This is a genomic window from Croceibacterium aestuarii (assembly GCF_030657335.1).
GTDB classification, from domain to species: Bacteria; Pseudomonadota; Alphaproteobacteria; order Sphingomonadales; family Sphingomonadaceae; genus Croceibacterium_B; species Croceibacterium_B aestuarii.
Map to the genome: position 1 here is coordinate 3,171,995 of NZ_CP131039.1, position 175,664 is coordinate 3,347,658.

169 protein-coding genes, 1 tRNA gene and 1 pseudogene (1 of these 171 cut by a window edge) are annotated in these 175,664 nt (G+C 64.8%); 94 read left to right on the forward strand and 77 right to left on the reverse strand.

What is annotated here, in order from left to right:
* A protein-coding gene (locus Q7I88_RS15660) for a methyl-accepting chemotaxis protein (RefSeq protein ID WP_305096836.1) crosses the window boundary here: on the forward strand, positions 1–304 show its 3' portion. 1,037 nt of this gene lie to the left of the window's left edge; the window shows 304 of its 1,341 coding nt (coding positions 1,038–1,341); its start codon lies beyond the left edge, outside the window; the stop codon is at positions 302–304.
* Positions 305–409: 105 nt separating this feature from the next.
* On the opposite strand, the gene Q7I88_RS15665 is transcribed toward Q7I88_RS15660, so the two are convergent.
* Positions 410–964 (reverse strand): nuclear transport factor 2 family protein, encoded by a 555-nt coding sequence (locus Q7I88_RS15665; RefSeq protein ID WP_305096837.1) that lies wholly within the window; start codon positions 962–964, stop codon positions 410–412.
* 78 nt (positions 965–1,042) lie between these two features.
* On the opposite strand from Q7I88_RS15665, the gene Q7I88_RS15670 reads away from it, so the two are divergent.
* From Q7I88_RS15670 to arsB (Q7I88_RS15690), 5 genes are all read left to right on the forward strand, one after another.
* Positions 1,043–2,461 carry a carotenoid oxygenase family protein gene (locus Q7I88_RS15670; RefSeq protein WP_305096838.1) on the forward strand — a complete coding sequence of 473 codons (1,419 nt, stop codon included), beginning with the start codon at positions 1,043–1,045 and terminating at the stop codon, positions 2,459–2,461.
* A complete protein-coding gene (locus Q7I88_RS15675; RefSeq protein ID WP_305096839.1) occupies positions 2,458–2,784 on the forward strand; it encodes a TraR/DksA family transcriptional regulator in 327 nt (108 codons plus the stop codon). Before Q7I88_RS15670 ends, Q7I88_RS15675 begins: the two co-directional genes overlap by 4 nt.
* A gap of 85 nt (positions 2,785–2,869) precedes the next feature.
* Positions 2,870–3,208, forward strand: a complete 339-nt coding sequence (locus tag Q7I88_RS15680) for an ArsR/SmtB family transcription factor (protein ID WP_305096840.1) — start codon at positions 2,870–2,872, stop codon at positions 3,206–3,208.
* Between the two features lie 79 nt (positions 3,209–3,287).
* Positions 3,288–3,788: an arsenate reductase ArsC gene (locus tag Q7I88_RS15685; RefSeq protein WP_305096841.1), complete on the forward strand. Its 501-nt coding sequence runs from the start codon at positions 3,288–3,290 to the stop codon at positions 3,786–3,788.
* On the forward strand, positions 3,785–4,855 hold the full coding sequence (gene arsB, locus Q7I88_RS15690) for an ACR3 family arsenite efflux transporter (protein WP_305096842.1): 1,071 nt from the start codon (positions 3,785–3,787) through the stop codon (positions 4,853–4,855). The genes Q7I88_RS15685 and arsB (Q7I88_RS15690) overlap by 4 nt, the downstream gene beginning before the upstream one ends.
* Before the next feature lie 8 nt (positions 4,856–4,863).
* Here arsB (Q7I88_RS15690) and Q7I88_RS15695 read toward each other — a convergent pair whose 3' ends face one another.
* From Q7I88_RS15695 to Q7I88_RS15705, 3 genes are all read right to left on the reverse strand, one after another.
* On the reverse strand, positions 4,864–5,736 hold the full coding sequence (locus Q7I88_RS15695) for an alpha/beta hydrolase (protein ID WP_305096843.1): 873 nt from the start codon (positions 5,734–5,736) through the stop codon (positions 4,864–4,866).
* On the reverse strand, positions 5,733–6,830 hold the full coding sequence (locus tag Q7I88_RS15700; protein WP_305096844.1) for an NAD(P)-dependent alcohol dehydrogenase: 1,098 nt from the start codon (positions 6,828–6,830) through the stop codon (positions 5,733–5,735). The genes Q7I88_RS15695 and Q7I88_RS15700 overlap by 4 nt, the downstream gene beginning before the upstream one ends.
* A gap of 132 nt (positions 6,831–6,962) precedes the next feature.
* On the reverse strand, positions 6,963–8,411 hold the full coding sequence (locus Q7I88_RS15705; RefSeq protein ID WP_305096845.1) for an aldehyde dehydrogenase family protein: 1,449 nt from the start codon (positions 8,409–8,411) through the stop codon (positions 6,963–6,965).
* Between the two features lie 218 nt (positions 8,412–8,629).
* Here Q7I88_RS15705 and Q7I88_RS15710 point away from each other — a divergent pair, with 218 nt between their 5' ends.
* On the forward strand, positions 8,630–9,163 hold the full coding sequence (locus tag Q7I88_RS15710; RefSeq protein ID WP_305096846.1) for a hypothetical protein: 534 nt from the start codon (positions 8,630–8,632) through the stop codon (positions 9,161–9,163).
* Positions 9,164–9,228: 65 nt separating this feature from the next.
* Here the strand turns inward: Q7I88_RS15710 and Q7I88_RS15715 are convergent, their stop codons facing one another.
* Positions 9,229–11,256, reverse strand: a complete 2,028-nt coding sequence (locus Q7I88_RS15715; protein ID WP_305096847.1) for a TonB-dependent receptor — start codon at positions 11,254–11,256, stop codon at positions 9,229–9,231.
* Between the two features lie 187 nt (positions 11,257–11,443).
* Between Q7I88_RS15715 and Q7I88_RS15720 the strand changes: the two genes are divergently transcribed.
* Positions 11,444–11,899 carry a nuclear transport factor 2 family protein gene (locus tag Q7I88_RS15720; RefSeq protein ID WP_305096848.1) on the forward strand — a complete coding sequence of 152 codons (456 nt, stop codon included), beginning with the start codon at positions 11,444–11,446 and terminating at the stop codon, positions 11,897–11,899.
* 2 nt (positions 11,900–11,901) lie between these two features.
* Here Q7I88_RS15720 and Q7I88_RS15725 read toward each other — a convergent pair whose 3' ends face one another.
* Positions 11,902–12,471 carry a septal ring lytic transglycosylase RlpA family protein gene (locus Q7I88_RS15725; protein WP_305096849.1) on the reverse strand — a complete coding sequence of 190 codons (570 nt, stop codon included), beginning with the start codon at positions 12,469–12,471 and terminating at the stop codon, positions 11,902–11,904.
* Between the two features lie 132 nt (positions 12,472–12,603).
* Between Q7I88_RS15725 and Q7I88_RS15730 the strand changes: the two genes are divergently transcribed.
* Positions 12,604–13,710: a PepSY-associated TM helix domain-containing protein gene (locus Q7I88_RS15730; protein WP_305096850.1), complete on the forward strand. Its 1,107-nt coding sequence runs from the start codon at positions 12,604–12,606 to the stop codon at positions 13,708–13,710.
* A gap of 16 nt (positions 13,711–13,726) precedes the next feature.
* Here Q7I88_RS15730 and Q7I88_RS15735 read toward each other — a convergent pair whose 3' ends face one another.
* From Q7I88_RS15735 to Q7I88_RS15745, 3 genes are all read right to left on the reverse strand, one after another.
* Entirely contained in the window at positions 13,727–15,196 is a 1,470-nt protein-coding gene (locus tag Q7I88_RS15735) for an aldehyde dehydrogenase (RefSeq protein WP_305096851.1), read from the reverse strand.
* A gap of 66 nt (positions 15,197–15,262) precedes the next feature.
* Positions 15,263–17,461 (reverse strand): PQQ-dependent dehydrogenase, methanol/ethanol family, encoded by a 2,199-nt coding sequence (locus tag Q7I88_RS15740; protein ID WP_305096852.1) that lies wholly within the window; start codon positions 17,459–17,461, stop codon positions 15,263–15,265.
* Positions 17,458–18,372 (reverse strand): SDR family oxidoreductase, encoded by a 915-nt coding sequence (locus Q7I88_RS15745; protein ID WP_305096853.1) that lies wholly within the window; start codon positions 18,370–18,372, stop codon positions 17,458–17,460. Before Q7I88_RS15745 ends, Q7I88_RS15740 begins: the two co-directional genes overlap by 4 nt.
* A 70-nt stretch (positions 18,373–18,442) precedes the next feature.
* Between Q7I88_RS15745 and Q7I88_RS15750 the strand changes: the two genes are divergently transcribed.
* Positions 18,443–18,940: a nuclear transport factor 2 family protein gene (locus Q7I88_RS15750; protein ID WP_305096854.1), complete on the forward strand. Its 498-nt coding sequence runs from the start codon at positions 18,443–18,445 to the stop codon at positions 18,938–18,940.
* Here Q7I88_RS15750 and Q7I88_RS15755 read toward each other — a convergent pair.
* Genes Q7I88_RS15755 through Q7I88_RS15770 form a run of 4 tightly spaced genes read right to left on the reverse strand, consistent with a single transcriptional unit; the run spans position 18,937 to position 22,236 of the window.
* Complete coding sequence (locus tag Q7I88_RS15755) at positions 18,937–19,470, reverse strand: hypothetical protein (protein WP_305096855.1); 534 nt, start codon at positions 19,468–19,470, stop codon at positions 18,937–18,939. The two genes, Q7I88_RS15750 and Q7I88_RS15755, sit on opposite strands and share 4 nt — an antisense overlap.
* Positions 19,467–19,898 (reverse strand): c-type cytochrome, encoded by a 432-nt coding sequence (locus Q7I88_RS15760; RefSeq protein ID WP_305096856.1) that lies wholly within the window; start codon positions 19,896–19,898, stop codon positions 19,467–19,469. The genes Q7I88_RS15755 and Q7I88_RS15760 overlap by 4 nt, the downstream gene beginning before the upstream one ends.
* A complete protein-coding gene (locus Q7I88_RS15765; RefSeq protein ID WP_305096857.1) occupies positions 19,895–21,457 on the reverse strand; it encodes an FAD-binding oxidoreductase in 1,563 nt (520 codons plus the stop codon). Before Q7I88_RS15765 ends, Q7I88_RS15760 begins: the two co-directional genes overlap by 4 nt.
* Positions 21,458–21,471: 14 nt before the next feature.
* Positions 21,472–22,236, reverse strand: a complete 765-nt coding sequence (locus Q7I88_RS15770; protein WP_305096858.1) for an SDR family NAD(P)-dependent oxidoreductase — start codon at positions 22,234–22,236, stop codon at positions 21,472–21,474.
* Between the two features lie 110 nt (positions 22,237–22,346).
* Between Q7I88_RS15770 and Q7I88_RS15775 the strand changes: the two genes are divergently transcribed.
* Together Q7I88_RS15775 and Q7I88_RS15780 are read left to right on the forward strand one after the other, a co-directional pair.
* On the forward strand, positions 22,347–23,207 hold the full coding sequence (locus Q7I88_RS15775; RefSeq protein WP_305096859.1) for a DUF8021 domain-containing protein: 861 nt from the start codon (positions 22,347–22,349) through the stop codon (positions 23,205–23,207).
* Positions 23,204–24,415, forward strand: a complete 1,212-nt coding sequence (locus Q7I88_RS15780) for an MFS transporter (protein WP_305096860.1) — start codon at positions 23,204–23,206, stop codon at positions 24,413–24,415. Before Q7I88_RS15775 ends, Q7I88_RS15780 begins: the two co-directional genes overlap by 4 nt.
* Here the strand turns inward: Q7I88_RS15780 and Q7I88_RS15785 are convergent, their stop codons facing one another.
* The 3 genes from Q7I88_RS15785 to Q7I88_RS15795 form a co-directional block, all read right to left on the reverse strand.
* Entirely contained in the window at positions 24,416–25,228 is an 813-nt protein-coding gene (locus Q7I88_RS15785) for a hypothetical protein (RefSeq protein WP_305096861.1), read from the reverse strand.
* A 125-nt stretch (positions 25,229–25,353) separates the two neighbouring features.
* Positions 25,354–25,599, reverse strand: coding sequence for a DUF6152 family protein (locus Q7I88_RS15790; protein WP_305096862.1), 246 nt, complete (start codon positions 25,597–25,599; stop codon positions 25,354–25,356).
* A 78-nt stretch (positions 25,600–25,677) separates the two neighbouring features.
* On the reverse strand, positions 25,678–26,106 hold the full coding sequence (locus Q7I88_RS15795) for a nuclear transport factor 2 family protein (protein ID WP_305096863.1): 429 nt from the start codon (positions 26,104–26,106) through the stop codon (positions 25,678–25,680).
* Positions 26,107–26,255: 149 nt separating this feature from the next.
* Here Q7I88_RS15795 and Q7I88_RS15800 point away from each other — a divergent pair, with 149 nt between their 5' ends.
* Positions 26,256–26,792 (forward strand): TetR/AcrR family transcriptional regulator, encoded by a 537-nt coding sequence (locus Q7I88_RS15800; protein ID WP_305096864.1) that lies wholly within the window; start codon positions 26,256–26,258, stop codon positions 26,790–26,792.
* Between the two features lie 21 nt (positions 26,793–26,813).
* Here the strand turns inward: Q7I88_RS15800 and Q7I88_RS15805 are convergent, their stop codons facing one another.
* Positions 26,814–27,341, reverse strand: a complete 528-nt coding sequence (locus Q7I88_RS15805) for a MarR family winged helix-turn-helix transcriptional regulator (RefSeq protein WP_305096865.1) — start codon at positions 27,339–27,341, stop codon at positions 26,814–26,816.
* Between the two features lie 100 nt (positions 27,342–27,441).
* Between Q7I88_RS15805 and nov2 the strand changes: the two genes are divergently transcribed.
* The 3 genes from nov2 to Q7I88_RS15820 all read left to right on the forward strand — a co-directional run bounded on the left by nov2 (position 27,442) and on the right by Q7I88_RS15820 (position 31,203).
* Complete coding sequence (nov2, locus tag Q7I88_RS15810) at positions 27,442–28,932, forward strand: lignostilbene-alpha,beta-dioxygenase NOV2 (RefSeq protein ID WP_305096866.1); 1,491 nt, start codon at positions 27,442–27,444, stop codon at positions 28,930–28,932.
* Positions 28,933–29,044: 112 nt separating this feature from the next.
* Complete coding sequence (locus tag Q7I88_RS15815; protein WP_305096867.1) at positions 29,045–30,142, forward strand: hypothetical protein; 1,098 nt, start codon at positions 29,045–29,047, stop codon at positions 30,140–30,142.
* A gap of 77 nt (positions 30,143–30,219) precedes the next feature.
* The gene (locus tag Q7I88_RS15820; RefSeq protein WP_305096868.1) at positions 30,220–31,203 is read left to right on the forward strand and encodes a DUF8021 domain-containing protein; all 984 of its coding nucleotides are present in this window, start codon (positions 30,220–30,222) and stop codon (positions 31,201–31,203) included.
* A gap of 146 nt (positions 31,204–31,349) precedes the next feature.
* Here the strand turns inward: Q7I88_RS15820 and Q7I88_RS15825 are convergent, their stop codons facing one another.
* From Q7I88_RS15825 to Q7I88_RS15845, 5 genes are all read right to left on the reverse strand, one after another.
* On the reverse strand, positions 31,350–31,874 hold the full coding sequence (locus Q7I88_RS15825; protein ID WP_305096869.1) for a DUF1097 domain-containing protein: 525 nt from the start codon (positions 31,872–31,874) through the stop codon (positions 31,350–31,352).
* 150 nt (positions 31,875–32,024) lie between these two features.
* The gene (locus tag Q7I88_RS15830; protein WP_305096870.1) at positions 32,025–32,555 is read right to left on the reverse strand and encodes a DUF3237 domain-containing protein; all 531 of its coding nucleotides are present in this window, start codon (positions 32,553–32,555) and stop codon (positions 32,025–32,027) included.
* A 1-nt stretch (position 32,556) separates the two neighbouring features.
* Entirely contained in the window at positions 32,557–33,309 is a 753-nt protein-coding gene (locus Q7I88_RS15835; protein WP_305096871.1) for an SDR family oxidoreductase, read from the reverse strand.
* Between the two features lie 136 nt (positions 33,310–33,445).
* Positions 33,446–33,835, reverse strand: a complete 390-nt coding sequence (locus Q7I88_RS15840; RefSeq protein WP_305096872.1) for a nuclear transport factor 2 family protein — start codon at positions 33,833–33,835, stop codon at positions 33,446–33,448.
* Positions 33,832–35,475: a GMC family oxidoreductase gene (locus Q7I88_RS15845; protein WP_305096873.1), complete on the reverse strand. Its 1,644-nt coding sequence runs from the start codon at positions 35,473–35,475 to the stop codon at positions 33,832–33,834. Before Q7I88_RS15845 ends, Q7I88_RS15840 begins: the two co-directional genes overlap by 4 nt.
* A gap of 77 nt (positions 35,476–35,552) precedes the next feature.
* Between Q7I88_RS15845 and Q7I88_RS15850 the strand changes: the two genes are divergently transcribed.
* The 4 genes from Q7I88_RS15850 to Q7I88_RS15865 all read left to right on the forward strand — a co-directional run bounded on the left by Q7I88_RS15850 (position 35,553) and on the right by Q7I88_RS15865 (position 39,526).
* Positions 35,553–35,948: a nuclear transport factor 2 family protein gene (locus tag Q7I88_RS15850; protein ID WP_305096874.1), complete on the forward strand. Its 396-nt coding sequence runs from the start codon at positions 35,553–35,555 to the stop codon at positions 35,946–35,948.
* 72 nt (positions 35,949–36,020) lie between these two features.
* Positions 36,021–37,145 (forward strand): cobalamin-independent methionine synthase II family protein, encoded by a 1,125-nt coding sequence (locus Q7I88_RS15855; RefSeq protein WP_305096875.1) that lies wholly within the window; start codon positions 36,021–36,023, stop codon positions 37,143–37,145.
* Positions 37,145–37,900 carry an IclR family transcriptional regulator gene (locus Q7I88_RS15860; RefSeq protein ID WP_305096876.1) on the forward strand — a complete coding sequence of 252 codons (756 nt, stop codon included), beginning with the start codon at positions 37,145–37,147 and terminating at the stop codon, positions 37,898–37,900. The genes Q7I88_RS15855 and Q7I88_RS15860 overlap by 1 nt, the downstream gene beginning before the upstream one ends.
* A 60-nt stretch (positions 37,901–37,960) precedes the next feature.
* Positions 37,961–39,526: a serine hydrolase gene (locus Q7I88_RS15865; RefSeq protein ID WP_305096877.1), complete on the forward strand. Its 1,566-nt coding sequence runs from the start codon at positions 37,961–37,963 to the stop codon at positions 39,524–39,526.
* Between the two features lie 4 nt (positions 39,527–39,530).
* Here Q7I88_RS15865 and Q7I88_RS15870 read toward each other — a convergent pair whose 3' ends face one another.
* On the reverse strand, positions 39,531–40,679 hold the full coding sequence (locus Q7I88_RS15870; protein WP_305096878.1) for a helix-turn-helix domain-containing protein: 1,149 nt from the start codon (positions 40,677–40,679) through the stop codon (positions 39,531–39,533).
* 183 nt (positions 40,680–40,862) lie between these two features.
* Between Q7I88_RS15870 and Q7I88_RS15875 the strand changes: the two genes are divergently transcribed.
* A complete protein-coding gene (locus Q7I88_RS15875; protein WP_305096879.1) occupies positions 40,863–42,950 on the forward strand; it encodes a TonB-dependent receptor in 2,088 nt (695 codons plus the stop codon).
* 7 nt (positions 42,951–42,957) lie between these two features.
* Here the strand turns inward: Q7I88_RS15875 and Q7I88_RS15880 are convergent, their stop codons facing one another.
* The 3 genes from Q7I88_RS15880 to Q7I88_RS15890 form a co-directional block, all read right to left on the reverse strand.
* Positions 42,958–43,560 (reverse strand): hypothetical protein, encoded by a 603-nt coding sequence (locus Q7I88_RS15880; protein WP_305096880.1) that lies wholly within the window; start codon positions 43,558–43,560, stop codon positions 42,958–42,960.
* 90 nt (positions 43,561–43,650) lie between these two features.
* Entirely contained in the window at positions 43,651–45,057 is a 1,407-nt protein-coding gene (gene desA, locus Q7I88_RS15885) for a syringate O-demethylase (protein WP_305096881.1), read from the reverse strand.
* 52 nt (positions 45,058–45,109) lie between these two features.
* On the reverse strand, positions 45,110–45,796 hold the full coding sequence (locus Q7I88_RS15890) for an alpha/beta fold hydrolase (RefSeq protein ID WP_305096882.1): 687 nt from the start codon (positions 45,794–45,796) through the stop codon (positions 45,110–45,112).
* Positions 45,797–45,933: 137 nt separating this feature from the next.
* On the opposite strand from Q7I88_RS15890, the gene Q7I88_RS15895 reads away from it, so the two are divergent.
* The 6 genes from Q7I88_RS15895 to Q7I88_RS15920 all read left to right on the forward strand — a co-directional run bounded on the left by Q7I88_RS15895 (position 45,934) and on the right by Q7I88_RS15920 (position 51,287).
* Entirely contained in the window at positions 45,934–46,803 is an 870-nt protein-coding gene (locus tag Q7I88_RS15895; protein WP_305096883.1) for a methylenetetrahydrofolate reductase, read from the forward strand.
* A 93-nt stretch (positions 46,804–46,896) separates the two neighbouring features.
* Positions 46,897–47,835, forward strand: a complete 939-nt coding sequence (locus tag Q7I88_RS15900; protein WP_305096884.1) for a bifunctional 5,10-methylenetetrahydrofolate dehydrogenase/5,10-methenyltetrahydrofolate cyclohydrolase — start codon at positions 46,897–46,899, stop codon at positions 47,833–47,835.
* Positions 47,836–47,903: 68 nt separating this feature from the next.
* Positions 47,904–48,164 (forward strand): hypothetical protein, encoded by a 261-nt coding sequence (locus Q7I88_RS15905; RefSeq protein WP_305096885.1) that lies wholly within the window; start codon positions 47,904–47,906, stop codon positions 48,162–48,164.
* Positions 48,161–49,636, forward strand: a complete 1,476-nt coding sequence (locus Q7I88_RS15910; RefSeq protein WP_305096886.1) for a flavin-containing monooxygenase — start codon at positions 48,161–48,163, stop codon at positions 49,634–49,636. Before Q7I88_RS15905 ends, Q7I88_RS15910 begins: the two co-directional genes overlap by 4 nt.
* Positions 49,636–50,409, forward strand: a complete 774-nt coding sequence (locus Q7I88_RS15915; protein WP_305096887.1) for a competence/damage-inducible protein A — start codon at positions 49,636–49,638, stop codon at positions 50,407–50,409. The genes Q7I88_RS15910 and Q7I88_RS15915 overlap by 1 nt, the downstream gene beginning before the upstream one ends.
* Positions 50,406–51,287 carry a DUF8021 domain-containing protein gene (locus Q7I88_RS15920; RefSeq protein WP_305096888.1) on the forward strand — a complete coding sequence of 294 codons (882 nt, stop codon included), beginning with the start codon at positions 50,406–50,408 and terminating at the stop codon, positions 51,285–51,287. The genes Q7I88_RS15915 and Q7I88_RS15920 overlap by 4 nt, the downstream gene beginning before the upstream one ends.
* Here Q7I88_RS15920 and Q7I88_RS15925 read toward each other — a convergent pair.
* From Q7I88_RS15925 to Q7I88_RS15955, 7 genes are all read right to left on the reverse strand, one after another.
* Positions 51,284–52,186: a class III extradiol dioxygenase subunit beta gene (locus Q7I88_RS15925; protein WP_305096889.1), complete on the reverse strand. Its 903-nt coding sequence runs from the start codon at positions 52,184–52,186 to the stop codon at positions 51,284–51,286. The two genes, Q7I88_RS15920 and Q7I88_RS15925, sit on opposite strands and share 4 nt — an antisense overlap.
* Entirely contained in the window at positions 52,186–52,611 is a 426-nt protein-coding gene (ligA, locus tag Q7I88_RS15930) for a protocatechuate 4,5-dioxygenase subunit alpha (protein WP_305096890.1), read from the reverse strand. The genes Q7I88_RS15925 and ligA overlap by 1 nt, the downstream gene beginning before the upstream one ends.
* A 91-nt stretch (positions 52,612–52,702) precedes the next feature.
* On the reverse strand, positions 52,703–53,893 hold the full coding sequence (locus Q7I88_RS15935; protein ID WP_305096891.1) for a hypothetical protein: 1,191 nt from the start codon (positions 53,891–53,893) through the stop codon (positions 52,703–52,705).
* Complete coding sequence (locus Q7I88_RS15940) at positions 53,893–54,390, reverse strand: DUF421 domain-containing protein (RefSeq protein WP_305096892.1); 498 nt, start codon at positions 54,388–54,390, stop codon at positions 53,893–53,895. The genes Q7I88_RS15935 and Q7I88_RS15940 overlap by 1 nt, the downstream gene beginning before the upstream one ends.
* Before the next feature lie 197 nt (positions 54,391–54,587).
* Positions 54,588–55,283 (reverse strand): 50S ribosomal protein L1, encoded by a 696-nt coding sequence (rplA, locus tag Q7I88_RS15945; RefSeq protein ID WP_305096893.1) that lies wholly within the window; start codon positions 55,281–55,283, stop codon positions 54,588–54,590.
* A 4-nt stretch (positions 55,284–55,287) separates the two neighbouring features.
* Positions 55,288–55,719, reverse strand: coding sequence for a 50S ribosomal protein L11 (rplK, locus tag Q7I88_RS15950; RefSeq protein ID WP_305096894.1), 432 nt, complete (start codon positions 55,717–55,719; stop codon positions 55,288–55,290).
* A 207-nt stretch (positions 55,720–55,926) separates the two neighbouring features.
* Positions 55,927–61,683, reverse strand: a complete 5,757-nt coding sequence (locus Q7I88_RS15955; RefSeq protein WP_305096895.1) for a beta strand repeat-containing protein — start codon at positions 61,681–61,683, stop codon at positions 55,927–55,929.
* Positions 61,684–61,979: 296 nt separating this feature from the next.
* Here Q7I88_RS15955 and Q7I88_RS15960 point away from each other — a divergent pair, with 296 nt between their 5' ends.
* Positions 61,980–63,068, forward strand: coding sequence for a helix-turn-helix transcriptional regulator (locus Q7I88_RS15960; RefSeq protein ID WP_305096896.1), 1,089 nt, complete (start codon positions 61,980–61,982; stop codon positions 63,066–63,068).
* 29 nt (positions 63,069–63,097) lie between these two features.
* Here the strand turns inward: Q7I88_RS15960 and nusG are convergent, their stop codons facing one another.
* From nusG to Q7I88_RS15980, 4 genes are all read right to left on the reverse strand, one after another.
* Positions 63,098–63,634: a transcription termination/antitermination protein NusG gene (nusG, locus tag Q7I88_RS15965; RefSeq protein ID WP_305096897.1), complete on the reverse strand. Its 537-nt coding sequence runs from the start codon at positions 63,632–63,634 to the stop codon at positions 63,098–63,100.
* Between the two features lie 31 nt (positions 63,635–63,665).
* A complete protein-coding gene (gene secE, locus Q7I88_RS15970; protein ID WP_305096898.1) occupies positions 63,666–63,860 on the reverse strand; it encodes a preprotein translocase subunit SecE in 195 nt (64 codons plus the stop codon).
* A gap of 230 nt (positions 63,861–64,090) precedes the next feature.
* Positions 64,091–65,476 (reverse strand): glycosyltransferase family 87 protein, encoded by a 1,386-nt coding sequence (locus tag Q7I88_RS15975; RefSeq protein WP_305096899.1) that lies wholly within the window; start codon positions 65,474–65,476, stop codon positions 64,091–64,093.
* Positions 65,477–65,763: 287 nt separating this feature from the next.
* Entirely contained in the window at positions 65,764–66,384 is a 621-nt protein-coding gene (locus Q7I88_RS15980; protein ID WP_305096900.1) for a hypothetical protein, read from the reverse strand.
* Between the two features lie 256 nt (positions 66,385–66,640).
* On the opposite strand from Q7I88_RS15980, the gene Q7I88_RS15985 reads away from it, so the two are divergent.
* Both Q7I88_RS15985 and Q7I88_RS16550 read left to right on the forward strand, forming a co-directional pair.
* Positions 66,641–67,108 carry a hypothetical protein gene (locus Q7I88_RS15985; protein WP_305096901.1) on the forward strand — a complete coding sequence of 156 codons (468 nt, stop codon included), beginning with the start codon at positions 66,641–66,643 and terminating at the stop codon, positions 67,106–67,108.
* Between the two features lie 280 nt (positions 67,109–67,388).
* The gene (locus Q7I88_RS16550; RefSeq protein WP_369426074.1) at positions 67,389–67,838 is read left to right on the forward strand and encodes an ankyrin repeat domain-containing protein; all 450 of its coding nucleotides are present in this window, start codon (positions 67,389–67,391) and stop codon (positions 67,836–67,838) included.
* 437 nt (positions 67,839–68,275) lie between these two features.
* On the opposite strand, the gene Q7I88_RS15995 is transcribed toward Q7I88_RS16550, so the two are convergent.
* Positions 68,276–68,351 (reverse strand) — tRNA-Trp (locus Q7I88_RS15995).
* A 78-nt stretch (positions 68,352–68,429) separates the two neighbouring features.
* On the opposite strand from Q7I88_RS15995, the pseudogene aat reads away from it, so the two are divergent.
* A pseudogene (gene aat, locus Q7I88_RS16000) lies at positions 68,430–69,017 on the forward strand (leucyl/phenylalanyl-tRNA--protein transferase); the annotation flags it as partial.
* Between the two features lie 17 nt (positions 69,018–69,034).
* On the opposite strand, the gene Q7I88_RS16005 reads toward aat, so the two are convergent.
* Genes Q7I88_RS16005 through Q7I88_RS16020 form a run of 4 tightly spaced genes read right to left on the reverse strand, consistent with a single transcriptional unit; the run spans position 69,035 to position 71,026 of the window.
* Positions 69,035–69,631: a DUF2155 domain-containing protein gene (locus Q7I88_RS16005; RefSeq protein WP_305096903.1), complete on the reverse strand. Its 597-nt coding sequence runs from the start codon at positions 69,629–69,631 to the stop codon at positions 69,035–69,037.
* A gap of 2 nt (positions 69,632–69,633) precedes the next feature.
* Positions 69,634–70,056 (reverse strand): NADH:ubiquinone oxidoreductase subunit NDUFA12, encoded by a 423-nt coding sequence (locus Q7I88_RS16010; protein ID WP_305096904.1) that lies wholly within the window; start codon positions 70,054–70,056, stop codon positions 69,634–69,636.
* A gap of 45 nt (positions 70,057–70,101) precedes the next feature.
* Positions 70,102–70,611, reverse strand: coding sequence for a DUF192 domain-containing protein (locus Q7I88_RS16015; RefSeq protein WP_305096905.1), 510 nt, complete (start codon positions 70,609–70,611; stop codon positions 70,102–70,104).
* The gene (locus Q7I88_RS16020; protein WP_369426075.1) at positions 70,598–71,026 is read right to left on the reverse strand and encodes a RecX family transcriptional regulator; all 429 of its coding nucleotides are present in this window, start codon (positions 71,024–71,026) and stop codon (positions 70,598–70,600) included. Before Q7I88_RS16020 ends, Q7I88_RS16015 begins: the two co-directional genes overlap by 14 nt.
* A 290-nt stretch (positions 71,027–71,316) precedes the next feature.
* Between Q7I88_RS16020 and Q7I88_RS16025 the strand changes: the two genes are divergently transcribed.
* Positions 71,317–73,053 carry a fatty acyl-AMP ligase gene (locus Q7I88_RS16025; RefSeq protein ID WP_305096907.1) on the forward strand — a complete coding sequence of 579 codons (1,737 nt, stop codon included), beginning with the start codon at positions 71,317–71,319 and terminating at the stop codon, positions 73,051–73,053.
* 4 nt (positions 73,054–73,057) lie between these two features.
* Here the strand turns inward: Q7I88_RS16025 and Q7I88_RS16030 are convergent, their stop codons facing one another.
* Together Q7I88_RS16030 and Q7I88_RS16035 are read right to left on the reverse strand one after the other, a co-directional pair.
* Complete coding sequence (locus Q7I88_RS16030; protein ID WP_305096908.1) at positions 73,058–73,453, reverse strand: MAPEG family protein; 396 nt, start codon at positions 73,451–73,453, stop codon at positions 73,058–73,060.
* An 11-nt stretch (positions 73,454–73,464) separates the two neighbouring features.
* On the reverse strand, positions 73,465–75,027 hold the full coding sequence (locus Q7I88_RS16035) for a DUF389 domain-containing protein (RefSeq protein ID WP_305096909.1): 1,563 nt from the start codon (positions 75,025–75,027) through the stop codon (positions 73,465–73,467).
* Between the two features lie 137 nt (positions 75,028–75,164).
* On the opposite strand from Q7I88_RS16035, the gene Q7I88_RS16040 reads away from it, so the two are divergent.
* The 3 genes from Q7I88_RS16040 to Q7I88_RS16050 are packed head-to-tail and all read left to right on the forward strand — an operon-like array spanning position 75,165 to position 77,443.
* Complete coding sequence (locus Q7I88_RS16040) at positions 75,165–76,382, forward strand: toxic anion resistance protein (protein WP_305096910.1); 1,218 nt, start codon at positions 75,165–75,167, stop codon at positions 76,380–76,382.
* A gap of 9 nt (positions 76,383–76,391) precedes the next feature.
* On the forward strand, positions 76,392–77,135 hold the full coding sequence (locus Q7I88_RS16045; protein WP_305096911.1) for a hypothetical protein: 744 nt from the start codon (positions 76,392–76,394) through the stop codon (positions 77,133–77,135).
* Positions 77,135–77,443: a polyhydroxyalkanoic acid system family protein gene (locus Q7I88_RS16050; protein WP_305096912.1), complete on the forward strand. Its 309-nt coding sequence runs from the start codon at positions 77,135–77,137 to the stop codon at positions 77,441–77,443. Before Q7I88_RS16045 ends, Q7I88_RS16050 begins: the two co-directional genes overlap by 1 nt.
* Positions 77,444–77,807: 364 nt before the next feature.
* On the opposite strand, the gene Q7I88_RS16055 is transcribed toward Q7I88_RS16050, so the two are convergent.
* From Q7I88_RS16055 to Q7I88_RS16065, 3 genes are read right to left on the reverse strand one after another with little or no spacing between them, the layout of a single operon-like run.
* Complete coding sequence (locus Q7I88_RS16055) at positions 77,808–78,248, reverse strand: DUF2721 domain-containing protein (RefSeq protein ID WP_305096913.1); 441 nt, start codon at positions 78,246–78,248, stop codon at positions 77,808–77,810.
* Positions 78,249–78,268: 20 nt separating this feature from the next.
* The gene (locus tag Q7I88_RS16060; protein ID WP_305096914.1) at positions 78,269–79,300 is read right to left on the reverse strand and encodes a mannose-1-phosphate guanylyltransferase; all 1,032 of its coding nucleotides are present in this window, start codon (positions 79,298–79,300) and stop codon (positions 78,269–78,271) included.
* Between the two features lie 51 nt (positions 79,301–79,351).
* Entirely contained in the window at positions 79,352–80,092 is a 741-nt protein-coding gene (locus Q7I88_RS16065; RefSeq protein ID WP_305096915.1) for a TonB family protein, read from the reverse strand.
* A 218-nt stretch (positions 80,093–80,310) separates the two neighbouring features.
* Between Q7I88_RS16065 and Q7I88_RS16070 the strand changes: the two genes are divergently transcribed.
* Positions 80,311–83,208 (forward strand): outer membrane protein assembly factor BamB family protein, encoded by a 2,898-nt coding sequence (locus tag Q7I88_RS16070; RefSeq protein WP_305096916.1) that lies wholly within the window; start codon positions 80,311–80,313, stop codon positions 83,206–83,208.
* 63 nt (positions 83,209–83,271) lie between these two features.
* On the opposite strand, the gene Q7I88_RS16075 is transcribed toward Q7I88_RS16070, so the two are convergent.
* Positions 83,272–83,643: a c-type cytochrome gene (locus Q7I88_RS16075; protein WP_305096917.1), complete on the reverse strand. Its 372-nt coding sequence runs from the start codon at positions 83,641–83,643 to the stop codon at positions 83,272–83,274.
* Between the two features lie 169 nt (positions 83,644–83,812).
* Here Q7I88_RS16075 and Q7I88_RS16080 point away from each other — a divergent pair, with 169 nt between their 5' ends.
* The 8 genes from Q7I88_RS16080 (at position 83,813) to Q7I88_RS16115 (ending at position 93,665) form a co-directional block, all read left to right on the forward strand.
* The gene (locus Q7I88_RS16080) at positions 83,813–84,280 is read left to right on the forward strand and encodes a hypothetical protein (RefSeq protein WP_305096918.1); all 468 of its coding nucleotides are present in this window, start codon (positions 83,813–83,815) and stop codon (positions 84,278–84,280) included.
* Positions 84,261–84,968, forward strand: coding sequence for a HupE/UreJ family protein (locus tag Q7I88_RS16085; protein WP_305096919.1), 708 nt, complete (start codon positions 84,261–84,263; stop codon positions 84,966–84,968). Before Q7I88_RS16080 ends, Q7I88_RS16085 begins: the two co-directional genes overlap by 20 nt.
* Entirely contained in the window at positions 84,965–85,579 is a 615-nt protein-coding gene (locus Q7I88_RS16090; RefSeq protein ID WP_305096920.1) for a hypothetical protein, read from the forward strand. Before Q7I88_RS16085 ends, Q7I88_RS16090 begins: the two co-directional genes overlap by 4 nt.
* A 113-nt stretch (positions 85,580–85,692) precedes the next feature.
* Positions 85,693–87,666 carry a pyrroloquinoline quinone-dependent dehydrogenase gene (locus tag Q7I88_RS16095; protein WP_305096921.1) on the forward strand — a complete coding sequence of 658 codons (1,974 nt, stop codon included), beginning with the start codon at positions 85,693–85,695 and terminating at the stop codon, positions 87,664–87,666.
* Positions 87,663–88,697 carry a hypothetical protein gene (locus Q7I88_RS16100; protein ID WP_305096922.1) on the forward strand — a complete coding sequence of 345 codons (1,035 nt, stop codon included), beginning with the start codon at positions 87,663–87,665 and terminating at the stop codon, positions 88,695–88,697. The genes Q7I88_RS16095 and Q7I88_RS16100 overlap by 4 nt, the downstream gene beginning before the upstream one ends.
* Entirely contained in the window at positions 88,694–89,854 is a 1,161-nt protein-coding gene (locus Q7I88_RS16105) for a hypothetical protein (protein WP_305096923.1), read from the forward strand. Before Q7I88_RS16100 ends, Q7I88_RS16105 begins: the two co-directional genes overlap by 4 nt.
* The gene (locus tag Q7I88_RS16110) at positions 89,851–91,524 is read left to right on the forward strand and encodes a carboxylesterase/lipase family protein (RefSeq protein ID WP_305096924.1); all 1,674 of its coding nucleotides are present in this window, start codon (positions 89,851–89,853) and stop codon (positions 91,522–91,524) included. The genes Q7I88_RS16105 and Q7I88_RS16110 overlap by 4 nt, the downstream gene beginning before the upstream one ends.
* 29 nt (positions 91,525–91,553) lie before the next feature.
* Positions 91,554–93,665: an outer membrane protein assembly factor BamB family protein gene (locus tag Q7I88_RS16115; protein ID WP_305096925.1), complete on the forward strand. Its 2,112-nt coding sequence runs from the start codon at positions 91,554–91,556 to the stop codon at positions 93,663–93,665.
* A 51-nt stretch (positions 93,666–93,716) separates the two neighbouring features.
* On the opposite strand, the gene Q7I88_RS16120 is transcribed toward Q7I88_RS16115, so the two are convergent.
* Entirely contained in the window at positions 93,717–94,232 is a 516-nt protein-coding gene (locus Q7I88_RS16120; protein WP_305096926.1) for a DUF6644 family protein, read from the reverse strand.
* A 10-nt stretch (positions 94,233–94,242) separates the two neighbouring features.
* Positions 94,243–94,770, reverse strand: coding sequence for a DUF6644 family protein (locus Q7I88_RS16125; RefSeq protein WP_305096927.1), 528 nt, complete (start codon positions 94,768–94,770; stop codon positions 94,243–94,245).
* 435 nt (positions 94,771–95,205) lie between these two features.
* On the opposite strand from Q7I88_RS16125, the gene Q7I88_RS16130 reads away from it, so the two are divergent.
* From Q7I88_RS16130 to Q7I88_RS16165, 8 genes are all read left to right on the forward strand, one after another.
* Positions 95,206–97,146, forward strand: coding sequence for an outer membrane protein assembly factor BamB family protein (locus tag Q7I88_RS16130; protein ID WP_305096928.1), 1,941 nt, complete (start codon positions 95,206–95,208; stop codon positions 97,144–97,146).
* Between the two features lie 38 nt (positions 97,147–97,184).
* Entirely contained in the window at positions 97,185–98,006 is an 822-nt protein-coding gene (locus tag Q7I88_RS16135; RefSeq protein WP_305096929.1) for a hypothetical protein, read from the forward strand.
* 51 nt (positions 98,007–98,057) lie between these two features.
* Positions 98,058–98,480, forward strand: coding sequence for a DUF6152 family protein (locus Q7I88_RS16140; protein WP_305096930.1), 423 nt, complete (start codon positions 98,058–98,060; stop codon positions 98,478–98,480).
* 212 nt (positions 98,481–98,692) lie between these two features.
* Positions 98,693–99,577, forward strand: a complete 885-nt coding sequence (locus Q7I88_RS16145) for a class II fructose-bisphosphate aldolase (RefSeq protein WP_305096931.1) — start codon at positions 98,693–98,695, stop codon at positions 99,575–99,577.
* Between the two features lies 1 nt (position 99,578).
* A complete protein-coding gene (locus Q7I88_RS16150) occupies positions 99,579–100,307 on the forward strand; it encodes an HAD-IA family hydrolase (RefSeq protein WP_305096932.1) in 729 nt (242 codons plus the stop codon).
* 14 nt (positions 100,308–100,321) lie between these two features.
* A complete protein-coding gene (gene dhaL / locus Q7I88_RS16155; protein WP_305096933.1) occupies positions 100,322–100,996 on the forward strand; it encodes a dihydroxyacetone kinase subunit DhaL in 675 nt (224 codons plus the stop codon).
* A gap of 28 nt (positions 100,997–101,024) precedes the next feature.
* Entirely contained in the window at positions 101,025–102,017 is a 993-nt protein-coding gene (gene dhaK, locus Q7I88_RS16160) for a dihydroxyacetone kinase subunit DhaK (RefSeq protein ID WP_305096934.1), read from the forward strand.
* A 330-nt stretch (positions 102,018–102,347) separates the two neighbouring features.
* On the forward strand, positions 102,348–103,610 hold the full coding sequence (locus Q7I88_RS16165; protein WP_305096935.1) for a tyrosine-type recombinase/integrase: 1,263 nt from the start codon (positions 102,348–102,350) through the stop codon (positions 103,608–103,610).
* A 202-nt stretch (positions 103,611–103,812) separates the two neighbouring features.
* On the opposite strand, the gene dmeF is transcribed toward Q7I88_RS16165, so the two are convergent.
* The 6 genes from dmeF to Q7I88_RS16195 form a co-directional block, all read right to left on the reverse strand.
* Positions 103,813–104,772, reverse strand: coding sequence for a CDF family Co(II)/Ni(II) efflux transporter DmeF (dmeF, locus tag Q7I88_RS16170; RefSeq protein ID WP_305096936.1), 960 nt, complete (start codon positions 104,770–104,772; stop codon positions 103,813–103,815).
* A gap of 130 nt (positions 104,773–104,902) precedes the next feature.
* Positions 104,903–105,958: a copper resistance protein B gene (locus Q7I88_RS16175; RefSeq protein ID WP_305096937.1), complete on the reverse strand. Its 1,056-nt coding sequence runs from the start codon at positions 105,956–105,958 to the stop codon at positions 104,903–104,905.
* A complete protein-coding gene (locus Q7I88_RS16180; protein WP_305096938.1) occupies positions 105,958–107,775 on the reverse strand; it encodes a copper resistance system multicopper oxidase in 1,818 nt (605 codons plus the stop codon). The genes Q7I88_RS16175 and Q7I88_RS16180 overlap by 1 nt, the downstream gene beginning before the upstream one ends.
* A gap of 32 nt (positions 107,776–107,807) precedes the next feature.
* Positions 107,808–108,368: an RNA polymerase sigma factor gene (locus Q7I88_RS16185; protein ID WP_305096939.1), complete on the reverse strand. Its 561-nt coding sequence runs from the start codon at positions 108,366–108,368 to the stop codon at positions 107,808–107,810.
* A gap of 6 nt (positions 108,369–108,374) precedes the next feature.
* Positions 108,375–108,782 carry a Spy/CpxP family protein refolding chaperone gene (locus Q7I88_RS16190; protein WP_305096940.1) on the reverse strand — a complete coding sequence of 136 codons (408 nt, stop codon included), beginning with the start codon at positions 108,780–108,782 and terminating at the stop codon, positions 108,375–108,377.
* Between the two features lie 29 nt (positions 108,783–108,811).
* Positions 108,812–109,096: a hypothetical protein gene (locus tag Q7I88_RS16195; RefSeq protein WP_305096941.1), complete on the reverse strand. Its 285-nt coding sequence runs from the start codon at positions 109,094–109,096 to the stop codon at positions 108,812–108,814.
* A gap of 199 nt (positions 109,097–109,295) precedes the next feature.
* Here Q7I88_RS16195 and Q7I88_RS16200 point away from each other — a divergent pair, with 199 nt between their 5' ends.
* From Q7I88_RS16200 to Q7I88_RS16245, 10 genes are all read left to right on the forward strand, one after another.
* Entirely contained in the window at positions 109,296–109,907 is a 612-nt protein-coding gene (locus Q7I88_RS16200) for a DUF2231 domain-containing protein (RefSeq protein WP_305096942.1), read from the forward strand.
* 20 nt (positions 109,908–109,927) lie between these two features.
* On the forward strand, positions 109,928–110,392 hold the full coding sequence (locus Q7I88_RS16205; protein ID WP_305096943.1) for a DUF411 domain-containing protein: 465 nt from the start codon (positions 109,928–109,930) through the stop codon (positions 110,390–110,392).
* Between the two features lie 20 nt (positions 110,393–110,412).
* A complete protein-coding gene (locus tag Q7I88_RS16210; protein WP_305096944.1) occupies positions 110,413–110,796 on the forward strand; it encodes a hypothetical protein in 384 nt (127 codons plus the stop codon).
* Between the two features lie 29 nt (positions 110,797–110,825).
* Positions 110,826–111,095: a hypothetical protein gene (locus Q7I88_RS16215; protein ID WP_305096945.1), complete on the forward strand. Its 270-nt coding sequence runs from the start codon at positions 110,826–110,828 to the stop codon at positions 111,093–111,095.
* Complete coding sequence (locus Q7I88_RS16220) at positions 111,092–113,404, forward strand: copper-transporting P-type ATPase (RefSeq protein ID WP_305096946.1); 2,313 nt, start codon at positions 111,092–111,094, stop codon at positions 113,402–113,404. Before Q7I88_RS16215 ends, Q7I88_RS16220 begins: the two co-directional genes overlap by 4 nt.
* Positions 113,405–113,469: 65 nt before the next feature.
* Positions 113,470–114,768, forward strand: a complete 1,299-nt coding sequence (locus tag Q7I88_RS16225) for an APC family permease (RefSeq protein WP_439648395.1) — start codon at positions 113,470–113,472, stop codon at positions 114,766–114,768.
* 61 nt (positions 114,769–114,829) lie between these two features.
* Complete coding sequence (locus Q7I88_RS16230) at positions 114,830–115,213, forward strand: potassium channel family protein (RefSeq protein WP_305096947.1); 384 nt, start codon at positions 114,830–114,832, stop codon at positions 115,211–115,213.
* A 3-nt stretch (positions 115,214–115,216) separates the two neighbouring features.
* Positions 115,217–115,774, forward strand: coding sequence for a DUF305 domain-containing protein (locus Q7I88_RS16235; protein WP_305096948.1), 558 nt, complete (start codon positions 115,217–115,219; stop codon positions 115,772–115,774).
* A complete protein-coding gene (locus Q7I88_RS16240; protein ID WP_305096949.1) occupies positions 115,771–116,289 on the forward strand; it encodes a DUF6692 family protein in 519 nt (172 codons plus the stop codon). Before Q7I88_RS16235 ends, Q7I88_RS16240 begins: the two co-directional genes overlap by 4 nt.
* Positions 116,286–116,678, forward strand: coding sequence for a DUF302 domain-containing protein (locus tag Q7I88_RS16245; RefSeq protein WP_305096950.1), 393 nt, complete (start codon positions 116,286–116,288; stop codon positions 116,676–116,678). Before Q7I88_RS16240 ends, Q7I88_RS16245 begins: the two co-directional genes overlap by 4 nt.
* Before the next feature lie 29 nt (positions 116,679–116,707).
* Here Q7I88_RS16245 and Q7I88_RS16250 read toward each other — a convergent pair whose 3' ends face one another.
* From Q7I88_RS16250 to Q7I88_RS16295, 10 genes are all read right to left on the reverse strand, one after another.
* Positions 116,708–118,237, reverse strand: coding sequence for a thymidine phosphorylase family protein (locus tag Q7I88_RS16250; RefSeq protein ID WP_439648350.1), 1,530 nt, complete (start codon positions 118,235–118,237; stop codon positions 116,708–116,710).
* Positions 118,234–119,592, reverse strand: a complete 1,359-nt coding sequence (locus Q7I88_RS16255) for an MBL fold metallo-hydrolase RNA specificity domain-containing protein (protein WP_305096952.1) — start codon at positions 119,590–119,592, stop codon at positions 118,234–118,236. Before Q7I88_RS16255 ends, Q7I88_RS16250 begins: the two co-directional genes overlap by 4 nt.
* A gap of 54 nt (positions 119,593–119,646) precedes the next feature.
* Positions 119,647–120,645 carry a ribose-phosphate pyrophosphokinase gene (locus tag Q7I88_RS16260; protein WP_305096953.1) on the reverse strand — a complete coding sequence of 333 codons (999 nt, stop codon included), beginning with the start codon at positions 120,643–120,645 and terminating at the stop codon, positions 119,647–119,649.
* A 225-nt stretch (positions 120,646–120,870) separates the two neighbouring features.
* Positions 120,871–121,263 (reverse strand): copper-binding protein, encoded by a 393-nt coding sequence (locus tag Q7I88_RS16265; RefSeq protein ID WP_305096954.1) that lies wholly within the window; start codon positions 121,261–121,263, stop codon positions 120,871–120,873.
* Positions 121,242–124,409, reverse strand: a complete 3,168-nt coding sequence (locus Q7I88_RS16270) for an efflux RND transporter permease subunit (protein ID WP_305096955.1) — start codon at positions 124,407–124,409, stop codon at positions 121,242–121,244. Before Q7I88_RS16270 ends, Q7I88_RS16265 begins: the two co-directional genes overlap by 22 nt.
* The gene (locus tag Q7I88_RS16275) at positions 124,406–125,935 is read right to left on the reverse strand and encodes an efflux RND transporter periplasmic adaptor subunit (protein WP_305096956.1); all 1,530 of its coding nucleotides are present in this window, start codon (positions 125,933–125,935) and stop codon (positions 124,406–124,408) included. Before Q7I88_RS16275 ends, Q7I88_RS16270 begins: the two co-directional genes overlap by 4 nt.
* Positions 125,935–127,167, reverse strand: a complete 1,233-nt coding sequence (locus tag Q7I88_RS16280; protein ID WP_305096957.1) for a TolC family protein — start codon at positions 127,165–127,167, stop codon at positions 125,935–125,937. The genes Q7I88_RS16275 and Q7I88_RS16280 overlap by 1 nt, the downstream gene beginning before the upstream one ends.
* A gap of 137 nt (positions 127,168–127,304) precedes the next feature.
* A complete protein-coding gene (locus tag Q7I88_RS16285; RefSeq protein WP_305096958.1) occupies positions 127,305–127,682 on the reverse strand; it encodes a hypothetical protein in 378 nt (125 codons plus the stop codon).
* A 168-nt stretch (positions 127,683–127,850) separates the two neighbouring features.
* A complete protein-coding gene (locus Q7I88_RS16290) occupies positions 127,851–129,833 on the reverse strand; it encodes a cytochrome c/FTR1 family iron permease (protein WP_305096959.1) in 1,983 nt (660 codons plus the stop codon).
* Positions 129,834–129,872: 39 nt separating this feature from the next.
* Positions 129,873–130,535, reverse strand: coding sequence for a cation efflux transmembrane domain-containing protein (locus Q7I88_RS16295; protein WP_305096960.1), 663 nt, complete (start codon positions 130,533–130,535; stop codon positions 129,873–129,875).
* Positions 130,536–130,617: 82 nt separating this feature from the next.
* Here Q7I88_RS16295 and Q7I88_RS16300 point away from each other — a divergent pair, with 82 nt between their 5' ends.
* Positions 130,618–131,013 carry a MerR family transcriptional regulator gene (locus Q7I88_RS16300; protein ID WP_305096961.1) on the forward strand — a complete coding sequence of 132 codons (396 nt, stop codon included), beginning with the start codon at positions 130,618–130,620 and terminating at the stop codon, positions 131,011–131,013.
* On the opposite strand, the gene Q7I88_RS16305 is transcribed toward Q7I88_RS16300, so the two are convergent.
* On the reverse strand, positions 131,010–131,141 hold the full coding sequence (locus tag Q7I88_RS16305) for a hypothetical protein (protein WP_305096962.1): 132 nt from the start codon (positions 131,139–131,141) through the stop codon (positions 131,010–131,012). The two genes, Q7I88_RS16300 and Q7I88_RS16305, sit on opposite strands and share 4 nt — an antisense overlap.
* A 712-nt stretch (positions 131,142–131,853) precedes the next feature.
* On the opposite strand from Q7I88_RS16305, the gene Q7I88_RS16310 reads away from it, so the two are divergent.
* The 6 genes from Q7I88_RS16310 (at position 131,854) to Q7I88_RS16335 (ending at position 139,530) form a co-directional block, all read left to right on the forward strand.
* A complete protein-coding gene (locus Q7I88_RS16310; protein ID WP_305096963.1) occupies positions 131,854–133,104 on the forward strand; it encodes a TolC family protein in 1,251 nt (416 codons plus the stop codon).
* 11 nt (positions 133,105–133,115) lie between these two features.
* A complete protein-coding gene (locus Q7I88_RS16315; RefSeq protein ID WP_305096964.1) occupies positions 133,116–134,288 on the forward strand; it encodes an efflux RND transporter periplasmic adaptor subunit in 1,173 nt (390 codons plus the stop codon).
* Between the two features lie 25 nt (positions 134,289–134,313).
* Complete coding sequence (locus tag Q7I88_RS16320) at positions 134,314–137,553, forward strand: efflux RND transporter permease subunit (RefSeq protein ID WP_305096965.1); 3,240 nt, start codon at positions 134,314–134,316, stop codon at positions 137,551–137,553.
* A 12-nt stretch (positions 137,554–137,565) separates the two neighbouring features.
* Complete coding sequence (locus Q7I88_RS16325; protein WP_305096966.1) at positions 137,566–137,919, forward strand: DUF190 domain-containing protein; 354 nt, start codon at positions 137,566–137,568, stop codon at positions 137,917–137,919.
* Positions 137,920–137,999: 80 nt separating this feature from the next.
* Complete coding sequence (locus Q7I88_RS16330; protein ID WP_369426078.1) at positions 138,000–138,845, forward strand: cation diffusion facilitator family transporter; 846 nt, start codon at positions 138,000–138,002, stop codon at positions 138,843–138,845.
* Between the two features lies 1 nt (position 138,846).
* A complete protein-coding gene (locus Q7I88_RS16335; RefSeq protein ID WP_305096968.1) occupies positions 138,847–139,530 on the forward strand; it encodes a ZIP family metal transporter in 684 nt (227 codons plus the stop codon).
* Positions 139,531–139,698: 168 nt separating this feature from the next.
* Here Q7I88_RS16335 and Q7I88_RS16340 read toward each other — a convergent pair whose 3' ends face one another.
* On the reverse strand, positions 139,699–139,896 hold the full coding sequence (locus Q7I88_RS16340) for a helix-turn-helix transcriptional regulator (protein ID WP_305096969.1): 198 nt from the start codon (positions 139,894–139,896) through the stop codon (positions 139,699–139,701).
* 314 nt (positions 139,897–140,210) lie between these two features.
* Complete coding sequence (locus Q7I88_RS16345; protein WP_305096970.1) at positions 140,211–140,420, reverse strand: hypothetical protein; 210 nt, start codon at positions 140,418–140,420, stop codon at positions 140,211–140,213.
* Between the two features lie 123 nt (positions 140,421–140,543).
* Here Q7I88_RS16345 and Q7I88_RS16350 point away from each other — a divergent pair, with 123 nt between their 5' ends.
* The 4 genes from Q7I88_RS16350 to arsB (Q7I88_RS16365) are packed head-to-tail and all read left to right on the forward strand — an operon-like array spanning position 140,544 to position 142,928.
* Positions 140,544–140,882 (forward strand): ArsR/SmtB family transcription factor, encoded by a 339-nt coding sequence (locus tag Q7I88_RS16350; protein ID WP_305096971.1) that lies wholly within the window; start codon positions 140,544–140,546, stop codon positions 140,880–140,882.
* Positions 140,882–141,352, forward strand: a complete 471-nt coding sequence (locus Q7I88_RS16355) for an ArsI/CadI family heavy metal resistance metalloenzyme (RefSeq protein ID WP_305096972.1) — start codon at positions 140,882–140,884, stop codon at positions 141,350–141,352. The genes Q7I88_RS16350 and Q7I88_RS16355 overlap by 1 nt, the downstream gene beginning before the upstream one ends.
* Positions 141,353–141,360: 8 nt before the next feature.
* A complete protein-coding gene (locus Q7I88_RS16360; protein ID WP_305096973.1) occupies positions 141,361–141,861 on the forward strand; it encodes an arsenate reductase ArsC in 501 nt (166 codons plus the stop codon).
* Complete coding sequence (arsB, locus tag Q7I88_RS16365) at positions 141,858–142,928, forward strand: ACR3 family arsenite efflux transporter (protein ID WP_305096974.1); 1,071 nt, start codon at positions 141,858–141,860, stop codon at positions 142,926–142,928. The genes Q7I88_RS16360 and arsB (Q7I88_RS16365) overlap by 4 nt, the downstream gene beginning before the upstream one ends.
* A gap of 41 nt (positions 142,929–142,969) precedes the next feature.
* Here arsB (Q7I88_RS16365) and Q7I88_RS16370 read toward each other — a convergent pair whose 3' ends face one another.
* Positions 142,970–143,185 carry a helix-turn-helix transcriptional regulator gene (locus tag Q7I88_RS16370; protein ID WP_305096975.1) on the reverse strand — a complete coding sequence of 72 codons (216 nt, stop codon included), beginning with the start codon at positions 143,183–143,185 and terminating at the stop codon, positions 142,970–142,972.
* Positions 143,178–143,669: a hypothetical protein gene (locus Q7I88_RS16375; protein ID WP_305096976.1), complete on the reverse strand. Its 492-nt coding sequence runs from the start codon at positions 143,667–143,669 to the stop codon at positions 143,178–143,180. Before Q7I88_RS16375 ends, Q7I88_RS16370 begins: the two co-directional genes overlap by 8 nt.
* Positions 143,670–144,036: 367 nt before the next feature.
* Here Q7I88_RS16375 and Q7I88_RS16380 point away from each other — a divergent pair, with 367 nt between their 5' ends.
* The 18 genes from Q7I88_RS16380 to Q7I88_RS16465 are packed head-to-tail and all read left to right on the forward strand — an operon-like array spanning position 144,037 to position 161,754.
* Entirely contained in the window at positions 144,037–144,369 is a 333-nt protein-coding gene (locus Q7I88_RS16380; protein WP_305096977.1) for a hypothetical protein, read from the forward strand.
* A gap of 31 nt (positions 144,370–144,400) precedes the next feature.
* Positions 144,401–144,688: a type IV conjugative transfer system protein TraL gene (gene traL, locus Q7I88_RS16385; RefSeq protein ID WP_006834208.1), complete on the forward strand. Its 288-nt coding sequence runs from the start codon at positions 144,401–144,403 to the stop codon at positions 144,686–144,688.
* Positions 144,689–144,700: 12 nt separating this feature from the next.
* A complete protein-coding gene (locus Q7I88_RS16390) occupies positions 144,701–145,270 on the forward strand; it encodes a type IV conjugative transfer system protein TraE (protein ID WP_305096978.1) in 570 nt (189 codons plus the stop codon).
* Complete coding sequence (locus tag Q7I88_RS16395; protein WP_305096979.1) at positions 145,267–146,082, forward strand: type-F conjugative transfer system secretin TraK; 816 nt, start codon at positions 145,267–145,269, stop codon at positions 146,080–146,082. Before Q7I88_RS16390 ends, Q7I88_RS16395 begins: the two co-directional genes overlap by 4 nt.
* A complete protein-coding gene (locus Q7I88_RS16400; RefSeq protein WP_305096980.1) occupies positions 146,082–147,398 on the forward strand; it encodes a TraB/VirB10 family protein in 1,317 nt (438 codons plus the stop codon). The genes Q7I88_RS16395 and Q7I88_RS16400 overlap by 1 nt, the downstream gene beginning before the upstream one ends.
* The gene (locus tag Q7I88_RS16405) at positions 147,395–148,267 is read left to right on the forward strand and encodes a DsbC family protein (RefSeq protein ID WP_305096981.1); all 873 of its coding nucleotides are present in this window, start codon (positions 147,395–147,397) and stop codon (positions 148,265–148,267) included. The genes Q7I88_RS16400 and Q7I88_RS16405 overlap by 4 nt, the downstream gene beginning before the upstream one ends.
* A complete protein-coding gene (locus Q7I88_RS16410) occupies positions 148,264–148,836 on the forward strand; it encodes a hypothetical protein (protein ID WP_305096982.1) in 573 nt (190 codons plus the stop codon). The genes Q7I88_RS16405 and Q7I88_RS16410 overlap by 4 nt, the downstream gene beginning before the upstream one ends.
* Positions 148,833–151,376, forward strand: coding sequence for a type IV secretion system protein TraC (gene traC, locus Q7I88_RS16415; RefSeq protein WP_305096983.1), 2,544 nt, complete (start codon positions 148,833–148,835; stop codon positions 151,374–151,376). The genes Q7I88_RS16410 and traC overlap by 4 nt, the downstream gene beginning before the upstream one ends.
* Positions 151,373–151,753, forward strand: coding sequence for a hypothetical protein (locus Q7I88_RS16420; protein ID WP_305096984.1), 381 nt, complete (start codon positions 151,373–151,375; stop codon positions 151,751–151,753). The genes traC and Q7I88_RS16420 overlap by 4 nt, the downstream gene beginning before the upstream one ends.
* A 34-nt stretch (positions 151,754–151,787) precedes the next feature.
* Entirely contained in the window at positions 151,788–152,132 is a 345-nt protein-coding gene (locus Q7I88_RS16425) for a TrbI F-type domain-containing protein (protein ID WP_305096985.1), read from the forward strand.
* Positions 152,129–152,650, forward strand: a complete 522-nt coding sequence (locus tag Q7I88_RS16430) for a S26 family signal peptidase (RefSeq protein WP_305096986.1) — start codon at positions 152,129–152,131, stop codon at positions 152,648–152,650. Before Q7I88_RS16425 ends, Q7I88_RS16430 begins: the two co-directional genes overlap by 4 nt.
* Complete coding sequence (gene traW / locus Q7I88_RS16435) at positions 152,647–153,285, forward strand: type-F conjugative transfer system protein TraW (protein ID WP_305096987.1); 639 nt, start codon at positions 152,647–152,649, stop codon at positions 153,283–153,285. The genes Q7I88_RS16430 and traW overlap by 4 nt, the downstream gene beginning before the upstream one ends.
* Entirely contained in the window at positions 153,282–154,295 is a 1,014-nt protein-coding gene (gene traU / locus Q7I88_RS16440) for a conjugal transfer pilus assembly protein TraU (RefSeq protein WP_305096988.1), read from the forward strand. The genes traW and traU overlap by 4 nt, the downstream gene beginning before the upstream one ends.
* A complete protein-coding gene (gene trbC, locus Q7I88_RS16445) occupies positions 154,292–155,044 on the forward strand; it encodes a type-F conjugative transfer system pilin assembly protein TrbC (protein ID WP_305096989.1) in 753 nt (250 codons plus the stop codon). Before traU ends, trbC begins: the two co-directional genes overlap by 4 nt.
* Positions 155,041–156,774, forward strand: coding sequence for a conjugal transfer protein TraN (locus tag Q7I88_RS16450; RefSeq protein WP_305096990.1), 1,734 nt, complete (start codon positions 155,041–155,043; stop codon positions 156,772–156,774). Before trbC ends, Q7I88_RS16450 begins: the two co-directional genes overlap by 4 nt.
* Complete coding sequence (locus tag Q7I88_RS16455; protein WP_305096991.1) at positions 156,771–157,601, forward strand: conjugal transfer protein TraF; 831 nt, start codon at positions 156,771–156,773, stop codon at positions 157,599–157,601. The genes Q7I88_RS16450 and Q7I88_RS16455 overlap by 4 nt, the downstream gene beginning before the upstream one ends.
* Complete coding sequence (locus tag Q7I88_RS16460; RefSeq protein WP_305096992.1) at positions 157,591–159,039, forward strand: conjugal transfer protein TraH; 1,449 nt, start codon at positions 157,591–157,593, stop codon at positions 159,037–159,039. The genes Q7I88_RS16455 and Q7I88_RS16460 overlap by 11 nt, the downstream gene beginning before the upstream one ends.
* Positions 159,040–159,051: 12 nt before the next feature.
* Positions 159,052–161,754: a conjugal transfer protein TraG N-terminal domain-containing protein gene (locus Q7I88_RS16465; protein WP_305096993.1), complete on the forward strand. Its 2,703-nt coding sequence runs from the start codon at positions 159,052–159,054 to the stop codon at positions 161,752–161,754.
* Positions 161,755–161,758: 4 nt separating this feature from the next.
* On the opposite strand, the gene Q7I88_RS16470 is transcribed toward Q7I88_RS16465, so the two are convergent.
* Complete coding sequence (locus Q7I88_RS16470; RefSeq protein WP_305098631.1) at positions 161,759–161,968, reverse strand: hypothetical protein; 210 nt, start codon at positions 161,966–161,968, stop codon at positions 161,759–161,761.
* 182 nt (positions 161,969–162,150) lie between these two features.
* Here Q7I88_RS16470 and Q7I88_RS16475 point away from each other — a divergent pair, with 182 nt between their 5' ends.
* From Q7I88_RS16475 to Q7I88_RS16485, 3 genes are read left to right on the forward strand one after another with little or no spacing between them, the layout of a single operon-like run.
* The gene (locus Q7I88_RS16475) at positions 162,151–162,471 is read left to right on the forward strand and encodes a helix-turn-helix domain-containing protein (RefSeq protein ID WP_305096994.1); all 321 of its coding nucleotides are present in this window, start codon (positions 162,151–162,153) and stop codon (positions 162,469–162,471) included.
* The gene (locus tag Q7I88_RS16480) at positions 162,468–163,763 is read left to right on the forward strand and encodes a type II toxin-antitoxin system HipA family toxin (protein ID WP_305096995.1); all 1,296 of its coding nucleotides are present in this window, start codon (positions 162,468–162,470) and stop codon (positions 163,761–163,763) included. The genes Q7I88_RS16475 and Q7I88_RS16480 overlap by 4 nt, the downstream gene beginning before the upstream one ends.
* 19 nt (positions 163,764–163,782) lie before the next feature.
* On the forward strand, positions 163,783–164,955 hold the full coding sequence (locus tag Q7I88_RS16485; protein ID WP_305096996.1) for a hypothetical protein: 1,173 nt from the start codon (positions 163,783–163,785) through the stop codon (positions 164,953–164,955).
* Positions 164,956–164,960: 5 nt separating this feature from the next.
* On the opposite strand, the gene Q7I88_RS16490 is transcribed toward Q7I88_RS16485, so the two are convergent.
* The 5 genes from Q7I88_RS16490 to Q7I88_RS16510 all read right to left on the reverse strand — a co-directional run.
* A complete protein-coding gene (locus Q7I88_RS16490) occupies positions 164,961–168,359 on the reverse strand; it encodes a TM0106 family RecB-like putative nuclease (RefSeq protein ID WP_305096997.1) in 3,399 nt (1,132 codons plus the stop codon).
* Entirely contained in the window at positions 168,356–170,533 is a 2,178-nt protein-coding gene (locus Q7I88_RS16495) for a DEAD/DEAH box helicase (protein WP_305096998.1), read from the reverse strand. The genes Q7I88_RS16490 and Q7I88_RS16495 overlap by 4 nt, the downstream gene beginning before the upstream one ends.
* A complete protein-coding gene (locus tag Q7I88_RS16500) occupies positions 170,530–171,834 on the reverse strand; it encodes an ATP-binding protein (protein ID WP_305096999.1) in 1,305 nt (434 codons plus the stop codon). Before Q7I88_RS16500 ends, Q7I88_RS16495 begins: the two co-directional genes overlap by 4 nt.
* A 3-nt stretch (positions 171,835–171,837) precedes the next feature.
* Entirely contained in the window at positions 171,838–174,771 is a 2,934-nt protein-coding gene (locus tag Q7I88_RS16505; protein WP_305097000.1) for a tellurite resistance TerB family protein, read from the reverse strand.
* A 62-nt stretch (positions 174,772–174,833) separates the two neighbouring features.
* Positions 174,834–175,664: nucleotidyl transferase AbiEii/AbiGii toxin family protein (locus tag Q7I88_RS16510; RefSeq protein WP_305097001.1), on the reverse strand; the 831-nt coding region annotated here is incomplete at its 5' end.

Sequence of the window (175,664 nt, forward strand, 5' to 3'; positions counted from 1 at the left end):
TGCCAGCGTCACAGCGCTGCGCGATATCGCCGGGCAGATCAAGCAGCTCGAGACCACCGCCGTCTCGATCGCCGCGGCGGTCGACCAGCAGTCCGTCGCCGGGCAGGACCTCGCCCGCTCGATCGACCTCGCCGCGCGCGGGGCGGAAGACGTCACCGGCAATATCGAACAGGTCCGCGAAACCTCGCTCGCCACCGGCAGCGCGGCGAGCCAGGTGCTATCGAGCTCGACCGAGCTCGAGAAGCAGGCGACCTTCCTCAAGGGCCAGGCCGCCGAATTCATCAAGCACGTCCGCGAGGTCTGAGCGGAGACGGACAACCGCGAAGGGCATGATCGACTTCTTTACGTCCGCAATTGGGGGCGTCTGCGCCTGGCCCTTGGGACGTGAAGCGGACAGGCCGCTTCCGCTCTACCACCCGTCCCTGGTCTGCTCGTCGAACGGCCGGGTGTCCGCCGGCTCGCTCTTGTACGGGGGGCGCATGGGTAGTGTGCGCTCGCCCTTCCACGGAATCTGGTCGACCGCGGTCCAGGCGTTGACCTTGAGCTTGTAGAACACCCAGCGCCCGTCTTCCTTGATCAGCCGGTCGTCGCGGGTGCCGATGCCGAACACGAAGTTGGTGTTGTAGTCGGCGTTCCACTGGATGATCTGGAAGAAGCAGCGCACCCGCGCGCCCTGCTCCATCGGGTCCATGATGAAGTGGCTCATCAGGTGCTGGCGGCCGTACCACCAGTGCTGCCGGTCGTACCACAAGCTGCGCAGGTTCTTGCGGATCGCCTCGTGGCCCTTGACCTTGCCCTGCCACAGGTGATCGAACTCGGCCTCGCGGGCGAAGGTGGCGATGGCCTGTTCCTCGTCGGCCAGGTCGATGCCCCAGGCATAGCGGGCGAACAGTTCCTCGATCTCGCCCCGATCCTGCGCGGGCATGACTTTCGGCACACCATCGGGCCACGGATTTTCCGCCATTTTTGATCCTCCCCAATGCGCTCTTGCCAAGCGCCCCTATCCAAGCTTCAATTTGCTTAAAGCAAAAGGAACGAGAGAATGCCCGAGATTTTTCATCCTTACGCGAGCTTCGGTCATCAAAAGCGCATGCCGATGCGCTTCGAGGCCGATGTCTTCGAGTGCGAGGTCGAGGGCGAAATTCCCCCCGAGCTCGAAGGAGCCTATTATCGCACCGGGGCAGACAGGCAGTATCCCAGCCTCGAGGACGACATCATCCTGGGCGGCGACGGGATGTTCTCGATGTTCAAGTTCGAGAACGGCCACGTCAGCTTCCGCAGTCGCTACGTCCAGACCGAGCGGCTCAAGGCCGAGCGGGAGGCGCGGCGGCGGCTCTATGGCCACTACCGCAACAAGTACACCGACGACGAGAGCGTCTCCAACCTGCCGCAGCGCGACAACACCGGCAACACCAACGCCTTCGCCCACGGCGGCAATGTCTATGCCCTGCGCGAGGATTCGCGGCCCTATCGGCTCGATCCCGAGACGCTCGACACGCTGCCGATTCCGGCGTTCGAGGGGCTGAGGTCGACCGCCCTGACCGCGCACCCCAAGATCGATCCGGAAACCGGCGAATGGTGGTCCTACGGCGTGTTCGCGGGCGGCGAGCCGACGACCGATGCCAGCCTCCACGTGTTCGACAAGCACGGCAAGCTGATCCGCGAGGAGTGGTTCCACACCCCCTACCCCGGCCTCAGCCACGACTGGGCAGTCACACGAGAGCACATCGTGTTCCCGATCATGCCGCTGGTGGCCGACGAGAAGCGGCTGCGCGCGGGCGACCAATACTACCAGTACGATCCCGACCTGCCGACCAAGTGGGGCATCATGCCGCGGGGCGGAACCGTGGAAGACCTGCGCTGGTTCGACATCCCCGGCATCGTGCTCGGCCACATCATGAACGCCTATACCGATGGCGATAAGGTCATCGTCGACACGCCGGTGAGCCCGGGCAACTGCTTCTGCTTCTTCCGCGACAAGCACGGCAACCTGCCAAGCATGGCCGAGACGGTGACGCAGCTCACCCGCATCACCTTCGACCTGTCGCAGGACGCGGCGGACGCGGTGACGATGGAGCCGGTCCAGGGCGCCTATGGCGACATGCCCAAGATCGACGACCGATATGCGATGCAAAAGTACCGCTTCGGCTACATGGCCTTTCGCGATCCGCCGCGCATGGGCGTGGCGCAGATCGACTGGGACACCGGCGAAATGCGCTATCACGACCTCGAGGCGGCGGCCGCCCAGGAACCGGTGTTCGTGCCCAAGTCGGCCGATTCGCCCGAGGGCGACGGCTATATCCTCACCGCGGTGGACCGCTTCGCCGAGAAACGCACCGACCTGCTGATCCTCGACGGCAACGACGTGAGCCGCCCGGCGATCGCCACGATCAAGTTGCCCTTCGCCCTGCCGATGAGCTTCCACGGCTCGTGGGTGCCGGCACGGGAGACCGCCGCATGATCGATCTCGCCAAGGCGCGCACGAGGCTCGAGGCGCAGCTCGCCGAACTGGAGGAGCGGCTCGGCAACATTGAGCGCGACCTCGACGAGCCGCACGACACCGACAGCTCGGAACGCGCGGTACAGATGGAGGACGACGAAGCGCTCGAGGCACAGGCCGCGCTGGTGACGAGCGAAATCGCCTCGACCCGCCGCGCCCTGGTACGGGTCGCGGACGGCACCTACGGCGAGTGCATGAACTGCGGTGCGGACATCTCGGAGAACCGGCTCGATGCCCGTCCCGAATCCGCGCTATGCATTACCTGCGCCAGCGCCAAAGGTTAGCAAACCAAGAGACGGCCGGTCTCGTCGCTTGCCATACGGGTCTTGATGCCATATTTCGATAATTATCGAATCATTGGAGCATGCAATGCAGGCCCACCGCGTCATACGCGCCCTTGCTGCGCTTGCGCAGGAGCACCGTCTAGCCGCTTTCCGGCTGCTGGTGCAGGCGGGCGAACCAGGCGTGGCGGCTGGAACTCTCGCCGACAAACTCGACATTCCGCCGTCCTCGATGAGTTTTCACCTGGCCCAGCTCGCCAACGCCGGTCTGGTCACGCAGCGGCGCGAAAGCCGCTCGATCATCTATTCGGCGGACTATGCCGTAATGAACGATCTGATGGGTTACCTGACCGAAAACTGCTGTGGCGGGATTTCCTGCACTGCGGATTTCGGCTGCCAACCCCACCCTGGCAGAAAGAGCGCCTGATGAACTGGTTCGCCATACATGGCGGGCGCATCGCTCCGCAGTACGCGCCGGCCAAACCCTTCAGCCGCTGAGCTGCTCGATGTCGGACAATCCGCTCAATGTGCTGTTCCTGTGCACGGGAAATTCGGCTCGCTCGATCCTGGCCGAGGCGATCCTCACCCACGAGGGGCAGGGTCGCTTCAGGGCCTACAGCGCCGGAAGCAATCCGACCGGCGACGTCAATCCCTGGGCGATTCGGACGCTCAAGACCTTGGGCTACCCGGACGAGGGCTATCATTCCAAGAGCTGGAGCGAATTCGCTGACGGACCTCAATTCGACCTGATCTTTACCGTGTGCGACGGCGCGGCGGCGGAAAGCTGCCCGGTCTGGCCCGGGCGCCCGACCAGCGCGCATTGGGGCATTCCCGATCCCGCTGCGGTGAAAGGCAGCGACGCGCAAAAGGCAGCAGCCTTTCTCGACGCCTTCCGCATGCTCAAGCGCCGGATCGACCTCATGCTGGCGTTGCCGATTGGCAGCCTCGAGCAAGTCGCCTTGCGCGAAAAGCTGCAGGCCATTGGCCGGGAGGCCGACCGGCCATGAACGCGACGAGTGCCGACATCGACGCTCGCGCGGCAGGCCTCGGCCTGTTCGAGAAATGGCTCTCGGTTTGGGTCGGCGCGGCGATCCTGACCGGAATCGCGCTCGGCAACCTCGTACCGGGCACTTTTGCCGCGTTGGCATCGATCGAATATGCCTCCGTCAACCTCGTCGTCGCGGTGCTGATCTGGGCGATGATCTTCCCGATGATGGTTGCGGTGGATTTCGGTGCGGTGCGCCGTGTCGGCGACAGGCCCAAGGGGCTGGTCGTCACACTGGTGGTCAACTGGCTCATCAAGCCGTTCACGATGGCCGCGCTGGGCGTGCTGTTCTTCGAGGTCGTGTTCGCACATCTGATCGCGCCGGCCGATGCGCAACAATACATCGCTGGCCTGATCCTGCTCGGGGCAGCACCCTGCACAGCGATGGTGTTCGTGTGGTCGCAACTGACCAAGGGCGATCCCGCCTACACCCTCGTCCAGGTCGCGGTGAACGATCTCATCATGATCGTCGCCTTCGCGCCGATCGTCGCCTTGCTTCTCGGCGTCACGGACATCACCGTCCCTTGGGCGACGCTCCTGCTTTCGGTCGTTCTCTACGTCGTCGTTCCGCTCGCCGCCGGGGCGTTCATGCGCCGTCGGCTGCTGGCGACTCACAATGGCGATGACGCTGCCGTTGCGGGCTTCACCGGACGCACGAAACCGCTCTCCATCGTCGGTTTGCTGCTGACAGTGCTCCTGCTGTTCGGCTTCCAGGCGGAGACTATCGTGGCCCGGCCGGCCCTGATCGCGCTCATCGCGGCACCGATCGTCGTCCAGAGCTACGGCATCTTTTTCATCGCTTATGGCTGGGCCAAGCTCTGGAGAGTGCCGCACACCGTCGCGGCGCCCTGCGCGCTCATCGGCACGTCGAATTTCTTCGAGCTGGCCGTGGCGGTGGCGATCGGGCTTTTCGGACTCGGCAGCGGCGCAGCCCTGGCCACGGTCGTCGGTGTACTGGTCGAGGTGCCGGTCATGCTGTCGCTCGTCGCCATCGCCAACCGGACGCGTAGCGCCTTCCCGGCGGCCTGACGCGCTCCTCAGCCGGTCACCCGGCCCACGAAGTCGATCAGCAGGTTCTCGGTGTCCTTGACCTCGGAGCCGATACTCTGCGCCGGGCTGAGGTGGTTGTGGCCCATCAGCAGGTGCATTGCCGGGTAGGCCTTCTTCGCCTCCCCCCAGACGCCGACCAGGCGTGCGGCCTCGACCTGAAAGCTTTCGGGATCGAACTCGCTGACGGTAAAGCACAGCGGGATCTCGGTGGCGAGCAGGCCCGGGACGCAGTTGGCTTCCGGATACTTGCTCTCGTCGGTGCCGTAGTAGGCGCGGTGCATGTCGTTGGGCGTGGTGGCGACGGTGTCGTAGATGCCGCTCATCATCACCGCACCGGCAATGCCGCCGCCGGGGGCCGCGTGGTGCTCGGGGAAGGCGACATAGCTCGCCACGTGGACCGCGCCGGCGCTCTGGCCGGAGAGGACGATCTTGTCCGGATCGCCGCCGTAGCGGGCGACGTTCTCGCGCAGCCACTTGACCAGCAGGCCGAGGTCCTCCGGTCCGCTCGGCCACATGTTGTCGGGCGCAAGGCGATAGGTAACCGCAACGCCGATCCAGCCCTGGCGCGCGGCGAAATCGCCGATGTTGCGGTAAAACGGCCCAGTCTCGCTGCGCTTGTCGCCCATCACGAAACCGCCGCCGTGGACGAAGACGAAGACCGGCGCGCCGCTCGTGCCCTCGCGGCGGAACAGGTCGAGCCGGTTGCGCGGGTCGGGTCCGTAGACGAGGTCGATTTCCTCGATCGTGCCTTCGTCGATACCGCCGTGCATCTCGGCGAAGCGCGACGAGGTCCCCCCGATCAGCGCCGGGCTGAGCTCGCGGCCGAGCGATTCGAGCAGGTCGCGCAAGTTGACGGTCATTCGGTATCTCCAATGAGCAGGACGGGCTTGATCGCCTTGCCGCTCTCGGCATCGGCGAAGGCGCGGTCGATTTCGGCAAAGGGGTAGAAGGTCAGCAGGCGGTCGAAGGGAAAGCGCCCCTGGCGCCAGTATTCGGCCAACTGGGGCAGGAACAGGCCCGGATTCGCATCGCCGCCGAGGATGCCGCGCAGCTGCCGCCCGCCGGCGAGCATGGCGAACATCTTCGGCGCCCAGTCGCCCCGAGGCGCGGCGACGAAGCCGGCGGTGCCGTTCATCGCGAGCGCTTCGAGCGCCCAGGTGTGGACCTCGGGGGCGGTCGTGGTGTTGAAGGTGAAGCGCACGCCGCGCCCGGTGACGGCGCGGATTTTCTCGACCACGCCCTCTTCGTCCGCCGCGATGCAGTCGGTCGCGCCGAGCTCGCGCGCCAGCTCGAGCCGTTCGTTGTTCAAGTCGATCGCGACGATTCGCTTCGCGCCGACCAGCTTTGCCGCCATGACGGCAGAGAGGCCCACGCCGCCGACACCGAAGATCGCGATGGTATCGCCGAACCCGACCTGGAGCGCCTCGATCACCGCGCCCGCGCCGGTGACGACGCCGCAGCCGAGCGGCCCGAGCTTCTCGAGCGGCAAATCCCTGTCCATCTTCACCGCGGTGCGCTGCGGTACGAGGCATTGGGTGGCGAAGCTCGACTGGCCGAAGAAATGCGAGTGGACCTTTCCGCCGTCCAGCGAAGTCGAGCCGTCGAGCCGCTGGCCGCCGAAGCACAGCGGCATGGCCAGGTCGCAATAGGTCGGGCGGTTGGCAAGGCAGCTGGGGCATTCGCCGCAGGAGTTGCCGGAGAGGATGACATGATCGCCGATCGCGAAGCCGCTCACCCCCTCGCCCAGCTCCTCGACCACCCCTGCCCCTTCGTGGCCGAGCACGATCGGGTGCGGCGCATGGCGGCCGGGGTGTTCGTGCAGGTCGGTGTGGCAGATCCCGGTGGCGACCAAGCGGATGCGCATTTCGCCCGCCCGCGGGGCTTCGAGCTCCAGCTCCTCGAGCGAGGGCGCATGGCTCTTCGGATTGCGGCTGACAGCGGCGGTGATCTTCACGATCCAATCCTCCCATTCTCGTCATGCTGAACTTGTTTCAGCATCCATTTCGCCTCCCGGCGAGGTTCCGGTGGTGAGGCGCGATGGACCCTGAAACGAGTTCAGGGTGACGGATAAAGGCGGGGAAACGGATCACGCTTTCGTTCCCAGGTGATGGTCGTCGCGGATGTCGGGCACCGGACCGGTCTGGGTCAGCAGGCTCTTGCGGCGGAGGAACCGGCGCAGGCTCTCCGGCCCGATGCGCGGGGCGCCGTAGCCCGACCAGCCGAAGCTGTCCGACCCGAAAGTGCGCAGCTTGGCGAAAGTCAGGAAGGTGTCCTGCAGGAAGATACCCCCGGCGTTGATGCGCCGGCCGATCGCCTTTGCTTCCTCTGCGGTTCCGGCGATGACGCTGGCGGTGAGGCCGAAATGGGTGTCGTTGGCGAGCCGGATCGCCTCCTCGGTGTCCTTGTAGGCCATAACGGGCAGGCACGGACCGAAGGTTTCGTCCTGCATGATCTCCATTTCGTGAGTCACGCCGGTCAGCACCGTAGGGCGCATGTAGAGCCCACCGCCCAGATCCTCGACCTCGCCCCCGGTCAGCACTTGCGCGCCCTTGGCCTTGGCGTCTTCGAGATGGCACACGACGATGGCGGCCTGCGGAGCAAAGGTGAACGGGCCGATGTGGCCCGCGCGCGGGTTCTCTACGTTGAGCCGCACCTCCCGCGCTTTCTCGACGAGCTTGGCGACGAAGGCGTCGTGGACGCTTTCATGTACATAGACCCGCTCGACCGAATAGCAGACTTGCCCGGTGGCATAGACTGCGCCGCGCAGCACGGCAGTCGCCGCGCGGTCGAGGTCGGCGGTTTCGGTGACGATGCACGGGTCCTTGCCGCCGAGTTCAAGGTTGCATGGGATCAGCCGTTCGGCGCAGGCGACCGCGACCTTGCGGCCGGTCGGCACCGATCCGGTGAAGCAGATCGTGTCGGCTTCGGCGATCACCGCCTGTCCGACCTGGCCGGGGCCGGCGACGTAGTCGAACACCGCGGCCAGTTCGGGGACCTCGGCGACCGTCTCGAACAGCGTCTCGATCACCCGCGGGGTGACCTCGCTTGGCTTGAGCAGCACCGCGCTGCCCGCGAAGAGCGCCGGGATCGCATCAAGCAGCGCCAGCATCAGCGGCGCATTCCACGGACTGATGACCCCGACCAGCGGGTAAGCGACGACCTGGCTTTCGACCTCGACGCTCGGCATCGAGCTGCTCATGCCCTGCCATTCGAGGTCGGCGAAGGCCTTCGGCGCATCCTCCAGCCAGCCGCCGATGTTGCCCATCGTGATAAAGCCCTGGATATAGCTGGTGTGGCAGCCGCCGGTGTCGACCGCGTCGGCCTCCCCGATGTCGGCGGCGCGGGCTTTCACCGCGCCAAGCCAGCGGGCCATCACCGCGCAACGCGCGCCGACGCCCATCGCTTCCCACGCCGGCTGGGCGGCGCGCAGGCGGGCGGCCTTCTCCGCGACCTCTTCGCGGCTCGCCACCGTGATGCTGTGATCCGCCTTTCCGGTGCGCGGGTTGCGCACTTCCAGCACTTGTGTGTCGGCCATCGTCTCTCCTTGTCTTGGGCAGAGTGACCGCCCCTCGCCATGCGTGCAAGGGCCGAGTTTGTCGTCCGAGCAAACAACCCCTGCGGTTACGGCCTGGCTCGGCTCACACCAGGTGCGGGCTGGCGCAAATAGCGCCGCGCAGCGGATACAGAAGCCCCGCAAGCGGTTGTTTTGGCAGGAGCGAGCCGACCGAGGCGCACTTCAAAAGGAGCACAACGATGAACGATCGCGAGAACAAGCAGCAGAGCCAGTCGCAGTCGAGCGGCGGCGAGCGGCCGGGTCCGGGCACGGGTGCCGGGAGCCGCCAGCACGAACAGCAGACCTTCGGCGGAACGATGGACACCGACGTCAACCCCGGCGACGGCCAGCCGCAGAGCCGCAGCCGGCAGGCGGAACAGGAAGAGCGCACCGCCAGCCAGATGGGGCAGGAGGGGCGCTATACCGAAACACAAGCGAGCATGGATTCGCCCGGGGACGCAACCGCTCAGCAGGCCGGAACCGCCGGCGAGCGCGGTGGGCAGATGGAGCAGAGCCGCAACGCGCAGCAGTCCCAGGCGGAACACGTGGGTGGAACCTACCACCCGGCGGGCGACCGCGGGCTCGAGTTCGAATCCGGGAACGGCAACGAAATTGGTTTGGACACCAGCCAGCCCGGCGAAACCGGCCGGCGCGATCGTCAACCCGAGCAAGAGGATTCAGAGCGCCGTCGCCAGGCCGAACAGCAGGACGGTGGCGGCCAGTCCGGCGACTGACCGGCTCTGCCGGTGCCGACTACCCAAGGGCCGCCAACGCGCGGCCCTTGTTTTCGCCGCCGTTCCTAGAACCCGTAGCGGAAACCGGCCCAAACCGTGCGCGGCGTGCCGAGATCCATCGATCCGCCCTGGTTGCGGGTGATGATTTTCGCATCGAACAGGTTCTCGGCCCGGGCGACGAAACTCAACGCGCCGAGCAGCGGAACCTCGGCGAAGGCGTCGAGCGTGGTTGCCGCCGGCAGGATGTCGGTCTGCTGGTCGTCTTCGAATTGCCGGCCGACATGCCGCAAGGTCAGCGCCACCTTCGTCCGAGCCGCCGGACTCCAGCTTGCCGTCGCGCTCGCCGCCCAACGCGGCGTCTGCGACGGACGATACCCGTCGAGCGCCGCGGCAAAGCCGCTGCCCCGCTGCTTCGCCTCGGTATAGGCGAGCGAGCCGTCGAAGCCGAACGCCCCAAACCGCAATGCGGCGTCGAGTTCCACGCCGGACGCGTCGATGGCATCTATGTTGCGGCGCTGGCGCAGGTTGGTGCCGATGGTGACGTTGGTGATCGCGTCCTTGAGCTTGTTGTCGAAGGCCGTCGCAGTCAGTTGCACGCCCGGCAATGGCCGCCAGTCGAAGCCGACGTCCCAGCCTTCGAGCTTCTCGGGCGTGAGATTCTCGTTGGCCATCGTCACCACGGGGAAGACAACAAAGGGGCGGTAGAGCTCGTTGAGCGTCGGCAGGCGCAGGCCGCTATAGGCTGCGCCGCGCAGCTTCAGATTCTCCGCCACCTGCAGCACCGCGCCGCCGCGCCAGGAGAATTCCCAGTCGGAGCGATTGGGATAGGTTGTCGATCCCGTCACCGTCCCCGCGTCGTCGGCGGTGCGGTAATAGCCGTCGCGGATGGTGTAACGGTCGGCACGCACGCCGCCGGTCAGCGTCACCCGGCCCAGGACCCAGTCGTCTTCGGCATAGAGGCCGAGGTCGGTGTTGACCCCGCCGGCGAAGCGCTGCTCGGTGCGGTTGCCGGTGAACGCGGAATAGGCATCCTCGAACAGGTCCCCGGCGCTGCGGCGGAAATCGCCGCCCAGGCGCAAGGTGTGCGCCTCCCCGACCGGGGGACGGATCTCGATCTTGCCGCCCTGCCCTTCGGCGGGCGTGTCCTTCTGATCGAGAACCGGCACGAAACGGGTCGAGGAAATCACCGTGTTGTAGAAGTTGCGCCACTGGGCATAGCCGATGACGTCGAACTGCCAGTCGCCGCGTCCGACGAGGCGCAGGCTGACGTCCTGCCCCTCGCTGCCGGTGGTCGCCCCGTCGAAGCGCAGCACGCGGTCGTCGTCCCATGCCGCGCCGCGCAGCTGCACGGTCAGGTCGCTGCCGAGCGACTGCACCACGCGGCCGGCAAGCGACCAGCTGTCGTATTTCGCCCGCACGCTGGCCGGGACGCGCTGGTCCTGCGGCGTCGTCCAGAAGCCCTTGCCCCGGTCCCAACGCCCGCCGAGTGTGGCGTAGCCGTTGCCCACCTCTGGCGCGACAGTGGCCGAAAGCTCGGTTTCCGAACGGTCGTTGATCAGGGCGGAAGCCTGAATAGGCGCGAGGTCGCCGGCATCGGCGCTGTCGAGTTCGATCGTCCCCGCCAGCGCGCCCGCGCCGAACGGCCCGGTGCCGCCCCCGCGGGTCACGCGGATGCTCTCGAGCCGGTTCGGATCGACCGCGTTGAACGGGATGTAGCCGAAGAACGGATCCGACAGCGGCACGCCGTCGAGCAGGACTTGCGCGCGGCTCGTGGCGTTGCCGCCGATGGCGCGCAGCGTGACCCCTTGGGCGCTGGGGTTCGACGAGCGGCTGTCCGAGCGGCGGAATTGCTGGAAACCGGCGACCTTCGACAGCGCGTCCTCGAGCCGGCCCGAACCGGTGGTAACGATTTCCTCGCGGTCGATTTCCTGAAAATCGTAGGCCGGCGTCGCGGGCGTTTCGGCCAGCCCCTTGCCGGTGACGACGATTTCCGGATCGGCCGCGTAGCCTGACCGGTCGGCGTCCTGCGCCAGGGCCGGCGCGGCTTGCAAGATCAGCGGCGTGGCAAGGAGAATTTGCAGCTTTCGAGACATCGATTCCCACTCTTTCGTTGACTTTGTCCGAACCGATAGCGGAGTACGCTTGCCGTGTCACCCCGGCTTTGGCATGCGGTACCTAACGGGAGGCTGACAGATGCAAAAAGGGTTTTGTCTGGCGGTACTGCTGGGGTTTGGCGCCCTGCCCCTGGCCAGCGCTGCTTTCGGAGAGGAAACGACGACAATGAATTCCAAGCCGCCCGCGGTCGCTCAGAACCACGACGCGCTGCTTGCCAGCCCCGATCCGAAGCTCGCCGCCAACAAGCGCCTGGTCTACGACATGTACCGCATCGTGCTGCAGGCCGGTCTGGCCGACCGCGCGGGCGAGTTCATCGCGCAAGACTACGTCCAGCATAACCCCAACGCCGGACAAGGCCTGGCCGGAGTGCAGGACTACATCCGCAAGACCCGTCCCGAGCGGCCGATCTCGGACAAGCTCGAGTTGCCGCTGATCCAGCTGATCGCCGAGGGCGACTACGTGATGACCAGCTTCGTTCGTCCGGAAAAGGACAAGGACGGACAGACATACTATTCGACCTGGTTCGACCTCTACCGCATCGAGGACGGCAAGATCGCCGAGCACTGGGACCCGATGCTCAAGAGCGACCCGCCGATCGATCCCAACGACAAGAAGCTCTGAAGCTAGCCGCCCGCCGCCAGCCGTTCGCGCAGTCGGCGCAGGTCTCGCTCGGGCACGGGATCGAGCGGCTTGGCCGACTTGCCCTCGCGCAAGCGTCTGCGATCCTTGTCCGAGGGCTCCGCCGCGCGCACCCGGACCGGGGCGACCCCCTTGCGCAGCACGCCCAGCTCCTTCGCCGCGCCGCGCGAGAGGTCGATGATGCGGCCGCGGCCCGAGAAAGGCCCCCGGTCGTTGACCCGCACGATGATCCGCCGCCCCGTGTCGAGGTCGGTCACCTCGACGTAGGTCGGCAACGGCAAGGTTGTGTGCGCGGCGCTGACCCAGTCGGGCTGGAAGCGCTCTCCGTTGGCGGTCCGGTTGCCGGATTCGGGGCCGTACCAGGTTGCGTAGCCGACGCGGTCGTAAGCGCTGTCCGCGCGCGGCGTGTAGGTGATCCCGCGCACCGTGTAGGGCGGCCCGATCCGCACCGGCACGTCGCTGACCGGGCGAAACTTGGCGCCTCCCCCGCACGCCGAGAGCGCCAGCAGCGCCGCCGCCAGACCCGAGCTGCGAAGCGTCTGCGAAATCTCCATGGCACGATTTTACGCCGACCTGCGACGCGCCGGAAGATTTGTCGCGGCGCTATGCCCGGAACTTTCGGGTAATTCTTGCGAATCGTTCTCAGGTCTGCTTGGAGTGCGTTCTCTATTGCGAGGGGTTCTCAAGTGGCGAGTGCGAATTCGACGAGCGTCAGGCTGCGCCGGGCATGGTTCCAGGTCCACAAGTGGATCGGTCTGGCCCTCGCGATCCTTATCATTCCGCTGTGCCTGACCGGCTCGGCGCTGGTGTGGGACGAGTGGGTGAACGATGCGCTCAATCCGCAGCGTTCGGCCGAAACCGCTCCGCGGCAGAGCGCCGCGTTCTACGCCGACGCCGCCAGAAAGGCGCTCGAACCGGGCGAAACCTTGCTCAGCCTCACCTGGCCCGAGGGCGAAGGCGCGGTCATGGCCACCGCCGCCCAGCCGGGGCCGCGGCGCGGCCGCCCGGTGCGCACGCAGATCTGGCTCGACCCGGCCGACGGGCACGTGCTCGACAAGGCAAGCAGCGGCGAAGGCGCGGTGCGGTTCATGCACATCCTCCACGGCTCGCTGATGATCCCGGGGGTGGGCCGCCAGATCGTCGGCTGGATCGGCGTGGCCATGCTGATCTCCGCGCTCTCCGGGCTCTGGCTGTGGTGGCCGTTCAAGGGCGGCTTGCGGCGCGGCCTGCGCTGGAAACGCATGCCGACGACAAGCGGCAACCTGCACCACCAGGGCGGGTTCTGGATCGCCATCCCTCTGGCGATCCTCTCGTTCACCGGGGCGTGGATCAGCTTTCCGGCCTTCTTCGGCGCGATGTCGGGCGATGCCGACGGCCCCCCGCGCGGCTTCCGCGGATTTGGCGCCGCTCCGGTCGAGCAGGTCCGCTTGAGCCCCGACGCAGCGATCGCCGCCGCGCGGCCGCTGGCCGAAGGTCCGCTGCTTTCGCTGTCATGGCCGACCCGGCCCGACGCGGCCTGGACGCTGCGCTACGAGGGGCTCGACGGGCCCGTCACGGTCGCGGACGCCACCGGCCAGGCAATGCCTCCGCCCCCGGCCGAGCCCGAAAGCACCGCCCGGCTGATGCGCCGCATCCACGACGGCAACGGAATGCCGGTCTGGTGGCAGGTGCTGATCTTCCTGGGCGGCCTCGTCCCCGTCGCCCTTGCCGTCACCGGCGTGATGATGTGGCTACGCGGACGCCGCGTCAAAGGCAGCGTGCGCGCCGCCTTTGTCGATCAGACCAGCGGCTGAGCTGAAACGGAAGTGTTTAGACCACCGGCTCGGCGTCGAGGAGAATCGTCTTGGTTTCGAGATAGGCCCACAGGCCTTCCTCCCCGCCCTCGCGGCCGATGCCCGACTGCTTGAAGCCGCCGAACGGCTGGCCGAATTCCATCCGCATGCCGTTCTGTCCGACCACGCCGGTGCGCACCTTGCGGGCGATGTCGTAGGCGGCCTGCGCGTCGGTGGTCATGACCGAGCCGTTGAGGCCGAAGTTGCTCTCGTTGGCGATGCGGATCGCGTCTTCCTCGTCTTCGGCCGGGATCAGGCACAGCACGGGCCCGAAGATCTCCTCCTGGGCGATGCGGCTGGTGTTGTCGACGTTGGCGAACAGGGTCGGCTCGATGTAGTAGCCCTTGTTCATGTGCGGCGGGCGCTGGCCGCCCGTGACGAGGTCGGCGCCCGATTTCCTGCCCTCTTCGATGTACATCTCGACGCGCTCGAGCTGGCGCTTCATCGCCAGCGGGCCGAGCTGGGTTTCGGGATCGGACGGGTCGCCGATCTTGACGCCCTTCATGACCTTGGCGATCGCCCCGGCGAGTTCGTCGTGGCGGTCCTTGGTGACGATCGCCCGGCTCAGCATCGCGCAGATCTGGCCGCTCATCATGGTGATGGTGTTGCCGAGGATATTGGCGGCATCCTCGATCGGGAAGTCGTCGCGCACGATGGCGGCGGACTTGCCGCCGAGCTCGAAGGTGGCGCGGGTCATCTTGGAGCCGCATACGCTGGCGATGTGCATGCCCGCCGCCGAGGAGCCCGTGAAGCTGACCTTGTCGATCGCGTCCGAGTGGATCAGGTGGTCCGAGGCCTCGCGGTCGGCAGGCACGAGGTTGACGACGCCCGGCGGAATGCCCGCTTCCTCGGACGCCTCGGCGATGATGTAGGCCTCGAGCGGGGTCTCGGGCGAAGGCTTCATGACGATCGTGCAACCGGCGATCAGCGCGTAAGCGACCTTGTTGAGCATGATGCCGAAGGGCGCATTCCACGGAGCGATGCCGACGACGACGCCGACCGGTTCGCGGGCGATGACCGCAGTGTCGACCATCTGGCCCTTGCGCGTCTCGGTCCAGGCGAAGCTTTCGCCCAGCGCGGCGATCCCGCGCATGCCCATGACCGAGCCCATCTGCATCATTTCCGAGCGCTGCTCGAGCCCCCCGATCTGTGCGCACCAGGCCGCGGCGATTTCGGGCACGCGGCGTTCGAGCACGTCGGCCATCTTCATCAGCATGGCGCCGCGTTCCGCGGGGGGCGTGGTCGGCCACGGCCCTTCGTCGAACGCCTTGCGCGCCGCGGCGACCGCGCGGTCCATGTCGGCATCGCCCGCGGCCGCCACGCGGGCGACGATTTCTTCGGTCACCGGGCTTTCGACCTCGATATGCTCGCCCGAGAGCGGGGCGACCCATTCGCCGCCGATGAACAGCTTGTCGGGGTTGCGGATCATTACGCCTTGGGGGATCATTGGCTCTCTCCAGTATCTGTCGCGGCCGCCCGGTGGATGGGGGATCGGGGACTCGCGGGGATTGCGTCAGTAACTACTCAAAATCGTCAGGCTCTGCGAGTCGAGCGGCTTGCCCGCCTTCTTCAGCGCCATCTCCCTGTCATGCAGCGGGCCCTGCAGGCTGATCAGGTAGGCGTGGATCGCCTTGACCTGCTCGGCACTGAGCCGGTCGTCCCAGCGCGGCATGCCGTTCGGCGCGAGCAGGCCCTTGAGCACGATGTTGTCGAACTGGTCGTGGATGCTCTCCGCCATCCGCCTCAGATCCGGCGCGCCCGAGCGCGGCTGGTTCGAATGGCACATCGCGCAATTGGCGGTGAACAGGCCCTGCCCCAGCGCCAGCGTGGCCGGCGTGACGCCGGGCGCCTGCGCAGGCGGGGAAGGCGCGGGTTCGATCGGGGGCAGCGGCGGCGGTACGGTCACCGGACCGCCACCGACCTTGAACACCAGGATGCGGTTGGCATTGCCGCGCTGGTAAGCGGCCGAATAGCCGGGGACGAAGCTCCAGCCGCCCCCGCCCCAGCCGGCCTGCACCGCGATATACTGCACGCCGTTCACCCGGTAGGTCATCGGCGCGGCCATGATCGAGGTGCCGGTGTCGACCTGCCACAGGGCCTTGCCGCTATCGGCGTCGCGGGCGAAGAACCGGCCGCCGACGGTGCCGTGAAACACCAGGCCGGAAGCGGTGGCGAGCGTGCCGAAGCGGTCCTGCCAGCCCGCCGCAGGAACCGCCCATTTGGTCTTGCCGGTCATCGGGTCGATGGCGCGCAGTTCGCTCGAAAAGGGCTTGTCCTTGACCCACTGCCACTGCTCGGTCTTCTCCATCGCTGCGCGCACCGGCGGCGGCAGTCCGGGCGCGGCCGCCTGCAGGTCGGGCGAGAAAATGATCGCCGCGCCCGCGTTCATGAACTTGGGATCGCGCTTCACCGGGCCGGCCGGCCCGGTGGTGAACATCAGGTTGCCCATGTCGAGCACGTGGACGAAGTAGCTCTGCCGCTTGGGATCGTAAGCCGCGGGGTACCAGTTGCGCGCGCCGGGCGTGGCCGGGAAGACGATCTTCGGCTCATGGCTATAGTCGGAGCCTTCGGGCGTCAGGTTCGGCCCCTTCTCGAGGTCCCACCCATCGGCCCAGCTCGTGCGCACCAGCGCATTGGCGGCGAGCGGCTTGCCGGTCTCGCGGTCGACCACGAACATGAAGCCGTTCTTCGGCGAATGTAGCAGCACCGGGCGATCCTCGCCGTTCACCGCGATCGTGGTCAGCACCATCGGCTGCACCGCGTCGTAGTCGGCCTGGTCCTTGGGCGTTTCCTGGAAGTACCACTTGAGCTCGCCGGTCTTCGCGTCGAGCGCGACCAGGCACTCGAGGTAGAGGTTGTCTCCGCCCGCGGGCGAGCGCGCCGACATCGGATAGGGCGTGCCGTTGCCGACCCCGAAGATGACCTGGTCGAACTGCGGATCGTAGACGATCGTGTCCCACGCGGTGCCGCCGCCGCCGATGTCCCACGCCGAATTCGGATCCCAGGTCTTGACCGCCGCCTCCAGCGCCTGGCTTTCCTGCGGCCCCTGCTTGGGATCGTGCGGCACGGTCCAGAAGCGCCACGCCTGCTTGCCGCTCGCCGCGTCGTAGGCGGTGATGTAGCCGCGCGTGTCGTCCTCCGCCCCGGCGTTGCCGATGACGACGAGGCTGCCGGCGATCCGCGGCGCGCCGGTGCTGGTGTAGGCGCGGGTATGGTCGGCAACGGTATCGACCTGCCAGGCGACAGCGCCGGTCTTGGCGTCGAGCGCGTAGAGCACGCCGTCGAGCGCGGCGACGTAGACCTTTCCGCCGTGTACGGCGACCCCGCGGTTGGCTTGGTCGCAGCAGGCATAGCGGTTGACCTGCCCGTCGACCTCGGGCGTGAAGGTCCACAGTTCCTTGCCCGTGGCAGCATCGAGCGCATAGACCCGGCCGAGATTGCCCGAGGTGTACATAACCCCGTCGATCACCACCGGCGTCGCTTCCTGCACGCGGGCAGTGCCGAGGTCGTATTCCCATGCCAGCCCGAGTTGGCCGACGTTGTCGGCGGAAATGTCGGTCAGGCGCGAGAAGTGGCTTTCGGCCCAGTCGCCGCCCGGGCTCGCCCAGTCGTCGCCCGCACCGTAGGTCGAGGTGTCGACCTTCGCGGCATCGCCGGCGCCGTAGGAGCACGCGGCGAGCGCCAGCGCGGCAAGGACGATCAGCCTTTTCATCGCGGCCACAGGTGCCGGTACTGCTCGAGTACGCTCTTCAGCGCGCGCGGCTTGCGGCCGGCAATACGCTCGACGTCGTCGGACTCGACGTCCATGAATCCCTCGCGGATCGACTGGCCGAAGGTCACCATGCCCTCGCTGGCCCAGGGGATCGGACCGTCGGGGACGACGTCCGAGGCCTTGCGCGCCACTCCCAGCGAATCGAAGTAGCGGAACATGCCCTCGTCATCGACCGGCTCGACTTCTATTGGCTTTCCAGCCATTTGCGAGATGAGCTTCATGGCATCCGGCAAGGTCCACATCTCCGGTCCGGTAACGTCGACGGAGGTGTTGGCGTGCCCGTCCTGCGTCAGCACGCCGACCGCGGTCGCGACGCAGTCGTCGCGGCTGACGATCGGCACGCGGCCGTCGCCGGCGTTCTCCGGCTTGTGCCCCGCCTGAAGCGCGGGAATCGCCATCGCCGTGGCGACGGCCTCCGCGTAGAGGCTGTTGCGCAAGTGCGTCCACGCGAGGCCCGACGCCTCGATCATCTTCTCTGTGGCGAGATGGTCGAAACCTTCGACCGAGGGATTGCCCGGCGTGCGTACGCCCAGCAGCGAGGTATAGGCGACATGCTTCACGCCGTTCGCCTTGGCCGCCTCGACCGCGGCGGTATGCTGTTCGACGCGGCTCCCCACCCGCACCGTGGAGATGAGCAACATGCGCTCGCCGCCTTCCATGGCCGGGATCAGCGAGGCCGGATCGTCGAAATCGGCCTGGCGGACATGCGCTCCGGCTTCGACGAACTCGGCCAGCTTGTCGGTGGTGCGGCTGAGCACGATGAGGTCCTCGGCCGGAATGCGCTCCAGCAGCATTTTCGCTGCCGCATGGCCGAACTGACCGGACGCGCCGGTAACGATGATCTTGCCCAAGAGGTCCTCTCCTTCTTGAGAGCAATCATAACGAGTGTTACGGTCGAGGCAACAACGGGAGAGTGACCGCATGAGCAAACTGTCCATCGAGGACCGCCTCGGCCTGCAGGACCTGATCGCCGCCTATTCCTGGGCGCTCGACACCGGCGACGCCGACGGCCTCGTCGACTGCTTCACCGAAGACTGCGTGATGAGCGAGGAAGTGTTCGAGGATCCCGACGTGTGGGAAGGCCACGAGGGCATTCGCGGGCTTATGAAGCATTACGCCAATGCCCCCGGCTTCCCCGGCCGCCAGCACCACGTGACGCAGGTTCAGTACACCCCGCAGGACGACGGCAGCGTCAAGATGCGCAGTTTCGCTTTCGTCACCGAATGCGAGGCCGAGCCGCCCTACACCCTGCGCTTCGCCGGCTGGTACGACGACCACGCGGTCAAGGGCCCCGGCGGCCAGTGGCGCTTCCGCAAACGCATCGTGCGGCTGTGGGACGGCGAGGTGCTCAAGAACTTCCCCGGCCGCGGCCAGTGGGTGCCGAGGAAGCGGCCGGATTCGCTGATAATCAAGCGCTAGCGCGGGGCCAGAACCCAGCCGAGCACCAGCCCCGAATCGACCGGCCCCGCCACCAGTCCGCCGAGTGCCCGCCCTGCCGCCTCGCCGGGCTTCGCGGCGTAGTCGGCCAGCGCTTCGACCCATGAGCCGCCGGCCATGCGCGCCATGCGGCCGACGCCTTGCCAGCCGGGCTGGCATTCGTGCCCGGCGCACTGGCGGGCGCGGCCGTAGATCGTTGCCGCGGGGCGGTAGCCGTGTTCGCGAGCCACGTCGGCGAGCAGGATGAAATCGGCGTGGCGGCTCACCCCGGCCACCAGCGCGGGTCGCTGTGCCAGCGCCTCGCGGCCGAAGCGGACGCGGTCGCCGGCAATGGCGCGACCTTGGCCCCCGCGCTCGGCCCCGGCGGCGGCGAAGCGGAGGCCGGCGGCGAGGCTGTCGTCGTAGAGCAGCAGGGTGGCGTCGCCGTGGCGCCAGCGCCACTGCGCGAGGCCGGCGACCGTCGGGACGGCGAGCGCGCCCATCAGCGCGTTTCGACGCGTGGTGCGGATCACTTCGCCACCTCTTGCGGGTGGGGACCGGCGGCAAGGTAATCGGCGATCGCCTTCATCTCCGCGTCGGACACCTCGCCGCGCGGAATCGCCGGCATGTTGCCGATGCCGTTCCGCGCGAAAGCGATGACATAGTCCGCGGTCAGGTTGTCGCGCAGTTCGAGGTTCGGCTCGTCGACCCGGCGGGCGAGCAGGCCCACGCCCATGCCGGGCGGGGCGTGGCACATCGCGCACTTTTCCAGATAGGCCCGCTCGCCGCCGGTGGCGTTCGGGCGCGAGGATGCGGTGACCGGCTTGGGCATCGGTGCCGGGCCGCCGTGCTGCTCGGGCCGGGCTGAAACCGCATCGGCCCCGGCCTGCGAGTTTGCCTGCGTCGCACAAAGCAGCAAAACGCCAGCGGCGAGGACACCTGAAGTTAGCTTTAGGGTCATTGCTTGCGCTCCCCTGCCAGGTCTTTGGGCCAGATCCCGCTCTTGCCGGGGGCAAGGATTCCATTGGGATCGAGCGCGTTCTTCACCGTTTCGTTGAGCTTGCGCAGCGCATTGTCGTTCCAGTCGTAGGTCCGGGCGACGAGGTCCATGTAATCGAGGTGGGTGCGGTATTCGCCGTAGCCGTTGGCCTTGGCGTCGGCCACCAGGGCGCGGAAGAAGGTGTCGATCTTCGCCATCTTCTCCGCGTTGTCCTTGTCGATGATCATCGCGTTGACGTTGATCAGGTGCCGCTCGCCGAACGCGAAGCTGCCCTGGTAGTCCATTCCATATTCCTTGTAGCGGGCATAGGTCCGCTGGAACTGCGCCAGCGCCTTGTCGCCGTCCTGCGGCAGGATCGGCGAGAAGCCGATGTGGCCGCCGCGCCCCCCGTACCAGTTCGCGTTCTGCAGTGGGAAGGTCATCGGTGTGCCGGTGATCGCCGAGCGCTCGATCGGCTGGCCTTTTACCCAGCTCGCCGGCTTGACCAGCATCGGCTTGATTGCCCCGATCTCGCGCTCGAGCACCTTGTAGGCCGCCTTGTTCATATCCTCGCGGCCGTAGAGCCGCAGCGAGACGCCCCACCAGCCGATGTTGAACTTCTTGCGGATCGCGTCGATCACGTCGTCGGACAGCGCACCGGGCTTGTCGGTCCATTCGTCGCGCGTGGTGAGGATGGACGCGGCGCGCAGCCAGTTGCCGATGCTGGGCGATTGCCGCAGCAAGCCCTCGCGGCGCAGCGGGCCGATGGTGTCGACCATGGCCTTGAGATCCTCGGGCCTGTCGAACTCGACGTCCATGCCCATCAGGCTTTCCGGCTCGGGCATGAGCCACATGTTGGCCTTGGTCACGATCCCGAAGTTCGACTGAACGAACATCTGGTCCCAGGCCGGGCCGAAGCCGAACGGATATAGCCCCCAGGTTGGCGCGCCCTCGAAGGCCCCCATCCCGGTGCGCACCAGTTCGCCGGTCGGCAGGACCACTTCGAGACCGCAGAGGAACTTGGTGTTCTCGCCGTAAGGCGTGTAGCCGACTCCGCGGTCGAGCGCGTTGCCGATCACCGAGCCCCACGAATTGCCAGGCGTCGAGAGCCAGAACGGCAAGTCGTTCTTCTGCAGGTAATCGTAGAGGTCGTAAAACCCCACCCCCGGTTCCAGGGTGGCGACCCCGTTGACGGGGTCGAACTCGATTTTTTTCATGCCCGACAGGTCCATCACCACCGAACCGGCCAGCTCGGGCGCGGCAGTGCCGTAACCGAAGTTCTTGCCTCGGCTGATCGGCCACAGCGGCAGCCGATACTGGTTGGCGATTTTCACCGCGGCCTGAATTTCCTCGACCGAAGTCGGGCCTATGGCGCCGGAGGGGTGATGCGCGTCATCGTCGATGGCGAACTTGTCGCTGTAGCCCAGTCGGTCGATGTCCTCGAAGAAGACCTTGTCGGCGCCGAGCGCGGCCTCGAAGGCCTTGCGCGCCTGGTCCATCTTCTGGGCCGTGAAGCCAGGCGGAAGGGGAATGTCTGCCATGTCTCTGTACTCTCTCAACCGGTGGCCCACTTGGCCCGCGCCGGCGGTCTGGCGCCGCCGTCGAGGCGGATCACCTCGGCATTGATCAGGGGGGTGCGGATCAGGAAGTCGACCACATCCGCATATTCGTCGGCCCGGCCCGCGCGGCGGGGGAACTCGTTATCCTGCAGCAGCACCTCGATCATCGGCTCGGGCAGACCGGCGACCATCGGGGTATCCATAAGCCCGGGCGCGACGCCGTTCACGCGAATGCCGTACTTGCCGAGGTCGCGCGCCCAGACCAGCGTCAGCGCGTGGAGCGCGGACTTCGACGCGGTGTAGGCGCTCATCCCCTCCTGCCCTTCGAAGCTGGCGATCGAGCAGGAGTTGACGATCACCCCGCGCTCGCCGTCGGGTCCGGATGGGGCGTTCTTCGTCATCGCATGGGCGACGTGCGCCACGACTTGGGTGGCGCCGATCAGGTTGACGCCGACGATGCGACGGAACAGGTCCATGTCGCCAGGCCCCTCTTCGCTCGCAATGGCGGAGATCCCGCCGATGCCGGCATTGTTGAGCAGGATGTCGATCCGGCCATGTCGATCGAGAACTTCATCGACCGCACTCTTGACCGAATTCTCGTCGCTGACGTCGCATCCGATGGTTTCGGCACCCTCCGGCGCCGCGCCGGCGACGTCGAGCGACACGACGGTCGCGCCGTCGGCCAGCAGGCGCTTGACGCCCCCCTCGCCGAGCCCGGAGTTGCCTCCGCTGACCACGGCGACCTTGCCTTGCGGATCCATGTCCTCTCCCTGCCGCGTTGCATGCGACTTTAACGCTCGTTACTTTTCAGTTAGCGAGGCACGGTGTCAAGCGACCCTTGCTCAAGCGGGGCGCAAAAGGGGGAACGGGATTGGCCAACAGGCAAGGATTGTATGCGGCGCTCGACCGCTATTGCGGCGCCCTGCTGGCGCAGGACCACGCGCAGCTCGCCTGGGCGCCCGGCGCCCTGACCACCGAGAACAACGTCGCGCTCGAGCCGGGCGACGGGTTGTGGCAGACAGTGACCGGCATCGGCCCCTACGACCTGCGCTTTGCCGACGAGAAATCCGGCCAGGTGGCGCTGTTCACCACCGTGAGCGAGAGCAGTGATACCTCCGCAGCCTGCATTCGCATCGGTTTGCGGGGCGATGCCGTTGCCGAAGTCGAGACGCTGGTCGTGCGGCAGAAGGATGAGGCGCTGGTCTTCCCCGACCCCAAATTCGAATCGAAGCCGATCATGGAAACGCCTGTGCCCGAGGGAGAGCGGGCCAGTCGCGCGGAAATGATCGCGCTGGCCGATGGCTACTTCTCGACCCTGCAACTCAACGACGGCACGATCCGCACGAAATTCCATCCCGGCTGCAACCGGATAGAGAACGGCGTGCAGACCACCAACAACCCGGACTTCTTCGTGCCCGTCGCGCACCTGTCGTGCGAGGAGCAGTTCGCGCAAGGCAACTATCGCTACGACGACCGGCTGCGCGGACGGCGCTTCCCGCTGGTCGACGAAGAACGCGGTATCGTCCTTGCCCACGGCTTCATCGACCACTGCGGCAAGCTCGGCGAATACGGGCTGACCGATGGGACCAAGGTGATCAGCCCGATCCGCCGACCGCACACGTTCTACCTGTCCGAAGCGTTCAAGATCAGGCAGGGTGCGATCGAACAGATCGAGGCGAACTTCATCACCGTGCCCTATCATATGCCCTCACCCTGGGATCGGCAGGCATGACCGGCGCGAGGCGCGTGATCGCGCTGGTGCTGCTTGGCGGCGTCTTCGTGATGGAAGGCTACGACATCAACGCGATGGCGCTCGCCGTGCCGCGGCTCGACGCTGCGCTGGGGCTGAAGGCGAGTTCGTTTGGCCTCGTGTTCACAGCCCTGCTGGTGGGGATCGGCATCAGCGGCGCGACGATCGCCCCGCTCGGCGATCGCGTCGGCCGCCGCCCGCTGATCGTGTTCGGCTGCCTGGTCGTTGCGCTCGCGACCTTGGCAACGGCAGCCGCTACCTCGGTGACCGAGTTCTTTTTCCTGCGGCTGGTGACCGGTCTGGCCATGGGCGCGGCCCTGCCCAACGTGAGCGCGCTCTCGGCCGAGCTCGCCCCGCCTCGCCTGCGCGCGACGATCATGGCGGTCGTTTCCGCCGGCATCCCGCTCGGGCTCGCGGTGGCGGGCATCTTTGCGCCGCAGGTGATTGCGGTATCCGGTTGGCACGGCCTGTTCATCGTGCCGGGCCTGCTCGCCGCCGCGCTGGCGCTAGCGCTCGGCTACATTCTCGCGGCCGGGCCGCCGGAGGCCGATGCGAAGATACCGCCCAGCGCATCGAAAGTCCCGCAGTTCGAACTGTTTCGAGCTCCCTGGCTGCTTCCGTTCGCGGTCTTCGCCCTGCTGCTCTCGGTCAATGCCCTCAATCTCTATTACCTCAACTCCTGGCTGCCCACGGTCCTCCCGCTGGCCAATTTCTCGCTCGACGAGGCGGCCCGTATCTCCGGCGTCGTGCAGCTTGCCGGCATCGTCATCGGCATCGCCGCGAGCGTGGGCATCGACCGCTGGCGCCCGACACCGACCCTGATGGCCATGTTCGCGGCCATGGTCGCCGCCTTCGGCGTCATCGCCTTGAGCGGTTCGGACACCTCGCTGTGGACCTGGCTGTTGATGGTCGGCGTTGGCGGCTCTTCGGCGGGGGCGATGGTGCTTCCCGCGCTCTGCGCTTACCTGTTCTCGCCGCGTCAGCTGTCCTCGGCGATCGGAATGGGCGTGCTCGTGGCCCGCATCTCCGCCTTCATCGGCCCGTTGCTCGGCCAGTTCCTGATCGCCGCGAACGCCGGCCCGCATGCCTTCTTCCTTGTCGCCGCATTGCCGGCGGCGGTCTGTGTGATCGCCTGTCTGGCCCTGCCCGCTGCGCTGAAGGTCAGAAGCCGCATCGAGGCAACGGTCTGATTATTTCCCGCCTTTTGCGGAGTCGTCGGTGTCCGGTCCGGCCAGGCCGCCCTCGATGCCCTTGATGGTGTACTGACCGTCGATCTGTTCGACCCGGTTGTTCTGTTCGAGCGCGCCCTCGATCACGATGCGGTCGAGAATCTTGTGTTTCAGATAGTTGACGTGGACCACCCACGGCTTCGTCAGCGTTTCAGGATCGGTGATAACCGCGTCGAGTTCGAGCCGGTCGGGCGCGGTGAGGCGATAGGTCTCCTCAAATACCGCGTTATCCGACAGCGTGGCGGCGAGCTTGTTGAACTCGGGCGTGTAGTGCACCATCGTCGTCTCGGCTTTCAGCGTGTCGCCGTGCCAACAGCCGATCGAATCACCGTAGATCGTCGGCCAGCCGTCGGCATCGTGCCCGCGCCCGTCGGTGTAGATCACCCGGATGTCGCGGTATTCGCCCGTCATCGTCGTCTTGCCGCGGCCGATGGTGATCTCGAACGGGGTGGGCGCCGTCATCATGACCGGGAAGCCCCAGCCGCCCTGGTCGACCTTGTCGAGATCGATCTGCGCCTCCTTGAAGCGGCGGCGCCCTTCCTCATTCCACGGCGCGTCGAAGCCCTGGAATTTCGAATAGGGCCGGAACGATTCCTGGTCGGGTCGCGACCGGCCGTTGATGTCCGAAGAAAGGCCTTCCGCCATCCAGATGCCCTCCCAGCCGGCCAGCGCGGCCATATCCGCGGGGGCGCAGCTGCCCTTGTCGGATGCGAAGGCCGGAGCGGCGCCCGCCAGCAGGCCCACGACGAGGACAGAGCCGCCAGCCGCCCTCACGTACGAATGCCGAGCGGCTTGCCGTCGAGCCGCGCGACGTCTTCCAATTCGCCCGCCTTGCCGCCGCTGCGCAGCGGGGCAATGGTCACCTTGATCTTGTCGCCCGGCTTGAGGGTGAACTTGCCCTAACCATTTTCCTTGAGCGAATGCGGCGGGCCCATCTCGACCGTCCAGTCCTCGGCCTCCCCCTTGGCATTGGTCACGGTCAGTTGGATGTAGCAGTGGGGATTGGTCCACTGGAATTCGCGCACCGCGCCGGTAATCTCGACATGCTTGTCGAGGTCGAACATCGCCCGGGAATGATGGGCCTGCGCCGCGCCCCCGGCGAGCGCCAGCAGGCCTGCGGCAAGGACATGTGTCTTGCGAAACATACAGCGTCTCCCTCGCCGATTCCCGCGCGACGATAGGCACTTGGTTCCAATCGTCAAATACTTGTGGTCGGCAGCTGATCAGGGCCGGAAGTCGAGCCCTCCGGTCCGTTCGGAGAAACGCCAGCCGTCGGGCGTCAGCGCCAGCCGGTCGCGATACCAGCCGATCAGCGGGCTCGTGCCGTCCTGCACCGGGAGCCCGCCGTCGTCGGCCGCCTGGCCCATATACAGCACGATCGCGCTGAACGCGCGCGCGGTCGCCGGACCCTCGACGTCGACGACGACATTGGCGATGACGTGACGCTGCGCGCGGGGCGGGCGAGCCCGGAAGCTGGCGCGGATTGCTTCGCGCCCGTGCACCGGATCGCCCCCGCTGGGACGGCGAAAAACCGCGTCTTCGGTGTAGAGCGCGGCGCAGCCGTCCCAGTCGTGCGCGTCGTTGAGGTTGGCGTAGCGGTTGATCAGCCGCGTGCAGTCGGCCTCGATCGCGCGGCGTTCGTCGTCGGTCATGGTCGCTCGGTCTCTGCCTCCCTCGTTGTCCGCCTAAGACGCCCGGACGGCCGGGCGCCATGGCCGACCCTGCCACCGCGAGGCCGCGAGCGCCAGAATTCCGGTGCGGGAAAATTTGGCATCGCCGATTTCACGGTTAATACGAAAGCATGAAGCTCGATTGCGATACGATCGTCCGCGAGGCGGTGGCGGTGATGTGCGAGGACGGCCTCGCCGAAGTCAGCCTGCGCAAGATCGCGGCGCGCTTCGATGCGACTGCCCCCGCGCTGAAGCGGCATGTCGGCGACAAGGGCAGCCTGCTGGCGCTGATGAGCCACCGGCTGTTTCACGATGCACTCGACCAGATCCCCGCGGGGCTCAAGGGGCGCGACTGGCTGGAGGCCTTCGGCATGACCCTCTGGCGCATGCAGCGCTCGACCCCCGACGTGCTCGCGCTGATCGGGGCGCGGCCTCCGGTCGCGGCGCTCGATTCCGAGATGCGCGTCCGCTTCCACAAGCTGCTCGACGAAGCCGGGATCGGCGACGAGCGAGGGCTGCAGGCGCAGCGTTCTATCCAGGCGCTGGTGCTCGGCTGGAACAGTTTCGCGACGACCGGCAGCGGGCCGGCCAGGGCCAGGGGGCTGGCCGATATCGACACAGCATTCCACACCGGCCTTTCCGCGCTGATCAAGGGTTTCGGCTACTAGGTTTCGGCTACTAGGTTTCGGCTACGCGTCGCCGTCGGGCTTGGTTTCCTCTATGAACTGCGAACGCCCTTCCGCATCGGTCGCCTCGAGCCGGGCGATGAGCTTGCCGAGGATCGCGTCGAGCGTCTCGAGGTCCTGATCCGCCATGCCGCGCAGCAGGTAGTCCGCCACGGCCTGGGTGTGCGGCAGCATCAGATCGTAAAGCCGCTCCCCCTCGCTCGTCAGGCGCAGGACTTTGCGCCGGCGATTGGCCGGATCGGTCTCGACGGTAATGCGGCCGTGGCGCTCGAGTGTGCCGACCGCGCGGCTCACGCTCATCGCGTTGACCCCGGTATGCTCGGCCAGCTCGTGGCTCGCGCTGGCGCCGAGACGGCCGATCGCCATGAGCAGGCGAAATTCGTTGAGGCTGATAGCATAGCGGTGGGCAAGGTGCGTCGAAAACGGCGCCATCAACCGATTGTTGAGCTTGAGCAGCCTGTGCAGCGTTCCCACCCGACCGTCCGGTTCGCTCACGGTCAGCCGCCGCTTGTCGCTATCCGCCTCAGCCAAAGCCCACCCCCATTTTGCGCGCCGTCAATGCCGGAGCTTTGCTCGGACTGTAACAGGCGTTACGGTCCTTAGCCAAGAATCATTGGGAGAGTTATCAGCCATGGCCGCAGATCCGCAGACGATCCATTTCATCGGCAGCAACACCCCGCGCCGCACGGAGATTTCCAAGCGCAACCTCGCCGTCGAGGGTGAGATCCCCGCGGAGATCGAGGGCGCCTTCTTCCGCGCGGTTCCCGATAACGCCCATGCGCCGATGTTCGAAGACGACATCGCGCTCAATCACGACGGGATGGTGGCGCGGTTCAATTTCGACCGCGGGGCCGTCGATTTCGATATCAAGTATGTCGAAACCGAACGCTATCTCGCCGAAAAGGAAGCGCGCCGGGCGCTGTTCGGGCGCTATCGCAACCCCTTCACGGACGATCCGAGCGTCGAAGGCAAGGACCGCACGGTCGCCAACACCACTCCGGTGTTCCACGCCGGCCGCCTGCTGATGACCAAGGAAGACGGGCTCGGCTACGAGATCAACCCGCACACGCTCGAGACCGTCGGCCGCTGGGACTACGGCGGCAAGCTCCGCTCCGAAACGTTCACCGCGCATCCGCGGATCGATCCGGTCACCGGGGAACTGTTCTTCTTCGGCTACGAGGCCGGCGGACTGTGCAGCCTCGACGTGGCCTATTGCATCGCCGACGAGGACGGCAACCTCGTGTCGGAGCAGTGGTTCGAGCAGCCCTATTGCTCGACCATCCACGATTTCGTCATCACCGAGAACTACGCCGTCTTCCCGATCTTCCCGACGCTGGCCGATCTCGACCGGCTCAAGGGCGGCGGGGCGCACTGGGCTCACCGCCAGGACCTGCCGAGTTACGTGGGCATCATGAAGCGCTATGGCGACGTCAAGGACATCCAGTGGATCGAGGGGCCGGTCGGCGTTTCGTGCTTCCACGAGGTCAACGCCTACGAGGACGGAGATCTGGTCCACATCGACCTTTGCCTGACCGACACCAACGCCTTCTCGTTCATGCGCGAGGCCGGCGGCATCCAGCGCGACCAGCAGGACATTCACGGGGCGGTGACCCGCTGGACCATCGACATGAGCAAGGACCGGCCGGCGCTCGAGACCAAGGAAATCGGCCCCCCGGGGGACCTGTGCCGTCTCGCCGACGCCGACCAGGGGCGGCCCTACAACCGCTGCTGGTACCTGACCATGAACCCCGAGGGCGGCCCGCCTATGCCCGGCGGCCCGGTGGGCGCCAACTTCAACGCGCTGATCCGCTTCGAGCCGGGTAACGGCCGCGTCACCCTGATGGGCGTGCCCCCGGGGGCGGCGATCAGCGAGCCGGCGCACGTCCCCTCGTCCGAAACCGGCCACGGCGGCTGGGTGATGAGCGTGGTCGATATTCCGGTCAACCCCGACCCGGCGCAGCAGGTCCCCGGCGAATACCTTTCCGAGCTGTGGATCATGGAGGCCGACAATGTCGAGGCCGGCCCCATTGCCAAGGTCAAGACCGGCCTGCCGCTGCGCAGCCAGGTTCACGGGACGTGGGTGTCGCGCGCCAAGCTCGACAACTCGGTTCTCAAGGGCTGAACGCCCTATCCTCCCTGCGAGCCGTTCGCAGGGAGGATCGCAGCGGACCGAATCAACGACGTTGCATCCCCCCGCGAGCAGTGCATACTTGCCGCGAAGAAGGGGGAGAGTGATGACGAGTCTGCGTTTCCTGGGAACCGCCCTGGCAGCGGCCCTGCTGCTGCCCGCCACGCCCGTGGCCGCCGAGGATGCACCCGCCGCTGCCGCCGTGCCCGACGAGCCGGGCCTCAAGGCGCCGCCGGGATGGAAAGCGCCGCGCACGGAGTGGGGCGATCCCGACCTGACGGGCAAGTGGCCGATCGACAACCTGAGCGGAACGCCCGCACAGCGGCCGCCGCAGCTCGGCACCAAGGCGTGGCTGACCGACGAGGAATATGCCGCGGCGCTGAAGGCTGCCGACGACCAGCTCAAGCTCTACAACATGGAGGTCAAGGCCAACCGGATGGGGATCGGCCACTGGACCGAGCGCGGGACGCCGATGCGGCAGACCTCGCTGATCATGGAGCCGGCCGACGGACGGATCCCGCCCCCGACCCCGCTCGGGCTCGAAAAGTCGAAAGACACGAAGAGCAGCTGGAGCGAGGACACCTTTATCTGGGTCACCGATTTCAGTCCCTACGACCGGTGCATCGCCCGCGGCCTGCCCGGGGCGATGACACCCGGCGCCTACAATTCGGGGATCGAGGTCTGGCAGTCGCCCGGCTACGCGGTGATCCGGCTCGAGATGATCCACGACGCGCGGATTATCCCGCTGACCGGCAAAGGCCCGCCGCCGGCGCCGGTGAAGAGCTGGATGGGCTATTCGGTCGGCCACTGGGACGGCGACTCGCTGGTCATCGAAACGACCAACTTCATCCCCGGCCAACCGATCGGCGGCAGCGGAGTGGGCGGACGGGCGATCCCCAACAGCGACCAGATGAAGATCGTCGAGAAGCTGACCCCGACCGGGCCCGATCACATCCACTACGAAGCCTGGGTCAGCGATCCACTGATGCTCACCGCGCCGTTCAAGTACGACTTCCCGTGGACCCGCAACCCCGACTACGTGCAGTACGAATACGCCTGCATCGAGGGCAACGAGCAGACCCGCGGCTATATCGAGGGCACCAGCCCGTTCCTGGCGGCCAAACGCGCGGAGCGCGCCGAAATGCGCGATGCCGGCGAAATCATGCACCCGGAGGACGCCGTCACGCTGTCGCTGAAAAAATGAGAATCGGCAGACCCTGACGCAACGCGGGGAGGACCATTTTCGGACTCGTCCCGCCCAGGAAAACCGGAGAACCTTGCATGAAGACCATGATGTGGCTGCCGGCTGCTGCCGCCGCGCTGATCGCGGCCCCCGCCGCGGCCGGGGACGACACCAACTGCGACCGGCAGTGTCTGATCGACATGGCCGACGGCTACCTCGCGGCGATGGTCGCGCACGATCCGTCGAAGGCGCCGCTCGGCAAGAACGTAATCATGGTCGAGAACCTCGAGCGCATAAAGCCGGGCGAAGGCCTGTGGGCCACGCTGACCGGCCCGCCCAGCGGCTTCAAGATTCCCGTCGCCGACCCCATCAGCCAGGAAGTGGGGGTAATGACGGTGGCCCCCGGCGCCGACGGCAAGCCGATCGAGTTCGCCGTGCGCCTCAAGCGCGCCGGCGGCAAGATCGTCGAGGCCGAGCACCTGATCGGCAACGCGCTGACGCCCGGCCAGCTGGCCAACCTGCAAGCGCCGCGCCCCGCGCTGCTCAAGCCGGTTCCCTACGAATATGCGGACTCGCGCGGCCGTATGATCTGGCTCGGCAAGAGCTATTACGACGCGCTCGACAACGGCAATTCGCAGCAGTCGGCAATGGCCGACGATTGCGAGCGGCGCGAGAACGGTTTCCAGACCGCGCGCAACCCGATGGTGCGCAGCTCGCCCGGCGGCAGTGGCCAGCTCGACCCGGCCTTCGCCTATCTCGGCGGGCTCGGCTGCGCGGCGCAGATGGACACCAACATGTGGGAGTACATCAGCAAGATCCATCACCGCCGGGTCGAGATCGCCGACCCGGTGACCGGCCTGGTGTGGGGGCAGAGCCATTTCCAGCACGACTTCACCAAGCAGGATTTCGAACTGATCGGCGTACCGGGAATCCCCGTGCGGCACATGGAATTCAAGCCGTTCGATATGCCCGCGGTGCACATCTACAAAGTGTGGGGCGGCAAGATTCACGAGATCGAGGCGGTCGGCTGGACCGCGCCCTACAAGTCGCCGAACTGGACCGATCTGACCGGGCAGGAATAGGCCCGAGCCATAGCCGGCCGGCGCCCGGCCGGTCGCCAGCTTTCGAGCGTTCCTCGTCCACAAAGCCGCCAATCGCTCGCGCCCCAGACGCGAAAAGCCCCGCCGGCGAGTAGCCGGCGGGGCTCCGTTTCATCCCGATCGCAGGATCAGGCGGGGTCGGCAGTGGCCTCGGCCGAGGGCTCGCCCTTCTTGGTCAGCGCATTCGCGAGCATTTCCGAAACGTAACCAAACGCCGCGCCGATGATCACCGAGACGATGGTCGGCAAAATGGCCTCGGTCGGCGACATCTCGGCGAGCAGTATCGGGCCGGCGATGGCGGCAAAACCATAGACGCTGGCCGGAACCGTCGCGAGCAGCGGAATCGCGCTGGCGAGGCAGATCACTGCAGCGCCGAGGCCGACCGCTACCGGCGCGGCGAGGATGCCAAGCCCTGCCAGCGCACCGCCGGCGAGGATCACCGCGACCATGCCGACGATGGCGCCGAAGCTCATCCCGACGATTGCCGTCGTGCTCCCCTTGGCCCCACCGCCCGAGTGGAAGTGGCAGCCCCAGGCAATGAACGAAATCCACACCAGGCCCGGCAGGAAGGCGGCAAGCGGGCCGACGAACAGCCAGGTGTCGACGACGGCCAGCAGGCCGACGGATACGGCAAGTGCAATCAAAGCAGGCATAGGTCTCTCTCCCCCAAAACGACCCGGTCGTTTTCCCTTTATGCGAGGGCTCTCCAACCCCCGGGCCGTGAGGCTACGCCTCTATTCGGCTTGCGTCCAGCGGCCCTTTGACTTTGTCCGCCAGGGTGAAGTTCCGGCGAGCACGAGCGATCACACCAGCGCGTAATAGCGCAGCAGGTTGCCGTCCGCCTTCCGCTCGCCGACGCCGATGAAGACGTGCTTGGTCAGCCAGTCGTGCTTGCCGACTGCGCATTCGAACGTCGGGTTGCCGCGCAAGTAGTACTCGTCGTGCGGGACGGGGGCGCCGTTGTTGAACGCCCAGTCCCGCAGGCGCGCCATGGTGTCGGGCTTGCGGCCCCACAGGTAGCCCTTGTTATGGAGCAGGATGATCGTCCCGTCGTCCTCTTCGAGCAGGTAGCGGGCATCGAACACCGCCACGTCGTCGGGCCGGAAATAGGCGTAGTCGCCGCCCGATCCGGGCACCGCGCGGCCCTTGAGGTTCGGGCCTTCGAAGGTGCCGCCCTTGACCAGCACCGCGCTGCGCATGCCGCCGAACGGGTGCGGGGCCATGGTGTAGACCTCGGGGAAGGTCAGGCGCACTTCCATCGCGAATTCGAGCCGCGGGTTATCGAGCTGCGAATAGGGAGGGTTGAACGGGGTGGTGTCGGAAAATTCTGCCATGTCAGCTCAACTCTATCAGGCCGCCGTCGACCAGGAGGTCGGCGCCGGTAATGAAACTCGCATCCTCGCTGGCGAGGAACAGCACCGCCTTGGCGACCTCGTCACTTGTTCCCATCCGGTGCATCGGGATGTTGGCGATCATCATCTCCTTGAGCCGTTCGACGTCTTCCGGGCCCATGCCGGGATTGCGGTGCAGCAGCGGTGTATCGATCGGCCCGGGGCTGACCATGTTGAGGCGGATTTTCCTTGGCAGCAGTTCCTTGGCGAAAACCTTCATCGCCATCGCGAGGCCGGCCTTCGCGGCGGCGTAGGTGCCGTTGCCTTCGAGCGGGCCGTGCGCCCCGATGGATCCGGTGACGACGATCGCCCCGCCCTCGCCCATGATCCGCACCGCCTTCTGCAAGGCGAAGACGCAGCCCTTCAGGTTTATCGAATGGACGTGGTCCCAGTCGGCCTCGGTAATGCCTTCGAGCGGCGCGAACCCGCCGACGCCGGCATTGATGTAGAGCACGTCGATCCGTCCGTCCGACGCCTCGATCTGCGCCACCACGTCATCGGTCGCCGCGATGTCGGCGATGTCGGAGCGGTATCCCTTGCCGCCGGGGATCGAGGCTTCGGCATCGGCAATGGTCTTCGGGTCGCGGCCGGTGAAGTGGACGGTTGCTCCCTCCGCGGCAAACGCCTGCGCAGCCGCGAGCCCCATGCCCGAATTGCCGCCGAGAACGAGCACGACCTTGTCGGTGAAACGGGCCATCAAACTTCTCCCAACTCGTCACCCTGAACTTGTTTCAGGGTCCATGTTCCCACCCGCTCGGTTCGGTCGATGTGGCACGATGGATGCTGCAGCAACTTCAGCATGACGATCGAAATCGGGTGCGAATGCTGCACCATCAAAACGGTCCCAGCGGATTCGGCCCGCCTTCGACAACATCCTGCATCACGTCCCAGTGCTCGGCGATCATGCCGTCTTCCAGCCGGAACAGGTCCATCACAGCCCAGCCGTTGTCGCCGGGCCAGCGGCGCACGTGGTAGTGCACCGTCACATGGTCGCCGTCGACGAAAGCGCGCTTGACGTCGTGCACCGCCTGCGGCGTCTGTTTCCGGATCGTGTCGAGGAAGGCCTTGAGCCTTTCGCGGCCCGGCTCGGCCATTTGGTTGTGCTGAATGTAATCGGGGCTGATGAAGCGATCGACGGCGCTCGAATCCATCGGGTTGAGCACTTCGGCGAACATTCGCAGCACGAGATCGAGGTTCTCCTGCTCCTGCGCGGTCCTGCTCACGCGGCGTCCTTCGCCGCAAGTTCGGCGGCGGGCAGCGACTGGCCGCGGATAAGGTCCGCCGCCTTTTCGCCGACCATGATGCATGGGATCATCGTGTTTCCACCCGGCACGGTCGGCATGACCGAGGCGTCGGCGATCCGCAGGCCTTCGACGCCGATGACCTTCAGCTCACTGTCGACCACAGACTTGTCGCCCATGCCCATCGCGCAGGAACTGGTCGGATGCTGGCCGACGTAGCAGGCGGCGCGCAGATAGGCGTCGAGCTCCTCGTCCGACTGGACGTCGATGCCCGGTGTCTTTTCCTCGCCGACCAGCTCGGCCATCGGCTCGGTGTTGTAGATTGTCCGTGTCAGCCGGATCGCGTCGCGCAGTTGCCGCCGGTCGTTCTCGGTGTCGAGAATGTTGAGCGTGACCGCGGCGACTTCGCGGGGATCGGCGCTCTTCAGCTCCACCCAGCCGCGGCTTTCCGGGTGCAACTGGACGACGCCTGCCCACCAGACGTCCTCCTGCCGCTTCTTGAGACCGGGGAACCAGGTCTGCGCGTCGAAGCGGATCGGGTTGACCATGATCTGCATGTCGGGCCGGTCGAGCTCGGGCCTGGTCTTGATCACCACGTTGCACGAGTTGACCTGGTAGGTGTTGGTGCCCGTTCCGAATATGGCCCAGCGCAAGGTGTTCAGCGCCAGCTTGTCCCACCGCAGCTCGTTGAGGAAGGTCACCGGCCGCGTCGCGTGCCATTCGAGGCTGGCGGTCGGATGCTCCTGCAGGTTGCGCCCGACGCCGGGGCTGTCGTGCAGCACCTCTATGCCATGATCCTTGAGGTGCGCCGCCGGGCCGACGCCCGAGAGCATCAGCAGGTGCGGCGAGTTGTACGCCCCGCCCGAAAGGATGACCTCGCGCCGCGCGCGCACGATCTGCGGTCCGTCCGGCGTGTCGATCTCGACGCCGACCGCGCGCTTGCCTTCGAACACCACGCGGCGGACGAGCACGCCCGAACGCACGTCGAGGTTCTGCCGGCCGAGCGCGGGGCGGATATAGGCGGTGGCCGCGCTGACCCGGCGGCCGCGCCCGTCTGCGGTCATCTCTCCGCGCGCGAAGCCGACCGGATCGGCCCCGCCGAGGTCGTCGCTGAGCGGGTAGCCGAGGTTGCGCCCGGTCTCCATCATCCGCTCGTGGTGCAGCACCGGCAGGTCGATCGACTTGATCCGCACCGGGCCGCCCGCGCCGTGATACGTGCCCTCGCCGCGCCAGGAATCCTCCAGCCGCCGAAAGTAAGGGAGGACATCGGCGTAGGACCAGCCGCGCGCGCCCATCTGCGCCCACTGGTCATAGTCGCCCGGGTGCCCGCGCATCGCGAACATGCCGTTGATCGAGCCCGAGCCGCCCATCACCCGTCCGCGCGGCAGCGGCATCTTGCGCCCGTCGAGGTTCGGCTCCGGCTCGGTCCAGTAGGTCCAGTTGAACTCGGGCCTGGTCATCGCCCTGAGGAACCCGAGCGGCATGCGGATGAACGGGTGATCGTCGCGCCCGCCGGCCTCGAGCAAGAGCACCTGCGTTCCCGGATCCTCGCTCAGCCGCGAAGCGACGACGCAGCCCGAGCTGCCCGCACCGACGACGATATAATCGAAGCTGTCCGCCAAAACCTTCTCCCACCGACCGCGATCGGTCCCTTGCAGCCTTGCTAACGCTCGTTACTATTGTGCGCAAGGAGAGGAAGATGACTCGGCAAGACTACGAGCGTTACGTCGCCGCCTTCAACGCGCGTGACTACGACACGGTGTTCGACTTCTACGCCGAGAACCCGCGCATGGCGTTCTTCGGGATCGAGATTGCCACCCGCGATCAGCTCAAGGACTTCTACGGCTTCATGCACCGCTACGTGAAGGAAACGGTCGAGATCGAGCGCTTCGCGGCAAGCGACGAACTCGCCGCGGTGGAGGCCAATGTGCGGATCGAGGCGACCGACCACCTGACTCGGGATATTCTCGATGCGCGGGGGATGCAGCAGTTCTTCCCGATCGCGAAAGGTGACGTGCAGGAAATGCGGCAGTATATTCATTACCACCTCAAGGACGGGAAGATCGGAAGCGTCGGCTGCGCGCTCGTTGCGTGACCCGTTTTTCACTCTTGCGGTAATTTCGCATACATGAAATAACTGCCCTTCTTCTGCAGGGGGTAAGTTTTCGTGATCCGCACCTCCCATGTCGGCAGCCTTCCGCGCGGTCCCGAGCTCGCACCCCTGCTGCTCGCGCGCGACAAGGGCGAGCCCTACGACGCTGACGAATTCGATCGCACCGTCCAGGCGGCGGTCGACGAGGCCGTGCGCCGCCAGGTCGAAGCCGGGGTCTCCATTGTCAGCGACGGCGAACTCGGCAAGGTCGGCTATTCGACCTATGTCATCGAACGGCTCAGCGGCTTCGGCGGGCACACGCCGCGCAAGCCCGCCAGGGATCTCGCGCAGGTCCCGGAGCTGGCGAAGAAGCTCAGCCACATCATGGGCAGCCAGGAATTCACCCGCGCCTCGGCCATCGACAAGGTCGCCCTGATCAACCTGCAGCCGCTCCACGACGACATCCGCCGCTTTCGCGCCGCGCTCGACCGGCATGGAGCGGGCGCGCAGGCATTCATGAATTCGGCCAGCCCGGGGCTCATCACCGCCTTTCAGCCGAACCAGTACTACCCCAGCCACGAAGCCTATCTCGCCGATCTCGTCGCGGCCATGCGGCCCGAGTACGAGGCGATCGTCGCAGCGGGGTTCCAGCTCCAGCTCGACTGCCCCGACCTCGCGATGAGCCGCCACACCGGGTACCAGGACCTGACCGACGAGGAATTCCTCGCCGTGGCCGAAGCCAACGTCGAAGCGCTCAACGCGGCGACCGCCGGCATCGCGCCCGAGCAGATGCGCATGCACGTCTGCTGGGGCAATTACGAGGGACCGCACGATTTCGACATCCCGCTCGAAAAGATCATCGCCGTCGTGCTCAAGGCACGCCCGGCGACGATCCTGTTCGAGGCGGCGAATCCGCGTCACGAGCACGAATGGACGGTGTGGAAACAAGCCGACCTCGCCGGCAAGGTCCTCGCCCCGGGCCTGGTCGATACCTGTTCCAACTATCTCGAAACCCCCGAGCTGATCGCCCAGCGGATCGAGCGCTTCGCCGCTATCGTCGGCAAGGATCGCGTGGTCGCCAGCACGGACTGCGGCTTCGGCACGTTCGCCGGTTACGGCAAGATCGACCCCGCGGTCGCCTGGAAGAAGCTCGCCGCGCTGCGCGCCGGAGCGGATATCGCTGATGGAAGGATCGCCTGATGCCCGCCTCGCCGCCTCTCAACGCCAGCCAGGTCAAGTCGGCCACGCGCACCCTCGACATCATCGAGTACGTCGTCGCCCACCCGCGCCCGCTGGTGGCACAGGAAATCGCCACCGCGCTGGGCATTCCGGTGTCGAGCCTGTCGTACCTTCTGGCGACCCTGGTCGAGCGCGATTACCTGGTCCGTGAAGGGCGTCGCTATTCGCCGGGCAAGGGGCTCGAGAAGCTGCAACTCCACGGCACGCCCTTCTCGCTCGCCGACCGCGCCGCGCCTCTGGTGCGCACGCTGCGCCAGCAGCTCGACGAGACCTCCAGCTTCTTCGTCCGCGAGGGCTGGGAGATCGAGGCGCTGGTGACCGAATCGAGCCACCAGGCGCTGCGCTATGCCGTGCCGACCGGCGACCGTCTGCCCATGCACGCGCTGGCCAGCGGCAAGGCGTTGCTGGCCGGGCTGAGCGCAGGCGAACTCGATCGCTATTTCGCCGAGAGCGAACGCCGCAAGTTCACCCCCTCGACGGTCACGGAGGAGAAGGCGATGCGCCGCCAGCTCGACGAGATCCGCGCCGGCGGGTTCGCCACCACCGACGAGGAATTCAGCCTCGGCATCGTCGGCATCGGGCGGATGGTGACGATCGCCGGCGAGCCCGCCGGGTCGCTTTCGGTCGCCATCCCCAAGGTTCGTTGCGACGAGGCCATGCGCCAGCGGGTGATGGACATGCTGGCGCGCACCGCAGAGCTGCTCGACAGCGCCTGAGCCCGGACAAAAAACCCATGGCCCCTCGACCGCGACGCGCGATGGGGTAAATGGTTGGGCATGAAACCGCTTTTCGCGCTCGCCGCGCTCGCCCTCGTCCTGCCCCGCCCAGCCGCTGCCGAAGCGCCCATCGATCCCGCGGTGGTCGAAGCGACCGGTGCGCGGGCCATGGGCGAACTCGACCTCGTCGGACTGACAGTGGCGGTGGTCGACAGGGACGGCAACGTTACCCAGCGTCAGTTCGGGCTCCGCGAACGCGGCAAGCCCGGCAAGATCGACGCCGATACGCTGTTCCCGATCGAATCGCTGACCAAAGCCTTCACCGCCGCCGGGATCGGCCTGCTGGTCGAGCGCGGCAAGCTCGACTGGGACAAACCGGTGGTCGAGTACATGCCCGAATTCGAGATGAGCGATCCCTGGGTGACGCAGCATTTCACCGTGCGCGACCTGCTGACTCACCGCTCGGGCCTGAGCCTCGGCGCAGGCGACCTGTTGCTCGCGCCCGGCTCGGACGCCACGCCCAAAGACATCATCGCCTCGCTACGCACCATTCCGCCGGCGACCGGGTTTCGCGATTCCTACGCCTACGACAATGTTCTCTACATCCTCGCCGGCGCGCTGATCGAGCGGGTGGACGGCCGCTCGTGGGGCGATTTCATTCGCCAGGAATTCTTCCAGCCGATCGGCATGACCCGCTGCACGGCCTTGCCGGAGGAACGGCTGCGAAAGGCCAACCGCATCACCGAGCATGGGCCCTTTCCCGGCAGCCATGGCCACGAGGTGCTGCATCCGGAGATGTATCTCGGCGGCGCCTTCACCTTTGCCGGCGGCATCGGCTGCCCGGTCGGCGACCTCGCCAAATGGGCGCACATGTGGCTCAACAACGGCGCGATCGATGCCGGCCACCGGCTGCTGAAGGAAGACACGGTCAAGCAGCTATGGACGGTGGTCACACCGATCTCGACCGGCATTGCGTTCGACGGGGCCACGCAGACACACCTGTCGGGTTATGCCCTCGGCTGGGGCGTCGGCGACATGCTCGGCCGCCTGATCGTCAGCCATTCGGGCGGCTCGTACGGCGCCACCTCCTTCATCATGCTGGCGCCCGAGGAAGGACTGGCGACGATCGCGATGACCAACGCCTACAGCGGCGCGAGCTCCGCGGTGGCGCGGCAACTGATGCAGGACATGCTGCTCGCCCGGCCTTTGCCCTCCCACGACTACCTGGCCGACACGGGCAAGCGCTGGAAAGAGGCGCAGGCTAGCATCGCGGCGATTGCCGCGAGCGTCGCGCCGCCGAGCGATGCCACTCCGCCGCCCGCCGCGCTCAGCGCCTTCACCGGCACCTTCCACGATCCGTGGTTCGGCAAGGCGACGGTTTCGCTGCGCGGCGGCCGGCTGTTCCTGGACCTGCCGCACAGCGACCTGCTTGACGGTCCGCTCGCTCCTTACGACGGCGCGCGGTTCGTGGCGCAGTGGCCGGAACGGCGCCTCATGGCCGACGCCTACGTCGATTTCAGCGTCGAAAACGGCAAGGTCACGGGCTTCACCATGTCGCCGGTTTCGAAGGAGACCGACTTCTCGTGGGACTTCAAGGATCTCCACTTTACCCGCAGCGGTAAGTGATGCCTCAGGGGGTGCGCTTGCGCGGCCGGGCCAGCGCCAGCGTCTCGCCCAGGTCCGCGCCCTGCTGACCGGTAATGCGGTAGACCGCCTCGAAATCGTCGTCGCCCTCGGCGGCGCGCTCCAGCTTGGCCGGAAGATCGGGTGCCGCGGCGATCGGCGCGACTCCCCTCAGCCCGGTGTCGCGCGCGCCTGCCACAACAGCCAGAAGCGCGCCGCCCGGCTCGTGAAAGCGCGTGATGTAGCCGAAATCCTGGTAATAGTCCGGCGAGGCCCGCGACAGCGCCTCGCCGCTGGTAAACTTCTGCCCGGTCTTCGCATCGTCGAGCTCGTCGTAGGTCTGACCGACATGCAGATCGGAATTCATGAAGTTGACGTCCTCGAGCAATCCCATGCCGCTGACCAGTCCGACATAGACCACGTTGAAATCGCGCAGCGTGCCGCTGTCGACTTGCGAAGCGGGCATGACCCGCACCGGCTTGGGGTGACGCGCCAGCACCGGCATGATCGAGCGCAGCGCATAGGCGGTCGAGAACGGCAAGTAGGTCAAGCCGACGTCCTCGGCTTTTTCATAGCGTGCCGGATCGGTCTCCTGCGCGCGGGCGAGATCCATTGGCGAATCGATCGCATAGTCGCGGATCAGGCGGCTCTTGTCCGGTTCGAAGGGGTCGATCTCGCCGAACATGTAGTAATCGCCCACCGCGACCATGATCGGGCGATCCGAATCGAGGAACGGCTGCCAGATGGCATTCCCCCGGGCGGCAGTGCCGGGTGAGGTGGTCTCGCGCCCTGCGGCGAAGGCCAGCCCGAGCAGGAGTATCGCCGCCACCGGCACAGCCCAGCGCCACCGCCTCCCCCAGGCAGGCGCAACCGCCGGCTCCGCATCGGCCTGCTCGAGCACCAGCTCGTAGCTGCCCGCTGGCAGGACCAGCCGCGCGCCGCTGGCCGGCTCGCGCTCGTAAAACCGCTCAAGGCGTTTGCGCAGGCGGTGAATGTAGACTCGGGCCGTCGCATCGTCGCCTTCGGCGCCCATCTGGCCGAACACTTCCTGGGCAATCTCGGCCTGGCTGGCCGGAGCGGCCCCCGGACCGCGCGCCGCGAGGAAATCGAACAGCTCGCGCAGGCGCCCGGCGCGGCCGACGACGTTGGCGGCCACAATCCGTCTGACTTCCTCCGCAAAGGCCGCGCTCTCGTCCACCCGCTCCCCGCTGTAACGCCCTGTTACGTGGGATTACCGTAATTAACTTGGTTTGGCGAGGCGCCACTGAGAAACCGCAACTCATTCGCAATTGCCGGAAGAAGCTTCGCCTTGAACCATCCGTATTCTCGCTGCGCAACAATGCGTAACAATCTGGCCGCGCTGATAGGTGCGACTGCTCTTGCCGCCCTTGCCCAACCAGCCACCGCGCAGAACGAAAGTGGAAGCGGCGACACGTCCGCCCAGCCTCGGGGCAGCGAGGACGACAAGACCGACTCTCCCCCCGGAATCATCCCCGACATGCCCGAAATCGTCGTTTACGGCCGCGGCGAACAGCGCATCGGCATCGCCGCAGCAGCGAGCGAAGGCGGGGTGGCCGGTGCGGACATCGAGGTCCGTCCGCTGCTGCGCCCCGGCGAACTGCTCGAATCCACCCCCGGTCTGATCGCCACCCAGCATTCGGGCGGCGGCAAGGCGAACCAGTACTTCCTGCGCGGGTTCAACCTCGACCACGGCACCGACTACGCGCTCTATATCGACGACATGCCGCAGAACTTCCGCACCCACGGCCACGGCCAGGGGTACCTCGACGTCAACGGCCTGATCCCCGAAATCGTCGAGCGGGTCGATTATCGCAAGGGCCCCTACCGCGCCGACACCGGCGATTTCAGCTTCGTCGGCTCGAGCTTCATCACCACCCGCGACACGATGGCGCCATTCGCCGTCGTCGAGGCAGGAAGCTACGACTATTACCGTGCGGTCGCCGGCGCGTCGGCCAAGCTCGGCGGCGGCGACCTTCTCCTCGCCGGGCAGGCCAAGTTCAACAACGGCCCGTGGGAGCTGCCCGAGAGCTACGAGGGCTATTCGGCCTTCGCCAAGTACTCCGTGCCGCTCGGCATGGGGCAGCTCGAGGCCAGCTTCAACGGCTTCTGGGCGACCTGGGACCCGACCGAGCAGATCCCCCAACGCGCCGTCGGCACGCTGATCAAGGACCGCTACGGCTCGCTCGACAAGACGCTCACCGGGCGCACCGAGCGCGAGAGCCTGACGCTGCGTTACACCGACGATGCGTGGAAGATCACCGCCTGGGCGCAGCACTACGACTGGAGCCTGCTCAACAACTTCACCTTTTTCCTCGACGATCCGGTCAACGGCGACCAACGCCGGCAATACGACAAGATGTGGGGCTACGGCGGGCGCATCGAGCGGACCTTCACGCTCGGCGATGCGCTGTCGTTGCGCACCGGCACCGAATTGCGCGCCGATGATATCGGCACCGTCGGGCTCGATCACACTATCGCCGGGGTCTATGACTTCACCTATTCGCAATTCGCGGTCACCGAAACGAGTGCCGGCGTCTATGCCGAGGCAATCTGGCGCCCGGCCATGGGCCTGATGGTGATCGGCGGCGGACGCGGCGATTTCTACCGCTTCAAGACGACGCCGCTGGCGGGAGCCCTGTCGTGGGGCGGGACAGTGAAGGATTCGCTCTTCGCACCAAAGATCGGGCTCAATTACGAGGTCGCCCCGGGCGTGGCGCTCTACGCCAACTACGGCGAGGGGTTCCATTCCAACGACGCTCGCGGCGTGACCAACCCGGTTTCGCCCGCCCCGGGTCTCGTCAAGGGCAACTTCAAGGAGCTCGGCGGGCGCTTCGAGCGCGGCGGGCTGATCCTCACCGGGGTCTACTGGTGGTCCTACATCGCCAGCGAGTTGATCTATGTTGGAGATTCGGGCGCGGTCGAGCCAAGCGATCCCGGCCGCCGCCGCGGCTACGAGGTGACCGCGTTCTGGAAGCCCAATGCCTGGCTGGCGATCGACGGGGTGTGGACCGGTACCCATTCACGCTACGTCGGCGTGCCCGCCGCCCAGGCCTTCGTCCCGGGCGCGCTGGAGAGCTCGGGCGAGCTCGGTATTTCGACGGTCTTTCCGCACTGGAACGCGGCGGTGCGGGTCCGCTACCTCGGCCCGCATCCGATCGTCGAAGACAACTCGGTCCGCGGCCAATCGACCACGCTGGTCAACTTGCGCGCGGCGTGGACGCCGCACCGCGGGCAAGGCTGGGAAGTCTACGCCGAGCTGCTCAACGCGCTCGATTCGCAACGCGACGACATCGATTACTACTATGCCACTCGCTTTCCCGGCGAGCCGCTCGGCGGGGTCGAGGACCGCAACAGCCGCATCGTCGAACCACGCCAGGTCCGCGTCGGGGTGAAGAAGACCTTCTGAGCGCGCCCTAGCGCCCGATCGGTGCGCCCGGGGGCAGGCGGAAATCGGACGGGTTCGCCGGCACCGGCTGTTCGGACGGTTCCGGTTCGGGCCGGGGTTCGAGCGCCGGGAGGGGATCGAGCTTGTCCGGGGGACCGCTCGTGCGCGGCAGGCGCCGGGCATAGGTCACCCCCTCTTTGAACGGGCCGAGCTCGGTGTCGGGGCGGACGCGCTGCATGACGTAAGGGTCGAGACCGGTGCCGACATAGGTCATCTCGGCGGCGTCGGGATCGATCAGGCGGAAGCGGAAGATGTCGGGAATCGCGCCCGGCCGCGGGTCGTTGAAACTGACCTCCACCGAGTCCCCGTCGACCACCCCGGCCATCGAGCGCAGGATCTTCGCGGGCATGACGATCTTGGCGAAATGGTCGCCGTCGCTGGCGAAGCTTTCCGGGCGCTGCCAGGTGCCGAGCCATTCGCCCGACTTCGGGTCGCGGTCGAGGTCGAAGCGGAAGATCACCGCACCGGCAATCTCCAACGCCCAGGACCCTTCGAGCGAGCTTGGGCCCTCCTGCGCGGCGGCGGGAAGCGGCAGCAACAGGGCGAGAAGGAACAGGAGCCGGGCGACCATGTCAGCGTCCTAGCGCGATTTCGTCCGTTGCAAAAGAAAAGGGCGGCCCAAGCGGGCCGCCCTTCTCGTCATACTCAGGCTGGCAGGCGTTTACGAAACGCCCTTGCCGCTCTGGCGCCAGCTGTCGGCATAGGCGTTGCGCGCCACCGACGAGTACGGCACCGGCGAGACGATCGCCTTGATCTCGGTCTGCACGTGCGGCTCGACGGTCGGCTTGCTGGTGCCGCCGTTCGGCTCGCCCCAGACCAGCGTCACTTCCTTGCCGAACTCGACGTAGTCGGGATCGATCATCGCCAGTGAAAGCATCGCGCCCTCGTTCGACGAGTAGCCGATCCAGGTCGAAACGCCGATCTGCTTGCCGTCGGCCATGACCTTGTCGAAGGGATGCATCGCGTAGACCGCGCTGGGAAACTCGAAGTACTTGGCGCGGTCGCCTTCGGCGAACATCGAGCTCATCACGCGGGTCACGTCCTCGGGGTCGAGCGCGAGGGTGACCTTGGTCTTGTGCTTTTCGGTCGCCATCTTCTCGAGCGCCTCGCGGCCGACGAAGTCGTGGTCGAACTTGACGATGTGGCCGTAGCCGATGTCCCATGGCGTCAGGTAATAACCCTCGACGCTGTCGGGAACGTGGCTGCCGCCGACCGAGCACATCCCGGCGTAGGAGTTGGCCCCGGCCCAGGCGCGGAAGTCCTTCATCATCTGCGAATCGCCGGTGTAGAACGCGGGCAGCGGGCTCGGGAGCCAGCCGGATTCGAGCGTGTTCGACGAATAGGCGCGGCCGCCGACCAGGGTCAGGCCGTCGTCCTTGCCCGCCTCGACCAGCGCCGAGTGGACCGCCTTGTAGTCTTCCCACGGACCGAACAGCTCGTAGCCCGGCTGGCCGGCCATGCCGTGGCGCAGCGCGATGACGTCCTTACCGTTTATGTCGATGTGCGCCATATTGAAGAACTTGAGATCCGGCGGGGTCTGCCCCATCGCCTTCTCGAGGATCTTCATCGCGTTCGGACCCTGCAGCTGGAAGCGGTAGTTCTTGCGCTTGCCGTCCGAACGCATGGCGGTGCGCTCGTCGCGCTCCACCTCGACGTCCCAGTCGCCGTACTGGGCGTGGAACTCGACCCACTCGATGGCCGGAACGCGGCCGACGAGGCTGAACTCGTTCTCGGCCAGGTAGAACAGGATCACGTCGCCGATCACGTAGCCGTCCGGGGTCACCGGCACGAACTGCTTGGCCTTGTTGACCGCGAAGTTCTTGAAGCTGTTGATGGCGAGGTATTCGAGCAGCTTGAAGGCGTCGGGTCCGCGCACGTAGAGCTCGACCATGTGGTAGCTCTGGTTGAACAGCACGGCGCTCTTGGCCCAGGCCCGCTGTTCGTTGCGCCAGTTGGAATATTCTGCCGGCACGCCCGGGTACGGGTTCGGGCCGACCTGCTGGTTGCGCAGGAGGTCGACGATGTCGCCGGCTGCGTCCAGCTTCTGCTGCAGGTTCTGTTCACTCATGGTCTTTGCCTCTCCAATCGAAAGGGGGTTGCTGTCGGTTACTTCAGGATCGTCAGGCCGGCCTTGCGAGCCAGTCTGAAATGGCGGAATTGACGGCCTCGGGCGCCTCGAGCTGGATCATATGGCCGGCACCCGGGACGATGACGAGCTCGGCTCCCGGAATCGCCGCGGCGATCGCTTCGTGCTGCCCGGGCGGCGCCCAGCTGTCGAGTTCGCCGGTCATGACCAATGTAGGACAGGAAATGCGCGGCAACAGGTCGGTCACGTCGGGCCGCCCCACCAGCGCGTGGATCTGCGCGTCGAACACGTCCTGCCCGGCCTCGAGGTTCATTTCGCGCAGCGGTCCGTAGATGGCCGGGTTGGCGCGATTGGGTCCGGCCACCATCGGCGGCAGCCACTGGTCGATGAGCGCCTCGAAACCGTTGTCCCAGCCGACCTGCTGCAAGGCGCGGCGCTTCTCCGGCTCTCCCTCGCGCAGCGGGTGCACGCCGGTGCTGACCAGCGCCAGGCGGCGGACTCGCTCGGGCGCGAGGCGATAGACCTCGAGCGCGACGCGGCCGCCCATCGAATGGCCCAGCAAATCGAACGATTCGGGCGCCTCGGCCAGCGCGACGCGGGCCATTTCCGGCAGAGTATCGGCCAGCCCGTAGCCATTCACCGCCCGCGAATCGGCGAAAGCCGCGAGTTGCGGCTCGTAAATGCGCGCGTCGCACGCCAGCCCGGGCAGTAACAGCAGCATGGCGATTTGCTCGCCTCTCCCAAGGAATTCGCAGGTGTGAAATTTTCGTCTATACGAAGAAAGGCGACTGCGCTAGGGGCTTTTCGCAAGTCCCGTGCGGTCCTAGGGAGTCGCGCGAAGAAGAGGAGAGAGCCTGCATGTCCTACGCCGCGATCCACCCGAACTGGGAGAAGCCGCGAGCCAATATGGTCGACGGTTATTCGCTCGAAATGACCGCCAAGGAGACCGAGGGCCTGCGCGAAGCGGCGCCGCTGATTCGTCCCAAGACGCAGATCGCGGTGACCTTCCTGCCCGGCGAGGAAATGGAACAGCGGGTCGAGGCGGCCGTCCTCGTCCGCGAACTCGGCTTCGAACCCATCGTCCACCTTTCCGCCCGCCGCCTGACCTCGGCCGAAGAGCTCGACAAGTACGTCGGCGACGTGACCAGTCGCGCCGGCGTGAAGCGCGTCTTCATCATCGCCGGCGACCCGCCCGAGCCCGAAGGGCCGTTTTCCGATTCGCTGCAGATCATCGAGAGCGGCATTCTCGAAAAGCACGGTGTCGAGATCGTCGGCATCGGCGGCCACCCCGAGGGACACCCCAACGTGTCGAAGCCTGACCTTTGGGTTTGGATGGAGAAGAAGCTCGCCGCGGTGCGCGCCCACGGGATGGTCCCGCTGGTGGTCACGCAGTTCGCCTTCGACGACGACGCGATCGTCGCCTGGGTCAAGGAAATGCGCGATCGCGGCATCGATGTGCCGGTGCGCCTCGGCGTCCCCGGCCCGGCCGGCATCAAGCGGCTGCTCGGTTTCGCCAAGCGTTGCGGCGTCGGCGCCTCGGCTTCGGTGATGAAGAAGTACGGCGTCTCGATCACCAATCTGATCGGCAGCGCCGGGCCCGACAAGCTGGTCGCCAGCCTCGAAAAAGGCCTGACGCCCGAGCTGGGCCGCGTGCGCCTGCACTTCTATCCGTTCGGCGCGCTCAAGGCGTCGGCCGAATGGATCAACGATTACGACGCGAAGCACTGACCCGGCCCCCGCCCCGTTCATGGTGAGCCTGTCGAGCCACGAACGTTGCAGGAGCGCCCTTCGACAGGCTCAGGACGAACGGAAGTAACCAGTATGGCCGAAATCATCGACGGGCGGGCAGTCGCCAGGAAGCTCGACGAGGAAACCAAGGCGCAGATCGACGCCATGGTCGCCGCCGGGATGCCGCATCCCGGCCTCGCGGTCGTGTTGGTCGGGAGCGATCCGGCGAGCGAAGTCTACGTCGGGCGCAAGCTCAAGAAGTCGACCGAGCTCGGCATCGTCAGCTTCGAGCATCGTCTGCCGGCCGAGACGTCGCAGGACGATCTGCTGGCGCTTATCGCCCGGCTCAATGCCGACAGCGCGGTCCACGGAATCCTCGTTCAGGTGCCGCTGCCGGCGCACATCGACACCGGCCTGGTGCTGCGCGCCATCGCCCCGAGCAAGGACGTCGACGGCTTCCACCCGGTCAACGTCGGGCGGCTGTCGACCGGGACCGGCGGAATCGTCCCCTGCACTCCGCTGGGTGTGACCAAGCTGCTCGACACCGTGTTCGACGACCTGACCGGCCTCGATGTGGTGGTGATCGGCAAGTCCAACATCGTCGGCAAGCCGATCGCCATGCTCATGCTCGAGCGCGAAGCGACGGTGACCGTCACCCATATCGAAACCAAGGGCCTGGCCGACATCTGCCGCCAGGCCGACATCATCATCGCCGCCGCCGGAGCGCCCGAGCTGGTCAGGGGATACTGGGTCAAGCCGGGCGCGGTCATCATCGACGTCGGCATCACTCGGCGCAAGACCGCCGACGGCAAGACCAAGCTCGTCGGCGACGTCAAGTTCGACGAGGTTCAGCATGCCCGTGCGGTTACTCCCGTGCCCGGCGGTGTGGGCCCGATGACGATCTCGTGCCTGATGGCCAACACGGTTCAGGCCGCGCGCGACCAGGTCGCGGGCAAGAGCGGCGACGGTTTCACGATCAGCTTCGACGACGTGCCCGACCGCTCGATGTTCACCGGCGAGACCCAGGACTGACTGGCACGCCGCCCCGGCGGCGATTTCGCGCTTTCCTACAGTCCGCACTTGCGGCTAGCCCGGCCGCGATGTCCTCTCTCGTCACCGAATCCGCGTATCTTCCGCGCCCCGGCACCGGCGGCGAACAGGAGCGCCGGGGCGGCGTTCCGGAAAGTTACTCTTTTCGCGCCCCGATTTTCGCCAAGGCCCTGGAAAGAAAGGAGAAACGGGTCCCCGGACTTTTTTCCTTTTTGCGCGTTTGGCGGTCCACGCCGCGCGACGCCCACCGGGGCTGGAAATTGCCCGGCAAAGGTCTAGTTTCGATTCCGTACGGGAAAGGGATCGAATGACGCCGCAGCCTGACATCGATGTCGCCATTGTCGGGGCCGGCATCTCCGGCATCTCGATGGCCGCGCATATGAAGCTGATGTGCCCGGAGCGCAGCTTCGCCATGTTCGAGCGGCGGGCGAACATCGGCGGGACGTGGGACCTGTTCCGTTATCCTGGCATCCGCAGCGACAGCGACATGCACACGCTCGGCTTCAAGTTCGAGCCGTGGGTCCACGAAAAGGCCATCGCCGATGCCCCGGCGATCCGCGACTACCTCGATCGCATCGTCCACGAACGCGGGATCATCGGCCATGTCCGGTTCGAGTCCAAGGTCGTGTCCGCCGACTGGCATTCGGACGAGGCCATGTGGCACCTCACCGTCGAGGATCCCGACGGGTGGCAGCAGGTTACCGCCCGCTTCCTCTACCTCGCCTCGGGCTATTACGACTACGACGACCCGCACGACGCGCAGCTTCCGGGCCTCGACAAGTTCGCCGGACAGGTCGTTCACCCGCAATTCTGGCCCGAGGGTCTCGATTACGCCGGCAAGAAGATCGTGGTGATCGGCTCGGGCGCGACCGCGGTGACGATCGTCCCGGCGATGACCGACAAGGCTTCGCACGTCACCATGCTCCAGCGCACGCCCACCTGGATGGCGGCGGGGCCGAGCCGCGACAGGATCGCCAACCGGCTGCGCAAGGTCCTGCCCGAGTGGCTCGCCTACCGTATCGTCCGGCAGAAGAATATTCGCCTCCGCGACTACCTGTTCAAGCGCGCCCGCAGCGCGCCCGACAAGGTCGCTGCCTTCCTCACCGGCATGCTCAAGAAGGAGCTTGGCGAGGATTACCCGCTCGACGATTTCCAGCCGCCCTACCCGCCGTGGGACCAGCGACTATGCCTGGTGCCCGACAGCGATCTTTTCGCCGCGCTCAAGGCCGGCACCGCTTCGGTCAAGACCGGTCAGATCGAAAGCTTCGAGGCGAACGGCGTGCGCCTCAAGTCGGGCGAACTGCTCGAGGCTCATATCGTCATTACCGCCACCGGCCTGCGCCTGGCGCTGGGCGGCAAGGTCGACGTCACTCTCGACGGCGAGGCCCTCGTCTGGCCCGACCTCTGGTTCTATCGCGGCTGCATGTTCTCGAACGTGCCAAACCTCGCCATCGTTTTCGGTTACCTCAATGCCAGCTGGACGCTGCGCGCGGACAACACTTCGAGTTACATCTGCCGGGTGCTCAACCGCATGCACGACAAGCGCGCGGATATCGCCATACCGCGGCTGCCCGACGATCACGGGATGGAAGAAATCGAGCCGTTCCCGTTCTCCTCCGGCTATCTGCAGCGCGCCAAGCATCTTGTTCCCAAGAGCGCGCCGACGCTGCCGTGGCGGCTCAACCAGGACTACCTCGAGGACTGCCGCGACTTCAGGAAGCGCCCGGTCGACGACGGGGTACTGAAGTTCGAGCGACTGCCAGCCAAGACCGAGGCGGCGTAGTGGCGCAGGCATCAGACAAACACGGGCGGATCTGGAGCGCCGCACTACTCGTCGTCGGCGACGAGATCCTTTCCGGCCGCACGCACGACAAGAACATCGCCCAGGTGGCGAGCTGGCTGCAGGTCCAGAACATTCGCCTGTCCGAGGTGCGCGTCGTCCCGGACGTGATCGAGCGCATCGCCGAGGCGGTCAATGCTCTGCGCACCGGCTACGACTACCTGTTCACCACCGGCGGGATCGGCCCGACGCACGACGACATCACCGTGGACGGCGTAGCCAAGGCACTCGGCGTGCCGGTGATTGTCGACCCGCGCGCGCGGGCGATCCTCGAGGAGTACTACGCCGCGCGCGGAGGGCTCAACGAAGCGCGTCTCAGGATGGCCCGGGTCCCCGAGGGCGCCGACCTGATCGAAAACCGCATGTCGGGCGCGCCGGGCATCCGGATCGGCAACATCCACATGATGGCGGGGGTCCCCGCCATTGCCGCGCAAATGCTCGATGCGCTCACCGGCACGCTCGAAGGCGGCGAACCGCTGCTGTCCGAAACGGTCGGCGGGTGGATCCAGGAAAGCCAGGTCGCCGACTTGCTGCGCGAGGTCGAAAAGGCGCACGAGGGCTGCCAGATCGGCAGCTATCCGTTCTTCCGCGAAGGAAAGACCGGGGCCAACTTCGTCATTCGCTCGACCGACCGCGACGCGCTCGATTCGTGCGTCGATACGCTGTGCGAAGGATTGGGAGAGCGCGGCTTCGACTTCACGCCGGTCGGAATATGAACGCCGCGCGCGGACACCTGCAGGCTCTGCTCGACGAGGTGCTCGATCTCGCCGGCCGGCCCGAGGCGGCAACCCGCTACGGCGGTTGGCGCTACACCGAAAACGGCCAGGCCCTGCCGGTCGGCGAAGGGCTCTGGGCGACCGCGGACCGCATCGGCCCTTACTGTCACACCTTCCTCGATTCCGACACCGGCCAGGCCGCCTGTTTCGCCACTCTGACCGAAGGCCGGACCCGCTCGATCGTGGCGCTGCGCGTGGCCGAGGGCGAGATCGAGGCGGTCGTCGCCCGCCCGGCCCCGTTCGGCTCCGGCGGAGCCTTCGGCGACGGGCCGGCGGCGCTCGATGCCGCGACGCTCGACCCGCGCTGGCTGGCCGAAATCGACCCGCCAGAGCGCGCTTCTCGCGACGATCTCATCGCGGTTGCCGACGCCTATTTCGCCGGGCTCGAGCGCAACGACGGCAAGGGCCAATACCCCTTCGCCGATGACTGCGTCCGCATCGAGAACGGCTTTCGTACCACCGGCGTTCCGCCCTCACCCTCCGCCGGCAAGACGCCCTACCTCGAAGCCTTCCGAGCCATGTCGGCGCGCGAGCAGTTCGAAACCGGCTACTTCGCCTTCGTCGACCGTATCCGCGACCGCCGCTTCCCGATTGTCGACCCGGCGCGCGGCCTGGTCTTCTCGTTCGCCTTCTTCGATCACTCGGGCACGATCCGCGAATACGAGCTGGCCGACGGCACCCCGGTCAGCGCCGGTCTCGATCGCCCCTTCAGCTGGATGATCGCCGAGGGCTTCCGCATCGAAGGCGGGCTGCTGACCCGCATCGAGGCGCTGATGACCGAATGCCCTTACGGCATGGGTCCGGGCTGGCCCGCCTAGGCCGGCGCCGCCTTGCGCGTCTCGACTTCGCCCAGCCGGTGCTTGAACTGCCGCTTGGGGGTCATCACCACATGGCCCACCGCGGTGTTGCTGGCGGGCACGTGGTAGAAGCGGTGTAGCTCGTCGACGTTCGGGCCCATCGCCGCGCGCATGATCAGCCACATGATCAGCTCGATCCCCTCGGTCCCCGCTTCGCGCAGGAAATCGAGACGCGTAATGCCGCGCAATTCGTCGGTGCCCTCGGGGCCTGCGGCCAGCCGCTCGAGGAAGGCATTGTCGAATTCGGGCGCGATCAACCCGGCCCGCGGGCCTTGCAACTGGTGGCTCATCCCGCCGGTACCCCAGACCTGCACCTCGATGTCTTCCGGATAGGCCTCGACAGCATCGCGGATCGCCTCGCCGAGCTTCCAGCAGCGCTCGGCCGAAGGGGTCGGAAACTGCGTCACATTGACCGCCAGCGGGATGACCTTGCATGGCCATTCCTCCGGCTGTCCGAACACGAGGCTGAGCGGAACGGTGAGCCCATGATCGACCGCGATGTCGTTCATGATGGTGATGTCGAATTCATCGATCACCAGCTGTTCGGCGATGTGTCCGGCGAGGTCGGGATGGCCGATGACCTTGGGCACGGGGCGCGGCCCCCAGCCCTCGTCGGCCGGCTCGAACTCCTCGGCGAACCCGATCGCGAAAGTCGGCACGATGTCGAGCATCATGGCGCTGGCATGGTCGTTGTAGCACAGGATCACCACGTCGGGCATGTTGTCCTTCACCCACGCCTTGACGAAGTCGTAGCCGGCAAAGACCGGCGCCCAGTAGGGATCGCCCGTACGCCCGAGATCGACCGCCGCGCCGATCGCCGGGACGTGGCTGGTGCCGATACCCGCGGTGATCCGGCCCATTACGTCTCCCCTCCGAATTCGCGTTGCTGCTGCTCGCGGATCGACTTCAATCCCTCGGGCGAGCGCCCGCCGGTGCGCATCATGTCGGCATATTCGTCGGGCGTCATCCCGGTCATCGAGCTGACCGCGCGCTGTGCGCTCCAGCCGTCGGTGTTCGAAAGCTTGACGAGGAAATAGATGTTGCCGCCCAGGTCGATCAGCCGCGGGAAATCGCGATTCAGCACCGCCTGCTTCTGCTCTTCGGTCATCCGGAAGCGGTCGAGGTAGGCGCGTTCGTCGGCCTTGAAGGCGGCGCGATTGTCCGCATCCATCAGCGACATGCAGAATTTGTGCAGGTGATAGGCCGCACGGCTGCGCTTGGCGGTGAACACCGTGGTGCCGGGAATGTCCTCGAGGTCGGACAGCGGATAGAGGCGGTGGCGCATGGGAACGTCTTTCGTTGCGGCGAAGAGGAAGCCTACCAGTCCCGCGGCGGATCGGCCAGCATGCCGCGCCCGCGGATGCCCAGGTCCATCGTCATACATACGTCGGGAACAAGGCCAGTTCGCGCAGGATTTCGCGCCGCTGCAGCCCGCCGGCCAACGCCCCCGTCGTGACCCCGACGGTGCTGTCGAACACCGCGAGGCGCAGCTTGTCGACCCAGGTCACCACGGGGTCCTCGAGCGTGGGCCAGGTGGAAATGAGCCCTTCGGGAAATATGGCCAGGACGATGACCAGCGTGAGGAGGGTGACCATGACGAAAAGTCCGACGATCGCCAGCAGCATCGTCAGCAGGATCGTGCCGTTGGCCACCGCGATGTGTTCGGGGACGATGCGGTTCTCCTTGCGCGGGAGGAACAGGTTGAGGCTGAGCGCCAGGTAGAGCGTCGCCGCCAGAATGCTCAGTCCGGCATACCACCAGGCGGTGGCATTCTTCATGCCCAGTCCGGCGTCCCACATCTCGGCAGTGAAGACCAGGATGAAGACCGGCGCGACCGCCGCTGTGGCCAGTGTCGGCATCTTGAGCGGCAGAAGCGGGGCCTTGTTGCGCCACAAGGTCCGCAGCACCAGGACGGGGTGGCTGACCACGGCGAAGGCATGCAACAGGATCTCGTGGGCGCGGTTGCGGCCGCGCCACTCCTGCTCGGGGAACCCGTCTGCCAGCCTGCGCAACTGTTCCGGGTCCGCGAAGCGCGGACAGCGGTTGCGCTCGGCGTCGAGCCGGAACGGCGCCATGACGCCTTCGGTATCGGGGTGCGAACGCAGGCCCATTGCGTGGCCGATCAGGTGCAGCAGGAGGGCGGCGGCGTTCCAGCGCACGGCGGGCGCGTCAAGGGCGCCGGTGGGTCCGCGGCGATCGGGCTGCAGGCGGCGGGTCGACAGGACGCAGGTGCGCGTCAGCTCCGAAGCCACCCCGGAAGTCGGCCGCTCGGCGCGCGATACAAGCGGAGCATCGGCTATGGCCACCACGAGATCGAACGAACCTTCCGCCAGCCTCTGGGTCGACTGGGGCACGAAGTCCGCTGGCCGGGTTCCCTCGGCGGGGATCGCCGGAAGCTCCGCCGGATCGCCGATGTGAAAGCGCCATTCGCGCCCGGTGGCCCGCTCGAGTTCGGGCTTCACGTCGTCGATGAGCCGGCGGAGGAATGCGTCGAGCGCAGCCTCGTCGGCTTCCTTCGAGCGCGCGAGATAGCAGCCGACCTGGATCGGCATCGCCGTAGCGGCCATCAAACCTCCTCCCGGCGCAGCACGCTGATCTGGCCGTTGCGTTCGAGATAGGATTCATCGACGTCGTCCAGCGTGCGGAAGCCGCGCTCGCGCAAGGCTTCCTCGACGTCGGAGTGACTCAGCGCGGCGCGGCGCAGCGCCGTGGAATCGAGTTCGCCCCCGCGCACGAGCAGGATCGCGCGTCCCTTGAACAGCCAGTCGAGCGGCGGCCATGCGCTCGCCAGCCTGCTGACGATCCAGTAGGCCGCGACCAGCACCGTCGTCGCCACAAGTGTGGGCACGAGCGGAGCCGGTCCGGTCAGCGTCCGGCTGAGGTTGGAGCCGACGACGACCGTCACCAGAATATCGGGCGGCGACCACTTGCCGAAAGCGCGGGTGAACGCGAAGCGGCCGAGGAGCAGGCCGTAGGCGAAAACGATAACCGCGCGCACCGTCATCTCCGAGACGCCTATTCGCCCGATCGAATCTCCGGTCACTTGTTGAATTGTCTCGATCATCGGTTCCTCCGGCGCAGCGTTCTCCTCCCCAAAAAACCGCACGGACTAGCGGGCGTTCCGGCGCGGGCGAGGAAGGGGCGGCTTGGAAGCGGCCGTGCAGATCGAGAAAGTCCCGGTCGCTGACGCAAGAAGGGCCGGCGGATCGCTCCGCCGGCCCTTATTCGTTGCCGCACCAGGAAGCGCGACGCGCGATAAAGTTACGCGCCTTCGACCTCCGTCAGGTCGACCTTGAGGCCCGGGCCCATCGTCGAGGTGACGGTCACCTTCTTGAGGTACTTGCCCTTGGCGCCGGTCGGCTTGGCCTTGACGATGGCGTCGGTGAAGGCCTTGAAGTTGGCCTTCAGGTCCTCGTCCTTGAACGACAGCTTGCCGATGCCGGAATGGATGATGCCCTGCTTCTCGACGCGGAATTCCACCTGGCCGCCCTTGGCGTCCTTGACCGCCTGCGCAACGTTCGGGGTGACGGTACCGAGCTTCGGGTTCGGCATCAGGCCCTTGGGGCCGAGCACCTTGCCGAGCCGACCGACGACACCCATCATGTCGGGCGTGGCGATGACGCGGTCGTAGTCGAGGTTACCGGCCTGCATGTCTTCCATCAGGTCTTCGGCACCGACCTTGTCGGCTCCGGCGGCGAGCGCCTCGTCGGCCTTGTCGCCCTTGGCGAACACGGCGACCTTCATCTCCTTGCCGGTACCGGCCGGAAGCGAGACCATTCCGCGGACCATCTGGTCGGCGTGGCGCGGATCGACACCCAGGTTGAGCGCCACTTCGACCGTCTCGTCGAACTTCTTCGAGGCCATGTCGCGCAGCGTCTTGAGCGCTTCTTCGATGCCGTACAGCTTCTCGCCGTCGAGGGCGGCTGCGGACTTCTGCTTCTTGCTCAGCTTAGCCATCGGTTCAGCCCTCCACCACTTCGAGGCCCATCGCGCGAGCGGAGCCTTCGATGATCTTCGTCGCCGCTTCGAGGTCGTTGGCGTTGAGATCCTTCATCTTCATTTCGGCGATCTCGGTCAGCTTCGAACGCGCGATCTTGCCCGCCGAAACCTTGCCGGGCTCTTTCGAACCCGATTTGAGGTTGGCCGCCTTTTTGATCAGGAAGCTCGCCGGTGGCGTCTTGGTGACGAAAGTGAAGCTGCGATCCGCATAGACCGTGATGATGGTCGGGATCGGCATGGACTTTTCGAGATCCTGCGTGGCGGCGTTGAACGCCTTGCAGAATTCCATGATGTTCACACCGCGCTGACCCAATGCCGGGCCGATGGGCGGGCTGGGGTTGGCGGCGCCTGCAGGAACCTGCAGCTTGATATAGCCGTCGATCTTCTTGGCCACGTGTGGCCTCCTTTCTCACTGTCGCTTCGGTCTTTCGACCTCGGCTCATGGTAAGCGGTGCAACGGAGGGCCGTGAGGCGCTCCTCCCGCGCGGGTTGCCCAATGCCGGAGCACCGGGAAGCGGCGCCCCTACTCGAAAGCGCGCCGCGTTACAAGCAAAGAGGGGCGCCCTTGCGGACGCCCCTCCCCGCTGTTGAACGGTGTGGCTCAGAACTTGAAAGAGGCCGACACTCTCACGGTGTTGCTGTCGAAGGTCTTCGAGAAGCTGCCGCTGTAGCCCAGGCCCAGCTCGATCATGCCGGCGGTGTAGCGCAGGCCGGCTTCGACCTCGGCCGCATCCTTGGCGATCGGCAGGCCGGAGATGACCCCGCTGGCAGTATTGCCGGCGAAGGCGACACTGGCGAGCGACGCGCGGTCGCCCCAAGCCCGGCGATAGGAGACCGAACCGTACGGCGTGATACCGCCCGGCAGGGGCGCCGAGAGCCGCAGGCCGAGATCGCCGAAGGTCACGTCGCGGTCCATCCCGTTGACCGTCAGCGCAGTCGCGCCGCCGGTCTCGGTGAACTTGTCGACGTTGAGCGACACGTGGCTGATACCCGCGAACGGCTCGATCGAGAAGGCGATCGACGGCACCGCAAAGGCAACCTCGCCGTAATACTGCGTGTAGTCACCCTTGAGCGCCCCGCTGAGCGAGTTGCTGAGCGTTCCGAGCGACGTGTTGCGGTTGGACTTGGCGTCGAACCAGCCGAGCTGGATGCCGGCGCGCACCTTGACGCCTACCGGGCTGCTGTAGGCCGCCTGCAGCGTGGCGAAGGTCACCTTGCTGTCGTTGACCTGGCGGCTGCCCGGATCCTGCGAAAGATAGCCCAGCCCCGCGGAGACGTCGAACCCGGCCATCGCGTAGCCCAGGCCGCCGGCGATGCCGGTGTTGTCGGCCTTGAAGCCCGAAACGCCGGCCTTGCCCTCGCCGCTGACGTTGCCCAGCAGGCCCGTGGCCCAGCCGTAGGCCCCCGAGCCCGAGCGCGGCGCCTGCATCGTCTGGCGACGAAGCATGTCGGCCGTTTCGACCAGCGCGCCGGTGAACGACGGGTAGACCCCGCCGGTCAGCGTCTCGAAGTCGTCCGCCACGTCGCCGCGCGCCATGACCAGCGTGGTGTCGTAGAGCGTGCTGCCGTAGCCGAGCGCCTCGATCAGGTTACCGATGGCAGCCTGGTTCGCGGTCTTGGCGTAGGTCGAGTAGTCGACGTCGTTGCGGGTCAGATTCAGAGTCACGGTGTCGACCGTGTAGCTGAGCAGCGGGACGAGGTAGGCCAGGTTGGTGTAGACCGTGCCGAACGTTCCGGAGATGCCGCCGTCGGCGGTCAGGATCGTGTAGTCGGTGGCGGGCGCGTAGACGCCCGCACCGGCCAGCACGTTGACGGTCGCCCCGCCGAGCGTGGCGCTTCCGGTCACGTCGATCAGGTCGGCGTTTCCGGCCGGATCGACTTCGACCACCAGCGTCGAGGCCGAGGTCAAGGTCAGATCGCCTGCCACGGTGAGCACGCCGATCGAGTTGCCCGCGCCGAGCGAGCCGCCCTGGATCGTCGTGTCGCCGACCGTGCCGTTGCCGCCGAGCAAGCCGCCCTCGTTCACTACGAACGTGCCGCCGGCGTAGGAACCGTTGACCGACAGCGTGCCGCCGTTGACGTTTGCGGTACCGCTGAAGCTGCTGTCGCCCCCGAGCTTGAGGTCGCCCGTGCCCTGCTTGGTCAGTGTCCCGCTACCCGAGATCGAGCCGGAGAAGCTGGTGTTGCTGTCCTGGTTGATCGTCAGGCTGGTCGTGCCGAGTTGGAGGTTGCCGCCGTTGCCCGAGAGCTGCGCGACTTCCTGCTGGCCGCCCGCGACCTGCGATAGGTCGAACGAGCCTTCGCCCGACAGGTCGAGCTCGGTGTCCGCATCGAGCTGGCCGGTCAGCGCGACGGCGCCCGCGTTGATCGTGGTGGTGCCGGTGAAGTCGTAGGTTCCACCGAAGCTGAGCGTGCCGTCGCCGTTCTTGACCAGCAAGCCGTTGCCGCTGAACGCCCCGAGCAGCGAGTAATCGTCGCTGCGCGAGAACACGAACGTGCCGTCGTTGAGCATGTCGCCGGTGAAATCGCCGGTCGTGCCGCCATCGCCGAGCTGGAACGTGCCTTCCCCCGAGGTCGCGACATCGCCATCGTAGACATCGGTCAGAAGCAGCGTGCCGTTCTCGACGAAGGTACCGCCGGTATGCTGCAGCCCGCTGGCATCATCGACCAGGATCGTGGCGCCGCCAACCAGGTGGACCGAACCCGCACCGTCGATGAGCAGACCCGTGAGGTCGCCCGCTTCGGTGTCGGTATCGAAGTCGAGGTTCAGCGTGCCGCCGAGATCGACGTGGTTCGCCAGGATCGACGAGTAGCCCTCGTACTGGGCGATTGTCAGCGACGTGCCGTCTTCGATCTCGACCTCGTCGTAGAACGAGGTCGGACCTTCGGCGCGCCAGTTGCCGCGGTCGACCGAGAGCATCTCGACATTCGCGGTCGCCGCAACCTGGCCGATTGCATCGGCCGGTGCTTCATCGTTGAAATCGACCACCAGGTGGTCCCAACCGTCGCCGAGATCGGCATAGCCCTCGATGACCGAGTTTTCGGTCAGCTCGAGAACGTCGTCGCCGCCGCCGGTCTGCACCGCCAGACCGAGGTCGCTCGAAATCGTGCCATCGTTCTGGATGTAGACGCTGGCTACCGGGAACGACGGATCGCTCTGTCCCCCGAACACCGCCGCGCCGTCGCTGGCGCTGATCGTGCCCGAGTTGTACAACTGGGAGAACCCGCCCTGCTGGTTGCCGATCAGTGCAACGCCCGCATTCTTGCCGGTTACGGTCGCGCCTTCCGCGATTTCCACCACCCCGTGGCTCGATACAGAAACGACCGCCGCAGCCGCCGAAGAGGTAACGCTGCCGTTGATGACGGTGTTGCCCTCGACGCCGGCCGACACGAGAATGCTCCGCCCCGTGGTCGATACATCGCCGTTGACGGTGACGTTCATGTTCCGGCCGATTGCCGTGAGGCCGGTCGCGTTGGCGCCGGTTGCGGCGATGTCGCCGATGGCGACGTTACCAGTGCCGTTGAAAGCGAAGGCGTTGATCGCCGCGCTGTCGTCGCCGGAAGTGACGACCGAAGCGAGATCGAGCGTCAGCGTCCCGGCGTTTGACTGGCCGAGGACGGCCGCGCCACCGGCGCCAGTGGTCGCGGCGAGATTGCTGACGATCGTCACGTCACCGCCCGATTGTCCGACGACCGCGGAACCGTAGAGTGCCCCGCTGAAAGCATTGTCGCTGGTAATCGAGATCGCGCCACTCCCCGAGGTCGCTACTACCGCGTCCCCGGTGAACGGGCCCTGCAGGCCCTCGTTCTCGACCCGGGTGGTCCCGGCATCGATAGTGATCGCACCCGAACCGGTGTGGCCGAACACGCCCACGCCGCTGGCGCCGGTGGTCGTCACCGTGCCGGTGGCGATGCTGACGTCGCCGGTACCGCCTCGTGCCACGACAGCGACCGAATCCGCGCTTTCGAGATCGACGGTGTTGGCGACGATGCTGATCGCTGCATCGCTGGTCGCCGAAATGCCGTAGCGGAATTCGCCTTCCACCGTGACCGTGTCGGCATCGATCGAGATCGGTCCCGCCGCGTTGGCGACAATGCCGCCCTGCGCGATACGCATCCCGTCGGGACCGGCACCCGGATCGACGCCCGGTCCGACCGCTTCGGCATTGGCCGAGGTAATCGTCACGGAGCCATCGGAGTCGGCGAAAATTGCGCTGCCGAGCCCGGTCGTGCGCGCGGTGCCCTGGTTGTCGATGGTCACCGCGCTGTCGGCCTGGCCCCACAGCGCGTTGGTGCCCGCCTCGGTCACCGTATCGGCCGCGGTCGAGATCGACGCGTTGACGCCGAGTGCGCGCAGGCCGTGTCCTGCGGTAACGGTCGTATCGCCGGTGGTGACGATGCTGGCATCGCCTTCGCCCGTCGCATAGGCAACGGCACCGTACTCGTCGGCTTCGATGCTGCCTGCGGTGATCGAGGCACCGGTGTCGCCGCGCGCAAAGACACCACTGGCCAGCGTTCCTTCGTTGACGATGCTGTCGACGTTTACCGTGGCCACGCCAAGGTCGGCGATCGCATTGATGCCCCCTTGTTCGTCGCCGCGCGTGGTTACGACGCCGGCATCTACGGTGGCATCGCCGTTGGAGCTTCCCGCGTAGAGAACTGCGGCATACTGGCCGGCCGAGCTGGCTTCATCCGCCGTCAGGTGTGCCCCGGCGCCGCCGAGGGCGATTGCCGCGCTCGCCGCGTAGCCTTCGACGCTGGCCGATCCCACCGCGACAGTCGTGGTGCCGCTGTCGGACTCGGCATAGATGCCCTCCGACGTGTTGTAGTTGGCGTCCATCTCGCCGCTGGTGGCGACACTGCCCATCGTGACGTTGACGTCGCCACCCGAGCTGTACGCACGGACGCCGACGGCTCCCGCGCCGGTGGTGGTCACGCTATCGCCGGTGACCGAGATGTCACCGCCCACCCCATTGCCGGTGATCTCGGCATCGCCGTTCACCATCTGGATGTCGACGACCGCGACGCCGAAAGCGCCGTCGCCTTCGGTTGCGATGGCACCGGTCGATTCGACCGTGACGTTCTGGCCGCTGGCGAGAATGCCCATCGCGCCCTCGCCGGCCGTGGCGATATCGCCGTCCGAGACGACCGAAACGTCACCCTTGCTTGCAGCAGCGGCGATGCCCATGGCCTCGTAACCCGCAGTGGTGATGTCGCCCTGGCTGGTCACCGACACCGAGCTCGCGTCGACGTCATAGGTGGGTTCCTGCGCGGCCGGGTCGTACGAGAAATTGGCCGTCGCGACGATGCCGCCGGAATGGTCGCCCTGGGTCGAAAGCGCCCCCGTCGAATCGACAACTACGTGGTCTCCCAGCGCGAGAATCGCCGGTGCACCGTTGGCAACGGTCGAAATATCGCCGACTGAGGTGACGGAGGTGGATTCCGCGACGTCCAGGGTGAACGCCCCGGTGTTGGAGAAGTGCACCGCTCCGCGCCCGACGATCCCGGTCCCGGTTGTCGTTATGTCTCCTTCGGAGCTGATCGTGTTGTTGGCGCCCAAGCTCGAGATGCCGACTCCGAAACCGCCCGGCAGCGTAACGGCGATGTCGCCCACCGAAGTCACGGCCGAGTCTGCCTCAGACGACGCGGTGATGCCGTAGCCGCTGCCCGAGGGACCGGCGATGAGAATATCGCCGGTGTTGGTCACGGTCGCGCCGGCCGAGCCAGCAGCGTTGAGGCCGTAAATGTAGCTGGGCGTCCCCGCGACGGTCACACTGACGTCGCCGGTCGAGGTGATTGCCGCGGTGCCGCCGGCGGCACCATTGGCGGCGATGCCGACATTCCCCCATTGCGAAACGCCCGGGTCGCGGCTGGCGTTTACGGTGATGTTGCCGGTCGAATTGACGACGACGTTCGCCCCGCCGCTGGCGGCGGCGTTGATGTTGATGCCGCTGCTCCCGCCCTGCGAGGTATTCGCCCCGGTCGCGTTGATGGTCCCGGCGAAGTCGACTTCGACGTCGCCCTGCGGGTCGAGCGAAGCGATCGCCGGTACCCCCACGACGTTCAGCACATGGTCGCCGAGGTCGATCTGTGCGTTCGAGACGCCGGGCATCCAGATGGCGGGGACGCCCGCCTGCGGCGTGATGTCCGCGGTCAGATCCTCCACCACTACGTTTGGAGTATTCGTAAATACCCCGCCCGACACATCGCCGCTGCAGGTCGTGGTGTCTCCATCGACCGTGCACTGCGCCTGAGCCGGCGTGGCGACTGCGAAAGCCATGAGCGGGAGAACCGTTCCGGCGCCGACCATCAGGCGCGCGCGGGTGGAGAAACGAACCGATTTTTGAATCTTAGTCATGGACCTGCGTGGTGCCCCCTTGATTAACTGACCACGAGCCTCTGCCGGAGGGACGAAGCCCTGCGCGACGAGCGCTCGAAGGAGGGGCCGAAGGCAAAATGTTCCGCTATTTCGCGATCTTGGCTACGGCCCCGAAAGCGGGAATTGGCCGAGAACGGGCACACGGGGCGACTACAAAATTGTAGACGACCGCATTTTTGTTGCTAGCTTCAGCAAAGAATCCGTCGATTGGGGACCGCTCCTGAGGGGCCGGCTCGACCGGGAGCGAAGGGGGGCAAGTGCTGAACCGGGAACGCTTGGCAAGGGCTGCCAAACGGTTTGAAGATGCGGCGCTCGGCAAGGTGTCGTGGCAGGAGTCGGTCGATGAGTTTGCCTCCGCGCTGGATTTGCGCGCGGGACAGCTCGTGGCCTTCGGCCACCAATCGCTGGTGTCACTCAACATAAATTATGGATTCGCCCCGGCGCCGGTCGAAGAGGTGCAGGAAGTCCACCATCCCAGCGTGAATTCCCGCGTCCGGATAGGCTCGGCGGTGGGCGAGCTGGAAGTGATTGACGAGCGCTCGTTCACGACGCGCGAGGACATCCGCCGATCGCGCGCTTACGCCGCCTGGATGGAGCGAAACGGCGTAGGCTATTCTTGCGTCACTCCGCTCCTGCGTCAGGGCAACAATCTCGTTGGTCTCGCCGCGTTTCGTGGCATCGCCCAGAGCGAATTCGGCGATCAGGAGAGACGGGCATTCGCCGCGCTTGCCGCCCGCGCCCGCGCCGCGGTGACCACGGCCCTTTCGCTCGAAGCCGACCATGCGAGCAGCCTCGTCCTCGGAATGGACAACGTCGCTTCGGCGTCCTTCGTGTGCAACGGAATGGGGCAGGTCATCGCCGCGAGCCCGGCGGCCGAGCAAATTTTCGCCAGCGGCCGCTTCGGGCGACTGACGGCGGGATCGTTCGTGCCGGCCAATGTCGCCGAGCGGGGCCCGTTCAACGCCCGTCTTGCGCAGGCCATCAATGCCCGGCTGCGCCTCGATGCGCCTCCCCCGCGGCCCATGGTCCTCAAGTCGCAAGACGGGGATCGGCTGGTGATCGAGTTCGTCCCGCTTATGCAGGACTCGCTGTTCGCGCTCTCGTCCTCCGTGCTGCTCATATTTCGCGGAGCCAGAGACAATTCGGCCATGCGCGCGGAAATCGCCCGTGCACTGTTCGATCTGACCACGGCGGAGACGCGGGTTGCTGCCGATCTGCTTCGCGGCCTGTCGCCCGCGCAGATTGCCCAGGACAGCGGGATATCCGTGGGCACGATCCGCAGCCACGTGCACCGCATCCTGTCGAAGTCGCATTGCAGCAGTCAGGTGCAGTTCGTTGCCGAGGTAAACCGGCTGTCGGTCTGAACGTCGGGCCGCGCCGCGGCCCGGCCTGACTACTTGACGAGTTCGACCTGCTCGAAGTCGAGTTCCACCGGGGTGGCGCGGCCAAAGATCGAGACGCTGACCTTGACCTTGTTCTTGTCGAAATCGAGCTCTTCGACGAGGCCATTGAAGCTGGCGAACGGACCGTCGAGAACCTTGACGTTGTCGCCGATCTCGTAATCGACGTGGATTTCGCGCTTGGGGGCGTTCTTGGCTTCTTCGACCCCGCCGAAATAGCGCGCCGCATCCTTTTCGCTGATCGGCTGCGGCTTGCCGCCCGACCCGAGAAAGCCGGTGACCTTGGGCGTGTTCTTGACGAGGTGGTAGACGTCGTCGGTCAGCTTGAGCTTGGCCAGAACGTAGCCGGGCATGAACTTGCGCTCGACCTGGACCTTCTTGCCGCGCTTGACCTCGGTCACGGTCTCGGTCGGCACTTCCACCGACTCGACCGCCTCCGACAGGCCCATGCGTTCGGCCTCGGCGATGATCGAATCGCGGACCTTGTTCTCGAATCCCGAGTAGGCGTGGATGATGTACCAGCGGGCCATTAAATCAGCTTTCCGTCGAATCCGTGGAGTATCAGGCGAGGGTCAGCAGCCAGCGCACGGCGGCGCCGAACACCGAATCGATGCCGAGGAAGAAGACTGCGAGGATGACCATCAGGATGCCGACGAAGATCGCCGTGCGATAGGTCTCGGGCCAGCTCGGCCAGACAACCTTGCGGCCTTCGGCCTGCACCTGCTTGATGAATTCTGCGGGACTGGTCTTGGCCATTCGCTCGCCTGCCTTCTCGATCTGTCAAACTCTCTCCCGCCATGGGCTCCGCGCCGCCCCGGTCCATGCTGACCGGGAGGGGCGATACGGTTCCGATGTCGGAAGTCGGGTGTGCAGATAGCGATGCACCCGCATCAAGGCAAGGGCTGCGCCGGGGCGGTGACGCAAAGCGGCGGCGGGATCGCTCCCGCCGCCGCATCCGGTGGAAATTTCCGGACTTTGGTCTGTCGTCAGCAGCGGCCCAACAACCGGGCCAGGAAGCCCGGCTCCTCCATCGGCTGAATGCGGCCATACTTCATCAGTCGCAGCGAGGCGTCCTGGTGGGGCCGCGGCTGTATCCAGCTGTCCGGACGGCTTGACCGGAAGGTGTAACTCGACATTTTCGGTCTCCTTGAACCAGATGACCCGTCTCTGCGCAAAACCGGTCCGGCACCCGCCGGTTCCCCGCGGGCAAGGGTTGGCGCCGGCGTGTTGCCCCGCGTCCAGACCAGCCAGGCGAGCAGCAGCGCCGCGAGCGGCATGAGGTTGAGACCCAGCGGCAGCGCCGCCGCCCGCGTCGCGTATGGTGCAAACCACAAGGCGACGAGCAACAGTTTCTCCCACGGCCGGAAGCCGTCGCGCAGCCCTTGGCACACGAGCCAGAACAACGGCAGAACGAGAAACGGCAGATCGTAATTGAACAGGTAAGGCGAGGCGACCGCGGTGGCAGCCAGCATGAAAGCCCCGCTCGCCATGCCGTCCGGGCCCATCCGCCGCCATGAAAGCGCGACCAGGGCGATCGTCGCCGCGGCCAAGGCACCGGCCACCACCAAGGCTGCGCTCCCACCCGCAAGCAGGCGCACCTGCGAATAGGCGGTCGCCATGCGCAACAGGAAGTCGGCATCCGCGGTACGCATGATCGCCGCGCTGGCTGCCCAGCTTTCGGTGTAAGCCAGCATCGTCGCGCTCCCGAGCGTGGCCCAGGCGGCGAGCAACAGCCCGATCGCACTGGCCCCGGCGGCCACGAAGGCGCGCCAGCGGCCGCCGGCAGCCAGCCAAAACGGCACCAGCAGCGCGAGATGCGGCTTGATCACGAGCGCGCCAAACAGCATTCCGGCCAGCACAGGGCGGCGGTCGAGCAGCGCGACCCCGCCGACCAGAAGCGCGCCCGTAACGAACCCGTTCTGCGCATGGCCCGCGGCAATCAACGCGCCGGGGAAGACCAGCGCGAGCAGCCACAGTCGCGGGAAGGCGCTGGCCGAAACCCGCGCCCAGACGGCATAAGTGAGCGCGACCCACGCGATCCAGGCCAGCGGATATCGCAGCAGGGCGAACGGCCAGACCAGAAACAGGAACGGCGGCGGATTGACGAAGGCGAACCATCCGGCCGAGCCGGTCGAAGTCTGCACCTGTTCCTGCCAGTGCAGGTCATAGGCCGCGCTGGGCTGACCGGCGAGCACCGCCTTTCCCGCGCCCCAGAAAGCGAGGAAATCGCTCCCCTCGCCGCCCTGCGCCTGCCACCACGAAACGCCGAGTAGCGCCAACGAAACAAGACCGATCATCGCCGCGTAGACGCGAACGCGCTGGCCGTTCAGCCAATCCGCATCGCGCAACAGGTCGAATGCATTTCCCCCCATGCGCAGGGAATAGCGCAGCGAATCCAAGTTAGGAACGCCGCGCGACATTTGTCGGGGGATGAGGCGACTGCGCGGCGCGAGGACCGCCAGCGCCTGAAGGCCGCATTGAAGAAATGGCAGGGATGACATGTCGCTCTGTCGGGAAATGCGACGACTGCAATCCAGCGCAAAATCAGACACTCACGCCGGTAAGAGAACCTGCCACTATCAGACCGGCTGCTTTGTCACTTCCTGATCCGAAACCGGGTCAGCCGCTAACGACCCAATGCGGACATTCGAACGAAGGTTCAATATCCTTCGGGTATCCTCACCTGCGGCGGAATTTTCGCCGTTGTCGTGAACAGCCGCATCTTAGTCCCTCGAACAGGGGACAGGACAGTCATCAGATTCATAAGGTAGTCCTGCCCTTCACTGTCACGCCGTATAAAGGCACGCCGTTCTAGCGCGCCTCGCCTTGCGGTCATCTCTTTGATGTACCTCCAGCCATCCTCCACCAGGCGTCGCGCTATCGAGTCCGTGACCGACAGAGAAGGCTCGGATAGCAGTATGACATGGCATCCTGGCTGGCTCCCGCCAACTGCGAAAACGATATCTGTATCGAGAAGCGATTTCGATCCCATCGTGGATCGAGACACTAGCGCCAGTCCAGGAGCTCCAGGTTTCCCGGCGATCTCTTTACTGAACCCGTAGCTCAAGCCCCAGCTCTCGACCTTTTCAATCGACTCATCGAGCGAGTTTTTCGCTGAGAGCGCCGGCATGGCGATCTCGCCCGAGATGATGCCGAAGCAAGTCCCGCTACTGAGCTGGGTGATTTCATCGGCGATGCGCGCCTCACTCGTCTCCTCGGCCGTCGCCGCCGTTGCAGCGCCCCAAATTGCAGTCGCACAGAGAATTGATCGCAGAAACATGGCTGGCTCCTTTGTGCGAGGAATAGCCAATTCCTGTAAAAATCACTTAAACCCTGGTTCGCTGATGGGCCGCGTGCACTCTCGCGATCCGGTTGCCGAATGTCCGCCTTGGACCCCAATTCTTGACCTCGCCGTCGCGTGTGGCGGATGCCAAAAGCGGGCCAGCCCCTAAGCTACCAATTGCAGTCATTCGAAGCAGCAAACACAATCAAATGTGAGTATCTAGCTTGACAGGGGAGGGATTTAGGAAGTCATTATGAACTTAGCATTCCGGGCCATTTCGGTCGTCATCCCCTTCGGTCTCTCCGCTTGTCTGTATCACGGGGAGGAAGCCACTTTCCCGGACGGATGGATGGAACGACCGGACGCATTCCAATATGCCGTTTCATCATCTCTCAATGATGAGGTGATGCTGATCGAGCCTTCAGACGAGGCGGTTAGCGAGGCTCCGAACATGAACGGCACTGGCGACGCCTCCCTCCTCGAAGCAGCAACAAAATACTGCGATGCAGGCGGCTTTGCGATTATCAGACCATCACCGCTGGTGATTATCGTTCCTTCGGCTGGCTCGCAAATTTGGAGGAGCGAGAATCCGGCGAAACAGAATGAAGATTATCTGCAATGCGTAAGACAACATACGAATGAGACATTTCGCGCAACGCTACATCCAAATGCATTGGGGCCGGAAAGGGCGGAGAACGGAACCCCTCTAGATTTGGAATAGGCTACCGAACCGGAGACGAATTCAGTGCTCCATTGTAAGTTTTTGCTCTCGGCTGCTCTTTTGATCCGGCTTAGTGGTTGCAAATTGGAGCAGACGCCCGCTGATCGACTTGTTTCGTTGATTGAACGTAACGATGTTCCAGTCGTGCTGGATTTGGAAACTGTTGGCGCAATCAATTCACCTGCGAGCGATGGGTTGACCCCTGTATCACGCGGTGTCAGACCGATCTGTGAAACGAGAAACCGTCAAAAGATTGATACGAAATGGGGCCGACCCCTTCGTGCGGGTCGACAAGATCAATAGCTATCCAATCCGCCGCGCGAGACGGAACAACGAAGTTTTTAAAATTCTCGCTTGCTCGCAATTCGATATCAATACTCGCTTTGAGTCCATCGATCCAAATAGCGCCATTTATCGGCATTATCCGAACATCCTGTTCGACGCGGTAATCGATGGTGATGGTGAGTCCGTCCGCACCATCCTGGATTGTGGAGGAAACACCGAAGTCAGGGACGACGAAGGCAAAACGCCACTCCTCCGCGCTGCTCTGGTCAACGACTACGATATGGTCTTTCTCCTTCTGCGCAATGGCGCGGACGCAACTGTTCGCGACAATGACGGGAACGATTTTCTGCTCTCTTTGGAGAACGTCCCACGGAATCATTCAGCCAGAGAACGCCAGGTTAGAATCATGGTTTCCAAGCGCGGACTTCATTGCCAAGGGGCGTGACGGGGTATGGCCACGAAGTCCGCCTTCCTCCCATCTTCGCCATTCAGGAGCCGCTCGGAACAGCCTGAAAGCGGACATCACTTGAGTCTGTCGGCTATGACCGCTTGCGATCGCGGCGAGTGTTTTTGCTAATGTCCGGGATCGGGGCGCAAAACCCACCTTTTTCACTCTCCGACAACTACGCGCGAAACCGGGCGCAAGATGTAACAGCGACAGCCCTTGCCTCCCGACTGCGCAAAGCCGAAGATTAGCGAAACGGAAGTTGTGGCAGACCTTTTTAGAAGCCGAATTTAGCGGCCAAGGCTATTGCACTGCGAATCGCCTCGATTCATGGTGCCCGCATCGAGACCGCGACAGGGTGCCACGGCAGGGTGCCACGCGGTTTTGAATCGCAGGGAAACCTGAAGCTTTTCAGGTGCTTGGGCCAATCGAAAAAATGGCAGGGGTGACAGGATTCGAACCCGTGGCCCTCGGTTTTGGAGACCGATGCTCTACCAGCTGAGCTACACCCCTGCAGGGAGCCGCGCCTCTAAGACGGCGAATGCAAATTGGCAAGGCGGTTGCCGCGGCGCTGTGCTAGGATTGCTGTCGATGCACGCGCCCGCTCCGCCGACCATCCCGCCAGAAACACTGCTGCTGGCTTATCGCAGCGGGATTTTCCCCATGGCGGACGGCCGCGAGGATCCCGAAATCTTCTACGTCGAGCCGCGCAATCGCGCGATCCTGCCGCTCGAGAGGTTTCATTGCTCGCGCACGCTTGCCAAGTTGCTCCGCCAGGACCGTTTCGGAGTAACCTGCAACCAGGCCTTCGGCAGCGTCATTGCCGCCTGTGCCGAGCCGCGCCCCGAGCACCCCGAGACCTGGATCAGCCGCCGCATCGAGGCGAGCTACTGCGCGTTGCACGACGCCGGCTACGCTCACTCGATCGAGGTCTGGGCTGGCGACGACCTGGTGGGCGGGCTTTACGGCGTGGGCTTCGAAGGGGTGTTCTGCGGCGAATCGATGTTCAGCCGGCAGTCCAACGCCTCGAAGGTTGCACTGGCCTGGCTGGTGGCGGCGATGCGTAAAGCAGGGATGCGCCTGCTCGACTGCCAGTTCATGACCGAGCACCTCGAAACGATGGGCGCGGTCGAAGTCTCGCAGGCGCGCTACCTCTCGCTTCTCGGCACCGCCCAGGGCCCGCGCTCGAGCTGGTCTCAGGCGGTCGGAGAGTCGGGGCTCGAAGAGGGGCTCGGCGCGGGCGAGGGCGCGCTTTCGCTTCCCGAAGGTTTCGCGCTGCTGTTCGAGGACGACGACGGAGCCGGCGCATCCTCGCCCGGAAAGCGCATTGCGCAAGACTTGATCCACACGTCGTAAACCGGGTGTTCGACGACGTTGACCGCCGGCGCGTTCTTGAACAGCCAGCCGGAGAAGACTTTGTGCCAGGCGAAGTCGGAACGGACATCGCTGCGCTCGCGCACCAGGACCTGGACGAAGGCGCCTTCCTCGGGGTCGGATTCCCACGGCGCCGTCTTCTCGCAGGCCGAAAGGCGCACCACGACGTTGCCGACGCGGCGCGATTCGCCCGGTTTCATCACCAGGTCCTGCGAGATGTTGTTGCGCTTGTTGAGCAGCCCCAGCGTGGCGACCCGCTCGGCCATCGGCGTACCGATCGAATCCTGCCCGGCAAACGTTGGGGCGCTCGATTGCGCCAACTCGGCGGGAACTTCGGTTTCGACCGCCTCGGGCGCGGGCGCCTTGCCCGAGCACGCCGCCAGCACCAGCACCGACGGCAGGAGCGCAAGCGCCCGCATGATCAGGCGTCCGGGGTCCAGGCTTCGTAGTCTCCGGTCGCTGCCGCGCGCCTGCCCCCGCGTTCGAGCGCGCCGGCAGGACGATAGGCGCCCGGCGTGCCGGTCGCGTTCGGGGTATAGTCCACTTCCCAGATCTTGGCCGGCTGCAGGTGACTTTCGGGCAGCTCGTCGTAGGATTGGTGCAGCCAGCCGTGCCACTCCGGCGGCACCCGGCTCGCGTCGTTGGCGCCGTTGTAGATCACCCAGCGGCGTTCGCCTCCGTGGGCCCGCTGTGCCCAGGCCTTTCCGGCCGAGTCGTCTTTCGAGCGGTAATATTTGTTGCCCTGGGCGTCGGTGCCGACGTGTTCGCCGTTGCGCGCCGACCACAGCATCGTGCCGAACGTGGCGCCGTTCCACCAGGTGAAGATCTTGCCGAGGAAGCTCATGTGCTCGCCGTTAGCGGCTGACTGCGGGCGCTGGCAAGCGCGACCTCACCACGTCACCCGCGCACCGGGCATGATGCCCAGTTCTTTTGCCCGCCCGCCGGGAATCTCCAGCACCGCGATCGCCGGTCCGGCGGATGGAATCGGCGTTTCCGAATAGGGTACGGCATCGGCGGCGATATTGCTGACCAGGTGGTCCGGGCCGATGAACAGCAGGTCGAGCGAGATGACCGTGTTGTGCATCCAGAAGCTGCGCGCCTGGGGCGGCCCCTCGGTGGGGAAAAGCATGCCTTCATTCGGCCCCAGCTCGGTGCGGAACATCAGGCCGCGGGCCTGGTTCTCGCTGGTCTTGGCCACTTCGACGCGAAAAGCGTGGGTCTTGCCGTTCTGCGTAACCGTTAAGGGAATGACTTCGAGGCCGGAGACGGGGTGCACGCCGGTCGTCTCGACTGCCTGGGTCGGAGGCGACGCCTGCGACGAGCAACTCGCCAGCGAAAGCCCCAGGGCCGAAACAAGCAGGATAGCGGTGCGGTGCATGGTCAGGTCAGCCTTCCTCATCGTCGATCGCCTCGGCAAGCCACTGTTCGGCAGCGGCCACCGACCCGGCATCGATTAGCGCGCGGGCCGCATCAAAGCCATGCCCGGCGCGCACCATTGCGGCGATCTGTTTCTCGCGCCGGTCGGCCTCAAGCGGCTCGGCTCCGAACGGGCCGAAACGGCGGCGGCGGGCGTAGGCCATGGCCGCCTCGCGCCCCGCCCGCTCGCCCGGCATGGCGCGCTCGCGCAAGTCCTCGGCGATCCCCGCCTCGCCGAGCGCCTGGCGCACCCTGCGCTCGCCGTAGCCACGCCGCAAAAGACTCCCCGATTTCATCCGCGCATAGGCTTCGTCATCGATGTAACCGAGTTCGACGTAGCGTTCGACGGTCTCGCGGACCGGGGGATCGGTGTCCCCTGCCCATCCCCGCTCGCGCAATTTCCGGACAAGATAGCGCTCGAATTTTGCGGCGCTGGTCGAAAATCTTGCGACGTAGGCGAGCGCCAGCTCCTCGAAACGCCCCGCGTCGAGGGGCTTTGCAGGTTTTTTGCGTCTGCGGGCAGGAGCGTTATGATCGGCCATCGGCCTTATTCGTGCCACAGTCCGGCTCAAAGGGGAAAGGCTGTCCCGGGGGAGGGGCCAAAGAAGCTCGCTCATCTCCTATTCACCCGCCGCCGCGTCATGCGCCGGCCAAGGAAAAAACAACGACGGGTAAATCGCGAGATACGATGGATAACGACGCCGCTCTGAAGCCGACGCCGAACCGCTGCGCGCTACCGCGCCGCTTTTCCGATTTCGCCACCTTCGGCGATGCCCTGGACTATGCCGCGCAAGGTTCGCGAGGTCTCAACTTCCACGATCCGCGGGGCAAGCTGACCCGCGTCTATCCTTTCGCCGAGCTGCGCGAGGATGCGCTGGCGATGGCCCGGCGGCTTATCGCCAAAGGGGTCGAGCCGGGCGAACGGATTGCCCTCGTCGCGCAGACCGGGACCGAATTCGCCGCCATGTTCTGCGGCGCGGTATACGCCGGGGCCTGGCCCGTGCCGCTGCCGCTGCCGACCAGCTTCGGCGGCAAGGAAAGCTATATCGACCAGCTCGCGGTGCAACTGGCGAGTTCGGACCCGACGATGCTGCTCTATCCCTCGGAACTTGCCAGCATGGCCGCCGCCGCGGCCGAGCGGCAGGGTTGCGCCGGGATGAGCTACGAAGACTTTGCGGTGCTGCCGCTGGTCGCCGCCGACCTGCCGACTCCCCGGCCCGACGATATCTGCTATCTGCAGTATTCCTCCGGCTCGACCCGTTTCCCGCACGGCGTGGCGGTAACCCACCGCTCGCTGCTCAACAACTTGCGCGGGCACGGCGTGGGCATGCAGCTGGTCATGGACGACCGCTGCGTCTCGTGGCTGCCGTGGTACCACGACATGGGCCTGGTCGGCTGCCTGCTGTCGCCGATCGCCAACCAGATGTCGACCGACTACCTGCGCACCGAGGACTTCGCCCGCCGTCCGCTCGCCTGGCTCGACCTGATCAGCCGCAACGAGGGCACCACGCTGTCCTATTCGCCGACCTTCGGCTACGACATCTGCGCCCGCCGCATCTCCAGCCAGAGCCACGTCGAGGACCGCTTCGACCTTTCGCGCTGGCGGCTCGCCGGCAACGGGGCCGACATGATCCGCCCCGACGTCATGCAGAATTTCGTCAACGCCTTCGCCGACGCCGGGTTCAAGGCCAACGCTTTCTGCCCGAGCTACGGCCTGGCCGAGGCCACGCTCGCCGTCACCCTAATGCCGCCGGGCGAAGGAATTCGCGTCGAACTGGTCGAGGAAGAACGCCTGAGCGGCTCCCCGCGCGACCTCAGCCGCCCCGCGCGCTACCGGGCGATCGTCAACTGCGGCAAGCCGGTGCTCGACATGGCCGTCGAGATCCGCGGCGAAGACGGCAATCCGCGCGGCGATCACCAGATCGGCAAAATCTGGTGCAAGGGCCCGAGCGTGATGCACTCCTATTACCGCGACGAGGAGGCGACCGACGCCTGTCTGGTCGACGGCTGGCTCGACACCGGCGACATGGGCTACATGGCCGATGGCTACCTGTTCATCGTCGGCCGGGCGAAGGACATGATCATCATCAACGGCAAGAATCACTGGCCGCAGGATATCGAATGGGCGGTCGAGCAGCTGCCCGGCTTCCACCAGGGCGACATCGCCGCGTTCAGCGTCGAGACCGAGAACGGCGAGGAAGTTCCCGCGGTGCTGGTCCACTGCCGCGTGTCCGACCCGGACGAGCGCCGCAAGCTGCACGACGACATCCGCGAGAAGGTTCGCTCGATCACCGGCATGAACTGCGTGGTCGAACTGGTCCCGCCGCGCACCCTGCCGCGCACCAGTTCGGGCAAGCTGAGCCGCGCCAAGGCCAAGAAACTCTACCTGTCGGGCGAGATCGAGCCCTTCAAGCTCGCCGCCTGAGTCGTCAGCCGAAAAACAGCACGCCAAGCACGGTAAGTATCGCCGCGAGGCCGATGCCCCATACCAGCGTGCGAACCTTGGGCACGCCGGTCCAGTAGAGCGGCAGGTAGACCGCTCGCGCGCCGAGCCAGATCCACCCGGCGATCGCCGTGGTTGTGCCGGCCTTGCCGGTAATCACCACGCCGAAAAGCGCGATGATGGCGATTGGCAGGGTCTCGAGAAAGTTGTCGCGCGCGCGTTCGAGCCGCCCCACCACGGGGCCGGGCTCGGGCATTTCGGCGTCGCGCGGGCCCATGTTCCAGTCGGTCCCGTATTGCTTGGTCTTGACGCGGATCGCGACTTGGATGTGCAGCAAGAGAAGCACGGCGGCGAGCGCGAGGACGAGGATTTCGGGTCGCATCTGCAGGGCTCCTACTGGTCGGGCGCGGCCCAGGCGGCGGTCACCGGCCCCTCTTCTCCATCCGGCTGCTCGCGCACCGCAACCCCCTGCTTTTTCAGCGCTGCGGCGACCATCGCGACCTGCGCTTCGGGGCCGCCCAGGATGATCGGCACTTCGACTCGCCGGCCCGCCCAGCCGACCAGCGCCAAGGCCCGCGCGCCGTCTTCGGTCAGCGTGTCGCCATCGTAGCTGATGTCGGGCAAAGGCCTGGCAGGCGGACGCAGGCGGATGGTCCAACCCGGTTCGTTCGCCCCGACTCGATTTTCCAGTTCGCGATAGGCCTCGAGACTGGCTCCATCGAGCGGCCGCGCGGTCACCGCTGCGATCTTGCGTTCGCGGTCGACCACCACGCTGTCGCTCGACACTCCCGCAACCAGCGCCAGGCGAACGGCCAGTTGCTCGGCGTGGGCCAGATCCGCCGCTTCCTGCTCGTTGGCCCGGGCGAGCTGGGCCAGCTCCGCCGCCTGGGCGCTGTTGCCGACGGGGACCTGCGTCAGCGTTAGGTTGACTTTCGTGCCGATGATTCGGTCGACGCGCGCCTGCACTTCGGCGAGCGCGTCGGGCCGCACTTCGGGCGTCAGGACGACGGCCGAAATCTTCGGTGGCTCGCCATGAAGATCGACGTCGAGCTTCGAAATCAGTGCTTTGTTGCTGAACGGCGAAAGCACAGCGCCGTTGATCTGCCGCGTGTCGGCGGCGTCCTTGGCGAGATTGACCAGCGAGAGACCGAGCGGAATCGCCAGGGCGACGAACACGGTGAAGATCAGCGCGGTCTGCAGGTTGGTCTGCTTCTCCGACAACATCGTGTCGAAGCCATAGAGCCGCGCCATGATCGCCGCGGTGAAGGCAATGGTCATCAGGTTGGTGAAGAACAGCAGCAGCGCGCCCCAGAACACCGTGCCGTTGAGCGTCGCGAGGCCGAATCCGACGACGGCGAGCGGCGGCATCAGGGCCGTGGCGATGGCCACGCCGACGATGGTGCCCTCGCGTCCGCGAATCATCGCGTAAGCCCCGGCAACGGCGGAGAACAGCGCGACGAACAGGTCGAAGAGGTTCGGCTGCGTGCGCGAAGCAATTTCCGGAGTGACGGTCTGCAACGGCGAAAGCAGGACGATCAGCGCGCAGAACAGGACCGAGATACCCGTGCCGATCGCGAGCGACTTGCTGGACTGCTTGATCCACCGGAAGTCGCCCGTCGCCAACGCGAAGCCGAGTCCCATGATCGGGCCCATCAGCGGCGACAACAGCATGGCGCCGATGACCACCGCCGGAGAGGACAACAGCAGGCCGAGAACCGCGATTCCCGCGCTCATCGCCAGCATCAGCAGGTAACGCGCCGAAAGCTCGCATTCCTCGCGCCGCCCGGCGATCACCTCCGCCTGGTCGACCGTGCTGACGACAGCGCGGCGCCACCAGCCGCGCCAGCTTTCGATCACATGTCGGAAGGAATGCTCGCCGTGCACCTGCACCGGAGGCACCTCGCCGGGTGGCGCTAGAGTTGTAGCCGCTGCCAGCGTTTTTCCCCCGTCTGCCATGAACCTGCGATACCTGCTGGACGGCGCATGCAAAAGCGCTTTGTCGCAGCGCGGCCAGCCGCCATACTGCCTTTACTTGAAACACGTGTCTTGCGCACCTAATACAGTTCAGGACTCGAGGGAGATTGACGAGCGCCATGGCCGAAACCGCACCGACCGCGACCGCTACCAAGACCGAAGCCGCGCTGAACCTGACACCGCCCGATCCGGTGCCGATGGTCGCGCCCGAAAAGGCGGCCGGCCTGGTCCCGGTCGATGCCGAGAAGAAATCCAAACTCGAAGAAAAGGTCGACGGGTTCGTCAGCGAACTCGTGGCGCTCGATGCCAATTCGCCCGACTTCGGCAAGAAGGTCGACCAGATCACCAACATGGGCCGCAAAGAAATCGCTGCGGCCGCGGGGATGTCGAACCGCTTCCTCGATCGGCCGATCAAGGCGATGGACAAGGATTCGGGCGTCGGCGCCAACCTGTCGGAATTGCGCAAGGTGGTCGAGGATCTCGATCCCGGCAAGAACGGCGCCAAGAGCGGCAGCAAGAAGTTCCTCGGCATCATCCCGATGGGCAACCGCCTGACCAGCTATTTCCGCAAGTACCAGAGCGCGCAGACGCACATCCAGTCGATCCTCGGCCACTTGTCGAGCGGCAAGGACGAGCTGCTGATGGACAACGCCGCGATCGACGTCGAGCGGCAGAAGCTGTGGGAGGCGATGGGCAACCTCGAGCAGATGGTGTACATCTCCAAGACGCTCGACGAGCGGCTCGAGGAGAAGGCCGCCGAGCTCGACGCGACCGACCCGGCCAAAGCCAAGGCGATCCGCGAGAGCGCGCTGTTCTACGTGCGCCAGCGCACGCAGGACCTTTACACCCAGATGGCGGTCAGCGTGCAGGGCTACCTGGCGCTCGACCTGGTCAAGAAGAACAACGTCGAACTGGTCAAGGGCGTCGACCGGGCCAGCACCACCACGGTGGGCGCGCTGCGCACCGCGGTGACCGTGGCCGAGGCCATGACCAACCAGCGGCTGGTGCTCGGCCAGATCACCCAGCTCAACCAGACGACGGCCGGGATCATCGATTCGACGAGTGCGATGCTGCGCGACCAGACCGGCAAGATTCACGAGCAGGCGGCCAGCAGCACGATCCCGATCGAGACGCTGCAGCGCGCCTTCCAGAACATCTACGACACGATGGACGAGGTCGACACCTTCAAGGTGCGCGCGCTCGAAAGCATGAAGCAGACGGTCGAGACGCTGGGCAAGGAAGTCGAGAAGTCGAAGGGCTATATCGCCCGCGCCGAAGGCCAGGCCCAGGCCTCGCAGCTGACCAACCAGTCCTCGCTGCTGTCGCTGGAGGGCTAAGGCGCAAGCATGGCCGACAGCACCGGAAACGCACAGGAAATCATGACCGCGGCGAGCCGCTCGCTGGCCCACCAGCGCGCCGGCGGCCGCCGCCTACAGCCGATCGGTGAAGGCAGCCGGCGAATGCGGCGCGACTTCCAGCTCAAGAAGCTGCGCAACATCGCCTATGCCGCCGCGGGCATTTTCGCCTTCGCGGTGATTGCCGGAATCGTCATCGACGGCATTGGCTTCACCGGCATCGTTCTGACCGTCATGGCGCTGCTCGCCGCCGGGTTCATCTTCGGCAAGTTCCCGCGCCTGAAGGTTCCGCAGCGCGCCGACCTCAACAAGGGCGACGTCCGGCAGATGGTTGCACGCACCGAGCTGTGGCTGGAGAACCAGCGGCCCGCCCTGCCCCCGCCGGCCATCACCCTGGTCGACCAGATCGGTACCCAGCTCGACGCCCTCGGGCTGCAGCTCGAGACCATCGACCAGGCCCACCCGGCGGCGCAGGAAACGCGCAAGCTGGTCGGCGAGCACCTGCCCGAGATGGTCGATGCCTATCGCCGCATCCCGGCCAGCTTGCGGAACGAAAAGCGTGCCGGTTCGTCGCCCGACGAGCAGCTCGTGGAAAGCCTCGGCAAGATCAGTCACGAGATCGACCACGTCACGCGGCAACTGGCCGAGGGCTCGCTCGACGACCTCGCCATCCGCACCCGCTACCTCGACTATCGCTACGGCGAGAGCGAGCAACCCGTTTCGGAGAATTCCTGATGCAAGTCGCCATTCCGCACCATCTCGACCGCTCTACGGTCCGACAGCGGCTGCGCGACAACAGCCACAAGATTGCCGACCACGTTCCCGGCGGGGTCGCGGAGGTCCACACCAACTGGCGGAACGAAGACACCATGGAAATGACCATCGGTGCGCTCGGCCAACAGGTCCGCGGCGAGGTACAGATCGAAGACGGCCAGGTCGTCTTCGTCATCGACCTGCCACCGGCGCTCGGGTTCATGGAACCGATGGTCAGAGGTGCGATCGAGCAGTCGGGCCAGAAGATGATCGCCGGCCCGAACGGCTAGGCGAAACGGCTCTTCCGCGCAGGACGCGGAAAGACCTTTCCTACACCGCGGCGATCTGCCTAGAGTCGGTGCTGTCAGGCTGAATCGTTCTTCCTCCGCTCGCACGAACGGCAAGCGGGCGATTCGATCTTATCGCAATCATCTCGAGGTGTCTGCCGATGTCACGCTCCAGTCTCTCCGTCCGCTCCCCGCGCGAGCGCGAAGCGCGTGCGGCCGGAGCAGAATTTCTTCCGGCCCGCCCATGAGTAACCCAGCGAATGTGTGACCCGTTCTGGTCCAAGATACTGAAATCGCGGACTTTCTATCCGATCGCTCCAGGGTTACTCCTGTAACTTGAGTAACCCTGTCCGGACCTTCCGCCGGGCTAGAGCTTGCGCTCGAGCTCGAGGTAGGTCTCGGGAATCCGCAGCGCCTCGGTCGCCTCGCGAGTCTCGCGCAGGAACAGCATCAGCGCCCACATGATCAGGCCGATAGCAAGCAGGAACACGCCGCCGACGACGAACTGCATGTTGAGGGTCGCGAACTCCTCGACGAACAGCAGGGTGACGACCAGCCCGACGCACAGACCGGCACCCACGAGCAGCCGAATGGCCTTGCCGATCAGCGAAATGCGGCGGTCGATCAGGCGGATTTCGCGCACCACTTCGTCGTGCTCCATGCCTTCTGTCTCGACGTGACGTCCCTGCAGGACCCGGGAGCGGTCGACTATCCGCCCCAAGCGGGTCGACAGGATGTTCATGATGTTGCCGATCGCCACCAGCATGAACACCGGGGCGAGTGCGAGCTGTATTGTCTGGGCGATCATGTCTGGGCTCCGGCTCGCTGCTACTGGTTGGTTGCGCCGCCGAGTTTGCCGACTTTCTGCGCGCCGTCCATCGTCGTGACCAGCACCTCGTCGCCGTCGACGACGATGGCGATGTCGGAAAGGCCGATCGCCGAGACACGGGGACCGTCGGTATCGACGAACACCCCGGAGCAATCGACCAGTTCGGCATTGCCGCGCACCGAGTTTCCGGCCCCGTCGGCGCCGGCCGCATCGCGCAGCGCCGCCCAGCTACCGATATCCGACCAGCCCATCGCGGCCGGCACCATGGCCGCGCGATCGGTCTCTTCCATGACCGCATAGTCGACCGATTCGCCCTCGATTGCCGCGAAGGCGGCAGCGTCGGGATGGAAGCGGGCGCCATCCTCTTCTCCCCCGGCCACCGCAGCGGCCACCGCTTCGGCCAGCGCGGGCCGATGCTTCGCCAGTTCTTCGAGGAAGAAGCCGGCGCGGAAGGCGAAAATTCCGCCGTTCCAGCTGTACTCGCCGCTGGTCAGAAACTGCTGCGCGCGCTGGAGATCGGGCTTCTCGACGAAGCGCTCGATGCGGCGCCCCTCGCCGAGCGGCTCGCCCTGCTTGAGATATCCGTATCCCGTCTCGGGCGCGGTAGGGACGATGCCGAAGGCGACCAGCCAGTCGTCTGCTGCCAACTTCGCCGCCGCCGCGGCAGCGGCACGGAACGCGGGGACGTCGGCGATGTGGTGGTCGCTCGGGCAGACCAACATGATGGCATCGGGGGCGAGCCGGTGCGCCGCCAGCGCAATGGCGGCCGCAGTATTCTTGGCCTGCGGCTCGACGATCACGCTAGCGCCGGCATCCTTCGCCTGTGCCTCGACATGCTCGATGTGCGCGGTCCCGGTGACGATGACCGGCGACGCGAACCGCTGCGGATCGTTGCAGCGGCTCAGCGTCGCTTCGAACATCGTCTCGTCGCCGACCAGCGGCAGGAAGGGCTTGGGCTTGGTCTTGCGGCTGCGCGGCCACAGCCGGGTTCCGCTGCCGCCGCACAGGACGACCGGGACGATTCTGCTCATTCCGTTTTCCTTCGCAGGCGCATTCACGCGCCGGTTCGCTGCCTCCTAGCCTCAGAACCAGCGCTGGCGCCAGCCATAGGATGCCGGCACCGGATCGCCGTTGGCGTCCCTTGCCGGCTTGAACCGGAAGCGCTGGACGGCGAGCTGGCAGACGATGCGATCCGCCTCTGGGTCCGGGCTGGGCTTGGTGACCCGGCAGTCGGACGCGCGCCCGTCCACGCCGACGGTCATGTAGACGATCACCTCGGTCCCGCGGCGCGCCTGGCGGCCGCCGGGAGGAACCGGAAAATCTCGGGCATCGTTGATGTCGCCGGCGATCTTGACCGGCTTGGTCACAGGCACTCCGCCTGCGCCCTGCCCGCCCCTGCCGCTGCCGGTGCCCTCGCCAGGCCCGCCGGCCCCGGTGCCCGCTCCCTGGTCGCTGGCGCCGGACTGGTTGGCGTCCCCGGTCGAAGCGGCTTTGGGCGCATCGGTCTTGATCGGCTTCGGCCGAGGCGGGACGGCGACTTCCTTCGCCTTGGCCTTTTTGGCTTTTTCGCCCGATGCCCCCTCGTCGGGCGAGGGCGTGGGGTCGGGACTGGGCTCGGCAGGAGGCGGGGTGTAGACCGTGACCGTGACCATCGAGGTCGCCTGCTTGATGACCGCGGCGGTAAAGTCCGGAGCGAAGGCGCGCGCCAATCCGAAGAAGACCAGGACGTGGGCGAGGCCGATGAGCAGGAGCGTACCCCAGCGCGGACCGCGCCGGCGCTCGGTGAAGCGCGTCGCCTCATCGGGTGGGGTTGCTCTGCTCACGTCTGCCCCTGAAACGCGCGACCTCCGCGCCGGTGCCTGACGGGCCTAAACACGCAGCGCGTCACGCGCCACCGCAGGCACAACGGCGCCACTGTCCCGGCGAGAATAGTTAGCAAGCAATCTAGTTGCGCCCCCGTGAGTCAGCCTGTAGCCCTTGCGAGGAGAGAGCGTGGACATGGTCCGCGTGGTGCCGGTCGGCGCCTCAAGGGGAGAAATCGATGTCGAAACGCCTGGCCGCCTTGCTTGCCGCTGCCGCGATCCTGCCCTTTTCCGCGGGAGCGGAAGAACCCTACAACGTGGCGTCGGACGGCGACTGGCCGCGCTACGCCCGCGACCTGGAGGGCACCCGCTTCTCGCCTCTCGACCAGATCGACACGAAGAACGTCGGCCAGCTCGATCAGGCCTGGTCGTTCCGGCTGCGTCCCGAAGGCGGCGCGGGGCTGCTCGGCGGAACGGTGCCGATCGTGGTTGACGGGATCGTCTATCTGCCTCTCGGCAACGCCGTGGTCGCGCTCGACGGCGTGAGCGGCAAGGAGCTCTGGCGGCACAAGGTCACCGACGGCCTGGTGCGCCGCGCGGTCAGCTACTGGCCCGGCGAGGGCGCCATCGGTCCGCGCATCTTCTATTCGACCGGCAGCAAGCTCGTCGCGCTCGACCCCGCCAGCGGCGAACTCGATACCAGTTATGGCCAGAACGGCTCCTCCGAAATCGACGGTACGCCCTATGCCTATCCGCCTTCGATCTACGGCAACGTCATGGTGATCGGTGCGCAGACGCAGGAGGATTCGATCGGTCCCTCGGGGGACAGCCGCGCCTACGATGCGCGCACTGGCAAGAAGCTGTGGCAGTTCCACACCGTCCCACAGCCCGGCGAAGTCGGCCACGAGACCTGGCTCGACGACGGCTGGAAGGGCCGCTCGGGCACCAACATGTGGGTCTGGTACACCACCGCCGATCCGGCGACCGACACGATCTACATGACCATCGGCGGACCTTCGCCGAACTACTACGGCGGCGACCGGCCCGGCGCGAACCTGTTCGGCAACTCGATCGTCGCCGTCGATGCCAAGACCGGCAAGTACAAATGGCACTTCCAGACCATCCACCACGACCTGTGGGACTGGGATCTCCCCGCCCCGCCGGTGCTGGTCGACATCGAGAAGGACGGCAAGACGATCCACGCGCTGGCCGAAACCGGCAAGCCGGGCTTCATGTACATCCTCGACCGCGAGACGGGCAAACCGGTGTTCGGGGTGACCGAGCGTCCGGCCGCAGCGGCCGACGTGCCGGGAGAATGGTATTCGCCCACCCAGCCGGTGCCGGTAAAGCCCGCGCAGCTCAACCGCGGCTTCTGGGACAAGAGCGACATCGTCACTGCGGAGGACACCAATCCCGAGCACGTCGCGGCGTGCCACGCCCTGCTCGATAGCTATGGCGGCAACTTCTACAACGCCGGCAGCTTCACGCCGTTCTTCATGAAGCAGAATATCAAAGGCACCGACAAGCCGCTGGCCTCGATCAACATGCCGCACAACGGCGGCTCGGTCTGGGGCGGCAGCGCGGCCGATCCGCGCTCGGGCGTAGTCTTCGTCAACACCAGCGAGGGAGGCTCGATCGGCTGGATCGAGAAGCGCGATCCGAAGGGCGACTACGGCCGCGGAACCACGACCTCGACCCAGCTCTACGATCGCGGCAGCCTTATCGGGCCCGGCGCGTACTCCGGGTTCATGGCCAGCTTCACTGCGGCCGATGGGCACAAGGTGACCCTGCCCTGCTTCAAGCCGCCGTGGGGCCGGCTGCTAGCGGTCGATGCCAACACCGGCGACATCCTCTGGGCCAGCCGCCTCGGCATCAGCGAGGACCTGCCCAAGGACAAGCAGGATACCGGCAGCAACAATGGCTCGGGCGGGCCCACCGCGACTGCCGGAGGCCTCGTGTTCATCGGCGCGACGGGCGACCGCTACTTTCGAGCCTTCGATGCGAAGACCGGCAAAATTCTTTGGGAGAAGCAACTCGACTACCCGGCGCTGTCGATCCCGATCAGCTATCGCGGCAAGGACGGGCGGCAATACGTCGCAATCCTCGCTTCGGGCTCGAGCCTCGCCCCATCGGCGCGGCGCGACAACGGCAAGCCCGCGAACATGGAATCGCTCGTGACCTTCGCGCTGCCGGACGCGGGCGGGGGCAGTGGCGGCAAGACCATCACCACTCCGGAAGGGGCGAAAATGCAGGACGGCAGCACGCTCGCCTACAAGCCGGGCGAGCTGACGCACGAACAGCTGATGAGCTCGACCCGCGACCTGATGGCGATGGATGCGATGAATGTGTTCCGCCGCTATCCGCGCGACAAGACGGGGGAGATGGTCAAGTTCTACACCCAGGCGCTGGCGCTCAAGTCGCTCAGCCCGATCCAGCTCACCGCCACCCAGCAGATGATCCTGACCGGCGTCGGCAAGGCGCAGATCAAGCTCAGCGCCGGGCAGCAGGGCGATCGGCTCTACGACATGAGCGGTGGCATCAAGGGCGGCACCGGCATCCGCTATTTTCGCCTGACCTATCCCGACAAGACCCTCCTGACGAAGCGCTTCACCGAGGCGGGTTTCCCCGCGCCGTCGTTCGAAAATCGCCCCGACGGCACTCAAGCGGCAATAGTGAACGATCCGGGCGGCTTCCCGATCGAGATCGTCATTAAGCCGGGGGCGAAGGACGGCTCGAACGACGGTGTGGGCGTCGGAATTGCCGCGTCCGACCTCGCCGAGAGCCGCAAGTTCTATCGCGAGTTCGTCGGCCTCGACGAGCTGCCGGCAGTGACAGACCGGACGACCGGCCTGACGCTCTACCCCTACCGCAACGGCGAAACGACGCTCTACCTCTACCAAGCGCCCGACACCACGCGGCACGACAACGGAAGCGCGGGGATCCAGTACGTCGTGATCGATTCGCCGATGGCCGACGCCAAGGCCAAGGCGCGCGGGATCGCCGTGGAGACGCCGCTCAACAAGTTGACCGGCTTCGACCTCGTTACCGTCTGGCTCAACGATCCCGACGGGGTGACCAACTATTACGCGCAGGTCGGCCCTAGAAGCCGCACGGTGCGGCAAGCTTCGGGCAACTAGCGGCCAAAACGAGAAGGGGCGGCCAAGCGACCGCCCCCTCCCTTCAAGACCTGTCTCGGCGCCTTACTCGGCGTGATCTTCGTGGTTCACTTCGACGATGTAGTCGGCCAGCATGGCAATCTCGTCTTCGGACAACTGACCGCCAAAGCTGGGCATCGCGCCCTGGCCGTTGGTGACCCGGCCGATGATGTAATTCCGCGTGAGCGAAGGATTGTCGAGCGACGGCCCGACCGAACCCGCCGCCTCGGCGTCGCTCAGGGAGTGGCAAGCGCTGCACGAATAGGTGTTGAACAGATCACGCGCCGCATCCTTGTCGACGTGTGCAGAGTGTTCGGTTTCGGCCGCGTGGGCACTGGCGGCCAGAAGCCCGCTACCCGCCGCAAGACCGGCCGCCGCCGCCAGCACGGCGACGAAAATGTCCCTCTTCGAATTCACCCGCTTCACCCTTGCAATCTCCACTTGTTGATTTTGTCCATTTCTACCAGTGCCATTGCTTGCACTTGCCCTTGAAGTCAATCACGATGTAACCCTCGGGGCATGAAGCGCGCTTGAACGTATGGGAGGTCCGGCGTTCACGCGGGCCCCGTGGGGAGGGAATCTTGTTATGATCCGTCGCACTTTGACTTTGTTCGTATTTTCGAGCGCCCTCGCTGCGTGCAATAGCAGCGAGCCGGCCAAGCCGATCAAGGACTACATGGCGCAGGACGTCCAGCCGACGGCGGAAGTCTACTGGAACGCGGTGCAGTTCATCAGCGACGAATCCGGCGACCACGAAATTACCCCGCAGACCGATGCCGAGTGGGAAGACGTACGGCTGGCCGCGGTCAGGCTCGGCGAGATCGGCAAGGAGCTGAAGCAGCCCGGCTACAGCGACGCGCGCGGACCGGGTTGGAACGACTTCGCCGACGGCCTGATCGAAATCTCCGGCAAGGCCGAGGAAGCCGCCAAGGCGAAGGATCCGGAAAAGGTCTTCGAGGTCGGCGGCACGCTCTATTCGGTCTGCTCGGGCTGCCACGAAGCCTATCCCGCCGAGCAGCCGGAAGCCGCGAACGATGCCTCCATCGCTTCATAGGTCCCCCTTCGAGCGGCTCAAGCCGCTGCTGCTGATTGCCGCCATCGTCCTGCTCGCCGACGCGGCACTGGCGCACGACGTTTCCGAATCCGACCGCAAGGCGGTGGCGGGAATCGACGGACCGGCGTTCATCCCTTTCCTCTACCTCGGGGCCAAACACATGGTCACCGGGTACGACCATGTCGCCTTCCTCGTCGGCGTGGTGTTCTATCTCCGCCGCTTGAAGGACGTGGTGGTCTACGTCTCGATGTTCACCATCGGCCATTCGCTGACCCTGATGGGCGGCGTGCTGCTCAAGACCGGTGGCAACCCGTTCCTGATCGACGCGATCATCGGTCTTTCGGTGATCTACAAGGCAGCCGAGAACCTCGGCGCCTTCCGCAAGATCGGCTGGTCGTTCGACCCGCGCTGGGTGGTCCTGATATTCGGCCTGTTCCACGGTCTGGGGCTCGCGACCAAGCTCCAGGACCTGGCGATCTCCGAGAACGGGCTGCTGACCAACCTGATTGGTTTCAATATCGGGGTCGAGGTCGGGCAAGTCCTGGTCCTTACCGTAGTCGTCTTCGCGCTCAACCTGTGGCGCACGTCGCCCAGTTTCGATCACGGCGCCCGCCTGGCCAACTGGTTGCTGGTCGCGGTGGGTGTTGCGCTTGTTGGATATCAACTGGCAGAATGGATAGCCTCATGACCGCCACGACCACATCTTCAAACCGCAAAGCCATTGTAGGAGCCGCGGCCGCCGTCCTCGTTGCCGCGGCAGTCGTCGTCGTCTTCGTCCTGCCCGCCGAATACGGCAAGGATCCGACCGGGCTCGGCAAGGCGCTCGGTCTCAACGTCCTGTCGGAAACGCCGGAGAACATCTACCTCGAGCGCGGCAAGAAGCGGGTCGGCGTGCTCGCCCCGCTCGACGGCCCGATCGCGCAACCCGACGATGTCTACACGCTCGAGCTGGGGCCGTTCGAATCGGGCGAATTCAAGTACGACCTCAAGCAGGGCGACAAGATGCGCTTCGAATGGACCGCCACCGGGCCGGTCGATTTCGACATGCACAGCCATCCGTTCGACGGCGGCGTCGACCTGACCGAGAGCTACGCGATCGAGAAGGCGCCCTCGCAGAGCGGCGTCTACACTGCGCAGTTCAGCGGTATCCACGGCTGGTACTGGCAGAATCGCTCCACGGACAATGTCACGGTAACGCTGAAGGCCGCTGGCCCGATGACCGGCTCGACGGTGTTCAGCCAGGCCGGCGAAATGCCGCGCGAACTGGCTCCGCCAACCCGGTCCGCCGAGGAAAGCTGAACTTTCCCCCACTCGCGTCCAAATTTTCGGATTTTGTCAACGAAAAGGCGATTCCGCCCTTGTTGTCTGCGCCGAGTCTCGGCTAGGTTGCGACCGGGAGATTACGTTTCATCATGACGTCTGGGGCAAATTTGAAAACCAACCGCAATTCGCCGCGCCGTGGGCGCAGCTTCGTCGTCGCGTGCGCCGCGGCCCTGCTCGCCTCGGCCTGTACCGCCACCGGCGGCACCTCCAACATGGCGTCGGCCAGCGCGGACACCGCGACCAGCTTCGACTACGCGACCTGGGATTCCTATCTCGGCGGCGCGGATTCGTCGCAATATTCCTCTGCAGCGCAGATCGACACCGGCAACGTCGGCCAGCTCGAAGTGGCATGGACCTACGACCTCGGCCCTGGCCAGGCACCACAATTCAATCCGGTCAAGATCGGCAACACGCTTTACCTGATGAACGGCGGCGCACTGGTGGCGCTCGACGCCGCGACCGGCGCAGAGAAGTGGACGAAGGACTACGGCGGCCGGGTCGGCGTGCGCGGCATGAACTACTGGCAAAGTGCCGACGGCACGGACCGCAGGTTGCTGTTCCTCAACGACGGGATGCTGCGCGCGGTCAATGCCGATAACGGCGAACCGATCGCCGGCTTCGGCACCGATGGCAAGGTCGACATCCGCACCGGGCTCGAGCCGAACAAGATGCCCGAGCGCCCGCTGATGACCAACAATCCGGGCCGGATCTACAAGAACACCATCATCGTCTCGCTGCCCGCCGCAGCCTACGATTTCGCTTCCGCCCCGGCCGACATCCACGCCTACGACGTGCGCACCGGCGCGCTGAAATGGGTCTTCCACACCGTACCCGAGAAGGGCGAATTCGGTTACGAGACATGGCCCGAGAAGGATCACGAAAAGTTCGGCGGCGTGCACAACTGGTCGGAATCGACCGTCGACGAAAAGCTCGGTCTGGCCTTCATTCCGACCGGCACCGCGCGCTACGATTTCTACGGCGGCAACCGCGAAGGCAACAACCTGTTCGCCAACTCGATCGTGGCGCTCGATGCGGAAACCGGCAAGCGCGTCTGGCACTTTCAGGTCCTGCACCATGACTTGTGGGACTGGGACATTCCCCAGGCGCCCAAGCTGATGACGATCCACAAGGACGGGAAGGACATTCCGGTCCTGATCCAGGCGACCAAGTTCGGGTACATCTACGTGCTCGACCGGCGCACCGGCAAGCCGGTCTGGCCGATCGAGGAAAAGCCGGTCCCCGCCTCCGACGTGCCGGGCGAGAAGGCCTCGCCCACCCAGCCGGTCCCGACCTGGCCCGAACCGTTCGCGCGGCAGGGCAAGTTCACGCCGGACATGATCAACCCGTATATCTCGGAAGAAGATCAGGCCAAACTGCGCGAGATGCTCAAGACGGCGCGCAACGAAGGCATGTATACCCCGCCGAGCCTCGGCACGGGGTCGATCTCGTTCCCCGGTCACAACGGCGGCGCCAACTGGGGTTCGTCCGCGGTGGACCCGGTCAAGAAACGCTTCTTCGTCGTTTCGAAGCAGATGCCGACGCTCGACACTCTTGTTCTCGACGAACGGCCCGAGGCCCAGGCGGCGATGCCCAACGGTGGCGGCGACGTGAAGCCCTACAAGTCGGGCGTCAACTTCCTGCTGCAATCCAACGGGTTGCCGGCCGTCAACCCGCCGTGGTCGAAGATCACCGCCTACGACATGGAGACCGGCAAGAAGATCTGGGATCTGCCCAACGGCGAAGTCATGATGCTGGCCGAAAAGGGCATTCACGATACCGGCAGCACGGCGCCGCGCGGCGGCCCGGTGGCGACCGCCGGCGGCCTCGTCTTCGTCGGCACCTCGTCCGACCGCAAGGTCCGGGCGCGCGACGCCGCGACCGGCAAGGTCCTGTGGGAGCACCAGCTCGACGCGGCCAGCGAGGGCGTGCCGATCGTCTACACCGAGGGCGGCAAGGAATATGTCGTCTTCCCGGTCGGCGGCGACGGGCTGTTCCCGCCCAAGCTCGGCCAGCCCAAGCCCGGCCCCAACCGCTACGTCGCCTTCGCGCTGCCCGGCAAATGAAACTGAAACCGTTCCTTGCCGCGGCCGTGATCGCCTGCGCGGCCGCGGGGCCCTTGCCTGCACTTGCGCAGGACGATCTCACTGTGCTGCCGCCGGCGCAGAACGGTTATCAGCCGGCGAAGACCGAGTGGGGCGAGCCGGACATCAGCGGCGGCTGGCCGATCGACCATCTCAACGGCCGGACCCCGCTGCTGCGTGACCCGAAGGACGGCAACCGCATCTTTCTGACCGAGGAAGAATTCGCCGAGCGGGCCGAGCAGGTCAGGGTCCTCGCCAAGCGCTACGAGACCGAGGACAGCGAGGGCAAGATGGGCATCGGCCACTGGGCCGAGGTGGCCGCCGCCAATCGCCGGACCAGCTGGATCGTCAGCCCGAGCAACGGCCGCCTGCCGCCCTTCACCGAAGAGGGCAAGCGCCTGTCCGACGCGATGCGGTCGAGCTGGCGGCGCGGCCAGGCGTTCGACTGGCCGACCGATTTCGACACCTGGGACCGCTGCATCACCCGCGGTTTGCCGGCCTCGATGTTCCCGGTGATGTACAACAACGGGATCCGCGTTTTCCAGGCGCCCGGCATCGTCGCCATCCAGCTCGAGATGGTGCACGAAACGCGCATCATCCCGACCGACGGCAGTCCGCCCATTCCCCGCCAGATCGACCTGTGGCTGGGGGAAAGCCGCGGGCACTGGGAAGACGGCAACACGCTGGTTGTCGAAACCACCAACTTCAAGCCGGGCCCGTCGATAACCAACATCGGGACGACCGGCTCGCCGCCGGAGAACGACACACCGCTCAGCCCACAGGCCAGACTGGTGGAACGCTTCACCATGACCGGCCCGGATTCGATCGTCTACGACATGACCTGGACCGACCCGGTGGTCTTCACCGCCCCGTGGTCGGCCCGTCTCGACTGGGTGAGGGACGACGACTTCTCGATTTTCGAGTATGCCTGCACCGAGGGCAACGAACAGATCCGCAATTACATCAACGTATCGCGCCAAGATCGGGCGCAAGAAGGGGAGAGTTCCCAATGATCCGCAAGACAACGTTTCGCTTCGCCGCTGCGACGGCGCTCCTTGCCGCCACCGCCATGGGCGGCGCGGCGATCGCTCAGCAGGCGGTAGCCGACCCGACCAAGCTGCAGCCGATCCCCGACGATTACACCCCGACGAAGACCGCGTGGGGCGATCCGGATTTCACCGGCACCTGGCCGATCGACAACATCGCCAGCATCTTCTTCACCCGCATGGACCGCTTCGGTGACCGCTTCTACCTGACCCCGGAAGAGCTCGCCGAGCGTGCCAAGCAGGCCGATGCCTCGGCCGAGCGCTATGCCGAGGAAGACAAACAGGGCAAGATCGGCATGGGCCACTGGGTCGAATCCGACGCCAACGGCAGCCAGACCGCGTTCCTGATCGATCCGCCGGACGGCAAGCTGCCCCCCTTCACCCCCGAAGCGGAGGCGGCGTACAAGGCCGGCCGTTCGAGCTGGAACCAGCATCCGTTCGACTGGGTCAGCGATTTCGACACCTGGGACCGCTGCATCACCCGCGGCTTCCCGGCCTCGATGTTCCCGTTCCGCTACAACAACGGCATCCGCATCGAGCAGGGCCCGGGCACCGTCGTGGTCGACCTTGAGATGATCCACGATTCGCGCATCATCCCGGTCGTCTCGAAGGACAAGTGGGCCGCGCTGCAGAAGACCCGCTGGCCGGCCAACGTGCGCACCTGGATGGGCCAGTCGCTCGGCTATTGGGAAGACAAGAACACGCTGGTGGTCGAGACGACCAACATCAAGGCCGGCAGCAGCGTCCCCGGCGACGGCTATGACCGCGGCCCGAGCCCGCTCAACATGGCGACGATGGGCGTTCCGCCGAACAACACCATCCCGACCAGCGAAGAGGCCAAGGTGACCGAACGCTTCACCATGACCGGCCCGGATTCGATCGTCTACGAAGTGACCTATTCGGATCCCAAGGTCTTCACCAAGCCGTGGACGGCGCGCCTGCCGTGGACGCGCAACGACGATTACGCGTTCTACGAATATGCCTGCCACGAAGGCGACGTGCAGGTCCGCAACTACATCAACTCCTCGCGGGCCGAACGCGGGCTCAAGACCAGCCTGGTCGGCGCCCACGATTCCGAGGATCGCGTCGGCGAGGGTCTGAGCGAGGCCGGGGGCGTTCAGTGAGCGCAGCACGCTTGCGGTTCGCCGCAGCCGCCGCTCCCATGGCGCTGGCTCTAGCGGCCGGCGCCATGGCGCTCGCTCCGAGCGCGGCGGTCGCGGCCGAGGGACCGATGGCCCAGCCGGTCAAGACCAAGCAGGGCATGGTCAAGGGTACGGCGGCCGAGGTTGCCGGCGTGACGGTGTTCAAGGGCATACCTTTCGCCGCCCCGCCCATCGGCAACCTGCGCTTCATGCCGGCCCAGCCGCCCAAGCCATGGGACGGCGTGCTCGATGGTTCGAAGTGGGGCAACACCTGCATCCAGCCGCCGGCACCCAACCGTCCGATCGGCGTCAACCAAGCGACCGACATGCCCGATTCCCCGCCGATGAGCGAGGACTGCCTCAACCTCAATGTCTGGACCCCGGCCAAGAGTTCGGGCGCCAAGCTTCCGGTGATGGTGTGGTTCTACGGCGGCGCCTATGCCGAAGGCGGCGGTTCGATGCCCTTCGCCAATGGCAGCAAGCTTGCCAGCAAGGGCGTGATCGTCGTCTCGATGAATTACCGCGTCGGCCCGTTCGGCTTTCTCTCGCAGCCAGAGCTGACCGCGCAGTCGCCGCACGACGCTTCGGGCAACCAGGCGCTGTCCGATGCCATCGCTGCGCTCGAATGGGTAAAGGCCAACATCGCCGCATTCGGCGGTGACCCGAACAACGTGACGATATTCGGCCAGTCGGCCGGTGCCGTCGTGTCGGCTGCGCTGGTCGGCTCGCCGGTGGCCAAGGGACTGTTCGACAACGCCATCTCGCAAAGCGGCGCCTGGGCCGGCTTGACTGCCGCCAAGATGGTCACGCGCGAGCAGGCCGAAGCGCAGACGGCTGCGGCGATGGACAAGGCCGGGCTCAAGTCGCTGGCCGACTTGCAGGCGCTTCCAGCGGATCAAGTGGCCGCCAAGCTGGGGCGCGCGCAGGGCATCATCGTCGATGGCTGGATCGTGCCCGAGGACCTCTCGATCACGTTCGCCGAAGGTCGCCAGAACAAGGTCGACGTACTGGTCGGCTCGAACGGCGGAGAAGGCGCCAGCTTCGCTTTCGGGGCCGGTCCGAAGGTCACCGTCGACAGTTGGAAGGCCGGCGCCGTGCAGCGTTGGCGCGACCTCGCGCAACTCGGGCTGATGGCCTATCCGGCGACCACCGACGCGCAGGCGGCGGAATTCTCGACCCGCCCGTTCACCGACGGCATCGCCTGGTTCATGCACCACTTTGCCACCGAACAAGCGAAGATCGGCAAGGACGCCTATCTCTACCAGTTCGTGCACAACCCGCCGGCGGCCGAAGGCAAGCCGAGCGGCGGCCCGACCCACGCGTCGGAGCTGGCCTATGTCTTCAACAATCTCGACAAGCCGCGCGAAGTGCCGGACCCGAGCTCTCCGGAAGTCGCCAGCAAGAGCGCGCCGGACATCAAGCTGGCGGACCAGATGGCGACATACTGGACCAACTTCGCCAAGACCGGGAATCCGAATGGGCCCGGCCTGCCCAAATGGCCGCAGGTGACGAAGATGGGTGAAGGCGAAGCGTTCCTGCTCGACGTCAACCCGCACACCGGCGAGGCGATGACCGAACCGCAGGTCGAACTCTACGAAGCGATCTTCAATCGCGATATTGCCGCGCCGCTGGGTATCGAACGCGTCAAATAAGCGCACGAGAATAGGGAGATAGATCGGTCATGTCGCACGCACATCGGGGGCGGCGCTGGCCGCTCCTCCTCTCTGCGGCTGTACTCGCCGCCATCGGGACCGCATCGATCGCGCAAGGTCTGGCGAGTTTTTCCGACCAGGCCGAAGCGGGCAAGGAGGCCTACGCCAAGCATTGCGCAGCATGCCATGGCGCCCAGTTGCAGGGCCAGATCGCACGGGGGCTCAAGGGCGATGCATTTCTCGGCCAATGGGGCAAGGGATCGGCGACTGTTGCCGACCTGAGCACATACATTCGCGAGAACATGCCGCCGGGTCAGGGCGGCAGCTTGCCGGATCAAACCTACACCGACCTGGTCGCCTTCATCATGGAGGAGAACGGCGCCGAGCATGCAGGACCGCTCGCGCCGGATGAGGATCTCTCCCAGGTCACCTTGCCCGCGCCAACGGTCGACGCCGCAGTCGGCGGACTTTCCACGCGCCTCTACCCGCTGCCGCCGGGGCCGCCGATCGCAGACCCGCTGAAGAACTACACCCCGGTGACCGAGGACTTGCTTGCCAATCCGCCCGCCGACGAATGGCCGGCTTGGCGCCGCAGCCACCTCGGACGCGGCTATTCGCCGCTCGACCAGATCGACACCGGCAACGTCGCCAAGCTGACGGTCGCTTGGGCGCAGGCGCTGCCCGCGGGCAACACGATGAACGAACCGCTGGTGCACAATGGCGTGCTCTACGTGTTCGGATATGGCGATCAGGTCTTCGCCTTCGACGCGGCGAGCGGGCGCATGCTGTGGCGCTACCAGCGCAAGCTGCCCGAAGGCACGGCGCTCACGTCGCACAAGACGATCGCGCTCTATGGCGACAACCTCTACACCGCGACCTCCGACAACAAGATGATCGCGCTCGACGCCCGGACCGGAAAGCTGGTCTGGGAAACGCCGCTGACCGACCGCGAGGGCCTGCGCAACCCGGGCGGCCCGCTGGCCGCCGACGGGGTCATCATGCAGGGCATGGCCAGCCAGGCACCCGGCGGCGGGATCATCACTGCCTTCGACGCCGCGACCGGCAAGCATCTCTGGACCTTCGAGACCGTGGCCAAGGAAGGCCAGCCGGGCGGCGACACCTGGAACGGCGAGCCTTCGGCCGATCGCAAGGGCGGCTCGGTGTGGACCTCGGGCAGCTACGACCCGGTCAACAAGCTGGCGCTGTGGGGCGTGGGCAACACTTACGACACCGCGCCGCTGCGCGACCTCAAGCCGGGCATGAACAACGATGCGCTGTTCACCGAGAGCACGCTGGCGTTCGACCCGCACACCGGCAAGCTCGTCTGGTACTACCAGCACAACCGCAACGATCAGTACGACCTCGACTGGGTCTTCGACCGCGTGCTCGGCACGCTCGAGGTCGGCGGCCAGACCCAGCGGGTGGTTGTTACCGGCGGCAAGAGCGGCCTGTTCGACATGCTCGACGCCAAGACCGGCAAGTACCTCAAGACCTACGACATGGGCATCCAGGACTATATCGACCGCATCGACCCGGTGACCGGCGACAAGCACGTTAAGCCCGAGAAGACCCCGGGCCGCGACAAGGGGCCGGTTTTCATGTGCCCGCACGGGGGCGGCGGGCGCAACTGGAGCCCGACCTCGTGGAACCCGGAGACCAAGGCGTTCTTCGTCAACGCGCGCGACGTCTGCACCGATCTCACGCCGACGTCCGGCCCCGGGCTGCTCAGCACCGGCGTCAATGCGGTCTACGCCCCGCCGCCCGATGGCGACGGCAAGTACGGCGTGCTGCAGGCGATCGATCTGCAGAGCGGCAAGTTGCTGTGGGAAACGCGCCGCCGGCAAACGCCCGACATGGGCATCCTGACCACCGGCGGCGGGCTGCTGTTCACCGGGTGGATGGACCGCCAGTTCGTCGCCTACGACCAGAAGACCGGCAAGCAGCTGTGGAGCACCGGCGTCACCGGCGTGCCCAACGCCTCGGCCATCACCTATGCCATCGACGGCAAGCAATATGTCGCCATGGTCACCGGAGTCGGCAACCCGCTGTCGTTCGGCATCCCCGACGTAATCCCCGAAACGCAGTTGCCGCCGGTCACCAGCGCTGCGGTCTACGTCTTCGCACTGCCCGACGGCGAATAGCAAAAGGGCCGGCGCAGCGGCCGGCCCTTCGTTTTTCCGTTTCCGAGGCGCTCAGCCGAAGATGCCGAGCGTAAAGCCGATCGCGCGGCCGAAGAACACCACGAGTATCCACGAGATCAGCGATAGCGTGGCCGCGACCTTGACCGCGACCGGCATCGAGGCGTCGCGGTCCCAGTGCTCGACCGTGCGCCATGTGATGAAATGGAAGTACATCATGTTGAGCCCGGCGAAGACGATCATGACCATCTTGCGGATGAACCATGGGTTGTCGACGTAGCTGCTCGCCTTGCTGGTGAACAGCAGCAGGCCGGTGATCGCCGCGCAGACGAAGGCGCCCCAGGTCCACGGCAGGGTGTCCTTCGCAGTGGCCGTGACGGCGAACTTGTTCGACGTCCAGCCGAGCATGCGCAGGTCCATCACGAAGATCGTGCCCAGCACGATGACGAACGAGATGACGTGCAGGGTCTCGAGCGTCGGGAACATCCACGTCGACTCGGCAATCGTGGTGCCGAGGCCGGAATATTCGATAGATTCCCAGATGTTGGTCGGTTCGGGATACATCGACATTGAAAACTCCTCAGACCGGCGCGTAGGCGATCCAGCGACCGCACAGCATGATGACGCACCACAAAACGAAGATGAACACGGCGCCGCCCTTGGTGCCGGCGGTAATCGTCCCGCCTGTCGCGAGCCGCCCCATGACGCCGCGATGGAACCACAGGCTCGCCAGGATTGCGACGACGACGAGGACCATCTTGATCCAGAAGATCGGGTTGATCAGCTCGCGGATCGGCTCTGCTGTGATCATGCCGAGGCCGCTGATGATCAGCACGAGCAGCGCCCACCAGATCCACCGCGTATAGCGCCGCTCCGTTTCGGCGAAGGTGCGGTCGGTCCCGGCCCAGCCAAAGATGCGCAAGTTGATCATCAGGACCGCGCCGAAGGCGGCGGCGATCGACAGGATGTGGATCACCTGCAAGGTCGGGATCGCCCAGAAGTGGGTGACCAGCCACATGCTCAGCGACGTGTCGGAGATCCATAGCGAGAAGTCGACGAGGAACGTCGTCCTCAGCCACTCCGTAAAACTGAATAACAGGTCACTCATTGGAAACGTCTTCCCTCTTCCCTTGCCACTTGGCACCCGTGCCGCGAGTGGCGGACTTCTTCCCGCTTGCCGAGTTAATTACGGTAACCGGCAGTTACATACCTTGCGGTGGGCTGCATTCGAAACCCCGTTAGAAAACCCGGTATCCCAGAGCGCATGTCCGGCGCGAGGTAGCACCTTTTTGACCCTGTCAACAAGTGCTATACCGGTATATGCCCCAAGGCCGCCCCGATCGGGCAAGTCCGCAGTCAGCCGCAATGTCGATTTTGCCCCCTCCCGGCCGAAGCTCTCTCTCACCCTACCTTCTGCCGCGCATCATTCTTGAGCGACAGGGCATTGTCAAAGGCCCTAACCCACATTAGGACTAAGTCAACAAAAGGATATGCCGGATCGAGGATTCGGGGATATCCGTGGTGCTCGAGGGGCCTGTAAGAGATGCGCAAAATCGCGAAATTCGGGCTGGCGTCCGGTCTGGCCTGCATGGCGGCCATGGGCGTTCTCGCGCCGGTCGAAGCACAATCGGGCAAGGCCGCCGCGAATCGCGCGGGCGCCTCTGCAGTGCCCGCGGGCGATTGGCGCACCATCAACCGCGATCTCAGCTCGGATCGCTTTTCGCCGCTGGACGAGATCAACAAGACCAACGTCGCCGACCTGCAGCAGACGTGGTCTTACCCGCTCAAGGGATTCAACAGCGTCGTGCCGCTGGTCATCGGCGGAACGATGTACGTCAGTGTCGGCACCCGGGTCGTGGCCCTCGACGCCGATACCGGCAAGGAAATCTGGGTTTACGAAGAGCCCAAGGGCAGTGGTCCGGGCGGCGGGATGTCGGGTCGCGGGGTCGCCTACTGGCCGGGCAAGAAGGGCATGGCGCCGCGCATCGTGGTGATGGCCGGATCGCGCATGCTCGAACTCGATGCCGCGACCGGCAAGAAGGTGGCGAGCTTCGGCAATGGCGGCGAAATCGACGTGTCGATCGCCTACGGCGGCGTGCCGACCATCAGCGGCGATGTCGCGATCATCGGCGCCGCCTCGCTCGAAAGCCCGCAGGGCAACCCCGGCAACCCGCGTGCCTACGATGTAGTAACCGGCAAGAAGCTGTGGGAATTCGACACCACGCCTGATGCCGGGAAGCCATTCAGCGACACTTGGGGCGAAGGCTGGAAGGATCGCGGGGGCACCAACATGTGGGGCTTCCAGGCGACCGTCGACGAGAGCACCGGAACCGCCTACCTGCCGATTGCCGGACCGGCCCACAATTATTACGGCGGCGATCGCCCCGGATCCAACGTGTTCGGCAACTCGGTTGTCGCCGTCGATCTCAAGACTGGCGCCTACAAGTGGCATTTTCAGACTGTGCACCACGATCTGTGGGACATCGACATGAGCTATGCCGGTCCGCTGTTCACGGTCGATGCGCCCGACGGCAAGCAGCACAAGGTCATCGCCAACGTCGGCAAGAACAGCATGTTCTTCGTGCTCGACGCCGCCGACGGCAAGCCGGTCCTGCCGGTTGAGGAACGCCCGGTTCCGCCCGGCGACGTGCCCGGAGAATACTATAGTCCGACACAGCCCTTCCCTGTCGTTACCCCGCCGCTGAGCCGCGTCGAGATGACCTATCAGGACATGGTTACGCCGGAAGATACGACGCCCGAGCATGTCGCGGCCTGCCGCGATCTGTGGCAGAAGGCGGGCGGCTTCTTCAACGCCGGTCCCTTCACCCCGTTCATGTTCAAGGCTGCCGACGCGCCGCCACGCTCGACGATCCAGTTTCCCGGTGGGACCGGCGGCGTCAACTGGGGCGGTACCACGGTCAATCCACGCACCGGGGTGGTCTTCGCCAACGCGCAGGACGGGTCGCTGGTCGGCTGGGTCGAGAAGGTGGTGGGCGACAAGCCGTACAGCTTCGATGCTTCGATCGCGCCCGAATACGATCGCGCCTTCATCGACGGCGTCGGACCGTTTCACAGCTTCACCGCGCCGATCTCGGGCAAGTATGACGACAAGGGCCGCCCCGTCGGCCCGCAGGCGCCGTGCTACAAGCCCCCGTGGGCGACGCTGACCGCGGTCGACGCCAACACCGGCAAGATCAAGTGGGCGGTTCCGCTCGGCCTCAACGAGGGCCTGCCCGCGGGCAAGCAGCTGGTCGGCAACTCCGGCAGCGCAGGCCCGACCGCGACCGCCGGCGGCCTCGTGTTCATCGGCGCGACCAACGACAAGCGCTTCCGCGCCTTCGACCAGGATACCGGCAAACAGCTGTGGGAGGCCGCGCTGCCGGGCAACGCCAACGCCAACCCGATGAGCTACCGCGGCAAGAGCGGTAAGCAATACGTCGCAATCAACGCAGGCGGCACGATTGTCGCCTACGCGCTTCGCTGATAAGGCGAAGGGCTGAAGTAAGAGAGGGAAATACTGGGATGGGAAACTTTCTTAAGGTGGCCGCTGCCGCGGCGTGTTTCGTATCTTCGGTGGCTGTGTCCGCTCAGGATCCGGCCACGATCAACGGGCACCCGAACATCAACGGCATCTGGCAGGCCGTGAACGAGGCCAAGTGGGACCTCGAGCCGCACTCGGCGGCAACCCAGCCGAACCGCGAGGCCGAACGCGCCATCGGTGCGCAAGCGGCGATCCCGGCCAGCCTCGGCGTCGTCCAGGGTGGTGAGATTCCCTACACGGCAGACGCTCGCAAGGCGCGCGACGAAAAGCGCTCCAGCGGTCTCGATCCGGAAAAGGCCTGTTATCTCCCGGGCATCCCGCGGGCGACCTACATGGGCTATCCGTTCCAGATCGTGCAGGGCGGCGGCGACATCCTGATGGCCTACGAATACGCTTCGGCCAATCGCGTGATCGAGGTCGGCGACGTCGGCATCCCGCCGATCGATACCTGGATGGGGACCTCCTACGGCAAGTGGGAAGGCAACACCCTGGTCGTGACCACGCTCAGCCAGAACGGGGAGACGTGGCTCGACCGCGCCGGCAACTACCTGGCCCCTACCACGACCGTGATCGAACGGTTCACGCCCCGCGGCCCGAACGTGATGGATTACTCGGTGACGTTCGAAGATCCGAACCTCTACACGAAGCCGTGGACAATAAAGATGCCGCTTTACAGGCGGATGGAGGAGAACGCCCAGCTGCTCGAGTTCAAGTGCGTGCCGTTCGCCGAGATGTACCTCTACGGCGATCTCTACGACACGATGGACGCCGAAGCGAAGAAGCGGCTGGGACTGGAAGACTGACGGGGCGGCACGTCGCCGCGCCTGAACTGACGTACTAAGGAGTAGAAGGACATGCGTATCAAGACCTGGCGCAACGCCGTTATCGGCACCGTGCTGGCGGTCAGCGCGGCGGGCGCGGCAATTGCCCACCACTCGTTCGCCGCCGAGTTCGACCGTAACAAGCCGATCAAGCTGGAAGGCTCGGTGGTCAAGTTCGAGTGGGTCAACCCGCACTCGTGGATCCACATCAAGACTGCCAACGGCCAGACCTGGCGCGTCGAGGGCGGCGCTCCCTCGGCGCTGCTGCGCCGCGGCTGGAACCGCAACTCGCTGCCCGCCGGCACCAAGATCATCGTCCAGGCCTTCCAGGCCCGCGACGGCGACACCCGGGCCAGCGCCGCGGAAATCAGCTTCCCCGACGGCCGCGAACTCTCGCTCGGCAACCCGACGACCGAAGCGGTCGCCGCCGCCGCCAAACGCGCCGAAGGCAACTGAGCCGGATCGTCCGCCCGCGGCGCCAGCGGCGCCGCCGGGCGGAAGCAGGAGTGCCGTGGCCGCCAGCGGCCGCGGCATTTTTGTTGCAAATAGGTCTGTGCCGCGCTGCCGCGCCGGGGCCGACGGACAAGACTCACGCGGCCTGCTGAGCTAGGCTGCGCGACGACGAATCGCCCCTTTCAACGCGGGCGGTTGCAAGGAGAATTGGCACTATGCCACTGGTGAACATGAAACCGCTGCTGCGCCACGCGATGGACAACGGCTATGCCGTCGCGGCGTTCAATCTGGTCGATTACGGCACGACCAAAGCGATGGTCGCGGCAGCCGAAGAGCTCAACGCCCCGGTCATCTGTCAGACCAGCGCCAAGACCATCCAGTACTGGAGCCACCGCGAAATCGTCTCGTGGGTGCATACCGTCGCCGACGATTCCGCGGTCCCGGTCGTGCTTCACCTCGACCACTGCAAGGACCTGGCGATGATCGAGGCTTGCGCCAAGGCCGGCTGGACCTCGATCATGATCGATGCCTCGAGCCTGCCGTTCGAGGAGAACCTCGAGATTTCCAAGCGCGTTCGCGACATCGCCGAAAAGTACGGCGTGGGAATGGAGGCCGAACTCGGCCAGATCATGGGTGTCGAGGACGACATGCACGTCGCCGAAGAGGACTCGGTCCTGACCGACCCGGACGACGCCAAGACATTCTGCGACGCGCTCGACCTCAGCGCCTTTGCCTGTGCCGTCGGCACCGCGCACGGGTTCTACAAGGGCGAACCGAAGGTCGATTTCGACCGCATCGCGGCGATCAACAAGGCGACCAACACGCCCATGGCGCTCCACGGCGGCACCGGCCTGTCGGACGAAACCTTCAGCAAGGCGATCGCCCGCGGCAGCGCCAAGGTGAACATCTCGACGAACCTCAAGCACGTCTTCGTCGACAGCTTCGTCCAGTACACCAAGGACAAGCCCGGCGACTACGAACCGCTGCGAGTTATCGATGCCCAGTACCAGGCCTGCAAGGAGCTGTTCGCAGGTTTCATCGAGAAGTTCGGCGGCAAGGATCAGGCTCCGGTCTTCATGGCGAAGCATCCCCGGGGCTGACATGATCGAAGCGCTGATTTTCGACTGCGACGGCGTCCTCGTCGACACCGAGCGCGACGCGCACCGCGTCGGCTTCAACAAGGCTTTTGCCGAATTCGGCATCGACGCCGAATGGAGCGTGGAGCTCTATGCCCGGCTGCTGCTCACCGCGGGCGGCAAGGAACGCATGAAGGTCTATTTCGACGAGTTCGGTTGGCCCGAGGACAAAGTCGCTGAATACGGCGGCAGGGACGAGCTTATCGCCGCGCTGCACAAGGAAAAGACCCGGATCACGTCCGAGATCGTCTCCGATCTGCCGGTGCGCCCCGGCGTGCTGCGGATCATCGACGAGGCGATCGCGGCGGGCGTTCGGCTCGGAGTGTGCACGACCTCGAACCCGAAGTTCATCGATGCCGTACTCGACCTGTTCGGGCCGGAACGGAAGGCCAGGTTCGAGTTCGTCCATGCCGGAGACGTCGTCTCCAGGAAGAAGCCCGATCCGGAAATATACGAGCTGGCCAAGCGCTCGCTCGGCCTTCCGCCCGAGCGCTGCGTGGTGATCGAGGACAGCCGCAACGGCCTGCTGGCCGCCAAGGGCGCAGGGTTCCCCTGCCTGATCACCACCAGCACCTACACGGTCGACGAGGACCTGTCCGAAGCCGACCGCATCGTTCCCGAACTGGGGGACGAACCGAATGTCAACGTGACGCTCGCCGACCTGGACGAGCTGGCCGCGGCCCCCGCGGCCTGAGGGAGAAGACGGCAATGTCCGTGATTACGCAGGAAATGATCGAAAAGGCGCTGCAGACCACCGCCGACACGGTCATTCGCAACGAGCACTATTTTTCCGACCTCGACGGTCTCGCCGGCGACGGCGACTTCGGCACTTCGCTGGCCTCGGGCTTCAAGGCCATGAACCGCGAATGGGACGAGATCGACAAGAGCTCGATCGGCGCGATGATGCTGAAGATATCGATGATTTGCTCCAAGCACGTCGGTGGCAGCTCGGGCCCGATCTGGGGAACCGGCTTCATGAAAGCCGCCATGCCGACCCGCGGCAAGACCGAGATCACCCTCGCCGAGGCGGCCGAGCTGCTGCAAAGCGCGATCGACGGCATCATGGCGCGCGGCGGCGCCAAGCGCGGCGACAAGACCCTACTCGATGCGCTGTTCCCGGTGCACGAAGCCATGTCCGAGCATGCCGAAGCAGGCGACACCGCCGCCGCGCTGAAAGATGCCGCCACGGCCGCCGACGCTGCGGTCGACGAGACCCGCGCCCTGCGCGCCGGCCGCGGCCGCGCCAGCCAGGTCGGCGAGCGCAGCACCAATACCCCGGATCCCGGCATCGTCGCCATCGCCACCATCCTTCAGGACTGGTGCAAGGCGTTCGGCGTCGAGAGCCATCCGACGGCCGAAGAGGTCAAGAAAGCCATCGCCTGAACACGCATTCCACGGAGAGGAAAGACCGATGAAGAAGTTCGTCAACAACCCCGACAATTTCGTGCCAGACTTCATGGCCGGCGTGGCTGCCGCCAACCCGGACCTGCTCGAGTACGTCCCCGAATTCCAGATGATGACCCGCAAGGACATCGGCAGCGGCAAGGTCTCGATCGTTCAGGGCTCGGGCTCGGGCCACGAGCCGGCCCACGTCATGGCCGTCGGCCCGGGCATGCTCACCGGCGCTTGCCAGGGCCCGGTGTTCGCCGCCCCGCCGGTGGATGCCTGCTATGAAACCATCAAGGCGTGCAATTCCGACGCCGGCGTCCTGGTGCTGGTCAACAATTACCAGGGCGACCGCATGGCCTGGGACATGGCCACCGAAATGGCCCAGGCCGAAGGCATCAACGTGCGCCAGTTCTGGATCAACGACGACGTCGCGGTCGAGGACAGTCTCTACACCGTTGGCCGCCGCGGCGTGGCCGGCAACTTCTTCGTCATCAAGTGCTGCGGCGCTGCGGCCGAGCAGGGCGCGAACCTCGACGAGGTCGAAGCGATTGCCGAGAAGGTCAACAAGAACGTCCGCACGATGGGCGTGGCGCTGACCAGCTGCATTCCGCCGGCCAAGGGCACCCCGATCTTCGACATCGGCGACGACGAGATGGAAGTCGGGGTGGGCATTCACGGCGAGCCCGGCCGTCGCCGCGAGAAAATCAAGAGCGGCAACGAGATCGTCGACGAGCTGTTCGAAGCGGTGCGCAGCGACTTGCCGTTCGAGAAGGGCGACCGCGTCGCGCTGATGGTCAATGGTCTCGGCGGTACGCCGATCACCGAGCTGTACCTGATGTACGCCCGCGCTGCAGAACTGGCCGAGAAGGCCGGCCTGACCGTAGCCCGCAACTATGTCGGCGAGTACTGCACCAGTCTCGAGATGGCCGGTGCCTCGATCACCATGCTCGAGCTCGACGACCAGCTCGAAAAATTGCTCGACGCGCCCGCCAAGGTCGCCGCACGCATCTTCTGAGCGCCGCTATAGGTCCGACCAAGGATCGCAAAGGCCCGCCCATCGCAAGATCGGCGGGCCTTTTTTTGCGTCCACTGCACGGTCGCCGCCGCGCCGAATCGAGCTGAATGTGGTGAGCCCTGCTGGGTTCGAACCAGCGACCTACTGATTAAAAGCCGTAAGTCGGACATTTTCCGGATCGTCCCAGAACCTCCCAAATTGTCTTCTATACTCCTGATAGGACGGTACTTTTTGCGCTCACTACGCTCCCAAACGTTCTTGCATTGTTCCGACAAATCGCGCATACGGTGAATCCTAGGTGAATCCTTTTTCTGACCCACTGATCCCGCTATGTCCAAACGTGTTGCCCCTCTTACAGCCCTTCAGATCTCGAAGACCAAGCCGCACCCCAGTCGCACGATAGAACTCGTGGATGGTGCCGTTCCGGGTCTACGATTGCGAATAGCGCCATCAGGCGGGAAGTCGTGGTCGCTGGCCATGCGCGCCAGTGGCATCATGCGCCGGTTTGATGTCGGCAATGGCCTCAGCCTTGGAGAAGCGCGCAAGAAAGCCGAAGAACTTCGGCTCGCGATCAAGGATGGTGCAGATCCCACGGCCGACAGGCGAGCGGCTCGGCTCAAGGCGCTGTCTGCTGTCGAAGGCATAGGCACGTTTGGCTCGGTTATCGATACCTACTTCACGATCGGCAATGGCGCGGGGCTCAAGACGGGCAAGGTGCAACAGAAGCACCTTCGCTCATTCTTCAAGTCCATGCTGGCCCGGCCCGCAATCGACGTCCGCTCCGCCGAGATTCAGCTGGCCATCGACGCTCATCCGGCGAAGGTAACGGCCGCCCGCGCGGCCGGTTACATCGGCCCTGTCATTAAATGGGCGAGCAAGCGCGACCTGATGCGCGGCCCGTTCAATTTGGAGAAGCCTATTACTGGTGCACCGCGCCAACGGGTGCTTTCGGAAACTGAACTCAAAAGACTGCTCCCCACGCTCGATGATGCATATGGCCGCTGTTGCCTCTTCCTGCTGTTGACGGCGGCGCGACGAAGCGAAGCTGCCAATGCGACGTGGGACCAGGTCGATCTCAAGAAGAAGATCTGGACCATTCCGGGCGAAGGCCGGAAGGACACCCGCGAGCAAGTGCGGCGGAAGGGGAAACCGAAGGAAGCGCTGGAAATCCCGCTCTCTGAACAGGCGCTCAAGATCCTGAAGCAACAGAGGCGTCTCGTCCGCGCGAGAAATGAGGAAGTGGTGGATGGTCATCTCGGACCCAAGCCCTTCGACCGAATCTTCACAACCGAACAGGGCGGCCCGCTCATTAACTGGAGCCGGTGGCTCAGAGGCAACGCGAAAAGATGCGCTGTGGCAGGTTGGTCGGCCCATGCATTGCGGCGTACTGCGGCGACAATTGCCGGCGACCTAGGCGCCCCGCCGCACGTCATTTCTGTCATGCTCGGACATTCTAACATCGGAGGCCAGCTCATCGCTGGTTACAACAAGTCACGATATCGCGAAGAGCATACTGCGCTCATGCAACAGATCGGAAATCGGATCGACCAGATTTTGAAAGGCAAAGCTCAGAAGGCGAATTCCAGCCAATGAACTTCGTCATCAGCGCGAAGGGCAGAAGAGGCATCGAATTCGATCTTTTTTTCGTTTTATTCCCAAGAACTTACTAAATTCGGCTTAGCCAAAAGGCCCGCAGATGCCGCTTAATGTACTGGTTTGATGCCTTTTTCGGGACTCGAAGCTACTTTCCTAAGACCAATTTTCGGTTACGCCACCCCTCTTGCGGAGGCTCTTGTCACGCCGCGCGCAGTTCCGGGTGAGCACCCCGACACCTGTGGGCTTCGACAGTGACGTGAACGTATTCCTCGTGGACGGACAACCGTGCGGCGTAATCGGCGGGCTCCAGCGGCTCGGCGGCCACCAGCGAGACGACCGCAGCGTACTTACCAGGCCCAACGCGCCAGATGTGCAGGTCGGTCACAGTGGCGTCTGTGTCTTCGATCGTATCCCGAACCTCAGTATACTGGGCACTGTCGGCTTCGGCATCGACCAGCACGCCTGCAGTGTCGCGCAGGAGGGTCCACGACCATCGACCGATTACGACTGCACCGACCAGACCCATGGCGGCATCCATCCATGCCCACCCGAGAAATCTCCCGGCCAGAAGCGCAGCGATAGCGAGGACCGAAGTGAGAGCGTCCGCAAGTACATGGAAGTAGGCGGAACGCAGATTGTTGTCGGCATGCGCATGGTCATGATCGTGACCATGCCCGTGATCATGCGTGTGCCCGTGATGGTGATCGGCTCCCAGCAACCTTGCGCTCAAGATGTTTACCAGCAATCCCAGCACAGCGATCCAGATTGCCTCGCTATAAGCGATAGCTGACGGGTTAATCAGCCGCTGAACCGATTCAGCAGCGATCCCGATCGCGAAGATGGCCAGCACCAGCGCGCTGGCAAAACCCGCCAGATCGCCCACTTTCCCGGTTCCGAAAGTAAACCGCGGATTGTCGGCGTGCCGGCGCGCAAACCAGTATGCGAAGGCCGCGACACCCAATGCTCCGGCGTGGGTCGCCATGTGAATGCCGTCCGCAAGCAACGCCATCGATCCGGTCCAGAGGCCGGCGACAATTTCAATCACCATCATGACCGCGGTCAGCGCGACGACATAGCGCGTGCGGCGCTCGTTCGCCTCGTGCGATGTACTCAGAAAGTTGTGGCTGTGCGCGAAGTCGGAATTGTCGGCGTGATGCATCGGGTTGCCCTGATCGGAATGAGACAGCTTTTGGGTTCAGGGCAGGTGATACGTTGCCCGGACCGCCACTGGTAGTCGTTGACTGTCTCTAACGGTATGAACGGGCCGGTGCAATTCGCCGTCCGGTCTGTCAAAACCAGAAACGCACACCCACCACGTAATTCGTCAGGCTGGTATCTTCTCCGGCGAGCCGCGCATAATCGGCGCTGCCGCCGATCTTCCACTCCTGCTCGATGCCGACATAAGGTGCAAATTCGCGCGCGAATTCATAGCGCAGGCGAACGCCGAGCTCTACACTGTCGAGACCCGCGCCGATCCCCAGTTCGGGAATATCCTGTGCCGCCAGATTGAATTCTGCGCGCGGCTGCAGGATCAAGCGTTGCGTGATGCGCTGATCGAGCTCGGCCTCCACCCGGGCAGTCAGATCGCCTTCGGTTGACAGGAAGGCGGCCGCATCGACCTCGAACATGTAGGGCGCAAGGCCCTGAATACCGATGACCGCATGGGTGCGCGCCGGGCCGGTCAGGTCCTGCCGCACGCCTGCCTGCAGGTCCCACCATGGGCCAATCGCATGACTCCACAGGCCCTGCACTTCGGCCGATTCCGGCTTTTCGCCAAAGCTGCCTTCGCCTTCGCTCTTGAACCAGAACTTGTCGATGTCACCGCCGTAATATCCCTGGACATCCCACAGATAGCCATCGCTTCCGCCGCGTGCGCGGTACTCGGCGCGGTCGGCCTGAAACCAGAACACCGGCATGCCGCTGACTTCGCGGACCACCGACGCGCGCGATGCCGCCATTCGGTCGGCGCCGACAAAGGCATCGGCGGCATGGGCCGGACCTTCGAAGGCCCGAGGTGGCGGCGGTCCCTGCGGAATCGGCGCGTGCCGCTCCATCGCTCCATGGTCCATGCCAGAGCGCTCCATGGTGGAATGGTCCATCGAACCGTCGTCCAACTCCTCCGCCGGTGCGGCGGCTGGACAGGTCGGCATGGCCATGGCACCGTGGGCCGAGTGATCCGTCGGCTGGCCCGTAGGCTGCAAATCCGCCGGACATTGCTCCGGCTTCTTGGCCTGCGCATCTGCTTCGGCCACAGGCGAGGCTGCCGGGCTATGATCGTGGTCCTGCGCCAGCGCCGTACTGGGGATGGCGACCAACGGCAGAAGGATAAGCATTGCCCCGCGCATCACCCGATCTCCCCCTGTAGCGGGCGGACGGTGACGACCTGAAACATGCCGCTGTGCATGTGGTAAATGAGGTGGCAGTGGAAGGCCCAGTCACCGGGCGCGTTGGCCGTCAGGTCGAACTGCGCGCTGCCGCCCGGTTGCACGACGAGCGTGTGCTTCAGCGGCTGGTGGCCGTGCGGGGCACCGTTCACCAGCTCGAAGAAGTGACCGTGCAGGTGGATCGGGTGCGCCATCATGGTGTCGTTCACCAATTTCACGCGCACGCGCTCGTTGAGGGCGAAGCGAATGGGATCATCGGTCACGGCGGAGAACTTCTGCCCGTCGAACGACCACATGTAGCGTTCCATGTTGCCGGTCAGGTGGATCTCCTTCATCCGCGTTGGCCGGCGCATGTCGGGGTTCATCCGTGCAGCAACGAGCTGCTTGTAGTCGAGCACCCGGTGCCCGACGTCCGCGAGCCCGATGCCGGGGTCGCCCATCCGGTCGACCGGATTCATCGCCACCATGTCGAGACCCGGCCCGACCGTAACGCTCGGCGGCAGGAGCGAGGTATCGCGCATCGACATGGCGCCCATGTCCATCGCTTCCATTCCGCCTGACGCCGCGTGACTCGTTGTGGGCGTCGCGCCATGGCTCATCGCGCTATGATCCATCGCTCCTTCGACGGCCGCGTTGCCGGTAGAGCCGTGGTTCATGCCCATGTCGGCCATCGTCAGCAGCGGCGGATCGCGCATCGGCGGAACCTGCGCCTGCGCACCGGGACGGCTTACCAGTGTGGCGACGCCCATTCCCGAACGGTCCATCGCCTCGGCCACGATAGCATAGGCGTCGGCCCCGGTGGGTTCGACGATCACATCGTAGGTCTCGGCGTTACCGATCTGAAACTCGTCGGTCTCGACCGGCCGCACGTCCTGTCCGTCAGCAGCGATGACCTTCATTGGCAGGCCGGGAATACGCAGGTTGAAGAAGGTCATCGCGGACGCGTTGATGAACCGCAGACGGACCCGTTCGCCCGGGGTGAAGGCGAACTCGAGCGCGTCCTCCGGGCCGTGGCCGTTGACGAGATAGGTGTAGAGCGGCGCCGAGACATCGGAAATATCGGTCGGCATCATCCGCATACGCGCCCACATCCGGCGCTCGGCGCCAGTGAGCGGGTAGTCGTCGGTGGCGGTCGTCTTCTGGAAATTGAACGGCGCCTCGCCCACCTTCAGCTTCTTCATGATCGCGTGCGGATGCATCGGCGACCAGTCCGACAGCAATACGACGTAGTCGCGGTCGACCTGGTGCGGGTCGCCATCGGCCGGGTCGATGATGATCGGCCCATAATGCCCCATCGGTTCCTGCAACGTGTGGGCATGCCACCAATAGGTGCCGGCCTGCCGGATCGGGAATTCGTAGCGGAACCGTTCGCCCGGCTCGACCGCGGCCATTGTCACGCCCGGCACGCCGTCCATGAGGAATGGCACCAACAGCCCGTGCCAGTGGATCGAGGTTCCCATCGAGCTGTTGTTTACGAGATCGACGACGAGGTTCTGGCCCTCCGTCAGCCGGAGCAGAGGCCCCGGCAGCGTACCGTTCACCGTCACCGCGGGCCCGCTACGGTCACCCGTGGCAAATGCAGCGTCGGCCACCGTCATGGTCAGGCGCTCGCCCGCCAGGACGTCGCTTCCCCTGCGCGCCAGGGTTCCGGCGTGATCGCCCCGCGCCCAGGCCGGCATCGCCTGCCCCAGGCCGATCAGGCTGGCCGCTCCGGCGGTTCGGGTCAGGAATTTACGGCGATCGAGCGCCGGCCCGTCGGTCAAGGATGTGATGCTCATAGTCCAGCTTACGAAATGGAGGCGATCACCCCTCAAAGTAAATCGAGCTTAGCCCGGAGCTGCCTGCGCGCCCGGTAGATGCGGGTTTCGATCGTCTTCTCGGTCACCCCGAGGAGCTCAGCCGCCTCGCGCTGGCTCCGCCCGTCCATCGTGACCAGAACCAGCGGTTCGCGCAGGCTGATCGGCAAGCGTTCGATCGCCCGCTGGACCCGGACAAGCTCCTGCCGGTCGGCGACGAGGGTCTCTGAATCCGGTCCGTCGGTCGCGATCTTCTGTTCGGCATCGAATGTGCTGAATCCCAGCAGCCGGGCGGCCTTGCGGCGGCGCAGCCGGTCGCGGCATTTGTTGAGCGTGATCGTCGTCAGGTAGGCGGCGACCGGGCGCAGGGGGTCGAGCCTGGAACGCGCAAGCCAGGTGGATGCGAGCGCGGCCTGAACGGCATCTTCGGCATCGGCGGTCGAACCGAGCATGCGCATTGCCAGTCCTAGCAGGCGCGGAAGATGAGGCCCGACGAGCTTGCCGAACGCCGACCGGTCACCGGCCCGAACCCGCTCAGTCAGCTCCTCTTCGTTCGTTTCACGCGATCCCGCCACCGTCCGTCATTCACCGGGTTCGCCGGTGAGCGATGTTGCGACCTGGCGATCGAACAGCTCTTGCTGCTGCGGATCAAGCAGTGCGCGCATCGCGAACACATGCCGCACAGTAGCCTTCTGCAAATCGCCCATCCGCGCGTGAACCTCGTCGATCGCGGCAGCGACCTTGGGGCCGTAGGTATGTTCGTCGTTCATGGCAGCAGCCAGTCGGGCGTTGGCGGTGCGCAGCGACAGTTCCAGTTCCTTCCTGTCGACCGCAAACTGCCCTTCGATCTGCTCGAGCTGCGCCCTTTGCGAGGCATTGAGGTCGAGTTCCTCATGCACGAAATCGTGAAGGCCATGTTGCGCCTGCCTGCCACCCCATTCGTTGGCCGCGAAGGCACCGAGGCAACCGGCGAGAATCGCCAGAACCACGGCCAGCAGGATCTGCAGACCGCTGATCTTCACGGTTCGACGTGCAGTAGTGACGCGGGGGAAAGTTCGGCACCATCCATCAGACTGTATCCGCCTGCCTCCGCCCGGGCGGGCGCCTGGGTTATCCCGAAACCGGAACCGAGACCGATAAAGGCCATCCCCGCCATCAGAACGAGCCGAAAGCGGCGGCGCGACACTTCTTCCTGTCGGCCCGCACGCATCCAGACGCCATCCATGAAACCCTCGGGCGGCGAGGGTCGTTGCCGGGCGCCCAGGCTTGCCAGCGCTATGTCCAGTCGGCTTTCGTCGCGCATGTATTTCGGTCCTTTTGCTGCCCTGCTATACGCGAAGCTCCTGCCAACCCCTCAAAAAATTCTGAGGGGTGCTGCTGCGCGAAGCGTAGAGCGTGGCATGTATTCTCCTTTTTCTCTTCGCCGGGCCTCGATCCTGCTGGCGGCAATGTTGTTGCTCTTGCCCACGGCCGGCAGCGCCCACGAGGAGCACAGAGACAATATGAGCGATGCCGAGATGGTGCAGATGGAGGGTGCGTCTTCCATGCACGGAGCGGCCGGCATGCACGGAGCGCGCGAAGCCGACGACCATCACTCTGATGACATGGTCAAGGCGCATGAGCGCGTGGATCAACGCGCTGCGGAGCCGCAGAGCGCACAACAAGCTCTGGACGCGGCGGTCGCGAAAAACCGGGTCACCTCGGTAGGCGACTTTGTCGGACGGTTGCATCCGCTCGCAACACACTTTCCGATAGCTCTCCTGTTGGCCGCGGCCCTGGCGGAACTCCTGCTCGTCGCACGGCCTGCGCTGGGCCTAGAGCGCACAATACGCTTCCTCGTGGCCGGAGGCGCGGTGGGCGCGGTCATTGCCGCCCTGCTCGGATGGTTCGCGGCCGGTTGGCGCCTCGAGGACCGCTCGGAGACGCTCGGACTTCATCGCTGGAACGGAACCGTCATCGCCAGTGTCGCGGTTCTGGCGACGTGGCTGGCGTTCCGTTCGCAAGGGCGGACAGGGCTGCGCGTGGTGCTGGTCGTGATTGCGGTCGCGCTTATCGCGCAAGGCTATCTGGGCGGAGAAATGGTTCTCGGCCCCAACCACCTCGGAATTCGCTGACGAAAATGGAGAATTGCCCGATGCCCACCCGCTTCAGCCAGCCCTCGGGCAAAGCCCTTGCCGCCAGTATACTGCTGGCGCTGGCGGCATGTTCCGGTTCCGCGCAGGCGGCCAGCTACACCATGTTCCGCGATCCGGGCTGCGGCTGCTGCGAGGGTTGGGCCGCGGATGTACGCGAAGGGCTCGGGGCTAATGTGGTCGTCGAAGACAGGGCCGACATGGCTGCTGTCAAAGATCGCGAGGGCGTGCCGGTCAATCTGCGCTCCTGCCACACGATGATCGTCGGCGGTTATGTGATCGAAGGACACGTACCGGCCGCGGATGTCGCCCGCCTTCTGCGCGAACGTCCCGAGGGCATCGAAGGCCTCGCCGTAGCCGGGATGCCCATTGGCTCGCCCGGCATGGAAATGAACGGGCGTACTCAGCCCTACCAGGTGATCGCGTTCGGAAAGTCCGGAGCGACCGTATTCAACAGCTACAACTGACCACCCCAAGGAGACGCATCATGAAAAGAACACTTATCGCCGCGACCGCCGGATTGCTCTTAACCGGGCCTGCTCTTGCCCAGGCTGACCAATCTCCGAAGCCCGCCGAAAAACCACAGATGTGCGAAATGATGCATAATGGCGCCAAGATGAAGGGGATGATGGTCAGGGGCGAGGACGGAGTGATGACCTGCCGGATGATGGACCACTCGCAAATGGATCACTCGCAGATGGATCCTTCTCAGATGGACCATGGAAGGATGGATCATTCGCAGATGAACCACGGTACGATGAACCACGGTACCATGGACCACAGCGCCGCACCGGACGGCCAGACTCCGCCGGCCCCTGCGGCTGAAGCGGCGGCAGATCATGATGCGCATGCAGGGCATGATCCCGAATAGACCGGATTGGCGGGCAGGAGGAATTTGCGATGCATGGCTTCAAGCGGGATCTTTTTGTGTGGGGATGGACCGCGAGCATCTTTCTCCTGCTGACCTATCTGCTGTGCGTCGGGTTCGGGCTGCTGGCGCCTGACAGGCTCCACATGCACGAGGCCTGGGCGCCGCTGCTGCCGGGATTCACATGGCTCACCCCCGCGGGTTTCGCGTGGGGGGCCGTCGGCAGCTTTCTCTATGGCTGGTACGGAGCGGTCCTGCTGGTGCCGCTTTACCGCTTTTTCGCGCGGAGAACGGATGCATGAGCACCTATGTCTGCCCGATGCACCCGGAAGTTCGCCAGGAGGGTCCGGGAGATTGCCCGAAGTGCGGCATGCATCTGGAGCCGGAGCATGAGGCCGCGAAGGATGACGGTCACTCTCACTGCAGCGGACACGCGGGCGCAGGCGAAGCGGATGGCGGGAAATACGATCTGGTTCCGGCAGGCTATGTGGGACCGGTCTATACCTGCCCGATGCACCCGCAGGTGCGGCAGACGCATGCCGGATCCTGCCCGATCTGCGGCATGGGCCTCGAACTCGAATCGGCGGCAATGGTCGCCGACGCGCCGAACCCGGAACTGGTGGACTTCACCCGCCGGTTCTGGATCGGTGCGGTTCTGACCCTGCCGCTCCTGCTCCTCACCATGGGGCCGCTCATCGGGCTGGGAAGCTTGCGTGAGAGCCTCGGCGAGCGAACCGCGATGTGGATCGAATTCGCGCTCGGCACGCCGGTTGTCCTGTGGTGCGGCTGGCCGTTCCTCGTGCGCGGCTGGAAGTCGTTCCGGACGCGAAACCTCAACATGTTCTCGCTGATCGCGATGGGCGTGATCGCGGCGTATATCTTCAGCGTAGTGGCCGTTTTGACGCCCGGCATATTCCCGGATGGATTCCGCAATGCGGAAGGGCACGTCGGGGTCTATTTCGAAGCGGCTGCGGTGATCGTCACGCTGGTCCTGCTCGGCCAGGTGATGGAGCTCCGCGCGCGCGAGGGCACCGGCAAGGCCATCCGCGCGCTGCTCGACCTTGCCGCCAAGACGGCTACGCGTATCAACCCCGACGGCAGCGAGGAGGAACTTGAACTCGAGGATGTCGCGGTGGGCGATAGGCTGCGGGTACGCCCGGGCGACAAGGTCCCGGTCGATGGAATCGTGGTCGACGGCCGCTCCTCGGTCGACGAGAGCATGATCTCGGGCGAGCCCGTACCGGTCGAGAAGACCGCGGGCGACACGCTGACGGGAGCGACGATCAACGGCACGGGCAGCCTTGTGATGGAAGCCCGGCGGATCGGGTCCGACACGATGCTGGCGCAGATCGTCGGCATGGTTGCGGCTGCACAGCGCTCGCGCGCGCCGATCCAGAAATATGCCGACAAGGTGGCCGGCTGGTTCGTGCCGGCGGTGATCGGCGTCGCGGTGCTGGCCTTCGTGGGCTGGGCGGTCTTCGGGCCTTCACCATCCCTGGCCTATGCGCTGGTGGCGGCGGTCTCCGTTCTCATCATCGCATGTCCCTGCGCGCTCGGCCTCGCCACGCCAATGTCGATCATGACCGCCACCGGGCGCGGCGCGCAGGTCGGCGTGCTGATCAAGAACGCCGAGAGCCTCGAACGGTTCGAGAAGATCGACACGCTGATTGTCGACAAGACCGGAACGCTGACCGAAGGGAAGCCCCGCCTCGTCGCGGTCGTGCCTGCAGGCGACGAAGAGGAGACCGAGGTGCTGCGTCTGGCTGCATCGCTCGAGCGCGGATCGGAGCACCCGTTGGCGGAAGCTATCGTAAGCGGCGCGCAAGAACGCGGACTGGTCCTGGCCGACGCCAGCGATTTCGATGCGATTACTGGCAAGGGGGTGAAGGGCACGGTCGACGGGCGTGCTGTCGCGCTCGGCAACCAGGCGCTGCTCGAAGACTTGGGGCTCGCTGGCGGGGATCTCGTCGACAAGGCCAATGCACGGCGGGATCAGGGCGAAACGGTGATGTTCGTCGCGGTTGACGGCAGGCTTGCAGGCCTCGTCAGCGTGGCGGACCCGGTCAAGGAGACGACCCCCGCCGCGCTCAAGGAACTGCACGAGCTTGGCCTGCGCATCATCATGGTGACGGGCGACAACGAAAGGACCGCAAGAGCCGTCGCCGCACGCGTCGGGATCGACGAGATCCGCGCGGACGTTTTGCCCGAGGACAAGGCGCGCATCATCCGCGAACTCCAGGCCGGCGGCGCGAAGGTCGCGATGGCGGGCGACGGCGTGAACGACGCCCCCGCGCTGGCGCAGGCCGATGTCGGCATTGCGATGGGCACTGGCGCCGATGTCGCGATCGAGAGCGCCGGGATCACGCTGGTGAAGGGCAATCTCGACGGGATCGTGCGAGCACGCCGACTTGCCCACGCTACAATGAGCAATATCCGCCAGAACCTGTTCTTTGCCTTGATCTACAATGGAGCCGGCGTGCCGGTGGCGGCGGGCGTACTCTATCCGGTCATGGGGCTGCTCATCAGCCCGATGTTCGCCGCTTTCGCGATGAGCGCTTCTTCGATCTCCGTCGTGCTGAACTCGCTGCGCCTGCGCACGGCGCGCGTGTGAGCGGCGAACACCACGGAAACGAAGGCGCGGATCACGCGCCTCCCTCGCACGAAGCGAAGGGAAGCATCTCGCTGAGCGGCGCCGTCGCCATGGGCACCGGGGTGATGATTGGTGCGGGCATTTTCGCGCTCACGGGACAGATCGCGCAGCTGGCGGGACCATTGTTTCCGCTATCGTTTGTCGCAGGCGCGGTGGTTACCGCGCTTGCCGCCTACAGCTACATCAAGATGTCGAACGCCTGGCCATCTTCCGGCGGCATCGCGATGATCCTGCAGAAGGCTTATGGGCCCGGAACGATTGCGGCTTCGGCGTCGCTCCTGATGGCGCTGTCGATGGTGATCAACGAAAGCCTCGTCGCGCGCACCTTTGCCACTTATGCGCTTCGGCCCTTCGGCCTCGAAACGAACGGCATTATGCTCGCGGCCCTCGCGCTGGCGCTGATCGTGTTTGCCTATCTTGTGAACGCCGCCGGAAACCGGTCGGTCAGCGCGCTGTCCATCGTGATGTCGGCGATTAAGATCGGCGGCATCGCGATTTTCGCCGTCGCGGCGATCTGGGCAAGCGGCCTTGGCGGCGGAGCATTTGCCGAGCCCGTCACCGGTCTCGATGGAAGCGGTTTCGATGGTGCCGGCTTCATCGCCTCGATCGCTTTCTCCATCCTCGCCTTCAAGGGTTTCACCACGATCACCAACAGCGGCGGCGAGATCGTCGACCCGCACCGCAATGTCGGACGCACGATCATGATCGCGATCGGCATTTGCGTGGTAACCTACCTACTGGTTGCCGTTGCCGTAGGATCCAGCCTCGACATTGGCGAGATCGTGGCTGCGCGCGACTATTCGCTCGCTGCGGCGGCAAGACCAGCGCTCGGGCAGATCGGCTTCTGGTTCACCATCGTCATCGCGGTCACCGCCACGGCGTCGGGCGTCGTGGCCAGCGTGTTCGCCGTTTCGCGCATGCTGACCATGCTGACCGAGATGAAGATGATCCCGCACAGCCATTTCGGGATGAAGGGGACCTTGCGTAGCCACCTGCTCGTCTACACGGTGGTCGTGGCCGGCACGCTCGCGGTGCTGTTCGACCTGACCCGGATCGCCGCGCTCGGGGCGTTCTTCTACCTCGTGATGGACATGCTGGTTCATTGGGGTGTGTTGAGACATCTGCGCCGGGAAATCGGCGCGCGTGCCGAAATCCTCCTCGCGGCGATCGCGGCCGACGCGGTCGTGCTTGCCGCCTTCACCTGGATCAAGCTTCGCAGCGACCCGGCGATCGTCGCCTACGCCGTGCTCGGTATCGTCCTCGTCTTTACTGGCGAACACTGGTTCCTGAACCGAAAGGAACCGGTCACCAGACACCCGGGTTAGTTCAGGGACTGCCCCCGCAGGAGGATGGAATATCTCGCTCGCAATAATCATCGGTATCGTCTTGTTTCTTGCAGCCCTCTGGCTGCACCTTGGCATGCTGCGGCTGGCGCGGACGGCGGTGAGGCCGGCTAGAGGCAGTCCCTTTCATCTCAGTCTCGCCTATCTCGTGGTTTTGGCCAGTCACCTGCTGATAACGGGTCTTTTTGCGCTTGGATTTGCCGGGTCCGCTCAGCTCGGTCTCGGCGGCTTCGAAAAGGAGGCGGTCGTGAGCGCGATGGACCTGTTCTATTTCTCGCTGATCAACATCACCACCCTGGGGCTCGGGGATATCTACCCCACAGGCCATCTGCGGGCGCTCGCCGGCATCGAATCCCTGACCGGGTTCCTGCTGATCAGCTGCACCGCGCAGTTCGTATTCTCGACAATGAAGAAACAGGAGGAATGATCCATGGCGGATAGCCAGCAACACCATTCAGGCAGCGGCGGCAATTACTGGCGCTTCATGGCGATGATCGGGACTTCGACCGCAGTCATGTTCGCGCTGATGTACCTCAACACCTACAGCATCGATCACGTCTTCTGGAGCGAGACCCGCTTCTGGATGGCTTTCGTCATGGGTGCGATGATGATGGTCGTAATGCTGCTCTTCATGTGGAGCATGTACAAGAACAAGACCAAGAACAGGATCATCCTGGGGGTGGCGGCCGTGGTCTTCGCGCTAGGTCTGTGGCTGGTCCGCAGCCAGAACACGGTGAACGACAGCGAGTACATGCAGGCGATGATTCCGCACCACTCGATCGCGATCATGACGAGCGAGCGGGCGCACCTGCGCGACCCGCGGGTTCGCGCGCTCGCCAAGGGCATCATCGTCGCCCAGCGGCGTGAGATCGCCGAGATGAAGTACCTGATTTCCGACATCGACCGGAACGGGGTTCGTACAGAGGAGCGCATGCCGCGAGACCTTCGCCCCGCTCAAACCGCCCAGGCAACGGAGAAAGCCCAATGACCCGCACGCTTGCAGCTATCACGCTTACCGCCGCCCTGCTGCTCGGAGCGTGCAATCGCAACACCGCAACCGGTAACGACCGTGAAGCCCAGGTCGACCCTGCAGAAACCGCCGCTCCGCAAACCAGTGCCGGCGAGGCCCTGTCGGGCATAACTGCCGGGGCGGTCCAGCCCGAAACGATGAGCGGTGCCGACATTGCTAGTCTCGGCGGACTCGCCGGCAACTGCGTCATTCGCCTGACCGGCGTCGCCTTCCCGTCCTTCTTCGAGGACCGCGCGGGCAATCAGGGGTTCGTCAAACTGAACGGCAAGCTGGTACGCGTGAGCGGGGTCGGCGACGGTCGGTTTGCCGACGGCGGACTGACGGTCCTGGTCCACCCGGTCGAGGACGGTGGCAGCAACAACGGCCTGCCCGCGGCGGAAATGATCATAGCGCTGCCGGGCGCGAAGGACGAACTCGGTTTTCGCGGCTATCGCGATTGCGGCAGGGGTGCCCGAACGGAGACAGAACAATGAGCTACTACTACTCCAAGGTCATCGATGGACCGCTCGAAAGCGCCCTTGGCCGCGTCCGCTCGGCGCTCGGCGCCGAAGGGTTCGGCATCATTAACGAGATCGACATGGCGAAAACTCTGAAGGAGAAAATCGGCGTCGATTTCCGGCCCTATCGCATCCTCGGGGCATGCAATCCCACGCTTGCGTACGAGGCACTCCAACTCGAAGACAAGGTCGGCACCATGCTGCCCTGCAACGTCATCGTGCAGCAGATGCCGTCGGGCGAGATCGAGGTCGCGGCGATCGATCCGGTGGCGTCGATGAGTGCGATCAAGAACGATGGCCTGAAGAAAGCTGCAGAACGCGTCGGACAAAAATTGTGTGCGGCGATCGACAATTTATCCGGGTAACCGAAACCGGACTGGCCGAAAGACGGCGGTCAGGACGCCAGTTCAATCTCGATGATGTCCGGACTCCGTCTGGCGTATTCCAGGCCATAGGCCAGTTCGCCGGAGGATTCCGCGTGAATGTCGAGCAGCGGCTGGCCCTGGCCGATCTCCTGGCCGAGACAGGCGTGGAGATAAATCCCCGCGGCCTTGGCTTCGGGCGCGCCCGCCAAACGGGCCAGCCTGGCGAGCTTGCGATTGTTGATATGAACGATGCGCCCGGCATGCGGGGCGATCAGCGGATGAAAATGGGATGCCTGGGGCGGCGTTCGCATCCCGCCCTGTGCTTCGCAGATGGCCCGGAACTTCGCCCAGGCTCGCCCGTCGGCAAGAGTTGCCAGCGCCGCCGCCGCTCCTTCTCCCGGGGCTATCTTCCCGCCAATCTCCAGCGCAGCGCCGGCCAGTGTTGCCGCACGTGTGCGCAGATCGTCCGGCGCTTTGCGCATATTCCGGAGAACCGCGAGCACATCGTGCGCTTCTAGTGCCGGACCTATGCCGCGACCGACCGGCTGCGATCCGTCGGTCAGGATACAAGTGGCCGAGAGCCCGAAATGGTCTGCAACCGAACTGATCCGCTCTGCAAGGCGCCGGGCCGAAGCATCGCTGCGGACCTTGGCGGTAGGCCCGACCGGAATGTCGATGACGACGTGCGTCGATCCGGCCGCAATCTTCTTCGACAGGACCGAGGCAATCAGCTGCCCCTCGGTATCAACATCGAGTTCGCGCTCTATGCGGACGAAGATATCATCAGCCGGACTCAGATGCATCGCGCCGCCCCAGGCGATGCAGCCACCCTCAGTCTCAACCACGCGGCGCATTGTCGCTATGTCGAGATCAACCGGGGCGAGGGTCTCCATCGTATCTGCGGTACCGGCCGGCGACGTGATGGCTCGTGACGAAGTTTTCGGGATCACGAGCCCGTGGGCCGCAACGATCGCCACAACGATCGGGGTGGTGCGGTTGCCGGGCAGCCCGCCGACACAGTGCTTGTCGATGACAATCTGGGAATCCCAGTGCAACCGTTCGCCGACATCGACCATGGCTCCGGTCAGATCGATTGTTTCCTGCTCGTCGAGAGGAAACGCGGCGCTGGCCGTCAGGAAGGCCGCCAGATGAACATCTGTATATCGGCGCGCGGCGACATCCCTGACGATTGCCCCCACGGCAAGCGCATCGAGCCGATTGCCGTAGATCCGGCGCCGTACACTGGCGAGCGATTCGAGCGCCGGGGCATGCGTAACGGTGACCGGATCGCCTTCCTCGACGCCCAGGATCTTCCACGCGGTTTCCGTGAGGGCAATCTGATCAATGGCTAGCAAATCGTCCCCCTCGACCTGGAGCAAAGTCGCCTGCACCTCCCGGCCACTGGCCGAAATCAGGACCTGCGATCGAGCCGACAGGCCTTCCGAGCGGCAGACATGGCAATCGCTCCGCATAATAACCACCGCCTGGTGCTGAGTGTGCAGAGGGAAGCGGGTCGCGCGGAGCGTGGGGGCTGGGGAAGCTGGAGGACCCTGGCTCACAGGTCGAACGCCTGATCCTGTCTGGGGACGGTGGCCTTCCACTCCAGCTCCCTGCCAATGCGGACCCGCAGCGCTTCCGAAGATTCAGGTTCGCCATGGACGATGAAGGCGCGGGCAGGCGCGTGGCGGAAACCGGATAGCCAGCGCATCAGCTCGTCGGAGTCCGCATGCGCCGATAGTGACGGAAGGTCGGCGACCTCGGCTCTAACCGGTATCCATTCCCCGTGAATCTTGATCTCGCGAGCCCCCTGCATCATGTCACGTCCGCGGGTTCCGGCAGCCTGAAAGCCCGAGAACAGGATGGTGTTCTTGCGGTCGGGTGCGAAAGCCTTGAGATGATGAAGAACGCGCCCACCCGTGGCCATGCCGCTCGCAGAGATCACCACTTTGGGATAGGTGCTCGCGGTGATCGCCTTGGATGCCTCGACGTCCCTGGTGTAGGTGGCGATGGCGCAGACTGCATCGCAAACCTCCGGCGTTAGCCGGTGATCCGCGCGATGTGCGTGGAGCAGGTCCGTCGCGCTGATCGACATCGGACTGTCGAGATATATCGGAACGGATCCCAGGCGGCCGGCCTTCTTCAACTGCCAGAGGTGATAGAGCAGCGACTGGGCCCGGCCCACGGCGAACGCCGGAATGATCACGGTCCCGCCGCGCTGAACCGTGCGGTCGATGACGGAGCCGAGCATCTCGATCGGATCGCCCTTTTCATGGGTGCGATTGCCGTACGTCGATTCAACAACGACATAGTCAGCCTCGGTGACAGGGGCCGGATCGAGCATTACCGGATCGTCATACCGCCCCAGATCCCCGGAAAACACGATCCGCGTGCCGCCCCATTCAATGTCGGCGGTGGCGGCACCCAGGATGTGACCCGCGTACCTGAATTTCAGGGTCGCCCCGCCGGGCAGTTTCACGGGCTCGTCGAAGCGTACAGACGAGAAGCGTTCGAGAGCACGTTCGGCATCGTGAACCCCGTAGAGTGGCAGGGCCGGTTTATGCTTCGAGAACCCCTTGCGGTTTGCGTACTCGGCATCTTTTTCCTGGAGAAAGCCGCTGTCCCTCAGGATCAGCTTCGCAACGTCGTGCGTCGCGTCCGTTGCGAAGATCTTGCCTTGGAAGCCATCCCTTACAAGCTTGGGCAGATAGCCCGAGTGATCGAGATGGGCATGAGTGAGGACCACGGCATCGATGCTCGAAGGGGCAATCGGCAATGGCTCCCAGTTCATCTCGCGCAGGTTCTTGAGACCCTGGAACAGGCCGCAGTCTACGAGGATTCGCTTCCCAACGTGTTCGAGGAGATGTTTCGAGCCGGTGACCGTGCCGGCACCGCCGAGGGACGTGAATTTAAGCATGACTGCCTCCTGGCGGGATTCATATGACCGGTGCCGAACAATGAAATGTGCCGCTCATTCGACGCCGCTGGTCCAGGGCGGAGAGTCGCTCGCGGGAAACGAATCCATTCCTGCCTGTTCCACCTCGTCGTATGGTTCGGGCGGTCGGCGGTGGCGAATTATCTTCTCGGCGGATTCGTCGGCGGACGCAATGCTCGCAGCGATCAGCGGCGCGAGCCGGATTGCGTTGCTTTCGTGGGGGACGGAATCGCTGGAAACTATTCTTTGACTGAGCCCCCTCAGCCGCTCGTAGGAATCCTCCGCGAACAGGCCGTGGACTACTACGCACACTGGCCGCCCGAAGCCCTGGAGTGGCAGTTTGCTGGCTGCATCGATGAGCGTCTGGCCGGAGGAAGTAATATCGTCGACCAGCACCGGGTTGCGGCCCTTCCACTCCGACAGATCGGGAACTTCGACCTCGACGTCGCGGTCACCGTGCCGGATCTTGCGCAGGACGGCATAGGGAGCGCCGATGCGTCCGGCGATGGCCGAGACCCACTGCTCGCTTTCCTCGTCCGGGCCAAGGATCATCGGCTCCTCGACCTCTGCCGCGATCCACTCCGCCAGCAGGGGCGCAGCGTGAAGTGTATCGTTAGGAATCGAGTAGAGCGCCGACAATGCAGGATATCGGTGAAGGTGCGGATCGACCGTTACCAGCCGATCGAAGGTCGACGAGACGAGCCGTGCAAAGGTTTTCGAGGTCACCGCCTCGCCCGGGCTGAAACGCTGGTCCTGCCGCATGTAGGAGAGGTAGGGGGCGATGAGCGACACTTCTGTTGCGCCGAGCGCACGCGCAGCGTCGGCAGCGAATGCAAGACGCAGGAACCCATCGTCGGGCCTTGCAAGCGTGCAGACGAGGTCCACCGGCCGGTCCGCCACGTTCGAAAGATTGCGCACATAGCTCTCCCCATCTGGGAACCGGCGGGTTTCGAGCCGCCCAAGCTCCCATCCTCCGGCCTCTGCGAGGCGGCGGGCAAAATCTTCGTTGCCTGGCAAGGGGATTATCAGACGCATATGAATTCTGGTTCCCAGTTTATTTGAACGTCCGACTCATTGTATTGCCTCACCTTGCAAGAGAAAGGCGGGCACTTCGTTTTCCAGTTTCCTGGGCGCTGCCCCCGGAACGCTCTGCGACGTGGTCGCCACCTTCATAATGCCCGTCTCGCTGCGAGGCCAACACCTTGCGCCGACGCTACGTCGAAGCGAGCAGGCGGGAATGCTGGCCCTGACGCCGCCCGATCACTTCTTGCTGATCGACGTAATCCGGCTGCCGGCGTCACTCATGCCGAAGTCGAAGGTCACCTCGTCGCCCACGGCAATGCCTTGCCGCGAGGCCGCGTCCGCCTCGAACGACATCGTCATCGCCGGCCAGTCCACCGCCGGGACCGGGCCGTGCTCGATTGTGATCGTGCCGGCCTCGTTGTCGATGGCCGTGACGGTGCCTTCCGCGCTGGCCATGCGCATCTCCGCGCCGGAACTCATCATCGACGCGTCCTCCGACATCGGCCTATTGTCGGCCGGCATACTCCCCGCCATCGGCATGGCTTCGGTGTCCGTGGCTTCCTCCCCGCCGTCGCAGGCGGACAGGGCCAGAGGCAGGGTCAGCATAGTCATGAGGGCTGAAGCACGCATTCTTCTTCTCCTTCTGTAGAACTGGACCGTATGGTCCGGGGACGCCGCATCAGCAGGAAGGCGGCGGGAAGCACGAACATCGACAGCAGCGGCGCGGTGATCATGCCGCCGATCATCGGCGCGGCGATCCGGCTCATCACCTCCGATCCCGCGCCGGTGCCGATCAGGATCGGGAACAGGCCGGCAAGAATGACTCCAACCGTCATCGCCTTGGGCCGCACCCGCAGCAGCGCGCCTTCGCGGATCGCCTCGTCGACCTGCTCGGCCGAGGGGTTGGCCGGCCGCTCCTGCAGTGCGCCCTTCAGGTAGATCAGCATGACCACGCCGAACTCGGCGGATACGCCCGCCAGCGCGATGAACCCCACCGCAGTCGCGACCGACTGGTTGTAGCCGAGCAGGTAGAGTAGCCAGAAGCCGCCGGTCAGCGCGAACGGCAGCGTCCCCATGATCAGCAGCGCTTCGTCGAAGCGGCGGAAGATCAGGTAGAGCAGCAGGAAGATGATCGCGAGCGTCGCGGGTACGACGATCTTCATCCGCTCGGCCGCGCGGGTCAGATACTCGAACTGACCGGCGTAGGCGACGCTCACGCCCGCGGGCAGATCGACCTCTGCACCGATCCTGTCCTGCAGATCGCTCACTACCGAGGTGAGGTCGCGCCCGCGCACGTCGACATAGACATAGCTGGTCGGCCGTCCCTGCTCGCTCTTGAGCATCGGCGGTCCGCTGCTGACGCCGATCCGGGCCACGCTGCCCAGGGTGATCTGCTGACCCGACGGTGTCAGGACCGGCAAGGCCCTGATTTCATCGACGCTGTCGCGGATCTCGCGCGGATAGCGCACGTTGACCGGATAGCGCGCCAGACCTTCGACCGTGCGCGCGACATTGGCCCCGCCGATCGCGCCCGACACGATCGTCTGGACATCGGCGATACTGAGGCCGTAGCGGGCCGCCGCGAGGCGATCGATCTCGACATCCACATAGCGCCCGCCGGACAATCGCTCGGCGAGTGCCGAACTCACGCCCGGCACCTGCTTGGCGACCTGTTCGATCTCCTGCGCCACCCGGTCGATCTCCTTGAGGTTTTCACCTGAGACCTTGACCCCGATCGGGCTCTTGATCCCGGTTGCCAGCATGTCGATGCGATTGCGGATCGGCGGCACCCAGATATTGGCGAGGCCCGGCACCCGCACCGTCCGGTCGAGCTCGTCGATCAGCTTGTCGGGGGTCATGCCCTCGCGCCACTGCGCGCGCGGCTTGAAGCGGATGGTCGTCTCGAACATCGTCAGCGGGGCCGGATCGGTGGCGGTGTCGGCGCGGCCCGCCTTGCCGAACACGGTGTCGACTTCGGGCACCGACTTGATCAGCCGGTCGGTCCGCTGGAGCAGCGCGGACGCCTGTCCCGGCGACAGGCCCGGCAGCGCGGTCGGCATGTAGAGCAGGTCGCCTTCATCGAGCGGCGGGAGAAACTCTCCGCCCAGCCGGCTCAGCGGAATCGCCGCGGTCAGGAACACCAGTCCTGCCATGATCAGCGTGACCTTGGGCCTGCGCATGACCCAGTCCAGGCCCGGCCGATAGGCGCGGGTCAGTCCGCGGTTGATGGGATTGCGCTCCTCAGGCGGAATCTTGCCGCGGATCATCCAGCCCATGAGCACGGGCACGAGCGTGATCGACAGGATCGCGGCACCCGCCATCGCGTAGGTCTTGGTGAAGGCGAGCGGTGCGAACAGCCGCCCTTCCTGCGCCTGGAGCGTGAACACCGGAATGAAGGACAAAGTGATGATCAGCAGGCTGTAGAACAGCGCCGGCCCGACTTCCTTTGCGGCATCGCCAATGACGCGCCAGCGTTCATCGCCCGCAAGTACGCCATCGGGGTTTGCATGCGTCCAGCGTTCCAGGTGCTTGTGCGCGTTCTCGATCATCACGATCGCCGCATCGACCATCGCGCCGATCGCGATGGCGATGCCGCCCAGCGACATGATGTTGGCGTTCACCCCCTGGAAGCGCATCACGATGAATGCGGCGAGCACGCCCAGCGGCAAGGTCACGATGGCGACCAGAGCCGAGCGCACATGCCACAGGAACAGGGCGCAGATCAGACCGACGACGATGAACTCCTCCGCCAGCTTGTGCGTCAGGTTCTCGACCGAAGCATCGATGAGCTTCGACCGGTCGTAAGTGGTGACGATGTCGACGCCCTCGGGCAGGCTCTTCTTGAGCACCTCGAGCCTGGCTTCGACCGCGGCGATCGCCGAGCGTGCGTCGGCGCCCTGCCGGAGAATGACCACGCCGCCCGCGACCTCGCCCTGGCCGTTGAGCTCGGCTATCCCGCGCCGCAGCTCGGGCCCGATCTGGATTGTGGCGACATCGCCGAGCGTGACCGGAATCCCGCCTCCCGCGACCCGCAACGGGATGGCGCGGAAGTCGGCGAGATTGCTCAGGTACCCCGACGAGCGCACCATGTACTCGGCCTCGCCCATCTCGATCACCGACCCGCCGGCTTCCTGGTTGGCGGCGCGGATCGCCTTGACCACGTCGGCGTGGGTCACTCCCAGCGACGCCATCCGGTAGGGTTCGAGCACGACCTGGTACTGCTTGACCATGCCGCCAATGCTGGCGACCTCGGCGATGCCGGGAATGGTCTTGAGCTCGTAGCGCAGGAACCAGTCCTGGAGACTGCGCAGGCCCGCAAGATCGTTGCCGCCGGTGCGGTCGACCAGCGCGTATTCGTAGATCCAGCCGACACCCGTGGCGTCGGGGCCGAGCGCGCTCGTCACGCCTTCGGGCAGCCGACCCTGTACCTGATTGAGATATTCGAGCACGCGCGAGCGCGCCCAGTATAGGTCGGTTCCGTCCTCGAAGATCACGTAGACGTAGCTGTCGCCGAAGAACGAATAGCCGCGCACCGTCTTGGCGCCGGGGACCGACAGCATCGTCGTGGCGAGCGGATAGGTGACCTGGTCCTCGACCAGTCGGGGCGCCTGCCCGGGATAGTTCGAGCGAATGACGACCTGGACGTCGGACAGGTCCGGCAGCGCATCGACAGGCGTGGTTCGCACCGCCCAGAAGCCGGCGAGAGCAATCGCGACCGAGGCCAGAACGATGAACAGCCGGTTGGCGATCGAGCCTTCGATGATGCGGGCGATCATCGGCTGTTCGTCTTCGTGATGGCAGTAATGCGTGGGCTCTTGTCCTCTTGCACGAACCGGAAGCTGACGGTGTCGCCGGGCTTGAGGCCGCGCAGCTGCGTCGGTCCCCGGGCCGCAAACGTCATCGTCATCGCCGGCCAACCGAGCGCTTCCACCGGACCATGGCGCAAGGTTACGCTACGCGCGGTAATCGCCTGGATAGTGCCGCGCGCGCTGTAGCTTGTAGGACCGTTCGCGCGCTCCTGCTCTGCGTCCTTTGCCGGCGACGGAGACGGTGCCTCGTCGATTCCGCGGACGTCCAGCCCCGCCAGACTCGCTTCGGAATCGAGCAGGAACTGGCCCGAGGTGATCACCTTTTCACCCGGCGCGAGGCCGGCGAGCACTTCGATCCTGCCGTTCGCCTCGCGTCCGATGCGCACTTCGGCGGGGCGATAGCCCCCGCGCTGCTGCGCCAGCATCACCAGTGTGCGCTCTCCAGTGCGGATGACCGCTTCGGACGGGATCAGCACCGCCTCGCGCCGCGCGGGCGAGAGCGACACTTGCGCGAACATGCCCGGTCGCAGCCGCAGGTCGGGATTGCGCAGCTCGGCGCGGACGGTGAGGGTGCGGCTCTGCGCCTGCGCACTGGGCAGGATGGCGGTGATCCGGCCGGCGAATTTCTCGCCCGGGAAAGCCGTCAGTGTCGCGCTCAGCGGCTGCCCCACCCGTACATCCCCGGCGAGAATCTCCGGAACCGCCGCTTCCAGCCAGATTGGGTTGAGGCCGGTGATCTCGGCGAGGGTCTGGCCGACGGAGACGCTCATGCCCGGCCGAACGCCCAGCATGGTGACAGCGCCCGACGAGGGCGCGGTGATCGTGATGGTCGAACGCGGACTGCCGCTACGCGCGACCGAGTTAATCACGCCGTCGGGCATGCCGAGGAGCCGCATCCGCTCGCGCGCCGCGCGGGTCAGCGCTGCGTCACCGGTTGCGGCAACTGCGAGGTACTCGCGCTGCGCGCCGCCCCACTCGGGGATCAGCAGATCGACCAGCGGCGTTCCCTGGCGGATGATATCGTCGGGGGCGATGCCGTAGGTGCGCTGCACGAAACCGCTCGCCCGTGGCTGCACGGTCGATACCTCACGCGCGTTGTACGCGAGCGTGCCGGTCACATTCGTCTCGGGCTCGAGCACTCCGAACTCGGCCTGCGCGGTGCGCACGCCGAAGTTCTGCACCAGCGTGGGATCGATGCTGACCCCGCCCGCGCTCGCCGCGTCCCCGCCGGTGCATTTCGCCACCAGCTGCATGTCCATGAAGGGCGATTTGCCCGGCTTGTCGAAGTGCTGGTCGGGCTTCATCGGGTCATACCAGTACGCCACCTGCTCGCAGCCGGATTCGGCTGCGGCCTTGCCGTCGCCGGGATTGCCGCCCGGCTCCTGGCCGAGCGTGGCAAGGCCGTAACCGGCGCCAAGGCTCACGAGCGCGATCCCGGCGGCAAGCGTGTAGGACTTCTGACGCAGTGTCAGGCGTTGCCAGGCGGCCTTCATTACATGTGCTCCCGGTAGGTGAGTCGCAGTTTGGCGGCGGCTGCAACGGTCGCCTCCTCGCGCTCGAGGATTTCAAGTTCGAGCAGCGCCAGCGCGGTCTTGGCCGAAACGACATCGATCAGTTCGGCGCGGCCGGCGGCGAAGCTGGCGGTTTCGAGGTCCGCCCGATCGCGGGCCAGAGGCAACAGCTCCTCGCGCGCGCGCTGCCATTGCCGGGCCGCGCTGCGCCAGGCCGCGAGGTCGGCGGCGAACTGCGCTTCGAGCGCGCGCAGCATGTCGGCCCGCTCGGCGCGAGCCGCCGCCGCCTGCGCTTCGGCCGCGGCTATGCGCGGCTCCTGCCGCCGACCGGCGAAGATCGGCAAGGTCACCGAACCCATGACCGAGACCACGCTTCCGAAATCGGGGTTGCGCCGGCCAAGGCTCACGTTGACGCCGAAGTCAGGCCGCTTGTCCGCACGGGCAAGGTCGATCGCGGCTCTCGCGCGACCTTCGGCCGCATCGGCCAGGATGATCTCTGGGTTTCGCGAAAGCGTCGCCCGCAGCGTCCCGGGATCGATGTCGGCCGATGGGACTGGCCCTTCGGCGACGGGTTCGGTCCCCGCGATGTACCGCCTCAGGCGGGCCTGCGCCGCTTCCCGGTCGGCTTCGATCCGGGTCCGCGCATCGTCGATGTCGAGCAATGCGCGGCGTATTTCCAGACTCTGCGCGGGACGCGCCGAGCCGGCCGCCACGGCGCTGCGTGCAACGGGGACCAGCTTTTCCAAATCGTCCTGGGCCTTGGTGGCGAGCGCCAGTCGCTGCTGGGCATATGCGAGCGAGATCCAGGCTTCGCCGGTTTCGATCCGAACCATGTGTTCGGTGTGGGCCAATCGGGCATCGGCCACGCGGATGTCCGAGTCCGCGACTCCCGTCCTGGCGTGGCGCTTGGCGAGATTGGGGAAGTCCTGCTCCACCCCGACCTGGACCTGCGTCGGAAGCTGCCGGTCGAGATCGAACGCAGCCGGTCCGGTGACCGGCAAGTTGACGATGCCGGCGCGCAACCGCGGGTCGGGCAGTTCGCCGGCCGCTTCCGCGGTCCTCTCCAGGGCCTCGATCTCGAGCTCGCGCGCCTGCAGCACGGGCTGCTGCGTTTGCGCTGCCCGCAATGCCTCATCGTAGCCGACCGACTGCGCCTGGGCAGCCTGCGCGGCAAACGCGGCTGCCACGGGCAGCCAGCAAATGCGCCAAAACATGAGATAAACCTCACTCGTTCAGAGCGGACCGGGAAGACGATTGGCGTCAGCAGCGTCGGCCGCAAGGACCGGTCAGACGCAGTCGTCCGCCCAGCTCGCGATCCGGCGCATCGCGCATCGCGCGGCGCCGTTCGAAACTAGACGGTGAGGTAGGTTTGGGGAGGGGGCGACTCCGGACGCGCGGGCTCGCTTTCGAGCCGCACTGCGCTCGCAAGTCCGTAGATCCGGGCGGCTGGAAGCGGGGTCGCCTGGGCCGCTCCGGTATCGGGCAGCGCAAGCGGTGGCAGGCAGTTCATGGCGATCAGACACTCGAGCGTCATGTCGGGGCAAGAGCCCTTGTGATCGGAGGAGTCCGCCATGCCCTTCATACGGTGCCCGGACATCGCCTGCTCAGCGTGAGCGCAATCGCCCATCGTCGCCATTTCGGCCTGGGGCACCGCCGCGGCATTGGCCGCGACCTGGACGAACAGTCCGAAGCCGAAACAAACCAGAGCCAGGGCGCGCAGGAACTTCACCCCGGCGCGATAGACCGGGCATCCGGCAAGAGCAAGGCGAACACGATCCGGTTTGCGGCAGGTCGGCGCCGATCGGGACGTTTTCGTTCGATCCGGGGGCGGGTCATGCAGCGCGAGAGCGGCGGCTGAATCGCGCCGTAGGTCCGAATCGGCCAGGAAAGCAGCGCATCAGTCTGCGGCCACGCGGCGACGATTGGCCGCAAAGCCGAGGACAAGCGCGAGAAGGACGAGAATCTGAGCCGCGACCGTCTCGAGCGTGGGGAACAGGCCGACGATCGAAAGTCGCGGCACGAACGAGAGGGGTGCGATATCGATCCAGCCTGCCTCCTGCAATGCGGCGACACCCTTGCCCGCGAGCACCACTGTCAACGCGGCCATCAGCCAGGAGCTGTAGCGGAAGAAACTGGCGATCGGCAGTTGCCGGCTGTACCGCAGCATCGCCCACGCGAGGCCGGCGAGCACGAGCACGGCGGCGACCGTTCCAGCAAGCATTGCCCCTCCGTTGCCCTGCGACCACAAGGCGGCAAAGAACAGGATCGTCTCGAACACCTCGCGGTATACGACGACGAAGGCGAGGCCGAACAGCAACCAGCCCGACTGGCCGCCGAGGGCCTTGGCGAGCTTTTCCTGAATATACTTCTGCCACTGGCCGGCCTGCGCCTTGCCGTGCATCCAGATGCCCACCGACAGCAGCACGACCGCGGCAAACAGGGAGCCGAACCCTTCGGTCAGCTCGCGGCTCGCGCCGCTGATGCCGATCGCATAGGTGGCTACCAGCCAGGTCGCTCCTCCGGCAACGAGAGCGCTCGTCCAGCCGCCGTGGACGTAGCGCAACACGTCCTTGCGGTCGGCCTTCTCCAGAAACGCCAGCATCGCCACGACGATGAGCAGCGCTTCGAGGCCTTCGCGCAACAGGACGGCAAAGGCGCCGGCGAACGTGGTGACGGCGCTCGACGCGCCGGGCGCGAGGGCGCGCTCGGCGTCATCGAGGAGCGTATCGATTGCTCCCGCCTGCGTCGCCAGGGCATCGGGCGCTATTCCGTCGCCGATCGCTGCCCGGAAGGCGCCCATGCGCGTCTCGATATTCGCCATCAGTCCGGCGTCCTTGGCGCTGAGCAGCGGCTCGATGGGTTCGAAGCCGTCGAGATAGGCCGACAGGGCGAGCGCCTTGGCCCGTTTCCTGTCTCCGGAGCGGTAGGCGTCGACGCTTTCGCCGAGCCTGGCGCGGGTTGTGGCGATGGCTTTGCCGGCATCGCCCGAAGCCCGCGCCGTCAGGGCTTCGGAATGGGCGCGGAGATAGGCCATGACGGCATCGGCCCGCGCCTGTCCGATCTGCTCGCCCAGCGCTTCGGGGGTGGTCGTGACCAGAGCCTTGAGATCGGGAATTCTCGCGCGAATGTCCGCGCTGCTCTGCCACAACGTTTCGCCGCGGCGCACATCGGCCTGCGAAAAGGCGAACTCCCCGGCGCGGAAGGCGAGCGCCCAGCGATCCTCGGCAGGGAGGTCGCCAAAGCTCTGCATCGCGGTGCCGTCGATCCCTTGCGAGATGACCTGCTCCAGTGCCGCGAGGCTGCGCTTGCGCGCGCGGGCAGTGTCGGTGAACGCAACCGGCGGTGTTTCGAGCCCGGCAGCACCTGGCCCCTTGCCGTTCCCGCTCGCGCCATGGCAGGCGGCGCAGTTATCGGCGAAGAGAGCCGCACCGCGCGCTATGTCCGGCGCCGTCGTAGGCGCGACCGGGACGGGATAGGCCTCGAGCAGCACGCCGGAGATCGTGTGGGAGGTCGAAGCTATCCGCGCCGCCGGAGCTTTCGCGGCGATCTGGTCGCGCAGCGCGCGCGCCTCGCGAACGAGTTCGGCCTTCCGCGGCCGTTCGGGCAGTTGATCGATCTCATCCGCGATCGTGGCCGCGAACTCCTGCATCTCGGCATATTCGCCGTCGCTGGTGATCTTGCCCCCCGACACCGCGCCCTCGTAGTCGACCGCGATGTAATCGAGGAGCTTCCAGGTCGTACCAACCCGTTGTGCTGTCGCCGGTTCGAGCGCCTGGGCTGCCGCAGGCGAGGCCATGAGCCCCGATGCTACGACAATGAGAAGGACTGCCAGAAATCCGCCCAGACGGCGCACCATGCGATTCGATCCGAGATTCGTCATGTGGCGCGCATACACCCTGTAGCCGCTACAGGGTCAAGGCTATTGCGACGCATTCTTAGAATGGACCTCGACCAATGTGCCGGACGAACCTGACGCTTCGGCGAGATCGCGCAGTGCATGCCTCACGATCTGCCACCCGCCCGACAGACCGAGCGCCGCCATGATCGCGGCGACGGTGAGATCGGGCCAGGCCGTGCCGGTCCCGAATACACCCGCGGCAGCGGCAACCACGGCGATGTTGCCGATGGCGTCGTTGCGCGAGCAAATCCAGACCGAACGCCGGTTCGCGTCGCCCGTGCGAAAACGGAACAGCATGATCGCCACCGCGCCATTGGCGATCAACGCTATGACCCCCACGACCCCCATCAGTTCGGCCCGCGGCACGGTTCCGTTCATCAGCGCGATGCCGGTCGAGACCAGCACGAACAGCCCCAGCAGCGCGAGCGTCGCGCCCTTGGCGAGCGCCGCCTTCGCGCGCCATGCAAGGACCGAACCGGCAACGCCGAGGCTGATCGCGTAATTGGCTGCATCGCCCAGGAAATCGAGCGCGTCGGCCCGCAGCGCTTGCGAGCCCGAGATCAGCCCCGCGCCAATTTCTGCCGCGAACATGGCGAGATTGATCGCCAACGCGATCCAGAGCGCCCGGCGCCACTGGGGATCGTCGGCGGGTTCATCGCTCGGTGCGCAATCACATCCTGCCATTGGCGCACCTGTCGGTGTTGGAATCGGTCATGGCGCCACCATATGCACCCTGAAGTCACTATAGGGTCAAGGGGCCGGGTCAATGCGCATCGGAGAACTGGCACGCCGGACAGGCGTTCGTGTGGAAACGATCCGCTGGTATGAGAAAGCGGGGCTACTCGAAGAGCCGGGTCGCAACGCCAGCAACTACCGTGAATACGACAAGGCGTCGCTCGCCAGGCTCACCTTCATCAAGCGAGGGCGTGATCTCGGCTTCTCGCTCGATCAGGTCAGCCAGCTGATGAATCTTACGCGAAGCCCCGGGGAAGATTGTGCCAAGGTCGATGCGATCGCGGTTCAGCACCTCGCCGCGATCGACCGCAAGATTGCGGACCTCACCGCTTTGCGGCGGGAGTTGACAGGGCTTGTGCAATCCTGCGCCGGCGGTTCGATCGGCGATTGCGATATATTGCGGGCCCTTTCGCCAGAGGGCACCTAGGAATAGGCCTCGATAGATTCGTCGGCGATTTGCTCGAAGAGCGTCACGAAGCGGTTGTAGTCCTCACTTTCCAGCGTTCCGCCTACGCAAATGCGGACCAGCCCCCTGTTTTCTTCGATCTGCAGCATGACGGTCCTCTCCTGCCGGTGACAGCCAAAGCTCCTATGGCCTTGTCAGGGCTGTAGTTCCCGATCTGGCGTCTTCTCATCCGATCAAAACAATTGAATACGATCGAGCTTCACGAGATCTATGTGCCGCAGATCGAAGACATCTTGTTGAGCAGACCTCGGCTTGACCCACGCGCCCACCATTCACGGCTCGAACCGGGCGATTTAATGACATTTTCAGAAGGCACCATGACTTGGCTTGTCGCTGGACGGACCGAATGTTAGGGGGCGCGTCGAGCCTATGCTTATCACCCGAGGTCATTTTGCCCTGCGCCCCCTAACCATATTTCTGGCGGTGATGATGTTCGCCTTTGGAACGGTGGCCGACGCCGCAACGTGCGGGTCCGAAGTGGGGCTGGGAGGCGGCCTGGAGGTTGCGTCCGTTGCTTATGAGGCGGAGGCGCACGGGCCCGCGAATCAGGATGGCTCCAAGGTGCCCGCAGAGCAGCATGGGCTGTGCTCGCACGGCCATTGCCACCACGGCTCGAATTGCGAACGCAGCGTCCAGGGTGCCGAAGGCCGGGAGCAAGCTGCTCTACACGTACCTGCGGCCCATCCGGTGCTGTCTTCGGTAAACCGAGATATCCTGAGCCCGCCTCCTCGAGCCTGACCTTCGTCGCGGCGCCGGCACGACCGCTGCCAATTGCGAGGTCAGCAGAGGAATACCAACACAATGCACGCCACTTGGTGGCGAGGCGCCCTGTTCACGGGGTTGAGCCTTGCCTTGTTCGCCGGTCCGGTCGGCGCGCAGGACACCGATGTCCTGTCGCTCAATGAAGCACTCGAACGCAGCGGGGTCTCAGAGACTGCCGCCGAAAACAGCCGCAATCCGCGACTTGTCGGTCCGACCGAGGATGCCGCCGCAGCGCGCGCGCTAATCGATCAGGCGGGGTTGAAGCCAAATCCAGAACTTGCATTCGAGGCCGAGAACCTGGCCGGGAGCGGAGCGTTCTCGGGCCTTTCTGCCACCGAGTACACGCTTTCCGTCGGCCTTCCGCTTGAACTTGGCGGGAAGCGGCGGGCGCGGATTGCGGCCGCACGTGCTGAGCTGGATCTGACCGAGCTGCGCGGCGATCTTTCGCGCGCGGAACTTGGTTATATGGTTCGCCGCCGCTACGTCGCAGCTGTCGGTGCCGCGGCCCGGGTCGAGCTCGCTGCCGACATTCTCGAACGAAACCGCGAGCTTGTCCGCATTGCCGAGGCGCTAGTGGAAGCGGGGCGAGAGCCCCCTCTGCGGGGGCTACGAGCCCGTGCCGCGTACGCCGAAGCAGAAGCGGAGCTGAAGGCGGCGCAGGCGGATGCGCTGGCAGCGCGCTTCGCGCTCGGCGCCCTCTGGTCCGAAGAGGTCGCGCCAGCTGTACCGGCCGAGTTCCCGGCAATCGTGCCTCCGGATTCGCTCGTAGCATCGTATTCCGGCCTCGAGACGGACATCGCCCGTGCCGAACGCGCCGCTGCGGAAGCCGAGATCATGCGGGAACGCTCACTCGGGGTGCCGGACCCGACCGTGTCTGCCGGTGTAAGGCGGTTCGCCGAAAGCAACGACAATGCCTTTGTCGTCGGCGTCTCCATCCCGCTGCCCATTCGCAACCGCAATCAGGGCAATATTCTCGCGGCGCAGGCGCGCGCTCGTGCCGCAGGCGCGCGCGAGGCGGTCGCCCTTGCCGATTACCGTCAGGCCGTGGCCGAAGCGCGGGCCGCGTACCTCTCGGCCGAGGTGAAGGCTTCGACGCTGGCAAGAGAATCCTTGCCGCAGGCCGAAGAGGCGCTTCGCCTGGCTCAGATCGGCTATCGGAATGGAAAGTTTCCGTTGCTCGAGGTGCTCGCTGCGGCGGACGCACGAGACGCGATCCGCCGCTCTCTCATTGACGCCCGCGAAACGCAGGGCTCAGCAGCCGCTCGGCTCATCCGCCTCGCTGCGCAGTGAAGGACATTCTCATGGAACATAACCGATTCATTGATCGTGCGTGGATTGCTCAGCGGAGGCGGCTGTGGGTGGTCGTTGGAGCGCTGGTCGTGCTCGTTGTGCTCATCTTCCTCTTCTGGCCAGCCGCCGAGCAGGAAAAGCCCGAAGCGGCACCAACTGCACCTGCCGTACTTGCCGTCAACCTCACGCCCGAACAGATCAAGGCCGCGAAGATCGGCGTTCAGAGGGTCGAGCGCGGCGCCGCGACCGAGCTGCTTCTGCCGGCCACCGTGGCGGCGAGCCCGACCGCAATTGCGGTCATCGATGCGCGCGCCGCGGGCGTTGTCCGCAGCCTCTCGAAAACTCTGGGCGATTACGTGCGTCGCGGCGAGGCGGTGGCGCGGATCGAAAGCGGTGAGGCAGCCGGTTTGGCTGCCCAGGTCAGTACCGCACGCGCTCGGGTAAACGAACTTCAAGCCGCTTATGAACGCGAGAAGCGCTTGTTCGATCAGAACGTCACCGCACGCCAGGATCTGGAGGCGGCGCAGGCGAACCTTGCGGTCACCCGCTCCGAACTCGAACGCGCGCAGGCCGCGGCCGCAGCCGCCGGTGTCAGTAGCGACGGGCGCTCGATCGCGGTCATCAGCCCGCTCTCAGGTCGGATCACCCAGGCGCCGATCGTCCTCGGTTCGTATGTGGCCGCCGGCGACGAACTCTATCACGTCGTCAATCCGAACGGCCTCCAGATCGAGGTCGCGCTCCCTTCGGCCGATGCTGCGCGTATCCAGCCCGGGGACGAGGCAGCGATCGTGATGCCCGACGGGCGCGAGATCGGCACCCGGGTGCGATCGGTGACCCCGGCGCTCGACCCGGAAAGCCGCAGTGCGACCGCGGTTCTGACGTTGCCCGGCGCGGTCCCGGGGCTCCAGCCGGGTGCCTTCCTGCAGGCGCGTCTCAAGCCGTCGGGCGAAGTGCTCACGGATGCAGTGGCGGTCCCCGAAGCGGCGGTCCAGTCGATCGATGGCGCGAACTACGTGTTCGTTCGCACCAAGGACGGATTCGTCGCGCGGCCGGTGCAGATCGGCAGCCGCTCCGGCGGAATGGTCGCGATCCTGTCCGGGCTCGAGCCCGGCACGGTGATCGCCGCCACCAACGCCTTCCTCCTCAAGGCCGAGCTCGGAAAGGGCTCGGCCGAGGAAGAATGACGGACACCGCCAGGAGACACGCGACATGCTAGCCAGACTGATCGACGTGGCGGTGCGCAACCGCTTCCTCGTCATATTTATCGCCGCCGCCGCGGCCGCTTTCGGGCTGTTCCAGCTCGCCAGGCTGCCGATCGATGCGGTCCCCGACATCACCAACAAGCAGGTGCAGATCAACTCGGTCGCACCCGCGCTTTCGCCGACCAACATGGAGAAGCTCGTTACTTTCCCGGTCGAGACCGCGCTCGCCGGCATCCCCGGGCTCGAAAGCACGCGTTCGATCTCGCGCAACGGCTTCAGCCAGGTCACCGCGATCTTCACCGACGACACGGATATCTATTTCGCCCGCCAGCAGGTGGGCGAACGGCTCGGCCAGTTGGGCGGCGAATTGCCCGACGGGGTCCAGCCGAGCATGGGGCCGGTGTCGACCGGCCTTGGCGAGGTGCTCATGTGGTCGGTTCGCTACGCCGACCCCGATACGCCTGAAGGCAAGCCGCGCGCCGGGCGGGCCGGGCCGCAGCCCGATGGCTCCTACATCACGCCCGAAGGCCAGGTGCTTCGCGGCGAGACCGCCAAGGCGGCCTATCTGCGCACGGTTCAGGACTGGATCGTAGCGCTGCAGATGCGCACGGTTCCCGGCGTGGCTGGCGTCGATTCGATCGGCGGCTACGAGAAGACCTATCTCGTCCAGCCCGACCCTGCGAAGCTCGCGACCTACGGCCTCTCGTTCACCGAACTCGCCGAAGCGCTCGAGCGCAACAATCTCTCGGTCGGTGCCAATTACGTCAATCGCGGCGGCGAGGCGTTCCTTGCCCGCGTCGATGCGCGCATCACCACAATGGACCAGATCTCGAACGCCGTAGTGGCGGTGCGCGGGGACGTTCCAGTGCGCGTGTCGGATGTCGCCACGGTCGGCATCGGAGGCGAGCTGCGCACGGGCGCGGCCTCGCAGAACGGCGAGCCGGCCGTGATCGGCACCACGCTGATGCTGCTGGGCGAAAACAGCCGCACTGTCGCGCGCGATTCGCGCGAGCGGCTCGAGGAGATCGCCAAGACGCTGCCGCCGGGAGTGACGGTCGACGTCGTTCTCGACCGGTCGCAGCTGGTCAACGCGACGATCTCGACGATCGAAAAGAACCTGACCGAAGGCGCGCTGCTGGTCATCGCCTCGCTGTTCCTGCTGCTGGGCAACATCCGGGCGGCGATCATCACCGCTCTCGTCATCCCACTGTCGTTCCTGCTGATGGCGATCGGCATGAACGAGCTCAAGGTGCCGGGGAACCTGATGAGCCTCGGCGCGCTCGATTTCGGGCTGATCGTCGACGGGACGGTGATCATCGTCGAGAATTTCCTCAGACGCATGGCCGAAAGGCAGGAACACCAGGGTCGCCTGCTCGATGTGGGCGAGCGGCTCGAAGAGGTCTCGGCCTCGGTCAAGGAGATGATCCGGCCGTCGCTGTTCGGCCAGGCGATCATCTTCATGGTCTTCGCCCCGCTGCTGACATTCCAGGGCGTTGAGGGCAAGACGTTCTCGCCGATGGCGGTCACCGTGATGCTCGCGCTTCTCGCCGCCTTCGTCCTGTCGCTGACGGTCGTCCCCGCGTTGCTGGCGGTGTTCATTCGCGGCAAGGTCGCCGAGAAGGAAGTCAAGGTGATTGCGCGCGGCAAGGAAGGCTACGCGCGGATGCTCCCGCGGGCGATGGCCCATCCGTGGCGCACGGTCGGTATCGGGGTGGCCGTGTTCGCCTTCGCGGCGGTCGTGTTCCAGTTCGTCGGCCGGGAGTTCATTCCACAGCTCGACGAAAAGAACCTCGCTGTTTCCGCGGTGCGCATTCCGTCGACCTCGCTCGAGCAATCGGCTTCGATGCAGCGCGAGGTGGAAAAGGCAATCTCGGCGCTACCGGAAGTGGAGCTGGTGTTTTCCAAGACCGGGACCGCCGAGGTGGCGTCGGACCCGATGCCGCCCAACAAGTCGGACAGCTTCGTCATCCTCAAACCCCAGGAGGAATGGCCCGACGCCGGAATGTCCAAGGACGAGCTGGTCGAGAAGATCGATGCGCGGGTGAGCAAGCTGGTGGGCAATGCCTACGAGTTCACCCAGCCGATCGAGATGCGCTTCAACGAGCTGATCTCCGGCGTTCGCGGCGACGTCGCGATCAAGCTCTACGGCGACGATCTCGACCAAATGGCCGGGACCGCCGACAAGATCGCCGCCACGCTGCGTTCGATCGAAGGATCGGCCGACGTGCAGGCGGAGCAGACCGGCGGGTTTCCCACGCTCGACTTCGCCTTCGACCGGACGGCGATCTCGGGACTCGGGCTCGAGGTCGAGGAAGTGGCGAACACAGTCGCGGCCGCGCTCGGCGGCCAGGAGGCGGGCGTCGTCTTCGAGGGCGACCGGCGGTTCGACATCGTCGTTCGCATGCCCGATGCCACACGCGACAACATCGACGTGATCGGCGCCTTGCCGGTGATGTTGCCCGAACACGCCGCCGGTGGCGGACGCTCTGTCCCGCTGCGCCAGCTGGTGAACTTCGAGGAGACCGAAGGGCTGAACCAGATCAGCCGCGAGAACGGCAAGCGCCTGGTGATCATCCAGACCAATGTCCGCGACCGCGACGTCGGCAGCTTCGTGGCCGAAGCGCAGCAGAAGATCGCCGCCCAGGTCGATGTTCCCGCGGGCATGTATCTCGAATGGGGCGGTCAGTTCGAAAGCCTCAAGTCGGCAAGCCAGCGTCTCGCGATCGTGATCCCGATCACCGCGGTCCTGATCTTCGTGCTCCTGTTCATGGCGCTCGAAAGCGCGAAGATGGCCGGGGCGATCTTCGCAGCGGTGCCGCTGGCGCTGTCGGGGGGCGTCTTCGCCCTGGCGCTGACGGGACAGCTGTTCTCGATCTCCGCCGCGGTCGGGTTCATCGTCCTGTTCGGCGTCTCGGTGCTCAACGGGCTGGTGATGATGACCAGCATCCAGGCGAGACTGCGCGACGGAATCGAAGTCGACGAGGCGATCACGGGAGGGGCGATGGAGCGTTTCCGATCGGTCCTCATGACGGCGATCGTGCCGTCGCTCGGCTTCGTGCCAATGGCGCTTGCCCATGGGACAGGAGCCGAAGTCCAGAAGCCGTTGGCCATTACCGTGATCGGCGGTCTGATCACCGCCACGATCCTGACGCTGTTCGTGCTGCCGGCGATCTGCAAGCTTGTCCTCGGGCGCCGGACCGAAGCGGAACCTGGCCCGGCCGGGCACGAACCGGCTATCGCCAATTGAGGGAGAAGAACGATGCACGATGACAAGCAGATGATGTTGCTGCGCATCTATACCGACGAGAACGCGCACATCGGCGACAAGCGTCTGGTCGACGAACTCGTCCGCATGGCGCGCACCGAAGGGCTTGCCGGGGCGACCGCGCTGCGCGGACGCCTCGGGTTCGGCGGACGCAAGGGCGCAGTGCACCAGCATCACTCGCTCGGCGTGGGCGACAACATGCCGATGGTGGTCGAGATCGTGGACACGGAGCCGGCGGTGCGCCGGTTCGCCCAAACGCTTGGCGATCTGCACCATATCGGTCTGGTCACGCTCGAGCGGGTCGAAGTGCTGCACGGCAGCCTGCCGATTGCGGAACACCCGGAATGAGTGGCCAACATGACCACGGTGATCATGGCCATTCGCACGGTCACTCGCACGCGCCCGCCAGCTTCGGTCGCGCCTTCGCGGTGGGAATCGGGCTCAATATAGCCTTTGTCGCCATCGAAGCGAGCTATGGAATATTCGCCAACTCGCTCGCGCTCCTCGCGGACGCAGGGCACAATCTGAGCGATGTCTTCGGGCTGGTGATCGCCTGGGCGGCCGTCAGGCTCGACAGCAAGCCGCCCAGTTCGCGCTATACCTATGGCCTGGGTGGAAGCTCGATTCTCGCCGCGCTGTTCAACGGCATCTTCCTGATGCTCGCGGCAGGGGCGATCGCCTGGCAGGCCGTGCTTCGGTTCGCCGATCCTCAACCCGTCGCGGGCAACACGGTCATGATCGTTGCCGGCATCGGGATCGCGATCAATACCGCGACCGCGCTGATGTTCATGCGGGGCCGCAAGAGCGACATCAATATCCAGGGTGCATTTCTCCATATGGCGGCCGACGCCGCGGTGTCGGCAGGTGTGGTGATTGCGGGCCTCGCCATCCGCAACACCGGGCTGAGCTGGATAGACCCGGTCACGAGCCTCGCCATCGTGGCGGTGATCGTCTGGAGCACCTGGGGGCTGCTGCGCGAGGCAGTGGCGATGTCGCTGAACGCGACGCCTTCCGGGATCGACACGGCGAAGGTCGCAGCGCATCTGGCAAATCTCGAAGGCGTCGCGTCGGTGCACGACCTCCACGTCTGGCCGATGAGCACGAGCGAGACGGCCCTGACGGCGCACCTGGTGATGGGCGCCCCAACCGACCGCGATCGCTTCTTCCAGGACACCGCCAGCATGCTGCACGAGCGCTTCGGGATCGATCACGTGACCCTGCAGGTTGAAACCGGTAGCTGTCCGTGCCCCCTGGAGTCGCAAGAAGTGGTCTGAAATGCAGGCGATCCTCTACACGCTTATCCCACTTGCCGCCGTGGTGATCGGTGCGCTGGCCACTGCGGTGCGCCGGCCAAGTATCGGCTTCCAGTCGGGCGTGCAGCATCTCGCGGCCGGTGTCGTTTTCGCTGCGGCGGCTGGGGAGATACTTCCCGACCTCAAACACAGCTCCTCGCTTCTCCCCGTCCTGCTTGGTGCTGCGGTCGGTATTGCCGGAATGCTGGCGCTCAAGACCCTTACCGAAGGAAAAGGCGGACCGACCGGCCTCGCCGTCACAGCTGGCATCGATCTTCTGGTCGACGGGCTGGTCCTTGGCATAAGTTTCGTGGCAGGCATGCAGCAGGGGATCTTGCTGGCCATCGCGCTCACGCTTGAGGTTCTCTTCCTCGGCCTGTCCCTCGCGGGCACGCTATCGGAAAGCATGTCGAAAATGCGAGCGGTCATGCTGACCTGCGCGATCGGCCTGGCGCTGCCGCTCGGCGCCCTTCTGGGTGCGCCGGTCAGCACCCTGCCGGAGGCCTGGCAGACCGGATTCTATGCCTTCGGTCTCATCGCCCTGCTCTATCTCGTCACCGAAGAATTGCTGGTCGAAGCGCACGAATGCCCGGAATCCCCGCTGACGACCTCTATGTTCTTCATCGGCTTCATGGCCATCCTGACCATCGAGGAACTGATGCAGTAATTTTCGGTGACAGTTTTTCCGTTGAGGTTGAGGTAGGTGCTCCCTCCTCGAGGACAGATTGATCAGCACCTTTCATAGGGGGGCGGCAGAAACTCGTACCCTTCGCAAAAACGGGCTCGATCGAGGCAGGTCCTGTCATTGTTTCTTCTCACTCGTTTAATCGACGCTCTATCCATCCATCGATTTCTTGCTCAGCCAGGCGACCACATGGCCACCGAGCTGCGCCGGCTTCGGAAACTTGCCCTCGCTCATCCATCGATAGATTGTCGAACGGGCAAGCCCGACGCGGCGCTGCACCTCCGGCAGGCGAATGAGCCGGGTGATGCGGCGGGGCTCTGTCGCTCCCTTGTCAATCTCTTCACCCACGATGGCCTCCCTCGGCACCGGCGAAAGATGTCGCCGAGCAAGGCATCCTTGCGCGCGAGTTCATCGATATGGTCGGAGAGTAGACGGGCGACACGGTTTGCGGTGCCCTTGGCCCAGCGCGGTTTATCATCGTCCGAGCCAGATAAGCGCTCCCCTTCGAATAAAGCGTCCAAGCCTTCAGCGCTGGCGAGGTGCTCGGCTCTATCAAGCAGATCGTTAACCCATGTGATAAACTCAGATGCTCTGGGCAGGTGTGCACCTTCAAGTTCCTCGGCCCGCTCGAAGACGACCTCCAGCACTTTCAGACGACGGTCTTAGATATAGGCCAAACGCTTGGATTCATTGCGGCGACGCGCCGCCGCTTCAGCACGTAAGCGGTCCTCCTCAGCCCTCCTGCCATTCTCACGCTTCGCAGCGGCCAGTACAGCCAGACCCACGGCGATATCATTTGCCATTTTCTCCAGTGGCTGGATCTTGGCATCCTTGAACGAGCGGCGGAGTGCGGACGAATAGCGGAGTTGCATGTCGAACTCGAATGAAACCTTGCCGGTCGGTGTGCAATCGGCTCGAAACGCGCGAACATCTGCCCCTTGACGTGGGAAGATTCATTCCATATTTCGATATATATCGAATCATAGGAATGAACAATGGAAGCCGACCGAGTGATCCGCGCCCTGTCTGCTCTGGCACAGGAGCATCGCCTCGCCGCGTTCCGCCTGCTCGTTCAGGCAGGTGAGCAAGGCGTTGCTGCTGGCGTTCTCGCCGAAAAGCTCGACGTGCCACCGTCCTCGATGAGCTTCCACTTGGCCCAACTCGCCAATGCGGGCCTGGTCACTCAGCGGCGCGAAAGCCGCTCGATCATCTATTCGGCTGACTATGCCGTGATGAACGGGCTGATGGGCTACCTCACTGAAAACTGCTGCGGCGGTGTGCCCTGTTCCGAGGACGCTGCCTGCCTTCCTTCCCCTCAACGAAAGAGCGCCTGATGAAACGCTTTCATGTGCACGTCGGCGTGACCGACATCGACAAGTCCGTCGCCTTCTATTCGCGCCTGTTCGGTGCCGAGCCTTCCGTAGTGAAGGCCGACTATGCCAAATGGATGCTGGATGACCCACGCATCAACTTCGCGATCTCGATGCGCGAGGGTGCGACGAAGGGCATTGAGCATGTCGGCTTGCAGGTCGAGGACAAGGCTGAACTCGAAGATGTCTATGGTCGTCTGAAGGCTGCTGACCGTCCCGTGCTTGAAGAAGGTGCGACGACCTGTTGCTATGCGCAATCTGAGAAGAGCTGGATCGCCGATCCCGATGGCGTTGTCTGGGAAGCCTTCCTGACCGAAGGCGAGAGCACGACCTACGGCGGCAGTCCCGATCTTAACCAGCTCGCCTCGGCGAACGCCGCATCGAGCGCCTGCTGCGCACCGCAACTGGCGCCTGCCAAGACGTCCTGCTGCTGAGGCTATCCATGTCCGATCAACTGCTGAGCGTGCTGTTCCTGTGCACGGGCAATTCCGCTCGCTCGATCCTGGGCGAAGCGATCCTCAATCATGACGGTGAAGGCCGCTTCAAGGCCTACAGTGCCGGAAGCAATCCCACCGGCACGGTCAACCCCTGGGCGATCCATACGCTCAAGACGCTGGGCTATCCGGTAGAGGGTTATCGCTCCAAGAGCTGGAGCGAGTTTGCCGATGGACCGGAGTTCGACCTGATCTTCACAGTCTGCGACAGCGCTGCGGCAGAGACCTGCCCGGTCTGGCCAGGACGTCCGACATCGGCACACTGGGGGATAACCGACCCCGCCGCGGTCGAAGGCAGCGATGCGGAGAAGGCAGCAGCCTTCCTCGACGCTTTCCGGATGCTCAAACGCCGCATCGACCTGATGCTGGCACTGCCGATCGCCAGCTTGGAGCAGATCGCCTTACGCGAAAAGCTGCAAGCCATCGGCCACCAGGCTGACGGGCAATGACGACCGCCACCGCTGACATTGACGCCCGCGTGGCGGGGCTAGGCCTGTTCGAGAAATGGCTATCGGTCTGGGTCGGCGCGGCGATCCTCGCCGGGATTGCGCTTGGCAATGTCGCGCCGGAATTGTTCGCCTCGCTTGCGGCCATCGAATACGCCTCGGTCAATCTCGTCGTCGCGGTGCTGATCTGGGCGATGATCTTCCCGATGATGGTCGCGGTCGATTTCGGCGCGGTGCGGCGGGTCGGCGACAAGCCGAAGGGCCTGATCATTACCCTGGTAATCAACTGGCTTATCAAGCCGTTCACAATGGCGGCGCTTGGCGTGCTGTTCTTCGAGGTTGTGTTTGCAGACCTGATCGCGCCTGCCGATGCCCAGCAGTATATCGCCGGGCTGATCCTTCTGGGTGCGGCCCCTTGCACCGCGATGGTGTTCGTGTGGTCGCAGCTTACCAGGGGAGATCCGGCCTATACGCTGGTACAAGTTGCCGCGAACGATCTCATCATGATTGTCGCCTTCGCCCCAATTGTTGCCCTGTTACTCGGCGTGACCGACATCGCCGTGCCGTGGGAGACGCTGCTGCTGTCGGTCGCGCTCTATGTGGTTGTGCCGCTCGCGGCAGGAGCAATCGTGCGCCACCGGCTTCTCGCGACGCATGGCGGCGATGAAGCGGCGGTTTCCGACTTTACGGGGCGCATGAAGCCACTGTCGATCATCGGCCTGTTGCTAACGGTCCTGCTGCTGTTCGGCTTCCAGGCGGAAACCATCGTCGCGCGCCCGCTGTTGATCGCGCTGATCGCCGCGCCGATTATCGTCCAAAGCTACGGCATTTTCCTCATCGCCTATAGCTGGGCGAAGGCTTGGAAGGTGCCACATGCAGTCGCCGCGCCCTGCGCGCTGATCGGAACGTCGAATTTCTTCGAACTGGCGGTGGCGGTGGCAATCGGTCTGTTCGGGCTTGGAAGTGGCGCTGCCTTGGCAACTGTCGTGGGCGTGCTGGTCGAAGTGCCGGTAATGTTGTCTCTAGTCGCGATTGCCAACCGGACGCGCACAAGCTTTGCGGTCAGCTAGGCAGACGAACTCGGCAGTGCCCGACCCTTGGGCTCAGTTGTCTATTCGAGGCGGGTAGCGATCCAGGCTTCCACTTCATCTTCCGCCCAAGCGACTGAGTATCCGCCCAATTGCACTGGCTTCGGAAACTTGCCCTCAGCCATCCAGCGATAGATCGTCGAACGGCCTAGGCCGACACGGTGTTGCACTTCCGGCAGGCGAATGAGCCGAGTGACCCGGCGGGTATCGGTTGCCCCTTTGTCGATTTCCTCACCCACGATGGCCTCCCTCGGCCCCGGCAAAAACGTCGCCAAGCAAGGCGTCCTTGCGTTCGAGCTCGTCGATATGGTCGGCGAGCAGGCGGGCGACACGATGTGCCGTGCCCTTGGCCCAGCGCGGCTTCACATCGTGAACCTGGTTGCCCAGGACACGTTCGAGCGCTGAAGGCAGTTCGCCGGAAAAGTCCTCGAAGAACTGCGCGAGGTCCGATTGTAGCCACGCGATCGCGTGATCGCCGCTGCTGACCAGAAACAGGAGCAGGTGTGCGTGCGGCGCGACGCCGCTCGCGGCGAGAATGCGCAAGGCTTCGCCGAGGCTTGCCGAGCGTTCGCCGGCAAGGACGCGGCGCAGGGCATCCTTATGGATCTGCGCGTCGCGCGCGATGTCGCAGCGGGCACGGCCGCTGGCTTCTACGGCGGCCAAAAGCAGCCGGGCGAGGTCGGCGCGAACTTGTTGTTCGGCAAAGAGCGCCATGTCGGTCATCGACGAATCCTTATCTCTAGGTGTGATCGACTCACCGGCTAACCGCGGAGGAAGCCTGTAGGAAAACAAAAAGAACATTACGAGAACATAGAGGAAGGGGCGAATCAGCTTCCTTCAACGATTCGCGCGAATTCCGGCAGCGTTCGCGCGTATAGCGGCTCGCTTCGCTCGGAAGCCGGCACAGTCGGCGCTGCTCCACAATCAGCCTGCGCGAATCCCGGCCTGCGCACCTCCCGATGTCGCTTTTTGCTTGGTCGGCAGCCCCAAAGTCCAGTTCCCGATTTCCTACAGCCCGGCTCCGGGGAGAGGAAAGAACATACAGCGAACGCATCGCTGGCTGATGTTCAATCTCTCGGAGTTTCCATCCATGATCACCAAGACTGCCCTTCCGGCCCAGCAGCGCACGCCCAACCGAGCTTGGGGCCGCGACTATATTCTTCCCGCCTGCGTGGCGCTGGCCTGCGCCGGTGCCGCATTCGCCGGCGCCGACACCACCTTCGATCCCGCGCTGACCAAGTTCACCGATTTCCTCGAAGGCTCGGGCGGCAAGATCATCACCGTGCTCAGCCTTGCGGGCGGTTTGATAGGTCTAGCCTCCGGGCGCTTCTCGCTCGGCCAGGTCGCGGTGCCGGTCGGCGTCGGGATCGGTGTCGGCACCGGCGTGCCGATCGTCACCTCGGTCGTGACCGCGGTCATCTGATCAGCGGATCCGGTCACGACAGGAGGGCGGCATGGCCGACAGGTACCTCGTTCCACGGCGGCTCGACGACCCGGAGCTCATCGGCTTCTGGACCATCGACGAGTTTGCAGGGATTCTCATTCCCTTTGCCTGGGGCATCCTCTCGCAGCATATCTTCATCGGTATCGGCCTGGCCGCCGGGGCCTGGCTTGCCTTGCGGAAGGCAAAGGCACGCGGCGCCGGTTCGGCTCTGGTGCATGCTGCGTACTGGTACCTGCCCGGGAGCTTTCTCGGGCTGAAGGCCACGCCGCCCTCCCATTGCCGCCTGTTGGCGGGCTGAGGGAGGCGACCCATGCGAGCAGAATTCGCGCACGAACAGGCGCAGACCTACCTGCGGCAACGCAACCGCTTTGCCGTGCTGGCAGGTGTCCTGGGCCTGACCACGCTGGTCAGCCTTGGCGCCGCGGTCACCCGCGACGAGCAGGTGGTGCTGGTGCCGATCACCGCCGAGCGGATCACCGTTTCGAGCGGCGGGATCGACGCGCCCTATCTCGAGCTCGTCACCCGCGACACGGCGCTGATGCTCCTCAACCGGGCACCCGAAAGCCTCGACTACTGGATGGCGAACATTCTGCAGCTCGCCGATCCCGCCGCGCACGGCCGCCTCAAGGCCGAGCTCGTCAGAATCGTCGAAGAACAGCGCGGCTCGGACATCAGCCAGGCCTTCGTGATCGCGGAAATGCATGTCGATCCCAAGGACCTGACCTCGACCGTCACCGGCACGCTCAAGACCTTTGTCGGCGCGCAGGTGATCGCGAGCCAGCGCCGCTCCTTCCGTTTCCGCTGGTCGAAGCGTGGCCTCAGCCTCGCGCTCGCCGGCTTCGAACAACTTCCCACCGACAAGGAGGAACCAGGCCAATGAGCCTTCTCCCATCTCCCCTCGCTGCTGCGCTTGCCGGAACCGGCCTTGCCTGTTTTGCGATCGGCGCGACAAGGCGCCCCGATCCAGGGCTCAAGCTGACCGGCCTCGCCGTACTCGCCTTCGCGCTCGCGCCGGTCCCGGCGCAGGCCGACCAGTTCGTCGAAGCGGCCGACAATGCGACCATCGACTGCGAGCTCGCCCGCGGCGAACTCACGCGGATTGCGCTCATCGATGATGGCTTTGCCAATGTCTCGAAGATCGCGAGCGGCTTTCCCTACAACGACTTCCAGGTGACGCATGAGCCGGTGCGCGGAGACATCTATATCTCCGTGCCCCCGCAATTTGCCGCTGCCCGGGTCAGTTTCTTTGCAACCAGCAAGGCGGGCTATGTCTACAAGTTCGCCTGCCGTCTCGGCGGCGAGGAAGCGACCCAGCTCTTCATCACCAATCCCGCGCTCGCTAAAGCCGCGGCTACCGAATGGGAGGCCGAGACCGGCCCCGAGGACGCAGCGATCCGCCTGATCGAGGCGATGGCGAGCGATGCCGTCCTGCCCGGGTTCACTGCTCGCGCTGAACTCTCTGCTCCGCGCCGTACCGGCGGGATCGAGGTCCAGCTGGTCGCCGAATACCAAGGCGATGAACTCACCGGACAGCGCTTCCTCGTACGCAACCTCGGCCAGGAGAGCCTCGCGCTTGGCTCCGAGCGCGAAGGTCCCGCAGGTGCACTCGCCTTTGCTTATGGCCGCGATGCACTCGCTCCCGGTGAAGCGACCAGTGCCTTCCTGGTCTTTGCCAAGGGAGGGCTCGACTGATGGCCGAGGCAACACAGAAGGACGCCGAAAAGAGGCCGCTGCCGGGCTCGCCCGAAGCGCGCGAAAGCGGACGGCGCAACCTCAATTCGCAGATCGCGCAGCGCCAGAAGATGCTGCTCGCCGGGATCGGGGCCATCGCGCTCATCGGCGGCGGGATATTCATCTTCGGCGGCGATGGCGACGAGGGCGGCAGTGATGCCAATGGTGCGGCGACGATCGACACCGGCGGCCTCGTCAATCGCAACCTCTCACAGCGCGAGTTCGTCGCGAGCTACGGCAACCGGCTCGATGCACAGGGCCGCGCGATCAAGGATCTGCAGCAATCGCAGCTACCGCGACCCGAGATCGAGCAAGAGCTCGAAGCGCTGCGCAGCGAGAACGCGCAGATGCGCTCCGACGGCCAGGCGGCGATCGACGCGATCTCGGCCGAGAACGCCAATCTGCGTTCACAGATCAACGAAGCCGCAAAGGCTCCTGCCGCCGCGCCGCCGCTGCCACCACCACCGGCCTATGGCCCCGGAGTCGGCACCGGCGGGGCTGTCCAGCCACCGCAAGGAGCGCCGGAAGCGCAGGGCGGACAGCTCAGCCTGATGAGTTTCAGCGCGGAGACAGGCAAGGGCGGCACGCCGCGCGCGGCTGAGACTGCGCCAGCGCTGCTGCTCGAAGCGAGCCGCGATTACCTTCCGCCCAACAGCTATGCACCGGCAACGGTCATCGTGGGTGTTGATGCCTCGACCGGCGTTGCCAGCCAGAGCGATCCGCTTCCCGTGGTGCTCCGGATCACCGGGCCGGCCCGCTCGGTGATGCGCGGCAACAAGCTGCTCACCACCGACATCACCGGCTGCCTCGTCAATGGCGCTGCGCGCGGCGATCTCTCGGCCGAGAAGGTCTACGTCAAGCTGGTGCGCATGACCTGCGCGCAGCCCGGTGGGCGCTTCGCGGTGAGCGAGGTCAAGGGGTTCATCTCCTTTGCCGGAAAGTCGGGCGTGCGTGGCCGCGTGGTCAGCCGCGAAGGCAGCCTTGTCAGCCAGGCGCTGCTGGCCGGGATCGTTGGCGGCTTCGGGCGCGGATTTTCCGCCAACGCCAACGGCATCTTTACGCAGCCTGTCGGCGCCAACGGTCAGCGCGAGGCGCTGTCGCCGACCGACATCCTCGCCGGTGGCTTCGGCCAGGGTGCCGGCGAGGCCGCCGACACCGTCAGCCGATATCTTATCGAACGCGCCGAACAATACCAACCCGTCGTCGAGATGCCGACCGGCATCGCAGTCGAGATCGTCTTTCTCGACGGCGTCCACGTCAGGAGCCCCTCCAAATGAACTATAATGACCACCGGCCGGGCCTGAAGGCCCGCGCCGCCCACCTTGCCCTTGCCCTCTCGAGCGCCGCCGCCGTGCTGACGCTCGGCGTCTCTGCCGTCACCGCGATGCCTGCGAGCGCCGCGGGCATGGCGAGCGATGTCGCGCAGGCACTGAAACTGCGGCTGCCCAAGACCCCGATCGATGCGATCAGCTGCGACACGCTCGGGCCCTGGTGCGAAGTCGTCTCGGGCGACACGCTGTTCTACATCGACGAGACCGCCCGCTATCTCTTCGTGGGCCGTCTCTACGACATGGAAGAAAGGCGCGACGTCACTGCCGCCCGCCTGCTCGAGCTCAATCCCGACCTGCTCGCGGCCGGTGCGGCGCGCGTAGCCAGCGACGCGCCCGCGGGACGCGGCGAAACGCCTGTCCAGGCGGCCGCCAGCCATGTCGACCTCTCGTCGCTTCCGGCTGCGGGAGCGATCCATTGGGGCAACCCCAAGGGCGAAAGACTGGTCGTTTTCTCGGACTTCCAGTGCGGCTACTGCCAGCGCCTGACCGCCGAACTCGCCAAGGCCAAGGTCCATGTCGAAGAGCGACCGATCTCGATCTTTGGCGCGGCAAGCCGCAAGATCTCCGAGGCGGTACTGTGCGCGAAAGATCCGGCAAAGGCACTCCATTCAGCCTACGCCGGGCAGGCTCCGGCGACCGGCAAGACCTGCAAGGACGCCAAGGCGCTCGATGCCAACGAAGCCTTCGCGAAGGCCAACGGGTTCGCCGGAACTCCGGTCATCGTGCGCGCCCGCGATGGGGCGGTACTTCATGGCTACCGCGATGCCGCGGCGATCCGCCGTTTCGTGGCCGAGAGAAAGGGAGATGCGCAATGAGCCGGCTCCCGATCCTTCGCGCCCTAGTGCTCGCTGCGCCGCTCCTTTTGGCAAGTGGCTGCGCCAGCCTTGGCGGCAACGTGAAAGGCAGCTTTTCCTGCCGTGCTCCCGAAGGGACCTGCGCGCCCACCTCGGCGATCGATGCCAGGGCGACCGGCATCGAAAAGGCTGACACGCCTGACACGCATCGGACGGTGACCGCGACCGGCGAAGCGGTTCGCCGCCTGCAGATCGTGCTGACGCCCTACCGTGACGCTGCGGGCCGCGACCATGAGGCGCGCGTCGTTCACCTGACGCTGCCCGAACAGGCAGGGACAGGCTGGCGCGCCCCGCAGGGCCGCCGCGAAGTGCTGCGCTCGCTGGCATCGACCATTGCCGCGACGCGCGAGGGCAACGCCGCACCTGAATTCCAACCTACAGAAACATTGCCGGAACAGCTGTTCATCCCCTCGCAGCCCGTTCCGGCGATGCCCGGCGCTGACGCGCCGGAACCCGGGGGACCTGGCTCGTTTTCCCCTCCCCGCGAGCCGGTCCCCCACCCTGACATAACCGAAGGAGAGAGCCGGTGACGCTATCCCTTGCTGCCGCGCGCGACGCACTCTCGCGGGGCCTGTTTGCCGACACGGCTCGGCCTGAAAAGCCCCAGGCGCATTTCGGGCTCGATATGCTCTCGGACTGGCTGCCCTACCGGGTCTATGACGAGGGAGCGAAGCTCTACCGCAACGCCCGCTCCAAAGGCTTCGTGCTCGAGGTCACCCCGCTCATCGGGGCCGACGAACGGACCGGCGAGATCCTCGGGCAGTTCTTCTCCGAAGGCCTGCCGCAGGGCGCCTGCCTCCAGGTCCTGAACTTCGCATCCCCGCGTATCGGCAGCGTCGTCGGCCCCTGGTTCGCTCCGCGCTATGAGCAGGGCGGCATCTACGAGGCCATCGCCAGGGCGCGCACCAGGCGCCTTTACGATCTCGTCTGGACTTCGGGCTCGGCGCATGCGCCCTTCCATGCCCGCAACGTCCGGCTGATCGTCTCGCTCGGCGTGCCGGTGCCCGGCAGCGTAACCGACGCCGAACTCTCCGAATGCCGCGAAGGGTTGATGGGCATGCTCCATTCGCTCGGACTACAAGCGCAAGAGCTGCGTCCGGGCGGGCTGCTGGCGCTGATCGACGAGCTTACCTCGCCGACCACCGCGCACGAGACCGACATCCATGCGTGGAACCCGCACGATACGCTCGATGTCCAGGCCATCCGCCGCGACATCGAACTCGAGGTCGGCGACGATCGCCTGATCCTCAGGACCGAGCGCTTCCGCGAGACGGGCCGCGACGAGGAAGGCAATCCCGAAGTCGGCGAATGCTATCCCGACCATTTCGACGTGCGGCATTATGCCGTGCGCTCTACCCCTGAGCGCTGGGCACCCTGGGAATGTGCGCGGCTCATCGGCGACATGTTCACCGACAAGCTGCGTTTCCCCTGTCCGACGGCGACCATGCTGTGCCTCGTCTATCCCGACCAGGAAGCCGCTTCGGCGCGCGCTGGCTTCAAGTTCATGCGCACGACCAGCCTCAGCCAGACCAAGAGCGCGCGTTTCTTGCCCAAGCTCGCCGAACAGTCGGCCGAATGGCGCCACGTCCAGGCCGAACTCCAGGCCGGCAAGAAGCTCGTGAAGCTATTCTACGGGCTCACCAGCATCTCGCCGCTCGGCCAGGGCGACGCGCACGAACGCATCATCAAGGCGATCTACAAGGCGGCGGGCTGGGATCTTGCCGACGAGCGCTTCCTCCAGCTGCAGGGCCTCGTTGCTGCCTTTCCCCTGAGCCTCGCCGATGGCCTCGCCGACGACATGGCGCGGTTGAAGCGCCTCAAGACCATGCTGTCGACGACGGCGGCGCATATCGCGCCGATGCAGGGCGAATATCTCGGCGGCGTGATCCCACACCTCCTGCTCGTCGGCCGCCGCGGCCAGCCTTTCTGGTGGTCGCCCTTCGAAAACTCTGCCGGCAATCACAATATCGCGATCTGCGGCAAGTCGGGCTCAGGCAAGTCGGTGCTGCTGCAGGAGCTCTGCGCCGCCCTGCGCGGCGCGGGCGCTAAGGTCGTGGTGATCGATGACGGGCGCAGTTTCGAGCATTCGGTCAAACTGCAGGGCGGACGCTTCGTCGAGTTCACGCTCGCCTCGGGCTTTTCGCTGAACCCCTTCTCGATGGTCGACGATGCCCGCGCGCACGAAGACGAGGATTACCGCCTCGACTGCTTCGCCATGGTCAAAGCGATCGTCGGCCAGATGGCACGTCCCGGCACCGCGCCGAGCGACACCGAACGCGGGCTGATCGACCGGGCCGTAACCGCGACCTGGGAGGCACTCGGCAGCGGCGCATCGGTCGACGATGTCGCACATGCGCTCCATGGATCGGAAAGCGAGGCCGGCCGCGATCTCGCCACCGCGATCGCGCCCTTCTGCCGCGGCGGCAGTTATGGCGGGTTCTTTTCAGGCAAGGCAAGCTTCGCACTCGACGATGATTTTACCGTCTTCGAGATGAGCGACCTTGCAAGCCGCGAGGAATTGAGGAGCGTGGTCCTCTCGGCGATCATGTTCATGACGAGCCAGGCGATGACCCGCTCGTCGCGAGCAACCAAGAAACTGCTGCTGATCGACGAGGCCTGGGCCATGCTCAAGGGCGGTTCGATGGGCGAGTTCGTCGAGACCTATGCCCGCACTGCGCGCAAGTACGGCGGCGCGCTCGCCACCGCGACCCAGTCCCTCAATGACTATTACAAGTCCGATGGCGCGCGCGCCGCGCTCGAGAACAGCGACTGGATGCTGGTGCTTCAGCAGAAGGCTGAGACGATCGCCGATTTCAGGGCGAATGCGCGGCTCGACATGGACGACCGCACCGAGACGCTGATCCGCAGCCTCAAGCGTTCGGGCACCGAGTACAGCGAGGTCTTCATCAAGGGCCCCGAGACCGAAGCGGTCGGCCGGCTCGTGCTCGATCCCTTCTCGGCGACGATCTACTCCTCCGATCCCGACACCTATGCGGCGATCCAGGACTGCGAGCGGCGTGGGCACAGTCTCGCCGATGCCATTCGCATCGTGGCGGGAGGCGGACAATGATGGTTTCGCATCTCGCCGACCGGACCCCTCCGGCCAACCTCCGCGGCCTGCTGCCGTTCCTGCAAGGGAGCTGCTTCGTCCTCATCGAGACCGCGCGCTTTGCCGCGACTTCGTTGCTGATCGTGCTGGGATTGCCGCTTGCGCTGTTCCTGTTCGTTGCGGGCTGGGACCTTGGCGGCCTCTTCACCCAGCTCGCCAATCTGTCGGACCGCTACCTTGAAGCCGACGGCCTGCGCCGGAGCCTGTTCAGCCAGGACCTCAAGGGCTGCTTCCTCGTCCTCGCTGGCGCGGTGACGCTGTTTCGCATGCCCCGCTTCCTGAAGCGGCTCGCGGCCGATCTCGACAACCATCCGCCCCGGGAGGCGAACCGTGACTGAGACGCGCAGACTACCATCGTTCAATCGCCCGCTTGTGCTGAGAATTCTTGGCGTGCTCGCGCTCGTGGCCACGCTGCTCTGGGCGGCCTGGGTCAGCCGCGAGCTGTCCGAGCCGCGCCAGCAGATCGTCACCGTCCGACTTGCCGAAACCATCGCGGGTTTCGTCGATGCCGAAGCGCGCGCGCAGCAGGATCCCGAAGCCAGCCAGGCGCGCGTGCTCGCTTTCCTTCAGGCGTCCGAACGCGCTGTTGCAGAAATGGGGACCGATGGCCGCGTGGTCTTGGTTGGCGAAGCGGTGCTCGCGGGCGATGCTCCCGATGCCACCGACGAACTGCGCGTACGGATCGCCCGCCAGCTTGAGCAGGGAGGCGGCCAGTGAAGCAGTTTACCTCTCGTCTTGTCCGCACGATCAAACGCCCGCTCGTCCTGACCGGACTGGTGCTGCTGCCACTCGGATGGGGCGCGGTCGACGCCTTCGCCAAAGACCATGCCTTCCTCATCAACGCCAGCCCGAGCCTGCCCAACTGGGCCTTCTGGCTCGACAAGCATGCGCGTATCGAGCGCGACAGCCTGATCTTCTTCGAGCCGCCAGCAAGCAGGCTCGTCGAAGTGCATTTCGGGAAAGGCGCGCAGCTCTTCGGCAAGCGGGTGCTGGGCGTGCCGGGCGATGTCGTGAGCCACCGTGGCCGCGAGGTCTTCATCAACGGACGCAAAATCGCCGTTCGGCTTGATGAGACCCGTCTCGGTATCGCGCTTCACAAAGGCCCCGAAGGCCCGATCCCCGATGGCTGCTTCTACGCCGGGACCAGCCATCCGCGCGGCCTCGACAGCCGCTACGCAGAGATTGGCTTTGTCTGCCGCGGCCAGATCCTCGGCAGCGGGAGGGCAATCCTGTGAGCAAGCTCATCCTCCCTGCAGCCCTGGTTGCAGTCCTGCTCTGCCCTGCCGAGGTGCTGGCGCGCGACTATGGCCAGCGCGGCACGGTGTTTCCCGTGATCGAGCGCGACCTCCTCGAACAGATCCATTCGCGCCTGACGCAGATGGAACGTTCGGGCGAGACCGCGCGATTCAATGAAGACCTGAAGCGCCGCACGATCGCGCGGGTGGGCCGCCCCGACCCCGTCGCCGGGATCGTCCGGGCCAGTGAGGCGCGGCGCTGGCAGTTCGATCCGACGATCACGCTCGCTGCCGATATCCGCGGCGCAAGAGGCGAGTTGATCCATGCCGCTGGCACGAGGGTCAATCCGCTCGACAGCGTCGGCCTTCGCGCCGAACTTCTCTTCCTCGATGGCGACGATCCCGACCAGCTCGCCTGGGCGCTCAAGCAGGACGCCAATGCCAAGCTGATCCTGGTGAAGGGCGCGCCGCTCGAGCTGATGAAGGCCCGCCAGCGCCGCTTCTATTTCGACCAGGGCGGCAAGCTCACGGAAAGGTTCGGGATCAGGTCGGTGCCCGCGCGCGTGCGCCAGCAGGGCCGCCTGCTCGAGATCAGCGAAATCGCGCTGCCACCGAGAAGGAGGACAGCCCCATGACGCACATACGAAAGCTGGCGCTCGTTCTTGCCGTTATTCTTGGTCTCGCCGCCGCAACGCCCGCCATGGCCGATGCCGGTCCCGGTCGCTGCACCGGCAGCTTCGTCAACCCGATCACTGACATCTGCTGGTCGTGCCTGTTTCCGATCTCCATCGGCGGGCTGGACATCTGGCCGTCGAGCCGGCCCGATCCCGACAACCCCGACCTGCCGGTTTGCCTGTGCGGTCTGAGGCCCGGGATCGCGATGGGCTTCTGGGAACCGGTGCGGCTCGCCGATGTCAGCATGAAGCCGTGGTGCTTCGTGAACCTCGGCGGCATGAAACTCGATCCGGGCTTCGATATCGGATTCCGCTCTATCTCGGGTCCATCGGCGGTGGGCGGTGCGAGCCAGTATTATTCGAGCTGGCACGTCCACTGGTATGCCTATCCGCTGATCTACTGGATGGAGATCGTCGCCGATTTCCTGTGCCTGGAATCGGGCTCGATCGACATCCTCTACATCTCCGAGATCGATCCGCTGTGGCAGGACTCCGAGCTCACGGCGATCATCAACCCCGAGGCCGTGCTGTTTGCCAACCCGCTGGCGCTCGCCGCCTGTGCGGCCGACTGCGTGGCCTCGACTGCAAAGCTGCCGATCGACGAGATGTTCTGGTGCGCGGGCTGCCAGGGGTCGATGTACCCGATGAACGGCAATGTCTCGGCCAGCATAGGCCACGTCCAGGCCTCGCGCCTCGTGCTCTCGCGCTTTGCCTACAAGCTCCACCGCGAACTCGTCTCATGGGGGACGATGGGGTCCAAGGGCCTGTGCGGCAAATACCTGATGCCGGTGATGCGCAAGCAGCAATACCGCTTCCAGGCCACCAACCCCAACCCGGCGACCTCGGGCCGGTACGCCTGCCCGCCCATCGGTGCCTCCACCACCTTTCAAGTCGCAGGACAGGTCATCCCCGCCATCGGCGAAGACATGGGATACCTCGTCTGGCGCAAGCGGAACTGCTGCGCGCTATGAACAAGCACCTCCTCCTTTTGCCCGTTGGCCTTGCCGTCACCATCGGTGGCCTCGCTCTCGCCCAAAGCGCGCCCGAAGGCATCGACCTCGAAGCGATCCGCGAGCGCGCGGCTGAACATGCCGACGATGCGCAGGCGCTCAGCACCAATGTCCGCCAACGCGCCGAGGCGCTGGCCGAGGACGCACAGGCCATCCAGACGCAAGCGCAGGCCAATCGCGCAGCCTATGCCGACAGCATCAAGGCAATCGAGACCGACGCCGTCCTCGACTTCGACGCGATGATCGCGGGGCAAGCGGCCGCCGAGAAGGCATCGCTGGGGGGAGCCCCCCGCTTTATTGCCTTTGCCAGCCTGTCGATGCCGCCCGAAGCGCTGAAGGCGCTGGTCCACGACATGACCAGGGCGGGAGGCGTCACCGTGCTGCGCGGCTTCCCGCAAGGAAACAGCGAGGCGTTCAAGAAGCGCCTTGCTGCGATCTGGAGCACCCGCGGCGCGGCCGGTTCGCTCGGCATCGATCCGCGGTTGTTCCGCGCCTTCAACATCGAGGCCGCACCGAGCTTCGTCATGCTGAGCACCGAGTTCAGCCCATGTGACGGGTTCGATTGCACCAGCGAGGTGCCACCACACGACCGTATCGCAGGAAATATCAGCGTGGGCGAAGTCCTCGAGACCTTTGCCTCGGGCAAGGGTCCGGGCGCCGAGCTTGCCCGCCTCCATCTGCGCCAGCTCTCCAGGGAGGAACGGCCATGACCGGCAGAACCCTCGCCCATCTCCTTGCCGCACTTCTCGCCCTCACAAGCGCGGCTTCCATTCACGCTCAGACCCGCGATGCGGCAAGAGCCGACGGCAAGGACTTTGCCACCGAGCTGCTGGGCGAGGCGCGCGATGCCGCAACGACCAATCCCGACGCGGCGCGCGTTCCCAATTTCGATCCGCAGGCGACGCGCGATCTGCAGGATCTCTCGCGCGATCCCGACCAGATCGAGGCCCGCGCTCGCAGCGCCGCGACGACCAGCACGCCGATGCGGACGATCCGCGACAGCATGGATTCGCGCGCGCAGTTCGATCCCGACGAGATCGCGGACATGCTCGCGCGGAGCCGGACCATCAACGAGACCCCGCTCGACTACACCAGCGGCATGTCGGTCACCGGTAGCCAGGGGGCCTGCGTGCCGCTGCCGCCGGGATCGGCAAGCGCGGGCACCTATACGGCTACCTGCAACACCGGATTTACGGCAACACGCGAGACAGGCACCTGCCAGGTCACGCTCGATACCAGGGTCGAGGCCCGTGATGTCTACGGCTACTATTGCATCGCCGGAACCGGGGTCGATCCGTCGAACCCCTATGCCTGCGATCACTACCAGGGACCGCAGTGCCGGGTGGTCCAGTCCTGGGATATCCCGTGCGGCTACGACTATTATTCAGGCTATTACTGGGGCTGCTACGGAACGCTGCGCGTCGATCTGGTCAGCTGCGGCGAGCCAGTGCCCGGTGCCACACCCTATACAGTGACCAGCGAGAACGTCGTCACCACGACGCGCAACGAGAGCCAGTGCTCAGCCTTCCTCGATAATGGCGAATGCACGCTCGATGCCGAGACCTGCACCGACAGCACTCCGCAGACCCGTATCGTCGACGGGATTGAGGTCACGCAAAGCTGCTGGGCCTGGCAGCGCAGCTACAGCTGCGCGCGCCGGACAGCCGGGAACGACTGCAGCGAACTCGAAGCGAACGGGAGCTGCCGCTTCCTGCGCGAGAATTGCCTCACCGACGATACGCCATGCTCGACCAGTGAGCGCGTTTACGAGTGCCCGCTTCCAGCAGGCGATAGCGGGGGCACGCAATATGTCTGCGACGGCGATGTTTATTGCATCGACGGCAGCTGCGAGACGATCGAGCGCACTGCGAATGACGAGTTCAAGGATGCCGTCACCGCGCTCCATGCAATGGACGAGGCCCGCGGCCAGTTCGATCCCGAGACGCTGACGCTGTTCCGCGGCACGCGCAATACCTGCTCCTCCAAGGTCTTCGGCGTGCTCAACTGCTGCAAGGGCAAGGGCTTCCCGCTCATCCCCGGCATCAGCCTGCTCGTCGCGCTGGGCTGCAGCCGCGAGGAAGTGCTGCTCCACGAACGCGATGCGCAGGGGCTGTGCGGTTATGTCGGGACCTATTGTTCGGACAAGTTCCTCGGCGTCTGCCTGACCAAGAAGAAGGTCTACTGCTGCTTCGAGAGCAAGCTCTCGCGGATCTTGCAGGAACAGGGCCGCCGCCAGCTGCCCAAGCCGTGGGACAAGCCCAAGGAAGAGCAGTGCGAGGGTTTCACGCTCGATGAATTCGCCCGGCTCGACCTCAGCCAGATGGATTTCAGCGAGGTCTATGCCGAGTTCACCGAGGCTGCACGGCTCCCCGACGAGCTCGAGACCAGCATCCTCATCCAGCAGAAAATCGAAGACTATTACGCAAGGAGTGGCCAATGACGCGCCGCCAATCACTGCCGATGCTGGCCCTCCCAGTACTGGCTATGTGTCTCGCTGCACTGCTTCCCGTTCGGGCAGTTGCCCAGGAAGCGCGTCAGGCAGAGCCAGCTGCCTCGGCAGACAGCCTCTACTGCGAGCAGCGCAGGCTCGGCTACTGGTTCTATTGCGTTAAGCCGGTGCCGGCAGACGAGACGCAGATAGCGCAGCCACCGGCCCAGGTAACCGCCACGCAGGAGCTGGACGCGGTCACGGGGGAACTGCGCGAACTCAAAGCGCGCGCGATCCTCTATCCGACGACGGAAAACGTCACCGCCTATATCCGCTTCCAGCGCGCCCAGCTCGACCGGGCTTCGCTGTTCTCCGATGTCTGGCAGCGCGCAATCTGGCAGGATCCCGAGCTCGACTACACGCTCGAACGACCGGTCGGCGCGCTCGCTAAGAAGCAATGGCAGGACGCGCGCGCTGCCGACCGCGATGCGGTGATGGCCAGGCTCTCCGAACGCTATGGCCTGTTCTACTTTTTCGCTCAGACCTGCGGCGCCTGCGAAGTGATGAGCCCGATCGTGCGCTCGGTGGCGGACCGCTGGCACATCACGGTCAGGGCGATCTCGACCGATGGTGGACCGTCCCGGCACTTCCCCGACTACAAGGTCGAAAGCGGCCAGCGGCCGCGCATGGGGCTCGAGCCCGGCATCACCCCGGCGCTTGTGCTGTGGGACAGCGTGGCAAGGCGACCGATCCCGATCGGATACGGCGTGCTCTCGGCCGACGAGCTGCAGGACCGCATCTACCTCCTCACCTCGAAGGAAGCCGGACATGATTATTAGCATCCGCAATGCGGCGCTCACCATGGCTGCCGCCAGCATGGTCGCGTCCCCTCTGTCCGCGCCAGCATCAGCCAATGTTGGCGACAGCATGGACCGTTTCATGGACGACATGGGCGCAGCGGCCAATGTCACCGGGCCGAGCGCGTTCGAAGGTCAGTCGGCGGGCTATTACAGCCTCGGCAATGTCTGGACGCGCTTCCCGCAGAAGACGACCAACATCGCCAATCTCCAGCTGCCGCGTGCCCGCGCTGGTTGCGGCGGTATCGATATCTTCGCCGGGTCCTTCTCCTTCATCAACGCAAGCGAGATGGTCGCGCTCTTGAAGGCCGTCGCCAACAATGCGGTGGGGTTCGCATTCAGCCTCGCGATCGATACCGTCTGCCCCGAATGCTCGAAGATCATGCAGGAGTTCAGCCAGAAGGCGCAGCTCATGAACAATCTCTCGATCAACTCCTGCGAGATGGCGCAAGGGCTGGTCGGCGGCGTCTGGCCCAAGGGCGATCTCGCCGACAAGGCGATCTGCGAAGCGATCGGCAATTCCGAAGGCATCTTCACCGACTATGCCGCTGCCAAGCATGGTTGCGGAACGCGCGGCCAGCGCGCCTCGACCAATGAGAGCGCCGGCGCCGACTATGCCGACGTCAATCCCGGTGTGCCGCGCAATTACACCTGGCATGTCCTCAAGCAGAGCGCCTTCTTCAACCCCGGTGGCACTTTCGACCGCGAGCTTGCCGAATACGCCATGACGCTCATCGGCACGGTGATCTACGTGCCGCCCCGCGACGACGAGCCGGGCAAGTTCGTGCCTTTCGCCGGCGACGCCTCCTCGACGCTGGTGACCGCACTGCTCGACGGGACGCAGGGCCAGTCGGTGCGGGTGTTCCAGTGCGACGAGCCCGACCAGTGCCTCAACCCGACCTTCCAGCAGATGAGCCTGTCGAGCGCAAAGGCCATCCGGCCCCGCGTTGCCCGGCTCATCGGCAGCATGGTCGAAGCCATCCGCAGCGACACAGCGATCGGCGACGAGGAGAAGGAGCTGCTTCAGGTGGCATCGGTGCCGCTCTACAAGATCCTCACCGTTCAGGCGGCCTATGGTCGCGGGATGGCAACCGACGACCGCGACACGCTGGCCGAGATCGCCAGCATCGATCTCCTCTATGCCATCCTCGAACGCATCACCGCAGAGGCCGGACGCTCGATGGCAAGCTTCATTGCGGCCGATGAAGCGAAACTCGCGATCTGGCGCGCTCAGGTCGCCGAGGTCCGGTCAAGCCTCGCCCAGCGGCAGGCGACCGGACAGGCGCGGGTCTCCGCGATCATGCAGATCATCGAGAAGACCGCGATGATCGAGAACATGCTCGCCGCCTCGATGTCGCCGTCGATGGCCGCCGCGCTCGACTGGTCGCGCGGGATGCAGTCCCGCTCCATCGTTCCATAAGGGTCAGGCAGCATGGTCGAGATTTTCACGGTCGGCGGCGGCGAGTACATCGTCAATGTCCTCAACGCCGTTGCCGCCTGGACCGGTGCGGGCGGCTACAAGAGCCTCATTCAGGTCGCGCTGGTGATGGGCATGGTGCTCGCGGTCATCGTGGTCGCGTTCAACCAGGACTGGCGGGCCTGGCTCAACTGGTTCCTCGGTGCGACGCTCATCTACATGTGCCTGATGGTGCCGCGCATGGACGTCCATGTGACCGACCGGGTCAATCCCAGCCTTGCACCAGCAACGGTGGCCAGTGTCCCGCTCGGGCTCGCCCTGATGGCAAGCTTCACCAGTCAGGCGGGGGACTATCTGACCCGCTCTGCCGAGCTCGTATTCGGCCTGCCGGACGACCTCAACTACTCGAAGAACGGCATGATCTATGGCGCGCGGCTGCTTGAATCGACGCGCAGCTTGCGCATTTCCGATCCGGAATTTGCCGCGAACTTCGACGAGCATGTCCGGCAATGCGTGTTCTACGATCTGCTGCTCGGCCGCTACTCGATGAAGGAGTTGTCGGAGAGCGATGACATCTGGACGACGATCGCACCGGGGAGCGCGGCGCGCGCGCAGAAATTCCTGACCCGGCAGGCCGACGACAGCGTGACGGCCTCGATCATAACCTGCCGCGAAGCCTACACCGCGCTGTCGGGGCAATGGGCGAGCCTTATCGACGAGATGACGCTTGTCGCGGGGCGTCAGCTGTATCCGCGCCAGACCGAAGCGCTCGCCAAGGCCAAGCTCATGGCCGATCTGCCGATTGCCTACCAGTATCTCACCGGCATCTCGCGTAGCGCGAGCGACATCTTCCGCCAGGTGCTGACGATCAATGCCATGAACCAGGCCATGCACGGCTTTGCAGGGGCGAGCGGAACGGGCGGTATCGACGTCTTCGCGCAGACCCGGGCCGATATTCAGACCGAGCGGACCTATTCCTCGATAGCGCACAACGCAATGAAATGGGTCCCGATCCTCAATGTCGTGCTGACAGTGGTGTTCTACGCGCTGTTCCCTGTCCTGTTTCCGCTATTCCTGATGCCGCGGACCGGACCCATTGCATTGAGAGGTTACGTCACCGGCTTCTTCTACCTTGCGGCGTGGGGACCGCTCTTCGTCATCCTGCACATGATCCTGATGTTCAAGGGTGCGGGCGATGTCGCCGCCGCTGGCGGCGGCACGGGCCTCAGCTTGGCGACCTTTGCCGGCATGAGCGACGTCAACAGCGATATCGGCATTTTGGCGGGCTATCTTGTCGCCTCGATCCCGTTCCTTGCCGGTGGGGTGGCGCGCGGTGCGCTGGCGATCTCGGGCCAGGCAACGAGCTATCTCAACCCGAGCCAGAACGCGGCCGAGGAAGCCTCGCGCGAAGCGAGCACCGGCAATGTCTCGCTTGGCAATTCGAATATCGACAATTCGACGGTGTTTTCCCGCCAGTTTGCGCAGGGTAATCTTGCCCCCAACATCGCCTATGGCCCGGCACAAACGCGTGGTTTCAGCGACAACGGCACGCAGACGACCAGCTTCCCTGATGGCGAGTTCGCTGCTGTCCCGAATTCAAGCTATCCATTCACCCCGACGCTGGGGCAGGATTTCACCGGGCGCCTCGGAACGATGGCGAGCCAGAGCCAGACGCAGAGCGAGACCTATGCCAATCTCGCCCAGCAATCGACGAGCTCTGCGCTCACCCGGTTCAGCGAGATCCGCAACGCCTACAGCCAGGGTCAAAGCTCCGATACGGTCAGCGGCGTCGGCACGAACGACAGCATCGGCACGGCATTCAGCGAAGTCGACAACGCCTCGAGGACGCTACAGCAGCAGTTCGGCCTCTCCCGGCGCGCCTCCGACGACATCACCGTGTCTTGGTTCCTAAACGGAGAAGCCTCCGCGGGGGTTGGAGGCAATTTGGGTCCAGCAACATTGGGGGCCAAGGCGACTGGCGGACGCAATCAGTCGTGGACCGACAGTGATATCGGGATCGCTTCAGAAGACCGCGGCAGGATCATGGGCACGCTGCGGCAGCTTTCCGACAGCCGCAACTGGTCGAACACGCGCGAAGGCTTCTTGCGCGAGACGAGCTCGAGCTCGGTATCGCAGGTGTCGACCAGCTCGTCGGGTCTCAGCCGGTCTCTGACCGAAGCCGAAAGCTACACGCGAGAGGCGCGCCGCGCCGAAGAGATGGCCAGCCGCCTTGAGAACCAGGCCAGCTGGTACGAGGGCAACAGCGCCGCAGGCACGCTGAACCTGAGCCAGGCGTATCGCGAGTGGGGCATGGCCGAGATGGAAGCCAATCGCGACTATTACGGGCCGGTGCGCTTCGATGACATCGAGTTCCAGATGAGTGCGCGCGGCCAGCAGCTGCAATCGCGGTTTGTCGAAAGCTATGCCGATCGGCTGCAGGACGACATCCAAGCCGATCTTTCATTGCCGGACTTCGCTCCCGTCAGCCGCCCCGGGATCGGAAGTGCCGGGCAGGTGCGGGCACGGGGAGACCTAGGATCTGCGGGTGGTCCCTCAATGCCCGATGCTCCGGATCGTTCTGGCATCGCGGATGAGGTCGAGCGGGTTCGCCGGCAGGGTCGTGGAAGGATCGGAACCGTGGGTGGTTACCTGGACCGTCAGACGCAAGGTGCCACGGGAGCAAGTGAGGAAGCGGCAGATGATGTGAAGGAGTGGTAAGGGGTCAGAGGACCAGATCGTAGATGATGACGAAGATCACGAATGCTACGAGCAACGTTAGCACCGTGATGATTTTCGCCCGCCCCCAAGGGTCGGCCCAAGCCTTCCTCCATGAGTAGGACGTGAGGCGGTTTTCGGAGATGGCACGGTCGATCTCTCGCAGGCCTTCCCAGTCTGTTTTGTCGTTGGGACCCTTGTCGTCATCCATTTCCATCACTCCGGCCTGCACAAAGCAGCAAATTTGATACATTAGCGCCAATAAGCCAATTTACGTCTCGATATTGACACATTAAGCCCTGTCATGTAAAGACGCAAAATTGCTACACAAAGCTCCCTATTGGATGTAATGCCTCGATAATGCCACATTATGATTCACTGGGCCTGCGTCCTCTCTCGGTGCTGCTGTCCGACCTCGGGAAGCAGATCGAAGCGTATCGCATATCACGCAATCTCAAGCAGGCCGAGCTTGCGGAAATGGCAGGCATCTCGCGTTCAACGCTCGTCCGCCTGGAAGCCGGCAACGGCGGGACCATCGATAGCCTTGCCAGGATCATGCGTGCGCTCGAAATCGAAGACCGCCTGCTGGATGTCATGCCGGACGCCAAACTGAGCCCGCTCGATCCCCGGTCCGACACCGGCAAGGTGCGGCAAAGGGTACGCAAGTCTTCCGAAGGTGAAGCTGGCGAGGAATGGAGCTGGGGTGACGAGGCGCCATGACCCGTGCCGTCGTCAATCTCTGGGGTCGCCAGATCGGCGCCGTCCTGTGGGACGAGGATCGCGATGTCGGGGTCTTCGAATACACTCCGGAATTCAGCCGCAGCGGCATTGAAGTCGCCCCGCTCACCATGCCCCTGCGAAGTGGCGTCTACGATTTTCCTGCGCTCAACCACGAAACCTTCAAAGGGCTACCGGGCATGCTGGCCGACAGCCTGCCCGACAAGTTTGGTAACGCCCTGATCAACCGCTGGCTTGCCGAGCAGGGCCGCACAGCCGACAGCTTCGATCCGGTCGAGCGCCTTTGTTACACCGGCCGCAGAGGCATGGGCGCGCTCGAATTCGAACCTGCCACCGGCGAGCGCCGTGAACAGGGCCGGCCGGTCGATATCGCCCCGCTTGTCGAGCTCGCCAACCGGGTCATCGCCGCGCGTGAAGAACTGGCAGGCGTCCTCAAGGGAGAGGATGACCACCGGGCACTCCAGGAGATCCTGCGCGTCGGCACCTCTGCCGGCGGCGCCCGGGCCAAGGCCGTCCTCGCCTGGAATGAGGAGACCGGCGAATTCCATTCAGGACAGCTGACTGCAGGGCCCGGCTATACGCAATGGCTGGTCAAGTTCGACGGCGTGTCGGGCAATGCTGACAAGGAACTCGCTGACCCGATGGGCTTCGGTCGCCTTGAATACGCGTGCTACCTGCTAGCCCAAGAGGCTGGCATCCGCATGGCTCGCTCTCGCCTTCACGAAGAAGGCGAGAGGGCGCATTTCATGACCCAGCGTTTCGACCGCACGCTAGACGGAAAGAAGCTCCACATGCAGTCGCTTTGTGCGATGCGCCATTTCGATTTCAATCTGGCCCGTGCCTACAGCTACGAGCAGGCGATCGAGACCATCCGCATGCTCGGCCTCGGACGCGAAGCGATCAGGGAGCAGGTGCGCCGCGCGCTGCTCAATGTCTTCATCCGCAACCAGGACGATCACACGAAGAACATCGCCTTCCTTATGGACAGCTCGGGTCGTTGGAGCCTCTCGCCAGCTTTCGATGTCGTGTATGCCTACAATCCAAAAGGAGACTGGACCAACGAGCACCAGATGTCGCTGGCAGGCAAAACTGACAATTTCGAACTTGCTGACTTGGTCTCTTTCGGAAAGTTTGCTGACCTAAAGACACATGAAACCAATGCGATCATCGGAGACATCCGTTCTGCGTTATCCAAGTGGCAAAATCTCTCGTTGGAAGCCGGCGTGCCGCCCGAGATGTCCATCAAGGCAAAGAACGGCTTCAGAAATCTGTAAGGAACCTTGTCGCTGCTGAGTGCAACCGACCGTGCGAACACCGATAGATTTGGAGAGGGATTTGCTAGCTGCGACCAATTTCGATGCGGCCTTCGTGCGCTTCCAAGAGCTGGTGACGGCAAAGTCCGGAAAGCCATTCTCGAGTTTTAAGGACGGCCTGGCGGCCGTCTGGGAAAGCTACAAGCCTCGTTTGCGAGAGCATGCCTTATCCAAATTGTCGGCTGATTCCTGGAACTCCGCAGACATAAGCACGGGGAGCATTCTCGACCGAACAATCGAAGCGATCGAGATACAGGATGCAGGCAAGAACCTAACGAACAACCTGGTCTTTTGGCAAAATCGGTACGGACATGCGAACCGCGATCATCGCGCCATGCTCGAGGCCCAATCGAACCCCTCCCTTCGAAATTCCCTAGAACAAGCTTTGTTCGACCATTTCCGTACGGATCGGCCTGAAGCTGAGTCGTTCGAACAAGTCGCCGAGCTCACTGGTCGAAAATACCCATTGATCGCTTACCTGTTTTTCCTGCGGGATTCGGCAAGATACATGCCGATTCAGCCTACAGGTTTTGATCGAGCATTTCAGGCTCTCGGGATCGATTTTTCGACTTTGAGACATTGCGACTGGAGCAACTACGAAACCTATAACGCCATTCTGCAGGGTCTACGTCCGCGCATCGCCAAAGCATCCAACCTTTCGAACGTCCGCTTGGTCGATGCCCATTCCTTCTGCTGGATCTACTCGACCCTTTTGAAGCAGGAACTCGAAGGGTCGCTTCTGCCAAAACCGGGCGCTTCGGGTACCGGTCACGTCATTGGTGGCAGACAGAAATCGATTATCGCCATGAGGTACTCGGTTGAGGACACCGCAAAGAACTCAAACGGTCAGAGAGTCGAGCGCGTGGTCAAGAACAAGGACCTGCGCATGACTTCATCCCAGCTGGAAGAGCACATTGTCGCCTTGTTGGACCTTCAGGACAACAAGTGTGCTTTAACCGGAATCTCCTTGCAGTTTCACGGTGACGGGGCAGATCCGAACCTATTGCCATCCGTTGATCGTATCGACAGCAACGGTCACTACGAAACCGGAAACCTCCAGATTGTTTGCCGTTTTATAAACTTCTGGAAGACCAACTCCGACAACGATGAATTCAAAAGGCTGTTGATGCTCGTGCGCGGTGAAGAGCATTGATCTAGCTATTCAGCAAACTCGCGATACCGGCAAAACGCATTGGCAAGTTGCATTTGTCTCGGCGTGCGGCACTCGGCTTCGAAGACTTGAGGAGAGCCAACCAGGATCGTCACGCATTTCGCGCGGGATGTCGCTACATTCAGGCGATTGAGGCTGTAGAGAAACTCCATCCCTCGCGGAGCGTCCGCATGCGACGAACTGGCGAGCGAGTAGATCGAAATCGGCGCTTCCTGCCCCTGAAACTTGTCGACTGTCCCAACCCGTGCTTGCGGCAAGCGCTGCTGAATTTCGAAGACCTGCGCATTGTACGGCGCGATTATCAGGATGTCGTCGCTTCCGACGGGGTGCTCTTCTCCATTCCGGTCAACCCAGGTCGCTCCTTGCTGGAGGATATCGTCTACCAGGGCTGCGATAACGTCGGCCTCCTCAGGAGAGCAGTTCTGATTGCCTTTGTGCTCGACGGGCAGGAAGCGGAGCCCCGTGCCCCCGGCAATACCGCTAGCATTGACGCGTTGCCCCGCCGTCTCCTCCTTCGAGTCAAGCTTACCCTCATAGAAGAGCTCTGACGTGAAGTCCGAAATATCGGGATGCAGCCTCCAGGTAATGTCGAGGAACAGTCCCTCGTCAGACGCTATCGTCTGTTTCCCCGACAAGAGATGGTCGAGAGCCGAGCATCCAGTTCCGTCCGGATGGCTACCCTGCATTGGTTGGTCGAGTTGCTGAGGATCACCAAGCAAGACCAGCGTTTGGGCTGCCTGCGAAACCGCGAGCACATTTGCGAGCGACATTTGCGCGGCCTCATCGACGAACAGAACGTCAAGACATTCGAACGCGTCCTCGGTCGACCACAGCCACGCGGTCCCACCTGCTATCTGGCAATCGCTATCCAAAGCGGCGAAGACCTCCCCATTGCTCTTTTTGGCAAAGCGAAGCCGGTCAGTGGCCTCTTCCTTTGAACCGCCCTTCGGCTTTTGAATGCCCACAAGTGGCGTGGCGGTCTCTTCGGCAACCTCGATAACCTTGTCGAGCAGGTTGCGGATCACGTCGTGGCCGTTGGCCACGATGCCTACCTTTTTGCCTTGCTTCACCAACTCGCAGATCATGTGCCCGCCAGTATGCGTCTTACCGGTTCCAGGTGGTCCCTGGATCGGCAGCACTCCTGACGCAACTAGCGGTGCAATTCGCACACCGGCAGCCAGCGGCGTTTCGCCGTCCATCCGGATAGGCCCATCATCTGCGACTTGCGGGCCTACGCGCATGAGCATGTCTCGAGCGGGCCGGTAGGCATCGCCGTCGAACATGCCGTGCTCACAGACATAGCGTGCCAGCCGGACCAGGGATTCCTGCATGGGCTTCGATGAAACATGCTCGTGGACGAAGATCGCTTCAGGATGTTCGCTCGCCATTGCCGAGGTCTTCTTGATATCGACCGTCCGCTGGTTGCGGGAAATGTCCTCGACAGAACCGACCGATTGGCCGCCATTGGCCCTGATGCCCTTGCCCGGGCGTATGTCGGCCTCCTGAGCAGGAAAACTGTAGCGGTCGATCGGACATTTGGCTGTTCCACCGACCGTCTTCATGTACTGCAGACCCGCCAGGCCAGCGCGCTCTTCAAGCAAGTCTTCCGCTGCAAGGTCGCACAGGCGAAAGTATTCCCACCAGCCTGCCTTCTCCTCGCGGCGATGCCACTCGAGCAGGTTGGCCAACAGCCAGCGACCATGCTCCTCGGCCGTCCGATCGGCGGGATCTACAGGAACACCCCCGGAAAGCTGCTCAATCAACGGTGTGATCAGTTCGAGCCATTCGGATATGTTTTCGCTGGGCGCGCCATCGGCAATCTCAGGGCGCGCGATGTCGCCCCCCTGTTCGACCAAGGCCTGCCGCTGCAGTTCAAGCCAATCGCGCAGGTACTGTGTCGATACGCAATCGTCGCGGTTGTAGGCTTCGACCGTGGCGCGGTCTTCCGCCTCGATGCCAGTCGGATCATTCGCTTCGAGACACAGCTGGAGCCGCGTCAGAGCCTGGTTCGCATCGGGCAGTTTGGCATCACGTTCGTAGCCGAAGAGCGGCTCGAGCTTCTTGATCGAATAGCTTTCGACGCCAGCGCGAATTGCGTGTCGCACGACGCTGAGAAGATCGACGAGAACCTTGCCGCGCAGCAGCCGGTCGAGTTCGTCTTCGCGTGTGGCATAGCGGCCCATGAGCCGCTTGAGCGCTCCTGGCTCGTATCCGCCGTAATGATAGACATGGAGGTTGGGATAAGTCTCAAGCCGCGCGATCACGAAATCGATGAATGTCTCGAACGCCGCCTTTTCTGCCTCACGATCGAGCGCCCAGAGACCCTGGTAACGTGCCTCACCGCCTTCAGTGTAATGGAAGCCATGAAGATATTCGAGACCGTGCTCTCCAACAAAGGGATCACCCTCGAAATCAAGGAAGACATCTCCTTCATCGGGCTCGGGCAGGCAGGCCAAACCGAATCCGGGCACTGGCGCAAGAAGCTCGAACTTGAGTTCGCCTGCCAAGCGACTTTCGAGCTGGACACGTGCCTGCTCGCGGACGCGCGTGAAGCTCTCGATAGATCCTCGCTCGGGCTTCCAGGATAAGGGCATGGCGAGTTCGGCAAGCTGCGCACCTGTCGTGACCCCTTGCTCCTTGAGTTCGGCAATCTGCAGACTCGAAATGCCTGCCACGAGACAAAGATGGTCGTCGTCGCGCCGTTGCTTGTCGCAACGGGTGCTCCAGACGCAGATATCGCAATGCGTAGCCGGCTCCGGATATGTCTCTTGCGAATTTCCGGAAGCAAAATTGGCTGCCATGCCTGCCTTCACCTGCCGGTAGTATGCCCCAAAATCGGCGATGCGATAGCGCTCGGGCACAAAATCGGTCCAAGGCGGAACGACGTGCACAAACTCCGGCATCTGGCCCTGAATCTTGCCGATGAGCTCGGAATAGAGGCAAAGCTGGAGGACGGTCCCGCCCTTGGTTTCGCGGGCCAGCTTGGTGTCGACCGCTTCATAGGACCGACCGCCGAAATCGCTCGGCGTATCGACCTTGCGGAGGATGTCGGCTCGACCGACCCAGTCGCCCGAACGAAGAGCGCCCTGCACGATAACGTCAACGCCTGCGCGCATGGCCTCGTGCGTCGCAGCAACAGCTTCGTCTGTAATTTCAACGCCGTCGATGCGCACAACTTGCAGTCCGAGGGAGGTCAGGTGCTCGACATAATCCTGCTCGTGCTTGGCGCCGCGTTCCCAAAGAGCTTCGAGCAGAGGATCGTAGTACTTGGGCTTCGACAGGTCACCCTTGGCAACAGCGTGCTCAAGACGACTCAAGTGCCGGCAATTGAGGTAGCGGACCAAATCGGTCGCGCTGAAACGAAGCTGATCTCCGATGAGTTTCAATTTGAACCTCCAAGAATTGCTGCAGCCAACTCTGGCAGAGACTCCGCATCGAGCTTCGAGGACATGGCGTCGCGCTGCAGCAATTTTTCCGTCAAGTGAGGATGAAACTTCTCGAACAACAGATTCGGTGAATGTGCAAATAGGTCCACCTCTTTGCCGCTTGCCAAGGTCGAAAGTGCGTGGATCAATGGCGGGCTTTCGTCCTTCCCAAACACTTCAAGAAACCCGTCGTGTGTTTGCACGGTAAAGCCGTTCGCACGAAGAGCGAGTGCTAAGGTCGTTGTCCGAACGGAACCTGCCTTTGTGGCTACGACGGCAGCATTTTCGCCAAGCTGCGCGATCCGTCCGGGATCAAATCGCAGTTGGGCATAGTTGCCGCGCGCTTGGTCAAGCAACTCAAGCGCTGTCGCATTAAGATAGGTTGGGCGCTCTTGTCCCTCCAGAACATCGAACATTCGCTCGATCACGCGGTCATGGATGTTGCCAGGATCGCCCCCAAAGATGGGCGGCACTCCAGCTTTCGCCGGTGCAACCATAATGACACGATCCCGGTCGAGAACTTCCTGCACCAGCCAGCGCCTGCCCGAAAAAATGAGAAGCATGCCGGGCGCGATCATGTTGTCGATGGGAAGTGTCCCAAGCTCCTTACCGCCGAAAATCAGCCGGTATTCCTCGGGTGTCTGAAACACTGCGTAGAAGCTGTAATGCTCGACCAGCTTTTCGCCATTGGCACCGAGCAACAGAAGCCCATCGCTGGCTTGCTCTATGAGTGCGACCTCAGGGTGCCCGAGCGCTCGCAAGACATCCAGGAACAACTGAGTATCGACCTGGCGGAATGGTCCGATCTGGCAAAGAATCCCGTATAATTGTTCCGCTTGTATTCCGCCCCGTTCGGCGATTACCGAGAGGATTTGGTGAACGAGGGTCGAAAGGTGCAGGGCCTCGCGTTGCGGCGGTTCGCACCAACCTTCCAAAAGCAATTCGATCATCGCGATGGCCCGCACCATTCCAAGGCGAAGTCGGTCCGAAAAATTGCTTGTAGGTGTGAGCTTCGCCTCGACTGCGTATTGCCGAAGGATGGCTGGCTTGCCCGATCGCCGTCCTGATCGGCCAAGCCTTTGCCTGAGCGATGCTACGCTGAAGGGTGCGCCGATCTGGCCAACACAGGTTACATCACCAATGTCGATTCCCAGCTCCAACGTGGACGTACAGACGGCAGTCGTCGGCGCATTGCTATCTTTCAGGCGGCGTTCGACGAAATCCCGATGTTCGCGCGATAGGCTAGCGTGGTGAGGGTAAAACTCCTGCGGGAGGTGTTCCTTCTCGCAAAGCGTCCTTAGCCGATCCGAGTAGATTTCGACGGCCTGACGTGCACCGGCAAAAACAAGATTGTCGCTGCCTCGCAGGTGTTCGAAGAGATGTTGCGCGATGGAATCCGCCGCAGATGGGCTTTCGTCTTCCTTGTCGCCAGCAACGTACCCACGGAGCTGAAGCTGCAACTCGGCTGATCCGCCCTCTGCAATGACCTGCTCGACGTCACCAGGGCTGTCAGGTCGGAGATAGGCCTTCGCCAGCTCCATATCTCCGAGTGTGGCCGACAAACCGACGCGGCGAATTGGTCTTTTGAGGGCGATTTCAAGGCGCGTGAGAAGTGAGCGCATCTGGATGCCGCGCTCACTGTCGAGGACCGAATGCAATTCATCGAGAATGACTGCGCGTGTTGGGCCAAACAGCCTCGGAATTTCCAACCCACGTCGAATGAAGAGAGCTTCAAAAGACTCCGGGGTGATTAGCAGCACGCCCCGCGGTTTCTTCGTAGCTTTAGTCTTTATGGATGACGAAACGTCGCCATGCCACGGCGTGATGGGCAAGTCTGTGTCGCGACAAATGTCTTCAAGTCGCCGCGCTTGATCGGTGATGAGCGCCTTCAGTGGTGCGACATACAGAACGTCGAATCCGGAACCTTCACTGGGTTCATCGAGCACTTGGGATAGCAGCGGGAGAAACGCGGCTTCAGTCTTGCCTCCGGCGGTGCTCGCAGCGACGATCAGGTCGCGATTGCCGTCCATTAGCACGTGCGTTGCACGGGCCTGGATGTCGCGCAGTTCCTTCCAGCCTTGCTGACGAATCCATTTCTGGATTGGTCGAGCTAGCTTATCGAACGCCGTGCTCACAGTCGGAAGCTGGCTAGCTCATCGCTCTCGGGGACAGCGCCAACGCTCTCATCTACGTCGCTCATATCATCCCCAGAATCTTCCGTCACGTCGAGTTCTTCGATGAGGTCCGACCATTCGACGCCAGGGTTTTGTTCGAGCACCGCCAGAAGATTTACGAAAGCCGTAACCGTGTTTCGGGGCGTTCTAAAATATGCTTCCCCGATCCTGTCCGAGCAGTGAGCCATGAACGCTTCCAGGGCGCTGTCTGGCAGGATTGCTTCATCGCCCTGCATGACGGCGCGAATGTTGGCTAGAAGCACGAACAGGTCTTCGGGCATAAGGCTGGCCAGTCGAATGACCGGCCCGGAGAGATCGACCAGACCGTCACGCGCAAAGGTGTTCTCTGCTAGGCGAGATTGGAGGGCTTCATAGCTGTAGAGGCCACGTCGTGTGTTCATGAGGAATTCCGGCGTTCCTCCCATGAGAAACCCAAGGTTCTCAGCGCTCCCCTGGAGCACGTCGTTCAGAATGCGCAGGATTTGCTCGTAATTTGCGTTGCGAGCTTGCGATGAAGTCAGCTTGTAAAGATTGACCATCTCGTCGAGGCCAACGAGCAGGCCCTTGTAGCCCGCCTCACGAACGAATGCCGACATCAGTTTGAGGTGATCGTAGATGCTCGCGTCATTGACTATCGTGCGAACACCGAGAGCCTTACGAGCATCGGTTTTGGTTGCAAATTCGCCGCGCAGCCATCGGATCGCTGCTGATTTCAGCTCTTCATCGCCGGTTTCGTGCCCCTCCCAATACCGGCGGATCACCTGCGCGAAGTCGAAGCCGCCTGTCAGTTCCTCGAAATGTGCAAGGCGCTGACGAATGACTTCGTCTGTCGATTGTTCTTTCGCTTCGGCGTCGTGTTGGGCCTGGCTGACAAATCGCTCGACAACATTCGACAATGCGCCGCCATCTGGCTTGGTGCGGGTGGCAAGGTTTCGCGCCATCTCAGCGTAGAGGCCTCGTGCTTGCCCGCCGGTCGCGTGGATGCGTCGATCCGGGGCAAGGTCGGCAAACATGACGACCAGTCCCTTTTCGAGCGCCACAAGCCGGATAAGGTTCATGAAGAAGGTCTTGCCGGAGCCATACTCGCCGATGATGAAACGAATGGCTGAACCGCCATCAGCGATCCGGTCCATGTCCTTGACGAGTTCTTCGATCTCACGCGCTCGTCCGACCTGGATGTGCCGAAGCCCCAATTTGGGAACAACCCCTGCGCGTAGCGCCTGAACGATAGCGCCGCGTTCGCGCGGCTTCAGTCTCGACATGAATTAATCCCCCTTCGCGATCTCGGCCCTCAGTGCCTCGGCTATGTCCGGCGACACGTCATATCCGTCATATTCATCGAGCAAGGCCTCATCGAATTTATCGAAAGACCACTCGTTGACTACTTCGAGCGCGCCGGACGGCATGAGCCCTTGCTTGCCGACGATCTCGTCAAACTCTTCGTCAGTCCAGTGTTCGCGCTGGATTATCTGCTCCACAAGCATCGCATGCTTGGGATCGAGGCCAGCCATTGACGATGGAAGAGCATGTGCTGCGGTGGCCTCTTCGCTCACGTCTTCGTCGGTCGAAAAAATCTCGCCCAGAACGCTCGAAACGCGCTCGGTGTCATTTCGAATAGCGGCAATACGCGCTGCATCGAGCGAACCGGCTTTGGCTTTCGGTTCATCCGGTATTTGTTCGCCCGGTGCTTCCGTCTCAGCGGCTTTAACGCGAACCGGGCCGTTGGGCACGTCGCCAGCGTGGAGGTCGGCGTAAACGAGGCCAGCATCGATCCCGAGAGCCTTGTAGATCTTCTCGATGCAAGCCACTTCTTCAGACTGAATCACGCTGTCAGCGTGGGCTATCGCGACAACCGCTGCGCGCAAAGCTAGATGATGTTCAGCGCCCGCATCTTTCAGCTTGCTGCGCAGCCATGACATGTCTGGCGGAACATCGAGATACCATTCGAGGTTCGCGTGGAGACGCTTTCTTTCAAGCTCAGTCAGACCCCTAGTCGCTTCGATCTTTTCACGGAGTGCTCTGCGTTCGGCTTCCACAATTTTGCTGTCGGCATGTGCAACAAAGGTCGCCAGTGCTAGTTCGAACAATTCGGTTCGATATGCCGGCGAGACATCTTCAAGCTGTTCGACCGGCTCGCCCAGTTCGAAGATCACGACGGGTTCGTCGATCTTCGGTCCACGCAGCGAAAATCTTGGGTCGGGAGCCATACCGAAGCCGATCCGGGCGAGTGCATCTGCTGCGCCAGTCAAGTTCCGCTTACCGAGCTTCTCCGGCGTTTCTCCTTCCAGGCGCGAGAGCACATCAAGTGCTGGGACCAACCCGCCCGCCGCTACTTGCTCGTGCGCCCAGTCCTTGAGTTCTTCCAACTCGTCTGACGGGAACAGACTCCAAAGCCCAGCAGGTAGCAGCGCCTGTGCTTCAATGGTCCCCCGGCCATCTGGATTTCGTCCAAGATACCGGCTGAACTTATCGAGTTCATCCATCGCCTCATCTGCGATCTTCTGTGCCTTCTGGACCGGCGACCGCAAATCAGTAACGTCGGGGATAGCAACATCTCCGCCATCTCCCGCCGTGAGATTGACCGAGCAATTGAACTCGCCCGACGCAGCGCGATAATCGATTTTCAGAAGCTTACGAGGCGTCCGCACCTTCAAGCCATCTGGGTACAGCGCGTCGAATTTCAGTTTGAAAAGTGCCTTGAATTCGTCGCCGCAACGCTCGGCTGGAGTGCGAAGGCGTCGCTCTGGGTGGCAATGCAGCCAGAGATGCAGCCATTCGGCATCGAAGGCTTTGCCCTCGGCGATCATGCCACCGAGCGCGAACTTCAGTGAAAATGGCAAGTCCCAACTGCGGTTCTCAAGAATCGCCTGTTTGAGGGTCGCATCGTCCAATGAGATGCCGCCCATCGCCATGATACGCGCGATGTCGAGAAACTCGCCGAGATACCTTTGGACGGAGTAGTTCGCAGAAAAGAGTGATTTGAGGCGTTCAACCTCCGCCACGACTTCTCGTTTCTCGTCGTCCGATGGCTGATCGACCAAAAACCGCCGCTCAAGACCATAGAAGAACAGAAACAGGAAACCGGGATTGACCGTCACATCTTGACGGCCGCCGGCCAACCAATCGAGATACGTGGCCCTGCAGACGGCTGGGATAGTGGAATATCCCGGCCAGTACGACATGCCATCGCCCTCCATGTCGGAACCGAACGATGCAACCGATAACGAAGGGTCGATATAGGCGCGGCATCTTTCACCATATCCATGCGAGCTTACCTTAGGCGGCGAGCCGACGTACACCATCCCGTCAATTGCTCGGCCGCCGATGGTGACCGTCTGCCCCTTCGGCACCCACCCTTGAACCTTGGGACGGCTTACATCTCGGCCGATCGGTCTTTGCGCGGCAGTACGTTCAGGCGCAGAAGGACTTTCGAGGCGGGTCTCGTCGCCGAAAAGCTTCTCGCGCAACACCTTAATTCGCGATGGGCGGGACGAGCCTTCACCGACCTCCCCGCTTGTCGATGAAGTTGGTGCGAGGGGTTGGTGCTTCTGTGCTCCAGTTTCTTTTTCTGCGGCCCGCCTGAGCGACGCGGCTTCAAGTGCCTCTCGGGCAGCTTTGCCGACACGAACAAGTTCAGAATTATCTTGGCGCGGGCGATAGGGTTGCGAGGTTGAACACGCGGCCAACTCGCCGGGTGTGTTCTGATCGGCTGTTGGTTTCGAGACCCGCGACGCGATTGCCTCGACGCGATTCGAATTTTTTGGATCAAAGATCGATGAATTGTCACCAAATAGCTTCTCGCGAAGCTCCTGCGTCCTAGATTGCTTGTGCGCACCCCATTTGCCTTCTAAATGCTGGTCCTCGCTGGTTCCCACAAACTCTGAATTGGTGCTCTTGGGGCCTTCCGCCGGGGGCGGTTCCAGGGCAGCTTGAATGGGTAGAGGCTGCACCTGCTGTGCGCGTCGCACATGTCTTAGTCGGTCTCGCAGCCCATCATTCGAACTGGCTTTATCTGAAGCAATTCTCGACGCTCGACGCTTTTCGTACAACCAAACCATTAGACCTGGACCAAGAAGGATGAAAAGTCCCTCGAACCAATCCGGGAGACTGTCCAATGCGATTGCCGAAAAGAGCGAGCAGGCAACAAAGAATACAATATAGAGCCCGATAATGCGGATGATTTTCCAGACAATCGACATATGCACTGCCTGCCATTTTGCGGATGAGAGGTCACGTTGATTTTCGCCAAGCGCAGATTCGGTCAGCCGAGCAACGCTTTCTCCAGAGCCTCGATCAATTTGTGTCGTTTCTCAGGCAGCATCTTCTCCAGATTCTGCTGTTTCCACAAGACTGCGGGCAAGTGGCTGGCTTCCGGTATTTCGAGAAGCTCCCAGTCCAGTTCACCCCGCTTGAAGCCGATTAGGAACTTGCAGTGCGCGTCTGGCATCTCGCCAACCATCGTGGCGACGATTGCCTCGCGCGTAGCCTCAAGATCGGCAAGCTCGACATTCTCTTTTGTCATGCCGAGAAAGCCACGTTCGAATTCCTCGGCCAGCGGTTTGCGGGTCGGAGCGAGCACTTCGGCCATCGGGCGATTGTGGCTGATAAGGTAGACGAGGAATGCGCGCCGCAGTTCGTCGCTTATCCCTTCGTTCTCCAGCAAGTCTCGCACGTCGAACAGGTCGCGCGGGTGCTGGCGATCCAGCGCCGCCACGATCTTCCCCGCATAGAGGTCGGCGAAGGAAACAACCTGCATCTCGGCGAAGCCGAATGTGTCTTCGACTGTAGGCACGACGCTCATCACCACGGGGTCGTAGACAGTGCCGCGCAAGACAGGCGTGACCTCGATCTTGATCTGGCCGCCTTCGGAGCGGACGATAAGTTTGGTGACAATGTTGTCGCCTGCGGAGCGCGATGGCGCGACCGCCGCGCCCGGTATCCCGGCTTCGATCCGCTCCTTGATCCGCAGCATCGCCGCGTCGATAGCTGCGAGTGATGAAGCGCGATCCTCGACCGGCAAGTAGGTCAGGTCGATGTCCACCGAGAGGCGCGGCAAGTCGCGCACGAAGAGGTTGATCGCCGTGCCGCCCTT

Bases quoted from the DNA above. Each gene is read 5' to 3' on its own strand.
- Q7I88_RS16245 (WP_305096950.1), top strand. From the start codon at position 116,286: ATGAGCTACTACTACTCCAAGGTCATCGATGGACCGCTCGAAAGCGCC.
- Q7I88_RS15720 (WP_305096848.1), top strand. From the start codon at position 11,444: ATGAATTCCAAGCCGCCCGCGGTCGCTCAGAACCACGACGCGCTGCTT.
- Q7I88_RS15715 (WP_305096847.1), bottom strand. From the start codon at position 11,256: ATGTCTCGAAAGCTGCAAATTCTCCTTGCCACGCCGCTGATCTTGCAA.
- Q7I88_RS16260 (WP_305096953.1), bottom strand. From the start codon at position 120,645: ATGCGTCTGATAATCCCCTTGCCAGGCAACGAAGATTTTGCCCGCCGC.
- Q7I88_RS15865 (WP_305096877.1), top strand. From the start codon at position 37,961: ATGAAACCGCTTTTCGCGCTCGCCGCGCTCGCCCTCGTCCTGCCCCGC.
- Q7I88_RS15895 (WP_305096883.1), top strand. From the start codon at position 45,934: ATGTCCTACGCCGCGATCCACCCGAACTGGGAGAAGCCGCGAGCCAAT.
- Q7I88_RS15780 (WP_305096860.1), top strand. From the start codon at position 23,204: ATGACCGGCGCGAGGCGCGTGATCGCGCTGGTGCTGCTTGGCGGCGTC.
- Q7I88_RS15675 (WP_305096839.1), top strand. From the start codon at position 2,458: ATGATCGATCTCGCCAAGGCGCGCACGAGGCTCGAGGCGCAGCTCGCC.
- Q7I88_RS16085 (WP_305096919.1), top strand. From the start codon at position 84,261: ATGCCTCCATCGCTTCATAGGTCCCCCTTCGAGCGGCTCAAGCCGCTG.
- arsB (WP_305096974.1), top strand. From the start codon at position 141,858: ATGACGACCGCCACCGCTGACATTGACGCCCGCGTGGCGGGGCTAGGC.
- Q7I88_RS15765 (WP_305096857.1), bottom strand. From the start codon at position 21,457: ATGGCAGACATTCCCCTTCCGCCTGGCTTCACGGCCCAGAAGATGGAC.
- Q7I88_RS15815 (WP_305096867.1), top strand. From the start codon at position 29,045: ATGACGAGTCTGCGTTTCCTGGGAACCGCCCTGGCAGCGGCCCTGCTG.
- Q7I88_RS16205 (WP_305096943.1), top strand. From the start codon at position 109,928: ATGCCCACCCGCTTCAGCCAGCCCTCGGGCAAAGCCCTTGCCGCCAGT.
- Q7I88_RS15665 (WP_305096837.1), bottom strand. From the start codon at position 964: ATGGCGGAAAATCCGTGGCCCGATGGTGTGCCGAAAGTCATGCCCGCG.
- desA (WP_305096881.1), bottom strand. From the start codon at position 45,057: ATGAGTGAACAGAACCTGCAGCAGAAGCTGGACGCAGCCGGCGACATC.
- Q7I88_RS15710 (WP_305096846.1), top strand. From the start codon at position 8,630: ATGAACGATCGCGAGAACAAGCAGCAGAGCCAGTCGCAGTCGAGCGGC.
- Q7I88_RS16470 (WP_305098631.1), bottom strand. From the start codon at position 161,968: ATGGAAATGGATGACGACAAGGGTCCCAACGACAAAACAGACTGGGAA.
- Q7I88_RS16105 (WP_305096923.1), top strand. From the start codon at position 88,694: ATGATCCGCAAGACAACGTTTCGCTTCGCCGCTGCGACGGCGCTCCTT.
- Q7I88_RS16180 (WP_305096938.1), bottom strand. From the start codon at position 107,775: ATGAGCATCACATCCTTGACCGACGGGCCGGCGCTCGATCGCCGTAAA.
- Q7I88_RS16175 (WP_305096937.1), bottom strand. From the start codon at position 105,958: ATGCGCGGGGCAATGCTTATCCTTCTGCCGTTGGTCGCCATCCCCAGT.
- Q7I88_RS15795 (WP_305096863.1), bottom strand. From the start codon at position 26,106: ATGACCGACGACGAACGCCGCGCGATCGAGGCCGACTGCACGCGGCTG.
- Q7I88_RS16255 (WP_305096952.1), bottom strand. From the start codon at position 119,592: ATGCTTAAATTCACGTCCCTCGGCGGTGCCGGCACGGTCACCGGCTCG.
- Q7I88_RS16010 (WP_305096904.1), bottom strand. From the start codon at position 70,056: ATGAGCTTCCTCGGCAAGATCTTCACCTGGTGGAACGGCGCCACGTTC.
- dmeF (WP_305096936.1), bottom strand. From the start codon at position 104,772: ATGCATCACGCCGACAATTCCGACTTCGCGCACAGCCACAACTTTCTG.
- Q7I88_RS15705 (WP_305096845.1), bottom strand. From the start codon at position 8,411: ATGGCCGACACACAAGTGCTGGAAGTGCGCAACCCGCGCACCGGAAAG.
- Q7I88_RS16165 (WP_305096935.1), top strand. From the start codon at position 102,348: ATGTCCAAACGTGTTGCCCCTCTTACAGCCCTTCAGATCTCGAAGACC.
- Q7I88_RS16265 (WP_305096954.1), bottom strand. From the start codon at position 121,263: ATGCGTGCTTCAGCCCTCATGACTATGCTGACCCTGCCTCTGGCCCTG.
- Q7I88_RS16315 (WP_305096964.1), top strand. From the start codon at position 133,116: ATGGAACATAACCGATTCATTGATCGTGCGTGGATTGCTCAGCGGAGG.
- Q7I88_RS15680 (WP_305096840.1), top strand. From the start codon at position 2,870: ATGCAGGCCCACCGCGTCATACGCGCCCTTGCTGCGCTTGCGCAGGAG.
- dhaK (WP_305096934.1), top strand. From the start codon at position 101,025: ATGAAGAAGTTCGTCAACAACCCCGACAATTTCGTGCCAGACTTCATG.
- Q7I88_RS15685 (WP_305096841.1), top strand. From the start codon at position 3,288: ATGTCGGACAATCCGCTCAATGTGCTGTTCCTGTGCACGGGAAATTCG.
- Q7I88_RS16050 (WP_305096912.1), top strand. From the start codon at position 77,135: ATGCAAGTCGCCATTCCGCACCATCTCGACCGCTCTACGGTCCGACAG.
- Q7I88_RS16140 (WP_305096930.1), top strand. From the start codon at position 98,058: ATGCGTATCAAGACCTGGCGCAACGCCGTTATCGGCACCGTGCTGGCG.
- Q7I88_RS15975 (WP_305096899.1), bottom strand. From the start codon at position 65,476: ATGGGGGGAAATGCATTCGACCTGTTGCGCGATGCGGATTGGCTGAAC.
- Q7I88_RS16125 (WP_305096927.1), bottom strand. From the start codon at position 94,770: ATGAGTGACCTGTTATTCAGTTTTACGGAGTGGCTGAGGACGACGTTC.
- Q7I88_RS16380 (WP_305096977.1), top strand. From the start codon at position 144,037: ATGATCACCAAGACTGCCCTTCCGGCCCAGCAGCGCACGCCCAACCGA.
- Q7I88_RS16145 (WP_305096931.1), top strand. From the start codon at position 98,693: ATGCCACTGGTGAACATGAAACCGCTGCTGCGCCACGCGATGGACAAC.
- Q7I88_RS16345 (WP_305096970.1), bottom strand. From the start codon at position 140,420: ATGCAACTCCGCTATTCGTCCGCACTCCGCCGCTCGTTCAAGGATGCC.
- Q7I88_RS16015 (WP_305096905.1), bottom strand. From the start codon at position 70,611: ATGAGGAAGGCTGACCTGACCATGCACCGCACCGCTATCCTGCTTGTT.
- Q7I88_RS16350 (WP_305096971.1), top strand. From the start codon at position 140,544: ATGGAAGCCGACCGAGTGATCCGCGCCCTGTCTGCTCTGGCACAGGAG.
- Q7I88_RS15890 (WP_305096882.1), bottom strand. From the start codon at position 45,796: ATGCTGCTGTTACTGCCCGGGCTGGCGTGCGACGCGCGCATTTACGAG.
- Q7I88_RS16390 (WP_305096978.1), top strand. From the start codon at position 144,701: ATGCGAGCAGAATTCGCGCACGAACAGGCGCAGACCTACCTGCGGCAA.
- Q7I88_RS16080 (WP_305096918.1), top strand. From the start codon at position 83,813: ATGATCCGTCGCACTTTGACTTTGTTCGTATTTTCGAGCGCCCTCGCT.
- Q7I88_RS16070 (WP_305096916.1), top strand. From the start codon at position 80,311: ATGTCGAAACGCCTGGCCGCCTTGCTTGCCGCTGCCGCGATCCTGCCC.
- Q7I88_RS15880 (WP_305096880.1), bottom strand. From the start codon at position 43,560: ATGGTCGCCCGGCTCCTGTTCCTTCTCGCCCTGTTGCTGCCGCTTCCC.
- secE (WP_305096898.1), bottom strand. From the start codon at position 63,860: ATGGCCAAGACCAGTCCCGCAGAATTCATCAAGCAGGTGCAGGCCGAA.
- Q7I88_RS15940 (WP_305096892.1), bottom strand. From the start codon at position 54,390: ATGATCGAGACAATTCAACAAGTGACCGGAGATTCGATCGGGCGAATA.
- Q7I88_RS16360 (WP_305096973.1), top strand. From the start codon at position 141,361: ATGTCCGATCAACTGCTGAGCGTGCTGTTCCTGTGCACGGGCAATTCC.
- nusG (WP_305096897.1), bottom strand. From the start codon at position 63,634: ATGGCCCGCTGGTACATCATCCACGCCTACTCGGGATTCGAGAACAAG.
- traL (WP_006834208.1), top strand. From the start codon at position 144,401: ATGGCCGACAGGTACCTCGTTCCACGGCGGCTCGACGACCCGGAGCTC.
- Q7I88_RS16455 (WP_305096991.1), top strand. From the start codon at position 156,771: ATGACGCGCCGCCAATCACTGCCGATGCTGGCCCTCCCAGTACTGGCT.
- Q7I88_RS15905 (WP_305096885.1), top strand. From the start codon at position 47,904: ATGTCCTCTCTCGTCACCGAATCCGCGTATCTTCCGCGCCCCGGCACC.
- Q7I88_RS16210 (WP_305096944.1), top strand. From the start codon at position 110,413: ATGAAAAGAACACTTATCGCCGCGACCGCCGGATTGCTCTTAACCGGG.
- Q7I88_RS16505 (WP_305097000.1), bottom strand. From the start codon at position 174,771: ATGTCGATTGTCTGGAAAATCATCCGCATTATCGGGCTCTATATTGTA.
- Q7I88_RS16395 (WP_305096979.1), top strand. From the start codon at position 145,267: ATGAGCCTTCTCCCATCTCCCCTCGCTGCTGCGCTTGCCGGAACCGGC.
- Q7I88_RS15740 (WP_305096852.1), bottom strand. From the start codon at position 17,461: ATGAAAAGGCTGATCGTCCTTGCCGCGCTGGCGCTCGCCGCGTGCTCC.
- Q7I88_RS16100 (WP_305096922.1), top strand. From the start codon at position 87,663: ATGAAACTGAAACCGTTCCTTGCCGCGGCCGTGATCGCCTGCGCGGCC.
- Q7I88_RS16115 (WP_305096925.1), top strand. From the start codon at position 91,554: ATGTCGCACGCACATCGGGGGCGGCGCTGGCCGCTCCTCCTCTCTGCG.
- Q7I88_RS16375 (WP_305096976.1), bottom strand. From the start codon at position 143,669: ATGACCGACATGGCGCTCTTTGCCGAACAACAAGTTCGCGCCGACCTC.
- Q7I88_RS16220 (WP_305096946.1), top strand. From the start codon at position 111,092: ATGAGCACCTATGTCTGCCCGATGCACCCGGAAGTTCGCCAGGAGGGT.
- Q7I88_RS15760 (WP_305096856.1), bottom strand. From the start codon at position 19,898: ATGACCCTAAAGCTAACTTCAGGTGTCCTCGCCGCTGGCGTTTTGCTG.
- Q7I88_RS16275 (WP_305096956.1), bottom strand. From the start codon at position 125,935: ATGAAGGCCGCCTGGCAACGCCTGACACTGCGTCAGAAGTCCTACACG.
- rplA (WP_305096893.1), bottom strand. From the start codon at position 55,283: ATGGCTAAGCTGAGCAAGAAGCAGAAGTCCGCAGCCGCCCTCGACGGC.
- traU (WP_305096988.1), top strand. From the start codon at position 153,282: ATGACGCACATACGAAAGCTGGCGCTCGTTCTTGCCGTTATTCTTGGT.
- Q7I88_RS15900 (WP_305096884.1), top strand. From the start codon at position 46,897: ATGGCCGAAATCATCGACGGGCGGGCAGTCGCCAGGAAGCTCGACGAG.
- Q7I88_RS16460 (WP_305096992.1), top strand. From the start codon at position 157,591: ATGATTATTAGCATCCGCAATGCGGCGCTCACCATGGCTGCCGCCAGC.
- Q7I88_RS16480 (WP_305096995.1), top strand. From the start codon at position 162,468: ATGACCCGTGCCGTCGTCAATCTCTGGGGTCGCCAGATCGGCGCCGTC.
- Q7I88_RS15670 (WP_305096838.1), top strand. From the start codon at position 1,043: ATGCCCGAGATTTTTCATCCTTACGCGAGCTTCGGTCATCAAAAGCGC.
- Q7I88_RS16195 (WP_305096941.1), bottom strand. From the start codon at position 109,096: ATGCGCGACGAAAGCCGACTGGACATAGCGCTGGCAAGCCTGGGCGCC.
- Q7I88_RS16035 (WP_305096909.1), bottom strand. From the start codon at position 75,027: ATGGCAGACGGGGGAAAAACGCTGGCAGCGGCTACAACTCTAGCGCCA.
- Q7I88_RS16130 (WP_305096928.1), top strand. From the start codon at position 95,206: ATGCGCAAAATCGCGAAATTCGGGCTGGCGTCCGGTCTGGCCTGCATG.
- Q7I88_RS15860 (WP_305096876.1), top strand. From the start codon at position 37,145: ATGCCCGCCTCGCCGCCTCTCAACGCCAGCCAGGTCAAGTCGGCCACG.
- Q7I88_RS15925 (WP_305096889.1), bottom strand. From the start codon at position 52,186: ATGGGCCGGATCACCGCGGGTATCGGCACCAGCCACGTCCCGGCGATC.
- Q7I88_RS16300 (WP_305096961.1), top strand. From the start codon at position 130,618: ATGCGCATCGGAGAACTGGCACGCCGGACAGGCGTTCGTGTGGAAACG.
- Q7I88_RS16040 (WP_305096910.1), top strand. From the start codon at position 75,165: ATGGCCGAAACCGCACCGACCGCGACCGCTACCAAGACCGAAGCCGCG.
- Q7I88_RS15910 (WP_305096886.1), top strand. From the start codon at position 48,161: ATGACGCCGCAGCCTGACATCGATGTCGCCATTGTCGGGGCCGGCATC.
- Q7I88_RS16310 (WP_305096963.1), top strand. From the start codon at position 131,854: ATGCACGCCACTTGGTGGCGAGGCGCCCTGTTCACGGGGTTGAGCCTT.
- Q7I88_RS16045 (WP_305096911.1), top strand. From the start codon at position 76,392: ATGGCCGACAGCACCGGAAACGCACAGGAAATCATGACCGCGGCGAGC.
- Q7I88_RS16410 (WP_305096982.1), top strand. From the start codon at position 148,264: ATGAGCCGGCTCCCGATCCTTCGCGCCCTAGTGCTCGCTGCGCCGCTC.
- Q7I88_RS16005 (WP_305096903.1), bottom strand. From the start codon at position 69,631: ATGCGGGCGCTTGCGCTCCTGCCGTCGGTGCTGGTGCTGGCGGCGTGC.
- Q7I88_RS16095 (WP_305096921.1), top strand. From the start codon at position 85,693: ATGACGTCTGGGGCAAATTTGAAAACCAACCGCAATTCGCCGCGCCGT.
- Q7I88_RS15820 (WP_305096868.1), top strand. From the start codon at position 30,220: ATGAAGACCATGATGTGGCTGCCGGCTGCTGCCGCCGCGCTGATCGCG.
- Q7I88_RS15770 (WP_305096858.1), bottom strand. From the start codon at position 22,236: ATGGATCCGCAAGGCAAGGTCGCCGTGGTCAGCGGAGGCAACTCCGGG.
- Q7I88_RS16280 (WP_305096957.1), bottom strand. From the start codon at position 127,167: ATGTTTTGGCGCATTTGCTGGCTGCCCGTGGCAGCCGCGTTTGCCGCG.
- Q7I88_RS15825 (WP_305096869.1), bottom strand. From the start codon at position 31,874: ATGCCTGCTTTGATTGCACTTGCCGTATCCGTCGGCCTGCTGGCCGTC.
- Q7I88_RS16320 (WP_305096965.1), top strand. From the start codon at position 134,314: ATGCTAGCCAGACTGATCGACGTGGCGGTGCGCAACCGCTTCCTCGTC.
- Q7I88_RS16200 (WP_305096942.1), top strand. From the start codon at position 109,296: ATGAGCGATGCCGAGATGGTGCAGATGGAGGGTGCGTCTTCCATGCAC.
- Q7I88_RS16030 (WP_305096908.1), bottom strand. From the start codon at position 73,453: ATGCGACCCGAAATCCTCGTCCTCGCGCTCGCCGCCGTGCTTCTCTTG.
- Q7I88_RS16025 (WP_305096907.1), top strand. From the start codon at position 71,317: ATGGATAACGACGCCGCTCTGAAGCCGACGCCGAACCGCTGCGCGCTA.
- Q7I88_RS16500 (WP_305096999.1), bottom strand. From the start codon at position 171,834: ATGTCGAGACTGAAGCCGCGCGAACGCGGCGCTATCGTTCAGGCGCTA.
- Q7I88_RS15920 (WP_305096888.1), top strand. From the start codon at position 50,406: ATGAACGCCGCGCGCGGACACCTGCAGGCTCTGCTCGACGAGGTGCTC.
- Q7I88_RS16235 (WP_305096948.1), top strand. From the start codon at position 115,217: ATGGCGGATAGCCAGCAACACCATTCAGGCAGCGGCGGCAATTACTGG.
- Q7I88_RS15985 (WP_305096901.1), top strand. From the start codon at position 66,641: ATGAACTTAGCATTCCGGGCCATTTCGGTCGTCATCCCCTTCGGTCTC.
- Q7I88_RS16090 (WP_305096920.1), top strand. From the start codon at position 84,965: ATGACCGCCACGACCACATCTTCAAACCGCAAAGCCATTGTAGGAGCC.
- Q7I88_RS15935 (WP_305096891.1), bottom strand. From the start codon at position 53,893: ATGGCCGCTACGGCGATGCCGATCCAGGTCGGCTGCTATCTCGCGCGC.
- arsB (WP_305096842.1), top strand. From the start codon at position 3,785: ATGAACGCGACGAGTGCCGACATCGACGCTCGCGCGGCAGGCCTCGGC.
- Q7I88_RS15750 (WP_305096854.1), top strand. From the start codon at position 18,443: ATGAGCAAACTGTCCATCGAGGACCGCCTCGGCCTGCAGGACCTGATC.
- Q7I88_RS15735 (WP_305096851.1), bottom strand. From the start codon at position 15,196: ATGATCCCCCAAGGCGTAATGATCCGCAACCCCGACAAGCTGTTCATC.
- Q7I88_RS16120 (WP_305096926.1), bottom strand. From the start codon at position 94,232: ATGTCGATGTATCCCGAACCGACCAACATCTGGGAATCTATCGAATAT.
- Q7I88_RS16240 (WP_305096949.1), top strand. From the start codon at position 115,771: ATGACCCGCACGCTTGCAGCTATCACGCTTACCGCCGCCCTGCTGCTC.
- Q7I88_RS15800 (WP_305096864.1), top strand. From the start codon at position 26,256: ATGAAGCTCGATTGCGATACGATCGTCCGCGAGGCGGTGGCGGTGATG.
- trbC (WP_305096989.1), top strand. From the start codon at position 154,292: ATGAACAAGCACCTCCTCCTTTTGCCCGTTGGCCTTGCCGTCACCATC.
- Q7I88_RS16420 (WP_305096984.1), top strand. From the start codon at position 151,373: ATGATGGTTTCGCATCTCGCCGACCGGACCCCTCCGGCCAACCTCCGC.
- Q7I88_RS16290 (WP_305096959.1), bottom strand. From the start codon at position 129,833: ATGACGAATCTCGGATCGAATCGCATGGTGCGCCGTCTGGGCGGATTT.
- nov2 (WP_305096866.1), top strand. From the start codon at position 27,442: ATGGCCGCAGATCCGCAGACGATCCATTTCATCGGCAGCAACACCCCG.
- ligA (WP_305096890.1), bottom strand. From the start codon at position 52,611: ATGCGCCACCGCCTCTATCCGCTGTCCGACCTCGAGGACATTCCCGGC.
- Q7I88_RS15835 (WP_305096871.1), bottom strand. From the start codon at position 33,309: ATGGCCCGTTTCACCGACAAGGTCGTGCTCGTTCTCGGCGGCAATTCG.
- Q7I88_RS15830 (WP_305096870.1), bottom strand. From the start codon at position 32,555: ATGGCAGAATTTTCCGACACCACCCCGTTCAACCCTCCCTATTCGCAG.
- Q7I88_RS16450 (WP_305096990.1), top strand. From the start codon at position 155,041: ATGACCGGCAGAACCCTCGCCCATCTCCTTGCCGCACTTCTCGCCCTC.
- Q7I88_RS16305 (WP_305096962.1), bottom strand. From the start codon at position 131,141: ATGCTGCAGATCGAAGAAAACAGGGGGCTGGTCCGCATTTGCGTAGGC.
- Q7I88_RS15695 (WP_305096843.1), bottom strand. From the start codon at position 5,736: ATGACCGTCAACTTGCGCGACCTGCTCGAATCGCTCGGCCGCGAGCTC.
- Q7I88_RS16465 (WP_305096993.1), top strand. From the start codon at position 159,052: ATGGTCGAGATTTTCACGGTCGGCGGCGGCGAGTACATCGTCAATGTC.
- Q7I88_RS15850 (WP_305096874.1), top strand. From the start codon at position 35,553: ATGACTCGGCAAGACTACGAGCGTTACGTCGCCGCCTTCAACGCGCGT.
- Q7I88_RS15980 (WP_305096900.1), bottom strand. From the start codon at position 66,384: ATGTTTCTGCGATCAATTCTCTGTGCGACTGCAATTTGGGGCGCTGCA.
- Q7I88_RS16150 (WP_305096932.1), top strand. From the start codon at position 99,579: ATGATCGAAGCGCTGATTTTCGACTGCGACGGCGTCCTCGTCGACACC.
- Q7I88_RS16055 (WP_305096913.1), bottom strand. From the start codon at position 78,248: ATGATCGCCCAGACAATACAGCTCGCACTCGCCCCGGTGTTCATGCTG.
- Q7I88_RS16295 (WP_305096960.1), bottom strand. From the start codon at position 130,535: ATGGCAGGATGTGATTGCGCACCGAGCGATGAACCCGCCGACGATCCC.
- Q7I88_RS15725 (WP_305096849.1), bottom strand. From the start codon at position 12,471: ATGGAGATTTCGCAGACGCTTCGCAGCTCGGGTCTGGCGGCGGCGCTG.
- dhaL (WP_305096933.1), top strand. From the start codon at position 100,322: ATGTCCGTGATTACGCAGGAAATGATCGAAAAGGCGCTGCAGACCACC.
- Q7I88_RS16215 (WP_305096945.1), top strand. From the start codon at position 110,826: ATGCATGGCTTCAAGCGGGATCTTTTTGTGTGGGGATGGACCGCGAGC.
- Q7I88_RS16355 (WP_305096972.1), top strand. From the start codon at position 140,882: ATGAAACGCTTTCATGTGCACGTCGGCGTGACCGACATCGACAAGTCC.
- Q7I88_RS16400 (WP_305096980.1), top strand. From the start codon at position 146,082: ATGGCCGAGGCAACACAGAAGGACGCCGAAAAGAGGCCGCTGCCGGGC.
- Q7I88_RS16325 (WP_305096966.1), top strand. From the start codon at position 137,566: ATGCACGATGACAAGCAGATGATGTTGCTGCGCATCTATACCGACGAG.
- Q7I88_RS15875 (WP_305096879.1), top strand. From the start codon at position 40,863: ATGCGTAACAATCTGGCCGCGCTGATAGGTGCGACTGCTCTTGCCGCC.
- Q7I88_RS15955 (WP_305096895.1), bottom strand. From the start codon at position 61,683: ATGACTAAGATTCAAAAATCGGTTCGTTTCTCCACCCGCGCGCGCCTG.
- Q7I88_RS16335 (WP_305096968.1), top strand. From the start codon at position 138,847: ATGCAGGCGATCCTCTACACGCTTATCCCACTTGCCGCCGTGGTGATC.
- Q7I88_RS16060 (WP_305096914.1), bottom strand. From the start codon at position 79,300: ATGAGCAGAATCGTCCCGGTCGTCCTGTGCGGCGGCAGCGGAACCCGG.
- Q7I88_RS15790 (WP_305096862.1), bottom strand. From the start codon at position 25,599: ATGTTTCGCAAGACACATGTCCTTGCCGCAGGCCTGCTGGCGCTCGCC.
- Q7I88_RS16405 (WP_305096981.1), top strand. From the start codon at position 147,395: ATGAACTATAATGACCACCGGCCGGGCCTGAAGGCCCGCGCCGCCCAC.
- Q7I88_RS16270 (WP_305096955.1), bottom strand. From the start codon at position 124,409: ATGATCGCCCGCATCATCGAAGGCTCGATCGCCAACCGGCTGTTCATC.
- Q7I88_RS16135 (WP_305096929.1), top strand. From the start codon at position 97,185: ATGGGAAACTTTCTTAAGGTGGCCGCTGCCGCGGCGTGTTTCGTATCT.